This is a genomic window from Nocardia ignorata NBRC 108230 (genome assembly GCF_001612905.1).
Taxonomy (GTDB): domain Bacteria; phylum Actinomycetota; class Actinomycetes; order Mycobacteriales; family Mycobacteriaceae; genus Nocardia; species Nocardia ignorata.
Map to the genome: position 1 here is coordinate 1 of NZ_BDBI01000009.1, position 230,686 is coordinate 230,686.

Genomic DNA, 230,686 nt, shown 5'->3' on the forward strand with positions numbered 1-230,686 from the left:
TATCGCCTTCCGCCTGCAGAATCAAGTCGAGACGTTCGATGTGGCCGTAGGCGGTACGGTAACCGTCCCAGTCGAATTCGCGAAGTTCCTCGTAACCCTGGAATTGACTGATGACCCCGTCCGAATGGAAGGGGACGCGCAGGCGGCGGCTGACCCGGTCCCAGCGCAGCGGCTCCTCGGCGGTGAGCTGCAGCCGCTCCCACAGGGGTCCGCAATCCACGCCGTCGAGCAGAGCGAGTACCTCGCGAGCGCGTCGCAGCACCCAGGAAGCGAGCACATTGGTGTACGCGTTGTTGCGGATGCCCTGGCCGGGAGCATCGGGGTATCCGTCGTGGAATTCGTCCGGCCCCATCACACCCTCGATATCGAAGCGGTCGTCGCCGGGGTCGTGGACGGCGAGCGCGCTGAACAGCCGTGCGACCTCGATCAGCATCTCCGCGCCGTGATCGATCAGGAAGCGGAGATCGGCGGTGGTCTGGTAGTACTGCCAGACGCTGTAGGCGATCGCGAGGCCGACGTGCCACTGGCGGCGCGAGTTGTCCGGCATCCATTCGCCGTTGCGTGGGTTGAACAGCGTGGTCGGTGTCTCCTCGCGGCCGTCACTGCCGCTCTGCCACGGGTACAGAGCGCCGGACAACCCCGCCGCGCGGGCGGCGTCGCGGGCACGGTCGAGTCTGCGATGCCGGTACTGCAAGAAGGCGCGGGTGAGTTCCGGACGGCGCAGGGTGAGTATCGGGTAGACGAACAGCTCGTCCCAGAAGATGTGACCTCGATAAGCTTCGCCGTGCAGTCCTCGGGCGGGTAGGCCCGCATCGATGTCGGGATGGGCGGCGATGGTCGCCTGCAAAACGTGGAATACGTGCAGATTCAAGGCGAGCCGGTCGTCCTGGCCGTCACCGAGGTCGATGCCGAACCGATCCCACAACTGCGCCCACCCGGCAACGTGCGCCGCCAGCAACGTGGCGATATCGGGAGCTCGTGTGATGAGGGCGGTGACCTCGGTAGCCGGCGTCGACAACGCGCGGTCCCGCGAGGTGGCCACCGCCGCGACCTTCTCCACCCTGACCCCGACCGCGGGTCGCAGGGGCACGACGATCTCGTGGCCGAGGAGATGGTCGCCGTCGAGCGCCGTGCGATCGATGCCGTCGGTGTCGGCGACGCGCGTCCGGATCGCTGTCGCGATCGTGACGCGGGATTGGGTCGTGTTCGTTTCGTAGAGCACGGTTTCCGGGTCGAGCTCCTGACGAGTGCCCGCCACGAGATGGTCGGCCACGAGGGCCCGGTCCGCCGCCACGTTGCGATTGCCGACGTGGCCGTTGATGGCCGAGGTGACGACCACCGACCCCGCCCAGTTCTCGGCTTCGATGGTGAGTTCGACAGCGGCCAGGTGTCTTTCGGTCACCGAATGGAAGCGCCGACCGGTGATCCGGGTGCGCCGGCCCGCGTCGTCGCGGTAGCGATCGATGGTGGTCAACACACCTGCGCGAAGGTCGAGGTTCTGATGGTGGCTCAGCATCTGCGGCGCCCCCGGCGTCAGCGGCGTTCCGTCTGCCGTCCTGACCGCGAGATAGGTCCAGTCGGGGGCATTGACCAGGTGCTCGGTTTCGAGGGTCTGATCGGAGATGCGGGAGATCGTGCGGTTGTAGACGCCGGCGAGGTACGTGCCCGGATAGTGGACGCCGTCCATGCTGCAGCCCGTGATCGACCCGCGTGAAGCCCAGTACCCGTTACCGGTGGTGCACAGTGCTTCCCGCGTGCCTTCCTGAGTGGGGTCGTAGTCGTCGTAGAACAGGTTCCAGCCGCCCGGTTCGGCGGTCGTGGCGCCACCGCACCACCGCGGCTGAGGCCTCGGCGGGAAGCCGGGGCGGGGAACCAGGGGTAGATCGGTCAGATCGGTGACGACGACATCGGCGCCCGCCGCGTCGAGCGCGGCGCCGGCGCCCGTGCGGTCGACGCCGATGACGAGCCCGAATCCGCCGGTATCGGCCGCCTGCACGCCGGCGGTGGCATCTTCGAGCACCACGGCCTCGTTCGGGTCTACGCCGAGGCGGCGGGCGGCCTCGAGGAACATCGCGGGATCCGGCTTACTCGCCAAGTCCAGTCGTAGTGCATCGGTGCCGTCGACGACGACGGCGAACATCTCGGCGATGCCGCCGGCGGCCAGCACGGCGGCGCTGTTGCGGCTCGCGGTCACCAGCGCCGTTGGCACACCCGCGGCGTGAAGGCCCGTGAGGAGTCTCCGGGCGTCGGCGAAGACGTGTACTCCCGCACGGGCCAGGGCCTCGGCGAACAACGTTTGCTTGCGCGCGGCCAGGCCCGACACGGTCAGCTGGTCAGGTCGGTCGTCGGGTGTCCCCGGCGCGATATCGATGCCGCGCGCCGCGAGGAACCTTCGGACGCCCTCCTCGCGGCTGCGGCCGTCGACCAGGTTGTGGTAGTCGCGATCGGAATCGAACGGTGGCAGGTCGGCGCCGCCGAGCGCGGGCAAGGCCTCGTCGAACAGGGCCTTCCACGCGTCCGCGTGAATCGTCGCCGTGTCGGTGACGACGCCGTCCATGTCGAAGACGACCGCGCGGTAGCCGTTGGCGGTGCGGGGGAGCTCTGTCATGCCCACGCGGACGGTTGCTTCGGACCACGCCTCGCCGAGCTCATCACCTCGTCCCACCATCCCTGCAGCGGGCTCGGTTCGGGCCAGCGTACCGCCGTTGCTGATTCGGCGCCGTCGTGGAGCTGCGCGGGAGTGGGATCTTGGCCGCGAATGAGCGACATGAGTACCTCCTGGTCGGACCGGGTCGTCGTCTCAGTCTGGGCTGTGGCCGGAAGCGCGAGAAGTGCCGGAAGTCCACGTCTGCTGGGCCGCACGGCCCTTCACCTACTCGGGCCAGGCGCGGTGACGGCGCACCGATGGTGTGTCGCGGCCGGTGCCAGGGATCGAATGCCCAACGGCACCCGGCCGCAGGACGAAAGCCCCTGCGATCGGTGTCCGCTGCGGTGGTCGAATTGCTGTCTACCGCTGCCAGCCGAATCTCGCTCGGCGTTGAGGAGGAGTCGACTTGCCGATCATCACGTCGCCGTCGTCGACAGCCGCGCTTCACGAACTGACCTCGTATGAGGTCGTGCTGCGGCTGGAGACGGATCCACACCGTGGTCTGACCGATCAGCAGGCGGTCGAGCGCATGGCACGCTTCGGGCACAACAGCTTGCCCACGGCAGAGGGGGCCGGGCCGGTCGTGCGGATCGCGCGCCAGTTCCGCCACCCGTTGATCTACGTCCTGATCGCGGCCGCAGCGATCACCGCCGCGCTGGGCGAATACGTGGACTCGGCGGTGATCTTCGGTGTCGTACTGATCAACGCGGTGGTCGGATTCATCCAGGAGACCAAGGCCGAAGCTGCCCTCGAAGGACTGCGGTCGATGGTGCGTACCCAGGCGACCGTGGTCCGCGACGGACAACGGCGAACCGTCCCGTCCGAGGAACTGGTGCCAGGGGACCTGGTCCTGCTCGAGGCGGGCGACAAAGTACCCGCCGATCTGCGGCTCGTCGGGGTGACCGAACTGTGGGTGGACGAGTCGGCGCTGACAGGTGAGTCCGCCCCGACGGTCAAAGACGACGGGGCGCTGGCGGGGCCGACAGTGGTCGCGGATCGGCACAACATGGCCTACTCGGGGACGCTGATAACCACCGGTAGTGGAACAGGGTTGGTGGTGGCCACCGGCGCGGAAACCGAGCTGGGCGAGATCCATCGGCTCGTCGGTGCTGCGAAGACTCTGGATACGCCACTGACGACGAAGCTCGCCGGGTTCAGCAGGATCCTGACCGTGGGAATCCTCGTCCTCGCCGCGCTGACCTTCGGCGTCGGTGTGCTGCGCGGGCAGGACGTGGCCGAAACCTTCACCGCCGCGATCGCGCTCGCGGTCGGCGCCATCCCGGAAGGACTCCCGGCGGCGGTGACGATCACGCTGGCCATCGGCGTTGCCCGAATGGCCCGGCGGCGTGCGGTGATTCGGCGTCTGCCCGCGGTGGAAACGCTGGGCGGCACCACGGTGATCTGCACGGACAAGACCGGAACCCTCACCCAGAATCAGATGACGGTGACCGGTGTATGGACACCTGAAGGCCGGTTCGCGGTCACGGGGCTCGGCTATGCGCCGGAAGGCTTCGTCCACGATGCGCACGACAACGTGGCCGCACTCGATTCCCACCCGGCGTTGCGGTGGTCGCTGCTGGGCGGGGCCGCGTGCAACGACGCGGTCATGATCGAGCACGAGGGGAGGTGGCAGGTCGTGGGCGATCCCACCGAGGGAGCGATGCTGGTAGCCGCCGCCAAGGCCGGGCTGGGCCCAGGCGTGGTAGCGCGGGCACTGCCACGACACGCGACGATCCCGTTCAGTTCTGAGCGGCAGTACATGGCGACCCTGCACGGTGATGCGACGAGCGCGGACTCGTCGGGGCAAGTGGTACTGGTCAAGGGCGCGGTCGAACGGGTCCTGTCCTTGTGCGCCTTCCATCTGAACGGCGAAGGCGTCGCCGCGCCGGTGAACCGTGTTGCGGTGCTCGCCGCCGCCGCGGAGCTGGCGGGGCAAGGTCTGCGGGTGCTGGCGACGGCGATGCTGCCGGTGGCCGGCTCGAACGATGTCGTCCCGGCGGACTTCGACGAAGAGCTGCTCTCGAATCGACTGATCCTCACCGGATTACAGGCCATGGTCGATCCGCCCCGGGCGGCGGCGCCCGGGGCGGTGGCCGCCTGCCATGCGGCGGGGATCGCGGTGAAGATGATCACCGGCGACCATGTCGGCACCGCCACCGCGATCGCCGGTCAGGTCGGTCTGCTGGACCGGCACGAGCCCGCCGAGGGCAGGGTGCTCACCGGCACGGAACTGGCCGCGCTGTCCGGCGCGGAGTTCGCGGCGGCGGTGGAACGGGCGAGTGTCTTCGCCAGAGTCTCGCCGGAGCAGAAGCTGCGACTGGTCGAGGCCCTCCAGGATCGCGGGCACGTCGTCGCCATGACCGGTGACGGGGTCAACGACGCGCCGGCGCTGCGGCAGGCGGGGATCGGCGTGGCCATGGGGCTCGGTGGCACCGAGGTCGCCAAGGACGCCGCGGACATGGTGCTCACCGACGATGATTTCGCGACGATCGAAGCCGCGGTCGAAGAGGGCCGTGGCGTGTTCGACAACCTCACCAAGTTCATCGCCTGGACACTGCCGACGAACATCGGCGAGGGCCTGGTCATCTTCGCCGCGATCGTCTTCGGCGCGGCACTGCCGATCCTGCCGACCCAGATCCTCTGGATCAACATGACCACCGCGGTGGCACTCGGGCTGATGCTCGCGTTCGAGCCGAAGGAGGCGGGCATCATGACCCGGCCACCGCGCGCACCGGATCGACCGTTGCTGACCCGCTCGCTGATGGCGCGGGTGCTGCTGGTGTCCTCGCTCCTGGTCGCCGGCTCGTGGTGGCTGTTCCAGTGGGAACTCGCCGAGGGGGCAAGCCTTCCCGAGGCCCGCACCGCCGCCGTGAATCTCTTCGTTCTGGTCGAAGCGTTCTACCTGTTCAGCTGCCGGTCGCTCACTCGCTCGGCGTGGCGGCTCGGGTTCTTCTCCAACCGGTGGCTCATCGTCGGCGTCACCGGTCAGCTGGTCGGTCAGCTCGCGATCACGTACGTGCCCGCCATGAACACCGTCTTCGACACCGCGCCCATCAGTGGCGACGCGTGGCTGCGGATCCTGCTGATCGCCGTCGCGGCGAGTCTTGTGGTCGCGGTGGACAAACGCGTGCGGCGAGGGCACGCGCGATGAGCACGATCGGCCGTGCGCGCGGACCGATCGTGACACGGCTACTCCACTCCGAGGAGCCGTCCATCCGTTGGCGCACTCTCCTCGGTGTGCTCGGCGTGCCGCCGCTTGATCCCGCGGTTGCCACGGCGGCCGCGGCGGTTCCCGGCAGCGAGCGCGTGCGGCGTCTGCTCTCCGAACGGCTGGCCGACGGCACACTGCCCTTCCACCCCTACAACGCGAAATGGCGAGGGGCGCATTGGGTGCTGGTCTCCTTGGCCGAACTCGGGTATCCGGCGGGTGATGATTCCTTGGTGCCGTTGCGTGAGCAAGCCCTGGGCTGGCTGCTGTCGCCGGAGTACGAGCGGCGCTATATCGGCCGGGTTCGAAACCAGGAGTTGCCGACGTTGCACGCGTCCATCGAGGGGAATCTGGTGTGGGCGCTGCCGCGGTTGGGGCTGGCGGACGAGCGGGTCGATCGCCTTGCCGCTCGTCTGCTCCACGCTCAGTGGCCCGACGGTGGCTGGAACTGTGATCGGCGAGCGACCGGTCGCGTGTCGTCCTTCGGAGAAAGCCTCGTCCCGCTGCGGGCTCTGAACGCCTATGCCCGCACCACCGGAGATCCCGAGGCCCGTGAGGCGGTCCTGCGTGCCTCGGAGCTGTTCCTCGGACGTCGGCTGTTCCGCCGCCGCACCGACGGCTCGGTGATCGATCGGTCCTTTCTCGAGCTGCACTTCCCGTGCTATTGGCATTACGACATCCTGTTCGCGTTGACAGTGCTCGCCGAGTCAGGGGCGATCGCTGATCCGCGCTGCGCCGAGGCTCTCGACGTACTCGAGGCGAAGCGCTTGCCCGACGGAGGTTTTCCCGCGGAGGCCAAGTTCTATCGGGTCAGCTCCGCGCACCCCGGTGGCGGGTCGTCGGTGGTCGGTTGGGGACCGACCAGTCGCCGGACGTCGAACGAATGGGTCAGTTGCTCGGCGCTGATCGCGTTGACGGCGGCCGGGCGTCGCGGTCCGTCCTCGTGATCTCGGGCACGGCCGGTGGAACCCGCCGCGCGGTAGCGGCCGAATCAGCCTGGTGGCGGCCGAATTTCAAGGCCGGGTCCTCGACAGGGCCTTTGCGCAAGCGCGCGACGTCGGAGGCGTAGGTCATCGTCACCGTCCATGGGCCGGAGGTGCCCTGTTTGGGGAGCGCGTCCGCCGCCCGGCGCACGTAACCGGCATGGAAGTCGAGCATCGGACGATGCTCGACCGACGGGTCGGCTACCGGTTCCACGGTGTCGTAGCCGCGCTCGTCGAGCAACCGCAACAGGCGGCACAGGTGCTCGCACACCAGGTCCAGCTTCAGCGTCCACGACGAATTGGTGTAGCCGATGGCGTAGGCGAAGTTCGGTACGCCGCTGAGCATCATTCCCTTGAACGCCATGGTCTGGCCGACGTCGACGGGCGCGCCGTCCTTGCTCAGCTGGATGCCGCCGAAGGGAAGCAGTCGTAGACCGGTCGCGGTGACGACGATGTCCGCGTCGATCCGCCTGCCGGACGTCAATGCGATGCCGTGTTCGAGGAACCGGTCGATGTGGTCGGTGACCACTTCGGCGCTTCCCGTGCGGATGGCCCTGAACAGGTCGCCGTCGCGGACGGCGCACAGCCGTTCGTCCCAGGGGTCGTAGCGGGGGTTGAAGTGCACGTCGACCTCGTACCCGCGCGGCAGCAGCGCCTTGTTCACCGCGCGGATCAGGCGACGGGTCACCGCCGGATGCCGCCTGCTCAACTCCCAGAGCAATCGCTGGCGCGCGATATTGAGGCGCCGGGCGACGCGGTAGGCCGTGGCATCGGGAAGTACCGTCCGCAGCGCGACCGCGAGATAGTCGGTACCGGGCAGCGGCAGGGCATAGCTCGGTGACCGTTGCAGCATGACGACGCCGGCCGCGGTCGCGGCCAGCGCCGGAACCAGGGTGACCGCGGTCGCTCCGCTGCCGATCACCACCACCCGTCGCCCCCGGTAGTCCAGGTCCTCGGGCCAGAACTGCGGATGGACGATCTGCCCGGCGAAGTCCTCCTGCCCGGCGAAATGCGGGGCGTGCGCCTGCTCGTAGGAGTAGTAACCCGCAGCGCTGAACAGGAATCTGCAAGTCATCGTCACGATCTGGTCGTTTCTCACCTGCACGCGCACGGTCCATCGGGCCTCGTCGGTCGAGAAGTCCGCGCTGAGCACCTTGTGCCCGAATCGGATGTTCGGTGACAGCTCGTCGTCGTCGACGGCCTCGGCCAGGTAATCGAGGATGTCGTCGCCGTCCGCGATCGCCGAGTCGTGCGCCCACGGCTTGAATTCGTAGGCGTAGGTCTGCAGGTCGGAGTCCGATCGAATGCCGGGATAGCGGAACAGGTCCCACGTTCCACCGATCCTGTCCCGCGCGTCCAGCAGCAGGAAGGACTTGTCCGGAAGCTGCGTCTTCAAGTAGTGGCCCATGCCGATGCCGGAGAGGCCGGCGCCGACCACGAGCACGTCCAGATCCACCGCCGAATCGTGCGAAGCACGGTCGGTTTTCGGGTCACAGCGCATGATGTGAAAACTCCTGTCCAAGATGTGATCTCTGGTGATTCCGCGTGATGGCCCCCCGCCGAGGCAACGGTGGGTGACCTGTTCGCGGGGTTCAGGCCGACCGGCGGGCGGGTTCGCTGCGGTACCGCGAAACCGGGCCGTCGATGCCGAGCAACCGCCACAAGTGCCGGGCGAGGGGGTTCATCAGTCCGGCGTCCGTCGCCAGTGCGCGGACATCGGTGAAGACGTCCCGCAGTTGCCGGGCGGACTCCGCGTGGTTCCAGAACGCCTCGCGGATAACGTTTTTCGGGATGCCGAGCTCCTCGGTCATCTCCTTCGGCGGGATCACGATGACGTCACACAACACTCGCATGATGAGGGGGAAGGCCAGCGACAGCAGTAGTCGGCGGACGGGCCGATAGGTGGCGACGGTCTCGTGCAGATAGCGATGCGCGAAGGAGATGTGACGCGCTTCCTCGGCGACGTGGATCTGCATGATCCGCTCGATCAGCGGATGCAACTCGACATCGGACCGGAGGTAGGCCTTCTGGATGTGGTCGATCGGTTCCTCGCCGGCCAGCACTCCGGCCCAGAACAGCGCCGGCGTGAACTGACCGGCCAGCGAGATGAACGGCCCCGCTCGACGGAACAGTCGGCGCGCCCCGGGCACATCGGCCCCGGAACGGTTGACGAACTCCTGGAACATCTGCGTGTGGTGGCATTCCTCGGTCGCCTCATGGGTGATGTAGCGGAATTCGGGTCTGCCGTTGGGAAGGGTGATCGCGAACGCCATGATCCCGCCGATCAGGATCTCCTCGAAGGTGCGCCCGACCTTGCAGACGTTGGCCTGGCGCCAGATGCCGATCTGGATCTGCCGCTCGACGGGAAGAGCCCGGTACCAGGGGTGCCTGCCGAGTGGATCGACGGCGGGCAGCACCCAGCGGGGGTCGCTCCAGGAGATCTCGTAATCGGGGTCGTCCCAGGCGATGTCGGTGAAGGCGTCGAAATGCGCCGTGACGGACGCTTCGGAGAGCGTCTGCATGGTTTCGTCGAAGGTTTGCTCGCTGGTCATGTCACTCCCAGGGCTCGGCGGCTGCGATGCCGCAAATATGTGTTACTGAGAGTTGCATGTTTGTGTGGTCGTGCCAACGCTCCGAAAGGCAACACCGTCGAGGGCTTCGGTCCCTGGTGAGAAGGTCTTTGGGCCCTGGGCGGTTCCGTAATGTCAGCGGATCGAATGTGGCCCGGTGCGGTACTCGGCGCACCGATATCGGTCCGAAGTCATCGCGGGCGGTGTCTTCGTGCTCTAACCGCGTCCCGGGGCGCGGTGGCACCGTGGGATACGCAGACGAAAGGACGATCAATGGCCCCCGGAATGCCCGACCGCCGCACCGTGATCGCGGCACTGACGCTCGCTGGGCGTGCGCCGTCCCGGCGCGATACCCAGCCGTGGCGGTGGCGGGTGACCGACGGTGCTGTCCATCTGTACCTCGACCCGCTGTTCTCGCCGTACGCGACCGACCCGGATTCGCGCGACGCGGTGCTCAGCTGTGGCATGGCACTTCACCACCTGAATGTCGCCTTCGCGGCGGCTGGGTGGGCCACGGTGGTCCACCGGCTACCGGACGGGGCCCGACCCGAGCTGCTCGCATCGCTTCGGTTCGTGCCGCATCGCCCCACGATGCTGGAGCGATCGCTACGCGAGGCGATCATCGAGCGACGCAGCGATCACCGCCCTTACCCGATGCGGCCGATACCCGTTGGGTACCTGAGCTTGTTCCGTGAGCGCGCGGCGGCATTGGGTGGCGTCGTGCGCCTTGTCTCCGACAGCGACCGTGAATGCCTCGCCGCCTACGCGGGCACGCCTCGCCCGAAGGTGCCCTGCGAAAGCCGGCCCGCGCTTGCTGTTCCGCGGGACCCGAGCGTGCACGGCGAGGGACTCATCGGGGATTCACCGCGTTGGTCGCCGTTCGAAACCGATTCCGTGCAGAGCCTGGACGGGGGATTCGTCGACTGTGCTGAGCTCTTCGTCGCCGGTACACCCACCGATGATGCGGAGTCGCGGCTGCGTGCGGGCGAGGCGATCAGTGCGGTGCTGCTGACCGCGACCAATATCGGTCTGGCCACGTGTTTGCTCGCCCAACCGCTCGAGTCGCTACGGAGCTTCTTCCGGACCGAAGCAGTGGGCGGCCCGCTGTTCCCCCAAGCGCTCTTCCGCGTGGGATGGGCACCGGATACCGACGAAGCACTGGAGATCCCGCCTCGTCGCCCGGTCGAGGACCTGATACTTCCCTAGGGCGATTACTGACCCTGGTCCTCAGCGAATGCGTGGATGCACCACCATGACGGGGCAGCGAGCGCACTGGATCAGCGCACTCGTGGTCGAACCGAGCCGCAAACCATTGAACCCGCCGCGGCCTCGGTTGCCGAGGACCAGGAGCTGTGCCGACGACGACCACTCGATCAAATGGTGAGCCGGCCCCGACACGAAGGTCTCGCGTGTGACCGAGACGGCGGGGTACTTGTCCTGCCAACCGGCGAGCTGTTCGTCGATCAACTCCTGCGCGTCGGCACGGGCGCGACCGTCGGTCAGAACGTCTGGTAGCCCGGCGAACCATCCGAACCGCAGGTCACTCCAGGAGTGCACGACGACCAAGTCGGTCCGGCGCTCGTCGGCCTCGGCGAAGGCGGCGGCCACCGCGGCGCGGCTGTGCTCGCTGTCGTCGACACCGACGACTACCGGTCCCGCGCCTGTGCTCGGCCGCACGGGAGCCGTGTCGCGCACCACGACCACCGAACCGTGTCCGTGCGCGGCGACAGCGAGAACGGTCGACCCGAAAAGCCCGCCGCCACCGAGGCCCACAGCGCCGACAGCCGTCGAGTGCGCGGTGGCGGATTCCTCGACCAGGACCGGCGCCGCGGTGCCGTCGACGATGGCGGTCTCGATGTCCAATGCCGGATCGATGGCTACCGCCTGCAGTTTCGCCGCACGGAGGCAGTCGGCACCGAATTCCCGCATCGCTTCGGTGACCGAGCTCAGCGGCAGGTCGTAGGGGTCGAGCAGGATATGCGCGGCAGTGAGATCGGCGGCATGCACGATGCGCAGCGGTCGCGCGCTCGCGGCGGCGGCCTCGGCCGCCCAGCGGACCGCCAGCCCGGCGGCTTCCGATCCGTCGGTGCCGACCACGATCGGTGCGACGGGCGAGCGCTGGTCGGCACCGGTCTGGTTCTCGGTCATGTCTGGTCCCTTCCCGGGGTCGAGCTGTCGGCTGTCGTCGAGGTTCGGCACCGACTGTGCGATGCGGCGGCCGGGCGATCCAGAGGCAGGCTCAGTCGATCGTCTGTTCGGCCGCCAGGTCGCGGTTGGACAGCCGGAAGCGGAAACGCTCCATCGTGGTCGGATTCGACGGCTGTTCGGGGACTACGAGGACCGCGCACCGCGTGTGCTGGAGGGCCGAGTAGGTGGCTCCGCTCAGCAATGGCCAGAATTGTCTGCGCTGCCGGGTGGTGACAACCAATTGCGCTGTAGCAGAGAACTTCTCTATCGCGGTCCGGGCATGTCCGAAGTAGGTGACCAGCCTGGTCCGCACAGTGGGGAAGTCTCGTTCGTGCTCGGCCAGGAGCGCTTCGACGTGGTCCTCGAGTCGAGGCGTGGCTACCCGTGCGGTCGGTCGGGTGACCGTGACGACCAGCACCTCGCAGTGGCGTTCGGCGGCGGCACGCATCGCGGCCGACAGTGCCGGGGAGACGGCGCTGTCTGTGGCCGTGACGACCACCAGCACCGGCCCGACCGCCGCAGCTGCGCTGGTCGGCGGCCGGATCACCGCGAGAGGACAATTCGAGGCCGCCGCGAGCGTGGTCGCCACGGAACCGAGCATCGATCGGGTAATCGTGGCTCGGCACCCGCTACCGACGACTACCTCGCACGCGCGCGTCGACAAGCCGAGCAGTCTGGTTGCCGGATCCCCGGAGAGCACGACGGTGCTGATCGCCGGCGCCGGGGCCGACGAAGTCCGCGCCCATCGCTCGAGAACCGCGCGACGGGCGTTGTCCAGGATTTGTCCGCTCGCCGATACGGTGGCATCGCGCTCGGCGACATGGACCAGCTGCAACGGTGCCTTCCGAGCGTCGGCGACCACCGCGGCCCACTGCGCCGCGCGGATCGCCGTTGATGAATCGTCGACGCCGACGATCACGGGCGCGGATGTGGCCGGCTGCCGGTTGTGCTCGTCGGTGGTGATCTCGCTCATATCCTCAGGGTGGCTGTCAGGCGCGACAACCGGCAGGGCAGCAGTGCCCGAACAGCCGGGACTTTCGGCACAGTGCCTCCGCTCGACGGCGGCGTCATCCGGTTGTCGAGCCGGTCGCCGGCACAGAGCGGATCTGGGCAGCGAGTTTCTCCACGGTCGCGGACTCGAAGACGTCGGTACCCGGCAGCGTGACCGTGGCAGCCGCCGCGGCCACCCCGAGTACGCAGGCTTGTGCCACCTCGGCGCCCTCGGTCAGGCGTTGGGTGATCGCCGCGACCAGGCTGTCACCGGCACACGCGTCGCTACGTGGCGGCGCGGTGAGGGCCGGCGCCGCTATCACCTGGTGGCCGCCGCTGTCGGAGCACACCGCGCCGAGGGCGCCGACCGTGGTGATCGCGTACTCGCAGGCGCCACGCTCGAGCAGCAGAGCATTGGCCGCGCAGGCGTCGTCGTACCCGGCGATCGGGCGACCGATCAAAGCAGCGGCTTCGACCCGATCCAGCCGCAACAGAAAGACGCGCTCGGCCAGCATCGTCGTCAGCTGCGTGCCCGCGATGTCGGCGATCAGCGCGGCGCCCGCGGCGGCGACCTCGCGCGCCACCGCGGCGCCGAATCCCGCACTCAGGCCAGGCGTCGCGCTCCCCGACAGCACGAAATAGTCGCAATGCCGGACGGTTTCGGCGATCATCTCGAGACACTGCCGCTCCTCGGCGGCGGACAACGTCGGTCCCGCAGGTACGACGTGGTAGCTTCTGCCGGACTCCCGCTCCGCGACGACGAAGGCCTCACGCGTGTCCTCGCCGATCTCGATGGGAAGGTGCGCGATGCCTTCGTCGTCGAGCAGCCGATTCAACCGCGCGCCCACTTCTCGTCCCGCGGTGTGCAGGGCCAGGGCCGTACCGCCCAGACGACGCACACCGCGCGCCACATTGAGGCCACCGCCACCACCGCTGATCGAGCACAGTCGTGCACGTGACTTTCCCTCGGGCCGCAAGCACTCGACCTCGACAGAGAGGTCCACTGTGGGATTGATGGTGAAGGTCGCGATCGGTACCGGATGCGTGATGGGGTCCATGGCGCCAGCATGTCGCGACAGGCGACGGTCCCGGCAGTGCCGAACGTCCTCGCCGGGCTCGCCGTTGGTCGCCTGCGTCCGCGGTCTCGAACAACGAAGGATCGGCTGCCGCGCGGTTCGACCCTATGTCAAGCTCGCGCCCGGTCCCGGGCGAGCGCCCGATCGCGCTGCTCCTCGAACCGGGGAATCTTGATCGTCGCCAGGTCGTCGAGGAAGCCGGCCAGGTGCTCCCTGGCCCGCTCGCCGCGCGCGGTGAAGTCGTTACGCTGGAAGACATTCCACTGCCGCAGAACGGGATTCAGTACCTCTTCCAGATGCTGACGCAGGTCGTAGACTCCATGCTTGGCCATCAGCACGCCGTGGCGGCGGAAGTCGGGCATACCGGCGCCGGGCATCTGGAAATTGCAGACGATGGTGTCGATCGCTTCGATCGCCTGGTCGGGTACGAGATCCAAAGCGGCCGCGCAGACGCTGCGATAGAAGATCATGTGCAGGTTCTCGTCGGCGGCGATCCGCTGCAGCATTCTGTCGGCGATGGCGTCGGCGCAGACCTTTCCGGTATTGCGATGGGTGACCCGAGTGGCCAGTTCCTGGAAACTGACGTAGGCCACCGAATACAGCAGGCCGGCGCCGCTGTCGAGTCCGGCCGCATCCGACCCCGCCGTGAACCCGTTGGTCATGTGACTCATCCGTGCCGATTCGAGCCGAACGGGATCGACGCCTCGGGTGACCACCAGATAGTCACGGATCACCGTGCTGTGCCGCATCTCCTCTGCGGTCCACCGGCCGACCCAGGTGCCCCAGGCGCCGTCGCGGGAGAAGTTCTGGGAGATCTCGCGGTGATAGGACGGCAGGTTGTCCTCGGTGAGCAGATTGGTGATCATGGCCGCCTTGGCGACATCGCTGAGCGTGGATTGGTCGGGGTCCCAGTCGGTCCCGCCGAGCATGGCGAAGTTGCGCCCTTTGTCCCAGGGGATGTAGTCGTGCGGTTGCCAGTCCTTGCTCATGCCGAGATGACTGTTGAGACAGCTCTCGGCGACCGGTTCCAGTTCGTTGAGGATCTCTCGCTGTGTCAGGTCACGATGCACGGCGGTCGTCTGCCCTTCTGCTCTGGACGAGATGGATGCCCGACGGTGGCGGCGGGCCGGTCGGGGCCGCCTTACCTCACCACCACGGCGTCGCTGGCTCGTAGAGCTGAAAGACCCACGGTGGAGGGGCTTCAGGCTCTACGCCTCGCTCTGCCGGTTTGGTCTCATCACAACAACGACAGTCTCGCCGCGAAATCGCGGGTAGCTGAAAAGACTGTTGATCAGGGGTAATGGAGAGGAGTACCGGTGTCAGGTACAGCGTCCGACCGCGAGTTGATCGACCGCTATGTGTACGCGGTGCTCGCTCACATCCCGCGCGGGAGCCGCGGCACGGTCGCGGCCGAATTGCGCACCAGAATCGCCGAGGAGGTGCCCGCACGTCCCGTACGCGCGGTGCTTTCCGAGCTGGGGGCGCCCGAGGATCGAGCTCGGCACTTTCGCGGCGCGCCGCGCCAGCTGATCGGACCCCACCTGTACGACACGTATCTGAGGGTCTTGTGGCCTGCTGTGCGGGCGATGGCGATTGTCGCGGGCGGTGTGAGTCTGCTGACGGCCGCCCTCGGCGGAGAAGCCGCGCCGACTGTCATCGATGTCCTCCGAGACGGTCTGACATCCGCGTTCGCCGGCGCCGTCTACGCGGCCTTCTGGGTGACGGTCGTCTTCGCGGGGATCGAACGCGTCGCGCCGGGCACGGTCTTGTATACATGGCAACCGGACGACCTGCCCCCTGTGCCGCACGGGCGAGAGATCCCGCTCGGTGACGCCGTGGGTGATCTGGTTTTCGCGCTCATCGTGTTGACCGTCGTGTTGTGCTTCTTCCCGGCGCTGGCTCCGCCGTTTCTCGCGGACGTGGTGGGGGGATTGGACTCGGGTGTGGTGACGCGGCTGTTGCCCGCGGTGGTGGTGGTGGCCGTGTTGTGGATCGCGGTCGCCGGCGCGCAGCTGCTCGTCCGCGCGTGGACCTTACCGGTCACCGTACTGTCGATCGCGGCCGATCTGCTCGCCATCGCTACGGCGGCGGCAGTCCTGGTGCACCGGCCCTACTTCTCCGATGTCTTCCTCGCCGACCTGCGCGGCGAGGACGGTGATGTGGCCAGGGCTGTCGATATCGGCATCGGGATCGGTGCTGTCGCGGTGATTCTGGTCTGCGCCACCGCAATCGTCACAGCCGCGCGGCGGTATCTCGGCCATCGTCAGGGCGACCTGGACGGTGGTCGCCGAGCCGGTGGCTCGGTGCTCGATGTGCGGGTGTGACCGGGAGATACTCGGTCCAGTCGATCCGCGTGAGCATGACGACACCGGCGAGAAACGCGATCTGCACGGCAATGCCATAGGGCGTGGTGAGCGAGGAGGTCAGAGTTTCGCCGAGACTGCGCTCGGCGACCTCGGCGGCGCTCATGTACAGCGAGAAACTCACTATCCTTCCCACGATATGCGCGGTGGTCAGCGGAAACAGGCGCAGACCCATCAGCCCGGCCGCCTCGAACATCTGCGCCGACGGTAGCGGAGAGACGAGAAAGACCCCGATCGTGGTGATTCTGCGGCCACGACGACCGGTGAGATAGTCACTGGCGGCGCGGAGATTGGCTCTGCGCCGCGGGCCGAGACGGCCACCGGCGCGACGGGTGACGGCGGCGAGGACGTAACGCCCCGCACCCGAAGCGACAGCGGCGCACACGACGAGCGGGGCCGGGTCAAGGTTCCAGTTGAGCCCGAAGAACACCACGAGCAGCGCATTCGGTGGCCCGAACGCCGGCAGCAAGTTGACCGTGAACACGACGGCGACGACAAAGAGCAGGTGTGCCACCGTCGTGCTCATGACGGTGCTTTCGGCAAGGCACCGAGGGCGATGTCGGTGTCGGACATGGCGGTCCTTTCCGCTTGCGCGGGGCGACGGGTGGTGATCCGACGACGTGTCCTCAGCGTCGGGCGGCGAGCCTGCGCAGCCGCTCGTGTTCGAGAACGAATACGGCGATGCTCCCGGTGAAGCTCAACGCCGTCGCGATCGCCCCGAGTGTGGTCCAGCCGCCGAACCCGTAGCCGGCCGCGGTCAATGTCGAGGCGAGCCCGACGATTCCGGTGAAGAAGAGCAGAATCCCGGGAATGTTGTACGGGTCGGCGAGGCTCTCGCCCGGCTTGCTGTGGTAGGCGGCGTTGGAAGTGCTGTCGCTCACGGTGATTCCTCCGATGTGTCTCATCAGACCTGGACATCGTTTCCGAGGTCTGTCGACACACTGTCTCTTCGCCGCCTGCCTCACCGTGAGAGGCGTTGGTCCCGAAGGGTTTCGACCAAGGTCATCTGGGGGCAATTGGTACTCCGCGATGGTGTCCGTCGGCCCTTACCCCGCCCGGTCCGAACGGGCCATGGTTGCACTGTCGGCACACCGCGATCTCGAGCGGTGTGAACACCGGAGGAGGCTTGAAATGTACTGGTACGAGCATGATGTCAATGGGTGGGGTTACGTCTGGATGGGCTTCGGAATGATCCTGTTCTGGGGTCTGCTGATGGCTGGGTTCCTGCTTGCCCTGCGGTACCTGTTCCGCGCGGACAGCGAACGCCGCGCGCACCCGGTACCGCCGGGCCCCGAGCACGTTCTGGCGGAACGCTTCGCCCGAGGAGAGATCGATGCGAAGGAGTACGCGGATCGGTTGTCGGTGTTGCGCTCGGTCACCCGGCAGTGATCCGTGGCAGCGTCCGATGCCACCCCGGCGTAATTCCTCGCATATCAGGGACAAGCGACCGTTCCGGCGAGGACCTTCGGCACTTTCCCGGTTGCAGGCCCGGCGGTGAGTGTAGGGACGCTCGATGCCGACGTGGCTGCTGAGCGGAAAGGTCAGGCCTGGTGGTGCATTCGTCGGATATCTTGTCACGATTTCTCCTTGTCCCCGGGGCGACGGTGAGCGTTCGTGGCGCCGTGCCCGGAGCCGATGTCGCGCGGTTGGGCACCACCGTCGGCCGCACCCTGCGAGATCACGGTGCCGACCGGCATGTGCGGATCCGGGTGAGCGGACCGAACGACGGCGACGGCCCACTGCTGGTGCAGGTGAACCTCGCGCTGGACGGCGTCGCGATCCGGATGCAGACGACGGCTCCCGCCGACCGCGTCGCCGACACGGTGGAGACGCGGCTGCGCAGGCAGATCGTGCATGCCCGACGATGGGCACCGCGCCCGTGGTCGACTGGATCGTCGGCGGGACCTTCGCTGCTCTTGCCGGGCCCGCTCGTCCGACGCAAACGGATCACGCCGCGAGTACTGTCCCCGGTCGCGGCGATCCGCACGATGGACGCACTCGACTACGATGTCCACCTCTTCACCGACAGCGAGACCGGCGAGGACTCGATCGTCTACCGCGGCGGTCCGTGGGGCTTGCGGCTTGCCCGGCAACACGATCTCCGGCCACCCGACGGGCTCTCGACGACAGGGCCGACCGTGCCGACGCTGCATGTACATCCGGCTCCGATACTCGATGAACACACCGCCACAGCCAGGATCTGTGATCACCGCCTCCCGTTTCTCTTCTACAACGACCTGGCGTCGGGGCGGGGCGCGCTGCTGTACCGGCGATTCGACGGGGGACTCGCCTCGTTGTCGATCGTCGGCGACGGCTGAGAAGACCCGGATCGATACAGACGCGCGTGGGCACGGGGACTTCCCGGCGACCACGGGTTTTCGTGCCAGGGTGGACAGGACACCGCCGGTGCAACGTGAAGGGAGCGGCGAGACGATGCGAGCGTGGCGAGTGGCGCGTCCCGGCCCGATCGGGTCCGCTGTTCCGCTGCGGTTCGGCCAGGAGCCGATGCCGGAACCCATGGCCGACGAACTACTGGTCAGGGTCCTTGCCTGCGGGGTGTGCCGTACCGACCTGCATGTGGTGGAAGGCGACCTACCCGTCCACCGTTCGGGGGTGACCCCAGGGCACGAGGTCGTCGCGCAGGTCGTGTCGGTTCCGGAGGGATACAGCGGTGTGGCGGTCGGTGACCGGGTGGGTGTCCCGTGGCTGCGACACACCTGTGGGGTCTGCCGATACTGCCTGCGTGGCGCGGAGAATCTGTGCCCTCGGTCGCGCTATACCGGATGGGACGCCGACGGCGGATACGCCGAATTCGCCGCGGTCCCCGTCGACTTCGCGCTCCCATTGCCTGCCGGCTATTCCGACGAGGAGCTTGCGCCGCTGCTGTGCGCCGGGGTCATCGGGTACCACGCGCTGGTGCGGGCCGAGGTACCGCCGAACGGCGTTCTCGGCATCTACGGATTCGGCGGTAGCGCCCATCTCACCGCGCAGATCGCATTGGCGCGAGGAGCTCGCGTCCATGTGATGACCAGAGACCCGGCGGCCAGGGAGCTGGCATCGGCGCTCGGCGCGGCTTCTGTGCAGGGTGCGGCCGACCCGGCACCGGAGCCGCTGGATTCCGCGATCCTGTTCGCCCCCGTCGGTGAACTGGTATTGCCCGCGATGGAGGCGCTGGACGCCGGGGGGACGCTGGCGATCGCCGGAATCCACCTCACCGACGTCCCTCCGCTGAACTATCAGCGACACCTGTTCCGGGAACGCCAGATTCGCAGCGTCACATCCAACACCCGAGCACAAGCCCGGGAATTCCTCAGCCTGGCGGAGCACTACCGGCTGAGGGTTTCGACCCATCGTTATCCGCTGGAGCACGCTGACCGCGCTTTGCTCGACCTCTCGCTCGGCCGATTCGACGGCGCGGCCGTGCTGGTGCCTTGATCACGTCCGTCCGGCGGCCGGCGGCGCGTGACCGACAGTCCGCGGGGAAGTGTCTGCAGCGAGCGCGTGATCGAGCAGGACGCGGCGTTCGGCGGAGGCGACGACCCGGCGGGTCGCCGCGACCGCATCCGGCGTCACCGACACCGACGTGATTCCCATGCGCACCAGATGTTCGGCGAACTCCGGCCGGTTCGAGGGCGCCTGACCGCACAGCGACGAGGTGATGCCAAGGCGCCGTGCGAGTCCGACGATGCGTGAAATGGCATCCAGCACAGCCGGATCCGATTCGTCGAACAGCTCGGCGCAGTCTTCGGAGTCGCGGTCGACACCCAGCATCAGCTGGGTCAGGTCGTTGCTGCCGATGGAGACACCGTCGATACCGAGACCGACGTATTCGGGGAGCCAGTGCAGCACCGAGGGGACCTCGGCCATCACCCAGCGGTGCAGGCCGCGTTGCCGACCCAGCTCGCTGGCGTCGATGAGTTCCAGGCACGCTTCCAGCTCCCACTTGGTGCGCACGAACGGGATCATCACGTGCAGATTGGGATTATCCTGGCGGGCGCGCGCCAGCGCGCAGAGTTCGGCGTCGAACAGGTCCGGCTCACGGATGTAGCGGTAGCAGCCGCGGTAGCCGATCATCGGGTTGTGTTCGACGGGCTCGTATCGCTCGCCCCCGCGCAGTGCGCGGAATTCGTTGCTGCGGAAGTCGGTGGTGCGGTAGACCACCGGTCGAGCGCCGAACGGCGTGGCGATCCGGTCGAGCGACTCGCTCAACCGGTCGATGAAGAGCCGCTGTTCTCCTCGCGCGAGAAGATCTCGGGGATGGCGGCCCTCGAGCGCGCGGGTCAGCAAGGTTTCGGCGCGCAACAGCCCGACTCCATCGACATCCTGCGCGGCGACGGCGACGGCCGCGTCAGGAGTGGCCAGATTGACGTAGATCTTGGTCGCGGTGGGCTCGGTGGCGAAGCTGTGCGGTGCGACGCGTCCGGCCGGACGTGGTGCCGGGACGTCGGTGGTTCCTGCCCTGACCTGCCCGGTGGATCCGTCGACCGTCACCAGGGTGCCGTCGACGAGAGCCGAGGTGGCGGTGCGGGCACCGACGATGCAGGGAATTCCCAGTTCACGTGCCACGATCGCGGCGTGACACGTCATGCCGCCGCTGTCGGTGACCACGGCCGCGGCTCGCGACAACGCCGGTAGCCAGTCCGGATTCGTCATCGGCGCCACGAGCACCTCACCCGCGCGCAGCAGCTGCCCGAGATCCGGCGAAGCCAGCACGCGAACGGGCCCGGACGCCACACCGGGCGCCGCGCCGATGCCCTGGACAAGGGCCGCGTCGCTGGAGGGTTGCGAACTCGACGAGGTGGCGGCCTCGGTCGGCGTCGTGATGGGTCGCGCCTGCACGATCCAGAGAGCACCCTGCTCGTCGAAGACCCACTCGACATCCTGGGGGATCCCGCCATGGTGGGCCTGTACCGACAGCGCCAGCCGCGCGACCGCCCGGGCCTGCTCGTCGGTCAGGACCGGGGAGGCGGCGTCGGTGGCATCCAGTTCGACCCGACGGTCGCCGTCCGGGCCGGACATGATCGCATAGCTTTGCCGTCCGATCCGGGTGCGCAGCAGGTCCGGGCCCGCCGCGTCGAGTAGGTAGGTATCGGGCTCGACCGCTCCCGAGACGACGACCTCGCCCAATCCCCGGGCGGCTTCGACGACGACACGATCGCGTCGCCGCGTCGCGGGATCCGCGGTGAAGGCGACCCCGGCGGCTCTGGCATCGATCATGCGCTGCACGACGACGGCCATCGTCGGTCGCCCGCGCATCCCGCGGCGGGCCCGGTAGGTCAGCACCCGAGGGCTGAACAGCGAGGCCCAGCAGTCGACCACAGCGGCCAGCAGGGCGTCTTTGCCGCGAATGTTGGTGCGGGTCACGTTCATCCCGGCGAAGGAAGCGCCCGCGCTGTCCTCGCCGATCGCCGAGGAACGCACTGCGACCGGAATATCGTCACCGAGCGCGCCATAGGCCGACGAGACGGGCTCGCGGACCATATCGTCGAGGTCGACAGCGCGGACCAGCTCCGCCATCTTCTCGCACAGGTCGGCGAGCTGGGCGGTGTCTGTCACCGAGGCCAGAGCTCGATCGTGGAGTTGCCCGAGTGCTGTGCCGACGGGACTGTCGGTGATCGCGTGTTCGTACGCGGCGGCCAGCACGACGAAACCGGCAGGCACCGGCAGATCCGCGGCGACGAGTTCGCCGAGATTGGCGCCTTTGCCCCCGGCCCGATCAGCGTCTTCGATCCGCAATTGCCTGAATTCTGCGACGAAATCGCCCATTTCGGTCCTCGTTTCCGTTCGGTGTCGGTTTCCAGCCTCGCCGGGAGCCGGACTCGCCGATACGGTCGAAGGTCCCGGGTGGTGACGGGCATTGGTCCCGAGCGGACCCGGCCGGAACAAAGGGCCTTCAGCCGTCTCGGCGATGCCTTTCGGATCTGGGTCGGTCCGGCCCCGGCGCCGATGATGGAGTTATCGAGCACGCCCAGGGTGGACGACAACGAGGTTGGTCACCCAGCTACATCGGCACAGCGTGGTGATGGTGTAGCTCGTGCACCCCTCGCAGGTGAAGCCGTGGGGGACGGCGTCGACAACCAGGAGAAACTTCATGTCGAACCATCATGATCCACTGGCCCCGACGGTCCACACCGCCCATGTGTGGCTGCGCGCCGTAGCCGACGGCCTCGACACCGATGATCGCCGGTTCGCCCTTCGCGCACTGCGTGCGTGGTTGCACACGGTGCGTGATCGGATCGGGACCGACAGTTCGGCGCACCTGTCCGCGCAGCTGCCCGAGCTGCTGCGTGGTGTCTACTTCGAGAACTGGGTGCCGAGCCATCTGCCGGTGCGGCACGGCATTCGGGAGTTCTGCGCCCAATTCGCCCGCGAAGCCGGGATCGAGCCCGAAGAGGTTCCCGCCGTGGTGGCGGCGGTGACCTACGCGCTGGACTCGCGATTCTCGCCCGGGCTGCTCCCGCGCGTCTTCGCCGGGATGCCGATCATGCTGTTCCGCCTGCTGTACGGGGCGACATCCGACATCGCGGGCGAGCTTCGGCTGCCGGCACCCGATGTCGAGGAACAACCAGAGCCGGATCGCTTGACACGACTCGAGCAGCACGTGACGACGCTCACCGAGGCGGTCATGGCGCTGTCGCACGGACTCGAACAGCTGCCGACCGACCCGGACACCCCCACACGGACCGCGGAATCCGCTCGCCACGCGCATGATCTGCTGCTCGCGAGTGGCATCGGTACCGGCGGACCGGCATGACGGCCGGTGACTGGAACGGGGCCCCCGATGAGGATCACACGAACACCTGACCTGGCGACTGTGCACGCCGTGTACGAGCGAGCGGCCCGGGCTCCGTCGTTGCACAACAGCCAACCGTGGCGATGGCGCTGGGACGGCGCCCGTGCCGCGCTGCTCGTCGATCGGGATCGGCTGCTGCCAGCCACCGACTCGTTCAACCGGGAGGGCATTCTCGGCTGCGGAGCGATGTTGCACCACGGCGAGGTCGCGTGGGCGGCGGCGGGTTGGGATACGCGGACCGCCCGCTTCCCGTCGCCGACCGTGCGCGGCCACATCGCGACGATCGAACCCAGGGACTGGTGCGAGCCCCGAGAAGCCGACCGAGAGCTCGGTGCGGCGATCGACCGGCGATACAGCGACCGGATGCCCATGGACCCCCCGCCCGAATGGGTGACGACGCCGAAGATCTTGGAGTTCCTCGGCGACAGATCGCACACGAGGGTGACGTTTCTGGATGGCGACGGTGTCGACGCGCTGCGGCGGATCTCGCAGCTCACCTGGCGACTACGCCGATACGACCCGAAATACGGTGCCGAATTGAGCTGGTGGACCTCGGGCCCGGAACGGAACAGCGATGGAGTTCCCGCTGCCGGGTTGCCTGCCGCTCCGGACCGGGGCCGCGTGCCGCTGGGCAGGGAGTTCCCCGCCGGTTCGGCCGCGTCACCGGATTGCGTCGCCGACGACGCGGCCGAGGTCGTCGTGCTGTCGACCGAGAGCGATTCGGTGGAGGCCGTGCTGGATTGTGGGTATGCGCTGTCGGCGATTCTGCTCGAATGCACGGTGCACGACCTGTCCACCTGCACCGTCTCCCACGTCACGGAGCTGCCGTCGTCACGCGCGAAGGTGACAGATCTCGTGGGGCACTCGCACCCGCAGGTATTGGTCCGGATCGGTAGTGCAAGAACGCCTGCGCCTCCGCGCAGTCCGCGGCGCTCCGTCGACAGCGTTCTGGATGTCGAGGTCCGTGGCGGTGCGCCGATGATCCGATCATGAGCGTGTCGACGAAGTTCCAAGCACCCGGAGTCGGCGCGTCGTTACTGCTTTCGGTCCTGGGGATACCGTTCGTCGCGCGGTGCAGCCCCACGATGGCCGAGCTGCGCTACCGAGGGCGGCGCTCCGGGCGTCGCATCGCGCTCCCCGTGGCGTACGCCAGAGTGGGGGAGCGCGCCGTCATCCGGGTGGCGCGCTCCGACACCAAGAAGTGGTGGCGCAATTTCACCTCGCCTCACCCGGTGTCGATCCGGCTACGAGATCGATGGGTCAACGGCGTGGCTCACGTCGCCCAGCCGGGCTCGCTCGAACACGAGGAGCTCGCGGCCCACTATCAGCAGACCTTCACCCGCTGTGCGGTTCCGGTGGACGATCCCCTGGTGGTGATCGAACTGTCCCCGCGCCGAGGCGACCCTCGCGAATCGCGTGCCCGGCGCACGTCGAACGCGTTCTGGCGACGCTGGATGGTGTCGGTGACAGCTGGTGAGGCGTTGCGTTTCGCTGCTCCGGCGGTGGTCTAAGGTGCTGGTCCGCGATGCCTCGCCTGGTATCGCGGTCATGGCGCTGCTCGCGGGGGGAACAGGGTAAGGCGCCGTTTACGGGTACGCCGCAGGGTCGGGTGCTGGTGTAGGTGTTCCCCGGATTGCCGGTGCGCATCCGGACGATCGCCACCGCTCTGGGTGCCGCGGTCGCCTGGTCGATCGCGCTGATCGCGATATCGGTCGGCGACACAACGGCGCGGTGTGACAGCTTGGTTCCTCATCTTCGACGGCGCCGCAGCATCTTGTGCGCTGTATCGGCCGCCAAGAGCGCGGGTATCGCGCAGGCCGCGAGGACCCATCCGAGCACGGTCGGCGGTGAGCCGCCGAGCAGTTCGGGAAGTGGCGGTACCCACAGAAATACGACAAGCAGCGCGATCTCGATCGCGACGGTGGTCAGCAGCAGTGGATTCCCGCGCCATCCGGTCGCTCCCACCCAGCGTGTCTCACTCCGGCAGGCGAACGCGTTGGTCAGCTGGCCGAGGACGATCGCGACGAACAGCGCGCCCGACGCCGACGCGAGAGTGCCTGCGGCGACCTCGTCGCCCAGCCGCCAGCCCGCGACAGTCAGCACCGTGAGGAACGCACACATGGCGACGGTGGCCTCGGTAGCACCGAGCACACCGAATACCCGCCGCAACAGCGTGCGATCGATGAGCGTGCCGGCCTTGGGCGGCCCGGACATGGTGCGCGGATTCGGTGGCTCGGCGCCCAGCGCGAGAGCGGGCAGCATGTCGGTTCCGATGTCGAGCGCGAGCACCTGCAATACGGTGAAACCGAGTGGAATCGTTCCGCCGCTCGCCGCCCAGAGCGCGAACGGCGCGAGTTCGGCGACATTGTCGGTCAGGTGATAAGTGAGAAACCGACGAATGTTGGCGAAGGTCGCACGGCCGAGCCGGATCGCGGCGACGATGGTGCCGAAATGGTCGTCCAACAGAACCAGGTCGGCCGCCTCGCGCGCCACGTCGGTACCCGAGGCGCCCATCGCGATGCCGATGTCGGCAGCGCGTAGCGCGGGACCGTCGTTCACCCCGTCGCCGGTCATCGCGACGACATGCCCTCGTCGTTGTAGCGCGGCGGCGATCCTCAGTTTCTGTTCGGGTGCGACCCTCGCGACCACCACTCCGCCGCGCTCGAGCAAGCTCGCCAGCCGGCCGTCGTCCTCGGGGAGGTCGGCCCCGGACAGGACGAGGCGGTCCGGACCGAACAGTCCGACCTGCTCGGCGATCGCGGCTGCTGTGCCGGGGTGGTCGCCGGTGACCATGGCCACCTGGATGCCGGCACTGCGGCAGTCGGCGATCGCCGTGGCGACGTCGGCGCGTGGTGGGTCTTCGAGGCCGATGACGCCGAGCAGGCGTGGCGTCGAGGCCGGGTCCGCGGCGCGGGCGACGGCGAGGACTCGGAGTCCGCGCGCGGTCATCTCCGCTACCCGGGCGGTGGCATCTTCGGTATCGGACTCACAGAGCGCCAGTATTGCTTCCGGTGCGCCGGTGATGTGCTCGCCGTCGGCATCGATCACGGATGCGCGGCGGGTATGGGTGTCGAACGGTGTGCGGTGCCATGGAACGGGTGGTGGGGCCGCGCCGGTGCGGGTGGCCAAAACATGGACGGCGACTTCCATCGGGTCGCCGATCGGCACCCACTTCGCCTGCACGAATTGCGCGCGGGCGTCCGGGGAGCATCGCGCGGCGGAATCTGCCATTGTCGCGGTCGCCGCGATTGCCTCGGCGGTTCCGGTGAGGGTGGCGTCCGGGCTGTACCCGGTCCCGTCGACGATCACCGGGCCTGGCGGCGTCCATACTTCGACGACCTGCATCTCATTGCGCGTCAGGGTGCCGGTCTTGTCGGTGCAGATGAAGGTCGTCGCGCCCAGCGTCTCGACCGCCTCGAGCCTGCGGACCAACGCGTTCTGCCCGGCCATCCGCTGTGCCGCCCTTGCCAGAGACAACGTGACCGTAGGCAGCAGTCCCTCCGGAACCAGAGCGACGGTGACACCGATCGAGAACAGCAGGCTCTCGGTGAGGTCCCGTCCGAGAGCGGCGAAGACACCGAACGACGACACGCCGACCAGGACGGCGATGAGCGCGACCAATCGCACTACCCGGTGCAGCTGACGAGTCAGTGGGCTGGGCGGTCTGGTCGCCCGAGCGGTGGCGGCGGCCAGGGTGGCCAGGCGGGTGGCCGACCCGATCCCGTGCACCTCCGCCTCACCTTGGCCTGCCACGACGTAGGTGCCGGCAAGGACGAGCTCGCCGATACCTCGTGGCACCGGTTCCGCCTCGCCCGTCAGCATCGATTCGTCCACGGCGACACGCCGAGCGGTCCGCATCGTCGCGTCGGCGCAGACTCGATCGCCCGCTTCGAGGACGAGGAGATCGCCGATCACGAGGGTGTCCGAGTCGACGGTGACGACGCGCCCATCGCGTCGTACCGCCGCTGTCACCGGGAGCAGATCGTGGAGCCGTTGAGCGGCCCGATCGGCCCGGTATTCCTGGACGAACGCGAAGATACCGTTGAGGATCACCACGCAGGCGATGGCGATGGCAAGTGCCGGCATGCCGGCGATCAGCGCCAGTGCGGCGGCTATCCACAGCATGGCCGCGAAGAAGTGGGTCAACTGGCCCGCGAACTGCGAAATCCGATTCGGCGGAGGCGTCGCCGGCAGTGCGTTGGCGCCGTCACGGCGATGGCGCACGGCGGCTTCCGCGGATGTCAGTCCCCGGTAGCCGACCGTGGTCATCGCGACCTCGTGTGCGCCGGGGTCGAGCAGCATCGTGTTCCCGGTTCACCGATCATGGTGCCTGCCGGCGGCCGTGACATCGGAGAGGTCGGCACCGGGCATCCGCCTGGCTGTTTTCGGTGTCATGACTACCAGCGTCGCCCTGCGCGTGGGGAGAGGAGCAGGGCCGAGGTGCCCGCACCGTGGGGACCAAAGCCACACTGAACGAACGCGATCAGGACCGTCGGCCGCGGACCATCGCCTCTGACCGCTCCGGTCGGCACGTCGGAGGATGGATGTGGCGCCTCGCGACTGTGTGCGCGTTGGCGAAATGACACGTACACCGATCGTGAGGTCGACTGATGAGCGAGCTGCATCCCCTGGACGGGGGATTCATGGAGTTGGAGGACACCGACCGACATATCAGTCTGGGGATCGGTGCCGCGGCGATCGTGGCCGGGCCCGCACCGACACGGGCGGAATTCGTCGAATGGTTACAGAGTCGCCTCGACCACGTGGATCGTCTCCGTGAGCGGGTGCGAAGTTCGCGATGGGACCTGACCGCACCGGTATGGGAGGCGGATCCACACTTCGACCTGGCCCACCATGTTCGCTGGATCGCTTTGCCGGAGCCGAACGACGAGTCGGCTCTGCGCGAGGTGATCGCCGCGGAGCTGGCGCAACGCCTGGACCGTGACCATCCGTTGTGGCAGTGCGTAGTCGTCGAACACCTGGCGGGTGATCGATGGGCGCTTATCGTGAAGGCCCACCACGCCATGGTCGACGGCATCTCGGGGATCTCTTTGTTCGAGCGGCTGTGCGAGCCGACCGAGGATCGCTCCGTACCGGAGGTGCAGCCGAGTTCGCCTGTGCCGGGTCGCGGTCGGTTCTCTTTCGCGGCCAGGATTGTGCGCTTACCTGTGACGGCGCCCCGCTTCACGATCACGGCGATACGAAGCCTCGTACCGGTGGTGTGCGCCGCTGTCGCGCCGAGTGGCTCGTCTTCGTTGAACGGCCCCATCGGGCGGCAGCGAAGGTACGTCGTCGCCCGGTCTTCGTTGACCGACGTCCGTGAGATCGGGGCGGCGTTCTCGGCGTCGGTCAACGATGTGGCTCTGGCGGCCGTCACCTCCGCCTATCGCACCCTTCTGCTCCGGCGAGGCGAGGATCCGGGTATAACACGCCTGCGCATCCTGGTTCCGATCTCGGTCCGGCCGGGTACCGCCGGCGATGCGCTGGACAACCGGGTGTCGGCCATCATTCCGCATCTGCCCGTCGAGGTGTCGGACCCGGTCGAACGGCTCGACGCGGTCCACGCCCGGGTCACCTACCACCGCGCCAGGGGGGAAGCCGAGGCCGAGCGATCGATGCTGGAGGTGGCCGAATCGCTTCCCTACGCGGTCGTCGCATGGGCCTTCCGACTCGCGGGACATTTCCCTCAGCGCAGTGTCGCGGCCCTGGCGACGAATGTTCCCGGCCCGAGACGGCGGCTGGCACTGATCGGGCGTCCGGTCCTGGAGATCTTGCCGTGTATCCCGATCGCGATGCGACTGCGTACCACGATCGCGATTCTGAGCTATCAGCAACATCTCGTCTTCGGGATCACCGGTGACTACGACACGACTCCCGACATCGATGTGCTCGCAGAGGGTATCGAGTGCGGCATCGCCGAGCTGTTGGCGCTGGCCCAAGATCGCGGTGAAGGCCACCCTTCGGATCCGGTCGGATAGAGCGCACTTCTCGTGATGCGAACAGGTCGTCGGTCTTCGCGTCGCGCTCCACCGCTCTTGGGTGCGAGAGGTTGTGCGAAAAAGGACGGTCAGTTCTCGCCCCGCGGTCGGGCGATGATCAGGGGGCGATCCGTGCCGTGCAACACGGCCTGGGCGACCGAGCCGAGGGGCATACCGGCGAACCCGCCGCGACCGTGGCTGCCGACCACGATCAGCTGCGCGTCCGCTCCGGCGGTCAGTAGAGCCCGCGACGGCCGGTCCTCTACCGCGATGAGATCAACTTTCACCTCGGGATACTTTTCCGCGTGGTCCGCCAGGCTGTCCGAAAGCAACGCTTCGGCCGCGATCTGCACGGCGGTGTGTGCTCGGTGGCGGTAGGACCGGGACCGAGCATGGACAGCGACGAGCCGGACGCCTCGATGTGCTGCCTCGTCGAAGGCCAGGGCGATCGCATCGGTGCTGCACGCCGAGCCGTCGACTCCGACCACGATCGGAGCATCGACGTCGAATTCGGTTTCCGGGATCACCGCGACCGGGCAGTCCGCATGCCGGGCGAGCGCGGTGCTGACCGACCCGAGCACGGTCCGTCGCAGGGCACCCAGACCTCGGCTGCCGACGACCAGCAGACGTGCCGATCGACCGTGATGCAGCAGCGCGGCGACGGCGGAGCCGTCGAAACTGGCCGTCGTGATCGTGACTTCGCGGGTCGGCGCGCTGAACTCGGCAGCTCGCGCCGAGGCCGCCGCGATGACGGCCGCACTGTGATGGTGCAGCGCTTCGTAATCGAAAATCGGGGCGATCAGGCCGAAGTCGTAGTCGACAGGGGTATCGACCGCGTTGACCAGCTGCAGCGGGGCGCGATGTCGCGTCGCGTACTCGACCGCCCAGCGCAGCGCGACACCTGCCTGCTCAGAGCCGTCGACGCCGACCACTACCGGAGTTCTTGCGTTGTGCGGAGTGGACACGAGGACCGCCTTTCTGTTCCTGCCACTGTGCGCCGAGCACCGGGGTGGGGGGCAGGGCCGGACGACCCGGCACGAAAGGGACGAGGTTGTCCCGCGGATCCGTGCCGTACGGGACGAAGGGCCTCGGTCGAGGGGTCCGTCGTCCCTAGGCGGCTCGCTCGCCCCCTGGTCGAATCGAAGACGTCCGATTCACCGCACAGGAGATGACCATGAGCTTGCTCCCCGCACACCGCCCCCACTCGCTGCTCCCCGAGTTCACCGACTGGTTGTCGGGCTTTCCCTCCGCCCAGAATCTGCGGCCGCTCTTCGAAGGAAGGCTGATCAAGGTCGAGGACGAGATCGCTGACGGTAAGTACCTCGTCCGCGCCGAACTTCCCGGGATCGATCCCGCCGAGGACATCGACGTCACCGTCCGCGACGGCGTGCTCACCATCAAAGCCGAGCGCAGTGAACGCACCACCACCAAGGGGCGAAGCGAGTTCGCCTACGGCTCGTTCACACGCTCGGTCGCCTTGCCGCCCAGCGCGACCGAGGACGACACCACAGCCACCTACAAGAACGGCATCCTCACCGTTTCGGTTCCTTTGTCGGGCCCTGAAAAGGACACCGAGGAAAAGCACATTCCGGTCGAATCCCAGGACGCCGGCCCGACCGGGAAGTAGCACTCCGCCACGGCCGGGCCGCTTCCAGGGGACCGTCTTCCCGCGGCCCGGCCGTCGCGGGCTTGTCGAGCGCTATCCGAATCCGAGGACCCCTCGGCCGAGGATCCACGCCTGTAGCCGTGCGGGCGCGCCATTCCACATTCGAGTGCTGTTGACAGACAAGGAGATTCGCGATGTTCGCCATGGTCTATGACGGTCCGGGACTTCCGCATTTTCGTGAGGTGGACGACCCTACGATCCGCGACAGCACCGATGCCGTCGTCAGGGTCGACACAGCCACCATCTGCGGTACCGACCTGCACATCTTGCGCGGCGACGTGCCCGAGGTCGAGCCAGGACGGATACTCGGCCACGAAGCCGTCGGAACTGTCACCGCTGTCGGCAGCGGCGTACGCACCTTGCGCGCCGGTGACCGGGTGCTCGTCTCCTGCATCAGCGCGTGCGGCGTGTGCTTCTCGTGTCGCCAGGCGCGGTACGGGCAATGTGTCGGTGGCGGCGGTTGGCTGCTCGGCCACGAAATCGACGGTACCCATGCCGAATCGGTGCGCGTGCCCTTCGCCGACATGTCGACCCATCTGATCCCGTCGGGGATCAGCGACGAGCAGATGCTGATGCTCGCCGACATCCTGCCCACCAGCTTCGAGGTCGGCGTACGCAACGGAGCGGTGTCGCCCGGCGACACCGTCGCCATCGTTGGGGCCGGACCGATCGGGCTCGCCGCGGTGATGACGGCGAGACTCTACAGCCCGAGCCACATCGTCGTCATCGACATCGCCGACGCGCGATTGGCCGCGGCACGAGAACTCGGTGCCGATTCAGTGCTCAACAGTCGTCGCGACGACGTGACCGCGATCATCGCCGAGCTCACCGGTGGCCGGGGTGTCGACGTGACGCTCGAGGCGGTCGGCGTACCCGAGACGTTCGAGTTGGCCATCGATCTCGTGCGGCCCGGTGGTCACGTCGCCAACATCGGCGTCCACGGCGCCTCGGCCTCACTACCTCTGCAGGACATCTGGAGTCGTGATCTGACCATCACCACCGGTCTGGTGGACACCGATTCGACACCGCGACTGATCGAGTTGATCCGATCAGCCCGTCTCGATCCGACTCCGCTGATCACCCACCGTTTCGATATGGACGAATTCACCGATGCCTACGACACTTTCGCGCGCGCCGCGGAAACCGGCGCGCTGAAAGTCGCGGTCGCCCGAGCGAAGAAGGAGGAGCGGTGACGACCACGATATCGGGCATCAGCTACCGCGAACTCGGCCCCGCCGACCGCGACTCGGTGTGTGCGTTGCACGCCGGTCTGGTGGGCAACGACGGTTATTTCCGGTTCTTCGCCCCACCTCCCAAGGACCTCGATCGGGTGATCGGTCCCATCGCTTCGAGTGATCGCGCACATTGCGCTGTCGGCGCGTTCACCGGCGACCGGTTGGTCGGTGTGGCCAATTTCGTCGTTCTCGAAGACGGTGCCACCGCGGAGATCGCGATGGTCGTCGCCGCCGACGAACAGCACCATGGCATCGGTACCGACCTGCTAGGCCGCCTTGCCGAATGCGGCCGCGCGCGCGGTATCGATCGGTTCATCGCCGAGGTGATGCCGACGAACTCCAAGGCGATGCGGCTCATCATCGATTCCGACCTCCCGATCTCGGCCCACCGCACGGAAGGTGTCATCCAGATCGCTTTCCACCTGTAAGCGCCCGAGCCGGGCTCGGCCCGACGATCTCTGTGCGGTGCGGGAGACCAGACCGCCGACGTCGCGACCAGTTTCATGGTCTTGCCGAGTTGGAGCCGACGCTGCGGATGGCTGACATCGCAGCGTACGACATAGCGCCGCATAGGGATCAGCGGTGGTCTCGGCTCGACCCGCTGAATCGATCGGCCGCGGGGCCGATTCTCGACGAATGACTCCGATCGGGAGGTGGCGGCGATGACAACTCTGGACGCGGACGCGGTGATCGGTCGGCTGTCGGGACGGGAACTCGCGATCTCACTCCCATCGATTTCGCGGAGCGATGTGCCTGGATCCACGTCGACGACCTGGACGAGCTGCGGTCCCCGCCTACCGCACGCGCAGTTCGATTGCTGCCGCCCGGTGATTCATTCACCCAGGCACGCGACCGCGACACCCTCGTGGACCGGCTTCATCAGCGGTCGGTGTGGCCGGCGGCGGGCGCTCCCGGCATCGTGCTGGCCGCCGGTGTCATCGCCGGGGTCTGGGCCCGGCTCGTCGCCGAGCTGCGAGGCGCCACCGATGTCCGGGTCGACTACGACTGAGACGACGACCATGTGGGATGCGCGCGGCGAACCGGGGAGGCCGCCGATCTCTTCGACCGGGTCACCCGGTGACTCGATTTCGGCCCGACCCCTGACCGCTCAGCCGCCGAGTGTGTCGGTGAGTGTGCCGATCGCGTAGGTCACCGCCATGGCCAGTGCGCCGCCGACGACGACTCGTAGCACTGCTCTGCCTCGCGCGCTTCCGCCGAGTCGCGCGCTCAGCGATCCGGTGAGCGCGAGTGCTACGAGTACTGCCACGAAGGTCACCGGCACTCGCCACTGTGCCGGTGGCAGCACGATCGCCAGTAGCGGGAGCAGCGCTCCGCAGATGAACGCGATCGCCGAGGATCCGGCGGCGGCCCATGGGTTGGTGAGTTCGCTCGGGTCGAGTTTGAGTTCGGCTTCGGCGTGGGCGGTGAAGGCGTCGTGGGCGGTCAGTTCCTCGGCTACCTTGCGTGCGGTCGCCGGGCTCAGGCCCTTGGCCTGGTAGATCTCGGTGAGTTCGGCCAGTTCGTAGTCGGGGAAGTCGGCCAGTTCCCGTCGTTCCTTGGCCAGTAGCGCTTTCTCCGAATCGCGTTGAGTGCTCACCGATACGTACTCACCGGCCGCCATCGAGATCGCGCCCGCGACGAGTCCGGCCACGCCCGCGGCGAGGATCGTCGTGCTGTCGTTCGTTGTCGCCGCGACACCGACCACCAGCCCGGCGGTGGAGACGATGCCGTCGTTGGCGCCGAGTACCCCGGCGCGCAGCCAGTTCAGCCGGGAGGCGAGGCCCTCGGCATGGGGTTCGTGCGGGTGGGTGTCGGTCGGCGAGTCCTGCACCCGATCAGCCTAAACGACCTTGAACTTCCCGGCTCGCGGTCGCGCTGCAACGGCTGGTGCTGATGGCATTCGGCGCCGATTTCACGCCATCCAGCGCTCGCCGGGGTCCGTGCTCGCGGCTCGCCGATACCGATCCTATCGAGTTCCCGGCAGGCGGCGTCATGGTCGGGCAGTCCACCGGGAGTTTCGTGGCAGAAGACCTGCCTCTTGATCCAATAATCTCTGGAATACCGTAGCATTAGCGCTCGCGGGCTTCCTCGCAATGTTGGCCCATCTCCTCATAGGGAAGAGATTTCGTCGTGCCTCACAGTGCTATCCGTACCGGTCTTGCCTCCGGCCCGGAGTCGATGGCTCGCGTACAGCGCCGCACTCTCGGAGTGTTGGTTTCGGCTCAGATCCTCAGCGGCGCGGGGCTGGCTGCCGGAATAACGGTGGGCGCGCTGTTGGCCAAGGACATGCTCGGTTCGACCAGTCTGGCTGGGCTGCCCAGTGCGTTGTTCACGGCGGGGTCGGCCCTCGCCGCGGTGGCGGTCGGCCGGTTGTCTCAGGCGCGTGGCCGTCGCCCTGGGTTGGCGGCCGGGTATCTCACCGGCGCGATCGGCAGTGTCGGGGTGATCGCCGCCGCGGTGGTGGACAATCCGGCCCTGCTATTCATCGCGTTGTTCGTCTACGGTGCGGGCACTGCCACCAATCTGCAGGCCCGGTACGCCGGAGCGGATCTGGCCCCTGCCTCGCGCCGTGGCAGGGCGGTGTCGACAGTGCTGGTCGCGACCACGCTCGGCGGTGTCGTAGGCCCCAATCTCGCCGCGCCGACCGGCGAGCTGGCTCGGGTGCTGGGCATCCCCTATTTGGCGGGGCCGTTCCTGCTCGCCGCTGTGGCCTACGGTTTGGCTGCGGTTGTGCTGGCGATCTGGCTGCGCCCGGATCCTCTGCTGTTGGCCCGGCGCGTGAGTATCGACGTCGAAGAACCTGCCGAATCAGCCGATGACCTCGATGCCGGACCAGTCGAGAATGCTGGGCGGGGGATCGTGGTGGGCGGGTTCGTGATGGCGCTGACCCAGTTGGTGATGGTGGCGATCATGACGATGACGCCGGTGCACATGCTCGCGCACGGGCACGGCGCTGGTGCTGCGGGCGCGGTGATCGCGGTTCACGTCGGTGCGATGTATCTGCCCTCGCCGCTGACGGGTTGGCTCGTGGACCGCTTCGGTCGGTTGCCGGTCGCGGGCGCCTCGGGGTTCACGTTGCTGGCCGCCGGCATGCTTGCCGCGCTGGCGCCCTCGGACTCGGTTGTTGTCTTGGCGGTGGCATTGGCGTTGTTGGGGCTCGGCTGGAACCTGGGCTTGGTGGCGGGTACCGCCATCATCACCGACACGGTGCCGCTGGCGACACGTGCCAAAACCCAGGGCACCGTGGATGTTTCCATCGCCATTGCCGGTGCGACCGGCGGGATGGGCTCGGGGTTGATGGTCGCGGCGACGAGCTATCCGACGCTCGCTGTGGTCGGTGGAGTGCTCGCGTTGGCCGTGGTGCCTGCCGCCGCGCTGGTGGGGCTTCGAAACCCCTGACCGCCGTAGGGGTTTCGGCGTCTGTTTCATGAGTGGGTTCGCGCGGTCTCGGCGAACAGTTCCAGCAGGGTGCTCCACCCGCCGCCGCGTTCGACGATGGTGTCCTGGATGGCCTTGCCGTCGACGAGCCGGTCGAGGTAGCGGTGTTCCAGGGTGACCGTGGTCTGCTCCGGTCCCTGAGCGGTGAAGCGGACCTCGATCTCGCTGGCACGAGCCGGATCCGGGTCGTATTCCCAGCGGCCGTTGATCTGCCAGGTCACCACCAGCCGGTGCGGTGGCTCCCACACGAGTACCCGGCCCCAGTCGCATTCGGAGCCGTCGACGCCGCGTTCGTACCAGCGTCCGCCCTCGCCGGGCTCGAGGATCGCGTCGGCCATCTCGGCCTTGCCGATGTGATAGGCCGATGGCCACCAACTCCCGAAGGATTCAGTGAAGAACGCGAACGCCCGCTCCGGGCTCATCGCGACGGTGGCGGTGCCTTCCAGGACTGGCAGTTGTCCAGTGGTCATGGTCGATTCTCCTGTTCAGGGTCTGTGGCCGCCGCGTCGGCGGCCTTCTGAAAAGCGGTCAATGCCTCGTTCCAGATGTTCTGGAAGTACGCCTGAATCGCGGCGAGGCCGTCGGGATTCAGGCGGTAGATGCGCTTGGTGCCCTCCGGGGTCGCCACGACGAGCCCCCCTTCTTTCAGCACGCGCAGGTGCTGCGACACCGCCTGGCGCGTGACCGGCAGGGACTCGGCGAGCTCGCCCACCGACGAGGGGCGCCGAGCAAGACGTTCGAAGATCGCCTTGCGGGTCGGATCGCCCAGGATCGCCACATCCACATCTCTGAAAGCCTCCACTTGCGTAAGTGTGCGCTTTCAGATCGGGATACGCAAGGCCCTCGTAGCCGATAAGCGGCTGCCCTCGCCGCGCGTTGACACGACGAGGGCAGCGACGCTGGGAAACCAGGGTTGGGCAACCGTGCCCGGAATACGAGGGTTGCTATCGGTGGGCCGGTGGGTGGGTTTCGTACATCCGGATACCGACGGCCACCGCAGAGGCGGCGCTGACCGCTGCGGCGGCCCAGACTGCGGCGTGCAGACCGAGCAGATCGGCGACGATGCCACCGAGGACGGCGCCGACGGCGTATCCCAGATCGCGCCAGACCCGGTAGACCCCGACCGCGCGGCCCCGCCACAGCGGATGGGCGACATCGCCGATCACCGCCAGCAGGGTCGGATACACCATCGCGGTTCCGGCACCGAGCAGGACCGCGCCGACCGCCCACTCGGCGAAGCCGTGCGAGGCCGCGATGACGGCCAGCGCACCAGCCTGCAGGCTCATGCCGCCGGTGATGAGGTGCTTGCGCCCCCACCGATCCGACAACGCGCCGGTGACGAGTTGCCCAGCACCCCACACGCCGGGGTAGAGCGCGAACAGCAATCCGATCTGGCCGACGGTGAGGCCCTCGGTGGCGAACAGCAGTGGGAACAGACCCCACGACAGACCGAAGTTGAGGTTGTTGACCAGCCCGGCGTGACTCGCCGAGGACAGCGCTGGCTCGGTCAGGCTGGTCGCGGCCACGATCTGGCGATCGGTGAGATCCGCGTGTAGGTGATCGTGGCGGCCGTCGGCACGGGGAGTGTGTCGGGCCGCTTCCAGGCGGGCGTAGTCGCGGGTCTCGCGCACGAAGAACCCGCACAGGGCCAGCGCGAGCGCGGTGTAGGCCAGGCCGAGCAGAAACGGTGCGGGGCGCAGGCCGAACTGTTCGGCGAGGTAGCCGGCCAGCAGGGAGCTGAGCGCGACCGCACCGTATCCGGCGGCTTCGTTGAGGCCCATGGCCAGCCCGCGCCGGTCCGGCCCGACGAGGTCGATTTTCATCACGACGGTGGTCGACCAGGTCAGGCCCTGGTTGATGCCGAGCAGCACGTTGGCGGCCACGACCCAGCCCCAGTTCGGGGCGGCGATGAGCAACAGCGGCACCGGCAGGGCGAACAACCAGCCCACGAGGAGAACGGGTTTGCGGCCGTAGCGGTCGGAGAAGGTGCCCGCGAAGTAGTTCGCGATCGCCTTGGTGATTCCGAACGCGGCGACGTAGGTGAAGATGAAGGTGTAACCGGTGAGCCCGAACTCGGACTCCGCCAACAGGGGGAGCACGGTCTGCTGCTGGCCGACCATGCCACCGACCAGAGCGTTGACCGCGACCAGCAGCGTGAACTGGGCTGCGTTCTCCCGCAGGCCCAGAACCAGGGGCCGAGTGCTGGGGCGAAGGCTCATGCCCCGGCCGCCAGGCTCTGGCCGAGCGCGGCTGCGTAGTCGGCCGGGCAGCCTTCCAAGATCCGGATGTCGGTGCGGCCGTGGCGTTCCAGGATGCTGGCTGCGGTCATCGCGCGTTCCCCGTGTCCGCACATCACCGCCACCGGCCCGACCGGGATATCGACCAAATGTGCGGCGAGACTGCCGAGTTCGATGTGGCGGGCAGCGGGGACATGCCCGGTGGTGAACTCGCCGCGCTGGCGGATATCGAGCACCGTGGGTGCGGGGTGCGCGACCAGCTGGTGTGCGTCGAGCAACGACGCCTTCTCGACCGGTCCGGTCCACGCGGTCATTCCGCCGTCGAGTTCACCGGCGAGGGTGTCGAAACCGACTTTTGCTGCCTCCCAAGCGATATCGACGCCGCCCTGGGTATCGTCGCGGACGATGACCACGGGCCGGTCGGCGTCGACGACCCAGCCCAGCCAGGTCGCGAAGACCGGCCGCAAGGTGATCGACAGCGCTCCCGGGATGTGACCTGCGGCGAAATCGGCGGCGGGACGAACATCGACAACCTGGGCGCCGTCGGTGACCAGTGCGCTGACCTGATCGCCGGTCAACGGGGCAAGAGCGGGCTTGTCACCGAGCACGGCGGGGCCGTGGTGGTTGATCTCGCCGAGGCGCAGGAAATAGTCGGGGAAGGTTCCCAGCGAGTCGAGCAGCGCCTCGACGAAAGCGTCCTCGCCGTCGACCTGCAACAGCGGGTTGGTCGCGCGCTCGCGGCCGATGGTGGAGACCCGTGCAGTGCCGGTAGCCGCCGAGCAGAACGATCCCGCGCCGTGAGTGGGCCAGACCGGGGTGTCGTCGGGCAGTTCCATCAGCCGCTGCAGCGAGTGGTACTGGGCGCGGGCGAGCGGGATGGTCTGCTCGAGGCTGACCAGGTCGGTACGCCCTGCGGTGCCGACCATCAGCGAGCCGCCGGTGAACACGCCACGCAGTCGCTGATCCGCATCCCACAGCAGGTAGGACAGGTGCTCGGGAGAATGCCCCGGGGTCGCGAGCGCTTCGAGGACGAACTCGCCGACGGTCACGATCTCGCCGTCACCGACTGAGGTGACCTCGAATCCGCGGGGACCGACTTCGGGAGCGATCACGGTCGCGTCCTCGGTATCGGCCAGCTCCCGCACGCCGGAGATGAAGTCCGCGTGCAGGTGGGTTTCCACCGCGTAGGCGATCCGCAAGCCGTGGCGGCGCGCTTCGGCGCGCACCTGGCGCACGTCGCGTTCGGGGTCGATGACCAGGGCGCGGCCGTCGCCGAGGTCGAGCAGATAGGTCGAGTTGCCCAGCCCCTCGTCGATGACGGGGATCAGGGTGAAGTCGGTAGGCATGCACGCACTCCTCGGTTGCCTGGCCGGGCCGCAGACGGGACCCGTCACTCGCATATTCCAATCAACCATGGAATAACATAGGAGCGTATTCCATGGTTTCATGGAAGACAACCGCGCGGTCGGCGACCTGCCGATCGCCTGCTCGGAGCGCGTATCGTATTCCACGGATGATTGGAGAAGTCGTGAGCAATGACCGCCCTGCCGCGAAGTCGGCGCTGTACGAGGCGTTCGCCACCAGTGGTAAGGCGCTGGCCAGCGGTAAGCGCCTCGAGCTGCTGGACCTGCTCGCCCAGGGCGAGCGCACCGTCGAATCGCTCGCCGCTGCCGCCGGGTTGAATCTCACGACCGCGTCGGCGCATCTACAGACACTCAAACAGGCCGGATTCGTAGCAACCCGACGCGAGGGTGTGCGCATCCACTACCGCCTTGCCGGCGAGGATGTGGCGCAACTGTTCGCGCTGCTCCGCAAGGTCGCCGAAGCTCACCAACCCTCCGTGGCACCGGCCCGCGATTCCTACCTGGGTCCGGCCGTCAGCCAGGAAATGACCCGCGAGGAACTGCTGGCCCGCGCCGAATCGGGCAAGCTCATCGTCTTGGATGTACGTCCCGCCCCCGAGTATCAGGCCGGTCACATCCCGGCAGCGGTCAACATCCCCGTCGACCAGCTGGCCGAGCGCATCGCAGAACTCCCCGCCGACAGCGAAATCGTCGTCTACTGCCGCGGCGAGTACTGCGTACTGGCCTACGACGCGGTGCGTATGCTCAACGACCACGGCCGCCGAGCGATCCGGCTCCACGACGGCATGCTCGAATGGCGCCTGGCCGAACTACCTCTCGCCACCGCGCTCGCCTGATACGGCGGGGTTGTCAGGGAGTTCATGTGCGACGCGCCCGGAACAGCCGCGCAGCGGCACGGATCAGGGCACATCCGCTCCGCCGCCTCCCTCACGGCCGCCGTTCGGGCGCCGTCGCGGTTCCGAGGATGTGTTCGGACGCTGGGAACGGGAAAGGCATGTCGGGGAACCGGACTCGCTCGTATTCGGTGAGCTCGAATCCCGCGTCGGTGAGTGCGCGTAGGGTGTCGCGGCCGGTATGACAGCCGCCGTTGAGCAGTGGCCAGACCGTGGCATCAGCCGCTCGTTGCACTCGCCGCGTCCGTGCCGACTCGGATCGAACATGTTCGAAGAACCGCAGCACGCCGCCCGGTTTGAGGACTCGGGAAACCTCGGCCAGGGCGGCGGCCTGGTCGGGTACCGAGCACAGCACCAGGCTGGTCACAACTGCGTCGAATAAATCATCTTCTGCCACAATGTATTCCGCGTCACCGGCGATAACCTCGACCCTGATCGGTGCCGCCACGGCGGCCTGTTCGGCCCGGCGGCGCAGTAGGGGTTCCGGTTCGATGGCTACCAGCCTGGTGACTGTCGACGGATAGAACTCGAAGCTGGCACCTGGACCGGCGCCGACTTCGAGGACCTCGCCGACCAATTTCTCGGTGAGCCGGTGTCGATACCGGCTCACCCCTGCCCGTTCCAGCCCGGGACCGGCCAGGCCCGCATAGAACCGGGCAAAGATCGGACGGCTCTTCATTCGCTGCGGCATTACCCCTCACCGCCTAACTGTTCGGCACCGCCTCGCTTACACTGACAGTAAGGAGGTCGATACATAGTGAAGTTACTTCACGATAACGCGGAGAGTCCAAGCCCCGCTAGTGCCGCGACGGACAAACTCTTCGAACTGACCGAAGTCCTCGGGGCGATGATGGAACGCGGCATGGTCGAACGTGGCCTCACGCAGGCCAGAGCGCGGTTGCTGTGGCGTCTCCACCACCGCGGACCGCTTACCCAGCGTGCTTTGGCTGATCTCCTCGAAGTCAGCCCCCGCAACGTCACCGGCCTGCTCGACGGACTCGCCGCCGACGGCTATGTCGACCGACAACCACACCCGACCGACCGGCGAGCCACCCTCGTGACACTCACCGAACGCGGCACCGCCTTCGTGCACACGCTACGAACACAACGCGACGAGATGGCCGCTGCACTTCTCGACGGCCTCACTCGAGACCAGATCCAGAACTTCGCGCAGATCCTCGACGTCATCGTGGACCGGCTCCACGACATCGCGCCCACCTGCTGACTCGATGGATGCTGTGACTGTCGTTGTCGAGCGCCCTTGTCACGGCGATGTGGACCGGGGGTGGTTCGCCGCGCTTTCGTTCTGTGGACGCTGAAGACACTGCACTCCGGCGAGCCGCCCTCGCTCGACGTGTTCGTCAGCGAGGGCAGGCTCGGGAGAGTCGAAGGTGAATCCTGGGGTGAGATCAGGCTCGGGTGGGCAGCAGCTCAGCGACGAGAGCCTCGACTCGTGTCTTGATCTCATCGCGGATCGGCCGGACCGAGTCCACACCTTTGCCTGCGGGGTCTTCCAGGATCCAGTCTCGGTAGCTGACACCGGGGAACGACGGGCAGGTGTCCCCGCAGCCCATGGTGATGACGACGTCGGAGGTTTCCACGGCGTCGTAGGTGAGGATCTTCGGCTTCTGGTCGGAGATGTCGATGCCGAGTTCGGCCATCGCCTCCACGGCGGAGGGGTTGATCGTGTCGGCGGGCGCGCTGCCTGCGGAGCGGACCTCGATGGCGTCGCCGGCGAGGTGGGTGAGGAATCCGGCGGCCATCTGGGAGCGTCCGGCGTTGTGGACGCAGACGAACAGGACGCTGGGCTTGGCGGTCATGTGGGGCAGTGCCTTTCAGTTGGCGGGCAGGTCGAGTTCGGCGAGGAGGTGGCGGACGCGGGTTTCGATCTCGTCGCGGATGAACCGGATGGCGGCGATGTCGAGTTCGGCGGGGTCGTCGAGGTCCCATTCCTCGTAGCGGCGTCCGGGGTAGAGGGGGCAGGCGTCGCCGCAGCCCATGGTGATGACCACATCGGCGGCCTGGATGATTTCCTCGGTCCATGGCTTGGGGAACTCGGCGGTGATGTCGATGCCGACCTCGGCCATCGCGGCGATGGCGGCGGGGTTGATCTCGTCGCCGGGTTCGCTGCCGCCGGACCAGGCCACCGCACGGTCACCGGCGAGGTGGGCGAAGAACCCGAGGGCCATCTGGGAGCGTCCGGCGTTGTGGGTGCACAGGAACAGCACGGTGGGGGTGCCGGTGTGGGCTTTGCCTTCGACGCGGGCCAGGGCGTGCAGGCGTTGGCGGGCGAAGCGTTCGGCCAGCAGCGGCAGGTAGTTGATCACGGTCGCGCGTCCGGCGAACTGGTCGTAGGAGGAGTGCAGGAACCGTTCGATGGTCTCGACGCCGAAGGTGCCGTCGAACTCACGCTGCAGGTGGGTGGCTGCGGTTTTCAGGGCGAGCTGCTGGTCGATGGTCAGGTCGTGGCGGGTATGGGTGGGCGCGAGTGGGCTGTCGCTCATGAGAGGTTCCGTTGCTCGGCGGGTGTGGTGAGTTCGGTGAGCAGGTTGTTGACGCGGGCGGTGATGTCGTCGCGGACAAGGCGCATGCGTTCGATGCCGTCGATGCCGCGTTCGGAGGGTTCGTCGGTGTCCCAGTTGATGATTCGCACGCCTTCGACCGGTTCGAGGTGGACTTCACGGCCGAGGGTCACGACCAGGTCGACCGAGCGGAGTAGGGTCGGGTCGACGGGTTTGGGGATCTCGGCACGGATGTCGACGCCGACTTCGAGCAGTGATTGTGCCGACAGGGTGTTGATCGAGGTGCCGGGTTTGGTTCCGGCGGAATGGATCTCGAGCCGACCATCGGCGACGGCACGCATCAGTCCGGCGGCCATCTGGGATTTGCCGCCGTTCTTGACGCACACGAACAGTACGGACGGAGTTGTGTTCACCGCGGCGTCACCTTTTCGGTATCGGTGACCCAGTGGTCGTGGGCCGGAATCGTTTGCGCAGCGCGAGGGAGACATAGACCAGCCCGACGAGCACTGGTACTTCGATGAGTGGGCCGACGACTCCGGCGAGGGCTTGGCCGGAGGTGGCGCCGTAGGTGGCGATCGCGACGGCGATGGCGAGTTCGAAGTTGTTGCCCGCAGCGGTGAAGGCGAGGGTGGTGGTGCGCTCATAGCCGAGGCCCAGTGCCGCGCCCATGGCGTAGCCGCCGCCCCACATGATCGCGAAGTAGGCAAGCAAGGGGATCGCGATGCGGACCACATCGACGGGGTGGGAGGTGATTTGTTCGCCTTGCAGGGCGAACAGGATCACGATGGTGAACAGCAGTCCGTAGAGCGCCCATGGGCCGATCTTGGGCAGGAAGCTGGCCTCGTACCAGTCACGGCCCTTGGCGCGTTCACCGAAGCGGCGGGTGAGGAACCCGGCCAGTAGTGGGATACCGAGGAAGATCAGCACTGACTTCGCGATCTGCCACGGTGAGGTGTCGATGGTGGTTTGTTCCAGGCCGAGCCAGCCGGGTAGGACCGAGAGGTAGAACCAGCCGAGAACGGCGAACATGATCACCTGGAACACCGAGTTCAACGCGACCAGCACGGCGGCGGCCTCACGGTCGCCGCAGGCCAGGTCGTTCCAGATGATGACCATGGCGATGCAGCGAGCGAGCCCGACGATGATCAGTCCGGTGCGGTACTCGGGCAGGTCCGGCAGCAGCAGCCAGGCCAGGCCGAACATCAGGGCGGGACCGAGGATCCAGTTCAGGACCAGGGAGCTGATGAGGAGTTTGCGGTCGCCGGTGACGGTGTCGAGTCGGTCGTAGCGGACCTTGGCCAGCACCGGGTACATCATGATGAGCAGGCCGATGGCGATCGGCAGCGAGATGCCGTCGATCTCCACGGCGCTCAGGGTGTCGCCGAGGCCGGGAATCATCCGGCCCAGCAACAGTCCGGCGACCATGGCGACGCCGATCCACACCGGCAGGAACCGGTCGAGGGTCGACAGCTTGCCGATGACAGCGGGGTGGTCGGTGGTGGTCGTGTTCATGCGGTGGCTCCCACTGCGGCGCCACTCTCGACGAGCAGGACTTCCGAGAGCCGTTGCAGCGCTTCGGGGACGACTCGGTAGTACACCCAGGAGGCACGGCGTTCACTGTCGAGCAGCCCGGCTTCGCGCAGCACCTTGAGGTGATGAGAGATCGTGGGCTGGGTCAACTCGATCCCGGCCGACAAGTCACACACGCAGGCTTCTTGGCTCTCGCGCGAGGCGATCGTGCTCAGCAGGCGCAGCCGGACCGGATCCGAGAGTGCTTTGAACACGCTCGCCAGCTCGACGGCGTGAGGCTCGGACAGGGGCTCGCGCACCAGTGGCGCGGCGGAGCACGCCTGCACAGGCGTCACCACCAACTTCGACTTCGACATACGCCTATATTGACCGATATCAATACAGCGAGGCAAGCAAACGGCCGGTGAACACTGTGAGGCGGGTGGTTACCGGACCGGGGAGCAGCGTTCGAGTAGGGCGGTGTCGTGCCAGACGCCGTTACGTTGGGTCTGCGGGGATCCGGGTCTGTTCGACGCCCTCGCCGAAGAATCCGCGGGCGGGTGCGGCGCGGCCCCGAGCACGGTGCAGGAGCTTGTGCGTCACCGATATCATGTCCCGGGCCTGCCTGCACCTGACAGTGCCGAACCCGCTCACCGTCGAGGGACGGCCGTCCTCGTCATCGTTGGCCGACCGGACGGATGACGATTTCGTTGACATCGACGTCGGCGGGTTGGGCGATGGCGAAGCCGATGGCACGGCCGATGCTTTCCGGCGAGATCGCGTTGGCACGGTAGGCGACCATGAGGTCTGCCGCATACGGGTCGGTGATGTGGGTGGCGAGTTCGGATTCGACCACACCAGGCGAGATCGTCGTCACACGGATCCCCGGGATCGACTCTTGCCGCAGGCCCTCGGTGAGGGCCCAGGCGGCGTACTTCGTCGCCGAGTAGATCGCCGAGGTGGGCACGACCTGGTGTGCGCCGATCGACGCGATCGTCACGACATGCCCCTGTTCGCGGGCGGTGAAGTGCGGCAATACCGCAGCGATGCCGTTGTACAGACCACGAACGTTCACGTCGAACATCTGGTCCCACTGCTCGACGAGCAAGGCATCGAGTCGCGAAAGCAGCATGACCCCGGCGTTGGCCACAAGCACATCCAACCGGCCATGCATGGTGACGATGTCGTCGACCACCGCGCCGAACGCGGCGCGATCAGTCACATCGAGCGCCTGCGCCTGCGCCTCGAGCCCCGCAGCCTCGAGCTCGGCCACGATGACTTCCAGGTGATCGGTACGACGCGCGGTCAGGATGACGCGGTGGCCTTGCTCGGCCAAGCGTCGCGCTGTCGCCGCGCCGATTCCGCTGCTAGCTCCGGTGACCAGCACAACTTTGGGCGCGGTGGTCGAGTCGAGCGAGATATCTGATGTCATGGGACCAGCTTGGATCGGTCGATCGGCCCGAGGAAGGCACCCATCCACCTGGGAGTGCTGCACCCAGGCTGTCGCACGCTGTCGACACTAGACTCGAGGTCATGCAGAACCCGCTGGGGGAATTCCTCCGCGCACGCCGTGCACAGGTCAGCCCCCAATCGTTGGGGCTACCCACCCAGAAGAACCGTCGGGTATCGGGGCTGCGACGCGAGGAGGTCGCGACGATGAGCGGGCTCAGCGCCGACTATTACGTCCGCCTCGAGCAGGGCCGGGAACGCCACCCATCAGCGCAAGTTCTCGAGGCGCTCGGCCGCGTTCTGCAACTCGATGACGACGCGCGGTTGCATCTGTTTCGAATTGCAGGGCTCGGCCCGAGCGGCCCGCGCCATCCTGGCACCGAACAAGTCGATGCGCAGCTGCTACAGCTGATGCAGATGTGGCCGGACAACCCGGCTTTGGTCCTGGGCAGGGCCTACGACGTGCTCGCGGGAAACGACTTGGCTTACGCCCTGTTCGACGGGTTCGAATACGGGCCGAACCTGCTGACGAAAGTCTTTCTCGATCCGACCGCTGCGAGCTTCTACCCCGATTGGGAAGTCGTGGCCGCTAACACGGTCGCCGGTTTCCGCGTACTTCACGGCATGTTTACAGCAGATCGTCGAATCAACGATGTCCTGACGACCACGCGGATGCACAGCGCAACATTCGCCGACCTGTGGGAGCGCCACGACGCTCGAAGCAAGCGGCCCGAGACCAAGCGATTCGCGCACCCTCACGTCGGACGAATGACGTTGAGCATGAACGCTTTCGACGTGAAAGCGGCGCCTGGCCAGGAACTGATCGTCTACCACGCCGAACCCGATTCGGTCAGCGCCCACGCGCTCGCCCTTCTGGGCGCCCTGTCCGCGACCCGGGCCCGGGAACAAGTCGTTTCCCGGGGCCAGGATCTTCGCTAGCGGACAGCACTCAACGCTTCTCCCGATGGAATGTGTAACCGCCGTGATGGAGGGTGTCGGCGTCGACGAAGGTTCCGTCGGCGGTGAAGCCGGTGTCGTCGATGTAGTCGATATGCGTACCGGTGATCGTGTAGCTGCCGGTGTAGGCACTCGCACGCTGGCCGCGGGCCTCGTCATAGCGGCCATCGGCGAGCAGTTGTTGGTGGATATAACCGTCGGAGGTCACCCATGTGCCGACGTAGGAGATGTTCGAGGAGGCGGTGACCGCGGCATTGTCACGGTCGGTGGGTGTCGGGTTCGCGCAGGCGACCACTGCCAGTGCGGTGTCCGCGGTATGCAGTCGGATCGGGGGTTTCGAGGTCATCTCCGAAACGTATCGGTCGACCGCGTGAATGTGGATGGACGTGCTACTCCTACCCATCTGAGTCCTCGCCTGTACCGCACGCTGTTTCGGCGAACGACTGATCCCGGGGCCGTGGACGAGTGGACCCGGGATCGTCGACTCAGCTGTGGGTGAGCGCGCCGAAGAACGCTCGAATGTCTTGTGTCAGGAACCGGGGCTGTTCCAGGGCGGGGAAGTGCCCGTCGAATCGGTCCACTCCTGGAATTTCTCGACCATCCATGAATCCGCCTGGCATGTCCGGAGACTCACTGGTCTGACAGCTCGGCGATGTGATGGGCTGGGTTTGAGCGTAGTAGGCAGCCTCCATCTCCGCCGGTGGCACGTCGCCGCAGTGCTGAAAGAGCCGCCGGTGAACCAGTCGACCCATTCGGCGGTGGCGAACTCGACCTGGTCTCCGTTGCGCCACGGACCCCGTGGTTTGATCAACTCGGTCTTGTAGAGGCCGTTGATCGTCTCGGCGAGGGCGTTGTCGTCGCTCGATCCCACCGCGCCAACGCTCGGTTGAATCCCGGCCTCGGCGAGACGCTCAATGAAGGCGATCGAGGTGTGTTGAGCGCCCCTATCTGTGTGGTGGACAAGACTTTCACCTCCCGACCCGCTCTCTCACGGGTCCAGATCGCATGCTCGACCGCGACGAGCACGAGCGCGGTCGACATCGTGGTGCCGGTGCGCCAGCCGATGGTCCTGCGCGCGTAGGCGTCGATCACGAACGCTCGGCGAGCGCGGCGCAGATCGACTCGACACTCCATCGCAGGCCGCCGTCGACGCGTGACCTCGGTGCTGGCTCATATATCTGACGATCGCCGCCCACTCCGACTCGTGCTGGTCGCGGGCCTCCGCAACCATCCACACAGCCCGCTCACGCGAGATCAGGAGCCTAGTCAGCTCCATGGGCGGATTGCTCAACGTCTTTGCGCCGGTCGGATCCCGCCGACAAGCACCAGGTGTACCGGCAGCTCGGCGTGAACCTGACCTACAACGACAAAACACGGGTGGTGATCGCCGAAGCGACACCACCCGTGGGTGTACTGGTTGTGTCCGGAGGCGGATACAACAGCTATCCCCAAGGAACCACCCGCGAACGGCTGAGTATCCCGGGGCCAACAGTGTGGCGGGTTGGCTTTCGGTGCCCACGAACTGTGATTCGGCTGATGATGCACTGGCTCGGACCGTTGTAAACCGTTGCAGGGCAGAGAGCCTCGCTTCATTGACGAGCGCGGAGTGCGACCTCGGTAGTGATTGAGTGGGCACTCTTGCGAGTCGCGGTGTCGGCTGCCGTCAGGTTTGCGGAGAGGAACAGCCGATGCTCAGGATACGAGTAGCGCACCTGAAGCATCAACGCCTCGTACAGCTCCTGCTTGTGTGCGGGTGAGCCGTTGGTCAGGACGAGACGGATGTCGCCGAATGATTCGATGAGTTTGCGTATCTCGGTTTCGGTCAGCCTGACGGTTTTGGGGAGATTGTTCGTTTCGACTTCGGCGGCGGCCTTGTCTGCCTGGGCCGCGTTGAGTGCTGCGACGACGACCTGTGGGTCGACGCCGGCTTCGATCGCCGCGAGGTGGCGGTCGATTTTGGTTTCTGCCTCCTCGATCCTCCTGCGCAGTGCCTTGAGTCGCGCGGTGCTGTCGTCATCGTCGTCAGCGGCGAGGAGAGCGGCGACCGTGCGGTCGATGTTCTCGGGGGCGAAATGGGTGCCCAGCCAGGTATCGACGGGTCCGGTGATGTGGTCTTCGCGCAGGTTGATGGTGCGCGGGTGATGGACCAGTTGCGGGCTCCCCGGTGCGAGGACGGATGCCCGGCAACGGTAGTAGACGGATCCTCCAACGTTTTCGGCTTGCATTTTCCGGTTGCACAGGTCACAGCGGATGCGCCCACGGAACGGGCGTGGTGGTGTGGATGTGTTCGAGCGGGTGCGTTCGAGTTTGCTGCGGGCGCGGCGGCTCATGCCCGCGCGTTGCTTCCGTTTCAAGGTCGCCTGCGTGAACGTTTCGACGGAGATGATCGCCGGGTGTGCGGGGTGTCGCGATCGGACGATGCGTTGTGCCGGTGAACGTTTGAACTTCACGATGTGGCCGGCGGCGACGTCGTCGGGATCGAGGAGTGATTCGGTCTTAGTCCATCGTCCGAAGAACGCGTATCCGGTGTATCGGGGGTTCTGCAGGATCGCGGCGATGGTGGAGGTTTGCCAGCCGTCGCCGGAGCGATGCCGGTTTTGCTCGGGTCGGTGTGCGGAGGGGCAGGGGATGTTGTCGCGGTTGAGTTCTGTGGCGATGGCCTTGTCGCCGCGGCCGTCGAGGTAGGCGCGGAAGATTCGTTGCACTACCGGTGCTGCGGCGGCGTCGATGGAAAGGATCCGCAGCTTCAGGTTGTCGGCGGCCCGGTTCGGGTTCGGGTGGGGCGGCCCGTCGATGACGGTGTATCCGTAGGGTGGTCTGCCGCCTTGGTGGCGTCCTTCGTTGAGGACTTGGGCGTCCATGCTGGCGCGGGTGCGTTGTTGAACGTGCCTGCGTTCGGACTCGCTGAGTCCGCCGAGCATGTTCATCATGATCGAGTGGGTGACGTTGTGGGGGTCGTAGCGTCCGCCGAGTTCAGGGACCCAGATCGAGACACCGTAGGCGTGGATGCGGGGTGCGATGAGGCTGAACTGGTTGCCGAACCAGCAGCGGGTACCTTCTCCGACGACGATGCCGGTCCATCCTCGGTCCCGGTTCCGGAGGTCTTCGAGGAGTTCGGCGGCGTGACGGCGTCGGTGCCAGGGCACCGAACGTGATTGGCCGACATCGAAGTAGCTCTTGACGATTCGAGCGTTCACGAACTTCTCGGCGTTGCCGCGTTGCCATTGATAGGAGGATTCGGGGTCTTGGTTGTCCTCGGTGGAGCAGCGCCCGTAGAAGGCGAGTTCTTCCTCGACGGTGCTACCCAGGTCGGTGGTTTCCAGGCCGAGGAGGTCGTCGAGGACGGCCCACTCGTTGACATCGGTAGTCATGAGACCTCCTCACTGTCGGGATCATTCGGCGCCAAACTGGGCGGCGCTCTCTGTCAAGGCAGGTCGTGCTGGCGCTGGGCGTTCAGATTGTTCTGCAATCGCCGTCAATACCGGGTGGTCCGGCGCTGTTGGCGCGTAGGCTGGGGCGATGATGGGCGCGGGCATGGATATCCGTGTGGTTGTTGCTGTTTCAGACGAAAGTGTTATGGCGAGTACGGAATCGCTGATCGCCTGGTTGCATCAGGAGCCGGAACTCCGCGGCAGGGTTCAGACGCTGGTAAAGGAGCCCGAAGCTGGTGACATGGGGACTGTGCTCGACGTCGCCACTGTGGCGTTGGGCGCCGGTGGGGCATTGTCGGTGCTGGCGATGTCGTTGAGGACTTGGTTTGCGCAGCCTCGGCGATCCGATGCCAGGATCGAGATCCGTCACCCGGACGGCAGGTCGGTCGTTGTCGATGCCAAACGTGTCGACAATGTCGAGGCTCTGCTCGAAGCATTGCTCGACACCGACGGATGATCCTGTGAACTGAAGGAGCCTGGCGATGCGGTTGCCGAACCGGGCGACATCGTGGGGTGTGCTGATCGGAATCGAGCGCTACGAGCGTCTTCCGTGCTTGACGGGGGTCCATGCCGGGGCCCGGGCGTTGGCCGAGGTTCTGACCGATCCAGAGCATGGTTGTCTTGAACGTGAGCATTGCGCTCTGCTTCCCGCGGATGCTTCCCCCGGCCAGATTGGGGACGCTATCGCTCACGCCGCCGAGAACGCCCATGATCTGTTGCTGATCTACTTCGCCGGCCATGGTGTGCTCGGTGCCCGCCGCGGCGAACTGCACCTAGCTGTCGCCGATACCCATCCGCATCGCCCCGGCATGGGAGGTATCCCGTTCGACGCAGTCCGCGATCTGTACATCGACAGTCCTGCTGCGGCCCGCGTCGTGATCCTCGATTGCTGCTATTCCGGCCGGGCATTGGGCGTCAACCAGTCCCCGGACGACGCGGCAATTCTGAACGAAATCGTCGCCGAGGGAACAGCGGTACTGACTTCGGCACCGCCCAACGGTGTCTCGAAGAAACTCGACGCCGAAACCTATCCCGCCTACACCCACCGACTCATACGGTTGCTTCGGGAGGGCATCCCAGCGGCGGGACCGCTGCTCACTTTGCCTGTGCTGCACCGCCAGCTGTGCCGAGAGCTCGTCGCTGCGGGCCTTCGACAACCACAAGCCGACCTCAACCCACTGCTGGACCATCTCGCGCTGGTACGTAACCGTGCCGAACCGACAGGACCACGGCTGGAGGAACAGCTGATCGATGCTATCGAGACAGATCAGCTCACCCTGTATTACCAGCCCGATATCAACCTGAGGACCGGTGAGATCATCGGAGTCGAAGCACTCGTCCGATGGAACCACCCCATCCAGGGCCTGCTGTCGGCGATGGAGTTCATCCCGATAGCAGAGCGGGCCGGCTTGGCGAACCGTCTGGGCTGGTGGGTCATTCGGCGCGCGTGTACCGACTTCGCCGTCTGGCACACCGGGGGAGGAGGGGACCTGTTGTTGCGTATCAATGTCTCTCCGCCACTGCTCGATCAACCGGGCTTTGTCGAGGATCTCGGTGCGACACTGCATCAGACGAGGTTGCCGGCCGCGTCGATCTGTCTCGAGATCGTCGAACGTGAACACACGGACTTCGAGGCAACCGTGACTACGGTCCGAGCGCTCAAACAACTGGGCGTGCGAGTCGCGATCGACAGTTTCGGGACCTACAACAGCTCCCTGTCGATGATCCAGCGACTGCCGGTGGACTCGCTGGAAATAGACCGCAGCTTTGTGCAGGGACTGACCGGAAATGGCGACGACGTCGCGATTGTCAGTGCCATCATTGCCATGGCGCACAGCTTCGGCCTAGAAGTAACCGCGGCAGGAATCGAAACAGAAGCCGCGGCAACCGCTTTGATCGAACTCGGATGCGACCGTGGGCAAGGCTTTCTCTACAGCCCGCCCGTATCCCATGGACAGATTGCGAAGCTCATCATCGGCGGTCCGCTCCACCCGGCATCCTTCCCCACGCTCTCTGAGTAGCGAGTCAGCCCTGAGAGCGCGAGCTATAACAGGCGGCCCTGTGGCTCGACGGGCCGGGTCAACGCCCCACAGCACATGGATCGGGATGAGGCCGAGCGAGAGGACCTACACGAACACAGCCACCACTCGTCAACCCTGAAAGCGCTCAACATGCACCACAAAGTGCGTGGTTCAGATTCGCCCGATAGTACCCCGTCGAACGCGCTAAAGTGCGACGGATCGTGTCGACCGAACTGCTTCTACGCCCGCACCCGTGACCTCAAGCTGGTTGCGTTCCGATGGTTCAGCCTCAGGTGCTACATCTTCACCCGAAGCGGGAGATCCTGCGCTCGTGCCAGCGCCGAACTGCACATCCGCCCGATTCCAGGCGATGTGGAGACCGCCCAGTTCCGCACTCCAAAGCTCGAAGGGGTCTGCGGAACCATCCCCACTTCCGACCGTCGGCCTCGAATAGGTAGCAGCCAGGCCGGATGGGCAAAACAACACACGATCGGCTATCCATGTCCGGTCGGGCGCGTGGGCGACGGCGCAACGTCCGCCCGAATGCCATCTCCGCGCCATTCCCGCTGTTGAGTCGCGCGACAGCGCTACAGCACCTCAGCATCGGTTGCGTCGTGGGCCGGTGCGCGCTGGTCGCTGGGATAGTCCTGTGGCACCGCAATGGTCGCAACGCAGAGCCTGACAACGCGCCCTTCGGTGGAATAGTGCAGGATTGGCCATCCTGCCGGCCCGGACTCTCCGCCGCGGAACCCGTCGATCTCTCCCAGTACCTTAAGGCGGCTCTTCACTGCACTCGCAAAGTCTTTCTGTTTCATGAGAAGCAGCAGCACAGCTGATGTGTCATGTGCGGTGAGGTATCCGAACAGCTGGGGATGAGCTTCTGCCACAACGACATTGCCATCAGCCCACTTGGTTTCGCAGATGAAGATGTGCTCGGGACCAGTTCCCGCGGCAAGTGTGTCCGCTTGTATGAGGATGTCGGACTTTCCCCGGCGGGTGTATACCTCTCGATGCGCACCGGGGAGGGTTGCGTTGAGTGTGGCAGCGAGGAGGTCGCTGATCCGGTCTTCGACCAATTGGTGGTAAGCGCGTGGGTGTCGTTCGACGGCATCTGCCCATGTGCGGATAACCCGCTGGATGTCACCGAATGATGCTCTGGCCAGGCGGTGGCGACCCGTTGGCAAAGTGAGATTTTCGACTGCCGTTGCACTCCCGTCGACGGTGGTCGCAACGTCTGGCTGATCTTCGACATCCAGTTGTAGACTCGGGATCGACCACTCTCGAGGAAATTTCAGGCTCGCAATGACAGCGTCGCGGTCAGCCAAGCTCTTGCGTTTGCTGTGGATGAGTTCCTCTAGGCGTTGGGGCAGCTCGGATTCGAAGAAATGTGCAACTTGCTCCGTAACTGCGGCGACAATGGGTTTGATGTGGTCGATGCGCTGTGAGACTTCCGAGGTGAGATCACGGCGACCGTCACCGATCTCGGCTTCTTCGTCGCGAGTGAGGTCGAAGTGGGTGTAGAGAGCCCACACCGGTGGGTTCTCCGAGTGCATGCCGATGATCCAGGTGTCCTCGGCTTCGCCTCGGAGCCGATTTAGCTCGCTGAGCTCATCGGCGTGTTCTGGTTCCGATGTCAGCTGCACTGCTGCGTCGACAGCCGGAAGGTCGACGGTCGAGCCGTCGGGCCAACGCTTGAGAAGATGGATGTCGCCGTGAACCTCCACAGCAACCCAGTACCGCCGAGTCTGTTCACGGTGCCCCGGCTGATCTGGGATGGGTCGCCACTCACCCGCTTGCACGGATGCACGGCGGACTGCTCCGGTCAGTACAGGCGCCACGGGGCGGATGGAGGCGATGAGGTCCTTCGCTTCGGCCTCGAACCGATCGAGCTCTGCGATCGAGTCGATGCTGCCCAATCGACTCTGTAGCTGAGCGTTCTCGACCAGGCGCCACAGGTACTGCGAGAGTGGATACGAGGCCCTACGACTAGTGGTGAACACCGGAATAGGCACCGGCACAGAATAACTGACTGTCAGGCAGGGGGATCCTGCTGCCGGACCTCATTACTATAGAGGTCCTATCTCGCACGGGTTCGCGGCCAGTCCCTCGCGATCTCTGGCAGGCGTTGTCTCCGAAGATCTGAGGTTGCCTGCGGTCATAGATTTCGCACTATTGTGGGCGGCTGATGTCTAGCACTACGACTTCGATACGCTTCGGTAGGATTATTCCGATTGTTCGCGCAGTGTAGCGAGAAGTTCTGACCGGTCGGCATGGCCGCCTGTCTCGAACACAAGAAAACCACTCTGACCCAGGTCGGAGAGGGTTTTGCCTGTCGGGCTGACAGGATTTGAACCTGTGACCACTTGACGCCGGTTCACGTCGACTCGAAGCTACCGGAATGTACCCAAAACTACTGGTAGAGCAGGACTTCGGCGCACGCCGCATTCTGGTTGTTTCCCATCGTTTCCCGCTGTTCCGGCTATTTCTGTGTGATTAATGTGTGTTGGGTCGAGTACTGCGGACGCGGCTTTGCTGCGCTTTCGAGAAGTCGTCAACTGCGCCCGTGCTCGGTCGGTGTGGTGACGATGCACCGGCAGGCTGCTCGATGGACGGCTAGGGTGCTGTGACGTTGCGGTATGACGGTGGCTGCTGAGGGCGCGTGATGAGGTGGTGTATGTGGAACCGGATACTGGTCTGCCGAGTTGGTGACTTCGGCCTCGAAGCGGTCGAAAGTGAATGAAATTTGGCTGGTTGGTCTGCAAACGCGCAGGTCAATTAGTGTGCTCCCCGCGCGAGCGGGGATGAGCCCGGATTGTCGGTGTCGGGCATCAGTCGATCTGCGTGCTCCCCGCGCGAGCGGGGATGAGCCCCGTTGGGTCAGGTTGCGCGCCAACCGCGTCTTGTGCTCCCCGCGCGAGCGGGATGATCACCCGCGCGTGCCCCGAGGGGGTGCTCCCCGCGCGAGCGGGGATGTGTGAGCGGGGCCGATCGACGGTGCGGTCGGTCGGACCTACTCAACGCTCACCATTGGAGATGGCGCTGGGTAAGAATTTGACTCCGCGGTGTCAAATAGCGGATTCGTCGAACGCGGTCGAGTACTGGGCGTCCAGGCTGGGTTTGATGCTGCCGGCAACTCGGAGAAGGACTCGCCCACGGAGATGGTGGTACTCGGTTCCCAGGATCGGGTTGGTTCGTTGAAGGCCGGCGATGTAGTTCGCGCGCTGTTGTGCGGCGTCGGGAGTTGGCCAGACCTCGATCGTAGCGCCGCAGTCGGTGCCGAGGTCAGGGCATGCTGTCGTGGCGTCGTAGAGAACCGCTGCGTCAACGTACCCGTTCGGACGGCCGATGAGATTGTTCGGATCGTTGTCCTCGGTGATCGTCACCACGTTGGTGATTGTCGAGAGGCGGTTCCTGAGGAACTCGGCGATGGTCGACGCGTTCGGTTGAGGGTCGGGAATGGCGGCCATGCTCGAGGTAGCCAGTTGTTGTGTAGGGGATTCTGCCTGGTCTCCGGAGCATGCGGTGCCGACGAGGCAGACAGCGACTGTCGCACCCATTGTCAGAAGTCGTACATGGATACGGATCGCTGACTCCTTTGGTCGGTACGCTCGACTGCGCGGTTGCCCGAAGAATATCCCATGCACGCGACTCATTAGTCCAACACCGGCACAAGCGCTCCTCTGGTCGGGTGGTCTCGTGGTGACCGGCAACGTCGCCAGAGCTCAGTGCCGGGTCACGTCACTCGGCAGAGTGGACTGAGGGGGATGTCGTATGTGTTCGACTGACTTCATCAGAGGCGCCGAGATTTCGCTGGATTTGCTTGTTGGCTTGCCTCAACTGGACTCAGTCGATTCCGAGGACGATCAGATCGACACGGGTTCACCTGCCGATCTCTGTGGCGTGCATTGCGGGCAGCCGGCGTGGGGCGGGTCACTACCAGCAAGCTGATGGCGCGCAAGCGTCCGAAATTGCTGCCGGTCATCGACAGTGTGGTCGAGAAAACCTTGAATCACCCTCGTCGGCAGAGCAATTGGATGATTCTTCGTGCGGCTCTACGCGAGGACGACCGTGCCCTGTGCGACATCTTGACCGATGCTCGGGCAGAAGCCGAGATCGGGCACGATATCAGCCTGATCCGATGTTTCGGATGTTGTGGTGTGGATGGTCGGTCGGTAGGACAGATACCGTCGCGCCCGTGGCCGATATTGATGCGCGAGGCGCATCGACCTCCACTGATACGGCCACTGTGCTCAGGAACGTGCCCGTGTGGTGGCCAGCCCTCATGCGACTGGCAACGATGAGTCCCCCATTCGGCGGTCGGATGCAGCAGCGGCCGAGTCTTCGGTGAGGTTGATGGGTGAAGACGAGAGTGCCCCCGCGGTACCGCGGGAATGGCGGGGCGCACTTCGTCAGTCCGTGTCTGGGTTAGATCGCGGCGGCGGTGCAGTTGACTACTGCGTATTTTCCGGTCGAGGTCTGTTCGTCAGCGACCTTGCCGTCCACGGTGATTCGGCACGTGACCGATGAGCCGTTGGTCTGGCGCCGAGCCCGATGATCGAGACCGTCGAGTCGTTCGTGACCGATTTCGTCCACGGTGCGGCGGCGCTGACCTCCTGCTGCAGTTCGGAGTTCCCATCGAAGTAAGTCACCGAGTTCAGTTCGGCTGCGTCCGAGACGATCTCGTAGGTGATGTTCTTCCCCTTACCGGTGGAACTTCCGGCAGTAAGCGGCGGGATCGGCGCGCCTGGAGAATCGGGCGTAGTGGGAGTAGTCGAATTGATCGAGCTGGCTGCAGCGTCGATGGACTTGCTCACCTCCTCGCCTGCCTTGCCGAGAACAGCGATGCAGCCGCCGATTAGGCGCAGACCTGCTCCAGGTCCTGTGGTGCCCCTTCGACCACCCGATCATGCCCAAGACCGCGCTGTCCTGGCGGTCGGCCGCCACCGTCACCGACATCTCGCCACGCGCCCGGAACTGCCCGCGATGCAGTTCGACAACTACCTGCCCGCGCCCTGCCTGCTTAACCCGGAGCAAGTGACCGAATACCCCGACCACATGGAGCTGAGCACAGAACTCCGGGAGCAGATCGGAGACTGGAGCCTGTGGCAGGCAGCCGCAAGCCTGGAAGCTGCATGACACTTAATGCCAATTTGTTGGCATTAAGTGTCAATAGTGCGAGGGGCAATCGATGGGGAACCTGCTGGGGCGCACTTCTCATGGAGCATCCCAGCGCCTAAAAGGGTCGAACTTCCCACAATATTTGATTGTGTAACTAAGTAACTTCTTGGCCATCACACCAGGTGGTTCGGTATTCTTGGGCGATAAAAAACGTAACGGTCGGTGTATTTTGTGGTCTCGATCGCGCGGACCGGAGATCTATGCGGGGGTTGCCTCTCGACATCTCACGGTGCCGGTATGCTCACCTGTCAGGCGCAGCAAACCCTGTGGAGGTGACCCAGGATAGGTCGATGTTAGATGCGAAAGATGGATTGGCCACGTGAGCACTGCCATCTAGATTGCAATGAACATTGGCCCGTCGGATAATTTCTCCTTGTAATTTCTACGGCCGCCATGTCGGCCGTAGTTCTATGACTCATGGCAGCGATAGATCGACTGCCATCTTTCCATTTAAGCTCTCGTTAGTCATAATTCATCCAGTATATAAGTGAGGTATGCCGCGTACATGTCTACATCTTCCAACGGCGCAGATGCTAGGTCCATAACATTCCCCCTTCTCTCGGATGAGCCGTCGAAGAAGGATCTCCTTTCCTTTGAAGGAATTGCGTCGACTGTGGTCGATGCAATCTTTGATGACGCGCTGGACCCAATTGCGCTCGGTGTTTCCGGATCCTGGGGCAGCGGCAAGACGACTGTTCTGGAACTCATAAAGTCGCGTATCACCGTCGAGTCGGCATCGAGGAGTGGCGGTCAGGTCCTAGTTGTTCAGGTCGATCCGTGGCGATTCGATCCGCTGGTGGGGCCAAAGGAAAGCCTAATCGCCGCAGTCTTGTTCGAGCTGGAGGGAGCGATCAAGGATGCAGACGGTTCCGGTAAAAAGGCGTTTGCGCTGGTCAAGAGGCTTGCCAAGCGCGTGAATTGGTCGAAAGCTATCCAGATGGCAGCCAGTACTGCAATCACCCTCCAGCTCCCCAAGCTCGAAGACCTTCCCGACCTGATCAATGGCGGCGATGAGGAGTCGCAGGATTCCGAGACCAAACCACAGGGCATGGACCAGTTCAGGGAAGATTTCGAGGCGCTCCTCGACTCTGATGGACTGAAGCATATCTCGCGTGTCGTGGTACTGGTCGATGATCTGGATCGGTGCTTGCCGCCTACCGTTGTGCAGACATTGGAGGCCATTCGGCTCTTCTTGTCTGCCAAGAGGATGTCATTTGTTATAGCGGCAGACGAGGCACGAGTTGCGGAATCGATTCAGCACCATCTGAAACTCGATGCCGCGCAGCGGGAAGGTGAGGAGACCGTTGCCGAGCTGTATCTGCACAAGATTGTCCAGACGACGGTGCCAATTCCCGCCCTGAGTCGCGTAGACACCCAGGCCTATCTCTTCCTGCTACTGTGCCGGGCGAGTGTGGACGACGACCAGTACGACAGCCTGGTGGCTGACTGCATGCACCTTCGGCACACCGAGGGCAGTCTGGAAAAACTCGAAGTGCCCGCCGGTGTCGATCTCGACGAACCCTTGGCGATCGCCGCACGACTGACCCCGATCCTTTACGAGAAGCTGCGGGGCAACCCTCGACGGATCAAACGGTTCCTCAACGACCTGAACGTGCGGCACACGGTGGCTTCTCATCGTGGCATTGACATGAAGCCCGCAGCGACGGCGAAGTTGATGGTATTGGAGAGGCTGCTGAAGGACGAGTTCGCCATGGTGCTCGGCTGGTTGTCACGTAACGAACTGCGAGACAAGCTCGACACGCTCCAGGCCGCCGCAACCCAGGGCGAGCTGAGCCCGGCATCGGAGGAGGCAGCAAGCGGCACACCCGAAACCCCCGATGCAACTCAGCAATCGACCTTCACCGATGAATTGATCAGATGGGCGAAACTGCCGCCACTGCTGGACGCATCGGCAGTGTCGTCGTACCTGTACTTGGCCGCGTCGTTCTCCAATACACTCCTTGTAGCTGAGGGCCTTCCGCAGAGGCTGCGGGACATCGCGGCGAATCTGACATCCACCAGCCGGGTCGATCAGCAAGCGGTTTCCGACGATACGTTGCGTGCGCTGAGTGAATCCGATGCTCACGAGTTGGTCGGCTATCTTGCGCGCTCAACCCGCGACCAGCCGGTAGTCCAGAAGTTCACCGTCCAATCCATCCTCCGGATTGTTGACTGTCATCCACCAGTGACCGACGCTGCCATCGCAGGGTTGAAACGGATTCCCACGAAGGATTTGAAACCTGCGACGGTCCTGCTGTTTTTGGGTCGAGACAAGACCATCTATCAGCCGCTTTTCGATGACTGGTCGCAGGGCAATCCGCCGGTCCCTGTCCGTACCGCCATCGAACAGGTGATCGGGAGCCGCTGACCGATGGGTACTAGCGGTTCGTTCGGCGGCAGTGGTGGCAAGGACGCGCAGGACCTGCGTGAGTCGATAGCGGACTGGCTCGATGACGGCTCCTCGTCCGACCAAGCCGCGGACGAACAAACCGTTGCTACGAGCAATATCGACCGGCTACGGCCGATGATCCGGATACTGGCGAACTCCCGAGGTAGCGGCAGTGGCGGCGGTGGATCGGCAGGCGGTTCCGGAGGCGGCGGCGGACGCTCGTCGGGCGGGGTGACGCGATCGGTCCAGCGGACCTCCCGCGTCGCCGGGCGGGCGGGCAGTCTCGCGTCGGCCTATGCCGCCGGTGATCGCGCGAGGCTGGCTGCCGCCGGTTTGAACTACGACGAGCTGATAGCGCTCAATGATCCCCTCGAAGTCGGATCACGCATCGCGAAGGCTGCTCTGGACAGCCAGAGTGACGGAACCTTCGAGTCCGGTGAGGAACGTGTCATCGTCGCCGAACTCATCGCGTGGATTATCGAGAGTCCTCCTGATTCCACACCCCGCCCTGATGAGGTTGCGCGAAAATCCATTGAACTGATCATCGCCGAGTGCTCGCTGTCGGAGGTGTCGGACACCCTGCGCTCCGGTCCGATGAATGCCAGCGAGCGCAGACAGGTCGAAGACGAGATCCGCGAGGCTGCTGGCGTTCTCGCTGGCCAGGCGAGTCTTTCGGCCACCGGGGCAACCGAAGCCGAAATCACAAGGGCTATCCGGGACGGGATTGACATGCTGGTGAAAATCTATGGAGGATCGGCATGACGTCGATTCTCTTCGAGGTTTCCGAGGCACGCGCGAGCAGTGCTGCTGAGTTCGATGAGGTTTTCTTGTGGAATGAAACAGCTACTTCGACATTCCAAGGTCCGCTCAAGCCCTCACTGACCCAGCTCGGACAGGTGAAACCGCTTAACTCCGATTTCGTGCGGATCGCGTTAGCGGTGCTGGCGGCTGACCGCTCCGTGCTCCGCACACGCGGCGGGTCGGACTGGAACAAGCGACTATTTGACCTCACTGTCGCCGTGGACCATCCCGATATCTGGACAGGCCAAGCAACGCGCCTGGCAGGCATCGTCGGATTTCTCACCGGTGACGCATGGTCATTCACCCTCGTGCAAAGCGACCCTCTAACTCCGACTAAGCCCGCTTCGACGCCTGACAACACACGCCGCGCAGTTCTCCTCAGTGGGGGCGCTGACTCGGCGACCGGCGCATTGATGTCTCGGCACAGCCTGTCCGACGGTGAGGGCCAAATTCTGATATCGCAGTTCAGCCAACCCGCAATCACCAAGGTGCAGAAGACCCTTGCGACGGAGATCGAACGCTTGGTACCCGGCAAGAACCAAACCCACCACCGGATACAGTTCACCCGCAAGAACCGGCGAATGAACGGCACCGAGTTCAAGGACGAGTGGTCAACGCGCTCCCGGTCGATTCTCTTCCTGGCACTCGGACTTGCGGCAGCTTCAGCGACTGAGACACCGCTTTGGATACCTGAGAATGGGTTCGCATCGCTCAACCCTCCGCTCGGTCCCGAACGTCGTGGCAGCCTGTCCACCAAGACCACTCACCCAAAATTCCTGGCCGATCTGAGGCAACTACTGACCGACATCGGTGCGCACGGCGACATCGTCAACCCCTACGAGCGGATGACCAAAGGCGAGATGTTTCGCAGCCTTGCCGATACTTTCGGCGATGATGTCGCCTCGGCGTACCTGAGCAAGACCAATTCGTGCTCCCACGCCGACGGTAGATGGGCCCGTATCAGCCCCGGCAGTTCATGTGGTGTCTGCTTCGGATGCCTAGTCCGGCGAGCCTCATTCCACGCCGCAGGACTGGCCGATCGAACGACCTACCTGAGCAACGACCAAGCAGGAAAGTCCGCCGACTACGTGAAGGGCAAATCTATTGAGGTCGCGATGCGGGACTTCGTATCAGCAGGCATCAGCGATGCCATGATCATGGCCATGGACCTCCCAGACGGTTACTCGGCCAGAGACGCACATGACCTCTGCGTTCGAGGAGTGGCCGAACTCGCGGAGTTCCTGAAATGAGCCGACAATTGCCTCCGCTCGACATGCACGCCCACGTCGAAACTTCAGTGCCCCAACGAGACCTGGAAGGGCTCGGAGCTGTCGTCTTCGCCGCTACCAGATCGCAGAAGGAGTTTACGCAAACTCTTGATCGGCATGACCAGATTGTCGTATGGGGTCTTGGATGCCATCCGGGAGTCCCCGAGGCACACGTCGCCTTCGACGCAGACGCATTCCGCGAGCAGCTCGCAGCCACACCCTTCGTGAGCGAGATCGGATTGGACTCGCGATCGAAAGTTCCTGCGGCCGAACAGCATCAAAACTTCCGCTCGATACTTGAGCTTTGTAAGGGTGCGCCGCGAATCTTGTCCGTCCACAGCACCGGACGAACACAACAGGTCCTGGACCTGGTCGAGGACGTACACGTCGACGGTGTCGTCCTACACTGGTGGCTCGGGACGGAGCAGGAGACCCGCCGGGCCATCGAACGCGGCTGTTACTTCTCCGTGAACTACGCAATGCTCGGCAAACCGCAACTAAACGCCATTCCTCACGACCGCCTACTGCTCGAAACGGATCACCCCTCCGGTGACCGACGCTCTACGCGCCCTCGCAGGCCAGGGCACACTCGCGTAGTCGAGGAGGAGATCGCCCGACTTAGCGGCAAAGACGTCGCGTTCGTCCGGGATCTCCAATGGCAGAATCTAGTGCGCCTGGTCGATCAGCTCAGGTTGAAACAACTGTTTCCGACTGCGATACAGCGCATGCTCACATATGGCGGGCGAGACAAGTAGTGAGGGCTGTTGTGGCACGGAACTCGGGGGATCGACGAAGCGTCATTGGTTATGTCGAGCAACGATGGCTTCTCCTGTCGACGTCTCGTGCTAACAACCGCATCGTCGTGGAGCCGACTTCGTCGCTCCGGATTTCCAGGAGAGTTGCCTGCGGATCATCCCTGACGAGAGGTCGGTGGATGACCTCAACGCCTGCACGGGGTGAAGTTCTCACCCACTCGGTCCTCGGCTCGTCCTCGGAACCCTATGCCGGTTGGTGTGGGCGCGGCACGCGAATTCGGACTGGTGACTCGAGTAGGGTCGATCTTGCCCCGCGACGTGGCGGCGACGCGTGGGTGCACGGGGAAGGTTCGCCTCGTTCGGTCGAGTCCGATCGAGGCGACCCGCGCATCCTGGACGTGTCCAGGCCGACGCAAGTCTCCCCGTTGAGGCAATGTCGAGCTATGTAGACGTCCCCGACCAACCTGGGGAAGGACGGTTACGGTTCGCTGCAGTACTGCCACGAATGGGCGGTGCTTAGGCCGAGGCTTCCTCGTAGGCGGTGATGATCTCGGTGGCGATGCGGCCGCGGGTGGAGACGGTGCGGCCGTTTTCGATGGCCCAGGCCCTGATGGTGGCGAGGTCGGTGCGGCGACCTGTCCGGGTGGCGGGGGTCGTGGTGGCGTGTCGGCGGGTGTTGCTGGTTTTGGTGCGGCTGGTTCGCCGGGCGTATGGGGTCCATTGTGTGAAGGTGTTGCGCAGTTTGGTGGCGTTGGTTTCGGACAGGTCGATTTCGTAGGTGTGTCCGTCGATGCCGAAGGTGACGGTTTCTTCGGCGGTGGATGTGCCGTCGTAGTCGTCGATGAGGGTGACAACGACCTTGCGTGCCATGCGATTTCCCGTCTGTTGTGTCTGGTTGTGACTGTGTGAGGGTAGTCGCAGGTTCAGCGGATGCGGAGATCAGCTTCCTTGAACCGGACAAACCTCAAGCGCACGTTGCGCGAGGCGGGCTCGAGTTTGGGTGGCCGTCTTCGCGATGGTGTCGGCCATTCGAGGTTAGGTCTGGATGTTAGAAATGATCGGGCTTGGTGGGGCTCGTGTCGTTCATGACGATCGTTCTCTGTTGGGGCTGCCGCAGGAGTAGGTGACAACCGAGATGGCTTGCCGAGAGGTAAGCCTGAGAGGATGTCGCAGTGCCCAAGCCGTATCCGAAAGAGTTCCGCGACGATGTCGTGCGGGTCGCCCGCAACCGCGACGACGGAGTGACCCTGGAGCAGGTCGCGGCCGATTTCGGGGTTCATCCGATGACGCTGTCTAAATGGATGCGCCAAGCCGACGTCGACGACGGGAACAAACCGGGAACCACACGCAGCGAGTCCGGTGAGTTGCGCGATGCCCGCCGCCGGATCCGCCTGTTGGAGCAGGAGAATGAGGTCCTGCGCCGCGCCGCGGCGTATCTGTCGCAGGCGCAGATACCGGGAAAAGGCTCTACCCGCTCGTGAAAGAGCTTGCCGCCGAAGGGATTCCTGTGGCGGTGACGTGTCGGGTGCTGCAGCTCGCTCGCCAGCCCTACTACCGGTGGCTGGCCGATCCGGTGACCGCCGGCGAGATCGCCGAGGCGTATCGGGCCAACGCGTTGTTCGACGCCCACCGCGACGACCCTGAATTCGGCTACCGATTCCTCGCTGACGAGGCCCGCGAAGCCGGCGAAACGATGGCCGAGCGGACAGCGTGGCGGATCTGCTCGATCAATCGGTGGTGGAGCGCGTTCGGCAAGCGAGGGCGCAGGAAGAACGGCAAGCCCGGACCGCCGGTCCATGACGATCTGGTGCGACGGAACTTCACCGCTGATGAACCGAATCGTTTGTGGCTCAGCGACATTACCGAACATTGGACCGGTGAAGGGAAGTTGTATTTGTGTGCGGTCAAGGACGTGTTCTCCAACCGGATCATCGGTTACTCGATCGATTCGAGGATGAAGTCGCGGCTCGCGGTGACCGCGGTGAACAATGCCGTCGCCCGGCGAGGTGATGTCGCCGGTTGCGTTCTGCACACCGACCGTGGAAGTCAGTTTCGCTCGAGACGATTCGTCGGCGCGCTCCCTCGCCATCGGATGGTCGGATCCATGGGCCGTGTCGGCGCCGCCGGTGACAACGCGGCCATGGAAAGCTTCTTCAGCCTGCTGCAACGCAACGTGCTGGACCGGCAGCGCTGGGACACCCGCGAACAACTGCGGATCGCGATCGTCACCTGGATCGAGCGCACCTATCACCGTCGGCGTCGTCAGGCCCGGCTCGGCCGGTTGACCCCGATCGAATTCGAAACCATCATGTCCCCAGCAGTCCGACAGGCTGCTTAACCACTGTCACTCGATCCTGCAGCAGCCCCGGTGACGGCGCTGTCGAGACCGGTGTCGTCTGTGTACCGGGCCAGTGCCGGGTCCAGACCGGCGGCGGACAGTGATTCCGCGAGCGCGGCGGGCCCGAGATCCTGCCCGTGGACGTGCAGCCGGTTCCCGGCGGTGTCGTAGAGGCGCGCGAACGCCTCGGGCCCGCCGGTTGCGGTGGCTGCGGCGAAGACCCTCCCGAGGCGGCGCGAGCGCTCGATCATCGGCCGGTGATCGGCGTCGACGTCGTGGCCCTCGTTGAGTACGGCCAGGCTCATCTGCCGCAGCCGCGCGGTGTGCGGGCCGTCCTGGGCGGCGGCGAGCAGCCACCGCGAACTCACCCACGCGAACGGGCAAACAGGATCGAGATACAGGTCGATGTCGGCCATCGAGGGCCCCCCTAGGGAAGTGGTGGCGCGCCGGTTCGGGACAGGACCCATAGGGACCGGCGCGCCGGTGGGTGGATGCGGTCAGGGGGTGGCGTCAGTGACTGCTGGACGCGCGTGGCCGCCCCTGCAGTTCGACCCCGAACAGCGGGCCCAGCAGGCAGAAATGGAAGACTCCCGCCGCGATCGGGACCAGGCCGATCACGGCCACGATGACTCCTGCGGTCCCGCCGATCACGGCCAAGCCGATCACGATCACCGCGATTCCGGCGGCCATACGGGCCAGGCGCCCGGCGGTACTTCGCATGAATTCGATGATGCCCATAACGCTGCACTTCTTCGACGCAGGAACAGGGGTTGCGCTCAACTATACCCCCTGGGGTATGGTCGGACTCGACATTCAATATACCCCAGGGGGTATCAAAGGAGGGTCGGATGACCGAAACGAAGCTCGATACCGCCTCGGCGAAACCACCCGGCACGACCTCCGGGCCAGGAATGCTGGGCCGGTGGGGGGCGTTCATGGCCGGGCGCACCCGGGCAGTGATCGGGATATGGCTGCTGGTGCTGATCGCACTGGGCGCCGCCGCGCCGAGTGTGTTCACCTCCCTGGCCGGGGCCGGGTGGCAAGCCAACGGCTCGGAATCGGTCCGTGCCCGTGAACTGGCTCAGCAGCACTTCGGTGGTAACTCCTCGGCCGCGGTGCAGGTGGTGATCCATTCCGACACCGCCACGATCGGTGACCCGGCGATGGCACGGGTGGTCGAGCAGGCCACGGCGGTCTTCGCCGGGGACGAGCGGATCGGGCAGGTGATCGCCCCGCAGCCGGGGTTCACGATCAGCCCTGACGGACACACCGGCATCGTGATCGCGGGCGCCAATGCCTCCACCGATGACATGGTCAAAGCCGTCGACGAGCACAAAGCCGCGTTGACCGCGCTGTCGAAAGACGGGATCGAGGTGTATCCGACCGGGGCGTCGGCGTTGTGGAGCGATTTCAATGTCGCCAACCACGACGCGATGATCCAGGCCGAGATGTTGTCGTGGCCGGTCACCCTGGCGATCATGGTGCTGGCGTTCGGATCGCTGGTCGCGGCCGGGCTGCCGCTGCTGCTGACCCTCGCGGGCTTGGTGGCCTCCGCGGGTGGGTTGGTGCTGCTGAATCAGATCACCCCGATCTCGGTGTGGGCGATGAACTTCGCCATGATGTTCGCCCTCGCCCTGGGCATCGACTACGCGCTGTTCCTGGTCTCGCGCTTCCGCGACGCGCTGGCCCGCACCGGCGATCCCCGCGCCGCGGTCGCCGAAACCATGGACACCGCAGGCAAAGCCGTCCTGCTCTCAGGGCTGACGGTGCTGGTGAGCTTGTCGGCGGTGCTGATCGTGCCCGCTCCCGCCGTGCGGACCATGGCGGTCGGGATCATGCTCGCGGTGGTGTTCGTCCTCGCCGCGACCCTGACCCTGCTGCCCGCCGTTCTCGGCGCGCTCGGCACCAAGATCAACGCCGCCGCGCTGCCCTACGCGCGCCGCCAGCAGCACCGCTCGCCGGTGTTCGCGCGCTGGGCCCAGATCCTGCACAAGCATCCGTGGCCGTTCGCCGCGGTGGCACTGGCCATCCTGATCGGGCTGGCCGCGCCGGTGTTCGGGCTCAAGACCGCGATGCCCTCGATCGCGGTCGTGCCCACCGACGCGCCGGTGCGCCAGGGCTATGAACTGATCGCCGAGCAGATGGGCCCCGGCGCCCCGGGCATGCTCTCGATCATCACCCCGACCGCCGACGCGGCGGCCAGCGAGACCATCGCGCGCGCCAGCGACGGCATCGTCATGCTCACCCCGCCCCAGCCCGCCGCCGACGGCGCCGATCTGGTGATGATGCAGGCCATGCCCGCAGTCGATCCCTCCGCACCGCAGATGGCCGAAATCCTGGACCGGTTGCGTGCCGACCTGCCCGCCGACGCGGTGGTCGGTGGCGCGGCGGCGGAAAACCTCGACCTGCAACAAGCCCTCGACGACTATCTGCCGATCGTGGTGGCCATCATCTTGGTGCTCGGGTTCGTGTTGTTGCTGATCGCGTTGCAGGCCCCGCTCATCGCGGCCTTGGGAACCCTGGTCAGCCTGCTCTCGACCGCGGCCGCGTTCGGGGTGGCCAAGCTGATTTTCCAGGACGGGCACGGCGCCGAGCTGCTGGGCTTCACCCCGCAGGGGTTCCTCGACGGGTGGGGGCCGGTGTTCTTCTTCGCGATGATCTTCGCCATCGCCATGGACTACACGGTGTTCTTGCTGGCCACCGGCAAGGAACACTATGAGCGCACCGGCGACCCCCACGCCGCGCTCCTGGACGGGCTCGCGCATTCGGGGCGGGTCATCTTCGCCGCCGCGGCGGTGATGGTGGCGGTGTTCTTCACCTTCGCCCTGGCCGACCCGCTCCCACCCAAGGAGATGGGCATCATCCTGGGTGTCGCGGTCCTGCTCGACGCACTGCTGGTGCGGCTGGTGCTGCTGCCGGTGATCCTGCGCCTGACCGGGCACGCTGCCTGGTGGAGCCCGGCGTGGCTGACCCGGGTGCTGCCCACCATCAGCTTCGCTCACCACTGACCCACCGGCCAACCCACTTCCTCGGAACCCCCTTCTATACCCCACGGGGTATATGGGGGGGAAGATCCGAGAAGGGAAACATCGATGAACGCCAACGACGAGGCGATGACGCAAGTCCTCAACAGACTGCGCCGCGCGCAAGGCCAACTCACCGGGGTGATCGCCATGATCGAGGACGGGCGCGACTGCAAGGACGTGGTCACCCAACTCGCCGCGGTCTCCAAAGCGCTCGACCGCGCCGGATTCAAGATCGTCGCCACCGGCCTGCGCGAATGCCTCACCGAAACCGCCGACGGTGAGGCCGCGCCCATGAGCATCGACGAACTGGAAAAGCTCTTTCTCGCCCTGGCCTGACCCCGCACAGCGCGGGGTGGGGTACGCACACTGGAAGGACTCCCGCCGATGGCATTGCCACCGCGCGACCGCACGAATGGACCATCACCCGCCTCGTCCCGGCCCTGGCCGGGACAATGGTCCTGCTCAGCGTATTGCTGAGTGTGACCCTGTCCCCGTGGTGGCTGATCCTGGCCGCCCTGGTCGGGGCGAACCTGCTGCTCTACAGCGCGGCGGGCTGGTGCCCGGCCACCCTGGTGATGCGCCGACTCGGTCTGACCGACACGACCTGCCCAACCCCCACCGCCTGACCACTCTCTCGGATCGGAGCACACGAATGGACCTGGCCCTGTCGACCACGCTGCACACCACCTTCGACGACGCGCTCGAACGCACCCGAGAAGCGTTGGCCGAGCAAGGATTCGGCATCCTCACCGAGATCGACATGCAAGCCACCCTCAAAGCTAAACTCGGCCACGACATGGAGGACTACCGCATCCTCGGCGCCTGCAACCCACCCCTGGCCCACCAAGCGGTCGAGATCAACCGCCAGATCGGGCTGCTGCTGCCCTGCAATGTCGTGGTCCGTCGCGACCGGACCGACACCGACACCGACACCATCATCGTCGAAGCGATGAACCCCCAGCTCATGGTCGCAGTCACCGGTCAGCCCGCACTCGATCCGGTCGCCGAGGATGCCACCACCCGCCTGCGCGCAGCCCTGGCTGCACTGGGGGGCCGCGGGGATTTGACATGACGCCCACTGTCCCGGTCACTGCGCCAGACTGCCGCGCCTTCCCAACGAGCCGATCGTCCCTACGGCCCTGAGCCGATTATCGACGACCCGAATAACCTTGGCACGCCGCTCGGTCAGACCCACCCACCACATCTCACTCCGGCCTTCGCCGCGCCTAGGCTGTCCGATCGACCCGCCGAGCAAGCGCGCCGGTTCGAGACGTCGGACTCCGAGTGCACCGGTGGTGACCGGTTACAGAGCGGGACCGATGGCGTCCTTGCCGGTGCCCGGCCGGGGGATGCGTATCGCACTGACATGTAGCACCGGTGCATCAGCCACTGGCACTGAAGCAATTGAATATCAAGGAAATGATAGAATGATTGCCAACGCGAGGTGGTATGACGTGAGCAATGGGGCTGGATACATTGCAGCGCAGTACTTCCAAAACCCGCATCAGCAACTACAGTAGCTATAGCCCGAAATCCTTTCTAATCTGCAGCATACCCGCACCCCAGCGCGGTCCTGAACCTGCTCCTCGGCCGTGCTGGGCTGGCAAGCCACAGCAAAGCGACCGAGATGGTACGCCTGGAATGTAGGCCTTTGATCAGACTTCGTTGTCTTGCGAAATCCGCCTAGAGCAGTCCAATATTCTCGGTGTGCAGCGTCGCAGTCGGATCGATTCGGATTCCCCGGGCTCGTGACGACGCATCGATAATTCCCCAAATGATAGCGCTGAGATGATCCCGGAAGGCCGAGCGGGACATCGCGGATGGGTCGGCTTGCGAGTTAATCCACCAATCGGTTGCGGAGAGGCTGGCCCCTATGATTGACTGCACGACCAAATCTATGCCGGTGCTGTCCGCGCCAACGTTCTCCAACACGGCGGCGAAATGGCCAGCAATGAAACCGGCGAGCTCGCGTGCATCCTCCAGGGCCTGATCGGATTCTGATGAGCTCTCGCTAAAATGACTCCGCACGAGATATTTGAAAACGTTGCGGTGCTCGTCGACCAATTGCGTATATTGCTCGACGAGCTGATTCATCACTTTACCGATCGGCTCGGATCCGAAGTCGACCGCATCGAGAATGTTGGTCCACATAAGGTCCTTCGCCCGCTCCACCACAGCGGCACGGAGGCCCTGTTTGTCGTTGAAGTGGCGATACAGCTTAGGTTTTGTTGCGCCTGCTTCCCGGGCGATATCGTCCATGCTGGCCTCGGGGCCATATTTAGCGAAGGCTTGGTACGCGGCATCAACCAGCTCCGCGCGCACTGCGACCCGATGCTCTTCCCAACGGCTTGATCGTGCGTCAACTCGCCGAACCACCGAGCTACCGACCTCCAACACCTTCCGTCGCGCGCCTGCCACGATGCCGATCCTACGCTACGGGCTACACGGATGGACAAGTACACGAGGTCGGCAGCCCGTTTAACGCCAGGATTCTGGCGATGTCACCGCCGGACGGCCACTGCCGGTTGTGTACGGTTAGCCGAATGTCACCATGACAGTATCGGTGATCGGTAGAGACTGGCAAGCCAGGCGGTCGCCCTCCTCGATGTCGTCCTCGTCGAGTACGTCGTTCACTCTCATCTGTATGTCACCATCCATAACCTTGCATACGCACGCGCCGCATCCGCCTTCGCGGCACGAGTACGGCGGCGAAAAGCCCTCATTCAGCAGGACTTCGACGAGCGTAAGATCCTTGGGCCATTGAAGCTCGGCACGGTCACCATCCAGGTAGACCACGAGACGTGCCTGCTCCGTGGTCATCGACTGCTTGACGCCAATTTCGATGTCGAACGGATCGGAACGAAGAGATTGGAAAATTTCTCGATGGAGATTGCCATGCTGGATACCGACATGATGCGCTACGTCGCCCACTAGATCCATGAAAGCCGCTGGACCGCACACGAAGTACATTCGATTCTTATATGCGCTGCAGAGTTCTGAGAGAGTTTCTCGGTCCGGGAGTCCTCGCTCGCTCTCCAGCCACTCTATGAGAGTGAGCCGTTCCGGAAACTGTTTCGCCATATAGCGAAGGTCTTCGCCAAAAATTACGCTCTCTGCGTCCTGGTTCGCATAGAAAAGCACAAGATGGCCGTCACCTTCGAGCAGGGCTGACTTGATAATTGAGATGATCGGCGTGATGCCACTGCCAGCTGCTAGCAGTACCATATCCGAATTCAAATCCTGCGGCGTGAAGTGTCCGCTAGGCGGTAGCACGGACACGATAGTGCCAGTGGTGATATTGTCGCACAGCCAGTTGGATCCATACCCACCCGCTGTGCGTTTTACTGTTACGGCCAGCTCGTCCTCGGTGTGCGGAGAACTCGACAGCGAGTAGCAACGGGCTGCAGGTTCCCTCTCGCCACTCCCAGGAATGCGCAACGTCAGGAACTGTCCCGGAGTGTACGAGAATGTTGCCCATTGATGCTCCGGGACGTCAAACCATATCGAGACGGCATCCTGCGTCTCCTGCACCACGCGGGACACAGTGAGCTCACATGGCATATTTTTCTTCGAGAACATTCCATCTCCCTCGATGCTGGACAGTCACTCTAGGACGTCCGTATGGCCCGGCGGTCCGGCATCAAATGTTGTAATTCACCAGACCGTATCGGCGACCTATCGCGAATCCGAGGCGGGCCAGAGGCGCGTTGAGGTCCTGGTACCGTGGCCCTACCGCCCGCGTAATAAAATCGAAGCCGAGGGCGTCAGGCCCGATGAGAACGCGCGGCTTATTGCGACGCACGCCCTTAATGATTGAATCCGCAGCGCCTTCGGGTGTCGTGAGAGCAATCCGATCGAATCCGGCAACAATCTTCTTTTGATCGCCCATTGTGCCGACGCCCCGAGCATCCCGCACGATATTGGTCCGGACGCCACCGGGATGAACGCAGGTTACACCTACGGGCAAGCGGTTAATTCGCATCTCTTGACGCAGCGCTTCGGTGAAACCTCGGACAGCGAATTTGGACGCGTTGTACGCGCTCTGGCTGGGTATGGCCATCAGCCCGAAAACGCTCGAAACATTGACAACGTGGCCGTCACCTGAATCAATCAGATCCGGAAGAAATAGTTTTGTTCCGTTAACCACACCCCAGAAATTGATGCCCATCAACCATTCGAAGTCGATCCATTCCATGTCCACTACATCGGCGCCTAGCGCAACGCCCGCGTTATTGACGACCATGCTGATCGATCCGAATTCCGCCAGGACGCGGCTCCGGTAATCCTGGAATGCGTGACGATTGGCTACATCGAGCTCATAGGGTCGGCATTCTGCACCAAGCGAACTGCAAACAGCGGCGGTCTCCTGTGCGCGTTCCGCGTCGATATCAGCGATCGCGAGCCGGGCGCCGTCGCCAGCGAGCCGAATTGCGACGGCGCGGCCGATGCCCGAACCGCCCCCCGTTACCGAGACCACCCGGTCTCTGAAGTCTTTCATTTCGGAAGGTTCCCCTTTTCGAGCGCCTTCGAGAGGTCGGCGGTGTATTGTGTACCGGCCAACTCGCCGACAAATCCGAAATCCGCCGGCGCCAGTTTGCGAGTGCGCCGCCAGTATTGCCATGTGAAGCCCGGCCAAACAGTTCGGTTGACGCCCTGTGCGTCGAGGTACCAACTTGTACACCCGCCGCTACTCCAGACTCCCTTGACCAGCTTGGCCTGAATTTCGGAGTTGAATTTCCGCTGGACCGGCTCGCGTACTTCTAGCGCAGCTGCGCCACGTTTGTTGACAAGATCGATCGCCGAGATAATGTATCTGATCTGGCATTCAATCATAAAGACTACGGAGTTATGGCCCAGCCCCGTGTTGGGGCCGAGTAGGAAGAAGAGATTGGGGAATCCGGCGGTGGTGATGCCGAGGTGCGTCTGGATCCCTTCGTCCGACCAAACCGTTGCGAGTTCCCTGCCGGACGAGCCCTTGAGGCGAAGGCTTTCAAACCCGTCGGTCACATGGAATCCGGTCGCGTAGATGATCACATCCGCTGGACGCTTCTCGCCGTTCCGTGACACGATCGCGTCCTCGGTTATCTCGGAGATACCTTCGGTGATGACGGTTGTGGTTGGTCGATTCAGTGCTGGATAGTAGTCACTCGAGCCGAGAATCCGCTTACATCCGATGCGATAGCTAGGCGTGAGTTTACCGCGCAACACGGGATCATCGATTCCCTGTGCGATGTTCCACTTGGCAATGCTCTCAAGTGGGCGCATGAGGTTGAGGTGGCCATTGAGGCCCATTGACAACGATTCTGCTGACCAGTAGATAGCCGCCCGCACTGCCTTCGCAAGAATCGGCATCCTGGTGAATGCCGCCCGGATAGATTCCGGAATCTTGACATTCTTCCTTGGTAGTACCCATGCTGGCGTCCGCTGGTATACGTGCAGTTCAGCGGCTTCCTTGGCAATCTCGGGAATGAACTGAATCGCACTGGCTCCGGTGCCGATCACGGCGACCTTCTTGCCCGCCAATGAGCAATCATGATCCCACTGCGCCGAATGAAAGACCGTGCCGTTGAAGTTCTTCTGCCCGTCAATTGTAGGGATGCTCGGTATGTGTAGCGCTCCGACTCCTGAGACTAGGAACTGGGCGATGTACTCGTGGCCGTCGGATGTGACCAGATGCCAGGCGGAATCATCGGGATCCCAATGTCCGGATTGCAGTGTCCGACCAAAATGAGTGTACCGATACAGATCGTACTTGCGTGCTAGCCCGGTGAGATAGTTCTGGATCTCGTCCTGCCCTGCCCAGAGCCGACTCCAGTCCGGTTTGGGTTCAAAGGAGTACGAGTACATATGCGAAGGAACGTCACATGCGCAGCCCGGATACGTGTTGTCGCGCCATGTTCCGCCGATCTCGGTCTCTTTCTCGATAATTAGGAAATCATCTATTCCCGCTCTCAGCAACTGTATTGCCATCCCCATTCCCGAAAATCCGCTTCCGACGATGAGGACTTGCGCCCGGTGGACTGTGATTCGCGCTCCGTCACCTCCCGAGCCATTGGACTTTTGTGCATACTTGGCAGATCGACTTTTGCTCATCGGTTTCCTCTGGCCGGTGCGGCTCGCCCAGTGCTAGCCGCAAATTCATGTGTCGTGCGAAATTCCTGGCCACGTCCGTGCGCTTGTGTTTTCGCCGGACTGGGCTGCTCACCGCTGGGCGATATCCTCGGGGAGGCTCCTGGACAGACGCCACAGGAACATTGTGATGCGCCCTTCGATCATGCCGGCCTCGTCAAAGAACCGGATCATCGGCTCGGACATGAACTGCAAATTCTCTCGGTAGTGTGGACCGGACTGGCACGCCAAGAACCCACGTAGTGGATGAACGCCGACGACACGGTACAGCTTCGGGTTAATCAAGATCGGATAAGCCAAGTTTGCGACGACCGCGAGCACGCCGCGATGCCATGCTCTCGAGACTCGCCCCCGTACGCGCATGCCATCGACAAGTTCGGTTCGCGCGAACGTGATGTGGCGTGCCTCCTCGAGTACATGGATCTTCATCAACTGCCGGACCTGTGGCTGTAGACGCTCGTCATTCATCGCCTCGCGCTGGGCCCTATCGAGGATCTCCTCGATCAACAGCGTCGCACCCTGAATGGACGGCCCCAGCGGGATGAAGTGCAGGATCTTCGCCATCGAAAGGAACCCGCGCGGGAGCTTGTAGGGCGGGATGCCCGTTTTGGCAATCAAGCGCGCGAACATCATGGAGTGGCGGCTCTCGTCGCCAACTTCGGCGAGTGCGTACAGCGACTTGTTGTCGACGAGGTCCCCTGTGGTGTTCTGCCGTAGCAACGCCATGCTCAGCAGATTCTCAGCGTAGATTCCGAAGCTGAGAATGCTCACGAGTTCATGCTTGCCCAGCTCAACTTTCTGTGCGTCCGAGAGCCGGTCCCAGATCTCGGTGCCGAAGAGCGACACCCGGTGTTCGGGCAGCCACGCCTTATCCGGCCACCATGGACTATCCCAGTCGATGTCAACCTCGGCGTCATAGGACTTCTCGGCAGAGGTCTTGAGCAGTCGCCCGGCCGATCGTTGAAGATCGGTGCGTCGGCGTCCGCTCACGCGGGCCATGCCGTCAGTGGTAACGGCTATCGGCCCGGCGCTGTGGCTTCGTACTTCGCTTGATGTCATTTGTCCATCTCTCGACTCGGCCGATGGCACGGCATCGGCGTATCCGGCACGGTGTGCCACCCCGTCGGAATGCTTGGACTCCCGCCCAAAGTTACCCGAACGATGGGTAGCGGATACTCGGGGTATGAGGTAACTTTGACTGCGGCAGACCGGATTGTCAAGCGGTCAACGCCCTCGGATTCCGACGTCGGCCCACCACACCGGCAGTGCTGGTGTGGTGGATCCCGTTGCAGGCGTCGGCTGGCGATCACGCGAAGGAAGCCACAGTGAATTCTCATAGTCCGCACGATGACTCCGACTACATCGGGTCCGCGACAGTGATCATGGCAAGCACGGAAGTCGAGGTACAGGTCGAGCTGCGCGGCTTCTTCCAACCCATCGATGGCCGCTTCTGCTGGTACGGGCGGGTTGGACAGAGTGACATTCTCGACGAGTTTCTGCAGGGTCGTCGACGTTCGGTAGTGGTCCGGACTTCTGCCGGCGAAGCTGCCGGAACCATCGGTGATCGAGACTTCTGGGGTCGCTATCGGATTCAAGGCCGCGGTCGCCCGCCATACCCCACGCCGTCATCACTAGACGAAGTCGAGGCGACGCCGAGTTGAACTACAGACCGCGAAGACGGACGGCGACAACCAGCCGCTTGCGAATGGAACCGGAACCGACATGATCCGCTTTGGACACCTGCTCGACGCCCGAAGATCCGCAGCCTGGACCATGATTGTCACCTGCGGCGCAGTGGCTCTCGTTGTCGCGGCTATGGCAGCGCTCTATACCGCGCTCCCCGCTATAGCCTTGGACACGGGCGCGGATCAAAACGCGCTTACCTGGATAGTCGACGGCTATACGCTGGTGCTTGCTTGCCTCGTGTTGCCAGGGGGAGCGATCGGCGACAGATATGGCCGTCGACGTGTTCTGACGGCAGGCTTGGCCGTATTCGCGGTCGCTTCTCTGGTGCCCGTGCTGGTCGACGCCCCGATATGGCTCATGCTCTCCAGGGCTGTGGCGGGAGCCGGAGCCGCCTTTGTCATGCCTGCGACTCTCTCGCTGCTGACCGCAAACTTACCGGTGGACAAACGGGAGTACGCGGTCGGGGTGTGGGCAGGTGTCGCCGGTTCCGGCGGAGTAATCGGTATGGTCGGATCCGGTCTGCTCCTCACACGTTGGTCATGGCACTCGATTTTCGTCGGCCTGACCGTCGTCGCACTGCTGCTGTTGGTGCTTGGTCTCACCGTCCCTGATTCACAAGACACCGAATGCCCGCGGCTGGAGGTTCGCGGCATGTTCTTGGTGGTACTGGCGATCGGGACGACGGTATTCGCGGTCATGGAGGCTCCGACGCGTGGTTGGACCGATGGCTGGGTCTTCGCCATGGGAGCGACCGGCGCAATGAGTGTCGTGGCCTTCATCGTCACTGAACTCCGTGTCGAGCACCCCTTGCTTGATGTACGGCTGTTCCGCCGCCGAGGTTTCTCGAGCGGTGCGTTGTCGATAACCATTCAATTCCTCGTGACTTTCGGTGTGATGTTCCTGCTGGTGCAGCATTTCCAGCTCATCTTGGGGTTCACGCCCCTGCACTCGGCCTTGGCGCTTGCCCCGATGGTTGCTCCCCTCATCGTGATGTCTCTCGTCTCACCGATGATCGCCGCGTGGCTGGGGCTCCGGGTGACGACCACGACCGGGCTACTTACCATCGCAGTCGGCTTGTTGGCCCTCCAGCGCCTCGACACCGGTTCGTCTTACCTCGATGTGCTCTGGCCGCTGCTGATCATGAGCGCTGGCCTGGGCATGTCGGCCGCTCCCGCCACCAACGCGATCATGCTCGACACGCCCTTGGAGAAACATGGGGTATCAGCTGCGGTCAACGACGCAACTCGAGAGATCGGCGCCGCAGTCGGTGTCGCCGTCGCCGGCAGCATCCTGTCGGCGAACTACACGTCGAAGATCGCGGAGGTGTTACCCCGCCTTCCTGAGCCTGCTCGCGACCCGGTGCGGAGTTCGCTGGCTGGTGCACTCGAAGTCGCTGAGCGCGCGGGGGCTGCGGGAGAGCCCCTCGCCGAGTATGCGAAAGCCGCCTTCTGGGATGGAGTGGAACACTCCGCGTTCGCGCTGGCCGTGATCAGCCTCGCAGGCGCGCTGATACTCATCCCGCTCTCTCCTGGACGCACAGTCGACGAAGGCCACAAAGTCAGTTGCGTTCGCCGGGGCCGTCGAAATCGTCTGCGACGCCTCCGGCTTACGCGTGGTGCGCGGAGGAAGCGGTTGGAGTCAATGCCTACCATTGAACCGGCGCAACGGTAAGCCGAACGCACTTTCCGGATCCGTTCACACTTGCGGACCGCTTCAGGGCGTCAGCAGAACAGCCAGTCGGGAGCGAACTTTGGTGATGAACTCTCGTCGCCGACGTGCTCGGGTGGTCGGCTAATGGCACATGCCCGATCTGAGTGACTGCCCGGTTGTCGTGGTGTCCGGCCCGAGAGTGGGCCCCGTTCCTGGTCTAGCCGGTCGGAGCCTGAGCCGTTCGGGGCTCCTGCAGGATTGGGTGACAGCGCCCTAGTCTGCAGCAGCCCCGCTTGGATCAACGGATCGAGCTGGGAGGCACGCTTCCGATCCTCCTTGCGCGTTGCTAGCAAGATTGACCCAAGGTCCGAGATGAAGCACACGTGGCTTCGGTCGTGGAATATGACGTCAGTTGGTCGCGAATTTTGGCATCGGTCCGGCCTGCCGCGACAGATTTCTGATCGCGAAATTGGGCATCGCTCTGTCGGCGTGTCCGATTGGTTCCGGTCCCGATGAGCATCGAGCTGCCCGGACTACCATGTCCGAAATGAGCTCCGTTCTGCTGCAGCGTGCCCTGACCGACTCCGGGTATGCGGGGCTCAGGTCGCTGCCAGAGAGAGTCGAGGTTCTCCTCGGAAGCCTTGAGGCCCCGCCTCGGCTGGGTGCTCATTTGCGGGCGGTTCACGAGGTGGCTTGGCAATTGGCTGACTGGGTTGGCCAGTTTCACCGTGATGTGCGGTTCGACCGGGATGTAATGCTGTTCGGTGCGGCAACACATGACATCGGCAAGGTCGTCCATCCCGAAGAGCTGTCAGGACCAGGCTCGGCTCATGAACAGGCTGGTTATGAGCTTCTCCTGGCGCAAGGCTTTCACGAGGAGTCGGCCCGCTTCGCGCGGACCCATAGTTCGTGGACTGGGCCTGATGTCGGTGTGGAGGATCTGCTGGTCAGTCTGGCCGACAAGGTGTGGAAGGCCAAGCGCGTTCCCGAGCTCGAGCAGTTGGTGGTGCAGCATCTCGCTGTCGTTGGCGGTGAACAGTCGTGGCAGGTTTTCATTACCCTCGACGATGAGCTCGACCGGATCGCCGCAGATGCCGACCGAAGGCTCGCCTTTCAAGCAAGCTATCCGGTCAGCGCTTGACCCTCGGCCCCTGTCGTCATCCGAACGATTTCCTCTCACACGCCTTCCTTATAGAGTCGCTTTTCGAGTCCAGCGGGTTGGGTGAATGAGATTCGCTTCAGCCCTTGGCGGCGCGGGTATGAGCGAGACGGTAAGAGGCGGTGCCGGTTTCGACGATGTGTCCGCCGAAGGTGAGCCGGTCGACGATCGCCGCGCAGAGCCGCGGGTCGGTGAAGGTTTTCGTCCATCCCGAGTAGCTGTCGTTGGACGCGATCGCGACCGAGTTCTTCTCCTCGCGTTCGGTCAGGACCTGGAACAACAGCTCGGCGCCGCGGCGGTCGAGTTCCATGTAGCCGAGTTCGTCGATGCAGAGCAGGTCGACGCGACCGTAGCGGGCGATCGTTTTGGACAGGATTTTGTCGTCGGCGGCCTCGACGAGCTCGTTGACCAGCTTTGTGGCGAGGGTGTACTTGACCCGGAAGCCCTGCATCGCCGCTTCGGTGCCCAACGCGATCAACAGGTGTGATTTGCCGGTCCCGGAATCACCGATCAGGTAGAGCGGCAAGCTTTTGCGGATCCAGTCGCAGCTGGCCAAGGTATGGATCGCCGCAGCGTCGATGTTGGGGTTGGCGTCGAAGTCGAACGACCGCAACGATTTGTCACGAGGGAACCCAGCAGCGCGGATGCGGCGTTCAGAGCGTCGCCGGGCCCGATCGTCGCACTCGCTGAGCAGCAATTCCGCCAAGAACGCCCGGTAAGACATCTGTTCGCGGGAAGCGGTGTCGGCGATCTCGCCGAACTGAGCCCGCAGCGTCGGCAGGCGTAGCACCCGGCAGGCTTGATCGATGGCCGCGTCAGCGGCTTGTTCGGTGAGTCCGTGCCGACGTCCGATCGAGGAGCTGGTCATGACGTGCCTCCCTGGCGGGTGTGACGGAGCAGCTGGTCATATTGGGCGACTGAGGGCAACGGACGGGTGTCCGGTGGGAGCTGCGCGAGACGACGCGCGGTCAGCGACGGGATCGGATCAACCGGGAGATCGAGATCGATCGGAATCGGTGAGATCGGTTGGGAATCTCCGATCTTGCGTGCCTCCAACGCGACCGCGTCCGCAGTCAGCGCCACGGACTGCAGAGCCGCAGCCAGGCCCGCGACGAGTTGTTCGTGGGGAAGGTGGCGGTGCAGCAACAGAACCTCGACCAAGGCACGGGTGCCGTGTTGATCGCCGTGTGCTTTGCGGGCAGCGGCCCACCAAGCGTCGTGGATCGGAGTGAATTTGCCGGCGGCGCGTGCCTGATCGAGTGCGGTCGCGCCGGGCAGCGCGCCTGGTTTGCGCAGCAGTCCTTCGAGGTAGTGGTCGAGCTCGAGGCGCACTCCACCTTTGGCCAGAAGGCGTCCGTGACGGGCGATTTCGGTGTGACCGTCGAAGACGACCAGCTCAGAAGCATGCAGCAGCACTCGAACGGGGCGGTCGATGAACCGGATCGGGACCGAATACTTGTTGGTGCGCACCGATATCTGCGAATACCGATCCACTCGGGGCGTGAACCAACGCCCGGTTTCGAACGGTTCGTCGGGCAGCGGCGCCAGCAGGTCGCGTTCCTGGACGAACATCTGCCCGATCGTGTGGGGCCGTGAACCGATCCGGCGCCCGTCATCGGCGGCGTCCCATTCATCGATCAGCGTGTTGAGTTCGGCGATCGAGTCGACCTCGGGGACCTTCTCTGAACTAACCGATCAGCCCGCTCAGCCGCAAAAATCTCTGTCCGTGAGGTGGCCCGAAGGTTCGGCGGTCACTGACGCGAGCTCCCGGAAGGCAGGGATCCCGAGCGTCACCGCGGTGTCGCGACGGGCGATGCTGTCGTCGACCTGACCGAGCTTCTCTCTGGTCGCGGCGAGGCTGACGCGCAGCCCCTCGGCTTCGCCGAGCCATCCTTCTCGTTCGGCTTCGGAGATCCGGGCAGTGAGGTTGTCACGGATGTCGAGCAGGCGCTGCCGCTGTTGCGGGTCGACTCGAAGGAGCGGGCATCTGACGCAGCTGTGCTCGTGAATGCAGCCGGTTCCGTAGGCTCGGCCGCAGTCACCGAGTGCGACGCGGCGACGCTCGAAATGACCGAGGAATTCATTCCATTCCGCGTCGGTGGGCCGCCGGTATTCCTCGCCCGGGCGCAACGCGCGGCGGCGGGCGATGAAGGCGCGGTGCCCGTTGATGGCCTCCTCGGGATAGACGGCCTTGTAACCCATGGTCGTGTTGATGTCCTTGTGCCCCAACAGAATTTGTGCAATGTGGGACGGCATGCCGTTCATGATGGCGTCGGTGGTGAAGATGCGCCGGAAGTCGTGGGGAGCGAAGTCGAGAGGTTTGCCGCCAGCATCGGTGATGCCGGCGCGCGCGAGTGCGCCGGCGAGGAGTTCCCGGATCCCACTGATCGGAATCGGTCGGGCTTCGAGGCTGACAGTCCGCTGGAACAGCAACGGCATCGGCGGATTCCAAAGCTTCTCGTGGTGGTCGTAGGCGACCACCAGCGGAACGCCGCCGTCGGCGTTGCGGACCCGGCAGACGACCGCCGACAACACATCGGCAAGTTCCGGGGCGATGACCAGCAGCCGTTCCTCGTCGGTCTTCGACGGTGGAATCTGGAGCAGCGCAACGAGTTCGCCCGTTTTCGGGACACGGTATTGGACCAGACTGTGATGCGAGATCTCGGTCAGTTCCTCGACCCGGATCCCGGTCATCCGAAGAACCTCGACCGCCGCCCAAGCCCAGAACGCGTTGTCCTCCTCCCTGGTCAGATCACGCCGCGCGCCGGTGACGGGGTCTTCGGCCCAAACCCGCGGCGAGTGCCGGGCCAGGCGCGCCCGCCGAAGAGTGACGCCGTCAACGGTGAACAGTTCGCCCGGGCCGGTCTGGATGGCTCGCGCCAGGCGCGCGGCCGCGGCCTTGCGGTCGCGGTCGACCGCGGTGACCAGGACCGGCAGGACGGGCAGCCGCTCGCGGGTGCGCTGGTCCATGCGGGCCTTCTGGCGGGACTTCATCCGCTTGTGCTGGACGTCGGTGGCTTTGATCGGGCAGGCCACTGCCCAGCGGCCCCATCGTGCGGGGTCGTCGAGGGCCCATTGCGCGAGGTCGAGATAGAAGCAGCGGACGGTCTGCATCACGTCGGCAGCGCCGCGCCGTTCGACTGTCGCCTCGATGGTGTCGCCGTGTTCGTCCTTCGAGCGGACGATCCTGGTCCGGATTCGTTGCTTCCAGCCGGCGGCGATCTCGGGGCTCAGCTTCAGTGAGTCGATCCCGGGATGGTGGCGTTCGAGGTCTTTCCAGAACCAGAGCCCCAATGCGGTGGCCAGCGTGGTGAGGGTGTTGTAGTCGATCGATGGCTGGCGTTCGCGCAGGTAGTCGACCAGCAGGTCCCGAACCAGCGGGCTGGACAGCTGATAGCGGTCGACGAGCTGCTCGATCGTCATCCGGCCGGCGAACAGCGGGCTGAACATTCGAATCGTAGGCGGTGCGGCGTCAGGGAATTGGCCGGTCGAGTGCAGCAGCTGATAGAACACCGGGCTGTGCCGGTTGGACGGCCCGCCGGGATAAGTCTCTCGGCTGGTCTGCATCAATTGCAAGCAGTCCCCGACGGTCACGTCGCGGACCGTGCCGCCCTTGGCGGCCATGATCAGCGCGACCTTCTCGATCGCGGGAAGCATGGTCGCGTCGCCGAGTGTGTGGTGTGCGCGCGCTGCGTGTAAGGCGGAGATGCCCTCGGCATCTCGCACCCGGGCCATCTCGTCCGCGATCCGCAGCGGGGATCCGGTGGTCATCAGCCAGCTGAGTCGCGGCCGAAGGAAGTCGGCGCTGATCAGCTGGATCATCCCCTTTCCCAACACGTTGCGGACGTAGTCGCGGCGCTGGTCCAACAACCCTGCAGTGTCGAGATCGGTGATCAGCTGCAGCCGCCAGTCCCGGCGGCCGTCACGGCTGGCGCCGGGTGGCGTCCCAGCGCTGCTGCCAGGACGCGCCGGGATAGAGCTCGAGCCAGTCCAACACGGCCTGCAGCGCCTGCTTCCGGTGACTACGAGCAGAAGGATCAGCCGCCCGGAACGGAGGCGCCGCCAGCCGGGCCTCGACCGCCGCCCGGTCTTGACGTGATCGAGGCCAGCTGACCGGAACCGGCCGAGCGGGGAACTGCTCGAGCAACGCCATTGCCTCGCTGCTGATCTGCCAGGTCCTCGCCGCCGTCTGAAGTGTGGAGGTCGTCACCGTCACGAATTCCTCCGGCCGAATAGGACATCCAGGCTTTCCTGCCGGTAGCGCAATCGCGGCTCTTCGCCCGCAGATGGCTGGGGTCGGCGTTCGTGGTGCGCGCGAACGGCCTCGATCACATCGTCGGGAGTCGGCGTGGTGTAGAGCTGGGTCGTGGTCAGCGATGCGTGACCCAGGACCCACTGGACGTCGGTGATCGGCATGTCTGGGTCCCGGGCGAGCCGGTAGGCGGCGGTGTGGCGCAGGTCGTGCAGCGACCAGTTCGATCCCAGCATGGCGTTGACCCGACCGAACATCGCCCGCGCGGCGTGATAGTTCAACGGCCGGAACGGGCGCCGCAGAGTCCACCACAACGGATCATCCGACCCGCAGGGACCAGACCGTGGATCTGCTGCTGATAGAGCCGGAGCCAGACGAACGCATCCGGCGAGGCCGGCAACTGCTGCAGGACCCGTGACCCCTTGCGCACCACGGTGATCAGTTGCCGGCCCGGGTCGGCGCCGCTGCGCAGAGCGCCGAGAAGTTCCGATGCCCGGGCGCCGGTGGAGACGTAGAACGCGACCAGTGCCCGGTCCCGGTCATCACGAAGTCGTGCGAACAGTTCGTTGAACACCTCGTCGGGAATCTGGCGCGGAATCCGCTTGGACCGCCGCGGCCGGTAGAGCCGTGACCGCTCGTGCTTGAAGCGGTCCATCGGATTGTGATGGGCGTGGGCTCGCCCGGCCCGTGCCAGCGGGAACGGGTTGATGAGCGGCCCGGTGCCGGCTTCCAGGTGGAAGGCGTAGAAGCTGCGCAGAACCGTTTCGCAGTGAGCGATCGTCGTAGGCGCGTAGGTGCGGCCTGGCGGACGCTTCCCGGTCACCGGGTTGGTCGAGATCGGCTTCGGCAAGGCCGTGGCCGTCGGTGACCGCCAGTGCGGCCGTGGCGATTTCGTGGTGATCTGGATCCAGCGTGAGAAGTCGCGTGCCTCGTCGCGGGTCGCGCGCTGCCAGGACACATCCAAAGACCAGAGGAATCGGTGCCAGCGCAGCAGGTCCATCGCGTACGAACGCTGAGTCGCTGCCGAGCGCCCCGCGGCGTGCAGCTCATTCAGGAACGCCGACACCGGAGCGACCGGCGCGCCGTCGGCGCCGACCAGCCGCCAGGGTTCCCACGGATCCCCGGTGGCCTTCACCGACCCCACTGGCCGAACAACGAGAGCGGTCAGATCCCTTGGTGTATCACCTTCTTCGGACACGAGATCGGAACATAGCCGCGCTGCCCGACGCTCTCCACCAGATCCGGTCCAGGGCGGTCGGTAGTTCAGTTAACTGACCGGGACCAGGTGGTTTCGGCGGAACCATCCGATCTGGCCTTCGACGCCGCCCTTCTCGTGGGCGCCTTCTTGACCTGGTTGGCAGTAGAACGGTTCCACTCCCAGGTGCGATCGGAACACCGTCCAGCGTTCGGCTTCGACCCTCGCGCGGGTGAAGCCCAGGACCTGGGAGACCGCGGCGCGCAGGTTGTCGTAGCGGACCTGCTTTGTCGGTACTCCGCCCAACACCTGGACCGCGTGGAGGTGGCCCTCGAAGAAGGCTTCCTGGCCGGCCGAGAGCGATGCCCGGTGGACTGCCTTGCCGGAGAAAGACATCCGGAAGCAGAACAGGTAGCAGATCACCAGTTCCCCGCGCAGGCGGATGGTGATGTCGCCGAAGTCGACCTCGGCTTCTTCGCCGGGGCGGTGGGTTTGCGGGATGAAGACTTTCGACGGAGCGCGTCCGGTCTCGACGAGAATTTCCGGGCGTCGTTGTCGCACATAGCGTCCGATCACCGGATAGGACACCTCGGTCATGCCGTGTTCGTCGATCAGGCGTTGGTAGAGCTGGTCAGGGTGTGGCGCTGTTTGCGTGGTGCATCCAGGTCTGCCAGCAGGATCGCGTCGATGATCGGTTTGAACGGTTCCAGCTTCGACGGGCGCGGGGTGTATTCCTTGCGCTCGGTCGGCCATGCCGAGGTCAGAGCCTGTTGCACGGTGCGGTAGCTGACACCGTGCTTGCGTTGGATCTTGCGACCCGACATGCCTTCTCGGGCGTCGCGACGAATCGCGGCGAACAGTTCAGCTCGCGACACCACCGCCATCGGGTCCTCATTCTGGAGGTTCCTCCGCTCAGCCGGGCGGTCTGCGCGGTGACGCACAACCATGGTGCCACCGCGACCTCGGTGGTGGTGCCGAAATTCGCGACCACGAAGTTCGTTGCTTCGCAGGTGGTGTCGAGATTCCCGATCAGGTGATGTCGAGGTTCGCGATCAGAACCACACACGCGTCCTTTCCGCCGCAACCAAGGTCGTGACGTCAATTTGCCGAACGCTCCAGCCACTTCCTCGCCCTGGCGTCGCTTCCGTCTGAAGACCGGACCTGGCGCACTCTGTTGATTGAGCCAGTCTCGGATGCGCTGGCGCGCTCGATAGTTGATTATGTGGCCAGTGTCTCTGATCTTGGAGTGACGGGGTCCCGTTCCCGCACATGGACGGACTGTTGGTCGATGCGGTTCGTGGGGTCGGGTCCGTGCGTATCGACGCCGCAACTTTGCGATGCGGTGGCGCTCTGCCCGAGTGGCTCAGCGCCGTCTCGGTGGATTCACGGCCGTATCGGCGGCAACTGGCCGATATCTCGGTCACTGCCAGCGAAGCGGCGATCGTGTTGCTCGTCAGCAGATTGTTCTGCGACAACATCGACTTCGGAAAGGCTTTCGCCGAGCAAGTACCTTGGCTCGCCGCACGCCGCGGGCGATGGACGTTGTTCTGCAGCGGGTGTTGGGAGCGGTGGCGTTAGTCCTGGGTGGCCGCCCGGGAGCGCCGTTGGACTGGACATCTCGCGGCGCGGACCGGATAACCCTGCTCCGCCATGTTCGTGCGATCCCTGACCTGCCGCAGCCCAACTATGCGCGGACGGCTCCGCGCTATGCCATGGACACCGCTACGCCACGATCCTGATCGCATGGAATCTCGCCGCCCGATCGACGTGCTCACAGATTGCAGCGCCAAGACTCTGAGAATATGGTTACAGACCCTTCTTGACATCGAGATCATGTGCCGCGACCGGGCCGGCCCCTACTCCGGAGGTGTGGCCAGCGGGGAGCCAGTAGGATTCCAGGTCGCTGATCGGTGGCACATCTGGGAGAACCTCGGTGACGCCCTCGAACACGCTATCGCACCGCGCCGACACTGCCTGACCGCCGCGGCGGGCTGCCTCGATGACGCCCCCGCAACTACCCGATATCGCCGAGGTCTCCGCAGGCTTGCATCGTGGTCCGGTCGAGCCAGGTCTGCGCCAAGACAGGGTCGCGATCCGATGCCAGCAGCGTTTCGCCGAGGTCCAGGAATCATCTACGAGTTCAAGCCCTATCTCCTCAGCGGTGGAATAAGGGATGCACCCGACGCCGCCCTGCTGTTTGACGCGATCACCGCCTGCGGCTATCGAAGTCAGCCGAACCTCGTCCGCGCCTATCAGGCCTTCCTCGATGCCGCTCACATCACCGGGCCCCCAATTATGACCGAACCTGCTCGCACAGACCCAAATGACCAGTGGCGCTTCGACATGACTCTACCGCCAGCCCGGATTCGACGCACCCGCTGGTCACGTTCGTTCGCCGCGATCATCAAGAGCTGTGTGAGAGGCGACGCCACCTTCGGCGAATCCTCGTGAGCGGCTGAGCAATTCACACAGTCGAATTGCGAAATAGTGCCAGATCCCTGATTCGACCGGAATTGAACCTGGCACCGATGGAAGTGAGCGGCCCGCGGAAGTAGTCCGCGACTGCCCACGCGATCGCCAGTTTGCGGTACGCGGCAAAGAGTGGTTTACTCAGGGACTTCTCGTAAACCTTGCGGTGGAACTTGTTGTGGGCCTGTTCCATTTCGGCAGTCCGACACCGGGCGCCTGGCGGTGCGGGATGAAGAGGCCGTTCCCTGGTAGCCGCCGTCGGCGATGACCATAGCGGTGCGGCAGGCGTCGGCGCCGGATTCCGTCCAGGCCTGCGGTGCAACGGACGTCCGATCACGACGACGACTTCGTTATCGGGCGTCGATGACGACCAGATGGTGGGTCGAGTACCAGTGGTTCCTACTCGGTGCGGCAATGTACGGTCGCAGGTCGGACCAGGTGCTGACCACCGTAAGCACCACACCGTGCGGGATCGGGCCGGGGTCGCAGCGCCAACGTAGTACCAGGTCGTCGATCACCGGGCTTGGCCGGCTTCCATTCCGAGTACCGCCGCGGGTTGACGCATCGTCAGATTCGTCTGCGGTACCTGGCCACCAGTAACACCTGGCCCTCGAAACACAACTCTCGATGTCGGCCCCGCAACGACCGGTCGGTGCCCTCGTGCGGAAGCCGTGTGGTCGGGCGAGCGAACATGCGTGGCCACAGCCCGGAGATCAACTCCATCATCGAATAAGGCGCCGAGTGGCTACCCCCAGAACAATACTCACTGCTAGTCGAACGAATTATGGACAGCCGTCAGGAGGAGCTCATCGGCAAAGCCGCCAGGGGCTTGTTGTTTGCCGGATCAACTCTGTCCGATGAACTATCAGAAATCCAACGGCTTATGCGGTGACCACCTTCAAGGTCGAAAGTCCGCGAAAAGACAGCCCGGTGCGCCAGCGGGGCTGCTCGACCAGCCGAAGATCGGGAAATCGGGACGCCAGGAGCGGGAACAATATTGACCCTTCGAGCCGTGCAAGCGGTGCGCCGAGGCAGAAATGGATGCCGGCCCCGAACGACAACGGCGGGACCCCGGTTCGGGTGATGTCGAGACTGTCGGGGTCGTCGAACCGATCCGGGTCTCTGTTGGCTGCCCCAAGCAGGATCAGTACGACCTGACCGGGATGTAAATCAACTCCCGCCAGTCGCGTCGGCTGGAGCACCGTACGCCCGTTGGTCTGGACGGGGGACTCATAGCGCAACAGTTCTTCGACTGCGTTGCTCGCCAACTCTGGCCTGGCACGAAGTTCGCGCATTTGGTCAGGGTGGGCGAGCAGCGCGGCGACGCCGTTGCCGATCAGGTTCGTGGTGGTCTCGAACCCTGCCGCAAACAAAAGAATCGCGGTGCCGACGCATTCGTCGTCGTCTAGGATGTCGTCGCCATTCGCGACGGCGAGTCGGCTCAGTAGGTCACCGGTAGGGCGGGCGCGTTTGACCGCCAACAGGTCAGCGAAATATGCGGCAAGTTGGTCCTCGGCGTCGCAGGCTGCTGTCAAGGCTGCGATATCGGCACCGGGTTCGAGCGAGGCCAGCAGGGCCCGCACCAGTGGGGCTGCTACCGCTCTATCAGTAAAGGGCACCCCGAGTAGATCTCCAATCACATTCACGGGCAGCGGGAGCGCCAGATCGTTGATGATGTCGACGGAGACCCGTGCTTCCATGACATTGAGCAAGTGATTGACCTGTGTGACGATGCGGCCGCGCAACTCGTCGATGTGCCTCGGGGTGAACACGTCGGCGACCAACCGACGCAGCCGGTGGTGGTCAGGAGGGTTGCGGAACAGCATGGTGCGTCGGAACCGGTGCATGGCCTGATGTTGCAGCTCTTCAGGAATGTCGGACAAGCCGAAGCCCAGCGACTCGTCGGCCTTGCCGAGGCTGCGGTCGCGGAGCGCCGCCGCGCAATCGTCGTAGCGGCTCAATACCAGCACCCCCGATCGTGTAACCAACACTGGTTGCGTCTGGCGCAGCCGCCGGAACGCCTCATAAGGTCCGGCCGAGCCGTGATCGGTTAGCAAGGCGTCCAGGAGCAGTGCTCGCTCGCTCGGTACAGTCATGCCTGTCTCCTTGCACTCACCGGCGACTGCAAGAAATGTTTGACATCGACCACAATGAACAGTGCTGTGGCCGTGACAACCAAATGTCCCCCTGCATCCTCGATTCTGGCCCCGAGATGTAATTTCCGGCCATCTCGAGACCGTAGTTCGGCGTGCAGGGCGTAGGGAGTGTCGAGCTGGACCGGAGCAAGATAGTCGAGGTCGAGATGGCGCGTCACGGCGAGTTCGCCGACGGTGTATAGCAGGAAACCGAACAGGTCGTCGACTACTGTCGCCACAGCGCCCCCGTGCGCTATTCCGGGCGCTCCTACATGACGTCGATCGAATCGGTGGTGAGCGACCACGCCGCCTGCGCAGCGCTGGGCCGTCAGAAAATGCCCATGCGGGTTGGCCGGTCCACAACCGAGACAGTTGGGATGGTGGGGAGGCAACTCAGCCGATCGAGGTTCCAAAAGTCGGAACGAACGCACCCATTCCTCCAAGTCAGGATCGGACGACCTGCCGCCCGTGTCCGATAGATTGCTCATGGTCAGCCTTCCTGTCGATGAAGCCGCACCCAACATCGATCTCGAGCGTGACCACTATGCAAATACATATCGCGCACGCCAGAGGTGGTGCGCAGCCGGTGGCCCCATTCCACCACCACCGGCGCGAAACGTGCTGTGCACTGGGAGGTGACTCCCATCTTCGTTTGCAGCCTTTCGCCGATGTCGACGTGCACGGTAATGTCGCCGATGTCGCGAAAGCTTCGCACTATGGGTATCAATGTCCTGCTCCGTCCTACTCAGGACCAGGCATGGAGATAATTCCTAAATCTCGACGACGGTCAGCTCGCCGTTCGCATGCAGGGTGCGCAACCGCTTCTTATCGAACTTGCCGACCGAGGTCTTGGGCACCTCTGCGGTGAAGCTCCAGCGCTCAGGCAGCCACCACGTGGCGACCTTGCCGTCGAGGAAGTCACGCAGTTGGGCAGGTGTTACTTGCCGCCCGTCGCGTACGACGATCACAGCGAGGGGGCGTTCCTGCCACTTCTCATCCGGGACCCCGATTACTGATGCCTCGAGCACGTCGGGGTGACCGGCGAGCAGAAGTTCGAGCTCGACCGAGGAGATCCACTCCCCGCCGGACTTGATCACGTCCTTGGTGCGGTCGGTCAGCGTGACAAAGCTGCGTTCGTCGATCCGGCCGACATCGCCGGTGCGCAACCAGCCGTCCTGGAACTTATCCCCGCCATCCTCTTCGCCGATGTACGAGCCGGTAATCCAAGGTCCGCGCACTTGCAACTCACCGACGGCTTCGCCGTCATGCGGGAGCTCATTGCCTCCGTCGTCGACGATCCTCAGCTCGACTCCTGCAACCGGACGACCTTGGGTCGCTCGCAGACGCCACCGCTCCTGCGTGTCGAGCGACGCCGGCGGCCGCGCGACAGCCGCTAGTGGCGAGGTCTCGGTCATTCCCCACGCCTGTACAACTTGTACGTTGTACCTCTCCTCGAAGGCCTTCATTAGATGAACGGGTACAGCTGAGCCACCGCAAGCGACCAGGCCTAGAGACGAGATGTCGTAGCTGGGGTTGGAATCCAGGAAGTCCAAGACGTCGTTCCAGATGGTCGGGACTGCCCCGGCGATGGTTGCCTTGTGGACGTCGATCAGCCGCACGAGCGGCTCGGCCTGTAGGAACCGGTCAGGCATGAGCAAGTCGGCACCCGCCATGAGTGCGGCGTAGACCAGCCCCCAGGCGTTCGCGTGGAACATCGGGACGATGGGGAGGATTCGGTCATCGCTGCTCACGCTCAGTCCGTCGGCGGCGCAGGCCGCCATCGAGTGGAGGTAAGCCGACCGGTGGCTATAGGCGACACCTTTGGGGTCGCCGGTGGTGCCAGAGGTGTAACAGGCCGCGGCCGCAGACTGCTCGTCGAGGTCTGGCCAGTCGAACGTCTCGGGCTGGGCGGAGATGAACTCCTCGTAATCAACGACTGTCAGTCCCTCACGGTGCAGCGGGGTAAGGTCCACCTCTCCGGTGACAACGATGGTATGCACGCTAGTGAGCTGCAGCAACACTGAGGCCATCATGGGTATCAGGCTTCCATCGACAATCACGACTTGGTCCTGAGCGTGGTTACCGATGTAAACAAGCTGATCGGAGGCGAGCCGTAGATTCAGGGTATGCAGCACCGCTCCCATCGAGGGCACTGCGCAGTAGGCCTCCACGTGCTCCTGGTTGTTCCACATGAGGGTCGCGACGCGCTCATCGCCTGTGATCCCGCAAGCCCGCAATGCGTTGGCCAACTGAGCGGACCTCCGTCCGATTTCGGAGAACGTAGCAACCTTCACGCTTCCGTCAAGTTGCAAAGTCCGCACGGTCGCCGAGCCGTGCACACTCGAGCCGTGGCGCAGAATCGCCGCGGTCGTCAACGGGACGTTCATCATCGTGCTCTGCATAGCATTCCTCATTCAAGAGTGTCTTCGAACGTAGGCGATCTGGGGGTTGATTCGCCGCTGGCCGGCGACATGGGGCTGCTGTCAGCGATCCACAGCCGTCAGCGAACTGGAAGCAGCCTCCAGGGACGCGACCAGGTCCAACTCCAGCTCTGGCAGTTGGCTAGCGGCCGAGGCCACCCCGGCCAGGCGAACTCGTATATCAACGTCGCGGCGGATACCGGCACGCGCAGTGGCGGTCCACGCCTGCGCACAACGGCTGGCCGCTACGGCGAGTTGAGCGGTGGCGGAGTCCCCGGTCAAACGAGCGACATCTGCGCAGCCATCGGCTAGCAAGCGGCGGAACAGCCCGCCGCCAGTACCTGCCTTCTCAATGAAAGCGCTCAGGCTGAACAGGAGAGTCTCGAGGTCGTCCACCGGAAGATCGGCCCAGGTCTGAATGTCGGCCGCCAGCTGCACCGCCGCGGCCAAGCCCTCCGCACCGGATGCCGCTGTCCTGAGATCGACGATCCCGGGTTGCGATGGGCGGCGCATTCCGGCTGCGGACTGTCGAAATGCCTCCGCCGCTACTTCCGCCACGTCCGGCAGCGCACTCGGCCAGCTGATGCGGTATGTACAGTGGCGCGTCGGTTGCGGGAAAGACTTCGAGGACCGCGCCCGAGCCAGTGCATCGAGCGGGACTTTCTGCACCTCGGCGCGGTCATTGTCTACGACAAAGGCGATCCCCTCGGCCTCGTCGTGACCGATCACGACGATGTCGTGGCGACTCATCTGGAACTGGACGCGGAGGTACGGCAACTCACCGATATCTCCCCATACCAGGCTGGGTCTGCCTGCTTCGAGCTCGTCGAGAACCCATGACCACCCCTCTCGGGGATCATCGGTCGTGAGAACCTGGACTTGCGCGCCGAGTCGGCGGGGCAGATCAACTTCGAAGTCGGCGCCTCGTCCTACCAGGTACAGCGGTGGAACGAGGTCGCTTGACCGGAGGTACGATAACCCCAGTGCGCCGCCGAGAGCGAACACCAGACCTTCGTCGGGCGGCCCATCCCACCCCAGTCCATGCCAATGCAGAAGATCCCGCATAGCACCAGAACCGCAGTGTCCCCCCATCTTGTGCGGGTAGTCATCGACCAGGGTCCTGCGGGGCATGTGAATCCTTTCGGGTGAATGAGGGGGCCAACGGGGATCGAAGACCTGGTCAGTGGCTCCGGATTCTGTCCAGGTAGGCCTGGCGGGCCGCTGCGTCGACGCCGTCGAGAAATACCGAGTCCGTGCCCAGCGCGGATCCGAGCCTGGCGGTCAGCCAGCCAGGGACGAACTTCATCGCCGCGACCAATACGCCGGCCAGGCGAGTGACGCGTACGAATGGACGCGGGCGCTCGATAAGATCGGCTGTCGCACGCGCGATCTCCTCGGGCTCGGCATTGCGCAGTCCCTTGGCACCAGCGGTTCCCGCGACGAGCTCGGTGTTGGTGAATGTGGGCCTAACGGTGGACAGCTCGACGCCTGACGTGCGGTACTCGTGCCGTGCCGCCTCGGTGAATCCGATGACCGCGAATTTGGTACCGCAATACGTCGCCAGTCCAGGCACAGCGAGCTCGCCGGCCAGCGACGCGGTGTTGATGATGTGCCCAGCGCGCCGCGGCAGCATTCGCTGAAGGGCTAGTTTGGTCCCAAAGACGACTCCCAGGACGTTGATCTCGACCTGCCTCCGGGTCACCGTGTCGTCTTCCTCGTGTACGTGACCAGTGGGCATGATGCCCGCATTGTTGATCAGCACGTCGAGGGGGCCGAGCTCTTCCTCGACCAGCTCGAGAAATTGCCGAAACGAAGTGGGGTCGGTTACGTCGAGGTGGGTAACGATCTTCACGCCGAGTTCGGTGGCGGCCTCCTGAGCGCGCTTCTCATCGACATCGCCGATGGCGACGCGGTGGCCTCGTCGAATCAGCTCCTTCGCGGTCTGGTAGCCGATGCCGCGGGCCCCGCCGGTGATAGCTACGGTCTTTGCGGCGGTGCGGGCACGGTGTGTCGTCACTTGTTGTTCTCCTTGTTGAGGCCGAGGCGCTGCCATAGGCCGCGACCGGCCGCCGCGCGCAACACTCTTCCGGCCATGGCCGCGCGCCGCGGGGTGTACGGGTACCAGGTGAGTTCTCGCGACAGGACAGGGATCCGTGGCTCTGTCACTGCCTGTACCCGGCAGTACTTGCGTAGCCCGTGAGCTCCGCCGAGCCGAGCACCGATGCCCGAGGCCTTCCATCCACTGTGCGGCAGTGTGGTGGCGAACAGGTTGCTGAAGACATCATTTATATTGACAGCTCCCGCGTTTAGCTGTAATGCGATGCGCTGAGCACGAGCATGGTCTCGGGTCCACACCGTCGCAGACAAGCCGTACGCCGAGTCGTTGGCCAGGCGGATGGCCTCGTCTCATCCGCGACCCGCATCACCGGAATCGTGGGACCGAAGGTCTCCTCGGTCATGCAGGCCATCGTGTGGTCGACACCGACCAGGACCGTCGGAGCGTAGTAGTTTCCGACCGCACTCCGAGTTCCGCCAGCCAGAACCCGCGCACCTGCCACCACTGCCTCGCTGACGTGGCGATCGGCAATGTCGACCTGCCTCGCGGTGACCATTGCGCCCACGTCGCGACCGGCCGCACCATGGGCGAGGGACCGCACACGTTGGGTCAGCCGCGCCACGAACTCGTCGTAAACCTCAGATACCACATACACCCGCTCGACAGAGATGCATACCTGTCCCGCGTTGAACAGAGCGCCCCACGCGATTCCCTCCACCGCACGAGCAAGGTCGGCGTCCTCCAGCACGATCGCCGGATCTTTGCCGCCAAGCTCCAGACTCATCGGCTTCAAATGCTCGGCACAGCGGATCGCGACCGCACGCCCTGTGGCGGTCGAGCCGGTGAACTGTACAAAGTCAGAGGCATCGACCACGGCTGCGCCCGAATCGCCATCACCTACAACGTGCGCCAGAACCGCGGGGGCGCCGATCTCGTGCCAGCCCTCGATGATCCGCGCGCATGTCAGCGGCGTCTCCTCCGAGGACTTCGCCAGGACCGCGCAGCCTGCTGCCAGCGCGGGCGCTGCGTCCATGAGGAAGAGGGTGATCGGGAAGTTCCACGGCATGATCATGCCGACGACCGGGAAGGGGTGATAGGTCGTAGTGAGTCGTTTCGACAAGGTCAGCAGGCTCGAGGACCTGACCTGCTCGCCGGCGAGAAACTTCGCGGCATGGTCGGCGTAGTAGCTGATGAACTCGCACGATGCTGTCGTCTCCACCAGGGCGTCGGGACGCACCTTGCCTGTCTCGGCTTGCAACAAGTTGGTGAGCTCGTCGGTGTGATCAAGGATCCAGTCCCGCCAGCGATGCAGCCATTTGGCGCGTTGCCGTGGGCTGGCTTCGGCCCACCCGACCTGAGCGTCTCGAAGATCAGCAGCGACGAGACTTACTGTCTCGCGGTCGTCGACAGCGACGGTTGCGATGAGCCGACCGTCGGCGGGGTTGCGCACGTCCAAGACGCCCGCTGGGATCGTCGCGCTCATCGGACCTCCGTAGGTGAATGGGGATCGCGGGCGATCCCGTCGGGATGGGTGCGGTGGGCGGGTGTATCGGTGAAAGCGTCAGCGATCACGTGGGGCCGCTTGAAGATAAGAGGCCCATAGGTGCGGCGAAGTTCGGCCAGGATCGCGTTCAACGGCAAGTCGTCGTAGACGCCCCGCTCGCGGACGTACTCCATATGCTCGGCTCCGTCGGCAGAAAAGGCGTGCAGTAGTGCATCGCGATCGCCGTCGAAATCCACCGGCGGCACACCGAAACGCGCACACAACTCGGTGTTGAACGCGGGCGTCGCCTTCAACCACCGGCCGTCGATATTGAGGAGGCTGTAACCGTGATAGACGAACAGGTCTGTGCCACCCATGAGCGCTCGCAACGCGTCTGTCTGCAAGTGATTGCGGACGTCAGCGAAGCCAAGCACCGCAGGGATCCCCGCCGCACGGCACACCGCGGTCAAGAGCACCGCCTTCGGGACGCAATAGGCGCGCCCGGACTCGAGGACGAAGCTCGCGCGATAGTGGGCAGGGTCGTCAGACACCGTGTAGGGGTCATACCAGACCCGGTCGCGAACGGCGGCGAAGAGACGGTTCGCCTTCTCTCGGCCGGTGCTCGCGTCGCCGATCACAGTGGCGGTGAACTCCCGAACTAACTCGTGCTCGATGTCGAGGAAGTCGGTCGCTGCCAAGAATGTCATCCGGTCCGTTTTCATCTGTGCTCCAGGTCTATCGGCAATCCGTCGACGGGAATTGGGAGCGAGGTGTTGTCCCACCTGGCTTCATACTGGTCAGGGACCGTCCAGGTGTAGGTTCGCAGCATGTGATGCAGGATCGCCTTCACCTCGAGAGTGCCGAAATGCAGGCCGATGCACTTGTGCACGCCTCCTCCGAAGGGGATCCACCCGAGGCGATGATTCCGGTCCTCATGCCGCGGCTCGGTGAAGCGGTCAGGGTCAAAAGTGTCGGGATCGGTCCAGTACGACTCATCGAAGTGGTTCACCGCCGGAGCCACGGCTACCAGTGAGTTTGCGGGGATTTGGTGTCCGGCGATTTCGACATCCTCGATGGTCTTACGCATCATGATCGGCACGGGCGCCACCAGCCGCAGCGTCTCCTTGATCACCAGGTCGAGAGTCTTCAGCGCGTCCAGGTCGTCGATAGTTGGGCGACGTCCGCCCAGTTGGTCGGACTCGGCCCGTGCCCGTTCCTGCCAAGCTGGATGCTTGGCGAGGAAGTAGACGGCAGCGGTGCTGGTGATGGTCGAGGTGTCGTGTGCCGCCATCATCAAGAAGATCATGTGGTTGACGACGTCCTCATCGGTGAAAGCTTGACCGTCGGCCGTGCGGGCATGGCACAGCGCCGCAAAAAGGTCCTCTCCCTGGGCGCTCCGCGCCGCCGGCAGGTGGAAGGTGAAGTAGTCCTCCAGGAGCGCACGCCCACGGACTCCGGCCCGCCACCGAGTCCCCGGCAGCGGGAAACGGATGATCGAGCTGGCCGCACGCACGGCCGCCACGAAGGCGTCGTTGATGGCGTCAGTGTCCTCACTGCCACCCCGATCCGCCATGAAGACCTTCGTTGCTACGTCAAGGGTCAGGCTCTTCAGCAGTGGATAGATGCGTGTGGACTGGCCCGCTGGCCACGCGGGAATACCGGTCTCGAGCGGCGGCCCGAGCTGGTCCACATAGGCGGTCAGGCGGTCGCGGGTGAACGCCTCCTGCATGATTCGTCGATGCATCCTGTGCTCGTCGAAGCTCATCAGCATCAGACCCCGGTGAAAAAAGGCGTCGATGAGATACGCCCACCCGTCCTGTGAGAACGATTTCGCCTTGACGGTCAGCGCCTCCTGCATGGCATCTGGACCGGCCACCATCACAATCTTCGTGCCGAAGGCGCCCATCCATGAGACGGGCCCGAATCGCTGGTACCTGGCCCGGGTGAAGCTGGATCCGAAACGGATGTAGTCCAGGGTGTGACCGAGCACAGGCAGACCAGCGGTCCCTCGGATCGGCTTGAGGCCCGACCCTGCGGGGGGCATTGCCAGCTCACGGACAGGCCACTGATCACTGGCCCGCAGGAGGGCCACATCGACCCGGCTCGGCAGTGGCGCCAGGAGGACTGACGAGAGTCGCTCCCGACTCTTCGCCAGCGGCAGATGGATGGCGTACGTCACTGACATTCCTTTCTGAATGCTGTTCGCACGCAGTCGTCGTGCGAGTCGCCCGAGAGTCGGTCACTCAGGGCGAGCCAGCGAGCACCAGTTCTGCCCGGCTTATGCGAAGCTGCTGGGTGATGGCCCGCTTGCTGAAGATGAAGTCACGGGGGCGATTGATGCAGTCGGCGGCAATCAGCTCGCCAGCACGGAGGTAGAAGCATGTGAATTCGCGGCCCCGGGTAGGATCTCCGCTGAGTACGACTTCGTCGTAGCCGGTGTTTAGACCGGCGATCTGGAGCTTGAGATCGTATTGATCCGACCAGAACCATGGAAGCGCAGCTATGTTCTTTGACTTCCCGCAGATGGTCGCGGCAGCGACCTTGGCCTGCTCGCCCGCGCTGGGTACAGATTCCAGGCGTATGCGACGGCCGTAACGGGCCATGTCGTGACTGGCGCAGTCCCCAGCGGCCATGATGTTGCGGTCGCTGGTCCGACTCTGGCCGTCGATCACGACCCCGTTGTCGACCAGCAGACCCGCGTCGGCGGCGAGTTCGGTATTCGGCTCCACGCCGATGCCGACAATGACGAGGTCGGCAGGAATTGATTCGCCGCTGGACAGGAATACCTCTCGGATCCTGACGTCTCCGGATAGGGCCTCGACTAGCGCGCCTGTTCGGATGTTCACGCCCTCCTGTCGGTGAATTCGGTCGAAGAACGCGGATACCTCGGGGGCTGTGACCCGTTCGAGGACGCGTTCGGTAGCCTCGAGCACAGTGACCTGCAGACCCAGCGCACGCAACGAGGCGGCCGTCTCCAGTCCGATATATCCGCCGCCGATGATCACGACCCGGCGCCCCGGGCTGCTTTCCTCTCGGATCATCTCGACGTCCGCCGCGGAGCGTAGGTAATAGACACCGGCCAGGTCGACACCGGGCACGGGGAGTCGACGGGGGCGAGCGCCCGTGCACAGTGCGAGCTTGTCGTAGGGCACTTCGTCGCCGGTGCTCAGTGAGAGCAGGCCAGCCGAGCGGTCGATCGCCTCCACCGTTGCATCCACGAGGTGGATTTCCTGCTTGTTATAGAACTCGGCGCTGCGAATCGCGAGCTCGTCGAGGGTGTGCTTCCCTGCCAGGTATGCCTTCGACAGCGGGGGGCGGTGGTATGGTAATACCGCCTCTTCTCCAATGATGGTGATCTCGTCGGTCCATCCTTCTTGGCGCAGACTGCCGGCGAGTTGGACCCCGGCGTGGCTGCCCCCGACGATGACGGCCCGCCGCGTGGTCATATGCTGGTTTTCGGGGTGAGACGGACCATCATCTTGCTGATGCCCCGCACAAAGTTGGACTGCACGTACTCGGGCTCCTCGACAACCTCGATATTTTCGAAGCGAGGAAGTAGCTCCTCCCAGAGGATCCGCAGCTGCAGCTCGGCGAGCCGGTTGCCCATACAGCGGTGAACACCGAAGCCGAAGGCTATGTGGTTGCGGGCGTTTGACCGGTCGATGATGAAATCGTCGGGGCGTTCGAATACTCGCTCGTCGCGGTTGCCCGAGGCGTACCACATCACTACCTTGTCGCCCTCGCGGATGAACTGCCCGTTAAGAACGGTGTCAGCTCTGGCGACACGGCGCATGTAGGCCAGCGGAGTTTGCCATCGGATGATCTCCGAGCACATGTTGGGGATCAGGTCGGGGTTCGCCTTCAGCTTCTCGAACTGTTCAGGGAAGCGGTTGAGCGCAAGAACGCCGCCGCTCATCGAGTTCCGGGTCGTGTCGTTCCCTCCGACGATCAGCAATACGAGGTTGCCCAAGAACTCCATCGGGCGGTCGATCAGGTCCTTGGTATTTTCATTGCTTTGCAACATCGTGATCAGATCGAATCCGGGCTGCTCCCCAGCGGCTGTCCGGGCCGCTTTGTCGTGCCAGAGAGCGCTGAGACCTCTCGCCATGTCGCGCATGCCGGGGAACACCTCATCGTTGTCCGATGGCCCACCGTTGGCCTGCTCCAGCGAGGTTGCGAGGTCCGACCAGTAGACGAGCTTGTGACGTTGCTCGTAAGGGAAATCCAGCAGGGTCGCAAGCATCCGCGCGGTCAGTTCGATCGAGACGTTCTGCACCCAGTCGAACGGCTTATCTACGGGTAGATCGTCGAGCACCTCTTGGACGCGCGATCGAATCAGGCCCTCCATCTCGCGCAGGTTCTTCGGCGCGACCACGCCTTGAACAGCGGCCCGCTGTGCGTCGTGTCGTGGCGGGTCCATCGCGATGAACATCTCGATATCGAGGAAACGGGGCGGAGCCCCGATAACGATGAACGGCTCAGCGGAGAAGATCTCGTGATTCTTGTCGACAGCCACGATGTCGGCATGCCGTGTGACGGACCAGAACGGACCGAACTGACTGTTGGGCTGATAGTGGACCGGAGCCTCGTTGCGCAAGCGCTCGAAGTAGGACTGCCAGCGGCCCTGGCGGTACAGGAAAGGGTTGCTGAGGTCGATGTCGGCGAGCGCGACTTCTTCGACTGGCGGGATGGGCCTCTCGACGAAGAGCTTCTCCCCGTTCGTTCCGGTCATCCATCGGCGAGTCTTGTCATATAGGTGTGCACCCTGGATCTGTAGATCCATCGGGATGGTCGACTGAACCTTGGCGGTGATTGCTCCGGGAATCTTCATCGCGTCGTATCCGTTTCTCGCCGTTACATCTGGAACTCGGGTAGGTGGACGATCAAGCCGTCCCAGGCCGTCGATGCCATCATCTGGCACGACAGCCGGGAGGTCGGCTGGCGCTCGGGGTTCATCGCGAGCATCTCCTCCTCATCGGCGCCGGAACGTCCGACCTGCTCGATCCACTGCGGATCGACAACCACATGGCAGGTGCCGCAGGCAGCTTCGCCTCCGCAGTCCCCGTCGACGCCGGGCACAGCGTTGTTGGTCGCGACCTGCATCAGCGACTGGTCTTCCTCGATCGGCGCCTCGTGCTTCTCGCCGTCGTGGGAGACAAAGGTGACAACTGCCATAGCCAACTCCTCGATGCGTTGTCCTCAATGTGACTTGGTCCAAGTGTTGTCGAACACGGGTTCGGAGGCTATGTTCGGCAGAGTCAGAAATTTGTGAATTCGGCTCAGAGAGACCATGGTGAACCTCAACGACGAGGGCGTGCCTCCGCTCATGTTCGTGCAACTGCTCGAGAGCCAAGCGCTCGACCCGGACGCCGCCGCTCGGCTTCGCGACATCATGGCTCGCGAAGGAATTGACGAGACGACGTTGATCCAACGCAATATCCAGGCCCCGATACGGTGGTTTCGCGAGGTCTACCCTGCACTCGATGTCGACCAGGCAACTTCGCTCGGCTTCGCGTTCGCCGAACAAGCTCAGTTGACGTCCTTCGGCCCATTGAGTTTTCCGCTGGTCAGCGCAGGCTCGGTAGCTGAGATCGTGGAGCTGCTCACCTATCTGCCTTTGATATCGACGGCTCTCAGTCCGCAGTTCCACCCAAGTGACGAGGGACTCACCGTCGGGCTCGCCGCGCACACAGGCGATTCGGCGCTGAACTGCCTGGTCGTCGCGTATAGCGGGTCGGCACTCCTGCGCCTGCTCGACATGCTGGCCGGCGATATGCCGACCGTGACACTCCATCTGAGCTGGTCAGCGCCGACCTTTCTAGCCGATAATGAGGATGCCCTAGCTGGGCGTTTGTTCTTCGACGCTCCGACGTCATTCCTTGGTGTCCCGGCGGACACTCTCAACGAGGTATGCAGGTTCTCCGATCCGGTCGCCTATCGACTTGCCATCGTGGATCTGAAACGAACCCTCGATCAGCGAAGTAGAACCATGTCTTTCTCGGAGAAGGTACGACGGCTGCTGGAGGAAGATCCTGGAAAGCGGAGTAAAGACTGGGTCGCACACGAGCTGTCGATATCGACTAGCACACTCAAGCGGCGCCTATCCGAGGAGGGGACCACCTTTCGCGAGTTGCGCGAATCATTTCTGCGTGACCGTGCGATGCTGCGGCTACTCGACCGATCGATGTCGGTGAGTGAGATAGCTGCCGATCTCGGATATAGCGACCTCGCGAACTTCTCGCACGCCTTCAAGCGATGGACCGGTCGCTCTCCCAGCGAATTTCGACACGAATAGCACCACCCGTCCCGTCGCTGGTGGATGGAGTCTGCGCGATCTGGTGCAGATCGGTTGGGGCTGGCCCCAGGCAGGAACCCGCTGCGGCATATGACAAAAAACTGGCGACTTTGCCGAAACCGTGCAGAACTTTGCCGAGCTCGTTGCTGCAGCCAACGGCTATCAGCGGCGTAGCCAACACCTAACACGGCGAGTATTGAGTCGGCACCGGTCTGAATGATCTCAGCGCGTTGCCACCAGGATCCTGCCGGTGACGGCTGGGCATGAGATGGACGGAGTCGAGTCTCTCAATCGTGAAGCGCATCGACTCGGTTAGCCAGCCCTAACTGGTCCAGTTACAATGCGATGCAGGACTGCAGCACGAATCGATCGTGCCCCGCATCCAGGGCCGGTGTTGACGAGAAGGCGACGATCGGTGCCGAACCGACAGTCTTACCCGCTAGGTGGAGGGGATCGCCGGTGAGCTGGGTACTTGATCTTGTCGGCCTGCTTCGAAGCGGCTCACCCGTTATCCACGGGCGGGTATTCGGTCACTGGCACTGATCGACGGTCGGTCCCGTTTCCGACCGCGACCCTTGGGCGGGTAGCGAGAAATTTGTCGACCAGTTGGGCGCAGTCGTCATGATCGATGGTGCGTAGTCCGGTGAGGCGCGCGAACACGATCGGGCCGAGGAGTTCGATGATGGCGAAGGTGGTGTCGAACTCGCCGAGCATCGCCCGCGCGTCGGGGCCGGTGAGGATCCGGTCGAACGGTTGGCGATATTGCTCGATGACGCGGGCACGCAGCGAGGTGACCGCTGCCGGGTCGGTGTGGTCGTCACCGATCGTTCCCATAGCCAGCCAGGCCAGCGTGGTCATCTGCACTGGGGCTTGTTCTACGAGGTCCGCCTGAGTAGTGAGTAGCGCGATGAGTTGATCGCGCACGGGCCCGTCGCCGGTCGGTGTGTCGACATGGGGAAGCAACCGTTCGAAAGTTGCCGCGAGCAGTTGGGTGGTGCTGCCGAAGTGTCGATAGAGAGTGGCGCGCGCGACCTTCGACACGCGGGTGACGGCATCGACTGTGACCGCTTCGACCCCGCCGGTGGACAGCAGATGACTGGCCGCGTCGAGCAACCGGTTGCGGGACCGCGCCAGCCGAGGATCGGCCTGCTCGTCGGCTACGGTGCGCGGATCGGCCGCGGCAGAGTCCGGCTCTGTCATGGCCGCCCTTTCCTCGATTCGTATCGCTCAATTTGATCGTGCGTGGACGTCATCTCGCTCGCCGACCCACTATGATACTAATAGTCTCACACAGAGACTATCGATCTACAACGGCGGGAGGTGCACCGGTGAACACTTCCCGGACGGGCGCTGTCGAGATCGCCCGGTGGACCAGGGCCCAATACTGGGTGCTGGCAGTATCGTGCCTGGGGGTGGCGCTGGTCGTCGCGGCCATGGCGGCGTTGTACTCGGCGTTGCCTCAGATTGCAGTCGCGACCGGGGCGACCCAAGCCCAGCTCACCTGGATCGTTGACGGCTACACACTGGTGCTGGCGTGTCTGGTGTTGCCCGCCGGAGCCATCGGTGACCGCTATGGGCGCCGCGCGGTGCTGGTGGCGGGACTGGCGGTGTTCGCGGCCGCCTCGGCGTTGCCGCTGGTGCTGACCGACCCGGTGTGGCTCATCGCGGCACGCGCACTCGCCGGTGCTGGCGCAGCGTTAGTGATGCCATCGACCCTGTCGATTCTGACCGCAGGCTTCGCCCTAGCTCATCGCGGCCGAGCGGTGGGGGTATGGGCGGGCGTCGCCGGATCCGGAGCTGTTCTGGGGATTCTCGGTGCCGGGATGTTGCTTGAGCGGTGGTCGTGGCAATCGGTATTTGTCGGGCTGACCGTGGCGGGGATTGTGCTGGCCGGATTGGCTTGCACGATCGCGGAGTCTCGCCAACCCGAGCATCCGCCGGTGGACGGAATTGGCGCGGCGACGGTGGCTGTCGCGATCGCGGCGATCGTGTTCGCCGCGGTCGAGGTTCCCGCACGCGGCTGGGCCGACCCGCTCGTCGCTGTCACCGCCGGTGTCGGAGTCGTGGCGGCGGTGGCGTTCGTGGCCGTGGAGCTACGGATCTCGGCACCACTGTTAGACGTGCGGTTGTTCGGACGCCGAGGCTTCGGCGCTGGCTCCCTGTCCGTGACCATTCAGTTCCTGGTCACCTTTGGGGTGTTCCTACTGTTGGTCCAGTACCTACAGCTGATTCTCGGATACGGGCCGCTGGCGTCGGCCCTGGCGCTGGCGCCGATGGTGGCGCCGCTGGCCATGATTTCCGTAATCGCGCCTTGGCTCTCGAGCATGGTGGGATTGCGGGTGATGACCGTGACTGGCCTCCTCACCATCGCTGCCGGGCTGGTGCTGGTGAGCCGGTTGGACCTCGCCGCGAACTACCTCGACCTACTGTGGCCGCTGCTGATCATGAGCGCTGGCCTGGGATTGTGTACCGCCCCGGCGACTTACGCCATCGTCGCCGACACCCCCGAGGCCAAACACGGGGTCGCCGCGGCGGTGAATGATGCCGCCCGCGAGATCGGCGCCGCGATCGGGATCGCCGTGGCCGGCAGCGTGCTGGCCGCTGGCTATACTCAGCGTATCCAGCCCGCCCTACCCCGCCTGCCCGAGTCCGCTCGCGAACCCGTTGCCGATTCCCTGGCCGCCGCCCTGCAGGTCGCCGAAAAGGGCGGACCAGCGGCCCAGCCGCTAGCCGAGTACGCCAAGGCAGCGTTCGTGCACGGCAGCGGCGAGGCCGCGCTGGTGTTGGCTGCTATTACCGCCGCAGGCGCGATCGTGCTGGCTGTGCTTGCACCCGGGCCCACCACTCGCCGATGCCGCGCACAACCCTCGTGCACGATGGCTCCTGGCTCTCGCACGTCCCCTGCCCGCGAAGGACGCCCGGCATGACGGCCTATCGCACGATCCTTGTGGATACCGATGGATCCGATCGCTCCTACCGCGTGGTCGACCGCGCCGCCGAATTGGCCCACGCCACCCACGCCCGACTGGTTATCGTCGGCGTCCGCCACCACATCGACGAACGCACACTCGGAGTTGACCTCGACCGGCTGGGACCCGAGGCCTACCGGCTGCGCGGCACCAACCCGGTCGAAGCGATATTGCGCACGGCCTGCCAGCACGCCCTAGCGCACGGCGCCATCGGCATCGACACCCGCATCTTGTCCGAACCCACTTTGCGTGCCCTATTGCGCCTTGCCGCCACTGCGGCGCCGGACCTCATCATCACCGCCGACTTGTGCCGGTCGACTCCGCTGGCCCGGCTGCTGTCCGATACACCGACCGAGCTCGCACGCAGAGCCCACTGCGACATCCTTATCGCCACCACCCAGTGACACACATATGCAGAAAGCACCCATGAGCCGCACATCCGATACCACAAGATCCGTATCGTCCGAGGCCGAGGAGAGTACGCCACTCTTCCCTGTGGTTCCGCCGGAATGCCAAGACTTGCCGCCCCATCATGATCATTGCCTCGGTTGCGGGCCAGCCAATCCGCACGGCCACCAGTTGAGCGTCCGACGTGACGCGGAAGGTGTCTACGCCCGTCACACGTTTGACTCCCGCCACGTTGGCGCCCCAGCGATCGCCCATGGCGGCGCAGTCGCAACCGTCCTCGACGACCTGTTCGGGTTCCTCCTCTACACCGTGGGAGAACCAGCCGTCACCCGCCACCTCTCCATCGACTACCTCTCCCCGATTCTACTCGACACCCCGTATATCGCCCGCGCCCATCTTCATTCCCGCCAGGGTCGCAAACTAAACCTTCGGGCCACCATCGAAGACGACCATGGCCACATGGTTACAATCGCTACCGCCCTCTTTCTCGTCGTTAACATCGACCACTTCTTCCGGGCCTCACAGCGTGCCACCTCTTCACACGTGCCACCAACGGCCTAAGCGGCGATCATGTACTGTGGCCGGCGCGATCAGGCGATGAGGACGACTTGGGTCGGGACCGCTATGCCGCCAGCGCAGTCTGGGGTGCAGGCTGCTGTGGGTCGGTGACCTACGGGCTTCGCTCACGAGTATGCGCTGTTTGACACGATCCGCCAAAACACTACGCACAGGATGCGGCTGTTATGACTCTAATGGGCACGCACGGTCCGGAAATCCCGGAAACGCCAAGCTTCGGTGGCCTCGTGACCGCCGATGACATGGTCGCTGCTCGGAAACGATTAATGGAATTCACCGATGAAGACGAGGCATTGCTGCGGCAGTTTAGCGGAGTCGCGACACCCGGTATGGCTGAGATCGTCGACGAACTCCGCGCCTACCTACACGAACACCGGGACACTGCCGCACTTCTTTCTGGGCGCGACACTGAGGAACAGGTCGAACATCTTCGAAGCGATCACCTTTCCGGTTTGACGGCGGGAACCGTCGATGCTGACTATCTCATCGAGCGTATGCGTATGGGCGCGCGTCACGAGCGACTCGGCGTGAATCCGACATGGCTTCTCGGCGCGTACAATCGGTTTCTTTGCTCTGCTGCGAGCCGGATCTGTGAATCCAGCTCATCTTCCGATCCCGAGCGTGCGTTGGCGACGCTGCTGGCGCTACAAAGGCTGGTGTTCCTCGATATCGGCCTCGCCGCCGACATCTACCTCGCCAAACGCGAGCACCCGAATCGCGAGCAGCAGAGGGCGGTGAGCGAACTCCCGACTCCGGTACTGCAGTTGATCCCAGGGCTTCTGGTAGTCCCGATCGTAGGAGAATTGGACGATCGCCGGGCTCTTAATTTGACCAATCAGTTGATGGTGCATATCCGCAATTCGAGGGCGCAGGCCGCCGTCGTCGATATCACCGGACTGCCGTCGATCGATCTCGACGTTGCTGCCCATCTGATCACAGCAGTAAAAGCATGTGCGCTTTTGGGTGCGGAGGTTATTTTCACTGGGCTTTCCGCCGAAGTCGCCCGGACGCTTGTCGACATCAGTCCACAGAAAACTACGCTCATTACATTTGTCGACTTGCAGAGTGGGGTCGAGCATGCCACACAGACGCTTGGGTACGAGATGGTGATGACGAGGCCATTACGCAATACCTGATTTGGCGAAGTGCTTGGCCAGTTGCGCAGTCCCGGCTGCGGTGGGCGATCCGGCTCACCAGCCTGTGTACGTGCCGACGCGGTGCTGATTGCGAAGTAAGTCCGTCGGTGAAGATGCTCAACAGCGGCGTTCGCGCGCACCGCCAAACATGCCGCGCGCAGTATTTGCGGTGGGCCACCGCTGGTATCGTATGGAGCTTCGGCGGCATTCGAGTTCGGGTACCGGTCCTCATAGCTCCTAGCGGGAATCTGCATGTGTCACCGAGACACGTTGCGATGCAGGATGTTTCGCAGCGGACCTATGTGACGGATGATTGTTGGTGGTTAGCGAACCGCAACTCCCGGTGAAGCCGCCGGGAATAGCCAGCCCTCACCACACGGCCCGAGGTTGGTGTTCAAGGGGAGTGGGGGAGGGCTGTACGTGCTGTCGGGGGCCGCTCATTCTCGGGTTCGTGTCCGGATGACCTTCTGGCGCAGGCTAATAGCTGCTGTCGGTGCGGTTGCTGTGCCGTCGCCATCAGATCAGTGCGGCATCGAGATTCAGGAATCCATAATGGATGTCGATGCGGCGTGCCCACCGGATGGCCAGGCGCCGGTACCGGGGAGCGGGCGCAAGTCTGCTCCACGATCCACCGGCCGCAGTGACTTTGTCCCGGGTTCCGCGGCGGGATGTAATTCGACGCAGTAAATCCCCTTGCCTGGACGGCCGAGGCCACTGGGACGGCGGATCGATAAAACTATCACCGACACGGGTTGCGAGCATGTAGTCTGTACGCCGACCTGCGACAGCGCCGGGATCGACGGCCCATTCCCATCGCGGAACCCGAGACAAAGGTCACCGGCAGTCGGCTAGTCGTGGAACAAACCATGGCCCGGCCCCACCGATATCGGCGACCGGTGATCGATGGGAACGCCGCATCGACATCCACTATGGGTTCCTGAATGTCGGTGCCGCAGTATCAGACCGCGACGACTCAGCAACTGAACCTGATAGGAGCTCCTAGGGCACAGCGTGGTAGTCGGATAGGGCGAACTGAGTCATTTGGCTACGGAATTGTCGAGCCAAGCCAGGGAAAGCCGCGGGATTAAAACCATCTTCCCCGACAGGCCAAGTAACGCATCCAGAGTTCCAAGTCGTGCGAGCCAAGTGCCGTTGAACAACCGCGTTGAATCGGTCCTGCGCTGACTTTCGTACATCAATATATCGGAGCCCCCATCGCTCCAGCGTCCGCACCGACTCTACGATGTAATCTATCTGCGCCTCCAGATAGGCTAGGGCTGTGTGGAAATACGGACCGGAGTTCGGTCCGAAAGTGAAATGTAGGTTGGGATACCCAGAAACATGTATGCTCTTGTACGCGTAAACTCCTTCGACCCATTCTTCCTGGAGGAGACGTGCGCCACAACCACGAACCGGGAATGGTACTCCAGCCTCGCCGGGTGCATCGAGAACGATCGTATCGAAGCGGCGCTCGACGCCATCAACCGTGAGGATTCCGTGCTCCGTAAGCCGAATGATCGGGAAGGTGAGGAGTCTGCAGTTGTCCCGATCTAGAGCCGGTAAGAAATCATTTGAGATGAGCAATCGCGGACGGCACGCCCGGTTGTCCGGTGTGAGCTGCCGTCGCGCCCATCTATCTTTGACCTGAAGCCTCAACTGGATTTTAGATACCTGTTCCAGCGCGGTGGTGAGACCTGTTGTTCGGACCAAACCGTATCCGATAGACTCGTACGCCCAGAAGTGGGCACTCCGGGCTAGATCCTCGGCCAGCGGTAGTTTCTCGAATAGCGAACGTCTCCACCCTGCCGTCGCGTACTGCGGGTGGGGAAGAACCCATCGCGGTGCACTCTGAAATACGGTGACGTGGCGGGCTCGGTCCACCAACTCCGGGATCATCTGGACTGCATTGGTGCCGGTACCGACGACTGCCACCGTCAGTCCGGTGACATCGATACCGGCGTCCCATCGGGTGCCGTCTATCTTGTGGCCACGAAAGTCGTCGGCGCCCACGATCTCGCGCCTGCTTGCGTTCGAGAACGGCACAGTCGCCACCACGACCGAGCGGGCAGTGATGCTCTCCTCCTCGCCACTACTGGTCGAGACACGCACATGCCAGGTCCCTCGGGCCTCGTCGAAGTCGAGTCCGTTTACGTTGTACCCGTAGTGAATCCGTCCATCGAGACCATGCCGGGTGATCACGTCGCGCATGTAGGCGAGGACGTCTACGCCCGGCGTATACCTATGGCTCCAGGCGGGATCCCGCGTGAACCAGAACGACCGCAGTGCTGACGGACGACCGCAGGATGCGTCCGGATGAACGCTCTCGCGCCACTCACCGCCGGGCTCAGGTGCGCGCTCGAGAACCACGACGTCCTCGATCCCCGCGCACCGTAATCGGATCGCGGTGCCGATTCCCGAGAACCCGGCACCTATGATCACGACTCGTGTGGGACCGGGAATTGTTTGCCCGGGGTCATCGTCTGTCGGCCGCCCCTCGTCGATCATGCTGCGGCCACCGGTTGGTAAGTGAGCTCGTTGATCCAGGAAGGAGTCGAACCGAGCCATTGTTTAGGGTAGTGCTCAGTGATCGTCAACAGGGCATTGCCGAGTAGTCGATGATAAGGGTGTGACTGGTCCATGACCATTTCACCGTAGTACTTGACGAGTTGGTAGATCGGATTGCGGCGGGTGGCGACGCTCCGGTCTCCGATAATGCCGAACTTCCGAATCGCGTCGAAGAGCTTCTGTTCGTCGAGTCCCATCGCGATGATGCTGTCGTGCATACGGGTCAGCAGGGGCAACCCGGTGAGGATGCCGATGAGTAGGGATGGGCGCAGCGCGGCGCCGGCGGCTTCGATCAGCAGTCGGTGTATCGGCCCCGCTCCAATCATGTCCAGCACATGGAAATCCACAGCTAGGTGACGGGACTCATCGGCATTGATTCGCTGAAAGACCTTGTGGCACAGGGGATCCTGGATCTCCTCAAGTAGGAACTTCAACAGTGCTCCGTCGAGTGCCACCTCGAGCATCGGAATCGCTGAGCCTAGTACGGACAGCGGCAGATCGTCTGCGTAGCTGTCCAGCCATTCGATGGCTAGTCGGATGTTGATATTCGGTTCTGGGATCTCGTCGTCATCGAGCATTCCCCAACGGCGCATGAGGGCCAGCTCGGCGTTTGCGTGCTTTTGTTCCTCGGCCTGGAAGTAGCGGTAGATCTCAGCTAGCGTATTGTCCTTGGTTTGACGGCCGAGCGCGACGAAGGCACGCGAGCCGACCTGCTCGATCCAGACCAGATCGGACATGAATTGCTTGACCTGCGGGAGCTGCTCGGCCGTTATCGTGTCCGCGCCGGGCTCCGCCCAGTCGAAGTCGCCGAGTGCCCATTGGCGTTGTTTTATGATTTCTAAGGTGTGCGGCAAATCGATTGACATCGCTCTACTCCTTCGCGAATATGGACACAAAATCTTGGCCTGGTGTCCGGAGGCCGGGTATTTCGCAGCGGTAGCCGCTCACGTGTGGCATGGTCGGACAAAACTCTTGGAACTCGTTCCAGTAAACGAAAACGCTCGTCGCTGGCGCATGGTGGCTGTGAGTGATCCGGCGCCGGGCGAAGGCCGCGGCGCAGCGGAGTCTCCTGGAATCGCGGGCCCGTGCGCGCCATTTTCGTCCGTTAGCGAGGTCGAGGCCGGCGAGGCGGGAAGGTGTCAGGCGATCGCACCTGTGATTAGGCGTACGTCCTGGCCATGAATCGACGGGCAGAGGCCCCGCCTCGGGTACTCCGCGATGGCGATTGGAAAGCCGTCTAATCGCGTGGCCGACCACCGACAGGCACGCCATCCATGGTCGTGCGCACCAGGAGAGCGACACCGCCGGGGCGTTCGGCGCACGACCGAGGGCACCGGGAAACGCAGATCGTGCGGAGAGCTCAGACGTCAGTCTGCTGTGGGCGGGCAGTGAACAAGCCGCGAGCGTAGCGGCGTGAACGCAGGGGAGTGTAGGTCCGCAATGCTTGACACCGGGAGCGTGAACTGCGCCACCAAGTGAGGAAGCAGCCCCGAAACACGTGCGCACAAGCGAGACCGCCGCCGCCCACACCGCACTTCGGACACCGCTTCCAATGATCACTGCTGCAAGGCCAGAGCACTCCCTCTCCGATAGCGCCAGTCTCGAGGCGACGACATCCGACGATGAGGACCCGCGCGTGTTGGTCCTCATCCATTCGTTCGTCGTCAGCCCGGACTTGCACCGGGGCGCCCCGTTGCGAACCACAGGAACGATGGTACTCACCTAGTATGATCGTTTCAATGCCCACGTCAGGGGTTTGAAAGTATGGCGTACGGAGGTTCATTGGGTGCATACTCAACGGGCGACCAACGATCCCTGCCCACATGACACCCGGCGACGTTGCCCGGCTCGAAGGATCCGATCACGACGATGAACTACACCAGGTTGCTTCTGAAGGCCATCGCGGTGATCCGGACACCGTCGCCGTCTGGGACCTCGGAACGTATCCTCGACGCCGGGCTAAGGCAATTCGAGGTTGTCGGGATCAGCCGCACACGGATCGAAGACATCGCTCGTCGCGCACGGCTGGCACGTGTGACGCTGTACCGACACTTCCCGAGCAAGGGGCGCATTGTCGAGGCGGTGATTCTGCGAGAACTCGCCAGGTTCCTCGTTGAGTTGGAAGCAGAGGTGTCAAATCATCAGGATCTCGAAGAGAAGATCGTCGAAGGATTCGTTTTCACGCTGAAGGCAGTACGGGGGCACGCCCTGCTCAACAGGCTGTTGGAGACCGAGCCGGAGTCCCTACTGCCGTTTCTCACGATTGAGGCAGGGGGTCTTGTCGCGACCGCGTCGAACTTTCTGGCCGACCAACTCGCGCAAGAAGTTGATGCTGCCCGCACGGATGTCGAACTTCACGTGGTTTCCGAGCTGACTGTCCGCGTGATCCTGTCGTTCGTGCTGACCCCATCGACCCGCATATCCCTCGATACCCCTGAGGGTGCGCGCCGATTCGCGCGCCGCCACCTCCTGCCTCAGCTGCGTGACGACTCAGTCGGCGGTAGCGCGACATAATGTCAGATCTGTATCGCTGCCCGGCCGCAGAGATGCCGCACCGGTAGAGGACAGAGGGGGATGCGCTCCTCGACGAAGTAGCGGCATACTCGTTGTGGTGACGACGAAATCTGCACGTCGCGGCGCGCGATTCTCGGCCCGGGATAGCACCCGGGATGCCCTACTTGATGCCGCAGAGTTCTGCTTCGAAGAGGTCGGATTCTCGGCGACGACGATGGAGGACATCGCTCGGCAGGCCGGCGTCTCTCGGGCCACCGTGTACCGGCACTTCGCGAACCGTGAATCGGTGGTCTCGGGCGTCGTCCTGCGGACGGCTGGCCGCTACCTCGACGGGATTGGCGGGCCACTCGCCGGACAGCCTGATCTCGCATCTGCCGTGCTGGTCTTCGTAGAGACCACTGTTCACGCCGCCAGCCGAGAGAAGTCGATTTCCGCTCTGTTCGTCAGCGATGATCGCCTCGCTGGAATCGGTCTGACAGAGTCCACATCGGTCGCCCTCTTCGAACTCGTCACCGAGTTCCTGCGACCGGTATTCACCCGTCACCGCGATGACCTGCAGCCGGGGATCTCAGTGGACGACGCCGCGGAGTGGATCCTGCGGACGATCCTCAGCCTGCTCACCGTGCGCGGTCCGAGACGACGCAGCCCTGCTGGCCTCCGCGCGTACCTTTGCCGCTGCCTCCTGCCTGCCATCGTCGTACCAGCGTCTACCGAATTGGATGGGCACCGCGGTTACGACGACGTGCAGATCGGCAATGCAGGTGACACAAATCTGCAGTAGTGTCACCTTGGGGCAGGTCAACGCAGAGACGGAGGAGGCTCCGATGGAATTCCCGCAGTTCGACCCCCGAGTTGCTGGGCAGGTGCTCGGCGCAGCAACGGATGTGGGCGGCATCTCGGCTTATCTCGGATTTCGTCATGCCGAACTGAGCGCCGGTCGGTTGATCGCCGAGATGGAGGTGCGAGACGAGCTCCTTACCCCCTTCCGTACATTGCACGGTGGCTGCCTGTCAGCCATGGTCGACCATTGCCTGGGTGTTGTCTTTTATCCGGTGATCCCGACCGGCTGCTGGGTCGCGACAACCGAGTTCAAGATCAATCTTCTGCGGCCGGTCACGGCTGGCGTATGCATCGCCACGGCAGATGTCATTGCCCTGACCAGGCGATCGGGCGTCGCACGCATCGACATCACCAACGACGGCAGGCCAGTGTGCGCCGCTCAGGGAACGGTTACGATCGTCAGCGACGGGGGTGGCAGCTCGTGACGGATGGCATGATCGAGATGCAGGTACTGGCTCGTGACGGAATCACGCTGGCGGCCGACTACTATCCCCATGGTTCCAACCAGCAGGTTGTGATCCTGCTGCATGGAGGTGGGCAGAGTCGTCACGCCTGGACCACCTCAGCGCTCCGCCTGCGCGATCGCGGCTACACAGTAGTTGCATACGATGCACGTGGGCACGGCGACAGTGACTGGGCCCCCGACGGACGATACGACGTCGAGCACCTTGTCGATGACCTGCTCATAATGCGAGAACGATTCTGCACCGAGGACGCGCCCGCGGTCGTCGGAGCATCATTGGGCGGGATGACCGTTCTTGCCGCGCACCTGCTTGCGCCCCCCGAGCTGTGGGGAGCGGTGGTGCTGGTCGACGTGACCCCACGGATGGAGTTCGATGGCGCTCGACGCATCGTCTCGTTTATGTCCGCGCATCCTGACGGATTCGCGAACCTCGAAAACGCTGCCGACGTCATCGCGGCATACAACCCGCACCGCGAACGACCGGTGCGGCTTGAGGGCCTTTACAAGGTACTGCGGCAACGAGCCGACGGTCGATGGGTGTGGCGATGGGATCCCGCCTTCATCACGAGTCGTTTTCAGGCGTTGCAACAGGACGCGTCTGCCGGTGCCGAGCAATTCGACACACTTGTAGAATTGCTCGTCGCGGGTGCGGGTAGAGTCGTCGCGCCGACCCTGCTCGTGCGCGGTGCCCTGTCCGATCTGGTATCGCAGGAGACCGTTGCAGAATTCCTGGAAATTGTGCCGCACGCGGAGACGACCGATGTCTCCGGAACTGGCCATATGGTGGCAGGAGATGACAATGACGCATTCACGCAGGTTGTCACCGACTTCCTCGGACGCACCCTATAGGCCCGATCGCTTCCGGCGGTTGGATGCTGGTCATGGCGTCTTTGCGCGAAACCATTGCCAAGGGAACGACTGCTGACGGGCTGTTCTCTGATTGCAAGAAGGCACATCGCGACTTGCAAGGCCAGGCGGCTGAAGGGTGAGAGGCCCATCAGCCGCATATGACGCTGGCCAGAGATAACGGGAGAGGCGCGGACTCCAGGTCGCTAGCGATGGCCAACTGGCGATAGTGCGCGGCCTGGGCAGCATTGCATGTGCTCTCCGTTCGTCCTACTTGTGCTCGCACCAGCCTTGCCCCTTTGAGCCAGTTCGGGCAGTTTGGAGACCAATCTCAACCGTGTCACAGAATGACGCCGGGCCGTCGGCGAGCCGTCACGGGTTGAGGACCGCCTTGGGCTGTCTCGGAATTCTGTCCGCTGAGTTGTGAGTTTCCAACCGTTCGATGGACGGATCTCCGCTCGTGCCGATGATGTACTCCCCACAATTCCGTGAAAGCGCTGTCGCTCTGGTCGTCGATAAAGGACGCAGGGTCGCCGATGTCGCCCGTGATCGGGAGTCACCGAGGCCACGCTGTAGCGGTGGAACACCAGGCCCGCGGTGAGGCCCCGGGACATCCATGGACGAATCGGCGCAACTGAGGGCTGCGCTGAACAGGATCAAGCAACTCGAGGAGGAGCTGCGAGCGACTCGGGGTTGGCCGCGAAGGTTTTCGACGACACCACGCTCGGCTCAAAAGGCGGTCCCCGGGTGTCTCGACCTTGACCGGGCAAGGAATCAGCATCCGCACCACCAGCCGTGTGCTCGGCGTGTCCGAGCGCGGCTACCGCCATCACCGCAACCGATCACCCAGCCAACGCCGACTGCGCCACGAGATGCTCGCCGAAACGATCCGGGCTATCCATCTGGCCTCCCGTGGCCGCTACGGCGTGCACCGCATGCACGCCGAGCTCACTATCGGCATGGGTATCGAGGTTGGCTCTGGACAGGTGCGCTCGATCATGAAACATCTTGGATCCAGGAGTCGTCGCAACGGCCGGACTATGAAGCGTCCATCAAAGCAGCCAAACGTTGGGCTGGTGTGTCGCAGTCGAGAATTTTTCTGTGGACGGCCGGTGAGTTCCTCGGCGACCTCGGTTCTGCCGCAGAGTACCATTGGTGTCTTTCGTTGCTGCCGCGCTGCCGCAGTGCGCCGGGATCGGCGAAGTAGACGCGAATGTCGGTGGCCATGGGAAAGGGATCGGTGCTCGGCTGTCTCGGCATCCTGGTCCCAAGTCGCGGTGCGGTGGGGGTCGCGGGTAGTTCGGTGACGGCGGCGATGAGGCTGTCGCGGACGACTTCGGCGGTCCGTTCGGCGCCGGGGTGTCCGAGGACGAGATAGCGCTTCAGAGTTTCTGGATCGAGGAGCCAGGAACCGGGCCGCTGCCGCGGGAGTTTCGCCTGACGTCGGCTATCGGTGGGTTCATCGGGCTGGAGGCTCGACGCCGCGTCCGACGCCACGGGTGTATATGCGGAGCAAGACGCGATGTTCGATACCTCGAGCTCTTCCGCAACCGGCAGCGGCGTCATAGCGGCATCGGAATGCTGACCTCGATGGAGTACGAGAACGCAACCATCGTGGCGTGAGGTCCACGGCTCCGTGAAACCAGGGTAAGACCAGACCTAGAAGACCGGCCGAGACGGATTCCATCATGGCTGGCGGAAGCACTCGCGCCCGCATGAAGTTAACTGCAGTTTTGCTTACGCCATCTCGGTCACCTTGCGCGAGTGATGATGGGCCAGGTCTTCCCCGGACCGTTCTCCCGGCAGATTCTGCTGTGTATGCATGGAGACGGCCCGAAAATGGAGTTACGGGAAGGCTTCGAGGCGGTCGTGCGGCGATGAAGGGGCATATCGCGGTCGGCGAGACCGCGCTGATGGGTCTGGCGTGTCGGCGAGCTTGCATCCGGTGGAGGTCGCGAGCGACTCGAAATCCATCGCCAAGCGGCGATCGTCGGATCGGATCGCAAGTTTGCGGACCGATTGCTGTCACGCATCCGTTGGAGTCTGATGGTCTATTGACAGGGTGTGACCCAGGACGCATACTCGTACCTCGAGTATCTAGTACTTGCCGTAGCACACATGGAGGTGGCGTGGTCGTGATGGCGCACTTGGCCGCAACTCAGCAAGGCACAGCTTTCCGGCCAACACCAGCCGAGTGCGTCGGGTGCAAGATCGGCCGAACCGATGCGTTCTTTGCGCCCGCCGCGATGTCGGACAACGATGCGAGAGACGAGATGGGAATCTGCCGTGGTGCCTGCGCGTAGCGAGTTGTCGGCGTCGGCCCGAGTAATTCGCGAGAATTTATCCGGAACAGTGGTCTCTGGCCTCCGAACGTTTGGTCGGACTACGCGGATGGCGTATTCAGCCGCGATGGGTGCCGCGAGTGACATTGCCGGATTGAAGTTTCAATGGCGTGAGGCGCTGTATCAATCCTGGTACTTGATTACGGTTACCGCAATTCCGGCAATTCTAATGGCCGTGCCATTCGGGGTTATCGTCTCGGTTCAGGTCGGGAATCTGATCCATCAGATCGGCGCAGATTCGCTGCTCGGTGCAGCCGGCGGTTTGGGGGTAATAAAACAGGGCGCCCCCATGGCGACAGGATTGTTGCTGGGCGCGGCTGGCGCGGCCGCGATCGCGGCCGACTTGGGCGCCCGCAACATCCGTGAAGAGATCGACGCCATGCGAACGATGGGCATAAGTCCTATGCATCGCCTCGTGATTCCCCGGATGGTGGCGATGATTCTCGTTGCACCGATGCTCAATGTCTTGATCATCTTCGTAGGGGTCGTGGCGGGATATGCAGTCGCGGTCGGTCCTCAGGGGGTGACGCCCGGCAGCTATTGGGGAACCTTCGGATCCTTCACCGTAATGGCGGATATCGGCGTGTCGATTGTCAAGTCTGTGCTGTTCGGCTTCATCGTCGTGATGATCGCGTGCCAGCGGGGTCTTGAGGCCAAAGGTGGTCCACGTGGAGTAGCGGATGGCGTGAACGCGGCGGTTGTTCTCTCCGTCGTCTCTGTCGCTGTCGTGAATCTATTGGTCACTCAGTTGGTCTCAATGTTCCTTCCAACAAGGCTGGCATAGATGTCGGAGATGAAGTACACCCCCCCGCGGCTAGTGAAGGCCCGGCGAACAGCGACGTCACTCGGGCACCGTGTCGTTCCGGTGGAGCCTCTAGGTTTCGTCCTCAATTTCATCTGGCAGGCATTGTCGGCGATACCGTTCACGCTCAAACGATATCGAGCGGAGACAATGCGCGCGATCACGGATATGACGTGGGGGCAAGGCTCGATCATCGTGGGCGGTGGAACGGTCCCGATGCTGGTGGTGCTGGGACTGGTCATCGGCGGCTCGGTCGGCGTCGAGTCATTCGCGACTCTAGACCTCATCAGTATGGGGCCGGTGTCAGGCATTGTCTCAGCCTTCGCCAACACCCGAGAGCTAGCGCCGATCGCGGCAGGAGTCGGATTCGCCGCACAAGCTGGGTGTCGTATAACCGCCCAAATCGGATCGATGCGGATCTCAGAGGAGATCGACGCCATCGAATCGCTTGGATTGCGATCGATTCCTTTCGTTGTAACGACCAGGATTATTGCCGGCGCGGTGGCGATCGTTCCGACTTTTCTTATCGCGCTAATCCTCAGCTACGCGGCGTGCCGGACTGTGATCGTCCAGCTGCACGGCCAGGCCGCAGGTGTCTACGATCACTACTTCTATCAATTCATCAGCGGGTGGGATATCACTGCTGCTGTGATCAAAGTTCTGGTATTCGGGACGGCTGTCATCTTGATTCACAGTTATCAAGGGTTCTTCGCGACAGGCGGGCCGGAAGGCGTCGGAATTGCGTCCGGCCGTGCCGTCCGGGCAAGTTTTGTGGCGATCATCGGTCTAGACATGGTATTGACCATCCTCCTGTGGGGTGTCAACTCCGCGATCGAATTCACAGGGTGAGCGCCGATGTCTCGATATGAAATGCCGGGAGTATCGGCAACAAAGCGATCGTCGATTATTGTCGGTATGGTCGCCGTGCTGACGGCACTGTCAGTAGCGGCCGCTTGGACAGTTGGCAATGCGGCCCGCGGCGACAACCGAATGCTTGTGGTGTTGCGCACCGAGAAAATCGGAGACGGCGTCGGCGTGGGAACGCCGGTGCAGTTCGACGGTGTCGGCATCGGTGCCGTCACTGCCATCGGCTCAGGTGATGGGGCGAAACAGGTGACTTTGATGCTTGATCGAACAAACTCGAGCGGGCTCACCGACAGCCTTCTCGTAGACTACTCGCCGTCTAATCTCTTCGGTATCAGCGAGGTTGCGCTGAAACCGGGCGTTGGGGGCACACCCCTGCGAGACGGCGTTGTTATCGACCTGACGGGTCCTCGATCTGACAGGCAGCGAGATGCGACCATGGGTGTACTGATTCGGACAGTCGCGGAGACCACGGGAAGCCTCCTTACCCCGGAACTCACCGACGTGCTGGTGCGGGTTGCTACAGCGGCCCGCCAATTCACGCCACTGATGGAGGCGATTGTGGTATCCGGTCGGAACGTCGCTGAGACACGCTCTGTGCCGGTCTCGGCATTGCTGGAACAGTACGGCTCGATGCTTGTCGGCAGCGCATCGATGATCGACGGCACGGTAGGCCTGATATATCGACTCACCACCATCGAGATTCTGAATAACCAACGCGAACTATTCGACGCCACAGTCAGTGTTGTAGGCCAACGCTTCTTCCCCGCCCTCGCGGGAACGCTATTCACGGCGCAGGCGCATCTGTCAGAATACGCGGCAATGCTCACGCCGATTCTTGCAAGTGGCAGTCGAATGGTTTCGACGCCTGGTGTTTCGAGCATGCAGCTCTCCGAGATACTGTCGCGGCTGGATCGGTCGTTCACGTCGACGCCTAGTGGCCCGGTACTGAGTATCAAACTGATTCTCGATCTAGTTCCCGCGATTGCGGCGTCATCGCCGGAAACGTTGGTTCCGACACCGTATTTCGGGGGTGGTCGATGAACAGGCATGGCAGCCTATTGGTGGTAGTCGCGAAGCTCGCGGTTTCTGTAGTCGTGATCGCAGTGCTGCTCGCAGCAATCGCGCAGACTGTGCAACGCCCGGTCTCAGGAGGGACTAAGCAGTTCTCATCGGAATTCGTCGATGCGAACGGTCTCAAGTCCGGAGACGATGTTCGGATGAACGGTGTCCGCATAGGTAAAGTGCTTTCGATCTCACTTGAGGATGGTCGCGCAATCGTCACGTTCATGGTCGAACGCGATCGGCATTTATACGAGAACACCGTCCTAGCTATACGATATCAGAGTCTGGTGGGCCAGCGTTACGTCGACGTTCAACAATCATCGCCAGTCACTGCGGAGTTGGCGGCAGGCAGTAGGATCGGGGCTTCCAGAACCATCCCGTCATTCGACATCACAGCTCTATTCAACGGGCTGGAACCGGTTCTGAGCGAGTTGTCACCAGCAGCAGTAAATAAGTTCGCTACTAATATGATCGCCGCTATAGAAGGAGACGGCTCGGGTATCGGTTCGGTTCTCGACTCTATCCAGACCTTGTCCAGCTATACGATGGACCGACAGGCAGTGATTACCGCGTTGGTGGCTAATCTGAAAAAGATATCTGACCATCTCGGCGGTCGATCCTCACATCTGGTGCAGCTTGTTTCGGAGCTGTCGGTGGTTGTCTCCACGCTACGTAGCAAGGTGGATGGAATCGTCGAATTCGCTCTTATGGCTCCAGACGTGATCGCGCCGCTGAACAGCCTCCTCGACGCGATTGGGTTGACTCCTGGTAGCAATCCGGACGCCGATACACTGCTGCGGACGATATTTCCAGATCCTCAACAGGCAGTCGAAGTACTCCGAAAACTGCCAGCGATGCTCCAGACCCTGAATAGTTGGATCCCGTCCGATAGTCCTGTCGTGAACCGAAACTGTTCGAACGGGAACGTCAACAGCCCGGATCCTTTCCAGGTGATGATCACGGGACAAAGGATATCGATATGCAAAGGATGATAGCCAAACTAGTCAGCATTATCGGGAGATTCGCTGGCTGGGCGCCAACGGCTGCCTCATCACGTGACTTGCGGGAATTGCGATGGGGCGTCCTCGGAGCATTCCTGATGGGTGTCGCGTTGCTAGCGAGCGTTTTGGTGTACGTGGTGCCATTCGGCAAGTCGACGTACTGGGCCGAGATGTCGGAACTCGGGTCCATAAAGGTCGGCGATGACGTCCGTATCGCCGGTGTTCCGGTCGGCGCCGTGAAATCGATTGAGCTGCGTCGAAAGGACGTCCGCGTGAGCTTTACGATTGACGATGATATTTTCATAGGCGATCAGACAAGTCTCGACGTCCGAATGTTGACTCTGATCGGTGGGCACTATCTCGCCTTGACATCAGCAGGGACTTCATCGCTTCGCGCCCCGATACCTTCTGACAGAGTGCATCTCCCGTACAGCCTCGGTCGGACCTTTCAGGACGCAGCACAGCCGATCGCGGATATTGAGGGCGATACCTTACGGCAGAACTTGACTAACATGAACCGCGCGATCGTTTCCGGGCCGGCAGGGATCCAGCGAGCAGTCGATGCGTTCACATCGCTCGTCGAAATTCTCGACCGTCAGAGTCGGGACGTGTCGGAAACGCTTGCGATGGCCGACGAGTACATCAGTGCAATCAATAACTCGAAGGCGATCCTCGGGGAACTGATCGCAAGTGTCAACCTTATGGAGACGGTGGGGCTCGGCAAAAAGGCTGAAATTTTCGAGGCAGTTCGGTTGATGGAACAGCTTCTGTCTCGGATCGCAGCACTCGAGCCGGTGTACCGGTCAAGGCTGGATTCCATCGCCCGAAGTCTGGCCGAGGTCATACCCGAACTGAACCGTCTAGGCGAAGGTATGGGGCAGATCATCACAAGCACTCGGGACTTGATGTCGAGACTGCAGCCCATCGCTTCCTCAGAAGATGGCATCGTTATTGACCAGTCTGCATCGGTTGTCGTTGCGCAGTCGTTTTGTATTCCCGTCCCTGGAAAGGACTGCTAAGGATGAATAGGATTCTGGCCTCCCGCGGCCTCATATCCCTCCTCGGCGTCGGGGCTATATGCACGATATTGGTTGCTGGGTATTTCGCGGTACTCAATCCTCCGAAGGCGATGCGGCACTACTGCGCAACCATGCCGGACGCAATTGGACTGTACACCGGAAACCACGTCACCATTCGTGGCGTCAGAGTTGGCACGGTGACGCACATCGAACCTCGTGGCGAAGCGGTGCAGGTTGATTTCGAGGTGGACGCCAACCATTCGCCGCGTGGTGAGGTATCGGCCACTACCCTTTCAGACACCATCGTTGCTGATCGCTCCCTGGCTATTCTCGACAACAGCGAATCCGATGCTGAATGGGATCCCCGAAAGTGCATTTCCCGTACTTTGACTCCGAAAAGCATGACACAGACACTCGATGCGTTGGGTGCCCTCGCAGCAGAAATCGACAATGGGAGTGATCCGGAACAGCGCGGGCAGCTATCCGAGGAAATCGCCGCACTCGACAGCTCGTTGTCCGGCACAGGTCCGAAAATGAATGAAATAATCCGTACACTCGACCGGGCGCTCGGCTCGTCCAACGCTGCCGCCGGACACCTCGGAGCCCTCATAGATTCGCTGCACAGCTTGATGAATAGTGTCGCGCGTGGATGGGGAGATATCGAATCCATGATCACCCGTCTGGCGCCGGGGCTGGCGGTGATCGACCACGGAATCTTCGCGCGAACAGTCTCGATCATCGACTCATTGCGAATTATCGTGCCATGGCTGAACGAAATCACCACTATGTTTGGTGACCAAATCCTCCAAGGTCTCGATGCGACAGTTCCCCTCGCGCGCCTCGCCAGCGCGAATATCGGTACAATGAGGGACATTGTCGACATGGCGCCCCCGCTGCTGCAAGCCTTCGGGGACGTAACCGACGCGCACAGCGGTCGACCCGTTCTGACGTATGCAACCCCTAGGGTGGCCATGCCCCAAGCTGATGCTGACCGAATATGTGCCGCGATCGGCCTGGTCGCACAGGGCCGTTGCGATACTGCTGAGGATGGTTTGACGAATGTGTCTCTGATTCCCTTGGTGCTCGGAATGGCGGGTGCGCGATGATGAATCTGCGAGTAGACGCGGTGGCCATTTCTTCCCGGACCCGCCGGACGCAATTCGTGACCGCGGCCGCTGTGGCACTTGTATGCCTTGTCCCCGGCTGCGGATTCGATCCAGCTGCGATTCCTGTCCCTGGGACTGGGATATCGGGGGACCGCTATAGTATCCGAATCGAGTTCGCCAATACGCTAAACCTGCCGTCACAAGCACGAGTGACGGTCGACGGTCTGCGTGCCGGAATTGTCCGCGATGTTGCGGTGATCGATGCCGGGAAAGATAACGACGGATATGTCGTGGTCGACGTGGAAATCATCGAATCGGTGCGGTTGCCTGTTGGAACTACGGCTGAGCTCCGCCAGCCGACCATTCTGGGTGACGTCTCCATAGCGTTGATCACCCCGGAGGCCGGCGGAGGTGGCCTCATCGCGCCGGGCTCCACAATCGATCGAGGACAAACTAAGCCGTTGCTTCAGGTTGAGGACACCATGAACGTCTTGGCGACCTTTGTCCAAGGGGGTGGAATACAGCAGGCTCAGGAGATCATCAACCGCGTGAACTCCGTGCTTCCGGCGGATACACGGGAGACTGCCTCGATCTCGGAAGTGCTGGGTGCCGATATCGAAGAATTGGCACAGCACCTGGATGCTATCGACGGCTTACTGGGTGGACTGCGGGCCAGTACCGATGCTGTCCTGAGCCGAACACCCGAATTGGAGTATCTGCTGACAGATTCTGGAGTGGATCAGGCGGCTGCGTCGATGACGTCCATGATCGGTTTGATCACACTGTACGATGGATTCACGCTACTGACAGATTCCCTCCGATGGATCGGTCCGCTGGCGCAGTCAGGCGACGCGGCTGCCCGTGCTTTTATACCACTCCTTTTCACGTCCCGTCCGTTGGACCTCTCAGCCGCGTCGAACTTGAACAAGATCATTGCGCTGTTGCGCGAAAAGGTCATTCCATTCGTGGAGCACGGACCGAAGGTTAATGTTACCGGCCTTGAGACTGCCGAAGGCTCTCCCGGATCCGAAGCCGACCGGATCGCTGGGATTCTATCGGCATTGCGGATGATCGGAGCAGTGCAATGAAACTGAGTTCGGCACTATCCCTCGTTGCTATCATGACGGTTTTGATTCTGGGCGTCGGTTATCTCACATTCGGTGTATTGCGAATAGATGTCTTCAGTGACTCGATCAACGTGACGTTGCGTGTTCCCCAGGCGGGAAGTCTGCTAGTGGGTTCACCGATACTCCTACGTGGTGTGAAGGTGGGAGAGATCGCGTCGATAGAGAAAGCTGAACGCGGTGTCGAAATGCAACTAGCCCTCGAGTCGAGATACCGAATTCCGGCAACAGGGACCGCGACAGTCGAAGACCTATCAGGTCTCGGTGAGCCTTATATCGAGTTCGTGCCGAAGAACGGCGCCGGTCCCTACCTAACCGATGGCCAGCGCCTCGACGCGGTGCAAGTAGTACTGCCCCGTTCGATTCCAGACGTGGCGCAGACTGTTACGGGTCTGCTTGAACAACTGAATCCGCAGGCGATCAGCAACATCGTCAAGACGTTGGATCAAGCGCTGACGGGAACAGACACCGTTATGCCGAGGCTGGCAGCCTCGACAACACTGTTGTCCGAGACGATTCTGAGTAGGTCGCCCGCCATCCGCAGCATCCTCGTCGATCTACAGACGATGGGCGCGGACATGGCTTGGGCCGGGCCCGGGATGGCAGCCGCTGGTCCCTTGTGGGACGAGGCAGGAATGTGGGGTGCTCTCATCGCCGATTCCATCGCCCGGCTGGCCCGTATCGGCACCATGCCGGACGACTACTTGCAAGGCAACGGCGTCGTGCCTTTCCTCGGCGAGGTCACGGAATATCTCAGCCGCATTGGACCCGACTTGCAAGAATTGGCACCAGCCGTTCAGCCGCTGGCGGACAGCGCGGCGATGTCCATGCCACAGATAGACATAAGCGATTTGATAGCACGTGCTCTCAGCGCGACTGGAGACAGTGCATTGAATGTGCGTATCGGCATCAAATAGGACCGAAACACGCTACCCGAGGAGATATTCATGCCCGTAGAAACCGCTGACAACATCGACGGCCGAGCGGAGACCGTATCCAGTAAGTTGGGTACGCCGGCAGAGTCGGTCGTAGCGAACAGGAACCGGTTTGGTCCGGGAAGAACGCTGTCGGTGGACTTGCGCTCGATCATTGTCGGAGCGATAGTGGTAACACTTGTCGTTGGGATGTCTGTTAGCTTTCTGTTGTGGCTCTTTACGAGGAATGAGCTGCGAGAAGCTGACGCCATTGCGTCCGCGGAAAAGAGGGCTGAAGAAGTAGCCTCCGAGTACGCTGTTGGAGCGTCCAATATTGATTATCAGAACTTCGATGGATGGGTACGTAATCTGAAATCGAATACTTCCCCCGCCCTAACGAACAAGTTCGACCTCACTGCCCCGCAGCTCAAAGACATTGTACTTCCACTTAAGTGGACTTCGAACGCGACCCCAATCGCCGCGAAAGTGAAATCAGAAGACGCTGGTGTTTATGTTGTGAACGTCTTCTTGAGTGTGACATCGACCAGTGCACAGACCCCGGAGGGCGCGCAAACAACTGTCACCTACACGGTGACGCTAGACAAGAATGCGGATTGGAAGATCACGGATGTCGGCGGTGTTGACATGGCCCTTCCGGTCAAGTAGCCAGCGACACTGTCAGTAGTAGGGAACTGAAATTATGACCTCGAAATCTACGATCTTTGTGGCTCCCCGAAAATACACGCTTGAGCGGGACTCTGGGCCTGCTTTGCATATCGCCGAGTGGGGATCGACGAGCCCGAGAGTGACAATCATCCTGGCACACGGGCTGGCGCTTTCTCATGGGAGTTGGGAAGACGTCGCACAACTCGTCGTCACGGCGGATCCCACCGTGCGTGTACTCGCCTATGACCATCGAGGACACGGGCAGTCGCAATCTGCTCCAGCGAGCCTGGAGCTTCTCGCCGACGATCTCGCTGCAGTCATCTCCGCATATGCACCCGTCGGCCCGATCGTGCTCGGCGGTCATTCCATGGGCGGAATGACATTGATGGCGTTGGCCGAACGCGACAGCATGGTGCTCGAAGCGCGAGTCGTCGGCGTCGCGTTCGTGGCGACTGGAGCCGGAGATATCCTCGGACGACTGATGCGCCGCGGGTTCTGGTCATGGTTGGTATCGCTGGCGTTGACTGTGGCACCGCTTCTCGTGATCCCTTCCCGGCCGCTGCTCATCGTGCGACAGCTGACACGTGCCGTCTTGTTCGGGTACCGCCCATTCCGCCACGACCTGAACCGAGCGGTAGGGCAGCTGGCGAGCAGCAATCCTCGCAGCGTCGCACAGCTGGCTCGTTCGATCCTGTCCCATGATCGGTACTCGGCACTGGATCGATTCGACTGTCGTGTCGTCGTATTCGCAGGTTCGCGCGATCTGTTGACTCCCGTTTATCACGCTCGTGCGATACACCGTCGCGTACCAAAGAGCGGCCTGGTCATCTTCCCGAACTCCGGGCACTTTCTACCCTATGAACGCCGCGGTGAGATTGCGGCCCACCTACTGGGATTGACAATGCCAATGGCGTACTCGGACAGCGACGTTGCATAGCGGCATCGGAGGCTCGAGTTCGTCGTAGGCCCAGGCGGTGTCGCCGGACAGCTCTTAGGTCTTGTCCTCATGCCCCTCGGTGGTGACCACAACGGCGATGGCTTCGGTCAGATCCCGGCGCGACGCCGAGGCGACCACACCGTCGCCGGTGCTCGACAGCGGCACACCGGTCTCGCGAACGGTGGGGATGTCGCGGCCGTAGTTCTCGCTGTACCAGCCGTTGCGCAGGATCGTGAACGACACCCCGCTGGCACGCACGCGTCTTCGGTGGGCAGGTGCATGGCCGCGGTCGACAGCGCGGTGTCGTCGGCTTTGAGGCCGCTGGTGTAGATGATCCGCGCGGCACCGGCTTTCGCGACGGCAGCGATCTCCTCGGTGTGCTGGCGGTCGCGGTTGGCCAGGTCGGTGCCCGAGACCAGCACGAACATATTCACCGGCGTAATGGTGGTGGGGTCATCGTAGTCGATGACCGCGGTGTGCACCCCTCGGGCGGCGTGGTCAATGATCTTGGCCAGGTCGCGGGCACCGGCGATCACCTCGGCGGGGTCGGTGCTGCGGTCGAGGACGGCTTCGACGGCTGCTCGGCCGAGGTGACCGGAGGTAACGGTGATGACGATGGACACAGGTCTCCGTTCAGGTTTCGACGGTGGTCAGTTGCTGATGGCGGCTGCGCGATGCAGGTAGCGGCTCTCGCCGATCTGATCGGCGGTGAAGGCGGCGATGCCGGCGCGGGTGATCGCGAAGCCGAGCTTGTCGGTGCCGAAGAACCTGACCGGATATGGCCCTTCGGTGCACAGTCCTTGGGGGGCGATGAACCGCACGATCGTCCAATCCAGCCCCGAGGACATGATCTGGTTCGACATGCCGGTGATCTCCTCGTAAGCGCGGCGCATGAACGTGCGCGGCATGAACTCGATCAACCGGGTGATCAAGGTCGGGGACCCCTGCGGGTCCAGTACCGCAGGAGTGGCGTGGCCGACGAAGCGGCCCACACCGTGACGCTTCATCGCCGCCAGGATGTGGCTGGTGCCCTCGATCAGCGGGGTCCCGGTTGGCTTTGCGGTCCATGCTCGGGCCCAACGCGCTGATCACTGCATCGGCACAACATACTGCGTCGTCGATCGCGGCGGCATTGGAAACCTCGCCGACCACGACTTTCACTTGCTCACCCCAGCGAGAGGGGATCTTGGCGGGTTGTGGACGTAAGCGGTCACGGTGTGCCCGGCCGCGAGCAGCCGGTCCACCATCAGCGAACCGGTGGCCCGAAAACGGTGACATTCATACGAGTCCTCCTTCGGGAATCGGGGTGGTCAGGAGGCGTAGGGGCCGAAACGTCCCCAAGTGACGAACACCGCGGCTGCCAGCAGGGCCAGGTTGAACACGATCGCGGCGGGCTCCTTCCAGCGCGCGTGGGCCACCATTGCCAGCGTCATGATCACCGCGAGGCCGACCGCGGCGCTGAGACGTCGATGCCTTCAGCTTCTACCGCCGTGATACTCCGTTTGTCTTCCTCGACACCAGCAAGACCGCCGAGCGGCTGCGGTTCGATGCGGCTCACGAGCTCGGGCACCTGTGTATTCACTGCGCTCATGCTGTGCCGCACGGGCGCGAGGCAGAAGCTGCGGCGAATCAGTTCGCTAGCGCGCTGCTCATGCCTCGCAATGATGTTCTAGCGGTGGGTCTGCGAAACCCGAGCGTGGCGCAGATCATCCGTGCGAAGGCTCGATGGAACGTCTCCGCGACAGCGCTGGCGAACCGGCTGCATGCGCTGGGTTTGATGACTGACTGGACATATCGCGCAGCGTTGGTGGAGTTGAGCAAGCGTGGATTCCGCTCCGCGGAGCCAGGCTCGGCGCTTGTCCATGAATCGTCACAGGTGCTGGGTAAAGTGCTCGCCGGGCTGCGTGGGCAGGGGATGATGGTGCGCGACATTGCCAAGGAGTTCGGTCTCACTCCCCAAGGGGTGACCGAGTACCTGTTCGGACTGACGATGACCCAGCATGAGGGAAACGGGTCGCGGACGGTCGCGGATGGATTGCCTCGCCCGCGCCTCACTGTCGTGTGAGATTACGTATCTGCTGGGTACACCGTGAGAACCTTTGTGCTGAGGGCCGTGGGCACAGCGGAATCTCTCCGATTTCTCGGCGTGCGCACGGGGCGGGTGTAGATGCGCACGGCCAGCTGCACTGTGTGCGCGGCTGAACGGGGCGTGCGCACGGTCTCGATCCTGGGTGTCAGCGTGCGCACGCGCCCACAGCGGCGGCGTACAGAAGCAGTCGAAGTGGAACGGGTGAACCAATCGTGCGAGACATGGCTGTCGCTCCGGTTCTCGACGTCGGCGCGCCGAGCTGGCCAGCGCCGTCCTCGTCGAGCCTTCAGCTGGCGCTGATCTGTCGGTGGCCATGGCTATCGTTGTGCAAGCTCACCGACTAGGAGGTACAACGTGACTTCTGCCGACCTGAATACCTGGGCCAACAACTTCTCTGCACTTCGCGACATGCTCGACAACTACGAGAGCGAAGCGGCAAGGATCAACCCCAACTCTCCGAACCAAGGCACGAGCCAGCTCGTTGCCTTCCAGTATGGCACCTGCCTCTCCATGCTGGATCTCGCTCCGTGGCAGCAGAAGCCCGCCTGGCTCGACGCCGTGGAGTTCGGGCCGACCGCAGGCAACGAGCACAAGCTGCTCGCCTCCCGCTACGTACTCGAAGCGACTTTGAATCACGTCGACAACGTGCCGCTCGAGCAAGCGCGCACCGCTTTGCGTAACTCGGCTGACCGGCTCGAACAATTCGCTACTCGGTGGGCTGAGGGAGGGGTCGATTCCGCTGAGCTTGATGCGATTGCCACCGAGCGCCGCGCCCTCGCCAGTCGCGCCAAGAAAGCGGCTGCGGCCGTTAGTCAGCAGTAGTCCCACGGGGCAGGCCCGGGCGAGAGCGTCAAATCGCGTGGGCCCCGACCCCTGCGGGAAGAACGTCTACGCCTGACCGGTTGTACGCCGCGCCCTGGGTGTCGTCGTCGCAAGAACGCGACGGATCGGACCGTACCGGGCACGATGTCCCGCGTAGGGACTGATGCTTCGCTCGCGAAGAGCAACCGAAGGCGCCCTCCAAGGGCGCCTTCGGCGTATTCAGGACTGTCCTTGACAGGCTCGGGAAGAGCACTGAGCTCGCTAGATGATCTGGGACCCGATGGCCAGCACCCTGTCCGCAAGTTCCTGGCCTGCCACGTCGGCGACCTGCACCCCGAACGGGACCAGTGCTGCCTTCAACCAGTTGAGCCCGCGCTTGATCCCCTTCTCAGTCAACGTGTCGACTTCTTCGAGAAGTTCCGCGCGGTCGACGTCATCGATGCCGGGGGCGAATTCGATGTCATTGCGCAGCTGGCTGATCGCCGTCAGGACGTCGTCGAGAGACGCCCCCTGTGTAATGGTGGCGTGCATGGTGTGCCCCTGCCCGCCGACAGCCTGGTTGCCGACGGTCATCGTCCCGTAGTTGTCGGCCGAGATGTTGGTGACCGGCGCGATGGGTGCAGAACCCCCATCGATTAGATACGGACGGCGCGCGGCGGCCCGACCGTTGGGAGTGATTTCCACGTGGTAGAACTCTCCGTCCGCTCGTTCGGAGCCCTTACAAAGACCAATCTCAACCAGATATTGTGTTGCTTCGCGGATCTCGTCGGCAGACAACGGCCCGCTGAAGTCGTCGGCAACATCTGAACCAGGGTTCGCAAGCCGTTCGAGAACGCGGCGCAGCGCGAGCTCGTGGCGGTACGTATCACGGGTGATGCGAGCCTGGACGCGTCCTTCGGTTGTCAGGTAGAAGTCGAAGCTGCCTTCGGGGCCGCCGCCAAAGGACAGATTGTTGTGGATGGCGCCCTGCGAGACCAGTTCGTCGAACACAGCCCGCGAGTCCTCTGACGGTACGACCTCGAGGGGTAGGGTCGGTACCGGCTGGTCGCGATGCTCATGCAGCCAGTACAAGGCCCGCAGCGCGCGAAAAGTTGTCATTCTGCTCCTTCGTTTCCCGGGGGCTCGGCTCAACTGCGTCAGGGATACTGGCGCACCGGCCGACTGTTCAACGTCGTTCTGCTGAAGCATGTTCCGGGATCTGTGGCGGAGGCTACCGACTGGTCGAGCCACAGTCGTGATCTAACAAGCAGTCGCTCTCGGGACCCCGGCCGACTTCGGCCGATGCCTCGGTGACCCTTACTTCGGGCGCTTTGACGGTTTCCGCATCCGGGCGAACTCAGCTGGTCGGATGTAGAGGTTCTCGATCAGTGCAAGCGTGATCTTCTGCAGGTCCTGCGCGTCCTCGATCGGGACCCGTTCCCAGCGCTCCTGGTGTGCACCAGCGTTGCCTACAGTGCGGATCTGAGTCGCCCACTCGTCGAAAAAGTCAAAAGGGTCTTATCGGCAACCATCTGCTGGATCGCCAGATTGAGGGTGCCCTTCTTCTTCGCCTCATCTCTTCCTTTGCTCTGAACGATGTGGGCGAGCGCGTTGCGAAACATCGCGACCGCGGCATGCGGGGCTTCTACACGAAGGCACTTTGATCCTTCGAGGTAGGCCGCAGCCAGCTCGTCTGGTACATCGGTCATGGAGACCGCCGTGCCGGGCATCGGCCACCAGTGGACCGGGACGGTCTTCAGAACGAATCCGGAGACGACGTCCTCGATGTCCACTGTGCCCTGGTTGCAGCCCTGGCAAGTGACGGCTACCGCCACCTGATAGGCGCGGTCGATCTGGCTTGGCCCGCGAAGACCGAGGACACCGTGGATATCCGAATCGACTCCCCCCCACAATGAAGTTGCTAACCGTCCGCACCGCAGGCAAGGCCCGCTCGGTCACTGCTGTGGGAAGTTTGTCAGGATTGCGCTCGACTTCGTAGTCGAAGTCCTCACCACCCGAGACGGCGGTCGTTTCCGATGTCATGCCGAGAATATTCGCCGAGAACCCCGACATGTGACGAGGACTTTTGCGCATCTGGCCCCTTACACACCTGGTCGCCGGACCATACGCCCAGCGCTGCCGACGGTGGCCATCAAGGAAACGAGCGTTCCGTTCGTCCTCGGTGAGCGTTGCCAGGTCCCACGCGACCTCAGTGTTGCTGGCGGTAGGCGATCCATTCGCCGGCATGGGTTCCACGCAGCATCACCTCGCGCTACTGGGCCGTCTGCGGGACCGGCTGGGGGATGGTGATCCCACTATCTCACCACTAATTCGGCTGGACACGCCGTTGTGCGGAGTTGTCCAGCGTTTTCGATCGTTGTCGTGGCGAAGCGTGTTTGCCCAGGTGGGGGTGCTGTTCTGGTAGTCGACAGTTGTCCAGCGTGGTCCATAGTTGCCTGTGCTGCGCGCTCCGAGAAGGTCAGGGGTTCGATTTTAGTTCGACGGCAGTCGTGTTGGCCAGCCGAGTGCGGTGTTGGGGTGTAGTACTAACCGAATGTCGGTTTGAAGTTGGGCAGTGGTGTCGGGCTTCTCCGGAGGCACCGACAGCAACTTGACGTCTGACACGGGATCGACACGAGTTCAGCGGAAAACGATCGGAACTGTTGTGATGTAATGAGGGCCCCGGTCATCGCATATCTGCTGGTGATGGATTGTTTTGAGGCATGTCGAGCTCCATCCCGAGCGCCCCGAACGCTATTAGGTGAACAGGAAATCGATGACCGGGTGGGTGATGCCGGCGGCCCGCCGCTCCAGATACGGCCCAACCAACCGATCGAGCTGCTCCCGATGTGCCCGCGCAGCCCGCCACTCGACCGCAGGCAGCACCTGCAGGTCGAGAGCGTTGTCTAGATCGCCGGACGTGCTCACCTACCAATTCTCCCGCACCGGCTTCCCTGCGTGAATTCACCCCTGCGGGGCCGTGCGGGTGAGGGTCGGCAACACACGACACCGCTCGACGGCTGATGACCTGCCTACCCAAATGTGTTGCATCTAAACACCTCTCGAGTGAAAACCATGCGGCGTGGTGGTTCGGCTACTACCCTTGGCCGGGCGAACAGCGGCGGTGGGTCGTTCTCGCACGGGATCGAGGGTACTTCGGCGGGAAGGCAACCCGATGCGAGCGGTCGGACCAGATGAACGAGCTGCGCGAGCAATCGAGTTCGCCGAAGGGTTGTCGAGCGGTGGCTCGCGGCTGCGGCTCGTCACGGCGCTCGACGCCAGCGAACCCGGCTGGGACCGCGCGATGGTGCGGTTGGAGCCCGAGGTGGTGCGGGCACTCCAGAACTGCGGCGTCGACGAGTTGGACAAGGTAGTTGCCTACGCTGGGTGGTTGTGCGCGGTGTACGACCTGCCGTTCGTGAATCCGGGGATGCTCGCGGTAGCCTTGGCGTTGACCAGCGAACTGCCCGACGAGCAGCGGGTCGGCGTCGCCGACGTGATGGCCGAATGCTTCGATCTCGGGACGCTGGAGGATCTGCCGGAGGCCGCGCGGCATGCCGATGCCATGGCTTTGGTCCTTGAATCAGATGCGCCGCCGCCGACAATCGACGCGAGTAGCGAACCGCTGAGATCCGACCGGGAGGTCGTCTTCTTCGAGCTGGCGTGCTCGCCGCCGGCGCAGACATGGACTGACCTGTGCGTCAAGGTGTTCGGCGGTGTCCGGGTGGTGTTTCTGGTGCTGATGATCATGGCGGTCGTGACACCGACACACTGGTATCTCACGCCGCTGGCGGTGCTCGCGGGATTGGTTGTCACTCGGCATCCCTACGATCGGTCACCGCTGCTCGCGCGGCTGGGCGTGAAATGGGAACGAACACGGGTGATGGCGCTGCCGGTGCAGGGGGTGATCTGTGCGGTCGCGACGCTGGTCGGGTGTGGTTCGCTCGCGCTGCTCGTCGCTCTGATGACGATGTTCCTCGAGTTGGTGACAGTGGCCGGTGAATCCGGGCGAGCTCGGGGAACACGATTCGAAACGGTTCCGCCGCACCCGTTCTCGGTGCTCGTCACACGGGTGCCCCGACTGGGGTTCGTGTTGGACAGTGATCGACATGCCGCCCGGGTCGTGCTCGGCTACCTTTGTGCGACAGTGGGTTTGGTGGCCGCCGCGTTGGTTGCGCCCGTTCCGCTGCTCGCGGCAGGTGCGCTGTTGCTCACCATCGCGTCCACCGTGCGCGGACGATTCGGACTCGTTCTCGGCATGATCGCGGTCTTGCTGAGCGCCGGCGTGCCGATCGTGTCGGTCGCCACGGCGCTCCCGGTCGGCGCGGTCGGGTACGCGGTGGTGCGGGGGCTTCACCGGATTCCTGTCGAGCGGATCCCGGTGCCGGTGCCTCGGCGCGACCTGGTGTTGTGGCGTGCGCGGCGTTTGATCGGCCGGGGTCTTGTTCTCGATGCCATGCGCATGCTCGACGGAGTGGCCCGCGACCGGGACGACACCGCGATCGCGGTGCTCTTGCTGCGTGCCTACGCGCGTATGCGTGAGCAGCGGCCACGCAGTGCGTTGGCCGAACTCGACGAGTTGCGTACCGGCGAACGGACGGCCTGGCTGCGGCTGGACGCCCATCAGCGTGCCATCGTGGCGGTGATCGAGGTGAATTCCCGGCTCGACCTGCTCGACGCGCCCGGCGCTCGACAGGTTGGGGAGGAGCTGATCGCCTATCGGAACCTGGCGCGCTGCCATGTGCCTTTGCTTCGCGAGTGTTTGCTCGCCGAGGCGCGACTGTTGCGTGAGGACCCCGAAGCTCCCTGTGGCGGGCCGCTCGCCCTCGCGCTGGTGGAGCGGTTGGCCCGCGCACTGCCTCGTCATCCGCTGTGGGGCGGGACGCCGGTGTGCGCGCGGCTCATCGCCGCCGCCGCGCAGACCGCGGCCACCGTGCACACGGGCGCCGCGACCGCACTGATGGCGATCACCTTCACCACGGCGGGTTTCGGCGGCTACGGCGATGACCGTGGGTTCTCGCGTCGGCACAGCCTGGAAGACTTCGCCATGGCGGGCACCGAACCGCCGACCGATGTCTATTCGATCGAAGAATCGCAGCTCGATCTGATCCGCGAGCGTGAACTGCTCTTCTTCGCCTGGCTGGCCGGATGTCGGCGGCTCCCGGAGTTCGGGCCGCTGTCCAGCTTCCGGTCACGCTGGATGGCGCAACTACTCGATCGCTACATCGAATCGTTCGGAGATATACACAAGGGGCGCCGGACCCGACTGTCGATGTACCGCAGCTACTTCGAGGGGCTATCGCTGGTAGACGGCGGCGATCTCGCGAACGGGTTCTCCGCCCTGTGCCTGTCGTCGTTGCAGAACCTGCGGGCTCGGGAGACGCTGGGCCATCCGGTGCTTCCGCGTGCCCTCGAGGTGCTCGCCACTCAGCATCTGCGCTTCGGTGTGTACGACGTTGCCGCCGAAGGATTGTGGAACGCCTATTCGGTGCGGCGCGACAGCAGGTCGAGAGACGCCGAGCTGACCCTCGCGCGACTGTGCGTGGCCGCAGCGCGTGCTGACCATCGCGAGGCGCTCGCCTTCGTCATCGACGAACTCGAAGGTCGGGTAACGGAGTTCGCGCATCGAATCCGGTCGTTGGCTCGATTGTTGGCTGAGCGCGAAGCAGGGAGGCCGGGTGAACTCGACGCCGCCTTGACGGGCATGCGTTCGGTGAGCTTGCTCGCTTATGCCTATGCGGTCGCCCGGTCGCCGAGTTGCTCGTTGACGCGGACCGATCGTCCGAAGCACTCGATATCGCGCGGCGGGCCGCGGTATGGTGCGCCGAACACGAGGTCGCAGACTGGGTATCAGCCGAGGCGCGGATGGTGTTCGCGCAGTTGCTGGTCGACGATTCGATGCCGGACTACAACCTCGCGCTTGAGACCGCGCTGGAGGTCTGGCAGGCCAAGGAGGAGAGCCGCTACTCCGGGTGTGACGAGGGATTACGCCGGATGGCGTGGCAGGATTTCGGTCGCGCCCGGCGGACCGCGCTCACCGCCGCGGTGCGGACTGGCAACAGCGAGCTGGTCGCAGTGTTGATCGAACGAGCCAGGGTCGACAGCGAAATCGCGACCTCGCTCGAGCGGGACGAATCCTCCTGGAACGTGACAGCGGAATACGTTGTCGACGGCGATGTCTATACCGAAGACGAAGCCGCCCAGTCGCGGTCGGACTTTCAACCGATCGTGCCAGCGCTCGTTTTTCGCAGCATGGAGGTCAGCCTCAACGCCACGACGGTGCGCCGACCTGGCTCCGACGACAGCGGTCATACTCCGACCGCGCCCCGCGCCGAGCCGGAGCATCCGTCGACACTTGTTGTGAAGGATTTGCGGTCACAGTTGCGGCGGTCGGGCATCGATGTCTGGCTGGGATTGCATCTCGAGGGAAAAACCATCTATTGGGCAATGCTGACCGCGAGTGAGGCGGCATCCGGAACGTTGCTCGTCGGTGCGGCGACGGAGATCGGTTCGGCACTCGCCGAATTCGACGACCACGTTCGGCTCCGAAAAATGGATCTGCTCGGCATCGCAGGATCACCGGACGAACTGGCGCTGACCGAACCGCTGGCAGCTCTGGTGCCGCAACAAGTGCGCGCCGTGCTCGCCGACCGCACGTCCTCCGCGGACGTCAAGCGGCTGGCACTGGCGTTCTCACCGGAGCTCTCGGTGGTGCCATGGCCGATTCTGCCGGTCGGCGGGCCCGATCAGCGGCTGGTGGAGCTTTGTTGCTTGCGTGTGTGGTGCTCGCAAGGAGTGGAGGGCAAGCGCACCTCACCGCCCGAACCGCTCGGGCCACTGCCGATCTCGGTGTGCTGTGACGACCCGACCGGGACGCTACGGCCAGGTCGTTTGTTCGCCGCGGCATCCGCGCACTTCGTGCTCGGGTCCGCCGATACCGGACGGGTCGAGCTCGCGAGCAGAGACAATGTCGCCCGGGCATTGTCGTGGACACGGCACAACCTGCCGCAGTCGTTGGCGTTCTTTCGCTCGCACTCCGATCAGGGGTACGACGCCGCGCACTCCACACTTCGTCTGGCTGGTGAGGACGAGATCGTTGCTGGCGAATTGCACGGTCGCTACGGAACGGGCGAGCCGTTCGTGCCCATGCCGACCAGGGTGGTCCTCTCGAGTTGCTCCAGCTCGTCGATGAGTGGACATGGCGGCGCGAGCATCGGCCTCGCGGCGGGCTGTATCGCAGCGGGGGCGTCGGGCGTGGTGGCCACCGGAATCGATGTCGCCGATGTGCCGTTCACGCTGGATCTGGACAACCAACTGATCTCCTACCTACGCCACGGTGCCGAACACGATCGGCAGCTGCGCGAACTGCACATTCGACTGCTGCACGAATGGCGAACCGGCGGGCGCACACGGAGGTGGCCGGACGAAATCACCGAGTCTCACCCACTCGTGTGGTCGTACTACTGGGCGTTCTGAGAAGAGAACAGGAGAACAGGACTGCCCATGGAAATCGTCGTCGAAATGCTCGTGATCGCCCGCACTCGCAAGGTGCCGGACTGGGGCCATACGGTGCGCGCCGAAGCGGAATTGCTAGAGATCGCCGACGAGGTCGATCGAGTGTGCTCGGTGGCCTTGCCGGACGATCCGGCACTGGCCCTGCTGTCGCGCGAGGCGTCCAGTCGCGCCGGGGCGTCCCGCTTCGCGCGGACACAGGCCGCCGAGGTGCTGGATGAGACCGCCCGGCGCGACGACAACTTCGCCGCTGCGTTGTGGCAGGCCGTCCACCTTGGTCTGGAGCCATTGGAAGACACCACCGGTGACCGTCGAGGAAGCGAAACGCAGGCAGGCGCGGGAAGTCTCACGGACTTGCGCAAGCTCAACCCGGCCATCTGGCTGAACCGAGTGCGGACTTGGCCGCGCGCCCACCTCGCCGACGCATCCGCCGAATCGGTTATCGCGGACTACGCGCCCTATCCGCGGTTGGAGGTCGCCGCCGTCATTCTCGCGCACACGCCAGTGCCACTGACGGTCGGACTGGGTGCTCACTACGACCCGGCGACCACCGTCGCGGGTCCCGTCCGCATCCCGTATCCGGACCAACAGCTCGATCTGCGTGTCGATATCCTCGTCGACCCACGGTCGTTCACCCTCCACGGCCCGTCCACCGTGCACCTGCCGGTAACGGGCGACGACCCGTATCCGGTTCGGACGCTGCGACTGACCGCGCACACCGCGCCGGAGCTGACACCCGAACGCACGATCCGGTTGATCTACCGCCTCGGCGACCGGATCGTCGGACTCGCCTCCCGGACGATCACTGTCACGACCGACCGGGCCCGCCTGGACGCCTTCGGTTTTCGCCCCCCACAGCATCGCATGCTCGACCTGATGCCACTGGTGGAAAGCGCTCCACCGGACCTGGTGTTGGTGCTCTTCCGTGCGGACGAGCGCGACGAGACCTATGTCTGGGAGGCGTTTCCGTTCGGTGGGCGCGCGACTCTGGCAGACGGCGAGCGACGGAGCCGGATCGACGGTTCGGCGCGTGATCTGGCCACACACACCAGCCGACTGGTCGTGGAGGAGAACTTCCGCGGGCCGGCGGCCTACGACATGATCAGCGGTTACGGCGACCTGATCCAGTCGGCGATTCCGGCGGGGATCCGCACAGTGCTGCGCGATCTCGTCGATGCAAGCGCGGAGCCGCCGACGATGCTGCTGCTGACCGAGGAAGCTTTCGTGCCATGGGAACTGGCCGTCCTCGACCCTCCGATGCGGTCGGCGTTCGGTGGCGACGCGCCGTTCCTCGGGGCACATGTAGCGATGTCACGGTGGCCGTTCAGCACCGACGGCGCGGGTGCGGGTGTCAACACCCACCAGCACACGGTGCGCCGGCACGCGGCGGTGGCCGCGAAGTACCCCGCACAGTGGAAGAGCCGGTTTCGCGAACTGCCGCACGCTGTGGCGGAAGCGGATCGTTTCAACGGTGTCTACGCCCCGGTCGTCGCGGTCGCACCGACTCGCCACGACGTCGTCGCCTGTCTCAGCGGGGAGCTGCCGGTGGATTTGCTGCACCTGGCCGTGCACGGCGACTACGACCCGAGTCAGCGGGAGGACGGTCTGGTGTTTCCCGATCCGCGGACAACCGAGCGCCCTGAGTTCTTGACGTCCCTGGCTGTGCGTGGGTTGCGCAACGACACCGCGGCGCCGTTCGTGTTCGTCAACGCCTGCCTGATGGCGGCCGGGGACACGATACTCGGCAGCTATGCCGGATTCGCCGCCGCCGTGCTGCGCACCGGCGCCGTCGGGGTGGTCGCGCCGATATGGAGCGTTGACGATGCCGATGCCGCCCGCGTCGCTCAATGGTTCTACCGACACGCCTATGGCGAGTCCGCGGTTCCCGTGGCCGAACTGCTGCGGCGGCTGCGAGCCGAGTACACCCGCGCCGACGTCACCGCAGCGGGTGATCGGGCCGCGCCGACCGCGCTCGCTTACCAGGCGTTCGGCCACCCGCGGCTCACCTTGCTGCGCACCACCCCCGAAAGGTAGCGAAAACAGTGCCAGAGGAAATGCCGCTCGATCCCTCAGGGCATCGGGTCGTGATCCAGAACTCGACCGCTTTGCGCACACCCGGACTCGCCGGTCGCGCCAAGGTCTCGACGGCCCGTAGTGTCGCTGACCTCGGACCTGGGTTCGAGGACTCTTTGCTGCGCAACGAGATCGAGTCCGAACTGACCATCGAGATCAGTGATACGAGGGAACTCACGTCCTCGGCCGACACGCGGGGAGCCGGTGGCCTCGACGACATCGAGATCGAAGCCGCCGATCTAGGACCTGGCTGGGCGCAGGTGCTGCTCTACCAGTCCGAGGACGGAGCGCTGTCCTGGCACTTCCCGCAAGAGGTGGCGCGTCTCAACGGTACTCGCGGGGGTGCGGGCAATGTCACCTTCCGTGTGCCGAGGGTGGTGGTACCACCACCTGACGGCGGCACCCCAGGAACCCGAGGGCTCATGGGTGCGCTCGGCGTCAAGGTATTGCAGATCTTCGCCTTCCGGCTCGTTCGTGAGACTGCGGGTTGGGTCGGCGCCCGATTCGCCGAACAGTTCGAGAATCGGTACCGGCCGCACCGATTGCGCACCTTCACCCCCGACGACTACGCCGCCCCCAGTTCTGCGGCACTCGCGCCCGAACACCTGCGCAGACTGAGCGTGGGCCGGGCGCTGCTGGTCGTCCATGGCACGTTCAGCACCACGCACACCGCGTTCGGGCGGCTGCCGATCGAGACGGTTCGGTCCCTCGACGCCCGCTACGGCGGACGAGTGCTCGCGCTCGACCACCCCACCGCGTCACGCACACCCGAACAGAACATCCGCTGGCTCGCCGACCATCTGCGCGAACGCGGCGCCACCCTCGATCTCGACGTGCTGTGCCACTCTCGTGGCGGCCTCGTCGGCCGCATGGCCTGCGAGCGCTCAGATCTGGCTGGCGTCGCCGACGTACTGCGGGTCAACTCGGTGGTGCTGGTCGGCACACCGAACTTCGGCACTGCGCTGGCCGATGTGGCCCGACTGGAACAGTTGGTCGACCGCTTCACCACCATGCTGAGATTCCTGCCGGACAACGGTGTCACCGACGTGCTCGATATCGTGCTGGCCCTGGTCAAACAGATCGCCGCAGGCGTCGCGACCGGATTGGACGGGTTGATGGCCATGAACCCGCGCGGTGAGTTCCTGTCACAGATATTGACCGGCTCTGCACGAACCACCGCGCGGTACTACGCCGCCGCAGCGGACTACGATCCCCCGTCCGGCTCACCGTTGGCCAGAATCGTGAGCGATGGAGCCGCCGATTTCGTATTCGGACAGGAGGACAACGATCTCGTGGTGCCGACTGTCGGCGCGTTGGCGGAGGCGAGCCCCTCGTTGCCCATCGATGACCGGGTGCGCTTCGATGTCACTCACGCCGTCGACCATTTCAGCTATTTCGCCCGGCCCGAGCTCTCAGCCGCGCTTCATCGATGGTTGCCGGGTGCTGGGGCCGTCGACGTGGACCGCCATCGTGGCGCCGAATGATGTCGGGGTGACGGTGTCGGCGTGCGCGCGGATCAGTCGTGGGTCGCGATCGTTGGTGGGCCGCGAGGGCTTCGGTCGGGTCGGTGACGACGGCGGGATAGTCACGTCGGCGCGTCGGTCCATGTCCACGGGTGGGTGCATCACCTGGTCGGCAGCCCCCGCCGGAAATTGCGATCCCGGGACCAGCGCGCGGGATTGTGCCCGTGGACGAGAATCGGGGCCCGGTCGCTAACGCGGCCTGGACCGCGAGGGGTTGATGGCCGATCACCACCGCGTCGCGCGAGCCCAGTTTCGGGTTCGGGCTTACGCCCCAACCTGCTGGTCGAGGCGTTCCTGAGCAGCGAAGTCCGGTTGCGGGCAGCTCTCGAGGTTCCTGCGAGAAATGCGAAGCTGGGCACGATGGATCCAGGTCCCGGTTCGTCCCCGACTCAGAGCTCGGCGTAGCGGGCCAAACTGTGCACGACTCGGCGCATACTGCGACTGAGGTACCACTCCCAGAACTGGCCCAGGACAGCAAGTTTCGGGGTGAATGTGGCTTGCCAGCGGATGTCGGTGCCCTCGGTCGGGTGGGGTGTGAGGGAGATGTCGGCTCGGTATTCGCGCATGCCGACGAGTCGGAGCGCGGTGTAGCCGATCCCTCGGTAGGCGACGATGTCCACAATCTCGATGTCGGTCCTGACCCGCCTCTTGCGCAGCGCCCAGGCATTGTCGGCGGAAGGGATCGCTTCGACCGAATCGAACGACTGCCAGTTCGGCCAGGTCGTGACGTCGATGAGTAGTCGCTGGATGGTCGGTGGCGGCGCGCTCGACCGCGCGCGCACGTCAAATCTCGGCACTGGTGTCCTTGATTCGGCTCGATGCTGTCCGGCGTGACTCGCCGGGCACTTTCGCTTTATTCTTGCGCATCCACCGAACTGCACGGAGTGCTGGAATCCCTCGTCGACGTGTTGCGGGCACGGCGTCTCGACCTCGGGCGGTCCGATCAGCTACCCGCATGTCCGCCGCCGACCGTCTGGCTGCCCGCAAGTGGAACCGCTTCCGGGGCAATGGGAATGGTGCCCGCAGGACCGGAGGGGTAGTAGGCGGGGGTGCGCGTGGCGCTGAAGAAGTCGTCGGTCCAGCCGAGGGCGAGGGTCTTCAGGGTCGCGACGTCGGCCGGATCCGGGTGTCCGCACAGCGTTTCGCCGAGGGGATCCGAGGTGGTGCCCTCGGCGTCGGTGTGGCTTCTGTGAGGGAGCCGGACACCGACGAAGGGGCGGTGCAGGTGTGTCTGGACGGCGCTGGTCCCGGCCCAGAGGTTGTTGCACAGCCCTCCGCAACGTGGGTTCGGGCTTGCCACCGCGGCGTCGGGACTGGACCTCATCGGCCGTGACGACATTGCGCTCGTCGCGTGGGTGGAGTCGATTTCGTTGCTGATGGTGGCCAGCGAGCGGACCAAGCATCTCGTCCACGCCACGGGTTGGTCGTGACGAAGGGGAGCTCTTCGGCGCCTCGGTGATTTAGTGCCGGTGGTTGCGATCAGATCGCGGCACGCTGTAACCAACGCGGCGCCGGGCCGGACCGTTGACCGATGAAATTCGGTGGGCATGGCGGGTTGTGGCGCGTACTGTCCGAGGGTGCGTTACAGCCACGTGTCGTCTCCGGAGTTCCGCGCCCGGATGACCGACCTCGCTCATCTTCTGCGGAGTTGTCGCGAAGCCCTTCTGCGGACCTCTCAGGCGCACCACTGGATGCCCGTCGAGGGCTCCGTCGCGGCTGCCGATGTCGCGGTCTTCGCCGGGCAGGCCGAGATCCGAGATGATCGGCTCGTCCTGGAAACTGTGTGTGCGTATCTCGAACTGGCGGTACACAACTGCGCGGCCCTCGCGGCTGTCTGTGAAGCTGGGGAGGTCATCGCCGCACCGCCGCAGCTCGCGCGGTCGGTGATCGAGAACTGCGCGCGGGCCTGCTGGTTGATCGACGACGAGCTCGCGTCCGTTCCGGCGTTGAATCGGCTGGCGCGCACCTACATCGACCACGATACGAGTGCTGTGGACCGGAAGTTGGCTGCGCAGAGGCTCATGGGCAAGGATTCGCCCGGCTACAAGGGTGCGACCCAGGTGTTCGAGGCGATTCGTACTGAGATCAAGGCGGTGTTCCCGGAGACGGTCGGGGCGAACTTCAACGCGCCGAAGACCATCCACGGCCAGCGCAACCTCAGCCTGACGCAGACGGTGGTCTGGTTCTTCGACTACCTGCACCGCAGCAGGATGGCATCGGTCGACGGGGTGGTCGCTGAGGGGCTCTATGTCCACCTGTCGAATCAAACTCACCCGACGATCTCGACCATTCGTGACCGCCGGCGTTTCATCGCACACGGTGAGCACTTCGGCACGCAGAACGTGGTCTCCTTGACCGAACTGGAGAAGCTCGTCCGGCTAGCCGTCGGCTCGGTGCAGAACGCGCTGGTGCTGGTCCATCGGTATTGCGGTTGGCCGTTCGATCCCGATGGTGAGTTCGAAGGTCTCATCGACGAGATCGCACCGGGTCTGTTCTCGCCGGATGACCCGCGGCCGACGCCGTAGCCATCCAGCGCGGGCATTGGGTACGTGCCGGGCACGCATCGGAAACGACCTGCCGGTGAATCGCGACTACTGTCCTGGAGCCATCGGGGCACCAGCAACGTCAGGAGGGGATGCATGGCCGAGTGCTTCTACTGCGGAACCGACGAGAAACTCACTCGTGCCCACCTGTTCCATCAGCGCATTCGCGAAGTGCTCGCGAACGAATCCGAAGGGCTGACTCTCGCGTCGTCGAGTGTCAGGTCGGGCGGTGTGGAGCGGGATTTGCTTCGCCCTGGCGATGTACGCGAGATGAACGTGAAAATCCTGTGCGTCCGGTGCAACTCGCGCTGGATGGAGCCGATCGAGAAGGCTGCTGCGCCCGTCCTGGGGTCGATCATGCGTGGGATTGGGGTCCCGCCACCCCGAGATCTGTTCCGGCTGGCGCACTGGTCGATAGTCGTTGGAGCCCTCGCGACGCAGACGGGCACCCGATTCGACGTGCCGGTCGAGCACAGGCGCCAGATCCGATTCACCGCAACCGGCCAACCTCAGTACTTCGGAACGCACTTCATCTGGACCCTGGACACCTACCCAGGTGTCCAGTTCGACTACATGCGTTTCGATGCCCGCTCGGAGGCGGGAGAGCGCGGAGTGTCTTGGTACAGCGCATTACATGCCGGTCCGCTGGTGATGGTCTCCGCCGAATTCGTACTCAATACGATGATCGCGCGGGAACTGCACCACTCGGGGATCGAGAGCTACCTCGGCACGGTGTCGAGCAATTTGGTGTGCATTCCGGAGGCGCTCCGCACTGGACGTCGGCAAAGCGCGGTCGGCTCAGTATCGCCCTCGCACGGCGCCGTCCAAGAGTTGTATCGAAAGGTGGCCGGACCCGACGTGGAGTACGTCCCCACTCATGCAAGCTCGTTGGCGTCGATGGACGAATGGAAAGAGCATCCATCTGCGACGTTCGACTACGGGGACACTCTCGTCGACATGCGATCCGAGCTCGACCTGAGCTATTTGGACGGGGTGTTCGAGCCCTAGCCTGTGCTCGGCGAACCGGCACAGATGAATCTCACACCGCCGGACTCGCCGTCCCGCAGCCCGTGAGATGAGCCCAGGTGAGGCCCAGGCGCCTGCGGATCGGTGATGTGCTCCCCGCGCGAGCGGGGACGAGCCTGGGGGGCGGCCCGCGCCACCCCCGCGAAGGTTCGTGCTCCCCGGGCAAACCGAGACGCTCCACCAGTTCGCCAACGGCGGTCGACCGGCGTCTCGCGCGTTCTAGTCTGATGGGTCGTCAGTGTCCCGGTTTTCGTCGGGAAGATCCCACTCGTCCTGGTCGTACATGGCGGAATAGAGGATTGACAGCGCGTCCGTCGGGTGGAGATGCTCGGAGACTGTGTTACCACGCAGGTATTGCCGGAGACTCTCGGCGAGCGCGCGTGCCGCGGCCACGACCTCGTCGGCGGAGGTGGGCGCGACCTCGGTGTCGAGCACCCGAAGCAGGTGGGGGAAGGCGCGTTTGGCGTCATGACGCGCGGCGACGGCGTCTGCGCGGGCATTCCGACGGTCCTGGGCGGTGTCGGCGCGGTACTGGTACTCGGTGTCGGTCTCGATACGTTCGATGTCGGAGACAAGTGAGGACGCGAGTTGGAAAAACTCGTTCTCTCGTGTCCGGGTGTAGGAGTCCGCGGCCCGAGACGGGTTGGTGGCGAAGAATCGTCGGCGCTTCCACGTATCGTTGATCGATCGGGCGGGGCCGCGGACCGCGTGTACGCGGTCTCGACCGGCCTGCAGCATCGAGGATGCACTGTCCGTCACGCGGTCTCGGATTCCCACCACAATCCCCCTTCGTTGACCACTGCCGAACGCATCGTAGCGACGTGGGAGACACGTCGCTGTGCCCAGGGCAATCGGTCAGGTACTGGCGGAGTAGGGCCTCGCGTGTGGCCTCGACGGTCCCGAAGGCCCAGCCGCCTGAAACCAGACCCGAACAAACTCACTCTGCAACGAGCCGTCTGCGACTAGGGAAGCCCTGGCGCTGGGGACTGCTGCACGAATAGGTGACATCTGATCTGTGGTGCCGACAGGCACCGCTGGAAGGATGTATGCCGTGCCCAAGCCCTACCCTGGTTTTGGTCGTGAACCTGGACACCAGTTGTGCGTGATCCACGCTCGCATTGGTTGCCGCGGTGGCAACGGTGTACGCGCCGCGGGAGGGATATCGCTGTCGGGCCGCGAAAGGTCTGTGCGTTCGGATACACCGGGCGTAAGGCCGTTCGTTCCAACCTTCACTGGACCAGCGATGGTGCTTCGGGCGACCTGTGTCGGCGCTGCAGTCGGCCATCGATATTGGTGTCCCCTGTTCGACCGATACCTCCGTCTCTGTTCACGCCATACGTTTTTCGAGTGAGTTTGCACGACCTTGCCTGATGAAGAGAACGCGTATCCAGCGGAGGAACAGACTGTGCGTACGACGATGAATTCGAAGACCATTTTGGTGACGGCCGGCCTTGCGGCGTTGGTATTGTCGATCGGTGCAGCACCTGGTGTGTCGCTAGCAGATACCGGCAGCGGTGATTCCGGCAGCGCGGTGATCGACACCGGTAGCGGCATTCTCGATGGCGGTAGTGGCATCTTGGGTGAGCTGTTCGGCAGCGGTTCAGCGGCGACGCAGCAGTGCAACAATTCGACCAGGTCCGGCGGCGAGGGCGTCACCACGACGATTCATCAGCTCGGTACCGGGGGACCGACCAGCTTCGTTCTGGTCTATGAGACCTACGACGTTCCTGATCGTATCCAGGTGTTCTATCAAGGTTCTCAGATTCATGACACCGGCTATGTGGGCGACCAGATCAACCAGGGCACCGGCTCGGCGGTCGTCGCGGTTCCGGCCGGTGCGGCGACTTCGGTCACGGTCCGGGTCACCGGCCCGAGCGGCACCAAGTGGGATTACACCGTCCGCTGTCCGTAGGTGTTTGCTTGGACCGGGCGCGAACTCGGGAACACGTCCGGTCCCGGTTCCGGCGGCAACTCGACCGCGTGGTTGGGTTGCCGCCCGAGGCAGAGCGCTCCATTGCCCTGCGCGCGTCGGTGTGGCCGCTGTTGCCTGGCGGCCGAATCACAGGGCAGGTCTGATAAGGATGGGCTGTCGTGGAGAACGTTTCGAGCGTGTTCCTGATCGGTCTCGTTGGGTATGCGGTGGTGTGCGGCGTGCTGGCCGCTGCGATCGCCGGGTCGAAGGGCAACAGTGGTGTCGGCTACTTTGCGCTCGGCGTGGTGTCCGGGGTGATCGGGATCGTGGTGGCGCTGGTTGTGCCGGGCCGGGCGCGAACCCCGCGGGGGTGGGGAAGGATTCGGTGCCCACGATGCGGCACTGAACAGAACGTCGAGCCCGGCCGGTCCGAGTTCGTCTGCTGGCAATGCGAATTCGACGCCCCGCTTGAGTGGTAGTGGCATCCGCTTCCTTCCTTGCCGCCCTTCGCTGGACCGAGGGATATCGGTCCATGTCGGGTACCCGGCCGGGATCGGTGGGCGAATAATGAGGCGGGTGAGTTCGGATGCGGCGTCGACGCGGCCGGTGCTGGGTACGCGGATCGATCGGATCGCAGCGTCGACGTTGAGTGTGGTCGAGGCGGCTGTCGCTGTGGTGTATCTGTTCGGTGGTGGTGTCGGCGTCGCGTCGATGCTCATCCATGCCGGGCTGTTGGTGTGGGCTCTGTGGCGGTGGACCCGGCCGTGGAATCCAGTGTGGGAGTTGATCGTGGCGGGGGTGTACTTGGTGTGCACGCCCGTGGTGGTGGACGGTCCGGCGTTCACGACGGCGGCCAGTCCGATGTTGGCGGTCGCCGGGACGGTGGTGGTGACGGTGGCGATGTCGCGCCCGGTTCACGTGTCGTTGACCGCCACGGTGATCGTGGTTGCCACCTGGGCTTCGGGTGCGGTGCTGGTGCCCGGTGTCGATCGGCCATGGACAATTTTCAGCCTCGATTTTCTGGTGGTCGAGTGGGCCGTTGCCGCGGTGTTGCGTTCGCTCGTCCTGCGTTCGGCGCAGATCACCGACGAGGCGTTCTCCCAGTACACGACCAGCAGGATCGACGCTGAGGTCATGGCGGCTCGCCGCCGCGACGAGCGCGAGACGTGGGCGACACTGCACGACACCGCCGCGTCGACGTTGGCGATGGTCGGCCAAGGCATCGTGGTCGACGACGACCGGTTGCGTGCCCAAGCTCGCCGCGACCTGCAGGCCGTACGGCGCGGCGCTCAGGCGCTGAACACCGACGACTTCGCCCGCGGGATCGATGAGCACGCGAGATGGACCGACGCCCCGGTCCAGTTCCGCGGTCGCGCTGCGGGACCGGAGAATCCGCGCACCAGCCAGGCAGTGGTGGCAGCGGTGGGCGAGGCACTGACGAATGTCGACCGGCACGCCGAAGCGAGCTTGGTGACGGTCGAATTCGGGGATCGGCGAGTGCGCGTCATCGACGACGGAGTCGGCTTCGATCCAAGCGACGCCGCGCTCTCACCTGGCCGGTTCGGCGTACGGAACTCGATCCGCGGTCGTCTCGCCGATGCGGGGGCCACCGCTGAGATCGTCTCGTCGCCGGGCGCGGGAACCACGGTCGAGATCCGGTGGGATGCCACCCCTGAACCCGACCTGCGCAGCGACGCGGACGACGCGCTGCGGCTGCTGCGCGGCTACGGGTACGGGTTGGTGGTGATCGCTGTCGTCGTCACCGGACTACAGGGGCTCAACGCCCTCTCCGCTGCGCACCCCATGGCGCAAGCCGGCATTCTGGTCACTGCCGTGCTGACCGCGTTCGTCGCGGTCGCAGAGATCCGCCATCGCCTTCCCACTGCCTTGTGGTGGACTACGGCGACGGTTGTGGTGGTACTCGCGCCGCTGCAAACGGCACTGCTGACCGCGGAGCAGGTCACCAGTAGCGCCAACTGGGCTGTGGCCGCGCTCGGCTGGCAACTCGCCGCCTTGTCGGTGCGTCGGGGAAGCCGCGTCGGGCTGGCACTGCTCGGTGCGTTGTGGTTTGCCGGAGCAGCCGCCGCGGTCACTGTCGCCACCACCGGGGTTCTGTCGACACTGCTGTACACCGTGATCAGCGTGACGGTCCTCCAGGGCGTCGCGCTCGGATTCAGCGACTTCCTGCGCTTGGCCGTGCGACGGACGCGACAAGCGGGCACAGACCTGGCCGATCTGCAGATCCAGACCACACTCACTGCGGCACTACACCAGGACCGCCGCGAGCGTTACCAGCGCATGTCCCGCCAACTCGTTCCGGTCCTGCAACGGCTGGCCGATGACCCCGGCTCTGCGTCGATACCGGCGGTCCGAGCGGCATGCTCGCTCGAGTCGACCCGGCTGCGACGGCTGTTCGTCGAGGACCCACCTGCGGCGGCGTTGCTCGACGAACTAGCCCCCGCGATCGAGGCTGCCGAAGCACGCGGGGTCGCAGTGACCACCCATTCGATCGGCAGGACCGTCGATCTCGATCCACAAGCGCACACCGAGGCGCTGACCGTCGCGATAATCTTGCTCGCAGGCACCCGAACCCGCGCCAAGATCGTCATCACCAGCATGCCCGACCAGCCAGCCGACCTCAGCATCACCTGCGACTGCGACGACACCTGCACCCAAGCTGTCACCGCGATCGCACCACAGGCCACACTGATCGGCTCCGGCGGTCTTGTCTGGGCGACAGTGCCGCTGCCCTGATCACGACCGAAGTCGGGGCGCAGACAGCCAGTGTCCCGGACGACAGAGGTGAAGGTGCTCCACCCCAGTGACAGCGGCATGCCGGTAGCGGTGGTCGACGACCACTCGGTCGTCCACGCCGGCATCGCCGGCTGGTGCGCCGCCGCAGACCCACCGATCCACGTCATCGCCCGCTACCACAGCCCCGGCGAGATCCTGGCCGACCCCGACGCGAACCCGCACACCATCGCCGCGGTCGTGTTGGATCTGCAGTTCGCCGAATCCAGCCCCGATCTGAGCTCCACAGCAGCACTGTGCGAGAAGGGGTTCCGGATCGTGGTCTTCTCCCAGCACACCCGCAGCGACCTCATCCTCGACTGCCTCGACCTGGGCGTGGTCACCTACCTGTCCAAGCTGGAAGGGGATGTTCATCTCGTCGCCGCCCTACACGCCGCAGGCTCTAACCGCCCCTATCTCAGCCCCACGATGGCTCAGGCGATGAGCCAGGACACCCGCCCGAACAGACCCACCCTGTCACCGCGCGAACGGGAAGTCCTGCTCGCCTGGTTTCAAACCGAATCCAAAGCACTGGTCGGGAAACGACTGTTCATCACCCCCGGAACTGTGAACACCCACCTCGAACGGATCCGCGCGAAGTACGCCCAGGTCGGGCGTCCCGCATCCACCAAGGCAGCGCTCGTCGCCCGAGCGATCCAGGATGGGCTCGTCAACCCCGACCAACTGTAGCTGTCCCAATGGCCCCACCCGTGTCTGCCGATCGCCCTACAGACAGGCCAGCGGCGGTGGCGGGATACTTCTGTCCCGCCGGCGCAGCATTGCACGTCGCACACCCGACCTGCTGCAGCGTCGGGTAACGACGCCACCGGCAGCACTGATCCGACTCGACCGGACGAACACATGCCGGCTCGACCTTCGCCATTGCCGAGCACCGGATCTCCGGAGGTCGGCACACTGCAACCAGGACGGACCATGCCACACACCGTGATTCGTGTTTTCCTGCTGGCGTTTGCCGTCAGTATCGCCGCCGGATGCACGTCGTCCCAGCCGACGCCGACCATTCCTGCGACAACCTCGAAATCTGGGACCACGTCGGCGACCGCCGATGTCGCACCAGCCGGCCCGACAGTCTTCACGAATCCGAAGTGGGCGGAGGTGATGCTGCGTCGTGGAGTCGTGGCGATGCACTGCGACCGCCCGTTCACCAACTTCTCTCCCAAAGAGAGTCCTGCAGTTGTCAGGTTCCCCGACCGAATGGCCACAGCCCACGAGTTCGCGGTGCCGAGCGTTTCAGGAACGAAGGACAAGGTCATGGCCGACGGCTGCGCGACCTCCGGCTCCGGCGACGACTTCCGCGTCACCTACGCCGTCGTGTCGTTCACGCCATCGTCGGGACTGGAACCCGAATTCCGTGAGCTTTCGCTGGTTTCCTACCAGCTAGGCCAGACAGACCCGGTTACGAAGGTCACCGTTTGGAAGGGACGCGAGCAGCCGCAGAATGTCACTCTGCGCGGATCGGATTCGGGCATCGCGGTCTCGTTCAACATCCGAGACCGCGACGATTCTCAGCAGGTCAGAGGCTACTCCGGTGTCGAGCTCAAGCACCTGTGGACCATTTCCGGTAGTGAAGTTTTGGCCTCGACCCGCACCAGTTACGCTGTCCGCGCGCACGGGGAATGCGGTGTCTGCCCGCGACGACTGACTGTGGTGTCGGCGGTCACCGGAACCGTAAAATACGAAGTACCACCTGCAGGCGATATGGTCGGCCCGTCACTCGACACCGTGACCGACCACGGATACGGATTTGGATACCCCGACGGTATGGGGTGGTTCGATGAGGCCACCGGGAAACCCGCCGATCCCGCCACTGGTGTCCTTCGGCACGCTCGAGCGTTGCGGCCCGACCCTATGACGAACCTGATGGCGGTGCAGTACATGATTGGGTCACAGCCGATGTACAAGGTGGTCGATCGGACGACATGGGCTGATGTCTTCGTCATCGACATCGACCGAACCGAGGGGATGGATATCGATTCGGTCGCGCTCTACGACGGGTACCTCTATATCCAGAATTCCTCCGACGACCCGGTAGTCAGAATCTCCGACAACAACGTCGTCGCCCGAGGTTGGCAGGTCATCCCTGTCGGACGCGTCGCGACCACAACCGTGCTGGCGCACGCACCCAGCGCTTTAGGCTCGAGCAACTGCATCGAGGACACCCTCGTCCACGGAACGGGGAACCACCCCGGAAACCCCAACGTCTACGGCTACGCCACCTGCCAGGAGTACACGGCCGTCCCCGACGTCGATGGTAAGTTCCCAGGTCCGCGCTTCTGACTGCCAAGGCGATCACGGGACGGCGCGACTCCGACCACTGTGGACAGCGGAGACCGAGCGCCGACGACCCTGCTGCGACTTACCGGATCCACACTGCAGCTCTTCGGTGCCGTTGTGAGTCCGGCACTCGGCGGGCTTCCTTCGGCGATGTCCGGATCCGCCGATTGCGTCCACGCTGTCGGTTGATCATCGGACAGACATTGGACACCACAGGAGCGGACACTTCCCGTTATGCCGGTCCGAGTAGTAGCTCTCTGCTGTGTTGTACCTCTGGTCATTGCAGTCCTCTCGTCGTGCTCCGCAACAGATCTCGTGCGTGACGAACTAGGGATCAGCGCCGATTCCGGCTGCGTCGACGCACGTGGTCCGAACTCGACACTCGACGAGCTCGCCGACGCCCTGATGTCGGCGACGTTCATCCATCCGTCTACAGGGGAACGCACCAGCGTCGAAGAACAAGCACGAGAATCAGTCAATGCCTTCGAATCGCTGACCGGTCCCCTGGCATCGATCGATACCTCGCCGGCGGGTGTCCGCGCCAAGCTCGTAGAAGACCTGTACTCGGCAGTGCCGGAGGGCGGTGACGCCCGGTTCGCCGAAGCGGTATGCGAATACGACACCTCGGTCTTCACTCGGCTCGGCCCGATGTGGGACGACCGCGAGCAGATCACCCGCACACCGCATCTGCTGCGTGCCAGCGGCCGCATGGTCTGTGGCGCGGTCGACGGCATGACCGCCGATGCCTATCTCGAAGAGGCAGATGAGCAGGCCGCCGCCGCCCAGGCCGATCCGCAATCCTTTGTCGACGGCGAGATCAGGAAGATCGAGGCAGTGCTTGACGGCTGGACACACGATCCAGAAGAGACCGACACCGCCCGGCAGATCCGCGAAGGCTTCGAAGAATCGCTGAGGATGCTCCGTGAACAGAATCCCCAACAGATCGCCGACGGACTGAAAATGTACCGGGACTTCAATTGGCTCGCCATCGAGCACCAGTGCCCAGGCACAAGTGTGCTCGGTTTCGGAGCGGAATGTGGAGAGGTCCCCTCACCCTTGGGGCACGCGCCCCTGACCGTCCGAACCCATTCAGGTCCCATAGATTGCAAGTCTGCGCTCGACATCGTTCAGAGGTTCACCGCCGATGGGCGCTCGGCGATCTCGCCATGGACATGCGCATACAACAATGACGGCGATACCGCAGAGGAAGTCATGATCTACTGCCACAACGAACAAGCACGCATCGTCATCCCGCGCAAGGCAAAGTGATCGCATGCCACCAGGATCCGAATCCAGATCAGCTGTGATCATAGAGTCAGTTTCAAACATTCCGGCGGAATCTGCGCCCCCGTTACGGTGATGTGCAAAGCCGGTATGTGCCTCGGTGCGGTCACTCGTCGACGTCGAACGCCTCGGCAAGACGCTGCAACGTGAACGGCTGCCGCAACTTGGTCACCACGTTCTGGTTCGCGTACATCCCCTTGACCCACACCGCATCCTGCCGCGGGCGCGAGTCGATCCAGCGGACACGGACGAGGTACTCACTGAGCGCCGGATCATCCGCGTCCTCGCCCATCTGTGCGGCCCGCAGCGGAACTTGCAGGATCGGCATCGTCACACCATCGACCTCGACTTCGAACTCCGCCACCGGCACCGCGGTCGCGGCGACCTCACCGACACCGACGTACCCGGTCGACGGAATCGCAGCCCACACCCGCGCGCCCGGAGACAAGTTCATCATCGCCTTGCGGTACTTGTCTCCGTGGCCTGCCGAAACGAATCCGTATCGTCGCATGTCATCCCAACTGCGGTGCTGGCTTTCACCGACAGCGACATAGAAGTCGAGCCCGTTCCAGGGCGGTTGCTTCTTCGCACCGGACCCACCGGTGGCAGGTTCGAGATCGGGATTGCTCAGCCACGACCGAGCCAGATACTCCCGGTTGTCATCTTTCAAGTACTGAAAGAACAGCACGTTGATCGGGACACCGTAGCCGCGGATGTACTCCACGATCTGCGCCGTGCTCGTATCCATCCCGGTCGCCACGATCACCAGATGGTGGCCGGAGTTCAGTGTTTCCGGCACATCGGTCTCGAAATGATCGGTGAACGCGGAGTCGAAGTCCTGTCCCTGATGGTGCTTTGCGTACAAATCCCGAATCGCCTCGTACGACAGGCCTTGCACCCAGAATCCGTACTCCAACGCCTGCGCGACCACGTCGCGCGGCGTCTTGTCTTTCTTCAGCTCGATGACATGCAGATCGCCCTGCCCGTCCATCGCCAGCAAGTCGACCCGCTTGCCGAAATCGGTGACGACTTGGCGCCCGAGGAGCAGCAAAGTGCCCGACCCCAAGATGTCGGTCCGGTTCTCGAGGATTTCCTCCAGCCGGTCTTCCGAAGCGATGACGCTGGAAGCCACCGGTCGTACATCGCCACCGTCCAACCGCCACAACCCGAACTTCACGTGCATGGACAGCGACCCTACCGACCGCCTCCGACATCTCTGCCAATGAACAGCAAGGAAGGGCCAGCACGTTGCGTCGTATGCCCTGTTTCCCCAACAATCAACGTCATCTGGTCAGAACGCGGCGATGGCGAGTAGGACAACCTCAGCGCTGGCAACACTGACCCAGCCGACCAGCGGTATCGTCGACGCCTACGAAACCGCTACAGCAGACGCGGACATCACTTAGGCTCCTGGTGGCTTGGCCGCAAGACCTGCTCGTGGCCCGCACTTGAATGTTATCGACTGCCAACGGGGCCCGGTATCTGCCGCTTGACGGACAGCCAGCACAGATACGACAGACCTATGTTCTCAGAATGACGCACCAATACCGGCAAGCACTCCGTGCGTGGCGGCTCCGGCAGGGGCTACTTGCGCTCGCCGTCGTCGTCGCGATCGCCGGTTGCAGTCGAGAAGCCTCCGACGAAGGCCGTCACAGCACTGTGGCGCTCACGACGGTGACACCGGAACTGCACAGTGCCGCGACGGATAGTTCATGCGACCGGTACCAGTCCGATCCGACCGCGGATGAGTTCATCACCGACCTTGCGAACGCGCTCACCCTGCTACGTGCAAGCACCCCCGACGAGTCACTGGAGATGGCCCAGATCCTGTACAACACTGTGGATCGCGAGTTCCAGCAGCTCCGCTCCGGCGCGGCAGCTGAGTTCACGATTTGGATCTGCGAACATTTGCCCAACGAGGAGACCATGCGCGCGGGTGGAGTAGACATCGAACAACACCGGCAACTCGTGCGCATTGGCCGCGGAAATGCGCTGTACGCCGGGCTCTCGGGATGTGCATCGATGCGGACCTCGACATCAACGTGGACACTGGTGAACATCGCAGCATCCCAAGCGGAGATCGAAGATAATCTGCGTCGGACGCTGTGTCCACGCTGACACCATCAACCGGCCCGCCACAGTCGCCGACCTCGCCGCAGCGAAGTAGGTCGTCGCCGGCGAAGAGACTCGGCGCTGCGGCGACCACGGGCGATGTGATTACTCCACGGGTTTGACGCGGCCGCTGCGGTCGGCCTCGGTCTCGCCTCGGCGGCGGTGTCTGGCGATTGCTGCCTGTCGGGTCGCGGGTGTGACGTCGATGCAGGTCGTTGTGGTCGCGATGTCGCGGCATGCCGCAGCGATACCGACCGCGGGCTGGGAGTAGTCCGAGGCAGCGAAGTACAGTAGCGCTTTACCGCAGTCGTTGCCGCGGGTGCCGAAGAATTGCTGCACGTCCGGGCGCGAAACTGCGCCACCACGCCATTTCACCTGCGCCAGAGCACTACTGGACAGGACATCGATGCTGCCGTCGGCGCCGTTTGCCGTGACGACGCGTCGGCAAATCCCATCGCCCGCATCTGCACCGCGGCGTTCTGCTCGGCCGGTTGAGGGCTGGTGCTATAGGCACCGGCGAACTGCTCTTCGTACAAGGAACGATCTCCTTCTCCAGCTGTCAGCGTCAATCTTGCCGACCCCACCATGATCAACCACAGGTTTTCGTGCCTGACGACCACCCGGCACACCGCGGGAGGTGGCCAGCCGGGTCGATATCTGGTCAGGCGGGTGCAGACTAGGGTTATGGTTCGCACCGGTAGACGCGCCGCTGAGCTACAGGCGCTGCTGACACAGGCCGGGTTGGCGCCGGCCTCCGTACCGCCGGCCCCGCGGTTGGCGGATCTGACTTCCGCTGCCGTCGGTGAGCTTGACGCCCTCTACACCGAGCTCGGGGGCACCCAGCCGATGCCGCGACTTCGTCCCGGCGCTTGGGACCTGGCCTTCACCAGCGGGCTGGTGGTTGAACTCGATGAAGAGCTTCATTTCAACCGGTATCGCGCCCAGACACTGATGGCGTTCCAGACTTCCGTGCTGCCCTGGCACGCGGACTATCTCGACTTCTGCACAAATCACGAGCAGCAGTGTCTGGCCGCGGGCCGATGGGGCAGTCGCTGGACGACGCGACCGTGCGAGGCGATGTTCGGCCTGCCCGGGCCAACCGGTGACCTCGATGGTGCTGGTGCGCCGCGCTGGAAGCAGCGCGCCCTCTACGACTCTGTCAAAGACCTCATCGCCACACAGACACCGACGGTGCGGCTGGCCCGAGTATCGGTGTGGGACAGAGTCGATGGAGCTGTGCTCGGCGACGCGCTCGACAAGAACGCGGTCGTGAACCCAGAACGGCTGGCCACGTTCCTCGCGCAACGTACCTGCACGGCCGCAGGACTCAGCGGAACTTCCGGTCTCTAGCAAGCTACCGGTTTCAGCATCCGGAGTTTCCTCGGAAGGTCGCTGCGGTCGCTGCACACCCGCCGGGTCCGATTTCTGGATGGTTGAGGTATGGAGGGAGTCCGCCAGCGAACGCTCGGCCTATAACCACCCGTCATCGCCTCGATTCGGTTCTCCTGGGGGAGCGATGACCTAATCGAGCTGTGGCATTCTGCTGCACCTGCGGCGACGCACCGACACACGCTCTGAGCGCCACGACGGACAGGAATATTCTGTACACCAGTCCGTCCGCACAGCCTGGAGCAACCGCGATGATCACTTGCAGTTGAAGCTGTTTGGCTCGGCCGAGCTCGACTCGAGGGCCGGGTAGCCTTAGTGAGCTGTCAACCAGGAGGTTCATACGTGCAGCTTGAAGAGCTGAAGCCCGGTCTGCGGATCGACGGGGTCATCCCGGCCGAGGTGATCACCGTCATCGCCGCGCAGTGGCACGGCGTGGATGCACTCGAGCTCACCTACAAGAACGCTGCGGGTGGTCTCGGCCAGCAGGTCGTGTTCCGAAAGGACCAGGACAACCTCAGCGTCGCCCAGAGTGGCAGTCGCGCCTTCGATGCCGCCGCCAGCGACTTCAAGCTCGCCGCTGAGGCCCAGCGCATCTCCCTGGCCGGACTGTTCGACCCAATGCTCGCGGTCGCCACTAGCGACGTTCAACCGCTGCCGCACCAGATTCGCGCGGTGTACGGCGAGCTGCTGCCGCGGACCCCGCTCCGGTTCCTCCTTGCCGACGACCCCGGCGCAGGCAAGACGATCATGGCTGGCCTCTACGTCAAGGAGCTGCTGCTCCGCGACGACGTCAAGCAGTGCCTGATCATCGCTCCCGGCGGCTTGGTCGAGCAGTGGCAGGACGAGCTCTTCTTCAAGTTCGGCCTCCGCTTCGATCTGCTGACCAACCAGCTCATCGACGCTCAGGCGAATTTCAACGTCTTCGAGACCAACCCGCTGCTGATCGCGCGAATGGACCAGCTCTCCCGCAACGAGCAGCTTCAGGCCCAGCTCAAGGAAACCGAGTGGGACCTGATCATCGTCGATGAGGCACACCGGATGGGGGCGCACTACTTCGGCGGAGAATTGCGTAAGACCAAGCGATTCCTACTCGGCGAGATCCTCGGCCAGATCACCCGCCACCTGCTCCTGATGACCGCAACACCGCACTCAGGCAAGGAGGAAGACTTCCAACTCTTTCTCACCCTGCTCGACCGCGACCGGTTCGAAGGCAAGCAGAAGAAGACCGCCGATGTCAGCGGCATCATGCGCCGCATGGTCAAGGAGGACCTCCTGACCTTCGAGGGCAAGAAGCTCTTCCCGGAACGCATCGCAGAGACGGTCCCATACGAGCTGACGGCGCTCGAATACGACCTCTATGAGAATGTGACCCACTACGTCCGCGAGGGTATGAATCGTGCTGAGCGTGTCGGTGGCAAGCGCAAGAACACCGTCGGCTTCGCATTGACAGTCCTCCAGCGACGCCTCGCGTCCAGCCCGGAGGCGATCTACAAGAGCCTCGTCAGGCGCTCCGAGCGACTGGAGCGCAAGAAGGTCGAGATCCAGAACGGCACCTTCCGCGACAGCGAACCGACCATCGATGTAAGTGACATCGATGAGGACGAATTCAATGCTGAAGAGCTGGAGCAGATGGAGGAGGAGCTCCTCGACACGGCAACCGCAGCCCGCACGGTCGCAGAGCTCAACGCTGAGCTCGTCGAACTCGGTGCCCTGATCAAGACCGCGAGACTCGTTCGCGAAGCCGGCACCGACCGTAAATGGACCGAGCTGTCGACCATCCTTCAGGACAACGCGCTTGTCACCGACAAGAACGGTTGGCCGCGGAAGTTCATCATCTTCACCGAGCACCGCGACACGCTCGACTACCTCCGGGGCAGGATCGGCTCGCTCCTCGGCAAGCCCGACGCAGTCCGCGCAATCCACGGCGGCGTACGCCGCGCCGAACGGCGTCAGATCACCGAGGAGTTCACCAAGAATCGCGATTGCCAGATCCTGCTGGCCACGGATGCGGCTGGTGAAGGTCTTAACCTCCAGGCCGCCCACCTGATGGTCAACTATGACCTCCCGTGGAATCCGAACCGCATCGAGCAGCGCTTCGGCCGTGTCCACCGCATCGGCCAGGAGGAAGTTTGCCGTCTCTGGAACCTGGTCGCCTCGAACACCCGCGAGGGCGAGGTCTTCACCCGGCTGCTGGAGAAGCTCGAACAGATGCGGCAGGCATACGGCGGTAAGGTCTTCGACGTTCTAGGCGAGGCCTTCACCGACATCCCACTGCGAGATCTGTTGCTGGAGGCCATCCAGTACGGCGAGCGCTCCGATGTGAAAGCCAAGATGCACGAAGTCATCGATGCCTCCGTCGGCGACGGGCTCAAGGACCTGCTCGATGAGCGAGCCCTCGCGTCCGAGCACCTCGCCGAGGCCGATCTCCACGCACTGCGGGCTGCGATGGACGAAGCACGCGCGCGCCGTCTGCAGCCGCACTACATCGAGCTCGCCTTCAAGGCCGCGTTCACCAAGCTCGGCGGTCGCATCGTCAAGCGTGAACAGGGGCGCTACGAAGTAGCGAACGTCCCGCAGCACATCCGTGCAGCCGGCACTGGACCGATCGCGACGAAGTACGACCGGGTCACCTTCGATCTCAGCCACGTCCAGCCCGGGGACCGGACCCGCGCCGATCTCCTGGCGCCAGGCCACCCATTGCATGACGCTGTCATGGGCGAAGCGATCCGAAACTTCGGTGCCGCGCTTAACCAGGGCACGATCCTCGTCTCCCCGACCCTGGAAGAACCCCATCTCCTCGTCGGTGTCGTCGAAGAGGTCGCAGACGCCACCGGTGGGTCGGTCGCGCGGCGCTTTGGCTACGCCTATGTCGACCAGTTCGGCGCCGTCGGTCCCGCTGGCCCTGCGCCGTACCTCGACTGCGTGGCAGCACCCGAGGGCCCTGTCGCTGATGCTGCCCGAAGCCTGGCATGGCTGTCCGACGCCGAGGACAAGGGCATGAGCTGGATCATCGCCAATCAACTTCCGGAATACCTCGCCGAGGTTCAGCCGCGGCGGCTTGCGGAGCTTCAGAAGGCCCGCGACCTAGTGACAAAGCGGCTCAGTTCCGAGAGCGAGCGCCTGCTGCTCGATGCCGCAGTGGCATCGGAGAAGGAACAGAAGGGCGAGAAGCCCAAGGAATCCTCCGACAGCCTAAACAGGAAGGCAGTCGAGCTCGACGTGCGCCTCCGCAAGCGACTGGCCTTGCTTGACCAGCAACGGCTTATGTCGACCAAGCCCCCGCACATCGTCACGGCAGCGTTGGTGCTTCCGATTGGGATGATGGAAGGCGAGATCCCGGCGACCGCGCCCATACATGCCAAGGAGACCAAGGAAGTAGAGCGGCGTGGTGTCGATCTTGTGCTGACACGCGAGCGCGAGTTGGGTCGCAAGCCTGTGGAGCAGGCGTTTAACAATAAGGGCTTCGACATCCTCTCAACTGATGCCAACGGCGACACCTACCGGATCGAGGTCAAGGCGCGCATCGACGGCGCGAAGGACTTCTTTGTAACCCACAACGAAGTCATGACGGGCAAGAACGCCGTTCCGCGGTACCGCCTCGCGCTGGTGAGGGTTGACCCTCGCGGTCCGCAGCTCGATGAGGTGAAGTATCTGGGCGATCCCTTCGCCACTACCGACCTCGGCGACTTTGAGGCCACCGGTATCCGCGGCAGTTGGGCGAAAACCTGGGCGAAGGGCACCCAGCCCTTCTGATGCTCCAGGGCCCGACGAATCACTCGCGCTCCAGACTGTCGGACACCACCGGTAAGTTCATGTAAACGTCACGTGCCGCATCGTCGGCGAGGATTCGCCCGTCATCTCGGGCACGAAGGGTCGAGGAACTAGTGCACAAACGAAAGCTGATCGAGGTGGCATTGCCACTCGAGGCCATCAACCGGGAGTCCGCCAGGGAGAAGGCGATCCGGCACGGCCACCCCTCCACCTTGCACTTGTGGTGGGCTCGGCGTCCGCTTGCGGCCGCGCGCGCAGTTCTCTTCGCCCAGTTGGTCGACGACCCGAGTGCGCGGCCGGGGGAGTTTCCAACAGAGGAGCTCCAGCGGAAGGAACGGGACCGGCTGCACTCGATCATCGAGAGGCTCGTGGTTTGGGAAAACGTCCGTGACGAAAGATTGCTTGATGAGGCACGTGAGGAGATCCTGAAGTCGACGGACGGGAATCCGCCGCGGATCGTGGACCCTTTCGCTGGAGGCGGCACGATTCCACTAGAGCCCAGCGACTCGGGCTTGACGCTCAAGCGTCCGATCTGAACCCAGTAGCTGTACTAATAAACAAGGCACTGATCGAGATCCCTGGAAAGTTTAGGGACCAGGCTCCAGCGTTCCCGGGACTCGCAGGGTCGCAGATCCGGATGTGGAAGGGGGCAGAGGGCCTCGCAGCGGATGTTCGCGCGTATGGCACATGGATGCGAGATCAAGCGCAGCGGCGGATTGGCCAGCTCTACCCGACGGCCGTGCTAGCTGATGGCTCGCAAGCCACTGTTATCGCTTGGATCTGGGCCCGGACCGTCAGCTGCCCCAACCCGGCATGCGCGATCGACTTGCCGCTTGTGAAGTCGTGGTGGCTCTGTAAGAAGCGGGGGAGGGAAGCATACATCGCGCCCCGAATCACGGGATCGGCTGACGATCCTTCCGGCCTTCGTGTCGAGTTCCAGGTGATTCAGGGGTGTGGTGGCGGTCCCGCAGAGGCAGATGACGGTACGGTCGGGAGAACTGGAGCAACCTGCATCTCCTGCGGCACCGGGGCGTCGCTCGCCTACATTCGTGAAGAAGGACGGGCTAAGAGGCTTGGAAGCCAGTTAATGGCCACGGTTGCTGAGGGGAATCGGCGTCGCCACTACATTGGTCCGACCGCAGCCCACGAGCACGCAGCAGAGGTCGATACGCCATCCGACTCGGTCTCTGGAACCCTTGGCTACTATCCGAGGGACCTGAAGGCGCCGACTTACGGTTTCACCGAGTTCTCGGATCTGTTCACGCCGCGTCAACTGACAGCACTTTGCACTTTTAGTGAGCTCGTAGGGGAGGCGCGGTCGCAGGTAGAGGCCGATAGTGGATCAGTCGCTTATGCGGATGCTGTCGCTACCTATCTCGCCTTGTCTGTCTCACGTTGTGCCGATTACTGGTCTTCCATTTGTAGCTGGCATAACACCGGCGAGAAGCTTCGCAATGTCTTTGGCCGCCAGGCGATCCCGATGTCCTGGGACTACGCCGAAGTAATGCCATTCTCTGAATCGTCCGGTGGCTATTCAGGGCAGTTGAATTGGGTCGCAAAGGTGGTTGATTGGCTACCTGCTACCCGATCCGCCCAGGTTCGCCAATCGGACGCGGCGACCAATGCTGCGGTTGGTGCGATCTCGACGGACCCGCCCTACTACGACAACATCGGATACTCGGATCTTTCTGACTTCTTCTATGTGTGGCAGCGTAAAATGTTGCGCTCCATATACCCTGAGTTGTTCGAGACTCTTCTCGTACCGAAAGCCGAGGAGCTCGTTGCGAACCCCTATCGTCATAACGGCAAACTGGGCGCACAGGAGTTTTTCGAAACCGGTTTCCAGCAGGTGTTTGCGTCGGCACGCGAGTCAGCGTCTTCTGACTGGCCGATTACCGTGTACTACGCCTTTAAGCAAAGTGACGCTGACGAGGCAGGCCAGGCCTCAACCGGCTGGGAGACCCTCCTCGAAGGCATGATCGGATCCGGTTGGGAGATCACGTCGACTTGGCCGATGCGCACCGAGTCGAGCGTTCGGCTGATCGGCAACAAAAAGAACGCGCTTGCATCATCGATTGTCCTATCTCTTCGCCCCCGTCCCATCGACGCGCCGACCACAGATCGCCGCGGCTTCATCCATAAAATGGAAGCCGAACTGCCTGAGGCCCTCCGGAAACTGCAGCAGGGCCAGATTGCCCCCGTCGACCTGCCTCAAGCAGCGATCGGGCCGGGGATGGCTGTATTCAGCAGATACGCAGCTGTCCTTGAGCCCGACGGCAAGAAAATGACGGTCCGCTCAGCGTTGGCGCGCATCAATGAGATTCTTGATCAGGTGCTCAATGAGCAGGAAGGTGACTTCGACCCGACTTCACGATTCGCAATTGCCTGGTACCGGCAACGCGGGTACACCGTGGGCCCTTACGGTGAGGCGCAGAGCCTGGCAAACGCCAGAAACACCAATGTCGAGAGCATGGATCGCGATGAGATTCTGACGAGTCGTGCGGGGAACGCCCAGTTGATCAGACCCGCTGACCTGTCGTGGAACTACGACGTCCTCAAAGACATGCATACCAGCAACTGGGAGGCGCTGCACCACCTGATCAAGGTGCTGGAGCGTGACGGCATTGCGCCGGCGGGCGACTTCTTACAGGCTGCGTTGACTCGCCCGGACGGTGCTGTTGAAGCCGATCTGGTGAAGGAACTTGCCCATCTATTGTTCCGCATCGCGGAGGGCAATAATTGGACAAAGGATGCGCTGAGTTTCAACACGCTTGTCACGAGCTGGCCCGAGATCCTTGAGGTAGCCCAGTCTGTGAAGAAGCCAGCCGCACAGCAGAATGCGTTCAACTTCGACGAAGAAGACGATTGACATGGGTTTTCTGGCTCCGATGTACGAGCACGGCGAATATTTGACGTGGACGCGGTCCGGCGAGATTCAACTCCCCGACTTCCAGCGTGGCTACAAGTGGGAAGACGAGCGAATCCGGCAGCTCCTGGTGACAGTCCTGCGCGGTCATCCGCTGGGGGCGGTCATGTTGCTCAAGACGGGCAACACTCAGGTTCGATTCAAGCCGCGTGCGATCAGTGCCCGAACTAATCGAACGATCGGCGGAGTGGCACCGTCCTCGTATCTGAAGGTGATCGAGTCCCGCGCCCGACTGGAGTCATCACGCGTCGATGCGTTGCTCGCGCTGCATCTCGTGTCAGCCAATCTGCTGCGGACGGATGACTTCGACGCCTTCTTCAAGGCTCGCCGCGAGAGCTTGTGCAAGCTAATTGAGGCCGCCATCGTTAAGAACGTCCAGCGCGATATCGATCATGGCTTCGCCGAGGAAGACTCGGCACACATCGAGCTGGACGAGCTCGAAGATGACACCGTCACGGAGAACGACTGACATGGCACTGAGTAATCGCGACCGTATCGACCGGATGTTCCAAGTACTGACCCCAGCACTCGATGATTTCATCTCCACTGTCGTCGGCCAAGGAGATCCGTCGCTGGGAGCCGTCTGGACCAAGCTAGTGCAGGCTAAGGACAGCAAGAACGGCGCTCCGTCGACGAAAGCGTACGACGCGCTGGACCCGCAGGTGCAATTCAGGATCTTGACCGAAGGCAACATCACCACTGGGTTTAAGCCAGGATGGCGCCCGTTCAATCAGGCAATCGGCCGGAGCGGGGAGACCTTTGCCAACGAACTTCGCGAGGTGCGCAACCAATGGGCACATAACGGTACGTTTACCGACGACGACGCATACCGTGCACTCGACACGGGCGAACGGCTCCTCAAGCTGATCGGCGCCGGCAAGGATGCAGACGAGGTCCGGCTGATCCGCTTGAACCTCCGCCGCGTCACCGCCGACAAGGACGACAAGAAGGTACTGAAGGCCGCCGTCGACAACCCGGAGGCAGCTGGTCTTCGGCCGTGGCGCGAGGTGCTCCAGCCCCACGATGATGTGGCAACTGGCAATTTTCACGCATCGGAGTTCGCGGCCGATCTCTACAAGGTCGCCACCGGCGGCGAGGTCGATTCCGACTACGCGGACCCAGTCGAATTCTTCCGTCGTACCTACCTGACCGAGGGTCTCCGCAGCCTCATCGGCCGAGCTGTCCGCCGACTTGCAGGCGACGACAACGCGTCGCCAGTCATCAACCTGCAGACCAACTTTGGTGGCGGCAAGACTCACTCGATGCTCTCGCTGTGGCACGTGGCCGCAGGCTTGCCCGTTGGCAGCTTTCCGCAAGAGACTCAGGAACTGCTGACGGCCAACGGTTACTCAGCCACCAAGGTCAACCGTGTTGCCATCGTTGGCAACCACTTCAGCCCGTCTGGAGCTACGAAGGAGGACGGCACCCATGTGAACACCATCTGGGGCGAGCTCGCGTGGCAGCTCGGTGGGCCAGAAGGCTACACGGTTGTGGCCAAAGCCGACCGCGACAGGACCCACCCAGGCGAGACTCTCCACCAGCTGCTGGCCAAGTACGCCCCAGCTGTCATCCTTATTGACGAGTGGGTTGCCTACGCGCGGTCACTGGTCGGTCGTGACGACCTTGCTGGGGGGACGTTCGACGACCAATTCACGTTCGCACAGTCGCTCACTGAGGCTGCTAAAGGCACCAAAGGGGTCTTGCTCGCAATATCCATTCCGGCATCGGAGACCGGGGACACCAACGACAAGATCGTCGCGGGCAACGCCGAGGAAGTTGGCGGGCAGAACGGCTTAGAGGCAGTCAAACGACTCCAGAACGTCGTCCGCCGTGTTGCCGACCAGTGGCGCCCCGCCTCGTCGACCGAGGCCTACCACATCGTTAAGCAGCGACTTTTCAAGCAGCCGGATGCAGCAGCGCTCGCGGCCATCGGCGCAACAGCCCGTGCGTACGTCGAGATGTATCGCAAATTCTCCGACGACTTCCCACGGGAGGCTCGTGACACCGCATATGAAAACCGGATCAAGCGGACCTACCCGATCCACCCGGAACTGTTTGACACCCTCTACGAGGAATGGTCGTCGCTGGAGCGGTTCCAACAAACGCGTGGCGTCCTGTGTCTGATGAGCACGGTCATTCACGCACTCTGGACGGGCGAGGATCAATCGCCGATGATTATGCCCGCGTCGATCCCGCTAGCCACGTCCAACGTGAACTCCCAGCTCACGCAGTACCTCCACGACTCATGGAAGGCAATCATCGACGCCGATGTCGATGGTTCGAATTCTGAGCCGGCTCGTATCGACAAGGATAAACCGCTCTTTGGTCAGCGGGCGTTGACCAAGCGCCTCGCGCGCACAGTCTTCTTCGGTGCGGCTCCAACGATCGCGCCCGGGTCGGTTCACAAGGGAATCGGTGCCCAGCGGGTCTTCCTCGGAACTGCCATCCCTGGTGATATCCCGGGGAACTTCCACTCGGCGCTGACGCAGCTTGGTGACCGTGCCACGTACTTCTACTCCGGCTCGGGCAAGTACTGGTACGACGTCCAGCCCAACATTTCGCGTGCAGCCAAGGATCAGGCTGAGCGTCTCCACAAGGAAGATGTGTGGGTTGAGATCGTCCGACGCCTTCAAGACCAGGGACGCAAGCGCGGCGACTTCGTCGGCGTCCACGTCTGCCCCGAGTCGAACGCGGACATCCCTGATACCGACGAGGCTCGACTGGTTATCTTGCACCCGAAGGTCGCCCACAAGAGGGGTGCGGACACAGCTGCAAAGGCGTTCGCCCACCAGGCCACTGAGCACCGCGGAAGCTCGAACCGGACACATCGCAATGCGCTCGTCTACCTCGCAGCGGACGAAGCGCGACTCGAGGAGCTGAACAGCGCGACGCGCGACTATCTCGGCTGGAAGCACGTACTTGCCAATGAGACCGACCTCGATCTGACCCAGAATCAGAAGAACCAGGCTTCGCAGCGGGCCACTCAGGCTGACCAGACAGTTACCGCTCGTTTGCTTCAGAGCTTTACCTGGGCCTTGGTCCCTGCGCAGCCTGATCCCGGCGCGCCGTTCTTGATCAAGGAAACCAAAGTCGAGGGTCAGTCCGACGCTCTTGCGGATCGCGTCTCGAAACGGCTGGGTAACGACGGTGATCTTTCGACGCGGCAGGCCGCGGCGACGATCCGCCTCGCGATCGGCAAGATTCCGCAGATCTGGAAGGACGGCCATGTGTCGTTGGGTTCGCTGTGGGCGTTGTATGCCCAGTACCCATACATGCCGCGACTTCGTGACCGGTCCGTTCTCGACGTCGGAATCTTCGACTTGCCGATGATATGGCAGACGGATGCGTTCGCTCTCGCAGCTGGCTACGATGCGGCCGCTGGGCGATACATCGGCCTCTGGACCCCAGAGGACAAGGAGAATGCTCCAGTCGCAACCGATTCGCTTCTTCTCGTCCGCCCTGATGTCGCGCAGAAGCAGCGCGCGGACGAACCCGGGCCTGAACCGACACCGGGATCCGGCCACGAACATGATCCGGGCACCGCTCCGTCGCCGGCCCACAAGTCGAATAGTGGTTCGTCGCAGACGCCTAAGTTCGATGTCGCCTGGCCGTCGCGGTTTTACGGGGTGAAGACCCTGAACTCCGACAAGATCGCACTGGAGTTCAAGAACATTGCCGACGAGGTGCTTGCGCACCTTCGTTCCGGTGAGAACACCAGTGTGACGGTGCGGATCGAGATCGAGGCGACTGACACCGAGGGTTTCAACGAGAGCCGGGTTCGAACCGTCTCCGAGAACGCGAGGACACTCAAGTTCGATCAGTCCGGGTTCGAGGAGGCCTGAGCCTGCAGGTCACGGGGCAGGTTGACCTTCAAGAGGTCATGGTGCTGGCGACCAACACGCTCACCGGTGCTCGTGCCCCGATGCACCAGTACCGGTGGGGGTGCCGCGGTGCCTCGGATGTGCGCACCTTCGCGCGATTATGCGGCCATACGGCGGAGTGGCAAGGCGACATTCGACACCGCTTGGACTGCGGTATCGTTGCTGTCTGGGGTCGTCGACCTGGACTGCACCAACCGATCTGGTCGTGTTCGCTTGGTCCGGCACCGGAATGGGACCAGAGCGAGTTGGCAGGAAAATGAACAAGGATCAACGGGCACAGCTCGCCGGAGTCACGCACGCGGTGGCCGGGTGGGTTAGTCGAGCGCGAACCATAATTGAGCATCATGATCAGGTCGCTCGTCTGGCGTCGGAGGCCGTCGCCGCGCTGCGGCGTGAGTGCTGCGCCATCCGCCTCGAAGGTAAAACGGCGTGGCGAGTTATCCCGCTCACCAGCTCGCATAGCCACCTTCTTGGCTCGATAGCTCAATACCACAATCTACGGAAGTTGAGCGAGTTCGAGGAGCATCTTATACGTCGGCAGTTGATTGTCGAGGCCGACCAAGCAATTCGTGACTTACAGAGTGTGTCAGGGTTTCGAAGGTTCTTGCATAGCAGTAGCAAGCGTGAGGCAAGTCGAAAGGCCGCAGATTTCCTCAACGAGTTCTACCGGTGGGCGGTCGCGAATAATGTCGCATACCAACTCGAATCGCTGACGCCGAAGTCCAACGCGGTGCCAGCCGTACCCACAGCGGACGCGCTTGCCGACTGGGTCGGCCTGAGTGGGCAACTCCAAGACATCGGAGTCGCGCCACAGCTGTTAGCAGCGAGTTCTGTAGCGAGCCTAGCTGCGACTATTTCGACAATTCAGACAGCTGGTCAAAGGACTCAGGCGCTTCGAGGCAACGCGGTTAATGCCGGTAACAACGTTCGTCAGGCAGAAACCAGGCGCCTGGTAGCGGAGATGCCTGTGGATCGGCTACGAGAGGCAACCCGAGAACGCCTCCAAATCGCTCCGCTGGATAAGGCAGGCATCAAGACTGTCCTTCAGGTCCGAGAGCAAGGGCGCCTTATCGAACACATCCCAGGCCTGGGATCGATGAGCGCGACTCGGATTCTCGGTGCAGCCGAAACTTTATGGAAGACAACTCTTGACGAAACGCCAGCGCGGATCGATCTCAAGACGCGCCCGACGGAAGCAACCCAACTGCTTCGTGCTCTCGCAGCATGGGATGGTATGCGTCGAGGTGCGCCGACGTCCTTAGAGATTGCAACAGCAAACGCGCTGATTCCGCTCGGCAGAACCACGAATGCCCAGACCAGTCATCTCCTCGTCTTCCCGACGAGTCCGCACACAGTTGCGGCTTTCGATGATTTGCTCGTCGGCCTTGGGCGTCGCGCTCGAGAACTAAACACCACTGACGCGCTGACCGGAACAGGCTCCGGTGGCAAGGCCGTCGGAGATCCATGGCACGACTTTCAGTCTCGTCCCGCAGACTACTTCGCGCTGCTTTCGGAGCTCGGATTCCTCACGGAAGACGAGCGGAAGACACGAGGTGACCTCCCAGAAGTCATTGTCGAGTCCATTCGAAAATTTGAACTAAACATCGAATACCTGCTCGCGTCGCTCCGTGGGTACCAAAGTTTTGGCGCACGGTTTGCGCTTGTGCAACGGAAGGTTATTATCGGCGACGAGATGGGTCTCGGAAAGACAATTGAAGCACTTGCAGTTCTGGCACATCTACGCGCCACGGGAAATCACCACACGGTCGTTGTCTGTCCCGCGGCGGTTGTGACGAACTGGGTGAGGGAGATTGCGTCGAAGTCGAGGTTGCGACCGCATCGGGTTCATGGCGCAGGTAGGGAAAGTGCAGCACGTAGTTGGATCAATTCCGGCGGTGTTGCTGTGACAACCTACGAAACCCTGGCATGGTTTGATAGCCGTTTAGCCGAGGTGGGCAAGATCGGATGCGTTGTTGTTGACGAAGCCCACTACATAAAGAACCCGGCGGCGAAAAGATCTCAACGTACGTCCACCCTGATTTCTAACGCTGACCGGGCGATCCTCCTCACGGGAACGCCACTGGAGAATCGACTCGAAGAGTTCCGCTATCTTGTGGGGTACGTCAGACCTGAGCTCGTCGTCGACGCAGACGAGTTCACCCCGGCACGCTTCCGCAAGCAGGTTGCGCCCGCCTACTTGCGCCGAAACCAAGAAGACGTACTTGTGGAGCTTCCTGATCTGGTCGAAGTCAACGAGTGGGTGCCGATCTCGGACGAGGACAGCGTGACGTATCGGGCGGCGGTCACGGCTGGAAATTTCATGGCCATGCGGCAAGCTGCGATGTCACGGCATGGCTCGGGCAAAGTGCAACGGCTTATCGAAATCGTGAGAGAAGCTGAGGAAAACAACCGTAGAGTGCTCGTATTCTCCCACTTCCGCGCGGTGTTGGACCTGGTCATGGCGGCGCTTCCAGGTAAGGTCTACGGGCCTCTCACCGGTTCAGTGCCCGCACAGGCTCGGCAGACGATGGTCGATCAGTTCCAGAAGGCCGAGCATGGATCAGTATTGGTGGCACAAATCGTGGCCGGCGGAGTTGGTCTGAATATCCAGGCGGCGTCGGTGGTGGTCATATGCGAGCCGCAGTTGAAGCCGACGATAGAATGGCAGGCTATCGCGCGTGCGCACCGAATGGGGCAGCTGGAGTCTGTTCAGGTTCACCGGCTGCTTTCGGAAGAAGGTGTTGACGTGCGCATTACCGAGATTTTGGCCCACAAACGGGCGATGTTCGAGGAATTCGCGAAGAGGAGCGAGACTGCAGGAAGCGCACCAGAGGCATACGATGTTTCGGAAGCCGACCTCACGCGGGACGTGATCGCCAGCGAGCGGGAACGGCTGTTTTCGGCAGGCGCGAAAGTCTGAAACAATCGACTCGTTGCCCGGGCTCGCCAACAGCGCATAATACTTCGGCGAGCGTCGTCAGTAGGCCGACGCCTAGGGCGAACCCATCGGCGACTCGGGTGACAACTCGGGTACGCTTGTGCCGGTGCGGGTCTGACTCTTTTGCGGACGGAGGCGATTCATGAGTGCCTCCTCCGCCGCTACGATTCCGGTCAGCTGGGCCGCAGTTGGTCTCGTCGCCTGATCATCAGCACCGTCCAGAGCGCAGAGAAGTTCGTTGAGCCCTTCCCGAACGTCATTGAGCCACGGATCTTGCCAAGCGTGACGCGCCGCTTCGATTCCGCACTGCGTCAGCGGATCGTCGGTTGGCTGTGCGGAGGGGATGGTCAGAACCACCATATCGGCCGTACGCGCCCATGATGCTGTGCCGACGATGCTGTCGACGGCGTTGACGATCGGCCCGAGTGCGTCCGAGAACGTGGAACCTGACAGACGCAGCGCCACCGAGTGTGCAGCGTAGTCACTGCGCCGTTCGATCTCGAGAATGGCGTGTGTCTCGAGCGCGAGCGTTTTCGCGGCCGTCTCAACATAGTCCAGGACGGCTTGCCATGGATCGGCCTCCGCGGCTGCAGCCAGCAGTGTTTCGAGCAACGCAAGTCTCGCGGGTTGGATTCCTGTGCGCCACTGCAGGATTCGGAGCTCTACATCCAGGAGCTCCGTTGTGGCAACGGGGAGATTCTGGGCCACCCAATGCTTGACGGCGTCGCGGCGTCGCTTCTTCAGCACAGCCCCGTAGAAGAGCTCGAGGCGGCTTGCGATCGCCGATGCATCGCCCGGTAGCAGCCGTGAACGCGCCTGGGTCCACCGAGCAAAGTCGTCGTATGCCCCAGCTGCGAGGAAGTCGACGCCGAGTTGACCGGAAGTGAGGGCCTTCGCGGCATTTGGTCGGTGCGGATCGACCGCGCCCAGTTCGGCAAGAAACATCCCTCGCAGCAGAGCATCGGCAGCTGGTGATGGTTCGGTGTATTCGCCGAACAAGACGTGAAGGACACCGTCCGCGGCGCTGTGTTTTGCCTGGACCTTGCTGCTTTTCCAATCGCCGCGCCATTGCGGTTGTCCAGCCACCTGGAGCGTCACGGTAGCGCGGAATTTCTTCTCGTGGTCCCGGCCTTGCTGTTCGAAGTCGAAGTCGAACTCGGCTTTGACCTTCGCGCAGTACTCCTGTAGCTGGGTGGTTGGGTCGATCCGTGGGGTGAATGAGGTCAGCCACTGGGCAAGGACTACGGGCTGGCGCTCCATCAATAGGTCGCCATTGGCGCGCCATGCGGCGCCGACGAGCGATTGCGCGACGTCGGATTTGATCGACGTAGTCAACGCGGTGCCGGAGGACCGGAGAACTCCGTTCGCTAGGGGCATCGTGTCGAACAACTTCGCTACCGCTTCATCAGTAACCGATGGTGAGGCGACGGTCCGCGGCGGTAGCCGAAAAGTGGTGTCGAAAGCGCGCAGCGCGCAGTGATGGTGAACCAGGTGTGTCAGGGCTTCGGAGCCCTCCGTTGCCAGCGCGCCGTAGTCGTTCTGTCGTGCTTCGGCGACCACCCGTGGATGCTCGTATGTCCAAGAACGATGCGTCAAAGCCTGACTGATCAGGCCTGCATCGGCGACCTCGAACGCCTGTTTGCCCCACTCGCGTGCTGCAACATGCTGGGGAAGATTCGCACGATAGGGCATCGGCCACGTCGCTTTTCTCGGCGCGGAGGCCGTCGGCGTCGCAGGGGCGATGCGCGGCAAATATCGCAGAACATAGGCACGTGCCGCCAGCGCTCTCGCGGCCTTGCTCGAACCAGCGGTGGCGTCCGCCGAACGGCCATTCACCTCGACTGTCACCGTGAACCGCTTGTTGTGGTCGGGGCCGGACTCCCTGCGGGTGTAGGTCGGTGGCCGCTTGGTGTGGGAACCGAGCAGAGTAGGCCAGTCCGGCTCTGGACTGCGCGGCTCGAATGAAACCAACTCGAGGAGCTCGTCGGCTGGTTTCTGGGACGCGGTGACAATAGACAGCGCTCCAAGGATCTGCATCGCGACTGTTTCAGGGGCGCGGCTGTTCGAGCCGCTGGCCAGGAGCGCAGCTTCTCCTTTGCCGTAGAAGGCGAGGTTATTGGACGCTACCCAGGCCCCGAGTGCGGATTTGGCCTGACTGTGAGAAGCGAGCACCGCACTGACCTCGGTGTTCGAAGTGAAGTCGCCGCGTTGAGCTTTGACACGGTCGAGCAGCGCAGAACGCATCCATCCCCAACCGAGGTTGGCGAGAACATCGAGGGCTTCGGCGCTGACCGGACCATCCGACATCGACTCGTATAGGTAGCTACGGTGTAGGCAGGCCCAGCGCAGCCATCGCATCGCGTCATCGTCGAGATCGATGTCGAGTTTGGCGATCTCGCGGATGAGAGCATTTGACGCCTGCGGTAACCACGGCGAGTCCGGGGCCTGCGGGTAGGAACTGCTCCACTCCGTCGGTTGAACGGAGGCCAGTCCAGTATTCGCAGCATTTGTCGACCCCGAGTGCTTGGCACCGCCGACGCTGCCTGGCTGGGACGGCTGTAGTTCGTTCTGCAGCCATGGTCGAAACGCCGGTGTTTGTCCTGAGCGGATCAGTCGCTCGATTTCGAGGACCTCTTGTGACCACGTTTCCTGGCCAGAAAGTACCAATCTGATGCGCAGACGTGCCAATGACGTCAGCAGTTTGGCGACAGGGATCGAATGATTGCCATTTATCGCGACCTTTCGGGTGAGTGCTGCAGCGTGAAGTCGCAACGCCATCTTGTGTAGCGGCTCAGGTGGGGGCGGGTCGCCAAGCGCGGAAATCCCAACCCATCTGTTTCCGAAGCTGTAGGCCGTCATACGATCGACCAGCTATCCGGCAGCACTCAGCACGACCCTTCCCATATGCCCACCTACGCTAGCACTTTGGCGCATGACTCGAGCGCCGAACAAGATTATCGCGTCGTGACGGTCGCTGCAGTCAGAGGTCGAATTTCCTGGCGGCCCCGACAGCGGTCTGGCGCAGGTGGTTCAATGGCGGCAGTTTGTCTGTCGGCCAATCGGCAGTGCCGAACGGGCGTCGGGCCCTTTCTTCATCGGGTGGTCAATCTTCGTACCGCCTGCACTGCGCTGTCCGTAGCTGTCGTTCTCGCCATGAGAGGCTCACGAAGTGCTCGCGTCGCTCGCGGCTGAGGGTCAGGCTGCCGTTGAATCGCAACTGGCGAACGCCCTCCCGTCAATGGTGACGAACTCTCCCGCGCGTAAGCCATCCGACGGGTCGATCACGTGTGCCCTCAGCTGCGGTGATATGCGTTCTAATTACCGGCCGAATCTGTAGCCGAGCCTGTGGTGCGGGGATCACCGCAGGCCGGTGCCTGGTTTCCGGTGTGGCTGGAGGACCTCGATCTGAGTCGGCTCAGGCAGAATGCGAGGGCGTTCGTCGGTGTACCAGGCGTATTCGATGCTGCTGAGCCACCCATTGTCGATCCAGAGGATGATCTCCCCGACCGGTGAACCGTTGTGGTCGGTGACGGCGGCATTGGCGTAGATCCCATCGGCTGCCGAGGCTGGTCGAGCGGACTTCGGATCCACCGCCAGATCGACACTGGGTGACCCGACGCCCCACGTCGCGACGACGTGTGAATGGGGAATCTGCGCACGAAGTTCCTCGGCGTCAACGCCACCGACCGACAGCAATTTGGTGACGACCTCGGATTCGAGGGCGGTAAGCGGCCGTGGCTGATCGGATGTGGTGTTCATCGGTCTACTGATACCTTTCCCTGCGGACAATCTCACCTGGGCCGGGCGCTACTTGTCGCGTGTACCCACGAAGATCGCCTCGGTGATTCGGCGAGTAGTCAGCGGGCCGGTGGCCGCACCGACTTCGACTTCCCAGCCGCGCGAGGTGTCACGGTAGCCTGGTCCATTCGGCGGCGCCCACACTGCGAGGAAGCCAGATCCGCCCGTGCAGGAATAGTGGCCGACGTACTTTGGCGCCGCTGCTTGTACGGGCCAGGATCCTCCGATGCGCAACCGGCAGCGCGTGCCGTCGTCGAGGACGATCGCGATCGGCTTCGGGTCTTTCGGAGCTTTCTGTTCTGTGCGCGGACTACCGGTAAGGGTGTTGCGGGCGACGCTCTTTGCGAACGGATCGGTCAGGCACAAGGCGTACTTGCCGGTGGTGTTTATCGCGCAGGAGTCGGCTGCCGCTGCTGATGGACTGCACGCGGCGATTCCGTCGCTGACGGCGCTGGGTGAGCCGGTGCTGTAGGTGCAATCGATCGGTCCGGTGCTGGCCGAGTCCGCGGACCAGCCGGGGCTGGTGTTGCCGTCTGTGGTGAATGGGCGGAGGGTGGTGATCTTCGGTTCGGTGACCGCGTCGAGTTGGCTGCGCAGCGAGTCGACTACCGCGTCGATAGCTTTGGCGTTGGTGGGCAAGGCGTTGTGGGAACACGGGAACCGATACGCCAGTATCTGGCCGAGCAGCAGTGCCAGGTTCGGGCCTATTTCGCCACGTTCGACCTGGCCGGCGACCTCGCGGTCATTGAGTGCTGTGGCGGCTGCGGCGATCGCTACGCCGGCGATGCCACCGCCCGCTACCGCGATCAGTTTGCCCATCTCCTCGCTGGTGTGGACGCAGGTGATCTCCGGGGTTGACCCGTTGACAAGCTTGGGTGGGGTTTCGTTGGTGGGACCGGAGCCTTCCGCGTATCCGAGAGCTGATGCGACGGTGACCATTCCGTCGTGACGGACGTTGACGTCGTAGAGGTGAAATCCGGCGAGGGTGCGGCGGATAACGGTGTTGCCGGCGACCTGTCCCAAGGGCACTCCGGACGGCAGGTAGGGCGGAATCTTGCACGGGCTGGGAAGTTTTCGGGTGCGGTCGTGGCGAGCGAGGCAGTGCAGAGCATCGGAGTCGAGGTCGGCGAACATCGGCGGGATCAGGCGCCGGTCGACCTTGTTGGCGAATTGTCGTACCGCAGAGCCGAGTTCGCTCAGTTGAGAGCCGAGATGCGGGGTCGCGACGGTGGTGATCCCACCGAGGATTTGGTCGGTGGCCGGCTTTTCGGAGTAGTCGGCGTGAGTGGCGAAGCGCGCGGCGAGTCCACCCATCGAGTGAGCGACGACGAAGACTTTTCCATCCTGCCCTTTCGCGCGGTGGGCGTCCGACACCTTGTTGAGAAAGCGGGCCAGGCAGGTCGCGATGTTGGGTGAGGCCGCCCATTCGGAGCTTGCGGCAGGGTATTCGAACAACAGGGTGTCGAAGGTGTCGGGCATTCGGTCGGCGATCATGCGCGCGGTCTCACCCATGCCCTCGCCGGGGCCGAGCCACCCGTGCACCAAAACCAGCGGGTGCCGGCCGGAATGGAGCGAATCGATCCTTCGATCCTGAGAACTGTTCTGGCACTTGGGCTCCGCTACCCCAGACGGTGCGGTCCATGCGGGCACACAGATACCGAAGATCACGGCGACGAGGAGCGCGAGGTGACGACGCAACATCATCACCCCTGCTCTTGATCGGTGGCCGCGATCTTCCACGCCGTGCCGTCGAGGACGAGAATCACCCGCCACGTCTGTGGTGGGTCCTGTGCAGTCGTGGCGAGAACGCTGGCCGCGTCGGTGCCGACGTATCGCACCGAGGAAAGGTCGTATTTCCATGGTGCCGTGGCACTCAGCCCCGCAACGACGGCTTCCGGGATCGCTACGTCGTTTGGAAGCAGGACCGCCGAAGCCAATGATGCAGTCGTCGCACCGTCGAGGGCGGTATTGATCTCGTCCGCCCGGCGACCGTCGAAGGTGGGAACGCCCGGCGGAGGAAGGGTGGCCGTCGGGACGGTCGACGGCGGCACGGACGGTTCGTGGCCGACGTCGTCGGAACAGCCGATGACCCCGACCAACACGCCCGCGCACAGCACCGTTCCTCGAAAGGCCGTGCGCCGCAGAGTGGTCATTCCGAGCATTGTCGACCTCCGTCGTAGTTCTTGCTGTCCGCTGTGTTGACGGATCACGCATTAATCCAAGCTGGGACGACTCACAGAAGTGGTCGGTGGCCGCGTTGGATGTTGTCGAGCATCGACACCACTCGATCGTGACGGTGGAGCAGTTCGCCGTCGATGTGGCCTCGTTCGCGTTGATAGGCAGCGATACTCGAGTGCATGCCTGACAGCTCGGTGCTCAGAGTTGTCGACATTGCGGCCACACCCGTTCGAAGGTCAACGATCTCGCGTGCCAGGCGTGATCCCATCGTCTCGATCGCCGAGGCCAGAGTGCCGAACCCGGCGACCAGGATGGTGTTGGTCTTGCGCTGTTCGTAGATGCTGGCGAAGTGGAAGTCTCGTTGGGCGGGCCGAACGTGTTCGTGCAGGCGTTCGACGAGCATCTCGTGGGCAGCCAACTGTTCGAGGCTAGAGGTCTCGACGGGAAACGGTGGCGCCGCACCCTCGTACTCCGCGGTCGCGGTCGTGTAGGTGGAGGCGCAAAGTCGAAGCCGCACGAGGGTGGCGCTGAATCGCCCCAAGTGCGCGGTGCTCTCCTCGATCGCCGACCAGAATGGTGCGTAGGCGTTTTCGTGGAAGAGTTGCTCAGCTTGGTCGAGAGTGTCGCGCGCCGCGATCAGGTGGGTGGGCAGCTCCTCGAATGCGTTCAGGGCATCGTCGCAGCACTGTCGCAGCGAGTCGCCGAGTTCGCGCTGGCGGTTCGCCCTGGCTTTCGCCTGCCGGTCACGCTCCGCTAGGTGGGCTGCCTGCTCGCGCTGATGACGCGTGTTCGCATCAACTACCGCCGCAACGAGATAGGCGACGGTCGCGATGATCGGAGCCCGCCACCACTCGAGGATGCTGAACGCCTGCCCACCGCCCCGATCGAGATTTGCCCACGGAAACCCGAACAGGAAGATGATGACGCCGACCACGAATCCGATGCCGTACCACCGCGGCGCACGTTCCGATTTGCCGAAGATGTGGTCGATGACGAGGGTGACGCCGATCGAGACGGCCAGCGACATGACCGTAGCGAGGTACAGCCCGTCGGGGTAGTAGGTGTCTCCAGGTGTGTGGTTCGACGCGGTCTTGCGAGCAAAAATCGCAATGATCAGGCAGGTGATCGCAGCGAGAACGCTCGCCGGAACTATTCGTGATGGTATCCGCATGGGGGTGCTCCCTTCGCTCACAGCGCAGACGGCCACAGCTGTATCTCGCTTCAGCTGACGGTAGATCTCGCCCACAGCGAGTGTCTGTAGGGCGAACAACGGACGCGGTTGTGCGCGTGGTGACGCGCTGTCGGTCGTCTGGCAGATTGAGGTTCCCGCTTTCTCGGAGGGCTCTGGACTGTGGCCCGATAGGACCGGAAGGAGTCATTCGTGGCAGCACCGAAGAAGTACCCGGACGAGTTGAAGGCGCGGGCCGTGCGGCTGTATCGGGAGTCGGACCCGAAGCCGACGACCCGCAAGCTGGCAGCGCAGCTCGGGGTGCATCACGAAGCGTTGCGGTTGTGGATCCGCCAGGCAGAAGCCGACGCCGGCGTACGTGGCGACATGCCGACGACCGACATGTTGGCCGAGAACCGAGATCTGAAGAAGCGGGTCGCGGAGCTGGAGTGAGTGAACGCCGTATTGGGTGATGCAAGTGCGTATTTCGCCTCGGAGCTCGGCCAGACCCGGCGGTGATCGTGGCGTTCGTCAGCGAACACCCGCAGCACACGGTCGAGCTCGTATTACGGGTGCCATCCCGGCCCCGAACTTGGTCAACCGTGACTTCACCGCCGGTGAGCCGGACCGGTTGTGGGTCGCCGGCGCCACCCGCATCGCCTGCGGTGAGGGCGTATTCTGGCTGGCCGCGGTCCAGGACGCGTTCTCGAACCGGATCGTTGGCTGGAAGTGCTCGGACCGATGCGACGCCGAACTGGTGCTCGGCGCTCTCGAGCACGCGGTGTGGACCCGCGATGTTCGTGACGGGCAGCTCGTCCATCATTCCGACCGTGGGTCGACCTACACGGCGATCCGGTTCGCGAACCGGTTGGCCTACAACGGGATCGCGCAGCCCATGGGGGTGGTCGGCGACAGCTACGACAACGCCCTCATGGAGAATTTTCTTCTCCACCCTGAAGACCGAGTTGGTCTATCGGAACAGTTGGCGGACAAGGGAAGACGCCGAGAACGCCATGTTCGGCTACATCGACGGCTGGTACAACACCCAGTGCATCCAGAAGAAGCTCGGCTGGCGATCACCCGACGAGTACGAAGCCATCTATCATCACCGGGTTCCTGCTGGAACCAGATAATCCGCTCTCCGGATTAGCGGGGGAACCTCACTGCGTGGGTTCTATGACGGATAGGGCTGAGGATGCGCTCGTCCCGGCAGATCGAGATGCAGGATTTCGCAACGACATTGCACAATCAGGAGAGGCTCCGGAGTCGCGCTCGATGAACAGGTCACCCGTGTCCTGATCGAGGCAGTCGAGCTGTCCCCGGTAGGAGATGGTGAGCTCACCGCTGCCGAGTTCGGCGGGCAGGACCGGATGGAGTCGTAGCGTGTCGTTGCGGGTTTCGATGCCGCTGTAGCAGCGCAGCCCCATGTCGGCGGTCCCGGCCATGGCGCCGATGTGGACGCCTTCTCGGTGGTGCCGCGTTGGGTGTCGGCTACGTCAGCGCGCAACGCTTGGACGAACAGGCCCCAGGACCGTGCCCGGTCGGTGCGAACGAGTACCCAGGTGTGTGCGAGGCGGCTCAATGTCGAACCGTGGCTGGTCCGGGCGATGTAGTAGTCGACGGTGCGGGGGATGAGCTCCGGCGACAGTGCGAAAGTGCCCAAGGTCCGCGGTGCACCGGCCGAAGGTCAGGGGACAGGCCGTAGTGATAGCCGAAGTCACCTCAGGTTGGGCCCTCCTGCCCTAATCAGCGGCCCTGCCGCAGTGCCAGTGTGGTGAGAACAACCAACGAAGGACGGACATCATGGACCGCGGATTGCCTGACGACAACACTGTCAAGGCGGTGCTCGCGCTCGCTGGGCGGGCACCGTCGGTTCACAACGTACAGCCGTGGCGCTGGCGCATCACCGATCGCGGCGTCCACCTGTATCTCGACCAGCAACGGGCACTGCCGGTGACCGACCCCGATCAGCGCGACCTGCTCCTGAGTTGCGGTGCCGCGTTGCATCACCTGTCGGTGGCATTCGCGGCGACCGGCTGGGCGACGGTGGTGCACCGGCTGCCCAACCCGGCCGACCCGGACCACCTCGCCTCGGTGACCTTGGTGGCCCATAGGCCGATGGATCAGGAGATCGCGATGAGCTCGGCGATCCGGTACCGCCACACCGATCGCAGGCACTTCAGCTCCTGGCCGATCCCGCCGGGTTGCCTCGGCTTGCTGACCGAACGGGCCATGGCACTGGGTGCGATCGTACGTCCGGTGGATGACGCCGACCGAGTTCGGCTCGTGGATGCCGCGCGGGCAGCCGCGCGCGCCCATGCCGCTGATCCGGCCTACCGATTCGAGACGGCGGTGTGGTCTGGCAGGCATGCCAGCCTCGATGGGGTACCCGCTCGCAACACCCCGGCGCCGCGACCGGGCGACGAGCTGCCCGCACGCACGTTCGCCGGCGCCGAACTGGCTGATCCCGCCCACGGGGACGATCACGCCGAGGTGCTGATGCTCGGCACGTCCTCCGACGACAGGATCTCGCGGCTGCGCGCGGGTGAAGCGATGAGTGCTGTCCTGCTGACCGCCACCAACATCGGATTGGCCACCTGCGCGTTGACCGAGCCGCTCGAGATCCCCGCCCAGCGGGACCAGCTCAGGTCGGCCATGCTCGGTGGCACCAGCTACCCACAGGTCTTCATCCGGGTCGGCTGGGCTCCCACGAGCAACGAGCCGATCGCCGAGACGGCGCGCCGCCCGGTCGAGGATGTGCTGCTCGGCGCCGAAGCCGACGGAAGAAACGGCGCCAGGTAGGCGCTGGTGTGCGGACGGAAGGACTTCGCTGGTTCTGCTCGGCGCAGTAGCTGAGCGCGACCCCTGGTGGCTGATCCTGACCGCCCTGGTGGGGCTGAACCTGCTGCGCTACAGCGCCCTGGGCTGGTGCCCGGCCACCCTGGCGCTGCGCCAGCTCGGCCTCGCCGACACCACCTGCCTCACCCCCACCTGAGAACCAACAGTCCCGGATCGGAGCACATGATGGACCTCGCCTTGTCGACCACTCTGCACACCACCTTCGAGGACGCGATCGAACGCACCGCAACAGCGCTGGCCGAGCAGGGATTCGGCGTCCTCACCGATATCGACATGCAAGCCACCCTCAAAGCCAAGCTCGGCCACGACATGGAGGACTACCGCATTCTCGGCGCCTGCAACCCACTGTTGGCCCACCGGGCAGTCGATATCAACCGCCAGATCGGGCTACTGCTGCCCTGCAATGTCGTGGTTCGCCGCGACCCCACCGACATCGACACCATCATCGTCGAAGCCATGAATCCCCAACTCCTGGTCCAGGTCACCGGCCAGCCCGCCCTCGACCCCGTCGCCGACGAGGCCACCACCCGCCTGCGCGCTGCCCTGGCCGCGCTGGACTCCACCCGGAATTGAACCGCCCGACTCCATACCGCACCCGGACAGAACCCACCGCGACGGCTCGGAGTTCCGACGTCACCGCCCCAAGGGGATCACTGACGACCGGACCCCGTTGACTTCTCTCGTGCCTGTGACGTCGGCACTGCGAGGGGCACGCAACGGTGTGTCGTTTCGGGGTCAGCAGCACCGGTGACTATCGGCCCTCGATGAAGAACCAAATTCCCGTTCACCGCAGGTCCGGAAGGGGAGAAGACTCGCCATATGACTGACAGCAACGCGAACATGACCTCCCCGGCGGTCGATCGGTCGACCATCCAGATGGCGCTGCAGCAAGCCTGCCGCGCCCCCTCGATCCACAACACCCAGCCCTGGCGCTGGGAATTCGACGGCACGAACCTTTTCCTCTGTCGCGACAACACCCGGCTCCTGACCGCCGCGGACCCGACCGGACGCCAGCTGGTGATCAGCTGTGGCGCCATCCTGGATCACCTGCGCACCGCGCTCGCCGCTCGCGGTTGGCGCACCGATCTCGAGCGCCTTCCCGATCCTGGGCGCCCTGACCTGTTGGCTCGTCTGGTACCCCGACCCTGGACCAACCCGCCCGACGACGTCGTTGCCCGCGCAGCAGCGATCCAGGATCGACGCACCGATCGTCTTGCACTGCTGGCACCCGCGGGTTTCGAGGACGTAGCCCGATCGGCACGGACGCTGGCAAACCCCCATGGGATCGAGCTCGATGTGCTGGCCGACAGTGCCCGTCCGATCCTGGCCGAGGCATCGCAGGAGGCCAGCGCCAAACGCCGATACGACATGGATTATCAAGCGGAACTGCACTGGTGGACAGGGCATTCAGCCCAGCACGAGGGAATCCCGCGCACGGCGCTGCCACCCGATGACGCCATTACCCACGTTCCGATTGCCCGGACATTTCCTGCCGCGCCGGGAAACGGGCGCCGCCTCGACATCGAAGACCGAGCCGAACTGATTGTATTGAGCTCGTCAGGCAACAGCGTCAACGACTGGCTACAGGTGGGTGAAGCGCTCTCAGCGGTCTTGCTGGAATGCACCCGTGCAGGTCTGGCCACCTGCGCCTTGACCCACATCACCGAGCTGGTCAGCGCCCGTAGGGCCCTGGAAGGTCTCATCACCGGCAACGGGGTTCCGCAAGTCCTCATCCGCGTCGGTGCCGCACCAGCCGATGACGCCCCGCCCCAGCCGATCTCACGTCGACCGGTCGAGGAGATCTTGACGATCGCCGCGCATCCGGGCTGAGAGCGAGAACCACTCATCGCCCTGGCAGGCGAGCCGTTGGCCTGGATCGCCGCGCCGACGTCGCTGCTGACCGGAGGGGTAAATCCGCGGTGTGTTCGGTCTGTCCCCTCGCGATCCCGCGGTCGCCGCAGCGGCCGCGGCGTCCCGGAGAGCGCGCGCGTGCGGCGTCTGCTCTCGGAACGAGTCGCCGACGGCACACTGCCCTTCCACCCTTACAACGCGAAATGGCGTGGCGCGCATTGGGTGCTTTCGCCTTGGCCGAGCTCGGGTATCCCGCGGGTGACGCGTCCTTGGTGCCGTTGCGCGAGCAGGCGCTGGAGTGGGTGCTGTCGCAGGAATACGAGCGGCGGCATATGGGTCGGGTCCGGGGAGAGGATCTGCCGACACTGCACGCCTCGATCGAGGGAAACCTGGTCTGGTCGCTACTGCGGTTGGGACTGGCCGACGAGCGGATCGATCGCCTTGTCGCTCGCCTGCTCCGTGCCCAATGGTCCGACGGCGGCTGGAACTGTGATCGGCGAGCGAGCGGCCGCGTGTCGTCATTCGGGGAGAGCGTTGTCCCGCTTCGGGCACTGAACGCCTATACCCGCACCACCGGAGATTCCGATGCCCGCGAGGGGGTCCTTCGTGCTTCCGAACTGTTTCTCCGACGTCGGCTGTTCCGCCGCCGCACCGACGACTCCGTCATCGATCGGGCGTTTCTCGAGCTGTACTTCCCTGCTATTGGCACTACGACATCCTGTTCGCGCTGACGGTGCTGGCCGAGTCCGAGTTGATCGACGATCCACGCTGCGCCGAGGCACTCGACGTGCTCGAGGCGAAGCGGTTGACCGATGGCGGCTTTCCCGCAGAAGCGAAGTTCTCTCGTGTCAGCTCTGCGCACCCCGGCGGTGGATCTTCACTGGTCAGCTGGGGACCGACCAGTCGCCGGTCGTCCAACGAGTGGGTGAGTTGCGCGTCGCTCGCCGCGTTGACGGCGGCCGGGCGGTCACGGTCAAGCGTAACGACCTGACGTCGGCCCCCAGTCGTGGTCGCAGATGTGCGCTGGTCTGATCGGGACCGCCCACACGCCGCGTTGAGGGACCACGCAGCGAGATCTGGGGCCGATCGGCCGCCGCGACAATGACTTTGTCCCCTGCTCGAGGTCGGCCGATCACGGGAATGCTCGAACTCGACGTCGGCGACGACGAGCTGGTGACCCCGAGGAAAGGCACAACGATGAGCGAGAAGAAGGCGCGGCCCACCGAACACCGAATCAGGCCCGTGGTGGCCGCGGTCGACGGATCGGCCAACTCCTATCAGGCTGCCGCGTGGGCAGCCGCCGAAGCGGTGCTGCACCACCTGCCGCTGCACATTCTCACCTCGGCCGGGATACAGACGGGCTTCGGGTCGGGGATCACGCTCGGTGAAGCCGACCTGGAATGGCTGCGGGTAGACGCCGAGCGGGTGGTCGGTGAAGCCGCGCGGGTCGCCCGCGCTACGGTGCCCGACGAGGATCTCACGATCACCACCGAGGTCGCCTTCGAGTTGCCCGCGCCGCTGCTGATCGACCGCTCGACTGGGGCGGAGATACTCGTGGTCGGCAGTCGCGGCATCGGCGCCTTCCAGCGCGGGCTGCTCGGCTCGGTCAGTACGGCGATGACGCGCCACGCCCACTGCCCTGTGGCGGTGATCCAAGGTATCGTCGCGTCCGATCCGGTGTCAGCCGCGCTGCCGGTCCTGGTCGGCGTCGACGGGTCCGACAACAGTGTGCCCGCGGTGGAACTCGCGTTCGAGGAGGCCTCGCGTCGCAAGGTCGATGTCGTGGCGGTCCACGCGTTCAGTGACGCCAGCGCCGATCTGCCGACGCTCGGGTGGGAAATGGGCAAACAGACCGCCGAAGCTGAGCTCTCCGAGGCGCTGGCCGGCTACGGCGAGCGCTACCCCGACGTGGCTGTGCGCGGCATCGTCGTGGCCAACCGCCCGGTCCGTGCGCTGCTGGAAGAGTCCACTTCGGCACAGTTGCTGGTGGTTGGCAGTCACGGCCGCGGCGGATTCGCCAGTATGCTGCTCGGCTCCACGAGCAACGCTCTGCTGCACTCGGTGGACATTCCGATGATCGTCGTACGCGACAGGAAGTAGCAGTGACGACAGGGGCGTCCGCCTGAGACGGGGCACCAAAACTGTTGGTGCGCTGCGACGAGCTGCTCCGAGGCCTGGCGGTGAATCCCGCCCACCGGTCGTGGCGACGTCCCCCGGTTTCGAGTTCTTGACCAGATCATCAGGAGTAGGACGATGAAGATCGATGATGTTTTCCGCACCGTGAAAGACGTGATGGCTGTCGAGCGCGTCTACGCCGAACCGATCGAACGTGACGGCACCACGCTGATCGGCGTCGCCGCCGTCTCCGGTGGCGCCGGGGGCGGTGGATCGGAGACCAATGGCGACGCGGGATCGGGTGCCGGCTTCGGGGTCGGGGCGAAGCCGGTCGGCGCGTTCGTCATCCGTGACGGAAACGTGCGGTGGCAGCCGGCGATCGATATGAACAGGCTGATCACCGTTGTCGGGGCCGTTGTCCTGGCAGCGCTGATAGTCGGCGGCATCCGCTCCGCCGGCGGGCGGTGATCATCTCGCCGTCGACCCGACTGCGTCCTCGTCGCTGATCCGGCGGCGCGACGACCCATGTGGCAAAAGCGGTTCAGCCGTGCGCGGAGCGCTGCTCGGGTTGGGGCTGATCGGAGCTGTGCATGCCTCGTGCTCCTCGTCGCGCGACCCAAGGTCGCCTCGGCGCGGCATTCGGTACTTGCCAGGCATCGCTTCGCCACGTAATTCGACGGACCGTCGGCACTAGCAGGTGGGCGCCCGTCGGCGATGTATGCGCGGGTTGGAAACGAGCGAGCACCTGGATCAGGGAGTAACTGTGGCAGACGAGTTGTCTGACAAGGACTTGATCGACCGCTATGTGTACGCGGTCCTTGCCCATGTCCCGCGCTCCAGCCGCGGTAAAATCGGCGCGGAATTGCGGACCCGGATCGCCGAGGAGGCGCCCGCGCGTGCGGTGCGAGCGGTCCTGGCCCAGTTGGGGCCGCCCGCGGATCAAGCTCGACGATTCCGCGGCGCGCCCCGACAGCTGATCGGCCCTCACCTCTACGACACTTATCTACAGGTTCTGTGGCCGGCGATGCGGGCGATGGCGATCGCCGTGGGCGGAGTGAGTCTGCTGACGACCTCGCTCGGCGGAGAAGCCGCGCCGACCGTCTTCGAGGTACTTCAGGACGGGTTGACCTCCGCGTTCGCGGGCGCGGTGTACACCGCGTTCTGGGTGACTGTCGCGTTCGCGGTGCTGGAGCGCGTCGCGCCGGGCGTGGTGCTGCACGAGTGGCGGCCCGAGGACCTGGCGCCGGTGCCACACGGGCGAGAGATCCCACTCGGCGAGGCCATCGGCGATCTGGTGTTCGCGATCGCCGTGCTGGCCGTGGCGTTGTGTTTCTTCCCGGCGCTGGCGCCGCCGTTTCTCGCCGAGATCGCCGACGGCCTCGATCCTGGTGTGGTGAGCCGGCTACTGCCTGCGGTGGCGGGAGTTGCTGTGCTGTGGATCGCGGTCGCCGCCGCGCAACTGCTCGTTCGTGCCTGGACGTTGCCGGTCACCGCGTTGTCGGTCGCGGCCGATCTGTTCGCCATCGCGACCGCGGCCGCCGTCTTGGCGCACCGGCCCTATTTCTCCGACGTTTTCCTTGCCGAGCTGCGCGGTGAGGGCGCTGATGTGGGCAGGGGCCTCGACATCGGGATCGGAATCAGTGCAATCGCGGTGGTGCTGGTCTGCGCCGCCAGCGTATTCACCGTCACGCGCAAGTATCTCGGTCACCGTCAGGACCGCTCGGACGGCGTTGCCTGAGCCGGTGGATCGGTGCTGGGCGCTGCTTTCGCGATCGGCAAATACTTGGTCCAGTCGACCCGGGTGAGCATGAAGACACCAACGAGGAGACCGATCTGCACGGCGATGCCGTAGGGCGTGGTGAACGAGGAGGTCAGGGTCTCGCCGAGACTGCGCTCGGCGACTTCGGCCGCACCGATATAGAGCGAGAAGCTGACCAGTCTTCCCGCCACGTGCGCGGTGGTGAGCGGAACAAGAGGCAAGCCCAAGAGCCCGGCAGCCTCGAACATCTGCGCCGACGGTAACGGCGAGAACAAAAAGACTCCGATGGTGGCAAACCTGCGGCCACGACGCCGGGTGAGATATCCGCTGGCGGCTCGCAGGTTGGCTGTGCGTTGCGGGCCGAGTCGGCCACCGGCGGACCGGGTGGCGATGGCCAGGACATACCGCCCGGCGCCTGAGGCGACAGCGGCGGCGATGACAAGTGGTACCGGATGGAGGTTCCAGGTCAGCCCGAAGAACACCACGAGCAGCGCGTTGGGCGGCCCGAACGCCGGCAACAAATTCCCCGTGAACACAACGGCGACAACAACGAGCAGTTGCGAGAGTGTCGTGATCATGCCGGCACTTTCGTCAGGGTGCTGAGAACCGTTTCACGGCCAGACATCCCAAACCGTCCGCTGCGCCCCGCGCGGCGGAGCTGGACGAACCCGGGCCGCTCAGCGGCGGCTGGCGAGTTTACGCAGCCGCTCGTGTTCGAGGACGAACACGGCGATGCTCGCGGTGAAGCTCAACGCTGTGGCGATCGCCCCGAGTGTGGTCCAGCCGCTGAACCCGGACCCTGCTGCTGTCAATGTCGATGCGAGTCCGACGATTCCGGTGAAGAAGAGCAGAATCCCGGGAATGTTGTAGGGATCTGCGAGGCTCTCGCCCGGCTTGCTGTGGTACGCCACGCTGGAAGTGCTGTCGCTCACGGTGATTCCTCCGAGGTTTGTGTGAACCGGGACACTTCCCCGGTCGCTCGAGAGAACTGTCCTCCAGCGTCTGGTTTGTGGTGAGAGGCGTTGGTCCTCGCCGGCCTCGACGAAAGTCATCTGGGAGGAATAGGTAGTCCCCGATGGTGTCTGTCGGCCCTTACCTCGCCGCGACCGCAAGGGTCATGGTTACAGCACCGACAACCGCAGTGTCGCATGGTTTCGGAACACGGAATGAGGAAGACCGGAAATGTACTGGTACGACCATGATGTCAGTAGCTGGGGATACCCTTGGATGGGCTTGGGAATGGTCGTGTTCTGGAGTTTGTTGATCGTTGGTTTCGCGCTCGCCCTGCGATACCTGTATCGGACGGACAGCGAGCGCTGCGCGTATCCGGTGCTGCCGTTAGGCGAGCATGTGCTGGCGGAGCGGTTCGCTCGAGGTGAGATCGAGGCGAAGGAATACGCGGATCGGTCTATCGACAGGCGGTGGCGCCACGACACGAGGTGGCCGCGAAGGTCGTCTCCGTCCCGACCCGGTCACCGTCAGGGTCGGTGACCGGGTCGGCATTTTGTGGCTGCGACGGACAAGTGGTGCATGCCGGCACTGCCTGCACGGGGCAGAGCACCTGTGCCCGCGGTCGGGCTACCCCGTGGAACGCCGGGGCCACGGGGGCACCGAATTCGCCACGGTTCGCGCTGATTCCGCGTTGCCGTTGCCGTTGCACGTTCCGGCGAGGAGTCAACATCCACTGATGTGCGCTGGCACATCGGGTCCCACGCGCTGCCGCAGAGGCACCCCGCGAACGGCGCTCTGGACATCTACGGCTGCGGCGGCAGCGCCCACTCACCGCGCAGATCGCGCTCGCCCGAGGTGCCCGCGTCCATGTCACGACGCGGGACCCAGCAGCCAGAGAGCTGGCGTTAGCGCCGAAGCGGTTCGGGTACTACGGCAATGGCGCAGTCGGCATGTCGCGCAGCGCCAGATGGGCCTGGCATACCAAGATCGCACATGAGCTACCCGCCGCTGCTCGGCGTGTGTGACAGGTTGCCCACTCGCGGCGGGCCGAAAGGCCCTATTGGGACACCGACCGGGCCCGTGAGGATGACGACGTATCAGCGATACGTCCCAGACAGGAGGCACGTGCATGCACGCCCAGCCAGATGAAGGGCCATTCTGCGAGGGACAGGTCTCGGCAGGGATTTCCGAGGACGCGCGTAGGTCGGAGCACCTGCGGCGCTGGCCCACACCGCCGGCCTACCAGAAAGAACCAGTCGGGACCGAGCGAAGCACGCCACCCCCGGCAGCGGCCGCAATGCACCGGTCGGCGCAGAGGCGAAACAGCCGGCCGCTGCGATCGGTAGCCGTACCCGGGGACCTGAGCAGGAAAGCGGATTGGCTGTGGTTTCGGTGACGCGGTCTGCTACCGGGATCGGCGCGAAACGTGGAGCCAACCTGGCGTTGGCGACCTGGGTGTCGGCGATCAACTTCTGGGCGTGGAACATGATCGGCCCGCTGTCGACGATCTACGCTGGTGACCTGTCACTGAGTAGCACCCAGACATCGATGCTGGTCGCCACTCCGATCCTGGTGGGCTCGCTGGGACGGATCGCTGTCGGCGCGTTGACCGACCGCTTCGGCGGGCGAGTCATGTTCATTGCCATCTGCCTCGCCTCGATCCTGCCCGTGCTCGCTGTCGGCGCGGCCGGACAGGCCGGCTCCTATCCACTGCTGTTGGTGTTCGGGTTCTTCCTCGGCATCGCCGGCACAGTCTTCGCCGTCGGTATCCCCTTCGCCAACAACTGGTATGAGCCCTCGCGGCGCGGGTTCGCGACCGGGGTGTTCGGTGCCGGAATGGTCGGCACCGCGCTCTCGGCGTTCTTCACACCGCGGTTCGTCAATTGGTTCGGTGTGTTCCCGACCCATGCGATCGTTGCGGTAGCGCTCGCGGCCACCGCCGTGGTGTGCTTTGTGATGATGGGCGACTCACCGCAATTCCATCCCAATACCGATCCGGTCGTGCCTAAACTCGTTGCCGCGCTGAAACTGCGGGTGACGTGGGAGATGGCGTTCCTGTACGCGGTCGTGTTCGGTGGCTTCGTCGCCTTCAGCAACTACCTGCCCACCTACATCAAGACGATCTACGGGTTCTCCGCCGTCGATGCCGGCGCGCGGACGGCGGCGTTCGCGCTGGCCGCGGTGATCGCCCGCCCGATCGGCGGCGCCCTGGCCGACCGCATCGCACCCAAATATGTGGTCCTGGCTTCCTTGGCCGGCACCGCGGTGATGGCCGCGATCGCGGTGCTGCAGCCGCCGCCGGATGTATGGTCGGCCACCGACTTCATCTTGCTCGCAGTCTTCCTCGGCATCGGCACCGGCGGCGTGTTCGCCTGGGTCGCGCGCCGCGCACCGGCCCGCTCGGTCGGCTCGATCACCGGTGTCGTCGCCGCGGCAGGCGGGCTCGGCGGCTACTTCCCGCCGCTGGTCATGGGCGCCACCTACGACCCCCTCGACAACGACTACACCGTCGGTCTGCTGCTGCTGGTAGCGACCGCGGTCATCGCGTTGATCTTCACAGCAACGAAATTGCATGCCAGGGAGCCGGTTTCGGCCACCGCGGGTTGACCGCACCGACCCGAAGGAGATTCTGTGACCCCACCACCCCACACCGGCGGCCGGCTCGAAGAGCTGCTGGTCAACACCGGCCAATTCTTCACCCCCGGGACGATCTCGACCGACGGGCGCACCGTGACCCGCGACGGCGGGCGAGAGGGCGACATCTTCTACCGCCAACGATGGAGCCACGACAAGGTGGTGCGTTCCACCCACGGGGTGAACTGCACCGGGTCGTGCTCGTGGAAGATCTATGTCAAAGACGGGATCATCACCTGGGAAACCCAGGAAACCGACTATCCCAGTGTCGGTCCGGATCGGCCCGAATACGAGCCCCGCGGTTGCCCGCGCGGCGCCGCGTTCTCCTGGTACACCTACTCACCGACGCGGGTGCGCTACCCGTACGCGCGGGGAGTGCTGGTGCAGATGTACCGCGAGGCAAAGTCGCGTCTGGGTGATCCGGTTCTGGCGTGGGCCGAGATCCAAAATGATCCGCAACGGCGCACCCGATATCAGCAGGCCCGCGGTAAGGGCGGGCTGGTCAGGATCGGGTGGGCCGAAGCGACCGAGATGATTGCCGCCGCTCATGTGCACACCATCAAGAAGTATGGCCCGGACCGGGTTGCGGGGTTTTCCCCGATTCCGGCGATGTCGATGGTGTCTTTCGCCGCGGGGTCGCGGTTCATCGAGCTTCTGGGCGGGGTGATGACCTCGTTCTACGACTGGTACGCCGATCTGCCGGTGGCCTCGCCGCAGGTGTTCGGTGATCAGACCGATGTCCCGGAGTCCGGTGACTGGTGGGATGCGTCGTATCTGATGATGTGGGGTTCCAACGTGCCGGTCACCCGGACACCGGATGCGCACTGGATGGCCGAGGTGCGTTATCGCGGTACCAAGATCGTCACCGTCAGCCCCGATTACGCCGACAACACCAAGTTCGCCGACGAGTGGATGCCGTGCGCGGCGGGTACCGACGGCGCGCTGGCGATGGCCATGGGGCATGTGATCCTCACCGAGTGCTTCGTCGCTCGCCGGGTGCCGTTCTTCGTCGACTACGTCCGCCGCTACACCGACCTACCGTTTCTGATCAAGCTCGAAGAACGCGACGGCACACTCGTCCCGGGCAAGAACCTCACCGCCGCAGACCTCGGACACGACGTGGACAACGCCGCGTTCAAACCCGTGCTGCTCGACTCGGCCACCGACACCGTCGCGGTGCCGCACGGTTCGCTGGGGTTCCGGTACGGCGATGCCGGGATGGGCAAGTGGAACCTCGATCTCGGCGATCTGGAACCCGCCCTCACCGTCAGACACGCCCAGCCTGATCAGGACGAGACCGCGCTGATCCACTTGCCGAGCTTCGACACCCTCGATGGGCACGGCACCAGCATCGCCCGCGGGGTGCCGGTGCGCCGTGTCGGTGACCATCGGGTGTGCACGGTTTTCGATCTCATGTTGGCCCAATACGGGGTGGCGCGACCGGGCCTGCCGGGGCAGTGGCCCTCCGGCTATGACGACCCGACCCAGCCCTACACCCCGGCCTGGCAGGAACCGATCACCGGCGTCTCGGCCAGCCAAGCGATCCGCGTCGCGAAGGAATTCGCCGCCAACGCCGAAGAGTCCGGCGGCCGATCGATGATCATCATGGGCGCCGGGATCTGTCAGTGGTTCCACGGTGACGCCACCTACCGTGCGGTGCTGGCTCTGCTGATCCTCACTGGGTCGATGGGCCGCAACGGCGGCGGGTGGGCCCACTATGTCGGGCAGGAGAAATGCCGCCCGGTGACCGGGTGGGCGGCGATGGCGATGGGCACCGACTGGTCACGCCCACCACGTCAGATGGCCGGCACCTCCTACTGGTATGCCCACACCGACCAGTGGCGCTATGACGGGTACCGTGCCGACGCGCTGGCCAGCCCGCTGGGCCGCGGCCGATTCGCCGACAAACACACGATGGATGTGCTGGCCTCGGCGGTCGCGATGGGCTGGACACCGTTCTACCCCCAATTCGACCGGTCGAGCCTGGATCTGGCCGACGAGGCCCGCGCCGCGGGCAAGGACATCGCCGGCTATGTCGCCGAAGGACTCGCCGCCGGCAGCGTCAAGCTCGCCGTCACCGACCCCGACGACCCCCGCAACTGGCCTCGTGTGCTGAGCGTGTGGCGGGCCAACCTGCTCGGGTCCTCCAGCAAAGGCAACGAGTACTTCCTGCAACATCTGCTGGGGACATCGTCGAACCTGCAAGCGGTTCCGGCCGGGCAGGGGATGGTGCCACGGCAGGTCGATACCTCCCGGCCGGTGCCCGAAGGCAAACTGGACCTGCTCATGTCGATCGATTTCCGCATGACCTCGACCACACTGCTCTCCGATGTCGTGCTGCCGGCGGCGACCTGGTACGAGAAAGCTGATCTGTCCAGCACCGACATGCACCCGTACCTGCACGCGTTCACCGCCGCCATCGACCCGCCGTGGGAGACACGCTCGGACTACGAGGCCTTCGGCGCGATCGCCCGCGCCTTCAGCACCCTGGCCGCCACCCATCTGGGCACACGCACCGACGTCGTGATGACCACCCTGCAACACGACACCCCCGCGGCGATGGCCTACCCCGGTGGCATCGAGCATGATTGGCGCGCCACCGGCGAGGTCCCGGTACCGGGGAAAACGATGGGACCGTTGACGGTCGTCGAACGCGACTACACCGCGATCGCCCAAAAATGGGCGGCTCTGGGCCCGCTCGTGGAGACCTTGGGGTTGAACACCAAAGGCGTGGTCACCACACCCACGCAGGAGGTCGACGAACTCGCCCGCAAGTTCGGGGTGATGGATTCCGGAGCGGCCCAGGGCCGTCCGGCGATCAACACCGCCGAACGGATGGCCGACACCATCTTGGCCCTGTCGGGAACCTCCAACGGCCGTCTGGCCGTGGAAGGGTTCCGTCAGCTCGAAAAGCGCACCGGGCGCCGGCTGGTGCACCTGGCCGAGGGCAGTGAGGAACGCCGCATCACCTACGCCGATACCCAAGCGCGGCCGGTGCCGGTGATCACCAGCCCGGAATGGTCGGGTAGTGAAACCGGCGGCCGCCGCTACGCCCCGTTCACCGTCAACATCGAAGAACTCAAACCGTTCCACACCCTGACCGGGCGCATGCACTTCTACATCGACCACGACTGGATCGAAGAACTCGGCGAACAGCTGCCCACCTACCGACCGCCCCTGGATATGGCGCGCCTGTTCGACGAACCCGCCCTCGGACAGTCAGGCCGAGACGGCCTCGGGCTGACCGTGCGGTACCTGACGCCGCATTCGAAGTGGTCGATCCACTCCGAGTATCAGGACAACTTGTTCATGCTCTCGCTCTCGCGCGGCGGGCCCACGATGTGGATGAGTATCGCCGACGCCGCGAAAATCTCGGTCGCTGACAACGACTGGGTCGAGGCGGTCAACCGCAACGGTGTGCTGGTGTGCCGGGCCACGGTCTCCCACCGCATCCCCGAAGGGGTCGTGTTCGTCTACCACGCCCAAGAACGCGTCGTCGATGTCCCCTTGACCGAAACAACGGGTCGGCGCGGCGGGATCCACAACTCGCTGACCCGCCTGCTCGTCAAACCCAGCCACCTGGCCGGCGGGTACGCCCAGACCGCATACGCCTTCAACTATCTCGGACCGACCGGCAACCAACGCGACGAGGTCACCGTTGTGCGCCGCCGCTCCCAGGAAGTGAGCTACTGATGAACTCCACGAGTATGGGCCCAGGTTCCGGGGACCGGGGGGACAGGTCATGAAGGTGATGGCGCAGCTGGCGATGGTGATGAACCTCGACAAGTGCATCGGGTGTCACACCTGCTCGGTGACGTGTAAACAGACCTGGACCAACCGTTCCGGTACCGAGTACGTCTGGTTCAACAACGTCGAAACCCGTCCCGGACAAGGATATCCCCGCACCTACGAAGACCAGGACCGCTGGCGCGGAGGCTGGATCCGTGACCGCCGCGGACGGCTGCGCCTGCGCGACGGCGGACGACTGGCCAAACTCGCCCGCATCTTCTCCAACCCGAAAATGCCGGCACTGTCGGACTACTACGAGCCTTGGACCTACGACTACGACAACCTGATCTCGGCCCCACTGGGCGAGCACATGCCCGTCGCGGCGCCGCGCAGTGTGATCAGCGGCAAACCGATGAAGGTGTCCTGGTCGGCGAACTGGGACGACGATCTGGGCGGATCAGCGGAAATCCTGCCCGGAGACCCGATCTTGAAAAAGATCAGCGAACAGGTCCGGCTCGAACTCGAGCAGACCTTCATGTTCTACCTGCCCCGCATCTGCGAACACTGCCTCAACCCCTCCTGCGTGGCCTCGTGCCCATCCGGTGCGATGTACAAGCGCACCGAAGACGGCATCGTGCTCGTCGACCAGGACAAGTGCCGTGGCTGGCGCATGTGTGTGTCGGGATGTCCTTACAAGAAGGTGTACTTCAACCATAAAACCGGCAAAGCCGAGAAATGTACGTTCTGCTACCCGCGGGTCGAAGTCGGCCTGCCGACGGTGTGCTCGGAAACCTGCGTAGGACGGCTGCGCTACATCGGGCTGGTGCTCTACGACCTCGACCGCGTCACCGAAGCGGCCTCGGTCGAAAACGACACCGACCTGTATGAAGCCCAACGCGACATCCTGCTCGACCCCCACGATCCCGGCGTCATCGCCGGGGCACGCGCTGCCGGCATCTCCGAGGAATGGATCGAAGCAGCGCAGAAGTCGCCGGTGTATGCGTTGATCCACACCTACAAAGTCGCGCTGCCGCTGCACCCGGAATACCGGACACTGCCGATGGTCTGGTACGTGCCGCCCCTGTCACCGGTCGTCGACGCCGTCAGCCGCGACGGCCACGACGGCGAAGACCTCGGAAACCTGTTCGGAGCCCTGGAAGCGCTGCGCATCCCCATCCAATACCTGGCCGAGCTGTTCACCGCAGGAGACCCCGAGCCCGTCGCCGACGTGCTGCGGCGCCTGGCCGCCATGCGCTCCTATATGCGTGACATCAACCTCGGACGAGAGACCCAGCCACACATCCCCGAATCGGTCGGGCTCACCGAGGAGCAGATGTATGAGATGTACCGGCTGCTCGCGCTCGCCAAATACGAGCAGCGGTACGTGATTCCCAGTGTCTACGCCGCCGAGGCCCACCGCCTCGAGGAGACCGCCACCGACTGCGCCCTGTCGTATGAGGGTGGCCCGGGCATGTATGACTCGGGACCGTTCGGCGAAACCAGCGGCGGGCCGGTCCCGGTCGCGGTCGAGACCTTCCACGCGTTGCAACAGCGTCAGACCAGCGAAGAACCGGCCGGCTCAGCGGCGCGACCTTCTCGGGTGAACCTGCTCAACTGGGACGGCAACGGTGTTCCGGAGGGAATGTTCCCCCGCACACACTCCGACGATGGAGCGAACACGTGAAGGCCTTGTTCCGAAGCAACGCCGACACCGATCGTAACCAGCTGCAGCACCGGCTGATTCGCCAAACAGCTTCCGTACTGCTGACCTATCCCGACGATCGTCTGCCGGACCGGCTCGCCGGGGTGCGATCGCTGCTCGACCACGTGGGTGGTCAGCCACGCCGGTTGCTGGACAGCACCGTGGACGCGCTGACCGGGGCCGACCCGTTCACACTGCAGGCCGACTACGTCGACACCTTCGACCTGCACCGCGGCGCGACCATGTATCTGACCTACTGGACCGACGGCGACACCCGAAACCGAGGGACAGCGATGCATGCCTTCGCCCAGACCTACCGCCAGGCAGGCGCCCCGGCCCCGGCCACCGAGGCACCCGATCATCTGACCGTCGTACTCGAATTCGCCGCCACCGTCGACCCGGCAGCGGGGGAGCGGCTACTGCGCGAACACCGCATCGCCCTCGATATCTTGCGCGGTGCGTTGAACGAGCGCGCATCGGTGTATGCCCCCACCGTCGAGGCGGTCTGTCTGACGTTGCCGCCGGTCACCGACCAGGACCAACGCCGCGCCCAGCGACTGGCCGCCGCCGGCCCGCCCGCGGAGGCGATCGGCTTACAGCCGTTCACCCTGACCGTGCCGCCACGCCGCGACGGTGCGGGCAATCCAGTACAGCGCGAAGGAGCCGATGATGGGCGCAGGTGAGATCTTCTGGGACATCGTGCCGTATGTGACCCTGGCGATCGTGGTGGTCGGCACCTGGTGGCGCTACCGCTACGACAAATTCGGGTGGACCACACGATCGTCGCAACTGTATGAGAATCGGCTGTTGCGCATCGCCAGCCCGATGTTCCATTTCGGGATCTTGGTGGTGATCGTCGGGCACGTGATCGGCCTGATCATCCCGCAATCGTGGACCGACGCGCTCGGGTTGAGTCAGCACGCCTATCACCTCCAGGCGATCACCCTGGGCACGATCGCCGGGGTGTCCACGCTGGTAGGGATCGCGTTGCTGATCTACCGCAGGCGCACCAACGGCCCGGTCTTCACCGCAACCACGACCAACGACAAGATCATGTACGTGGTTCTGGTCGCCGCCATCGTGGCCGGGCTGGCCACGACACTGATCGGTTCGGGGGTCGTCGGCGAGGAACACAACTACCGCCAGACCGTGTCCCCGTGGTTCCGGTCCATCTGGATCCTGCAACCCCGCGGCGATCTGATGATGCAAGCACCCCTGTCGTTTCAGGTGCACGCACTGATCGCGATGGCGTTGTTCGCGCTGTGGCCGTTCACCCGCCTCGTACACGCGTTCAGCGCGCCCATCGGCTACCTGTTCCGGCCCTATGTGGTTTACCGCAGCAGAGAAGCCGCTACGGCTGATCAGCTCGTGGGGTCCCAGCCGCGCCGACGCGGCTGGTAGCGACGCGAAGCGGTAGATCCGAATCCTGAACCGCTGCCTTCTATTGCGAATCCACTGCATCCAGCGGTCAGGTTGACGGCGCGATTTCGGTGTAGTCATCGCCCGACGCGGCGGCTACGGCATCGGCCCGACCATCGTAGATCCGTCCCACCGTCGAGGTGTTGGCGACACCGAAGGTGGCGCCTGACCGCTGTATCCCCGCGCAGCAGGGATGTGGCTGGTGAAAACAGCCCGACTCTATCGGGTGCCGGGCAATTGCCATCTGCTCCAGCCGGACCTTTCGCAGGGGCCTTCTGCCCTATTTGCCAGAGATTCGCAGTGGTGTGGTGCGAGTCGCGTTAGACTGCGTCGACCGTAAAGGTGTGAGGTGATCAGATGACCAGTTGTCGGCTGACAGAACCCATTTCGCGTACGGACGTAGCTTCGCTGGACGGTTCTCGTGTTCGCCCAGATTCGGATACGCCATACCGTTGCTGCATACATGGCAATGGGCGACCAGTGGACGCAAGGCCTGGCTGCTCCGCAAACGATCACGGGACCGTACGCACGGCCCCGCAGAACCGGGGCGAGGCTGTGGAAGCGACCTCGGCGCCGCATGGGGAGTTCTACGTCATTGCCCGCCTCGAGGTGGGTGGCAGCGCCGCCGATGTCTACAGCAGCGACATCGCCGGTGGCCCCGAATCCAGGACCTCAGGTTGGGCGCGGACTCTGCGAATGCAGCCCGGCACAGCCGCCGATCTCGATGGGCTCGATCGCACTCTGGCCGCGTCCGGGTATCGGCGAACCAGAAGCTGGCGCGAGCAGATCACGGCCAGCGGCGCCCTTCGCTATTTCACCGAGGCGACCCTCTCGCCTCGTACCCGGTAGCCGCGACCTGCCCGTCTTCCCGCCACCGAACACAGCAAGAAGTCGTTCTGCCCTCAGCGGCACTGCTGTGGTCCGCGGCGCAGTCCTCGAAGCGCTCCGGAGTTGCGGTCCCAGCTCGGCACGATCTCCGAGCGGCTGACCGATGATGTGGTGCGGGAACTCATGGTCGCGTCGACATCTACGGTGAAGGTCCTGCCGATGTCGCCCACGACTGGTTCAAGAGCGCGAACCTGATCGAGTAGGCGCAGGTCCGGCGAGGCTAGAGGCGGTCGAGTCCGACCATTTTGGTCGAGGCGATCATGGCCGCGGCCAAGCCGAGGGAGGCGGCGATCGCGAGGAAGAACGATCCGGTCAGGGCGGTCAGGCCGAACAGGAAGAACACGCAGGTGGCCAACATGATGCCGGTGCTGGTCAGATCCATGCTCGTCGTACTCGGTGTCCGATTACGTGAGTGGGTCATATTTGCAGAGTTGACCAGACCGGGGTCATTAACCGCTATTTTGGTGGTTTAGTTGCCATGCAAGCTGTTTTAGCTGGTCAGAGGCGCTTCGTTGAGGGCGGGGCTGTGGGTAGTTCGGTAGGGCACCCGACATCAGAAGGGCGGCCGAGATTCCGCGATCCTGCTGTTCGCTGCGCTGGCAGGGGCGTGCGAACGGTCCGGCAAGCAGGTGCACCCGACGCCCCAATCTCGTCGAACAGCACATTTTCGATCCTGCACGCGGGCGCCATCGCTGTGAATGTGCCTTACTCCATAGGAGACCGTCGCACACTCGAGAAGGGATTCTGCCAAGCGGACGGGTCGGCGACAACAAACCGGCGACCGGTCACCATGGTGGGTACGAGTCGGAGGAAGAAATCCTTCGCACCGCCCTGCCAGGGAAAGAGCGGAAGATCCACGGTGTCCATCAGATCCCCGATCTCCCGGATCCCTTCGGCACGTCCCTTGATCACCACGCTCCAGGCTTCGTGAGACTGAGAAATGTAGCCATCGACTTCCAGTGCGACGGGCGCATCCGACAACGCGGCGGACACCTTGGTACCGCGTGCGGATCGAAACACAATGGTTCCGTGATCGACCGCGTAGTTGAGGGGGAAGATGTCCGGGTGGTCATCCACCCATACGGCGAGGCGGCCTACCTCCGCGGTTCGGAGTAGCGCCCAACATTCGTTGACAGCGAGTTTCTTGACACTCGGGTCGTCGCTTCCCATTGTCTTCGCCTTCCTGTCGTGGACATCGGCCTGTCCGTACGCCCTCCATTGCGCCTACCCGTCGCTGTTCGGTGGCGCTCCCTGGTCAAAACGATCGCAGAAGGGAGCTCGTAGACCGTAAGGTGGGCGGCCCGCGACCGTCGGCCTCGGCTCTCTCGCCTTCCCGAGGTCCACCTTCAGAGCGCCCAGTCCTAATCTAACCGCTTTGCACCTGTGGAACCGCCGGTTGTTCGGCTCCTTCAGGCAGCGGTGAGATTCGTCGAATCGATCTCAGTTGGCGACCTGCGGATTCGTCACTGATGTCAGTAGCTCTCGTCATGGATTGTCAGTAGCGGCGCGTCACAGCTGACATTGTCGGTGGCGACTGTGAACAAGCCGTGCAGTTGCCGGGCGGGTCAGGCGCTTGCGTTGGGTGCGCGTTTTCGGATCGTGGCCAGTGCGGCGACGGCGCGGGTCGATTGCAGTGGTGCGAGACGAAATCGGAGTGATGCTTAGATGTCAAGCGACAGGAGCAAGTTCGTTGATGGCGCCGGATGGTGGGATCGCCGGTACGCAGTAGACCTCGCGAACGACTGCTCGCTTGAGGCAGCGCATGATCTCCTTCTTCGAAAGTCCTTTCCTTGGTGCGGTGTTCGACATAGGTACGGGTGCACGGGTCGTGGCGCACGCGGACCAGGATGAAGGTGTGCAGTGCGTTGTTCGCGGCGCGGTCGCCGCCGCGGATGAGGCCGTAGCGGTGGGTGCGTCCCGAAGAGGCTAGGATCGCGGCGCCGACCAGGTGCGCGAATGCGGGCTTCGAGCGCCTGAGTTCGAAGTTGTCGCCCGCGGTGGACAGCAATTGTCCGGCACCATCTCAAAGATTTATCGCGCACAACCTATCTGTTCAGGGTCGACTACAGGGCGGTGTTTCCGGTGAGGAAGTACGCGGTCGATCTACTCGCCCAACGGCCGGATCAGCTTGTGCACATGAGGTTCGACGTCGGTGCGGCACTGCCCTTCCATGCGGTACCAAGTACGTGTAGCCGCGGGCCCTCTTTCCGTGCCGACGCATCAGCATTTCTTGGCGCGGGGAGGGCACACTGTCCAGCCCGGGCCGTCGGGGCGCGGCACGCGTCGCCACTTGGGTGGGCGCGTCTTACTGGGCGTGGTGGTCGGTGCCGCGTGCGGTAGCCGCTGACTGATCGGATCGACCGTGCGGGTCTCCACAGTTGCCGTCGACCGCGCCATGGCGGAGGCCTCCGGGTCGGTGCAGGAACTGATCGCGACACCGAATAGCGAGCCGATCAGAATTGTCGCGATCGCAGTGACGCGGGTTCGGGGTGCGGTGATGTGTAATGACATGGTGCTCCTTGATCAGCGGATCGGGGATGAGCTGGCACGTCCCATGCGGCCGATTCGGTCTCGGGGCGTCGCTGCGGCCTGGTCGGGTGTGTGCTCGACGCCGAACAAACTCACAGCCGGGCTCATTCCGAGGCGGGTAGCGAGGTCGCCGAAGAAGCGGTCGGCGTCGATGATGGCTTCGGGTGGGTACACGCCGGGTTTTCGGGCTGTGCCGTCGATGAGCTGAGACAGTCCTAATGCCAGGGAAATTCCCGTGGCTCTGGCCCTGTCTGCGAGCAACCGCGCTGTTTCGCCGGTGTCGGCGAGGTAGGCGATGGTGGTGCGGTCGTGTGTGCCGGTGTGGCCGGTTGCTGCGGCGAAGAACGGCGGCAGTGTGCCGTGGGATGTGCGTGAGCTGATCCGGGTCAGCGACCGGAGTATCCGCGACAGGCTGGGTTTGGTGACTTCGTGCGCGGCGGACTCGTTGGTGAGTCTGCCGCTGTCGATGTCTGTGCGCAGCACTTTGAGGAAGGCCGCAGTTCCTGGTGTGACGACCATCAGGTTGGCTGCCTCACCGTGAGGAAACAGGGTGCGGTGCATAGTGATCGGTTCTGGGTGACCGACCGTGTAGGCATCGCCACCGCGACCGCCGGGTAGGTCCAGGGTCACTGCGCGCAATGGCGGCTCCTCGGCCAGCTCGCCATTGCGCACGACCGTGATGGTGCCGCTGATCTGTTGCATCCAATGAACCGCTGCGGCCTCTGCTATGCCGTCTGGTCCTGGCGGACCCACGGTTCCGGCAGATTCGGGAACGTCGACGGGCCAAGCCGTGTAGAGGTTGTCGACCCGTTGCAAGCCGCGTGTTGCGGTGAGCGCGAGCAGATTGCTGACACCTGGGCTTGCCCCGATCCCCACGATCGCGCACACGCCCGTGGCTTTGGCGGCATCGTGCAGATCGAGCATGCGCGTGGTGGGTTCACCATCGTCGCAGATGTCGAGGTAGTGAGTCCTGGTCAGGATCGCTGCCTGCAGCACCGTCGGCCCGAACCGGTGATAGGGGCCCACGGTGTTGAGCACGACGTCAGCGGTGTGCATGGCGCCGTTGAGTGCATCGGGGTCGGTGATGTCCACCCGCAGAGCGCGGACGACGACACCGCGCCCGGCGAGCTCGACAGCCAGTGCCCGGGCGGCTGCGAGATCCTGGTCGGCTACGACGATTTCAGTCACGGTCAGCAGTGTCGCTGCAGCTCGAACAGCGGCGGCTCCCATCGCCCCCGCTCCGCCTAATGCAAGAACACGCATACGATCGATCTCCCCAGCGTTAAACGTTCGTTCCCGATACGATCGACGCTATCATGATCGAATCGGGTTGGCTTCCCTGAGGAATGAACACGAGAGCCCACTGCGCTGACCACGAATGAGAACTGCCGCCGGGCAATCCGGCGGCGGCCGCCCAGCGCGAGTGATGGCAGCCAGGGAGGCGTGGTGACGGCATAGGAATGACGCCGCCTTTCATGACCCGGGCACGGCCGTCGCGCCGGAAGAAGTGCAGCTATTGGGCCTTTCGTTGTTGATGGCAGCCCCCGCGCTCAGGCTCGCCTGCTGGCGCCGGATGATCGCGGACGGTTTGATGTCATCGGAACTGCCAGCGTCGACTCGACTGCGCGAGCAGCGCCGCGACGAATGTCGCGTCCGCTTCGGCGCCGCGCTGATCGTCGGCGCGACCGTGGTGTTGATGCCGCCCCGCCGAGGTAGGTGGAGTTCTGGTTCGCCCCGGCAGTGGCGACGACCTCGCTGGCCCTGGTCACGCTGACATCTCGACACCGGCGGTCAGCTGCCCGTCTGCGGGCGCGATGCCATCGGTCCGGGGAGTCGCCGACTGTGCTCACCCGCCGGATGACATCGGCGTAGCTGTGAAACATCCGAGGTCAGGCATGTAGCAGCGTTTCGCGGTGCATCAATTGCGTCCAGCATGCGGCGAGGACGACCTGGGCCTGCGTGCCAGGCCCCGTTGACTGTTCCAGTGATGTATGTCGTCATCGGACCTGCGCGCCGCTCAGCCTGTCCGGCCACGGTGAGTCCGCATCCTCGTCTTGCTATTACATCGTCAACGTTCGTTGCTGCTACGATAGTTTTGTGATTTCCCACGGCTTGGAGCGCGGCAACTCGATCGACCCGGACACGGCCTACAGGCCGCGGCGTAGTTGGATGCGGCGATTGGTGATCGCAACCGGCTGTGTCATCGCCCTGCTGGGGTCCGCGGTCGTGTGGGTGTTCGTTGGCAACGACTTCGCTATCGAAGAGCAGCGCGTCACCATCCCCGGCTCCGTTCAGCCCTTGCATGCCACGCTGGTGTTGCCAAAGAACAAGAAGGGCCCCTACGGGCTGGTCGTATTCGTGCACGGCGACGGCCCCGCCGACGCCACCCGGGATTCGTTCTATCGCCCGATCTGGGAGTCCTTCGCGAGCGCTGGATATGCCTCGCTGTCCTGGGACAAACCTGGCGTCAATGAGGCGCCGGGCAACTGGCTGGACCAGAGCATGCATGACCGGGCGGTCGAAACCGAAGCCGCCATCGCTTGGGCACGCGGCCGCGACGACATCGACCCGCGCCGGCTCGGAATGTGGGGCATCAGCCAGGCGGGCTGGGTGATGCCCGAAGTCGCCTCCCGCCATCCAGACCTGCAGTTCATGATCCTGGTCGGCGCGGCGATCAACTGGCAGCGCCAAGGCGAATACAACACCGCGGCCGAACTACGACACCGCGACGCCCCCGCCGCCGATATCGACTCGGCCTATCGACGACGCAACGACACCCTCCGATTGCTCCGCGAGAACGCAACCTACGAGCAGTACATCGCCTCCGGAGTCGACTCCTCGCCCATGTCAGAGGATCGCTGGCGCTTCGTCGGCAAGAACTACCTCTCCGACGTGACCGCATTCCTACCGCAGGTCAAGATCCCCGTCCTCCTCGTCCTCGGCGAACAAGACCTCAACGTCGATGTCTCCGAGACTGCCCAGGTCTACGAAGACTTGGTGCCGCGCGACCTACTCACCATCGAGAAGTACCCCGACGCGTCCCACAACATCGTCAAGGCGGACCTCGACAACGACCAGGGACTGCGCACCGTCGCGGTCGCCCTCTTCGCCCCACGCGCACTGTACGCATCCGGATACCTCGACAACCTCCGTCGCTACGTCGAGCAACAGCCCGCCCGCTGATTCAACACAGGTCATGAGAAACCAACAGTTAGGAATTCGACGATGAGAGTCCTCGCCTTAGGTGGCCCTGGTGCGATGGGAGCGGTTGCGGTACACACAGCGCTCACGCTGCCGGGAGTCGAGGAGATCGTGATCGCCGACCGCGATCTCGGTGCCGCCCGACTGCTGGCGCGTCGACTGGCACGGTCCTCGGTGCCGGTACGAGCGATCGAAGTCGATGTCACTGACGACGTGACACTGAGCAAGGCGCTCGCCGAAGTCGATCTGGTCCTCAATGCTGTCGGCCCCTACTACCGCTTCGGCCTGACCGTGCTGAGGGCGGCAATCGAGACTCGAACCCATTATCTCGACATCTGCGATGACTGGGAACCGACACTGCAGATGCTCGAACTCGACAGTGCCGCAAGGGATCAGGGCGTGTGCGCCGTCGTCGGCATGGGCGCGAGCCCTGGAATCAGCAATCTGCTCGCGGTCACCGCCGCCGCCGAACTCGACACCGTGCAGAACCTGTACACCGCGTGGCCGGTCGATGTCGACGGGGCGGGTAATGACACCGAGGGCGATGACCTGTTCCTCGGACCGGACGGCAGCCCGACCGCTGCCTCGGTGCACTGGATGCAGCAATCCAGCGGGACGATCACCGCCGTTCGTGACGGGCGACTGGCCGACCACCGCCCACTGAGCCCAGTCACCCTCGCCCTGCCGGGCGGTCGGCGCGGTACCGCGTACACCGTCGGCCATCCGGAGCCGATCACCCTGCACCGCACCGTCAAACCTCGTGGCAGCGCAGTCAACTTGATGATTATCAAGCCGTGGACTGTGGCTTACCTAGACACCCTGCGCCGCGATATCGACAGCGGTAAACTCACCAACGAAACCGCTGCGATGGAAATGGCCCAGCCCAACGCATTCCGCGGCCTCCGGGCGATACCGACGGCCCTGCGAACCAAAGGGCCCGGCACGCTGCCGCCGTTCTTCGCTGCCGCCACCGGCACCAAACAGGGCCGCGACCACAGAGTCCTCGCGCACCTCGACTTGACCGGACCCAGCACGGATCCGGTTCGAAGCCTCCTCGGAGATATGGCTCGCGCAACCGGAATCCCGTTGGCGTTGGGCATGTCTCAGGTCATCGACGGCACCGCACGCACCCCGGGGGTTCAGGCCCCCGAAGCGGTCATCGATCCGCACCGGTTCTTCGACGATCTGAATAGTGTACTCGGCCGCGACGCCGGATCGCCGATCTACCTGGTCGAGCAGGAATCGATCGCGTAATCGGTCGTGCGCACGAAACCCGACTTCGTGCGCACGACCGACGATCGCAAAGTCCGCGAGAGTACGCTGAATGAACGAGTACAGTGCGGTGCTGTGCACGGAGACGAGGTGAGCGATGGACAACGGCAACGAAACCGAGATTTCCACCCGGGTCCTCGTCGAAAGCATGATCCGCGAGGACGCGACGATCGATGCCGGCGAACTGTACGACGTCGCCAATGCGCTCGGTATGAGTGATCAACAAGTTCGGCTGTGCATCAAACGTCTGAGCGCGGAAGGCCGGTTCACACAGGACGGTCGCGGACGCAAAGCAGTCCTGCGCGCCACCGAACTCACCCGCGCCACGATCGAACCCGATCTCGAATTCGTCCGGTACATGTACGACCAGGACCGCGGGCAGGTCTGCTGGGACGGGCGGTGGCATCTGACCGCGTTCGGCGTTCCGGAGTCCGCGAGACAGGCCCGCGATGCGATGCGCGATGCCATCGTGCGCCTAGGCGGTGTGCCGATCCAGGGCGGGCTCTACGTCTCGGCGAATCCATGGGAGGACCGGATACGGTCCACCGCGACAGAACTCGGTATCGTCGCCCACGTCACCATGCTGACCAGCTCCGATCTCGAGATCGGTGGTATCAGCGACCCTCGTGGCCTCGCCGAGCAGCTGTGGCCGCTGGAGCAGATCGCCGACGGCCATCGCCGCCTGCTCGATACCGCCGAACGCGTCCTGGTGCAATTGCGCACCGCGTCACACACCGAGCGCCTGACCAGCGCCGTCGCTCTGGCCGCCGAATTCACCCGTGCCATGGAACCGGATCCGCTGTTGCCACCCCAACTGCTTCCCCAGCCCTGGATCGGCACCGCCGCGCGGGCCATAGCCGCTGCGTGCTGGGCCGAGCTACTGAAATCGGAACCTACACAGCCCATTCGCTTGTTCCGCTGGTACGCCGACGTGATCAGCGGTGCCGCGGACCCGACACTACGCCGCTGACCACCCGAGCCGTTCCTACCGACGACGTACGTCGGCTTGCCATATTCGCAGGAGCGCCACAACGCTCACCGCCGTGGCGATGATGGTGAGGATGAACCAGAACCACAGCCACGCTGTGGGCAGTGGGACGAGTACGAAGATCGCGACCGGGTACATCACCGCTGCCCTACGCAGTCGCTGCTCGTCGGCCATCCGCTGACGCAGCTGTTGTGCAGCGGAGACTTCACCAGCGTCTGGTATCAGCTCGCTGACAATGATCCCGCGCCACACATGGAGATTCGCGGCGAAGGCTCCCACCAGGAACGTCAAACCCAACAGCTGCACCAATATCGGCGGTTCACCAGCGCCCGGGTACGAGAACGACAGGGTAATCACCCCCAGGACCACGGCGCTCACCGTCTCGATGAAGATCAGCCACCGGGCTGGCCGCAGTTCCTGCAGACGGCGACCAGCCGCACCGTTGTTCATCAGACCGGAGTCACTGCGTCCGCTCGGATCAGCTCGTAGGCCTGCGGATCGAATGCCGCGGTCTCGCGCCGATACCGCCAGGTATGGCCCGGCCAGATCGTCGTGACATTGCCCCGGTGGTCCTGGTACCAACTGACACAGCCTCCACTGGCCCAGACCGATGGCTCGAGCGACTGCTGCAACCCGGCGTTGTATGCCGCCTGGACGCCCACGCGTACGTCGACGGCGGCGACACCCTGGCTCCGCATCATCGTCAAACAACTGATCAGATAGGCGATCTGCGATTCGATCATGTAGATCAGGCTGGTGTGGCCGACTCCCGTATTCGGTCCCGCCATCAAGAACAGATTCGGAAAACCCGAGACCGTCGTGCCCTTGTATGCCTGCTGACCGTCGCGCCACGCCTCTTCCAGGCTCCGCTTGTCGGTGCCGAAGACGATGCGCTGGAACGGACTGTCAGTGACGTGAAATCCGGTGCCGAAGATCAGTACATCCACGTCGTGGATTTCGGCATTCGCGCCATTCGTTACCACGCGCCCGGGCTCGACCCGGTCGATCGGTTGGGTGACGATACTGACGTTAGGCTGCGTCAACGCGGGGTAGTAGTCGTCGGAGAGCAGTACACGTTTGCATCCGAAATCGTAGTCGGGAGTGAGCGCGGCACGCAGTATCGGATCCGACACCTGTTTCCGCAGATGCTCTTGGGCCTCACGTCGACCGATCTCGAGCCAGGTCTTGTTGCCCATCAGCCCCGGCACCGATAGTTCGCGCAGCCAGTACTCCCAGGCGCGCGAGATTCTGTCCAGCACCGGCAGCAGCCCGTTCAGCCGCTGCCGCCAGGCGGGAATCGCACGGTCGCGACGGGGCGTGATCCATGAGGGCGTCCGCTGGAACACCGTGACCTGCGCGGCCTGCCGTTGCAGATGTGGGATGAACTGCACAGCGCTGGCGCCGGTACCGACCACACCGACGCGAAGCCCCGCGAGGTCCAACTGGTGATTCCATCGCGCGGAATGAAACACAGGGCCACCGAATGATTCCAGACCTGACAACCTCGGGACGACGGGTTCGGACAAGGGCCCCTGGGCCATGATCAGAACGTTCGCGATCAGTGGCCCGGCGCTGGTCTGCACCTGCCACAGCTGGCGTTCGGTGTCCCAGTCTGCTCGCTCGAGAGCGCGATCGAAGTCGATATGCCGGCGCACGCCGAAGTCGTCGGCGCAATCGTTCAGGTAGTCGAGAATCTCTTGTTGTGGCGCGAACCGCCTGCTCCAGTCCGGCTTCTGCGCGAACGAATACGAATACAGCCGCGACGGTACGTCGCACGCGCAGCCGGGGTAGACGTTGTCGCGCCATGTGCCTCCGACCTCAGCGTCCCGTTCGATGACGAGCAAGTCGTCGAATCCGCTCTGCAACAACCCGATAGCAGTCCCGAGGCCGGAGAAGCCCGCGCCTACGATCAGAACTCCGACGTGGTTGGTCTCCGCCCTCCGGGGGCCTGTGGTTCGCGTGCTGTTCGGTGTCATTCGAATTCCTCACTAGTCATCTGCATTGAATCGTTCACATCTCGGGCTGTCGCGCCCTCATTGATCTATTGCAGGTCATCGATCCAATCTGTGAGCAGGCGCTTCACAAGATCTGGCTCATCGATCATCGGCACGTGGCCGACACCACCGATTTCGACCCAGCGGGCATCGGGAACCAAGGCGCGCCAGCCCATCCCATGCGGACGCAGCGGAATGATCAGGTCTTCTTCGGGCCATGCGATCAGAACCGGCGCGCCGAGCTCGCCATAGGACCGGGCCACCACCACGCCGGTGATGCGTTCGAAGATCGTCGCCGCGGCAGTTGCTTGCAACGAGGTGACAGCCGCTGCAGGACTGAGCTTGTCCGCTCGAAGTGCCACATCCCGAAATGCCTGCCGCCGTGCCCATTCGAACCGCATCATGAACGGAATCAGCCGATGGACTCGGCGGGTGAGCCACTGCTGGTTGGCGACCTTCCGGCTGATCGCCTCACCGTCCGCAGGAGTCCAGCCGCCGGCTGGGGAAATCGCGAAAACCGAACGCGCGCGCCCCCGCCGCGCCAACTCCATCGCCACCAGCCCTCCGAGGGAGTTCCCAGCGATATGCGCGGTGCCGAACCCTGCCCGATCCATCTCCACCTCTACCGCATCGACGAGATCGTCCAGCGTGACGACAACGGTGAGCGCGGGGTTGCCGATGTGCGCCAGCAAGTTCGGAGCCAATACGCGATGCCGCTCGACCAGCGACGGAAGCAACGGTTCCCAGACCCGCCACGACATCGTCGCGCCATGTAACAGCACAACGGGTTCGCCGTCGCCTCCGAGAAAGACCGGTGCATCCGCTGAGCGCTGCGACGTCCAGCTCAGCATCGAACAGTCCTGCCGCGACAGGCCGTCCAACCCCTGCCATCAAGACCGTCGTTGCCGCCAAGCTCCAGCGTGCCCTGCCCGCCGTGGTGATCACCCACGGACTCGACGCCAGCAAATTCCGGCGTCACGACCCACCGATACCAATCGCGCCGATCATCAACGCGGCCATCGCCCCCTTCGAAAATGGACCCACAGCTATATCTATCGTAGATCGTACTCTCGTTAATCATACGAACGATAATACTGTGATACTTAGTTCCTGAGGTGAGAGGTACGTCTCACCGAAGACTCGCCGCGCAGTCACCTGACAACTGCCAATAAGTAGGGGTTACTCGCCAGCTGAACGAAGTAGGAGCATCCGATGCACCTGTTTCCCGAGAAGTTCGACGCTCTCGTCATCGCCGCCGCTGTCGCGGCCGCCGCCGCGACGCCGTCCGAGGACGAGGTCCGCCGGTACACGGACCGCGTCCTCGGACCAAGGCCGCCGATATCGCTGGAGATCCGGTCCTGCGGGCTGAACACGATCGCGACTGGGCTGCGGTCCCGGCCGCCGAGCAGGCATTGGCGGTGGGCCGAGATGCCGAAGCGCGTGGCGCGATCGCCGCTGCGGCGGAACATTTCAAGTCAGCCCGGCAGGTAGGCGACGGCGTGCCGCGAGCGGCGCTGTGCCATGCGCAACTGGGCCGCTACCGTCAAGCGCTGCACTACTGCGAGCTTGCGGCCGCCGAGGGGTTCGCCGAGCGGAGGACCGCCTTGGCCACTACCCGCACCCTTGCTGCCGCGTCGACTTCGCGCAACGGCGTCGGGCACCGCGCTACACCCATGCCCAGACTGGGATCAACGGTGCCCGAGTCGATCCCGACGACTCCGAGGACCCGAACCGGGAGTCGATCTCGGCTTGCGCGCTTCGATTCTGCGGTCACCGCCGCACCCATGATCACGCAATACGCGGTGTCGACGAACCAGGCCACCCACGGTTTCATCAACCGGCCATCGACATCGACCTCTACCGCGGCGTCCACATGATCGGTTTCCCATGCCGCATTGCGGTACTGGCCAGCGCTGGGCCGCCTGAGGAACACATCGAAGTTGCGTCGCGACCGCTCACCTTCGCGCAGACCTGCGATGTCGCCGCGTGTCCTCACGGATCGCACGATGGATCGTCGACAGACTCGGTGCCGGTGCGCCGCCGTCGGGTTGACGTTGACGCATTTCGCGGTGGAGTGCAGAGGCATTCCCACGCCACTAGGCCAACCGAACGCGTAGCTGGGCGTCGATCCGGAACCGTTCGCTCTCCGGTGACGTCGAGGCAAGCGCGCTACCGACCATTCGATCACGACTCAGGTTGTGTCGGTGTGCTCGTATTTACTGACACGAAGTGACGATCCGGTACTGACAGTTCAATGACGAGTCCCAGACAGCAGTAACCTCGCTGCTTGCAGTCCGCGCCCACAGCAGCAGCGCCGACACGGAGTTGACCGTCGATAGTGGCTGCTTGTGTGCGTGGATCGCCAGAGTCCCCTACCCACCAAGGAGGAGGACGCCGGTTGCGAGGAGCGCAAGAACCTTCACGGTTTCCAACCCGACGTAGACGTGATGCGCGCGTGAACGGGGAGCATCTTCGCCGTCCAGGACACGATTGGACCGACGCGTCAGCCAAGGACGAACACCTGCCATCTGCACGATAAGCACCACGACCGCGGTCATCGCGGCAGCTACTGCCGCGGCCCGCGCACCGCCGACGATGACGGTGAGGACCAGTATTGCCGCCCAGGCAATCTCGACGCGGTTCAGGGCACCGAAGACAAGTCGCCCGATTCCTAGCCCTATTCGCACCGTCACGTCGGGTGCCCGGAATTTCAGCGGCGCCTCCAGGAACGAAATGGCCAACACCATTCCCAGCCATAGGAAGGTCACCGCGATCGCGACCGCGTGCATGGTTGTCATGTGGGTCCTTCCGATCTACGCGCCGAGACGGTGAGGGCTCCCCCCAACCGTGGTGGCACGCTGTCATTCAGGGAAATTCAGCTCGGTCGCACCCCGAGTCGAGGAGTCGGGGTGTGAGCGGCGCGCTGCTCACACCGGGGCAGCCGCCCAGCTGTCCGGCCCGAAGACCTCGTAGTGAATGTTCTCCGGTGCCACGTCCTTGGCGAGTAGTGCCTCGCGCATGCCGAGCATGAACGGCAGCGGACCACACAGGTACGCCCTGGTGCCTGGCGCGATGGTGATCTCACCGAGGTCGGCGCGGCCCTGCCGAAGGCTTCCTTCGGGGCGGCGGGCGCCGAGGTCCTCGTACCAGCGGTGCATGACCGCGAACGGCAAACGCTCGACCAGTTCGGTCAGTTCGGCACGGTGAGCGTGGTTGCTGGGTGAGCGGTCGGCGTGCAGCACCGAGATCGGACGCGAGTCATTGGTTTCGGCGAGATGGCTGAGCATGCCCATCATCGGCGTGCAGCCGATACCGGCGGAGACAAGGAGCAGTGGCGCGTCGTCGTCTTGGAGCACCAGGTCACCGAACGGTGTGGTCACGTTCAGCATGTCGCCTTCGAAGACGTTGTGGAACAGGAAGTTCGATACTTCGCCAGCCGGGATAACTGACCCGTCCGCCAGCGTCTGGGCGTCGACGCGCTTGACGGTAATGCGCCAGTCATCGCGCGAGGGTGCAGAGGACAGGCTGTACTGACGGATCTGCCGCGCACCATCCGGCAGATGCACACCCACCGACAGATACTGCCCCGGAGCAAACGACGGCAGGGGAGCACCGTCTACCGACGTGAGCACGAAGGAGACCGTGTCAGCCGACTCGTGGCGGCGGTCGCGGACACGCACCTGACGCCAGACATCGCCCACCGCGACACCTGCAGCCTGGTAGAGCCCGGCTTCCATCGAGATCAGTGTCTGCGCCATCAGCCAATACACTTCGTCCCAGGCGGCAGCGACCTCGGGGGTGAGGGCGTCACCGAGCACCTCGACGATGGCTTCGAACAGGTGCGTGTGCACGATCGCATACTGTGCGGGCTCGATTCCCAGCGACGCGTGCTTGTTGGCGATTCTGGACAGGATCAGATCGACACGGGCCTGATCGGGCTCCAACTGAAGAGCCGCGAAAGCGGCGATGGCCCCGGCGAGAGCCTTCTGCTGGCCGCCCTGTTTCTGGTTTCCGCGATTGAACAGGTCGCGTTCGAGTTCGGGATGGGCGGCAAACATCTTGCGGTAGAACAGCGTCGTGATGTCCTCGATGGCAGCACCGACCGCAGGCAGGGTGGCGCGGATCATCTCGGTCGCGGTGGGCGAGAGCATGTCATTCTCCGATTGTTGACGAAATGTGGGGGACTGCGCCGACCGGCGGAGGCAGGGCGAGCAGGACGGCTCGGGTGGGAGTCTGGGTGAGGTCGTCGATGGTGAGGGTGTCCAGCGACTCGAAGAACGCCTCCTGGGCGCGGCGCAACGCCGAGCGCAGCAAGCATCCCGAGCGCAGCGGGCAGGGATTGGCGCCGTCGCATTCGACCACTTCCGCCTCACCTTCGAGGCGCCGCGCGAGCCATCCCACCGAGGCGGTGTGACCGAGTTCGGTGATGGCCAGGCCACCCCCGCGTCCGCGTCGCGCGTCGACGATGCCGAGCTCGGAGAGCCGGGTGATCACCTTCGTGGCATGTGTGTAGGACACCGACAGCTCGTCGGCGATGCTTCGGCTTCCGGGGCGCTCACCATCGGCTGCCACAGCCAGGCGCATGACGATCCGCAGTCCGAGGTCGGTGAACCGGGTGAGCTGCATGACCAGACCGTACTTTAATTCGCAGATGCGATACTAGTTTTGTGACGGGTGTTACGCGCCGGCTCAATGTGTGCACGGGCCAAGTGATCCGGGGTGCTACCGGCCCCGCACCCCAACCCCTGAGCAAGGTTGCGGACACCACCTGCGGAGACGGTCGGAGAAGCGCTGGACTCGGTAGCGTGGTGGCGGTACCTCGAAGTGGTTGGGCTGCAGGTGAGCTTCGCCGGCGAGGATCGGTTTGAGCTGAAGACCCATGAGGAAGGTTGTGCACGATGGAGAAGATGTCCCTGACAGCCTTGGCGCGCCAGCAACTCGAGCTTGCCAGCGCCGCGTCGAGTGGCCGAAGCGCGCGCACGATTTACGGCGGTCATGAGCACGTTCTGCGCCAAACCTTGATCGCACTGGCGGCGGGACAACGTCTCGACGAGCACGAAAACCCGGGCGAGGCCACTGTTCAGGTCCTGCACGGACGGGTCCGGCTCACTGCCGGTCAGAACAACTGGGAAGGTCGTTCCGGAGACGTGTTGATCGTGCCCAACATGCGGCACTCGCTGGAGGCCCTCGACGCTGCGGCAGTGTTGTTAACCGTGGCGAAGCTGGGCTAGGGACCGAACGCATCCATCGTGGGCCAGCTCCGCGGCGTCTCGGCGCGGATGATGCGGGGCACCTCCTCCGACGATCGAATGCCTCGGCTGCGTGCTGGCGAGGCGATGGGTGCAATACGCACTTGGCAGGACATCGCCAGGCTTCGGCGTCGCGAGCTTGGTTACGGTGTGGTCTGGGTCAGGTCGAGTGTCGCTGACTGGCCTGCGACTCGACTGGTGTGGGTCCACGGAGGTGAGGAACTCAATGGCGGTGCCGAAGTCCAAGGCCGCGTTGCTCGATGCCATCGTCGACTGCTATCAGAAGCTGACTCTGGACCTCGGCCGCGTTGCGCCGCAACGGGCGCGGGAGTTGTCGTTGCCCGGGCATGCGGCGGGAACGATGATGAGCCCAGCTGACCTTGTTGCGTATCTGATCGGGTGGAACGAGCTGGTGCTGTCGTGGTTCGAGTTGCGCGCGCGGGGTATCGAACCAAGCTTTCCCACACCAGGATTCACCTGGACCCAACTCGGGGAACTCGCTCAGAAGTTCTATCGCGACCACGCCGCGGAGTCGTGGATAGATCTGCTGGCACGTTTCGCGGCGGCCGAAGAGCAGGTTGTCGCACTGGTCGGATCCATGAGCGACGACGAGCTGTACGGTGCGCCGTTCTATGGCAAGTACACTGCCGGCCGGATGATCCAGTTCAACACCTCCTCGCCTTACACCAACGCGCGCAAGCGTATTCGTGCATGGCTGCGCGAGCATCCAACCGTGCACTGATCAGGTTCGGCGGTCACCGCGACCGTCAGCCCGACACCCGGCAGGGACGGGGGTATCCGAGCACAAAGGGCCGAAACCGCAAGAGCGGCGCTGATACTGGCGATGGTGATCAGCCGATGCACTGCGGGTGATCAGCGGTTCGGTACTGACATCAGTTCGCCGGCTGCCAGCGCGGCCGTCGTGAACCGGCTTTCCAACTCTGCCGACTCACCCGGACCGAGGGTGAACGATCATGATCGGGCACTGGCCACATTGGATCAGAGCGTTGCTGGTGGAGCCGAGCTGCAGTCCGGGGAAGCCGCCGCGACCACGGTTGCCCACAACGACGAGCTGCGCCGATCTGGACCAGTCGATCAAATGATGGGATGGACCCGACAGGTAGACCTTCCGTTCGACGGCAATGTGCGGATACTTGTCGGTCCAGCCGGCCAGCTGCTCGGTGATCAGCTCGTGCGCGTCGGCTTGGGCGCTGCGGCTGTCGAGCAGGTCGGGTAGCCCAGCGAACCATCCGAACCGCAGGTCGCTCCAGCAGTGGACTACCACGAGTTCGGTGTGGCGTTCACAGGCTTCGGCGAACGCGGCTCCTACCGCAGCGTGGCTGGAGTCGCTGTCGTCGATTCCGACGACCACGGGCCCGGAGTCTCGGCTCGGCTGTTCGGGTTCGGAGCCGCGCACGACTACCACGAGGCCGTGTGCGTGGGCGGCGACGGCGAGCAGTGTGGAACCGAACAGGCCGCCTCCGCTGAGCCCCGCAGCGCCGAGAGTGATCAGGTGCGCGGTCGTGGATTCCTTGACCAGCACAGGGGCGGGGGTGCCGTCGACGGTTGCGGTTTCGATGACCAGCGCGGGATCGACGGCCTGGGCCAGCCGTCGCGCCGCGGCCAGGCAGTCGGCGCTGAAGTCGCGCATGGCCTCGGTGACCGAGGCCATCGGCAGTTCGTAAGGGTCGAGCAGGATGTGGGCGGCGGTCAGGTCGACAGCGTGGACGATTCGTAGGCGGCGATTGCGTGCGGCGGCTGTCTCGGCAGCCCATCGCACGGCCGGTGCGCCGACTTCGGAGCCGTCGATACCGACTACGACCGGAGCCTCTGTCGGCGGGTCGATGTGATGGGTGGTCATGACCTTGGTCCCTTCGACTGTTGGGCTGGCAGTGGTGCCCGGCAGGCCTCAGGATTCGCCGTTGGTGGTCGAGGGCAGGTGCTTGGCGCAGATGGCGTCGACGAATTCACCGACCGTGTGATCGGGTAGGCGACGGGCGAGGTCTGCTTCGGTGATGATGCCCACCAGTTTTCCCTGGTCGGTGACCGGTAGCCGCCGGATTTGGTGCTGTTCCATCACCGCCAGGGCATTCTCGATGTCGGCGCCGGTTTTGATGGTGATCAACTGCTCACCTTGGGCGAGTTCTCCGGCGGTGGTGGTCTTGGGGTTCTCGCCGTGGGCGATGACTTTGAGGACGATGTCGCGGTCGGTGACGATGCCGACCGGGTGTCCTTCGCCGTCGCAGATGGGTAGTGCACCGATGTCGAGTTGGTGCATCCGTCTGGCGGCGGTCTCCATCGTGTCGCGCACACTGATGAACGTGACGTCGGCGTGCATTACAGCGTCGGTCGTTGTCATGGGGCGCCTCCTGGATTCGGTGTTGTCCTCGGTTCCATCATTCGACCGGTGGCGGGTCGTCTACGAGGGCATATGGTCACCACGTCAGAGGAACTTCAGACAGTGGACGTTTCGGCCTGTGCAGACTCGCGACGAGGCCGATGCCGCTCATCTACGCGTCTCTCTGATCATCAGTACCGCCTTACCTGGCTGAATGCCTTGATTGATGCGATCGAGGGCTGCGGTGGTGTGCGCCCAGTCTTCGATCGAGCCGATATGTGGCGTCAGGGTTCCGGCCGCGGCCAGTTGGACCAGTTCCTCGAGGTCTTCCTTGGGATCGGTTTCGTCGTCGCTGTACACGAAGTGGGTGAATGAGAAGCCCTGTCCTGCGGTGAGGAAGGAGAAGAAGTCGAGCGAGATCGGTTCGCCGCTGGCTTGCCCGTACCAGACGACGTGGCCCCCTGGCGCGAGAGCGGCAACAGCGTGAGCGGCGGTGCGTCCGCCTACCGACTCGAAGACGACATCGAATCGACCACTCGGGGCGGCGGCACTGGCTGTGAATACGCGCCCCGGCGCCGAGTAGATGCCTCGACGGCTCGGTCTCGCGGACCATGGCATGGACCTCCGCGCCATGTGCGCGGGCCAACTGCACCAACAGATAACCGACACCACCGGAAGCGCCGGTGATGAGAACCCGCTGACCGTGGAGGTCACCTGCAACCCGAATCAGCCGCAGGGCAACCATGCCCGCCAGCGGCAATGCCGCCGCGGTCGCCGTATCCACTGCCTCGGGTAGCGGCACCAGCCTCTTCCAATCGACTGAGATCTGCTCAGCCCCCGCGCCGCCTTCGGGCAGGTGCACGACCGCGCGAGTTCCCTCCGACGGTCCCGATCCGTTGCCAGCAGCGCCGATAACGGTTCCGACACCGTCGATGCCCACGCGCCATCGGCCCTCGGTGACTTCAGATACAACACGTCGGCTCGATTCAAACCGAACGCCTCGACTCGTACCAGGGCGGTTTCGGCGCTACTCCGAGGTGGATCGGTGTGCTGCAGCTCGACGGCCAGCTCGGCTGTCTGTGTCTGAACGAGGTGACGCACCAACTCTCCTGAAAATGAGAGTTGAACTTCCAGTTCTCGACTGGTAGCGACAAAGTAGGAGTAGGTCTACCGTTTCGAGTAGGGTCGGAGCATGAAAGAGCGTCGCGACGTCACACGAAACAGGACGAAGATCCTGGCAGCCGCTCGTGAGGTCTTCCGTGACCAAGGCCCTACCGCATCCAACGATGCTGTAATCTCCGCAGCCCAGGTCGGTGTGAGCACGTTCTACCGGTACTTCCGAACCCGGCACGAGTTGTTGTCGGCCGTACTGACAGAGCTGGCTTCGGAGGCGGAGACGGTAGCCGAGCGAGCCCGCGACATCGACGACCCATGGGCCGCGTTCGCCGAGGTCTTTCGGCGCGGGTGCGTGCTCGAGGGCGCCGACCTCGCACTCTTCTACGCCGTGGCCGACGAGTCACACGAGCTCGCAGCCCAAGCCGCTGAGCTGACAGAGGCGATCGTCGGGCCCAGTGTGGAGCGTGCCCGGGCAGCGGGGATGCTCGATCAATCGGTCGACGTCCACATTGTCGTCGATCTGATGAGCGCCGCGCACAGCGCACCGTGTCCGGTGCGCCGAGATACCCGCGCCGAGGTCATCCTTGCGGGACTACGTCGGCGCTCTGGAGGCGAACAGCCCGATGATTGCGGAGCTGCCATCCGTTGATCGGGAAGACCGGCGGCGTTGTCCTGGTGGGTCAGGGTGGGGTGTTACGGCCACGATCCAGTGGCAGCGATAGGAGGACTCAGCGCGGTCCTTCGCGGCTCGTTGGGAGTCGACATCTTTGCTGTGTCCGGTCCGGCGATGGGGCATCGAAACTCGGCCTGATTCCCGTGTCGGGCTCGGCGGCGTTTGTCAGGGCAGGGGAGGAGCATGGCCCAGGCCGTAGCGCCCCACCGCCGCTGCGCTCGTGACTGCCCTCGGGCAGCGAAAGACCGACCTCGAGGTGATGATTCCGTCCGAAATGCCCTCACCTCAGGGTCTTCGGTTTCTGGTGTGCGAGGCTCGGGTGAGGCGATGATCGCAGTCATGACCGTCTCGGCGAACTATCAAACCTCTGGAATCGGTGCATCCTTGGTGGTTTCGGCGCTGCGCGTACCTTTGCTGGCGCGGCTGGTGCCCCATGTGGCCGAGCTGCGCTACCGAGGACGACGGTCGGGACGGCACATCGCGCTGCCGGTGCAATGCGCGCACATCGGCGACACCATCGTGGTGCGGGTCGCGCGTGCCCAGTCCAAAGCCTGGTGGCGAAACTTCACAACACCGCACCCGATCTCGATACACCGCGATGGCCGAGGGGTGGAGGCGATCGCCCATGTGGCTTTTGTGGGGACTCTCGAGCACGAGGAGCTCTCGGGGGTACTACCAGCAGGTCTTCCCCCACTGCGAGGTTCCCATAGCAGACCCGCTCGTTGTGATCGAGTTGCCCACACACTGCGCTGCCATCGGCCGGCAGCGAGACCGCATGCCTAGCGACCGGTTGTGGCGTCGGTGGAGATGACAGTGCGGTAGGCGAAACGGTGGGTCGCGCAGTGACTCGTGTTGAGGTCATGGATGGTTCGCGCGCACCGATGGGTCTGGCCACCGCAGCCCAGATTGGCTGTGCGGGCTGCTGGCAGCGTCCTCACCGGCTCTCTCTGGTAGCTCGGACAGCCCTTTCGGGCTCGTCGTAGCGATCGGCATCGCCGGCGGTGTCGTGAATGGCGCAGCGATCGTCTGGTTGCTCGTCGCCATCCTTGCCGCGGCCACCGTGTCACCGGGCGCGCCGAGAAATACGCAGTGAGCACTGCTGCCAGCACCGCCGTCTCGGCGGCGGCTGTGGCGATCAGCGGCCAGGTCATCGCTGTTGTCCTCCTTCGCGATCGGCGCCTTCGATCACCCGCCGATGGCCACTGTCACGCCCCGATGCCGCATCGCGAGAACGCCGCGACCGCCGCTGTGGTCCGCGCGCTGACCGACGACGACCCTGACACCACCCCGCGCTGATCCCGCGGGCTTCGGCGTCAGGTTCGGTTACGACCCTGCTCTGCAGGGCGGTCTGCTGGTGTGTCCACACGGCGGGGTCCTCGGGCGACCTGGGTTGCTGTAGCCCGGTCGGTTCCGCCGAGCACGGCGCGCTTGCGGCCTTGGTCTCAGGGGATGTAGTCGTGGGGTCGCGATGGCTTGCTCGTGTGCAGGTGGTTGTCGAGGCAGCGTTCGGTGATCGGTTCGAGCTCGGTGAGGATTTCACGTTGTGTCAGATCATGGTGCATGGTGGTGGTCTGTCCTTGTGCAGTCGATGAGGCGAATACCGGCGACGATGGTGGTCTCGATTTCGATGACCGAGTCCATGGTCTTGTCGACCCAGGGGGTCAGAATGCGCTCGTAGCGGGCGATGCGAGCCGGGTCGGTGACCGGGCGCGCGAGCCCGGTCACCGTGACCGACCAGCCGAGACGGCCGATGGGGTCGATGTCGTCGGCTTGGTAGGTGACCACCACCGCGGAGTTGGCGCGGACCGCGGTTGTCAGTTTCGAGGTGATTCCGGTGCGCACGATGACAGTTTCATCGTTCTCGACGAGATGATTGACCGGTCGGACGGCCGGCAGGGCATCGCGCATGAACACGATCCGGCCGAACGGTGCCGAGGCGAGTAGCCTCAACGCGGCGTCGCGGTCGAGGTCGATGACGCGCCGGTCCGGTTCGGTGTCGTTCACGAGTCCATCCCTGTCTGTGCGGCGGGTCGAGAAGTTGGGCGCGGGCCGGGCTGCGGCGTACCCGGCGAGGACATGGGCTCCACGATGGTCAGGTCACCGTCGTGGCGGCGGTACAGCAGCCGGCCCCGCCGATCATCGGCGGCGGAGAAGAACAGGTGCGGTAGCCCGTAGGAGCACAGGCGATCGGCGGCCTCGAGGTCGGTGAGCTGTAGTGCAGGACGGGAGCTGACCGAGACGGCTATCGCGTGTGGTGCGGTCGGCGGCTGCATTCGATGCTGGCGGGCCAGCCGCACCCCGAGGGGGCCGGCCCAGTAGACGATCGCGTCTTCGCCGGTCTCGGCGTCGGTGAACAACTCGACGTCATAGTCCATCGCGTCCATGACCCGCACTGCGGTCTCGACGTCGACGGTGGCCAGAGTGCAGCGCTTGCCGCCGGACGATCCGGCGAGGTCCGGTCACCACAGCGAGGGCTGGTCGCGACGGATCGGGCCAACACCGCATCGTCGCGTTCGCAGAGTCCAGCCGCGTGAGCAGACGGTCCAGCCGCTCGGCGGCGATGGCCGCCGCGAACTCACGAGGGCCGGCGATCTGGATTCGGATCGGCTCGTGGTGTCGATGACAGTTCAGTTGGATCAGCTGTTGTGCCCCGGCATCGGAGGCGGCGGTGACTCGCACCCGTCCGTCGCTGATGCCGTGGCCGCGAAGTACATTGCCGATCTGGCGGGCTGCGCGGGCGGTCGTGGTGAGGTCGACCGGTCCGTGAGTGGTGACCGTCAGTCCCGAGTCCAGATCAGCTGAGGGCTGTTCGGTGGCTGCCACGCGACGCGTCCCCGCTTTCATGTCATCGAATTGTGTGTGGTCTGTCTGGTGCCTACATCACCATCGCGGCCCCGCCGCTCCGTAGGGCTGAAAGACACATCACGAGAGGACCTTCGGCCGCGCCTGCGATGGCACGGACGCAACGCGAACGGAGCTCCCGGTTGCCGCCCCGCGAGGGCCGCCCGGTCGCCTACCGCGAGGAGCGCTGCAGGTCCCTGTTCAGCTCGTGCACGCTGCCCCATACTGGCGTCGCAACGGATCTGCGGTGTATCCGAGCGGCGGCTCTGCCAGCGGGTCGTAACGACACGGCCCCAGCGAATCCGGGTGATTGGCAGCGCCCTCACATAGCTCGGGGACACGCGGGTGCTCAACGGGGAGTGACTGAACACGCTCGCCCTCCCGATACTGCGCAGTGCCGGGTCGCGGGTACATCCGGCCGCCGCCCCGGTCGGTCACCCATGCCGCGACCACCCAGCCATCTGAATACTGCTGTCGAGCCGGACTCTCTGCCGTCACGGCTTCACCACGTGGTTGCGGCATGAGATGCGACCCGGCCAAGTTCGGGAAAAGCGCTTCTTGTCCGAAGTTGCCGCCTGCCACACAGCGGCCGTGAGATGATGAGAGCGCGGATATGTACTGGTTGGACGGGGAAATTGTCCGTGTTCGAGCCCCTCGGAGAAGTCCCTCCTGCGTTTTCCGTGCAGCGGATGCAACTCTGCTCACAGCTCGATCCGGTGAGTGGTCGATGAATGACGTCGCTGTAGCGGGTTCTGGCCCGGCGGCGTGGCCCGTTTAGTGCTCGTGCTCGTTGCGAGCGTCCCGCGAGCGCGGCGTCACTGACAGCCCGCTCTGGTTTAGTCCGACGCGAGGTGGTTGCTGTGTTTATGGAGTTTCAGTTAGCCGCCGATGTCTTCACGAGGATAGTGCGGAATCGTCTTCGTTCCCTTCCGATCTGTCTCGACCATGAGTTGCCATTGTTCGACTCGACGTATGTTCTGGACCGCATAGACGTCGAAGACGGGACGTCTGTGCAACGTGAACGGCGGCTCGATCGGACATCGGGAACGCCGGTCGAAGTCGATGCAGCGACCAACCCCGTCGGAATCATCACCCCGACAGGATTCTTGTCCGGCTTCACTGCCAGTTTTCTTCAAGTGCGCCAGCCCGTGACCGTTCATCTTGTGTCTCCATCCGACCTGCGGGCTCATGCCGAGGCCCCGTCACCTTCGATCCCGGTGGCACTAACCGTCGTGTTCAACGTCGATTTGTGGGCACCGAACAGCACTCAGGGTGGCGGTCGTCCGCTTCTTCGATACAGCCTCGGCTACATCGACTACGGCATCTATGACCCCTTCATTCCCGCGACCAGCAAGGCTGCCGTGGAGCAGCGGCTGGTCGGCCTCGCACCGGCTCCGGTCGAAATGGATCTGTCAGGGTTGGATAGTGCGCTGGCGGGGGAGGGGAGCGGTGCTGTCAATGCGGTGAACTGCGGGATCGTGTGCGACCGGGCGGCGACCCGTATCGCGATGCGGATCGACTTCCAGGTCAACGGTGTGCGCGGCGGAAGCGTTACCCGCGCCTTCTTCGAGCAGGACCCCGCCGATCTCCTGCGAGGCAATCAATGGGCCGTAGCCCTGGACAAGGACCGGATCGTCGAACAGGTACGCGAGCAGGTCCGAATACCGCTGAGCGCGTCGACCGATCTCAATCTGGTCAGTGGTCCCGTCGCCACGTGGCAGCCCACGCAATGCGCCGTGCGTGTTCACGCTGAACTCGAACTGTTCGATGCGTGCCCGTTCCTCGTGGACGACATCGACATGGATGTCGACGTCGATATCACCGCTTCTCTGCATGTAGCCGACAATCGGCTCACGACCCGGGTGAATATCACAGGTGAACCATCCGATGTTGGGGAGACGATACTGTGCGCCGTCACCGCCAGCCTGCTGTGGCCGTTCATCGGCCCCCTGCTGCTCAAGGACGAGGAACTAGATGACGGACTGGGGTACTACTTCGCGGGCCTGGCAACCGCTCCGATAGTGCCGGCCATCGGCGTATTGGCTGCGATCTACCAACAGGATCCCCCTGACATCTCGGAAGACCTCGGTGCCGAAACCCGCAAGATCGACGATAGCAACTACGAAACTGTCCAGCCACTTAACGTTCGGATGGCATTGAGCCCACCGATTCGGCAGCGACTCAACTTCGAGACCGTCTACGGCACAACGGATCTGCTGGTATTCGCAGGATCGGTCGGTGGCCTTTCCGAGGTGAAGCCCGGCACAACCGCGCTCGACCAGTCCGAGCTGGGATGGTTTGTCGACGGGAGCTGCCGGGGTGGTGGCTTCGGTATCGCCGCGATCGCCACGATCACGGTCAACGGGTCCATGGATACGCCACTGTGCTCCGGGCGGATCATCGACGATCCCCTCGGTGAATACCGCCTCACGATGGAAGGCAACAACCTCATCGTCCGCGAAACCTTCCGTCCGGAATTCATGGCGCTCGCAGAACGATACCCATGCCAGGTACGCGTCATCACCAAACGAGGTGTCCGGACCATTGTGTATCCGCCGGTGAATCCGATCACCGACGCCGAGAAAAAGGACTTGGAGGAACTGCGTCGGAACTTGAACAAAATGTGTAAGGCATGGCGTGACAGCTTCCATATTCCGGAAATCGTCGGCGTGCCGAAGCCCCAACCGATGGAACATCCGGATTGGACGCTGTGGCAAATAGCAGTACACAATCTCGCCACCGACGACGAGGTCACCATATCGACCCTCGACGAAGTAGCGCTGGCAACCTTGACAGCGCCACAAACAGGCGTCGTATTCACGACGCTGCTCCTCGCCGATCCCATCGACCAGCTACAGATCTCGCTAGCACCTGCCCGTGACTCCGACCGCCGGCCCCCCTCGATCACAGTGCGTCAACTCCACTACGCCGCACGAGCCGATCTGCGGGTCCGAGGCAAGCTCAGCGACCTGTGGTTCGAACGCGACGGCAACCGTCAATTGCTCAAGCTGCACGACAGCGTCGGTAACGCGAACATAGACACCACTGTTGCCCATCATCCTGTCGCCGTCCTCATCGGGGAGCCGCCGGACACCGTCGACCCGAGCGGACTGCCCACGCGGCGCACCGGCACCGGCCGGCGAATCACCACACATGCACAAGACGCCAGCGAACAAGCCCTGCGTACTCTCCATGCAGCTGCGTCTGTGTCGGACGCGCACCCGGTCAAGTTCGTCTCGCACCCTCGAATCGGCGGCATCGGCAAAGCCCTGTACGTCCGAACCGCTGATTCGATGATCGTCTACGACACCACCGATCCTGGCAGACCTGCAGTGAGACAGCGGTTTTCGGATAAGGCGTGGTTCGAGGACTCCATTCTCGGGGGCAATCAGCTCGCACGCTACGACGCGGACAACAACCTCATTCGCCTCTATCACTGCGTCGGCGTTGCAGCCGACGGACGCATGACCTGGTACAGATCACACCAAGGCGACGCCTAGATAGCCAGGGCCACATGCACTGGTCGGCGCGAAGACTCGGAACCCGACCAGGGCCGACGGCGTGCAAACCCTTCGGCCGCGCCGTGGGAGCCGTGGCTGATGCGAACAAGCTGCACCACACGAGCACGCGGATGTTCGAAGATCGGTTTCCCTGGGGGACGGGCTGTCGAAGGACCAAAGTCCCCGAACTCGATGCCTCCGGTATCGGCTCGCCACGGTCCTGGGGCCCTGTTCGGATGACGGGTGTTCGCAGAAGCTGTGAGGTGCGACAGAAGGAGAGTGCCATGCATCGAAGCACGGAACTGGCGAATACGAACCTGCAGATCTCGGTGGGCCGTCACGTATCGGCCGCGGCAAGCGACTACGCACGCGAGAAGATCGGTGGGGCCTTGGAATACGCGGGCGGGCCCGTGCTCTCGGCACGAGTCCGGTTGGAAGGGCATGCCGACCCAGCGGTCACCGATCCGACCGTCGCCCAAGCGAATGTGAACGTCGATGGGCGTGCGGTGCGCGCTCAGGTCTCGGCCGCGTCGGCGCGTGAGGCCATCGATCTGCTCGCGGCGCGGTTGCGGGGGCGCCTGGAGCGGATGTCGCGGCGCGGGGAACCGGTGCGCGGTCACCGCTTCGGGCCCGATCCGCACGTGTGGCACCACGGGGCCACGCCACGTCCACGCCTGCCGTATTTCCCCCGCCCGATCGAAGAGCGCGAGATCCTGCGACGCAAGTCCTTCGCGTTGGCCAGCCAAACCTGTGACGAGGCGGCCAACGATATGGCGTTGCTGGACTACGAGTTCCACCTGTTCACCGAGGCGGGCAGCGAACTCGACAGTGTGCTGTATCGCACGGGGCAGACCAGCTACCGACTGGCTCAGCTTCATCCACATCCCCAGGCCGTCATCGATAGCGTGGTGGCGGTCACGATCAGCCCCACACCGCCGCCGGCTCTGAGCGTTGAGGGCGCTGCCGAACGCCTCGAGCTGACGGGATGGCCGTTCGTGTTCTTCGTCGACCCCGAGCTCGACAGGGGTTGCGTGTTGTATCACCGCTACGACGGACACTACGGCCTGATCACCCCCGCCGCGACTGCTGCATAGGTGCCGGGCGGACCGATCACGCCGTGAACCCACGGCGTGATCGGCGGTTTCGGCTGGCGAGCTTCGAGTGACCACCACCGTGAGTGCGCCGATCGCTCGGATATCCGTCTTGTTGCCCGTATTCGAAGCGCCCTGGCGCTTCTCAGCGCCGTCGACCATCCGGACGACCGGACCGACGCACAGCCGCGCGCCGGACACGGAGGGGCTTTCGGATGCTGATCAAGTGTCCACCGTCCTCACCGCTGATGACCCGATGCTCTGTCGGGCGCAGCCGCGACGCGGTGGGATCGAAAGGCCGAATCACCTCATCCTCGAGGAGGAAAGACATGAGCATTCTTCCGGCTCACCGCCCGGGTCTTGTGCCCGATCTGAACACACTGTGGCATGCCCTCGCCCACGCAGGATTGGGATCCACGATCGGGACTCATCTGCTGGCGGTGGAGGACAGCATCGATAACGGCCGCTACGTCGTGCGAGCGGAAATCCCCGGCGTCGACCCCGATAAGGACGTCGAGGTCAGCGTCGAAGGCCGGCAACTGACGATCAAGGCTCAGCGCAGCGAACAGCACCAGCACAACGGGCGCTCCGAGTTCACCTACGGCTCGTTCTCTCGGTCGGTCAGCCTGCCCCAGAGTGCCGACGCAGACAGCATTGAGGCGACCTATTCGAATGGGATCCTGACCGTCAGCATTCCGGTCGCCGAACCCGAAGCTGCCGCCAAGAAGATCGCAGTCAAGACCGCCGACTGAGCACGGTGTGCGACAACGGATCTGGTGCGTGCTCGGAGGCCCGCACCAGGTCCGAACTGGAACACCTCACCACCTCGGATCCACACGCTCTCAGGTGTGATGCGAACGGAGCCCTTTGTGACTGTCCTCGACGCGGTGGCCGCGTCCGCGCCGGGCAACCAGGAAGTGATGATTGCTTGCGCCGAGGTCGTGGTCAACAGCTGTCTCAGGGTGCCGCCCGATCCGGTCGGTGTCATCGTATTCGCCCACGGAAGTGGCACGGACCGGCACAGCCCGCGCCACCGCTACATGGGCGAGCTGCTGGCCAGGCATGGCTTTGCGAGCCTCACCGTCGATGTCCTCACCCCCGCCGAGGCGGGTAGGCCTGACAGCCTGTTCGATGTCGAACTGCTCGGCGATCGTCTCATCGAGGTGCGTGGCTGGTTGCACGCGGTGCCGGCGCTGCGTGAGTTGCCGACCGGGTTGCTGGGCACGGGCTCGGATGCTCCTGCAGCATTGTGGGCCGCCGGCGAGCTCGGTGCGATGGTCGGCGCGGTGGTTGTGCGTGGTGCTCGGCCCGATCTGGCAGGCGCGCGGCTGACTCGGATTACCGCGCCCACGCTGTTTCTGGTCGGTGGCCTCGACCGGCGAGTACTTGCACACAACCAGTGCGCGGCCGAGTTGATGCGCAGTGAGCACCGCTTGACTCGCCTGATGTCACCGGGCCGGTCACCGCTGGATTCCTAGCCGACGCGCCGAGCCGCCTATCTCGCCGCGGTGTGGTTCACAGAACAGCTGCTCACCGACGCGTCGCGACCGGACACGCGGCGGTGCAGAGGGACCGGCCCACGATGACGTCGCAACGCGCTCAATGCGTTCTGTCGGTGCGATTCAGCGCCGGGTCAGCTGGTCGGCATCGGTCCTCATCACGACTGTCGGTTCTGGGCGGCGTCGATGAGCTGTCGAACTGGTGCGCTCGTGACCGACCAGACACCGAATCCGGTGTCTATCCTCGCGGCACGGACCGCGACCTCCCACAAAGCATCGCCCAAGGCGTCCTCGCTCACGTCGCCGAGCACGGTGGTCCGGAAGTCCCGGTCGGTCGCGAGTTTGGTCCACCATGGCTCGGACCGCCGTGAATAGTAGTTGGCGAACGAGGGGTAGTACTCGCTGCCGGCGCGCGGGGGCCGCGTGGTCCCGCGGCCGGGCCTGGTCGTGATGACCAGTGCCGCGATCGCGTCGAAACCGCAGAGCGCGTCGAGTATCGGATCCCGGTCGGGGATCGCGGTGCCGGGTTGCGGATCGTAGGTACTGTCGTCGACCGCGTACGGGCGCAGCGCAGGCAGACGGTGAGTGATCCGGCGCGCTGGTGGGATCAATCCACCGCCTTCGTCTTGGCTGTTGATCTTCGGGAAATGGTTCTGGCGGCTGCCCATGACCAAGCCGTGCCCGAGCCAGATCGCCCAGTACTCATCGGGAGATGGCTGCAGCGCAAGCTTTCTGACGATCTCCCACTTGCCCAATCGCACGGCGAGCCCGCCCAGTGCTTCGACGCGGAAGATGATCTCGAGCCACAGCAGCGCGAGCAGTTTCCCATCACCAGACTGCGGTGCCGGCGGTGTCCGGTAGATCAGGGCGAGCTGATCGATGACCGACGCCGCGACATCGTCGTCGTCGACGGTGAGCGCGGTGCCGGCCAGGGAGATCAGCCGGTCCAGGATCGTTCGGTACTCCTCGAGGTCTCCGCCGTCGGCCGCGGCCAAGGCGTCACCGGCCGCGCGCAGCAGCAACAGCCGTACCGGCACGAGGTCGCGTTCGCGCAGTAACTCGAGCACCGCATTGTCGAACGAGGCCTGATCCAGTTGCCACGTCAGCGCCTGCACCGGACCGCGGGCGATGGATTGGCCTCGGACGCCGGCCTCGATCGCGGCGACTGTTGCAGCGAACTCCTGGCGGTGCTGCTCGCGCAGGCGTTCGTCGCGTTCGGCGAACAGACTCAAGACCTCCGATTGCTCCCACCGCGCACTCGAGGTGCCGCGCCGAAGGAAGACGTCGCCGGGCCGGAACACTGTCTGCTGCTTGTTGTTCGGCTTGGTGTACTCACCGATCGCCTTCACGACGGTGAATCCGAGCGAATGACGCGGCACGAACACCAGCACGACGGGGTGTCCGGCTACCGTGTGCTGGGCGGGAATGACCTGGGTCGGGTGGAGGAATTTCTCGAGCTTTTGGCGCAGGTTCGCTTCGTCGAACTGCTGCGCCAGTTGTGTGGTCATTTCCCCGGTCAGCTTGCCGCAATCGTCAGCGCCGATGACGATGTAGCCGCCGCAAGCGCGCATGGCCGCAACGTCTTTCGTGAACTCCACCAGCGAGGGATGGTCGTTGAGATCGACCACGCGCTTGTAGTCCAGGTTCGTCAGCTCGGTCCCCACCCCGAGCAGCTCTATTACCTTCTCCTCCGAAACCACCGGCTCGACGACGATGGCGTTGGGCTCGCTCATGTGTGGCAACGTACTACGCGCTGCCCACGCACTACGGCGTCCGAGCAATACCAAGGCGCCGATGCACCCTCGTCGACGACGCGTCAGAGGGTCGTGGATAGATCATGGCATCTGGGTTGACGGATTTCGGTCGCCCGGCGCGGATCACGGATCGGGTCAGGTGTTCGTGCAGGGTCATCGCTTCCGGTCGGCACGGAGAGGTCACCGGCAAGGTCGGCGCACGAGGCGTGGTCGGCGACGCCGCGGACGGCTCGGTGATCGACCCAGTGGCATCCGGCTCGCCCATCGCAGCGCCTCGGCGGTTTTGCTCCGGCGCCACGGCGGGACCGCGTCGGCCGCGCCACTGCTTGACGCGTCATCGAGATGGTTCCTGGTCGGCCGAAGGTTCCCCGGCGTGGGCGAAGGCCCCCGGTTGACAATGCCGGTATATTTTCCGGTATGAATTCATACCCGGAACCTCAGGATGTGCGTGAAGACCTCGGCGACAAGACGCTGCACGCAATCGTCACCGCCGTCGACGGTGCCCGAGAAGACCTCCGGGAGTTCCGCGAGATCAAGCCGGGCTGGTTCGTCGACTTCTCTCAACGACTGGTCGCGAACTTCATCCATGACCGGATCTGGGCGCACATGAAGTTCGCTACGCTCGACAACCCGGATGTGACGATGATCGACGCCGAGCCTGTGCGCGAGGTCCGCCATGGCAGCAAGTACCGACTCCGGATCAAGCGCCACAGCCACGCCGCGGCGATCGAGACCTTCCCGACCAAGGCTGCTCTGAACTTCTGGTGCGCCACACCCGCACTTCCCGGGCTCGAACAGTGGAGCCTGGCGATCGGCTACATCTGGGATGGAGAGCTCGGCGAGATCAAGCAGCCGGTGATCTCGTTCCGTGACAGCAAGAACAAGCCGCGGTGGATGGTCGAGCTCGACACCGGACATGCCGCGGCAGGCGGTGAGTTGGTGTTCACGCCCATCGACCCTGTCATGCCCGCGATCGATTTCGACCTGTTCGACGGGATGTCCGGGCAGGCTGAACCCGATGCCCTGTGAACAGCATGGGCGATGTCATCCTGACGGCGCGGCGGGCGGCGGGGATGACTCAAGAAGAACTCGCCGAACAACTCGGCATCCAGCAAGCCACGCTGTCGCGGTATGAGAACAACACTCGTACACCCGAGCCGGACATGGTCGCCAGGCTCGCTGCGGCGTTGTCGCTGACGCCGGAGTTTCTGTCGAGTTCGTTCAGCCGGATGCAAGGTGCCCTCGCAGGCGATGTCCACATGCGTCGTCAACGCACGGCGAAGGTCTCGCATTGGAAGAGCGGGGAGGCGCGGCTGAACATGTATCGCATGCGTAGCGCGTTCCTGCTGGATCGGATCGGCATGCGACCGCAGAACCAGGTGCCGACGTTCGAACTCGATACCGCCGCGACAGCGACCCCCGCCGATGCGGCCCGGTTGACTCGGTCGCAGTGGCGGATGCCGATCGGTCCCGTGCGGAACCTGACTCGATGGCTGGAATCGGCAGGTGTGCTGATCTTCGAGGAGGATTTCGATACCCACCGAATCGACGGCATGTCCCAGTGGGCCAGTGACTATCCGGTGATCATCGTCAACGCTGCGCAAACGACGGACCGCCGCCGGTGGACATTGGCTCACGAGCTGGGGCACCTGGTCCTGCACAGTGTGTTCGTCGTCGATGATCGAGAGATGGAGCGCCAAGCCGACGAGTTCGCCGCCGAGTTCCTGATGCCCAAGCATTTGATCGAGCCGGATTTGTCGGTGTTGAAGCCTGCGAGACTGATCGACCTCAAAGCCACATGGGGTGTATCGATGCAGGCGATCTACGAGCGTGCCTATCAGTTCGGGCGGGTCACGGGCGAGGAACGCACCCGGTTCTATCGATCACTCAATGCTCGTGGGTGGAAAGCCAACGAACCAGGCGCCGACCGCATCCCACCCGAGCATCCGGCGTTGGCGGCCACCATCGGCGAGGCGCTGCTCGACAAAGGTCTCGACAGGCAAGAAGTCCTCGCGATGACCGGAAGCTCCGGGGACGCCGACCACGATCAGTTCATTCCGGCGCGAGTGGGCGGCCTGAAACTGATTCGCTGACGCCACCGAGACCCGTTCGCCCGCGCCGGAGACGATCTCGGACAACACGTACGCCCGCGACATGCAGTTTTCGTTTGCTCGAGGATCCGTCGACGAAAACGGCGTACTTCGATTCGGGAGCTGGGCCGGCTCGGCGGCGGCATGATTGTGTCGACCGCGAATGGCGGTCCGCGCTGACCTTATCGCGAGGCAACGCGGGCCGCCCTCGGTTACAGCCACCCGGGCGCCCAGATGGCGCCGGGGGAATCAGTTTTCGTCGAGCAGCTCGCGCATCGGACCAACTAAGGTGGTCGCGGTGTGCGATACCGGCGCGGTCACCGCGTCGCAGCGTCTTGCTCGAGCGCGGTTCGATGCCGGTGGTCAGGTCGGGCGAACACCCGATCGGCCTCGATTCGGGCGTAGGCGAGGAATCGATCGATGCCGGTCGGTGCCGCAGTCGGTTCGGGAACGATCGACACCGCGCAGCGGGTGTGGCCCAGCGCGGTACGCCCCATACCCTGCTGGGGTGGCCACAACGTGCGGTGATCGCGCGCTACGACAACCAATTGGGCGGTGCTGCTGAACCTTTCGAGCGCGGTCCGTGGGTGACCGAAGTAGGTGATCATGCTGGTCCGCACCGACGGAAACCGGACACCCAACTCGGCCACCAACGCCTCGACGTCCCCGCCGACTGCAGACGACGGAGCACCGGACCGGGTGAGCTCGACGACCACCATGTTGGTGGCTCGCTCCTGCGCGGCGCGCAACCCCACTGCCAGGGTGTCGGCGGCGCCAGGGTTCACCGGGTCGATCACGACCAGGATCGGGCCAACAGCTGATGCCACGTACCGCAGGGGCCGAACGACGGTGACGGGGCTGTGCGCCGCCGCAGAAACCGACGACGCGACCGAGCCGAGCATCGTCTGCACCGTGCGACTGTGGCCGAGGCTGCCGACCACGACCTCGGACGCGGTCGCCGAGAGGTCGATCAGTGCGGTCGCCAGATCTCCATGCAGGGTCAACTCGGCGATTTCCGTGCCGGGGTGTGCGTGGTTTGCCTCCACCGACCGATGACCGCCTGCCGCGCTTCGGCGAGGATTCCGCAGCCGCGCGGCCCGAGTGCCGGTCGTCGTGCGACATGCACCAACTGCAATGGCGTGTGCCGGGCAGCGGCGGCGACCGCGGCCCATTGAGCAGCGCGGATCGCTGTCGGTGGTGATCCGTCGACACCCGCGACGACAGCGGCAGTGTCGATGCCCGAGCGCGCGTCGGCGGCGGGCGGTGTGTTCATGGCCGCTCTGCCGAAGTGGCGGTTTCGGTCGCGCCCAGTTGTGCTGCCCACGCGGTCGCGCGCTGGATTTCGCCGCTGCACAATGGTCCGGTCATGTCTTCGACCAGGAAGTCCGCTGGTGGGGCCGCGAGGTGATAGCCGAGGTGGCGCAGACGCTTGCCGATACCCTTGGCCGCTGAACCGGGCAGCCAGGGTGGGTGGGCGATCTTGGTCCCGAAGGCGGCCGCCGCCCGCAAGGATGCCACGGGCAGTGCCGCGTCGAGCCATTCGCGGATCCCGATCTCTATCTCGACCGGGGCGTCGGTCTGCCCGGCGGCGTCTTCGCGGGTCGCGGCGCGGCTGAGACCGAACGCGTGGGTCGGGGCGCCGACCACGAGCAGGTCGACATCGGGTGCCGGGCGGTTCACGGCCTCGGCGACCGGGCACATCGTCACCTCGAACCGTGGCCGCAGACCGACCGCGATCGCTTCGGCGATCTCGGCGGTGTTGCCGAACATCGATTCGTAGACGATCTGTGCGTGCATCAGTTCCACTCCTTCGGGCGCCGCGAAGCGCTGCGGGCCGGCTGCGGCGCGACGCCGAGCGCGGCGATGACAACCGCCAGCATCACACACACTGGTTGCAGCCAGCTCAGTTCGCGTAAGACCAACAGCTGCAATAGGATCCAGCCGATCAGTGCACAGGCCGCGACCATGGTTGTGTGCTTGGTGCGCGGGCCGTCCTGGGCTGTGAGGGTGACGACGGTCAGAGGCAGCCCGACCATCACCGCCAGTGCGACACCGGCCAGAATCGGGCTCTGCCACGGCAGCCGGGTCTCGGTCGCCGGGCTCAGTGCCAGTGCGCCGGTGATCAGACCGAGTGCGCCGGCGAAGGCCCACGTCGCCAGCAGCCCGGCGATCACGCACAGTACGGCTCGGCGAGGGTCGAGCCGGCGCAGGTAGGTCGAGATCATGGTCCCAGCGTGGCGGGTCAGCCCTGTTCGAGGTCAGGGGCGAAGGTCCCCGGTGCTGAGGACCACTGTCCTGATCCGGTGACGTTCGGCCGTCCCGTAGGCCGGTGCGAGCCTCGACACTGGAACGATGTTGATGCGTGCATTGCCGGGCCTGGCGCAATTCCGGGGCTATCGGCGAGCATGGCTGCGCCCGGACGTGGCGGCTGGTGTCACCGTGGCGGCGTATCTGATTCCCCAGGTCATGGCTTACGCCACCGTGGCCGGGCTGTCGCCGGTGGTGGGTTTGTGGGCGGCGATCACCCCGTTGGCGGTGTACGCGGTGCTGGGGACCTCGCGTCAGCTCTCGGTCGGTCCGGAGTCGACGACCGCGCTGTTGACCGCGGTGGCGTTGGGGCCCTGGCCGCCGGTGACCCGCATCGCTACGGCGCGCTCGCGGCGTTGCTGGCCCTGCTGGTCGGGATGCTGTGCCTGGTGGGTGCGTTGATGCGGTCGGGGGTCCTGGCGGATCTGCTGTCGCATCCGGTGCTGGTCGGCTACCTGGCCGGGACCGCGGGGCTGATGATCGTCGGACAGCTGGGCCGGGTCACCGGTGTACCGGTCGAGGGCGATTCGGTTCTGGCACAGCTGGGTTCGCTGCTGGCCAACCTCGACCAATGGCATCCGGCCACCGCGCTGCTGGCCGGATCGGTGCTGGCGGCGCTGCTGGGTATGGCCAAGTGGGCGCCGCGTGCGCCGGGGCCACTGATCGTGGTCCTGGCAGCCACAGCCCTGGTCGCGGCGTTGTCGCTGCAACGGTTCGGCATCACGGTGGTGGGCAGTGTGCCCGCCGGTCTGCCGATGCCCGGCCTGCCCGCGGTCACCTTCGGCGATGCCGCGTCGCTGCTGTTGCCCGCGGTCGGTATCGCGGTGGTCGGCTTCTCCGACAACGCGTTGACCGGTCGGGCGTTCGCCGCGCGCCACGGTGAGCATGTGCGGTCCAATGCCGAGCTGGCAGCGCTGGGCGCGACGAACCTGGCCACCGGCTTCACCCATGGATTCCCGGTGAGCTGCAGCGGCAGCCGCACCACGATCGCGGATCTGCTGGGCGCCCGCACGCAGCTCTACGCGCTGATCACGCTGGCCGCAGTGCTGATCGTGCTCGACGGCGCCAATGATGTGCTGGCGGGGTTCCCGACCGCGGCCCTGGGGGCGCTCGTGGTCTACGCAGCGCTACGGCTGATCGACGTGGCGGAGTTCACGCGGCTGGCACGGTTTCGGCGCAGCGAACTGCTGCTGGCGCTGGGCACGGTGGTGGCCGTTGTGGTGCTCGGTGTCCTCTACGGGATTCTGGTCGCGATCGCGCTGTCGGTGTCGGATCTGCTGCGCCGCATCGCCCACGCCCACGACGCGGTACTCGGATTCGTTCCCGACCTGCCGGGCATGCACGACGTGGACGACTATCCGGCCGCCGAACCGGTGCCGGGGCTGGTGATCTACCGCTACGACGCGCCGTTGTGCTTTGCCAATGCCGAGGACTTCCGTAAACGAGCGCTGGCGGCGGTGGACTGGTCGCAGAAACGAAGTGCTGAACCGGTTCGCTGGTTCGTGCTCAGCGCCGAGGCCAATGTGGAGGTCGACCTGACCGCCCTGGACGCAGTCGAGCAGGTGCGCGCCGAACTGGTCGCGCGGGGCGTTGTGTTCGCGATGGCGCGGGTCAAACAGGATCTGCGCGATGACCTGGATGCGTGTGGGCTGAGCGGGCGCATCGGCGCCGAGTGGTTGTTTCCCACCCTGGCGACCGCGGTCGCGGCGTTTCACGCCGACACGGCCCGCGGTCGCCCGCCCCAGCCGTGACCTTCGGCTGATCCGAAGGATCGACGGTCACGGCGCGGGCCGTGCGGTCGGCTCAATCGTGGTGGACCACCATGACCGGGCATTGGGCGTGTTGCACGAGCCAGTTGCTGGTCGACCCGAGCAGCAGGCCCCGGAATCCCCCGCGACCGCGGCTGCCGACGACGACCAGCTGCGCGGTCTGTGACCATTGGGCCAGGTTCTCCCGTGGCCCGAACAGCT

Annotated in this window: 203 protein-coding genes and 13 pseudogenes (1 of these 216 cut by a window edge); 111 read left to right on the forward strand and 105 right to left on the reverse strand. The window is 64.2% G+C overall.

Annotation, left to right across the window (positions count from 1 at the left end; translation table 11 throughout):
• A partial coding sequence (locus NI2_RS07610) for a beta-phosphoglucomutase family hydrolase (RefSeq protein ID WP_084476194.1) occupies positions 1 to 2,608 on the reverse strand: 2,608 nt, incomplete at its 3' end.
• A 451-nt stretch (positions 2,609 to 3,059) separates the two neighbouring features.
• Here NI2_RS07610 and NI2_RS07615 point away from each other — a divergent pair.
• Positions 3,060 to 5,798 (forward strand): HAD-IC family P-type ATPase, encoded by a 2,739-nt coding sequence (locus NI2_RS07615; RefSeq protein WP_067488312.1) that lies wholly within the window; start codon positions 3,060 to 3,062, stop codon positions 5,796 to 5,798.
• A complete protein-coding gene (locus NI2_RS07620) occupies positions 5,795 to 6,802 on the forward strand; it encodes a hypothetical protein (RefSeq protein ID WP_067487887.1) in 1,008 nt (335 codons plus the stop codon). The genes NI2_RS07615 and NI2_RS07620 overlap by 4 nt, the downstream gene beginning before the upstream one ends.
• Here NI2_RS07620 and NI2_RS07625 read toward each other — a convergent pair.
• Both NI2_RS07625 and NI2_RS07630 read right to left on the reverse strand, forming a co-directional pair.
• Complete coding sequence (locus NI2_RS07625) at positions 6,744 to 8,339, reverse strand: flavin-containing monooxygenase (RefSeq protein ID WP_067487889.1); 1,596 nt, start codon at positions 8,337 to 8,339, stop codon at positions 6,744 to 6,746. The two genes, NI2_RS07620 and NI2_RS07625, sit on opposite strands and share 59 nt — an antisense overlap.
• A gap of 91 nt (positions 8,340 to 8,430) precedes the next feature.
• Positions 8,431 to 9,390 (reverse strand): AurF N-oxygenase family protein, encoded by a 960-nt coding sequence (locus NI2_RS07630; protein WP_067487891.1) that lies wholly within the window; start codon positions 9,388 to 9,390, stop codon positions 8,431 to 8,433.
• A 291-nt stretch (positions 9,391 to 9,681) separates the two neighbouring features.
• On the opposite strand from NI2_RS07630, the gene NI2_RS07635 reads away from it, so the two are divergent.
• On the forward strand, positions 9,682 to 10,614 hold the full coding sequence (locus tag NI2_RS07635) for a nitroreductase family protein (protein WP_067487893.1): 933 nt from the start codon (positions 9,682 to 9,684) through the stop codon (positions 10,612 to 10,614).
• Positions 10,615 to 10,635: 21 nt separating this feature from the next.
• Here NI2_RS07635 and NI2_RS07640 read toward each other — a convergent pair whose 3' ends face one another.
• From NI2_RS07640 to NI2_RS07655, 4 genes are all read right to left on the reverse strand, one after another.
• On the reverse strand, positions 10,636 to 11,556 hold the full coding sequence (locus NI2_RS07640) for a universal stress protein (protein ID WP_067487895.1): 921 nt from the start codon (positions 11,554 to 11,556) through the stop codon (positions 10,636 to 10,638).
• Positions 11,557 to 11,647: 91 nt separating this feature from the next.
• Positions 11,648 to 12,568 (reverse strand): universal stress protein, encoded by a 921-nt coding sequence (locus tag NI2_RS07645; RefSeq protein ID WP_067487897.1) that lies wholly within the window; start codon positions 12,566 to 12,568, stop codon positions 11,648 to 11,650.
• A 94-nt stretch (positions 12,569 to 12,662) separates the two neighbouring features.
• Complete coding sequence (locus tag NI2_RS07650; RefSeq protein ID WP_067487899.1) at positions 12,663 to 13,643, reverse strand: 1-phosphofructokinase family hexose kinase; 981 nt, start codon at positions 13,641 to 13,643, stop codon at positions 12,663 to 12,665.
• A 128-nt stretch (positions 13,644 to 13,771) separates the two neighbouring features.
• On the reverse strand, positions 13,772 to 14,731 hold the full coding sequence (locus NI2_RS07655) for an acyl-ACP desaturase (protein ID WP_067487901.1): 960 nt from the start codon (positions 14,729 to 14,731) through the stop codon (positions 13,772 to 13,774).
• Between the two features lie 246 nt (positions 14,732 to 14,977).
• Here NI2_RS07655 and NI2_RS07660 point away from each other — a divergent pair, with 246 nt between their 5' ends.
• Positions 14,978 to 15,985, forward strand: coding sequence for a hypothetical protein (locus tag NI2_RS07660; protein ID WP_067487903.1), 1,008 nt, complete (start codon positions 14,978 to 14,980; stop codon positions 15,983 to 15,985).
• On the opposite strand, the gene NI2_RS07665 is transcribed toward NI2_RS07660, so the two are convergent.
• Both NI2_RS07665 and NI2_RS07670 read right to left on the reverse strand, forming a co-directional pair.
• Positions 15,894 to 16,550: a hypothetical protein gene (locus NI2_RS07665; protein ID WP_067487906.1), complete on the reverse strand. Its 657-nt coding sequence runs from the start codon at positions 16,548 to 16,550 to the stop codon at positions 15,894 to 15,896. The genes NI2_RS07660 and NI2_RS07665 overlap by 92 nt on opposite strands.
• Positions 16,551 to 16,650: 100 nt before the next feature.
• Positions 16,651 to 16,905 carry a hypothetical protein gene (locus NI2_RS07670; protein ID WP_133734161.1) on the reverse strand — a complete coding sequence of 85 codons (255 nt, stop codon included), beginning with the start codon at positions 16,903 to 16,905 and terminating at the stop codon, positions 16,651 to 16,653.
• A gap of 250 nt (positions 16,906 to 17,155) precedes the next feature.
• On the opposite strand from NI2_RS07670, the gene NI2_RS07675 reads away from it, so the two are divergent.
• From NI2_RS07675 to NI2_RS07685, 3 genes are all read left to right on the forward strand, one after another.
• The gene (locus NI2_RS07675; RefSeq protein WP_067488314.1) at positions 17,156 to 17,413 is read left to right on the forward strand and encodes an SHOCT domain-containing protein; all 258 of its coding nucleotides are present in this window, start codon (positions 17,156 to 17,158) and stop codon (positions 17,411 to 17,413) included.
• Positions 17,414 to 17,628: 215 nt separating this feature from the next.
• Positions 17,629 to 18,342 (forward strand): sigma 54 modulation/S30EA ribosomal C-terminal domain-containing protein, encoded by a 714-nt coding sequence (locus tag NI2_RS07680; protein WP_133734160.1) that lies wholly within the window; start codon positions 17,629 to 17,631, stop codon positions 18,340 to 18,342.
• A 115-nt stretch (positions 18,343 to 18,457) separates the two neighbouring features.
• A complete protein-coding gene (locus NI2_RS07685) occupies positions 18,458 to 19,459 on the forward strand; it encodes a zinc-binding alcohol dehydrogenase family protein (RefSeq protein WP_067487913.1) in 1,002 nt (333 codons plus the stop codon).
• On the opposite strand, the gene ppsA is transcribed toward NI2_RS07685, so the two are convergent.
• On the reverse strand, positions 19,460 to 21,790 hold the full coding sequence (gene ppsA, locus NI2_RS07690) for a phosphoenolpyruvate synthase (protein ID WP_067487915.1): 2,331 nt from the start codon (positions 21,788 to 21,790) through the stop codon (positions 19,460 to 19,462).
• Between the two features lie 325 nt (positions 21,791 to 22,115).
• Here ppsA and NI2_RS32855 point away from each other — a divergent pair, with 325 nt between their 5' ends.
• The 3 genes from NI2_RS32855 to NI2_RS07705 are packed head-to-tail and all read left to right on the forward strand — an operon-like array spanning position 22,116 to position 24,328.
• A complete protein-coding gene (locus tag NI2_RS32855) occupies positions 22,116 to 22,778 on the forward strand; it encodes a DUF2267 domain-containing protein (RefSeq protein ID WP_084476105.1) in 663 nt (220 codons plus the stop codon).
• A 27-nt stretch (positions 22,779 to 22,805) separates the two neighbouring features.
• Complete coding sequence (locus NI2_RS07700; RefSeq protein ID WP_084476107.1) at positions 22,806 to 23,810, forward strand: Acg family FMN-binding oxidoreductase; 1,005 nt, start codon at positions 22,806 to 22,808, stop codon at positions 23,808 to 23,810.
• Positions 23,807 to 24,328 carry a hypothetical protein gene (locus NI2_RS07705; RefSeq protein WP_067487917.1) on the forward strand — a complete coding sequence of 174 codons (522 nt, stop codon included), beginning with the start codon at positions 23,807 to 23,809 and terminating at the stop codon, positions 24,326 to 24,328. The genes NI2_RS07700 and NI2_RS07705 overlap by 4 nt, the downstream gene beginning before the upstream one ends.
• Before the next feature lie 238 nt (positions 24,329 to 24,566).
• Here the strand turns inward: NI2_RS07705 and NI2_RS07710 are convergent, their stop codons facing one another.
• Positions 24,567 to 27,119 (reverse strand): cation-translocating P-type ATPase, encoded by a 2,553-nt coding sequence (locus NI2_RS07710; RefSeq protein ID WP_243750052.1) that lies wholly within the window; start codon positions 27,117 to 27,119, stop codon positions 24,567 to 24,569.
• Between the two features lie 308 nt (positions 27,120 to 27,427).
• On the opposite strand from NI2_RS07710, the gene NI2_RS07715 reads away from it, so the two are divergent.
• A complete protein-coding gene (locus NI2_RS07715) occupies positions 27,428 to 28,795 on the forward strand; it encodes a wax ester/triacylglycerol synthase family O-acyltransferase (RefSeq protein ID WP_067487919.1) in 1,368 nt (455 codons plus the stop codon).
• An 89-nt stretch (positions 28,796 to 28,884) separates the two neighbouring features.
• Here the strand turns inward: NI2_RS07715 and NI2_RS07720 are convergent, their stop codons facing one another.
• The gene (locus NI2_RS07720; protein ID WP_067487921.1) at positions 28,885 to 29,760 is read right to left on the reverse strand and encodes a universal stress protein; all 876 of its coding nucleotides are present in this window, start codon (positions 29,758 to 29,760) and stop codon (positions 28,885 to 28,887) included.
• A gap of 209 nt (positions 29,761 to 29,969) precedes the next feature.
• Between NI2_RS07720 and NI2_RS07725 the strand changes: the two genes are divergently transcribed.
• The 4 genes from NI2_RS07725 to NI2_RS07740 all read left to right on the forward strand — a co-directional run bounded on the left by NI2_RS07725 (position 29,970) and on the right by NI2_RS07740 (position 32,705).
• Positions 29,970 to 30,422, forward strand: coding sequence for an Hsp20/alpha crystallin family protein (locus NI2_RS07725; RefSeq protein ID WP_067488319.1), 453 nt, complete (start codon positions 29,970 to 29,972; stop codon positions 30,420 to 30,422).
• A gap of 173 nt (positions 30,423 to 30,595) precedes the next feature.
• Positions 30,596 to 31,654 carry a zinc-dependent alcohol dehydrogenase family protein gene (locus NI2_RS07730; RefSeq protein ID WP_067487923.1) on the forward strand — a complete coding sequence of 353 codons (1,059 nt, stop codon included), beginning with the start codon at positions 30,596 to 30,598 and terminating at the stop codon, positions 31,652 to 31,654.
• On the forward strand, positions 31,651 to 32,124 hold the full coding sequence (locus tag NI2_RS07735; RefSeq protein ID WP_067487926.1) for a GNAT family N-acetyltransferase: 474 nt from the start codon (positions 31,651 to 31,653) through the stop codon (positions 32,122 to 32,124). Before NI2_RS07730 ends, NI2_RS07735 begins: the two co-directional genes overlap by 4 nt.
• Positions 32,125 to 32,426: 302 nt before the next feature.
• Positions 32,427 to 32,705: a DNA glycosylase AlkZ-like family protein gene (locus NI2_RS07740; RefSeq protein ID WP_084476111.1), complete on the forward strand. Its 279-nt coding sequence runs from the start codon at positions 32,427 to 32,429 to the stop codon at positions 32,703 to 32,705.
• A 99-nt stretch (positions 32,706 to 32,804) separates the two neighbouring features.
• Here NI2_RS07740 and NI2_RS07745 read toward each other — a convergent pair whose 3' ends face one another.
• Positions 32,805 to 33,527 (reverse strand): VIT1/CCC1 transporter family protein, encoded by a 723-nt coding sequence (locus NI2_RS07745; RefSeq protein ID WP_067487930.1) that lies wholly within the window; start codon positions 33,525 to 33,527, stop codon positions 32,805 to 32,807.
• 347 nt (positions 33,528 to 33,874) lie between these two features.
• Between NI2_RS07745 and NI2_RS07750 the strand changes: the two genes are divergently transcribed.
• Positions 33,875 to 35,095 (forward strand): MFS transporter, encoded by a 1,221-nt coding sequence (locus NI2_RS07750; protein ID WP_067487932.1) that lies wholly within the window; start codon positions 33,875 to 33,877, stop codon positions 35,093 to 35,095.
• Between the two features lie 26 nt (positions 35,096 to 35,121).
• On the opposite strand, the gene NI2_RS07755 is transcribed toward NI2_RS07750, so the two are convergent.
• The 4 genes from NI2_RS07755 to NI2_RS07770 all read right to left on the reverse strand — a co-directional run bounded on the left by NI2_RS07755 (position 35,122) and on the right by NI2_RS07770 (position 38,717).
• Complete coding sequence (locus tag NI2_RS07755; RefSeq protein ID WP_067487934.1) at positions 35,122 to 35,604, reverse strand: SRPBCC family protein; 483 nt, start codon at positions 35,602 to 35,604, stop codon at positions 35,122 to 35,124.
• Complete coding sequence (locus NI2_RS07760; RefSeq protein WP_243750051.1) at positions 35,601 to 35,918, reverse strand: ArsR/SmtB family transcription factor; 318 nt, start codon at positions 35,916 to 35,918, stop codon at positions 35,601 to 35,603. Before NI2_RS07760 ends, NI2_RS07755 begins: the two co-directional genes overlap by 4 nt.
• Positions 35,919 to 36,078: 160 nt before the next feature.
• On the reverse strand, positions 36,079 to 37,353 hold the full coding sequence (locus tag NI2_RS07765) for an MFS transporter (protein WP_067487938.1): 1,275 nt from the start codon (positions 37,351 to 37,353) through the stop codon (positions 36,079 to 36,081).
• A complete protein-coding gene (locus tag NI2_RS07770; protein ID WP_067487940.1) occupies positions 37,350 to 38,717 on the reverse strand; it encodes an MBL fold metallo-hydrolase in 1,368 nt (455 codons plus the stop codon). Before NI2_RS07770 ends, NI2_RS07765 begins: the two co-directional genes overlap by 4 nt.
• 182 nt (positions 38,718 to 38,899) lie before the next feature.
• Between NI2_RS07770 and NI2_RS07775 the strand changes: the two genes are divergently transcribed.
• Positions 38,900 to 39,571 carry an ArsR/SmtB family transcription factor gene (locus NI2_RS07775; protein ID WP_371851945.1) on the forward strand — a complete coding sequence of 224 codons (672 nt, stop codon included), beginning with the start codon at positions 38,900 to 38,902 and terminating at the stop codon, positions 39,569 to 39,571.
• 91 nt (positions 39,572 to 39,662) lie between these two features.
• On the opposite strand, the gene NI2_RS07780 is transcribed toward NI2_RS07775, so the two are convergent.
• On the reverse strand, positions 39,663 to 40,319 hold the full coding sequence (locus tag NI2_RS07780; protein WP_067487947.1) for a class I SAM-dependent methyltransferase: 657 nt from the start codon (positions 40,317 to 40,319) through the stop codon (positions 39,663 to 39,665).
• 171 nt (positions 40,320 to 40,490) lie between these two features.
• On the opposite strand from NI2_RS07780, the gene NI2_RS07785 reads away from it, so the two are divergent.
• On the forward strand, positions 40,491 to 40,853 hold the full coding sequence (locus tag NI2_RS07785) for a MarR family winged helix-turn-helix transcriptional regulator (protein ID WP_208115391.1): 363 nt from the start codon (positions 40,491 to 40,493) through the stop codon (positions 40,851 to 40,853).
• 184 nt (positions 40,854 to 41,037) lie between these two features.
• Here the strand turns inward: NI2_RS07785 and NI2_RS07790 are convergent, their stop codons facing one another.
• From NI2_RS07790 to NI2_RS07815, 6 genes are all read right to left on the reverse strand, one after another.
• A complete protein-coding gene (locus NI2_RS07790; RefSeq protein WP_067487951.1) occupies positions 41,038 to 41,448 on the reverse strand; it encodes an arsenate reductase ArsC in 411 nt (136 codons plus the stop codon).
• Positions 41,449 to 41,463: 15 nt separating this feature from the next.
• Positions 41,464 to 42,132 (reverse strand): arsenate reductase ArsC, encoded by a 669-nt coding sequence (locus tag NI2_RS07795; protein WP_067487953.1) that lies wholly within the window; start codon positions 42,130 to 42,132, stop codon positions 41,464 to 41,466.
• A complete protein-coding gene (locus NI2_RS07800) occupies positions 42,129 to 42,563 on the reverse strand; it encodes an arsenate-mycothiol transferase ArsC (RefSeq protein WP_067487955.1) in 435 nt (144 codons plus the stop codon). Before NI2_RS07800 ends, NI2_RS07795 begins: the two co-directional genes overlap by 4 nt.
• A gap of 7 nt (positions 42,564 to 42,570) precedes the next feature.
• Complete coding sequence (arsB, locus tag NI2_RS07805; RefSeq protein ID WP_067487957.1) at positions 42,571 to 43,662, reverse strand: ACR3 family arsenite efflux transporter; 1,092 nt, start codon at positions 43,660 to 43,662, stop codon at positions 42,571 to 42,573.
• The gene (locus NI2_RS07810) at positions 43,659 to 44,036 is read right to left on the reverse strand and encodes an ArsR/SmtB family transcription factor (protein ID WP_067487959.1); all 378 of its coding nucleotides are present in this window, start codon (positions 44,034 to 44,036) and stop codon (positions 43,659 to 43,661) included. The genes arsB and NI2_RS07810 overlap by 4 nt, the downstream gene beginning before the upstream one ends.
• 299 nt (positions 44,037 to 44,335) lie before the next feature.
• Complete coding sequence (locus NI2_RS07815) at positions 44,336 to 45,091, reverse strand: SDR family oxidoreductase (protein WP_067487962.1); 756 nt, start codon at positions 45,089 to 45,091, stop codon at positions 44,336 to 44,338.
• 101 nt (positions 45,092 to 45,192) lie between these two features.
• Here NI2_RS07815 and NI2_RS07820 point away from each other — a divergent pair, with 101 nt between their 5' ends.
• Positions 45,193 to 46,047 (forward strand): helix-turn-helix transcriptional regulator, encoded by an 855-nt coding sequence (locus NI2_RS07820; RefSeq protein ID WP_067487964.1) that lies wholly within the window; start codon positions 45,193 to 45,195, stop codon positions 46,045 to 46,047.
• Positions 46,048 to 46,057: 10 nt separating this feature from the next.
• Here the strand turns inward: NI2_RS07820 and NI2_RS07825 are convergent, their stop codons facing one another.
• From NI2_RS07825 to NI2_RS07845, 3 genes and pseudogenes are all read right to left on the reverse strand, one after another.
• Positions 46,058 to 46,411, reverse strand: a complete 354-nt coding sequence (locus NI2_RS07825; RefSeq protein WP_084476117.1) for an Atu4866 domain-containing protein — start codon at positions 46,409 to 46,411, stop codon at positions 46,058 to 46,060.
• 139 nt (positions 46,412 to 46,550) lie between these two features.
• Positions 46,551 to 47,163: pseudogene (locus tag NI2_RS33645) on the reverse strand (DDE-type integrase/transposase/recombinase); the annotation flags it as partial.
• A 491-nt stretch (positions 47,164 to 47,654) separates the two neighbouring features.
• Positions 47,655 to 49,436, reverse strand: coding sequence for a recombinase family protein (locus NI2_RS07845; protein ID WP_067487971.1), 1,782 nt, complete (start codon positions 49,434 to 49,436; stop codon positions 47,655 to 47,657).
• A gap of 148 nt (positions 49,437 to 49,584) precedes the next feature.
• Between NI2_RS07845 and NI2_RS07850 the strand changes: the two genes are divergently transcribed.
• Together NI2_RS07850 and NI2_RS07855 are read left to right on the forward strand one after the other, a co-directional pair.
• Positions 49,585 to 49,953: an effector-associated constant component EACC1 gene (locus tag NI2_RS07850; RefSeq protein WP_067487973.1), complete on the forward strand. Its 369-nt coding sequence runs from the start codon at positions 49,585 to 49,587 to the stop codon at positions 49,951 to 49,953.
• Positions 49,954 to 49,978: 25 nt separating this feature from the next.
• Positions 49,979 to 51,517, forward strand: coding sequence for a caspase, EACC1-associated type (locus NI2_RS07855; RefSeq protein ID WP_084476120.1), 1,539 nt, complete (start codon positions 49,979 to 49,981; stop codon positions 51,515 to 51,517).
• A 587-nt stretch (positions 51,518 to 52,104) separates the two neighbouring features.
• On the opposite strand, the gene NI2_RS07860 is transcribed toward NI2_RS07855, so the two are convergent.
• Positions 52,105 to 53,529 (reverse strand): hypothetical protein, encoded by a 1,425-nt coding sequence (locus tag NI2_RS07860; RefSeq protein WP_133734159.1) that lies wholly within the window; start codon positions 53,527 to 53,529, stop codon positions 52,105 to 52,107.
• A gap of 1,053 nt (positions 53,530 to 54,582) precedes the next feature.
• Positions 54,583 to 54,984 (reverse strand): hypothetical protein, encoded by a 402-nt coding sequence (locus tag NI2_RS07865; RefSeq protein WP_067487979.1) that lies wholly within the window; start codon positions 54,982 to 54,984, stop codon positions 54,583 to 54,585.
• Between the two features lie 426 nt (positions 54,985 to 55,410).
• Between NI2_RS07865 and NI2_RS35645 the strand changes: the two genes are divergently transcribed.
• Positions 55,411 to 55,818, forward strand: a complete 408-nt coding sequence (locus NI2_RS35645) for a DUF6308 family protein (RefSeq protein ID WP_481850185.1) — start codon at positions 55,411 to 55,413, stop codon at positions 55,816 to 55,818.
• Positions 55,819 to 55,942: 124 nt separating this feature from the next.
• Here NI2_RS35645 and NI2_RS35650 read toward each other — a convergent pair whose 3' ends face one another.
• Positions 55,943 to 56,110: an MmpS family transport accessory protein gene (locus NI2_RS35650; protein ID WP_371851946.1), complete on the reverse strand. Its 168-nt coding sequence runs from the start codon at positions 56,108 to 56,110 to the stop codon at positions 55,943 to 55,945.
• Positions 56,092 to 56,331: pseudogene (locus tag NI2_RS32865) on the reverse strand (MmpS family transport accessory protein); the annotation flags it as partial. The gene NI2_RS35650 and the pseudogene NI2_RS32865, both read right to left, overlap by 19 nt.
• Before the next feature lie 169 nt (positions 56,332 to 56,500).
• Between NI2_RS32865 and NI2_RS33650 the strand changes: the two are divergent.
• The 5 genes from NI2_RS33650 (at position 56,501) to NI2_RS35655 (ending at position 61,908) form a co-directional block, all read left to right on the forward strand.
• Positions 56,501 to 56,653, forward strand: coding sequence for a hypothetical protein (locus NI2_RS33650; protein ID WP_157104656.1), 153 nt, complete (start codon positions 56,501 to 56,503; stop codon positions 56,651 to 56,653).
• Positions 56,654 to 57,200: 547 nt separating this feature from the next.
• Positions 57,201 to 59,063 carry a KAP family P-loop NTPase fold protein gene (locus NI2_RS07870; RefSeq protein WP_067488323.1) on the forward strand — a complete coding sequence of 621 codons (1,863 nt, stop codon included), beginning with the start codon at positions 57,201 to 57,203 and terminating at the stop codon, positions 59,061 to 59,063.
• Between the two features lie 3 nt (positions 59,064 to 59,066).
• Positions 59,067 to 59,846 (forward strand): hypothetical protein, encoded by a 780-nt coding sequence (locus NI2_RS07875; protein WP_067487981.1) that lies wholly within the window; start codon positions 59,067 to 59,069, stop codon positions 59,844 to 59,846.
• Positions 59,843 to 61,135 (forward strand): hypothetical protein, encoded by a 1,293-nt coding sequence (locus tag NI2_RS07880; RefSeq protein ID WP_067487982.1) that lies wholly within the window; start codon positions 59,843 to 59,845, stop codon positions 61,133 to 61,135. The genes NI2_RS07875 and NI2_RS07880 overlap by 4 nt, the downstream gene beginning before the upstream one ends.
• A gap of 23 nt (positions 61,136 to 61,158) precedes the next feature.
• Positions 61,159 to 61,908, forward strand: a complete 750-nt coding sequence (locus NI2_RS35655; RefSeq protein ID WP_371851948.1) for a TatD family hydrolase — start codon at positions 61,159 to 61,161, stop codon at positions 61,906 to 61,908.
• 516 nt (positions 61,909 to 62,424) lie between these two features.
• Here the strand turns inward: NI2_RS35655 and NI2_RS07890 are convergent.
• Positions 62,425 to 62,778 (reverse strand): histone-like nucleoid-structuring protein Lsr2, encoded by a 354-nt coding sequence (locus tag NI2_RS07890; protein WP_067487987.1) that lies wholly within the window; start codon positions 62,776 to 62,778, stop codon positions 62,425 to 62,427.
• 302 nt (positions 62,779 to 63,080) lie between these two features.
• On the opposite strand from NI2_RS07890, the gene NI2_RS07900 reads away from it, so the two are divergent.
• A protein-coding gene (locus NI2_RS07900; RefSeq protein WP_157104657.1) for an IS3 family transposase occupies positions 63,081 to 64,246 on the forward strand; the annotation gives its coding sequence in 2 pieces (ribosomal slippage) (positions 63,081 to 63,365 and positions 63,368 to 64,246; 1,164 coding nt in all).
• Here NI2_RS07900 and NI2_RS07905 read toward each other — a convergent pair.
• Positions 64,243 to 64,662, reverse strand: a complete 420-nt coding sequence (locus NI2_RS07905) for a mycothiol-dependent nitroreductase Rv2466c family protein (protein ID WP_243750070.1) — start codon at positions 64,660 to 64,662, stop codon at positions 64,243 to 64,245. The genes NI2_RS07900 and NI2_RS07905 overlap by 4 nt on opposite strands.
• A gap of 94 nt (positions 64,663 to 64,756) precedes the next feature.
• A complete protein-coding gene (locus tag NI2_RS07910) occupies positions 64,757 to 64,966 on the reverse strand; it encodes a YgaP family membrane protein (RefSeq protein WP_243750071.1) in 210 nt (69 codons plus the stop codon).
• Positions 64,967 to 65,094: 128 nt separating this feature from the next.
• Between NI2_RS07910 and NI2_RS07915 the strand changes: the two genes are divergently transcribed.
• The 4 genes from NI2_RS07915 (at position 65,095) to NI2_RS07930 (ending at position 68,344) form a co-directional block, all read left to right on the forward strand.
• A complete protein-coding gene (locus tag NI2_RS07915; protein WP_067487996.1) occupies positions 65,095 to 67,254 on the forward strand; it encodes an MMPL family transporter in 2,160 nt (719 codons plus the stop codon).
• Between the two features lie 84 nt (positions 67,255 to 67,338).
• On the forward strand, positions 67,339 to 67,608 hold the full coding sequence (locus NI2_RS07920) for a metal-sensitive transcriptional regulator (RefSeq protein WP_067487998.1): 270 nt from the start codon (positions 67,339 to 67,341) through the stop codon (positions 67,606 to 67,608).
• Positions 67,609 to 67,691: 83 nt separating this feature from the next.
• Positions 67,692 to 67,898 carry a YgaP-like transmembrane domain gene (locus tag NI2_RS07925; RefSeq protein WP_371851949.1) on the forward strand — a complete coding sequence of 69 codons (207 nt, stop codon included), beginning with the start codon at positions 67,692 to 67,694 and terminating at the stop codon, positions 67,896 to 67,898.
• A 26-nt stretch (positions 67,899 to 67,924) separates the two neighbouring features.
• Entirely contained in the window at positions 67,925 to 68,344 is a 420-nt protein-coding gene (locus NI2_RS07930) for a DUF302 domain-containing protein (protein ID WP_067488002.1), read from the forward strand.
• 611 nt (positions 68,345 to 68,955) lie between these two features.
• Here the strand turns inward: NI2_RS07930 and NI2_RS07935 are convergent.
• From NI2_RS07935 to NI2_RS07955, 5 genes are all read right to left on the reverse strand, one after another.
• Positions 68,956 to 69,690: a TetR/AcrR family transcriptional regulator gene (locus NI2_RS07935; RefSeq protein ID WP_208115400.1), complete on the reverse strand. Its 735-nt coding sequence runs from the start codon at positions 69,688 to 69,690 to the stop codon at positions 68,956 to 68,958.
• Positions 69,691 to 69,807: 117 nt separating this feature from the next.
• Positions 69,808 to 70,851, reverse strand: coding sequence for a ferredoxin--NADP reductase (locus NI2_RS07940; protein ID WP_067488004.1), 1,044 nt, complete (start codon positions 70,849 to 70,851; stop codon positions 69,808 to 69,810).
• Between the two features lie 61 nt (positions 70,852 to 70,912).
• A complete protein-coding gene (locus tag NI2_RS07945; RefSeq protein ID WP_067488006.1) occupies positions 70,913 to 71,770 on the reverse strand; it encodes an SDR family NAD(P)-dependent oxidoreductase in 858 nt (285 codons plus the stop codon).
• Positions 71,767 to 73,365, reverse strand: coding sequence for a flavin-containing monooxygenase (locus tag NI2_RS07950; RefSeq protein WP_084476126.1), 1,599 nt, complete (start codon positions 73,363 to 73,365; stop codon positions 71,767 to 71,769). Before NI2_RS07950 ends, NI2_RS07945 begins: the two co-directional genes overlap by 4 nt.
• A 108-nt stretch (positions 73,366 to 73,473) precedes the next feature.
• Positions 73,474 to 74,460 (reverse strand): AurF N-oxygenase family protein, encoded by a 987-nt coding sequence (locus NI2_RS07955; protein ID WP_051719633.1) that lies wholly within the window; start codon positions 74,458 to 74,460, stop codon positions 73,474 to 73,476.
• 266 nt (positions 74,461 to 74,726) lie between these two features.
• On the opposite strand from NI2_RS07955, the gene NI2_RS32875 reads away from it, so the two are divergent.
• The 3 genes from NI2_RS32875 (at position 74,727) to NI2_RS07965 (ending at position 77,878) form a co-directional block, all read left to right on the forward strand.
• Positions 74,727 to 75,062, forward strand: coding sequence for a DUF4873 domain-containing protein (locus NI2_RS32875; protein WP_074965659.1), 336 nt, complete (start codon positions 74,727 to 74,729; stop codon positions 75,060 to 75,062).
• Between the two features lie 61 nt (positions 75,063 to 75,123).
• The gene (locus tag NI2_RS07960; protein WP_243750074.1) at positions 75,124 to 76,758 is read left to right on the forward strand and encodes an MFS transporter; all 1,635 of its coding nucleotides are present in this window, start codon (positions 75,124 to 75,126) and stop codon (positions 76,756 to 76,758) included.
• Positions 76,759 to 77,284: 526 nt separating this feature from the next.
• Positions 77,285 to 77,878: an HD domain-containing protein gene (locus NI2_RS07965; RefSeq protein WP_067488325.1), complete on the forward strand. Its 594-nt coding sequence runs from the start codon at positions 77,285 to 77,287 to the stop codon at positions 77,876 to 77,878.
• 97 nt (positions 77,879 to 77,975) lie between these two features.
• Here NI2_RS07965 and istB read toward each other — a convergent pair whose 3' ends face one another.
• The 8 genes and pseudogenes from istB to NI2_RS35025 form a co-directional block, all read right to left on the reverse strand.
• The gene (gene istB, locus NI2_RS07970; RefSeq protein WP_067488008.1) at positions 77,976 to 78,764 is read right to left on the reverse strand and encodes an IS21-like element helper ATPase IstB; all 789 of its coding nucleotides are present in this window, start codon (positions 78,762 to 78,764) and stop codon (positions 77,976 to 77,978) included.
• Positions 78,761 to 79,573 (reverse strand): annotated as a pseudogene (locus tag NI2_RS07975) (Mu transposase domain-containing protein); the annotation flags it as partial. The gene istB and the pseudogene NI2_RS07975, both read right to left, overlap by 4 nt.
• Positions 79,574 to 79,600: 27 nt before the next feature.
• The gene (locus NI2_RS07980; RefSeq protein WP_133734182.1) at positions 79,601 to 81,766 is read right to left on the reverse strand and encodes a tyrosine-type recombinase/integrase; all 2,166 of its coding nucleotides are present in this window, start codon (positions 81,764 to 81,766) and stop codon (positions 79,601 to 79,603) included.
• Positions 81,767 to 81,818: 52 nt separating this feature from the next.
• Positions 81,819 to 82,112 (reverse strand): hypothetical protein, encoded by a 294-nt coding sequence (locus NI2_RS07985; RefSeq protein WP_067488012.1) that lies wholly within the window; start codon positions 82,110 to 82,112, stop codon positions 81,819 to 81,821.
• Positions 82,109 to 82,405: a tyrosine-type recombinase/integrase gene (locus NI2_RS35015; protein ID WP_243750089.1), complete on the reverse strand. Its 297-nt coding sequence runs from the start codon at positions 82,403 to 82,405 to the stop codon at positions 82,109 to 82,111. Before NI2_RS35015 ends, NI2_RS07985 begins: the two co-directional genes overlap by 4 nt.
• A gap of 20 nt (positions 82,406 to 82,425) precedes the next feature.
• Complete coding sequence (locus NI2_RS07990; protein WP_243750075.1) at positions 82,426 to 83,283, reverse strand: tyrosine-type recombinase/integrase; 858 nt, start codon at positions 83,281 to 83,283, stop codon at positions 82,426 to 82,428.
• Positions 83,284 to 83,415: 132 nt separating this feature from the next.
• The gene (locus tag NI2_RS35020) at positions 83,416 to 83,940 is read right to left on the reverse strand and encodes an IS21 family transposase (protein ID WP_067488014.1); all 525 of its coding nucleotides are present in this window, start codon (positions 83,938 to 83,940) and stop codon (positions 83,416 to 83,418) included.
• Between the two features lie 14 nt (positions 83,941 to 83,954).
• Positions 83,955 to 84,227 (reverse strand): hypothetical protein, encoded by a 273-nt coding sequence (locus NI2_RS35025; protein ID WP_067488016.1) that lies wholly within the window; start codon positions 84,225 to 84,227, stop codon positions 83,955 to 83,957.
• Positions 84,228 to 84,654: 427 nt separating this feature from the next.
• Between NI2_RS35025 and NI2_RS34720 the strand changes: the two genes are divergently transcribed.
• Together NI2_RS34720 and NI2_RS33655 are read left to right on the forward strand one after the other, a co-directional pair.
• Positions 84,655 to 84,921 (forward strand): hypothetical protein, encoded by a 267-nt coding sequence (locus NI2_RS34720; RefSeq protein WP_218018521.1) that lies wholly within the window; start codon positions 84,655 to 84,657, stop codon positions 84,919 to 84,921.
• A gap of 519 nt (positions 84,922 to 85,440) precedes the next feature.
• Positions 85,441 to 85,794, forward strand: a complete 354-nt coding sequence (locus NI2_RS33655; RefSeq protein ID WP_133734183.1) for a hypothetical protein — start codon at positions 85,441 to 85,443, stop codon at positions 85,792 to 85,794.
• Positions 85,795 to 86,693: 899 nt separating this feature from the next.
• Here NI2_RS33655 and NI2_RS08015 read toward each other — a convergent pair.
• The 11 genes and pseudogenes from NI2_RS08015 to NI2_RS08060 all read right to left on the reverse strand — a co-directional run bounded on the left by NI2_RS08015 (position 86,694) and on the right by NI2_RS08060 (position 99,081).
• Positions 86,694 to 87,908, reverse strand: a complete 1,215-nt coding sequence (locus tag NI2_RS08015) for a cytochrome P450 (protein ID WP_067488020.1) — start codon at positions 87,906 to 87,908, stop codon at positions 86,694 to 86,696.
• Positions 87,905 to 88,435: a PaaI family thioesterase gene (locus NI2_RS32885; RefSeq protein WP_071930218.1), complete on the reverse strand. Its 531-nt coding sequence runs from the start codon at positions 88,433 to 88,435 to the stop codon at positions 87,905 to 87,907. The genes NI2_RS08015 and NI2_RS32885 overlap by 4 nt, the downstream gene beginning before the upstream one ends.
• 282 nt (positions 88,436 to 88,717) lie before the next feature.
• Positions 88,718 to 90,349, reverse strand: coding sequence for a long-chain fatty acid--CoA ligase (locus tag NI2_RS08020; protein ID WP_067488022.1), 1,632 nt, complete (start codon positions 90,347 to 90,349; stop codon positions 88,718 to 88,720).
• Positions 90,350 to 90,430: 81 nt separating this feature from the next.
• Positions 90,431 to 91,498: a BtrH N-terminal domain-containing protein gene (locus tag NI2_RS08025; RefSeq protein WP_067488024.1), complete on the reverse strand. Its 1,068-nt coding sequence runs from the start codon at positions 91,496 to 91,498 to the stop codon at positions 90,431 to 90,433.
• A gap of 49 nt (positions 91,499 to 91,547) precedes the next feature.
• On the reverse strand, positions 91,548 to 92,384 hold the full coding sequence (locus NI2_RS08030) for an SDR family oxidoreductase (protein WP_067488026.1): 837 nt from the start codon (positions 92,382 to 92,384) through the stop codon (positions 91,548 to 91,550).
• Positions 92,381 to 93,906: pseudogene (locus tag NI2_RS08035) on the reverse strand (aldehyde dehydrogenase family protein). Before NI2_RS08035 ends, NI2_RS08030 begins: the two are co-directional and overlap by 4 nt.
• Positions 93,903 to 94,628, reverse strand: a complete 726-nt coding sequence (locus NI2_RS08040; RefSeq protein WP_067488028.1) for a transglutaminase domain-containing protein — start codon at positions 94,626 to 94,628, stop codon at positions 93,903 to 93,905. The pseudogene NI2_RS08035 and the gene NI2_RS08040 overlap by 4 nt, the downstream one beginning before the upstream one ends.
• Positions 94,625 to 96,085: a cytochrome P450 gene (locus NI2_RS08045; RefSeq protein ID WP_084476198.1), complete on the reverse strand. Its 1,461-nt coding sequence runs from the start codon at positions 96,083 to 96,085 to the stop codon at positions 94,625 to 94,627. Before NI2_RS08045 ends, NI2_RS08040 begins: the two co-directional genes overlap by 4 nt.
• Before the next feature lie 64 nt (positions 96,086 to 96,149).
• Positions 96,150 to 97,352, reverse strand: a complete 1,203-nt coding sequence (locus NI2_RS08050; RefSeq protein WP_067488032.1) for an NAD(P)/FAD-dependent oxidoreductase — start codon at positions 97,350 to 97,352, stop codon at positions 96,150 to 96,152.
• Complete coding sequence (locus NI2_RS08055) at positions 97,349 to 98,737, reverse strand: cytochrome P450 (protein ID WP_067488034.1); 1,389 nt, start codon at positions 98,735 to 98,737, stop codon at positions 97,349 to 97,351. Before NI2_RS08055 ends, NI2_RS08050 begins: the two co-directional genes overlap by 4 nt.
• Before the next feature lie 23 nt (positions 98,738 to 98,760).
• Positions 98,761 to 99,081 carry a 2Fe-2S iron-sulfur cluster-binding protein gene (locus tag NI2_RS08060; protein WP_019050196.1) on the reverse strand — a complete coding sequence of 107 codons (321 nt, stop codon included), beginning with the start codon at positions 99,079 to 99,081 and terminating at the stop codon, positions 98,761 to 98,763.
• Positions 99,082 to 99,199: 118 nt separating this feature from the next.
• Here NI2_RS08060 and NI2_RS08065 point away from each other — a divergent pair, with 118 nt between their 5' ends.
• Positions 99,200 to 100,201, forward strand: coding sequence for a helix-turn-helix domain-containing protein (locus NI2_RS08065; protein WP_067488327.1), 1,002 nt, complete (start codon positions 99,200 to 99,202; stop codon positions 100,199 to 100,201).
• Between the two features lie 501 nt (positions 100,202 to 100,702).
• On the opposite strand, the gene NI2_RS08070 is transcribed toward NI2_RS08065, so the two are convergent.
• Positions 100,703 to 101,401, reverse strand: a complete 699-nt coding sequence (locus NI2_RS08070; protein WP_067488036.1) for a TetR/AcrR family transcriptional regulator — start codon at positions 101,399 to 101,401, stop codon at positions 100,703 to 100,705.
• Between the two features lie 128 nt (positions 101,402 to 101,529).
• Between NI2_RS08070 and NI2_RS08075 the strand changes: the two genes are divergently transcribed.
• The 4 genes from NI2_RS08075 (at position 101,530) to NI2_RS32890 (ending at position 105,290) form a co-directional block, all read left to right on the forward strand.
• A complete protein-coding gene (locus tag NI2_RS08075) occupies positions 101,530 to 103,128 on the forward strand; it encodes an MFS transporter (RefSeq protein WP_067488038.1) in 1,599 nt (532 codons plus the stop codon).
• The gene (locus NI2_RS08080) at positions 103,125 to 103,574 is read left to right on the forward strand and encodes a universal stress protein (protein ID WP_067488043.1); all 450 of its coding nucleotides are present in this window, start codon (positions 103,125 to 103,127) and stop codon (positions 103,572 to 103,574) included. The genes NI2_RS08075 and NI2_RS08080 overlap by 4 nt, the downstream gene beginning before the upstream one ends.
• A 22-nt stretch (positions 103,575 to 103,596) precedes the next feature.
• Complete coding sequence (locus NI2_RS08085; RefSeq protein ID WP_067488329.1) at positions 103,597 to 104,139, forward strand: PaaI family thioesterase; 543 nt, start codon at positions 103,597 to 103,599, stop codon at positions 104,137 to 104,139.
• Positions 104,140 to 104,381: 242 nt separating this feature from the next.
• Positions 104,382 to 105,290, forward strand: coding sequence for a protoglobin domain-containing protein (locus tag NI2_RS32890; protein ID WP_166655813.1), 909 nt, complete (start codon positions 104,382 to 104,384; stop codon positions 105,288 to 105,290).
• 999 nt (positions 105,291 to 106,289) lie between these two features.
• Here the strand turns inward: NI2_RS32890 and NI2_RS32895 are convergent.
• On the reverse strand, positions 106,290 to 107,795 hold the full coding sequence (locus NI2_RS32895) for a flavin-containing monooxygenase (protein WP_084476134.1): 1,506 nt from the start codon (positions 107,793 to 107,795) through the stop codon (positions 106,290 to 106,292).
• The gene (locus NI2_RS08100; protein ID WP_067488049.1) at positions 107,792 to 108,721 is read right to left on the reverse strand and encodes a ferritin family protein; all 930 of its coding nucleotides are present in this window, start codon (positions 108,719 to 108,721) and stop codon (positions 107,792 to 107,794) included. Before NI2_RS08100 ends, NI2_RS32895 begins: the two co-directional genes overlap by 4 nt.
• Before the next feature lie 1,003 nt (positions 108,722 to 109,724).
• Here NI2_RS08100 and NI2_RS08105 point away from each other — a divergent pair.
• From NI2_RS08105 to NI2_RS35660, 6 genes and pseudogenes are all read left to right on the forward strand, one after another.
• Entirely contained in the window at positions 109,725 to 110,369 is a 645-nt protein-coding gene (locus NI2_RS08105; protein ID WP_022565909.1) for a TetR/AcrR family transcriptional regulator, read from the forward strand.
• A 97-nt stretch (positions 110,370 to 110,466) separates the two neighbouring features.
• Complete coding sequence (locus tag NI2_RS08110; protein ID WP_084476202.1) at positions 110,467 to 111,150, forward strand: TetR/AcrR family transcriptional regulator; 684 nt, start codon at positions 110,467 to 110,469, stop codon at positions 111,148 to 111,150.
• A gap of 43 nt (positions 111,151 to 111,193) precedes the next feature.
• Positions 111,194 to 111,634: a PaaI family thioesterase gene (locus NI2_RS08115; protein ID WP_030204326.1), complete on the forward strand. Its 441-nt coding sequence runs from the start codon at positions 111,194 to 111,196 to the stop codon at positions 111,632 to 111,634.
• An 8-nt stretch (positions 111,635 to 111,642) separates the two neighbouring features.
• Positions 111,643 to 112,521, forward strand: a complete 879-nt coding sequence (locus NI2_RS08120; RefSeq protein WP_067488051.1) for an alpha/beta fold hydrolase — start codon at positions 111,643 to 111,645, stop codon at positions 112,519 to 112,521.
• Positions 112,522 to 112,987: 466 nt separating this feature from the next.
• Entirely contained in the window at positions 112,988 to 113,119 is a 132-nt protein-coding gene (locus NI2_RS35865; protein ID WP_481850186.1) for a transposase, read from the forward strand.
• 271 nt (positions 113,120 to 113,390) lie between these two features.
• Positions 113,391 to 113,543: pseudogene (locus tag NI2_RS35660) on the forward strand (IS3 family transposase); the annotation flags it as partial.
• Between the two features lie 13 nt (positions 113,544 to 113,556).
• On the opposite strand, the gene NI2_RS35030 reads toward NI2_RS35660, so the two are convergent.
• The gene (locus NI2_RS35030; RefSeq protein WP_243750076.1) at positions 113,557 to 114,084 is read right to left on the reverse strand and encodes a hypothetical protein; all 528 of its coding nucleotides are present in this window, start codon (positions 114,082 to 114,084) and stop codon (positions 113,557 to 113,559) included.
• A gap of 825 nt (positions 114,085 to 114,909) precedes the next feature.
• Here NI2_RS35030 and NI2_RS08130 point away from each other — a divergent pair.
• The 10 genes from NI2_RS08130 to NI2_RS08165 all read left to right on the forward strand — a co-directional run bounded on the left by NI2_RS08130 (position 114,910) and on the right by NI2_RS08165 (position 124,358).
• Positions 114,910 to 115,644: an ABC transporter permease gene (locus tag NI2_RS08130; RefSeq protein ID WP_019050175.1), complete on the forward strand. Its 735-nt coding sequence runs from the start codon at positions 114,910 to 114,912 to the stop codon at positions 115,642 to 115,644.
• Positions 115,645 to 116,511, forward strand: a complete 867-nt coding sequence (locus tag NI2_RS08135; protein ID WP_067488053.1) for an ABC transporter permease — start codon at positions 115,645 to 115,647, stop codon at positions 116,509 to 116,511.
• Between the two features lie 66 nt (positions 116,512 to 116,577).
• Positions 116,578 to 117,570: an MlaD family protein gene (locus tag NI2_RS08140; RefSeq protein WP_022565902.1), complete on the forward strand. Its 993-nt coding sequence runs from the start codon at positions 116,578 to 116,580 to the stop codon at positions 117,568 to 117,570.
• On the forward strand, positions 117,567 to 118,583 hold the full coding sequence (locus NI2_RS32905) for an MCE family protein (protein WP_084476137.1): 1,017 nt from the start codon (positions 117,567 to 117,569) through the stop codon (positions 118,581 to 118,583). Before NI2_RS08140 ends, NI2_RS32905 begins: the two co-directional genes overlap by 4 nt.
• A 107-nt stretch (positions 118,584 to 118,690) precedes the next feature.
• Positions 118,691 to 119,611, forward strand: coding sequence for an MlaD family protein (locus tag NI2_RS08145; protein ID WP_166655814.1), 921 nt, complete (start codon positions 118,691 to 118,693; stop codon positions 119,609 to 119,611).
• Between the two features lie 2 nt (positions 119,612 to 119,613).
• Positions 119,614 to 120,717: an MlaD family protein gene (locus NI2_RS08150; protein WP_067488057.1), complete on the forward strand. Its 1,104-nt coding sequence runs from the start codon at positions 119,614 to 119,616 to the stop codon at positions 120,715 to 120,717.
• A complete protein-coding gene (locus NI2_RS08155) occupies positions 120,717 to 121,805 on the forward strand; it encodes an MlaD family protein (RefSeq protein WP_255284005.1) in 1,089 nt (362 codons plus the stop codon). Before NI2_RS08150 ends, NI2_RS08155 begins: the two co-directional genes overlap by 1 nt.
• Positions 121,802 to 122,758 (forward strand): MlaD family protein, encoded by a 957-nt coding sequence (locus NI2_RS08160; RefSeq protein ID WP_084476139.1) that lies wholly within the window; start codon positions 121,802 to 121,804, stop codon positions 122,756 to 122,758. The genes NI2_RS08155 and NI2_RS08160 overlap by 4 nt, the downstream gene beginning before the upstream one ends.
• Before the next feature lie 30 nt (positions 122,759 to 122,788).
• Positions 122,789 to 123,421, forward strand: coding sequence for a hypothetical protein (locus NI2_RS32910; RefSeq protein WP_084476141.1), 633 nt, complete (start codon positions 122,789 to 122,791; stop codon positions 123,419 to 123,421).
• 139 nt (positions 123,422 to 123,560) lie between these two features.
• Positions 123,561 to 124,358, forward strand: a complete 798-nt coding sequence (locus NI2_RS08165) for an alpha/beta fold hydrolase (protein WP_067488063.1) — start codon at positions 123,561 to 123,563, stop codon at positions 124,356 to 124,358.
• A gap of 107 nt (positions 124,359 to 124,465) precedes the next feature.
• Here the strand turns inward: NI2_RS08165 and NI2_RS08170 are convergent, their stop codons facing one another.
• The 3 genes and pseudogenes from NI2_RS08170 to NI2_RS08180 form a co-directional block, all read right to left on the reverse strand.
• Entirely contained in the window at positions 124,466 to 124,981 is a 516-nt protein-coding gene (locus tag NI2_RS08170; protein WP_067488065.1) for a Rossmann-fold NAD(P)-binding domain-containing protein, read from the reverse strand.
• A gap of 27 nt (positions 124,982 to 125,008) precedes the next feature.
• Positions 125,009 to 125,365 (reverse strand): NAD(P)H-binding protein, encoded by a 357-nt coding sequence (locus NI2_RS34725; protein ID WP_208115403.1) that lies wholly within the window; start codon positions 125,363 to 125,365, stop codon positions 125,009 to 125,011.
• 303 nt (positions 125,366 to 125,668) lie between these two features.
• Positions 125,669 to 125,806, reverse strand: a pseudogene (locus tag NI2_RS08180) (DoxX family protein); the annotation flags it as partial.
• Positions 125,807 to 125,841: 35 nt separating this feature from the next.
• Here NI2_RS08180 and NI2_RS34380 point away from each other — a divergent pair.
• A pseudogene (locus NI2_RS34380) lies at positions 125,842 to 126,423 on the forward strand (ImmA/IrrE family metallo-endopeptidase); the annotation flags it as partial.
• A gap of 378 nt (positions 126,424 to 126,801) precedes the next feature.
• Positions 126,802 to 127,269, forward strand: a complete 468-nt coding sequence (locus NI2_RS08190; RefSeq protein WP_019050185.1) for a hypothetical protein — start codon at positions 126,802 to 126,804, stop codon at positions 127,267 to 127,269.
• A gap of 261 nt (positions 127,270 to 127,530) precedes the next feature.
• Here NI2_RS08190 and NI2_RS08195 read toward each other — a convergent pair whose 3' ends face one another.
• From NI2_RS08195 to NI2_RS32920, 4 genes are all read right to left on the reverse strand, one after another.
• Complete coding sequence (locus tag NI2_RS08195; RefSeq protein WP_133734185.1) at positions 127,531 to 128,367, reverse strand: hypothetical protein; 837 nt, start codon at positions 128,365 to 128,367, stop codon at positions 127,531 to 127,533.
• Positions 128,368 to 128,565: 198 nt separating this feature from the next.
• Complete coding sequence (locus tag NI2_RS35665; protein ID WP_084476206.1) at positions 128,566 to 128,730, reverse strand: DUF4145 domain-containing protein; 165 nt, start codon at positions 128,728 to 128,730, stop codon at positions 128,566 to 128,568.
• The gene (locus NI2_RS08200; protein WP_133734186.1) at positions 128,718 to 129,041 is read right to left on the reverse strand and encodes a hypothetical protein; all 324 of its coding nucleotides are present in this window, start codon (positions 129,039 to 129,041) and stop codon (positions 128,718 to 128,720) included. Before NI2_RS08200 ends, NI2_RS35665 begins: the two co-directional genes overlap by 13 nt.
• Positions 129,042 to 130,005: 964 nt before the next feature.
• Positions 130,006 to 130,176, reverse strand: a complete 171-nt coding sequence (locus tag NI2_RS32920) for a hypothetical protein (protein ID WP_443093637.1) — start codon at positions 130,174 to 130,176, stop codon at positions 130,006 to 130,008.
• Positions 130,177 to 130,423: 247 nt separating this feature from the next.
• Between NI2_RS32920 and NI2_RS34385 the strand changes: the two genes are divergently transcribed.
• Genes NI2_RS34385 through NI2_RS08220 form a run of 4 tightly spaced genes read left to right on the forward strand, consistent with a single transcriptional unit; the run spans position 130,424 to position 138,317 of the window.
• Positions 130,424 to 133,330: a hypothetical protein gene (locus tag NI2_RS34385; RefSeq protein WP_166655815.1), complete on the forward strand. Its 2,907-nt coding sequence runs from the start codon at positions 130,424 to 130,426 to the stop codon at positions 133,328 to 133,330.
• Positions 133,243 to 134,724, forward strand: coding sequence for a CHAT domain-containing protein (locus tag NI2_RS08210; RefSeq protein WP_067488075.1), 1,482 nt, complete (start codon positions 133,243 to 133,245; stop codon positions 134,722 to 134,724). The genes NI2_RS34385 and NI2_RS08210 overlap by 88 nt, the downstream gene beginning before the upstream one ends.
• A gap of 27 nt (positions 134,725 to 134,751) precedes the next feature.
• Positions 134,752 to 136,794 carry a CHAT domain-containing protein gene (locus tag NI2_RS08215; protein ID WP_067488077.1) on the forward strand — a complete coding sequence of 681 codons (2,043 nt, stop codon included), beginning with the start codon at positions 134,752 to 134,754 and terminating at the stop codon, positions 136,792 to 136,794.
• A 50-nt stretch (positions 136,795 to 136,844) separates the two neighbouring features.
• Entirely contained in the window at positions 136,845 to 138,317 is a 1,473-nt protein-coding gene (locus tag NI2_RS08220; RefSeq protein ID WP_067488079.1) for an esterase/lipase family protein, read from the forward strand.
• Between the two features lie 428 nt (positions 138,318 to 138,745).
• Here NI2_RS08220 and NI2_RS08225 read toward each other — a convergent pair whose 3' ends face one another.
• Both NI2_RS08225 and NI2_RS08230 read right to left on the reverse strand, forming a co-directional pair.
• Positions 138,746 to 139,153: an SRPBCC family protein gene (locus NI2_RS08225; RefSeq protein ID WP_166655816.1), complete on the reverse strand. Its 408-nt coding sequence runs from the start codon at positions 139,151 to 139,153 to the stop codon at positions 138,746 to 138,748.
• A 146-nt stretch (positions 139,154 to 139,299) separates the two neighbouring features.
• Complete coding sequence (locus NI2_RS08230) at positions 139,300 to 139,680, reverse strand: hypothetical protein (RefSeq protein WP_133734188.1); 381 nt, start codon at positions 139,678 to 139,680, stop codon at positions 139,300 to 139,302.
• A 295-nt stretch (positions 139,681 to 139,975) separates the two neighbouring features.
• On the opposite strand from NI2_RS08230, the gene NI2_RS08235 reads away from it, so the two are divergent.
• Entirely contained in the window at positions 139,976 to 140,881 is a 906-nt protein-coding gene (locus NI2_RS08235; RefSeq protein WP_067488085.1) for a hypothetical protein, read from the forward strand.
• A 114-nt stretch (positions 140,882 to 140,995) separates the two neighbouring features.
• Complete coding sequence (locus NI2_RS08240; protein WP_067488088.1) at positions 140,996 to 141,907, forward strand: hypothetical protein; 912 nt, start codon at positions 140,996 to 140,998, stop codon at positions 141,905 to 141,907.
• Positions 141,908 to 142,144: 237 nt separating this feature from the next.
• Here the strand turns inward: NI2_RS08240 and NI2_RS08245 are convergent, their stop codons facing one another.
• A complete protein-coding gene (locus NI2_RS08245) occupies positions 142,145 to 142,684 on the reverse strand; it encodes a hypothetical protein (protein ID WP_133734189.1) in 540 nt (179 codons plus the stop codon).
• Between the two features lie 658 nt (positions 142,685 to 143,342).
• Here NI2_RS08245 and NI2_RS08250 point away from each other — a divergent pair.
• The 6 genes from NI2_RS08250 (at position 143,343) to NI2_RS08275 (ending at position 150,191) form a co-directional block, all read left to right on the forward strand.
• Positions 143,343 to 143,837, forward strand: coding sequence for a hypothetical protein (locus NI2_RS08250; protein WP_067488092.1), 495 nt, complete (start codon positions 143,343 to 143,345; stop codon positions 143,835 to 143,837).
• 197 nt (positions 143,838 to 144,034) lie between these two features.
• The gene (locus NI2_RS08255; RefSeq protein ID WP_133734190.1) at positions 144,035 to 144,316 is read left to right on the forward strand and encodes a hypothetical protein; all 282 of its coding nucleotides are present in this window, start codon (positions 144,035 to 144,037) and stop codon (positions 144,314 to 144,316) included.
• 97 nt (positions 144,317 to 144,413) lie between these two features.
• Positions 144,414 to 146,591: an ATP-binding protein gene (locus NI2_RS08260; protein WP_067488096.1), complete on the forward strand. Its 2,178-nt coding sequence runs from the start codon at positions 144,414 to 144,416 to the stop codon at positions 146,589 to 146,591.
• A 78-nt stretch (positions 146,592 to 146,669) separates the two neighbouring features.
• A complete protein-coding gene (locus NI2_RS08265; RefSeq protein ID WP_067488331.1) occupies positions 146,670 to 147,317 on the forward strand; it encodes a LuxR C-terminal-related transcriptional regulator in 648 nt (215 codons plus the stop codon).
• 243 nt (positions 147,318 to 147,560) lie between these two features.
• On the forward strand, positions 147,561 to 148,925 hold the full coding sequence (locus NI2_RS08270; protein ID WP_133734191.1) for a hypothetical protein: 1,365 nt from the start codon (positions 147,561 to 147,563) through the stop codon (positions 148,923 to 148,925).
• Between the two features lie 312 nt (positions 148,926 to 149,237).
• Positions 149,238 to 150,191: a hypothetical protein gene (locus NI2_RS08275; protein WP_067488100.1), complete on the forward strand. Its 954-nt coding sequence runs from the start codon at positions 149,238 to 149,240 to the stop codon at positions 150,189 to 150,191.
• Between the two features lie 121 nt (positions 150,192 to 150,312).
• Here NI2_RS08275 and NI2_RS08280 read toward each other — a convergent pair whose 3' ends face one another.
• Complete coding sequence (locus tag NI2_RS08280; protein WP_067488102.1) at positions 150,313 to 151,389, reverse strand: DUF8606 domain-containing protein; 1,077 nt, start codon at positions 151,387 to 151,389, stop codon at positions 150,313 to 150,315.
• Positions 151,390 to 151,739: 350 nt separating this feature from the next.
• On the opposite strand from NI2_RS08280, the gene NI2_RS08285 reads away from it, so the two are divergent.
• A complete protein-coding gene (locus NI2_RS08285; protein ID WP_133734192.1) occupies positions 151,740 to 152,324 on the forward strand; it encodes a hypothetical protein in 585 nt (194 codons plus the stop codon).
• A gap of 99 nt (positions 152,325 to 152,423) precedes the next feature.
• Here NI2_RS08285 and NI2_RS35670 read toward each other — a convergent pair whose 3' ends face one another.
• The gene (locus NI2_RS35670; RefSeq protein ID WP_084476151.1) at positions 152,424 to 152,768 is read right to left on the reverse strand and encodes a restriction endonuclease; all 345 of its coding nucleotides are present in this window, start codon (positions 152,766 to 152,768) and stop codon (positions 152,424 to 152,426) included.
• Positions 152,769 to 153,002: 234 nt separating this feature from the next.
• Here NI2_RS35670 and NI2_RS08295 point away from each other — a divergent pair, with 234 nt between their 5' ends.
• From NI2_RS08295 to NI2_RS08325, 6 genes and pseudogenes are all read left to right on the forward strand, one after another.
• A complete protein-coding gene (locus NI2_RS08295) occupies positions 153,003 to 153,668 on the forward strand; it encodes a DUF7255 family protein (protein ID WP_243750079.1) in 666 nt (221 codons plus the stop codon).
• A gap of 381 nt (positions 153,669 to 154,049) precedes the next feature.
• Entirely contained in the window at positions 154,050 to 157,460 is a 3,411-nt protein-coding gene (locus NI2_RS08300; RefSeq protein ID WP_067488108.1) for a helicase-related protein, read from the forward strand.
• A gap of 131 nt (positions 157,461 to 157,591) precedes the next feature.
• A pseudogene (locus NI2_RS32925) lies at positions 157,592 to 160,347 on the forward strand (DUF1156 domain-containing protein).
• 1 nt (position 160,348) lies between these two features.
• Complete coding sequence (locus tag NI2_RS08315) at positions 160,349 to 160,873, forward strand: DUF262 domain-containing protein (protein WP_067488114.1); 525 nt, start codon at positions 160,349 to 160,351, stop codon at positions 160,871 to 160,873.
• Between the two features lies 1 nt (position 160,874).
• Positions 160,875 to 164,246, forward strand: a complete 3,372-nt coding sequence (locus NI2_RS08320; protein ID WP_067488116.1) for a DUF499 family protein — start codon at positions 160,875 to 160,877, stop codon at positions 164,244 to 164,246.
• 295 nt (positions 164,247 to 164,541) lie between these two features.
• Complete coding sequence (locus NI2_RS08325) at positions 164,542 to 167,205, forward strand: DEAD/DEAH box helicase (protein ID WP_067488118.1); 2,664 nt, start codon at positions 164,542 to 164,544, stop codon at positions 167,203 to 167,205.
• Between the two features lie 72 nt (positions 167,206 to 167,277).
• Here the strand turns inward: NI2_RS08325 and NI2_RS08330 are convergent, their stop codons facing one another.
• The 5 genes from NI2_RS08330 to NI2_RS08350 form a co-directional block, all read right to left on the reverse strand.
• Entirely contained in the window at positions 167,278 to 170,082 is a 2,805-nt protein-coding gene (locus tag NI2_RS08330; protein ID WP_084476153.1) for a double-stranded RNA binding motif domain-containing protein, read from the reverse strand.
• Positions 170,083 to 170,580: 498 nt separating this feature from the next.
• On the reverse strand, positions 170,581 to 170,982 hold the full coding sequence (locus NI2_RS08335; protein ID WP_067488122.1) for a hypothetical protein: 402 nt from the start codon (positions 170,980 to 170,982) through the stop codon (positions 170,581 to 170,583).
• Positions 170,983 to 171,030: 48 nt separating this feature from the next.
• The gene (locus NI2_RS08340) at positions 171,031 to 172,725 is read right to left on the reverse strand and encodes an esterase/lipase family protein (RefSeq protein WP_067488124.1); all 1,695 of its coding nucleotides are present in this window, start codon (positions 172,723 to 172,725) and stop codon (positions 171,031 to 171,033) included.
• On the reverse strand, positions 172,725 to 173,174 hold the full coding sequence (locus tag NI2_RS34390) for a hypothetical protein (protein WP_166655818.1): 450 nt from the start codon (positions 173,172 to 173,174) through the stop codon (positions 172,725 to 172,727). The genes NI2_RS08340 and NI2_RS34390 overlap by 1 nt, the downstream gene beginning before the upstream one ends.
• Positions 173,175 to 173,254: 80 nt before the next feature.
• The gene (locus NI2_RS08350) at positions 173,255 to 174,370 is read right to left on the reverse strand and encodes a hypothetical protein (RefSeq protein ID WP_167355143.1); all 1,116 of its coding nucleotides are present in this window, start codon (positions 174,368 to 174,370) and stop codon (positions 173,255 to 173,257) included.
• A gap of 210 nt (positions 174,371 to 174,580) precedes the next feature.
• Here NI2_RS08350 and NI2_RS08355 point away from each other — a divergent pair, with 210 nt between their 5' ends.
• The 3 genes and pseudogenes from NI2_RS08355 (at position 174,581) to NI2_RS35680 (ending at position 175,500) form a co-directional block, all read left to right on the forward strand.
• Entirely contained in the window at positions 174,581 to 174,820 is a 240-nt protein-coding gene (locus NI2_RS08355) for a transposase (protein WP_084476157.1), read from the forward strand.
• A 19-nt stretch (positions 174,821 to 174,839) separates the two neighbouring features.
• Positions 174,840 to 175,268 (forward strand): annotated as a pseudogene (locus NI2_RS35675) (DDE-type integrase/transposase/recombinase); the annotation flags it as partial.
• Positions 175,162 to 175,500, forward strand: a complete 339-nt coding sequence (locus NI2_RS35680) for an IS3 family transposase (RefSeq protein WP_371851950.1) — start codon at positions 175,162 to 175,164, stop codon at positions 175,498 to 175,500. The pseudogene NI2_RS35675 and the gene NI2_RS35680, both read left to right, overlap by 107 nt.
• A 27-nt stretch (positions 175,501 to 175,527) precedes the next feature.
• On the opposite strand, the gene NI2_RS35685 is transcribed toward NI2_RS35680, so the two are convergent.
• Both NI2_RS35685 and NI2_RS35690 read right to left on the reverse strand, forming a co-directional pair.
• The gene (locus NI2_RS35685; RefSeq protein WP_371851947.1) at positions 175,528 to 175,812 is read right to left on the reverse strand and encodes a glycosyl hydrolase family 65 domain-containing protein; all 285 of its coding nucleotides are present in this window, start codon (positions 175,810 to 175,812) and stop codon (positions 175,528 to 175,530) included.
• Between the two features lie 80 nt (positions 175,813 to 175,892).
• Positions 175,893 to 176,030, reverse strand: a pseudogene (locus tag NI2_RS35690) (hypothetical protein); the annotation flags it as partial.
• A 140-nt stretch (positions 176,031 to 176,170) separates the two neighbouring features.
• Between NI2_RS35690 and NI2_RS08365 the strand changes: the two are divergent.
• The 8 genes from NI2_RS08365 to NI2_RS08395 all read left to right on the forward strand — a co-directional run bounded on the left by NI2_RS08365 (position 176,171) and on the right by NI2_RS08395 (position 182,930).
• Positions 176,171 to 177,169 (forward strand): Acg family FMN-binding oxidoreductase, encoded by a 999-nt coding sequence (locus NI2_RS08365; RefSeq protein WP_067488129.1) that lies wholly within the window; start codon positions 176,171 to 176,173, stop codon positions 177,167 to 177,169.
• Positions 177,123 to 177,362 carry a YgaP family membrane protein gene (locus NI2_RS32945; RefSeq protein WP_084476159.1) on the forward strand — a complete coding sequence of 80 codons (240 nt, stop codon included), beginning with the start codon at positions 177,123 to 177,125 and terminating at the stop codon, positions 177,360 to 177,362. Before NI2_RS08365 ends, NI2_RS32945 begins: the two co-directional genes overlap by 47 nt.
• A gap of 29 nt (positions 177,363 to 177,391) precedes the next feature.
• Positions 177,392 to 177,799, forward strand: coding sequence for a DUF302 domain-containing protein (locus tag NI2_RS08370; RefSeq protein ID WP_067488334.1), 408 nt, complete (start codon positions 177,392 to 177,394; stop codon positions 177,797 to 177,799).
• Positions 177,800 to 178,045: 246 nt separating this feature from the next.
• Complete coding sequence (locus NI2_RS08375) at positions 178,046 to 179,056, forward strand: Acg family FMN-binding oxidoreductase (RefSeq protein WP_067488131.1); 1,011 nt, start codon at positions 178,046 to 178,048, stop codon at positions 179,054 to 179,056.
• A gap of 224 nt (positions 179,057 to 179,280) precedes the next feature.
• Positions 179,281 to 179,808 (forward strand): hypothetical protein, encoded by a 528-nt coding sequence (locus NI2_RS08380; RefSeq protein WP_067488133.1) that lies wholly within the window; start codon positions 179,281 to 179,283, stop codon positions 179,806 to 179,808.
• A 409-nt stretch (positions 179,809 to 180,217) separates the two neighbouring features.
• A complete protein-coding gene (locus NI2_RS08385) occupies positions 180,218 to 181,177 on the forward strand; it encodes a universal stress protein (RefSeq protein WP_307656709.1) in 960 nt (319 codons plus the stop codon).
• A 153-nt stretch (positions 181,178 to 181,330) separates the two neighbouring features.
• Positions 181,331 to 181,660 (forward strand): spore germination protein GerW family protein, encoded by a 330-nt coding sequence (locus NI2_RS08390; RefSeq protein WP_067488135.1) that lies wholly within the window; start codon positions 181,331 to 181,333, stop codon positions 181,658 to 181,660.
• A gap of 295 nt (positions 181,661 to 181,955) precedes the next feature.
• Complete coding sequence (locus NI2_RS08395) at positions 181,956 to 182,930, forward strand: hypothetical protein (protein ID WP_133734196.1); 975 nt, start codon at positions 181,956 to 181,958, stop codon at positions 182,928 to 182,930.
• On the opposite strand, the gene NI2_RS08400 is transcribed toward NI2_RS08395, so the two are convergent.
• Both NI2_RS08400 and NI2_RS08405 read right to left on the reverse strand, forming a co-directional pair.
• Positions 182,903 to 183,529, reverse strand: a complete 627-nt coding sequence (locus NI2_RS08400) for a hypothetical protein (protein ID WP_067488139.1) — start codon at positions 183,527 to 183,529, stop codon at positions 182,903 to 182,905. The genes NI2_RS08395 and NI2_RS08400 overlap by 28 nt on opposite strands.
• 99 nt (positions 183,530 to 183,628) lie before the next feature.
• Positions 183,629 to 183,883, reverse strand: a complete 255-nt coding sequence (locus NI2_RS08405; RefSeq protein WP_133734197.1) for a hypothetical protein — start codon at positions 183,881 to 183,883, stop codon at positions 183,629 to 183,631.
• Positions 183,884 to 185,294: 1,411 nt separating this feature from the next.
• Here NI2_RS08405 and NI2_RS08415 point away from each other — a divergent pair.
• The 6 genes from NI2_RS08415 to NI2_RS33660 all read left to right on the forward strand — a co-directional run bounded on the left by NI2_RS08415 (position 185,295) and on the right by NI2_RS33660 (position 194,235).
• Positions 185,295 to 186,509 (forward strand): nitrate/nitrite transporter, encoded by a 1,215-nt coding sequence (locus NI2_RS08415; protein WP_067488338.1) that lies wholly within the window; start codon positions 185,295 to 185,297, stop codon positions 186,507 to 186,509.
• Between the two features lie 24 nt (positions 186,510 to 186,533).
• Positions 186,534 to 190,229: a nitrate reductase subunit alpha gene (locus NI2_RS08420; RefSeq protein WP_067488141.1), complete on the forward strand. Its 3,696-nt coding sequence runs from the start codon at positions 186,534 to 186,536 to the stop codon at positions 190,227 to 190,229.
• A 49-nt stretch (positions 190,230 to 190,278) separates the two neighbouring features.
• Positions 190,279 to 191,949 carry a nitrate reductase subunit beta gene (gene narH, locus NI2_RS08425; protein ID WP_067488143.1) on the forward strand — a complete coding sequence of 557 codons (1,671 nt, stop codon included), beginning with the start codon at positions 190,279 to 190,281 and terminating at the stop codon, positions 191,947 to 191,949.
• Positions 191,946 to 192,650 carry a nitrate reductase molybdenum cofactor assembly chaperone gene (gene narJ / locus NI2_RS08430; protein WP_067488145.1) on the forward strand — a complete coding sequence of 235 codons (705 nt, stop codon included), beginning with the start codon at positions 191,946 to 191,948 and terminating at the stop codon, positions 192,648 to 192,650. Before narH ends, narJ begins: the two co-directional genes overlap by 4 nt.
• Entirely contained in the window at positions 192,637 to 193,368 is a 732-nt protein-coding gene (gene narI, locus NI2_RS08435; RefSeq protein WP_067488147.1) for a respiratory nitrate reductase subunit gamma, read from the forward strand. The genes narJ and narI overlap by 14 nt, the downstream gene beginning before the upstream one ends.
• 573 nt (positions 193,369 to 193,941) lie before the next feature.
• A complete protein-coding gene (locus NI2_RS33660; protein ID WP_067488149.1) occupies positions 193,942 to 194,235 on the forward strand; it encodes a hypothetical protein in 294 nt (97 codons plus the stop codon).
• 259 nt (positions 194,236 to 194,494) lie between these two features.
• On the opposite strand, the gene NI2_RS33665 is transcribed toward NI2_RS33660, so the two are convergent.
• The 5 genes and pseudogenes from NI2_RS33665 to NI2_RS08450 form a co-directional block, all read right to left on the reverse strand.
• Positions 194,495 to 194,656 carry a hypothetical protein gene (locus NI2_RS33665; protein ID WP_157104658.1) on the reverse strand — a complete coding sequence of 54 codons (162 nt, stop codon included), beginning with the start codon at positions 194,654 to 194,656 and terminating at the stop codon, positions 194,495 to 194,497.
• 323 nt (positions 194,657 to 194,979) lie between these two features.
• Positions 194,980 to 195,444, reverse strand: a complete 465-nt coding sequence (locus NI2_RS08445) for a pyridoxamine 5'-phosphate oxidase family protein (RefSeq protein WP_067488151.1) — start codon at positions 195,442 to 195,444, stop codon at positions 194,980 to 194,982.
• 498 nt (positions 195,445 to 195,942) lie between these two features.
• Positions 195,943 to 196,291: pseudogene (locus NI2_RS33670) on the reverse strand (transposase); the annotation flags it as partial.
• 203 nt (positions 196,292 to 196,494) lie between these two features.
• Positions 196,495 to 196,785 (reverse strand): hypothetical protein, encoded by a 291-nt coding sequence (locus NI2_RS33675; RefSeq protein WP_133734198.1) that lies wholly within the window; start codon positions 196,783 to 196,785, stop codon positions 196,495 to 196,497.
• Positions 196,786 to 196,797: 12 nt separating this feature from the next.
• On the reverse strand, positions 196,798 to 198,066 hold the full coding sequence (locus NI2_RS08450) for a saccharopine dehydrogenase family protein (RefSeq protein ID WP_084476163.1): 1,269 nt from the start codon (positions 198,064 to 198,066) through the stop codon (positions 196,798 to 196,800).
• A gap of 915 nt (positions 198,067 to 198,981) precedes the next feature.
• Here NI2_RS08450 and NI2_RS08455 point away from each other — a divergent pair.
• The 3 genes from NI2_RS08455 (at position 198,982) to NI2_RS08465 (ending at position 202,246) form a co-directional block, all read left to right on the forward strand.
• A complete protein-coding gene (locus NI2_RS08455) occupies positions 198,982 to 199,986 on the forward strand; it encodes an alpha/beta hydrolase family protein (RefSeq protein ID WP_067488339.1) in 1,005 nt (334 codons plus the stop codon).
• A gap of 42 nt (positions 199,987 to 200,028) precedes the next feature.
• A complete protein-coding gene (locus NI2_RS08460) occupies positions 200,029 to 201,258 on the forward strand; it encodes a saccharopine dehydrogenase family protein (RefSeq protein ID WP_067488153.1) in 1,230 nt (409 codons plus the stop codon).
• A gap of 115 nt (positions 201,259 to 201,373) precedes the next feature.
• On the forward strand, positions 201,374 to 202,246 hold the full coding sequence (locus NI2_RS08465) for a DNA-binding transcriptional regulator (RefSeq protein WP_067488155.1): 873 nt from the start codon (positions 201,374 to 201,376) through the stop codon (positions 202,244 to 202,246).
• A gap of 15 nt (positions 202,247 to 202,261) precedes the next feature.
• Here the strand turns inward: NI2_RS08465 and NI2_RS08470 are convergent, their stop codons facing one another.
• From NI2_RS08470 to NI2_RS08505, 7 genes are all read right to left on the reverse strand, one after another.
• Positions 202,262 to 202,714: a hypothetical protein gene (locus NI2_RS08470; RefSeq protein WP_067488158.1), complete on the reverse strand. Its 453-nt coding sequence runs from the start codon at positions 202,712 to 202,714 to the stop codon at positions 202,262 to 202,264.
• A complete protein-coding gene (locus NI2_RS08475; protein ID WP_084476165.1) occupies positions 202,714 to 204,240 on the reverse strand; it encodes a flavin-containing monooxygenase in 1,527 nt (508 codons plus the stop codon). The genes NI2_RS08470 and NI2_RS08475 overlap by 1 nt, the downstream gene beginning before the upstream one ends.
• A gap of 65 nt (positions 204,241 to 204,305) precedes the next feature.
• On the reverse strand, positions 204,306 to 205,109 hold the full coding sequence (locus NI2_RS08480) for an alpha/beta fold hydrolase (RefSeq protein WP_133734199.1): 804 nt from the start codon (positions 205,107 to 205,109) through the stop codon (positions 204,306 to 204,308).
• Between the two features lie 704 nt (positions 205,110 to 205,813).
• Positions 205,814 to 206,254, reverse strand: a complete 441-nt coding sequence (locus NI2_RS35040; protein ID WP_067488167.1) for a hypothetical protein — start codon at positions 206,252 to 206,254, stop codon at positions 205,814 to 205,816.
• Between the two features lie 376 nt (positions 206,255 to 206,630).
• A complete protein-coding gene (locus NI2_RS08495; protein ID WP_067488169.1) occupies positions 206,631 to 207,056 on the reverse strand; it encodes a hypothetical protein in 426 nt (141 codons plus the stop codon).
• 129 nt (positions 207,057 to 207,185) lie between these two features.
• Positions 207,186 to 208,409, reverse strand: a complete 1,224-nt coding sequence (locus tag NI2_RS08500) for a globin domain-containing protein (protein WP_067488171.1) — start codon at positions 208,407 to 208,409, stop codon at positions 207,186 to 207,188.
• Position 208,410: 1 nt separating this feature from the next.
• Positions 208,411 to 208,884, reverse strand: coding sequence for an RrF2 family transcriptional regulator (locus NI2_RS08505; protein WP_067488172.1), 474 nt, complete (start codon positions 208,882 to 208,884; stop codon positions 208,411 to 208,413).
• A 272-nt stretch (positions 208,885 to 209,156) separates the two neighbouring features.
• Here NI2_RS08505 and NI2_RS08510 point away from each other — a divergent pair, with 272 nt between their 5' ends.
• Entirely contained in the window at positions 209,157 to 209,489 is a 333-nt protein-coding gene (locus tag NI2_RS08510; RefSeq protein WP_067488174.1) for a cupin domain-containing protein, read from the forward strand.
• Between the two features lie 244 nt (positions 209,490 to 209,733).
• A complete protein-coding gene (locus tag NI2_RS08515) occupies positions 209,734 to 210,249 on the forward strand; it encodes a ClbS/DfsB family four-helix bundle protein (RefSeq protein WP_067488176.1) in 516 nt (171 codons plus the stop codon).
• Positions 210,250 to 210,456: 207 nt separating this feature from the next.
• On the opposite strand, the gene NI2_RS08520 is transcribed toward NI2_RS08515, so the two are convergent.
• From NI2_RS08520 to NI2_RS08530, 3 genes are all read right to left on the reverse strand, one after another.
• Positions 210,457 to 211,368, reverse strand: coding sequence for a universal stress protein (locus tag NI2_RS08520; protein WP_067488178.1), 912 nt, complete (start codon positions 211,366 to 211,368; stop codon positions 210,457 to 210,459).
• Between the two features lie 48 nt (positions 211,369 to 211,416).
• A complete protein-coding gene (locus NI2_RS08525) occupies positions 211,417 to 211,866 on the reverse strand; it encodes a CBS domain-containing protein (protein ID WP_067488180.1) in 450 nt (149 codons plus the stop codon).
• A gap of 147 nt (positions 211,867 to 212,013) precedes the next feature.
• The gene (locus NI2_RS08530; RefSeq protein ID WP_133734200.1) at positions 212,014 to 212,559 is read right to left on the reverse strand and encodes a zinc-binding dehydrogenase; all 546 of its coding nucleotides are present in this window, start codon (positions 212,557 to 212,559) and stop codon (positions 212,014 to 212,016) included.
• 478 nt (positions 212,560 to 213,037) lie between these two features.
• On the opposite strand from NI2_RS08530, the gene NI2_RS08540 reads away from it, so the two are divergent.
• Positions 213,038 to 213,610, forward strand: a complete 573-nt coding sequence (locus NI2_RS08540) for a TetR/AcrR family transcriptional regulator (protein ID WP_084476169.1) — start codon at positions 213,038 to 213,040, stop codon at positions 213,608 to 213,610.
• Positions 213,611 to 214,723: 1,113 nt separating this feature from the next.
• Complete coding sequence (locus NI2_RS33680) at positions 214,724 to 214,930, forward strand: hypothetical protein (RefSeq protein ID WP_133734201.1); 207 nt, start codon at positions 214,724 to 214,726, stop codon at positions 214,928 to 214,930.
• 255 nt (positions 214,931 to 215,185) lie between these two features.
• Here the strand turns inward: NI2_RS33680 and NI2_RS08545 are convergent, their stop codons facing one another.
• Together NI2_RS08545 and NI2_RS35045 are read right to left on the reverse strand one after the other, a co-directional pair.
• The gene (locus tag NI2_RS08545) at positions 215,186 to 215,638 is read right to left on the reverse strand and encodes a pyridoxamine 5'-phosphate oxidase family protein (RefSeq protein WP_067488188.1); all 453 of its coding nucleotides are present in this window, start codon (positions 215,636 to 215,638) and stop codon (positions 215,186 to 215,188) included.
• On the reverse strand, positions 215,635 to 216,018 hold the full coding sequence (locus tag NI2_RS35045) for a hypothetical protein (RefSeq protein WP_067488190.1): 384 nt from the start codon (positions 216,016 to 216,018) through the stop codon (positions 215,635 to 215,637). Before NI2_RS35045 ends, NI2_RS08545 begins: the two co-directional genes overlap by 4 nt.
• A 235-nt stretch (positions 216,019 to 216,253) precedes the next feature.
• Here NI2_RS35045 and NI2_RS35050 point away from each other — a divergent pair, with 235 nt between their 5' ends.
• From NI2_RS35050 to NI2_RS08580, 5 genes are all read left to right on the forward strand, one after another.
• A complete protein-coding gene (locus NI2_RS35050; RefSeq protein WP_243750081.1) occupies positions 216,254 to 216,436 on the forward strand; it encodes a hypothetical protein in 183 nt (60 codons plus the stop codon).
• Between the two features lie 899 nt (positions 216,437 to 217,335).
• The gene (locus tag NI2_RS08565; protein WP_133734202.1) at positions 217,336 to 219,975 is read left to right on the forward strand and encodes a hypothetical protein; all 2,640 of its coding nucleotides are present in this window, start codon (positions 217,336 to 217,338) and stop codon (positions 219,973 to 219,975) included.
• A 284-nt stretch (positions 219,976 to 220,259) separates the two neighbouring features.
• Positions 220,260 to 221,069: a ribosome hibernation promotion factor gene (locus NI2_RS08570; protein WP_067488342.1), complete on the forward strand. Its 810-nt coding sequence runs from the start codon at positions 220,260 to 220,262 to the stop codon at positions 221,067 to 221,069.
• Positions 221,070 to 221,395: 326 nt separating this feature from the next.
• Positions 221,396 to 221,818 carry an Hsp20/alpha crystallin family protein gene (locus NI2_RS08575; RefSeq protein WP_067488197.1) on the forward strand — a complete coding sequence of 141 codons (423 nt, stop codon included), beginning with the start codon at positions 221,396 to 221,398 and terminating at the stop codon, positions 221,816 to 221,818.
• A gap of 135 nt (positions 221,819 to 221,953) precedes the next feature.
• Positions 221,954 to 222,544, forward strand: a complete 591-nt coding sequence (locus tag NI2_RS08580; protein WP_084476171.1) for a dienelactone hydrolase family protein — start codon at positions 221,954 to 221,956, stop codon at positions 222,542 to 222,544.
• 179 nt (positions 222,545 to 222,723) lie between these two features.
• Here the strand turns inward: NI2_RS08580 and NI2_RS08585 are convergent, their stop codons facing one another.
• Positions 222,724 to 224,298, reverse strand: coding sequence for an ATP-binding protein (locus tag NI2_RS08585; protein WP_067488199.1), 1,575 nt, complete (start codon positions 224,296 to 224,298; stop codon positions 222,724 to 222,726).
• A gap of 438 nt (positions 224,299 to 224,736) precedes the next feature.
• Between NI2_RS08585 and NI2_RS08590 the strand changes: the two genes are divergently transcribed.
• Together NI2_RS08590 and NI2_RS08595 are read left to right on the forward strand one after the other, a co-directional pair.
• Positions 224,737 to 225,348, forward strand: coding sequence for a hypothetical protein (locus tag NI2_RS08590; RefSeq protein ID WP_067488201.1), 612 nt, complete (start codon positions 224,737 to 224,739; stop codon positions 225,346 to 225,348).
• Between the two features lie 5 nt (positions 225,349 to 225,353).
• A complete protein-coding gene (locus NI2_RS08595) occupies positions 225,354 to 226,412 on the forward strand; it encodes a helix-turn-helix domain-containing protein (RefSeq protein ID WP_243750082.1) in 1,059 nt (352 codons plus the stop codon).
• Between the two features lie 314 nt (positions 226,413 to 226,726).
• On the opposite strand, the pseudogene NI2_RS08600 reads toward NI2_RS08595, so the two are convergent.
• The 3 genes and pseudogenes from NI2_RS08600 to NI2_RS08610 form a co-directional block, all read right to left on the reverse strand.
• Positions 226,727 to 227,682, reverse strand: a pseudogene (locus NI2_RS08600) (universal stress protein).
• Positions 227,679 to 228,206, reverse strand: a complete 528-nt coding sequence (locus NI2_RS08605) for a flavodoxin family protein (RefSeq protein WP_067488345.1) — start codon at positions 228,204 to 228,206, stop codon at positions 227,679 to 227,681. Before NI2_RS08605 ends, NI2_RS08600 begins: the two are co-directional and overlap by 4 nt.
• Entirely contained in the window at positions 228,206 to 228,634 is a 429-nt protein-coding gene (locus NI2_RS08610; protein WP_067488207.1) for a hypothetical protein, read from the reverse strand. The genes NI2_RS08605 and NI2_RS08610 overlap by 1 nt, the downstream gene beginning before the upstream one ends.
• A 127-nt stretch (positions 228,635 to 228,761) precedes the next feature.
• Here NI2_RS08610 and NI2_RS08615 point away from each other — a divergent pair.
• Positions 228,762 to 230,467: pseudogene (locus tag NI2_RS08615) on the forward strand (SulP family inorganic anion transporter).
• Between the two features lie 52 nt (positions 230,468 to 230,519).
• On the opposite strand, the gene NI2_RS08620 reads toward NI2_RS08615, so the two are convergent.
• On the reverse strand, positions 230,520 to 230,686 hold the end of the coding sequence (locus NI2_RS08620; RefSeq protein ID WP_067488347.1) for a universal stress protein. It continues 742 nt past the right edge of the window; the window shows 167 of its 909 coding nt (coding positions 743-909); the start codon falls outside the window, past its right edge; its stop codon occupies positions 230,520 to 230,522.

What these genes read in the sequence shown, in the direction of transcription:
- NI2_RS07620 (WP_067487887.1), top strand. Translation starts at nt 5,795, where the DNA reads ATGAGCACGATCGGCCGTGCGCGCGGACCGATCGTGACACGGCTACTC.
- NI2_RS07625 (WP_067487889.1), bottom strand. Translation starts at nt 8,339, where the DNA reads ATGCGCTGTGACCCGAAAACCGACCGTGCTTCGCACGATTCGGCGGTG.
- NI2_RS07630 (WP_067487891.1), bottom strand. Translation starts at nt 9,390, where the DNA reads ATGACCAGCGAGCAAACCTTCGACGAAACCATGCAGACGCTCTCCGAA.
- NI2_RS07635 (WP_067487893.1), top strand. Translation starts at nt 9,682, where the DNA reads ATGGCCCCCGGAATGCCCGACCGCCGCACCGTGATCGCGGCACTGACG.
- NI2_RS07640 (WP_067487895.1), bottom strand. Translation starts at nt 11,556, where the DNA reads ATGACCGAGAACCAGACCGGTGCCGACCAGCGCTCGCCCGTCGCACCG.
- NI2_RS07645 (WP_067487897.1), bottom strand. Translation starts at nt 12,568, where the DNA reads ATGAGCGAGATCACCACCGACGAGCACAACCGGCAGCCGGCCACATCC.
- NI2_RS07650 (WP_067487899.1), bottom strand. Translation starts at nt 13,643, where the DNA reads ATGGACCCCATCACGCATCCGGTACCGATCGCGACCTTCACCATCAAT.
- NI2_RS07665 (WP_067487906.1), bottom strand. Translation starts at nt 16,550, where the DNA reads ATGAGCACGACGGTGGCACACCTGCTCTTTGTCGTCGCCGTCGTGTTC.
- NI2_RS07675 (WP_067488314.1), top strand. Translation starts at nt 17,156, where the DNA reads ATGTACTGGTACGAGCATGATGTCAATGGGTGGGGTTACGTCTGGATG.
- NI2_RS07685 (WP_067487913.1), top strand. Translation starts at nt 18,458, where the DNA reads ATGCGAGCGTGGCGAGTGGCGCGTCCCGGCCCGATCGGGTCCGCTGTT.
- ppsA (WP_067487915.1), bottom strand. Translation starts at nt 21,790, where the DNA reads ATGGGCGATTTCGTCGCAGAATTCAGGCAATTGCGGATCGAAGACGCT.
- NI2_RS32855 (WP_084476105.1), top strand. Translation starts at nt 22,116, where the DNA reads ATGTCGAACCATCATGATCCACTGGCCCCGACGGTCCACACCGCCCAT.
- NI2_RS07700 (WP_084476107.1), top strand. Translation starts at nt 22,806, where the DNA reads ATGAGGATCACACGAACACCTGACCTGGCGACTGTGCACGCCGTGTAC.
- NI2_RS07705 (WP_067487917.1), top strand. Translation starts at nt 23,807, where the DNA reads ATGAGCGTGTCGACGAAGTTCCAAGCACCCGGAGTCGGCGCGTCGTTA.
- NI2_RS07710 (WP_243750052.1), bottom strand. Translation starts at nt 27,119, where the DNA reads ATGCTGCTCGACCCCGGCGCACACGAGGTCGCGATGACCACGGTCGGC.
- NI2_RS07715 (WP_067487919.1), top strand. Translation starts at nt 27,428, where the DNA reads ATGAGCGAGCTGCATCCCCTGGACGGGGGATTCATGGAGTTGGAGGAC.
- NI2_RS07725 (WP_067488319.1), top strand. Translation starts at nt 29,970, where the DNA reads ATGAGCTTGCTCCCCGCACACCGCCCCCACTCGCTGCTCCCCGAGTTC.
- NI2_RS07730 (WP_067487923.1), top strand. Translation starts at nt 30,596, where the DNA reads ATGTTCGCCATGGTCTATGACGGTCCGGGACTTCCGCATTTTCGTGAG.
- NI2_RS07750 (WP_067487932.1), top strand. Translation starts at nt 33,875, where the DNA reads ATGGCTCGCGTACAGCGCCGCACTCTCGGAGTGTTGGTTTCGGCTCAG.
- NI2_RS07755 (WP_067487934.1), bottom strand. Translation starts at nt 35,604, where the DNA reads ATGACCACTGGACAACTGCCAGTCCTGGAAGGCACCGCCACCGTCGCG.
- NI2_RS07765 (WP_067487938.1), bottom strand. Translation starts at nt 37,353, where the DNA reads ATGAGCCTTCGCCCCAGCACTCGGCCCCTGGTTCTGGGCCTGCGGGAG.
- NI2_RS07770 (WP_067487940.1), bottom strand. Translation starts at nt 38,717, where the DNA reads ATGCCTACCGACTTCACCCTGATCCCCGTCATCGACGAGGGGCTGGGC.
- NI2_RS07780 (WP_067487947.1), bottom strand. Translation starts at nt 40,319, where the DNA reads ATGCCGCAGCGAATGAAGAGCCGTCCGATCTTTGCCCGGTTCTATGCG.
- NI2_RS07785 (WP_208115391.1), top strand. Translation starts at nt 40,491, where the DNA reads ATGGTCGAACGTGGCCTCACGCAGGCCAGAGCGCGGTTGCTGTGGCGT.
- NI2_RS07790 (WP_067487951.1), bottom strand. Translation starts at nt 41,448, where the DNA reads ATGACCGCCAAGCCCAGCGTCCTGTTCGTCTGCGTCCACAACGCCGGA.
- NI2_RS07795 (WP_067487953.1), bottom strand. Translation starts at nt 42,132, where the DNA reads ATGAGCGACAGCCCACTCGCGCCCACCCATACCCGCCACGACCTGACC.
- arsB (WP_067487957.1), bottom strand. Translation starts at nt 43,662, where the DNA reads ATGAACACGACCACCACCGACCACCCCGCTGTCATCGGCAAGCTGTCG.
- NI2_RS07810 (WP_067487959.1), bottom strand. Translation starts at nt 44,036, where the DNA reads ATGTCGAAGTCGAAGTTGGTGGTGACGCCTGTGCAGGCGTGCTCCGCC.
- NI2_RS07815 (WP_067487962.1), bottom strand. Translation starts at nt 45,091, where the DNA reads ATGACATCAGATATCTCGCTCGACTCGACCACCGCGCCCAAAGTTGTG.
- NI2_RS07820 (WP_067487964.1), top strand. Translation starts at nt 45,193, where the DNA reads ATGCAGAACCCGCTGGGGGAATTCCTCCGCGCACGCCGTGCACAGGTC.
- NI2_RS07825 (WP_084476117.1), bottom strand. Translation starts at nt 46,411, where the DNA reads ATGACCTCGAAACCCCCGATCCGACTGCATACCGCGGACACCGCACTG.
- NI2_RS07845 (WP_067487971.1), bottom strand. Translation starts at nt 49,436, where the DNA reads ATGACTACCGATGTCAACGAGTGGGCCGTCCTCGACGACCTCCTCGGC.
- NI2_RS07850 (WP_067487973.1), top strand. Translation starts at nt 49,585, where the DNA reads ATGATGGGCGCGGGCATGGATATCCGTGTGGTTGTTGCTGTTTCAGAC.
- NI2_RS07855 (WP_084476120.1), top strand. Translation starts at nt 49,979, where the DNA reads ATGCGGTTGCCGAACCGGGCGACATCGTGGGGTGTGCTGATCGGAATC.
- NI2_RS07865 (WP_067487979.1), bottom strand. Translation starts at nt 54,984, where the DNA reads ATGGCCGCCATTCCCGACCCTCAACCGAACGCGTCGACCATCGCCGAG.
- NI2_RS33650 (WP_157104656.1), top strand. Translation starts at nt 56,501, where the DNA reads ATGCAGTTCGACAACTACCTGCCCGCGCCCTGCCTGCTTAACCCGGAG.
- NI2_RS07870 (WP_067488323.1), top strand. Translation starts at nt 57,201, where the DNA reads ATGTCTACATCTTCCAACGGCGCAGATGCTAGGTCCATAACATTCCCC.
- NI2_RS07875 (WP_067487981.1), top strand. Translation starts at nt 59,067, where the DNA reads ATGGGTACTAGCGGTTCGTTCGGCGGCAGTGGTGGCAAGGACGCGCAG.
- NI2_RS07880 (WP_067487982.1), top strand. Translation starts at nt 59,843, where the DNA reads ATGACGTCGATTCTCTTCGAGGTTTCCGAGGCACGCGCGAGCAGTGCT.
- NI2_RS35655 (WP_371851948.1), top strand. Translation starts at nt 61,159, where the DNA reads ATGCACGCCCACGTCGAAACTTCAGTGCCCCAACGAGACCTGGAAGGG.
- NI2_RS07890 (WP_067487987.1), bottom strand. Translation starts at nt 62,778, where the DNA reads ATGGCACGCAAGGTCGTTGTCACCCTCATCGACGACTACGACGGCACA.
- NI2_RS07905 (WP_243750070.1), bottom strand. Translation starts at nt 64,662, where the DNA reads ATGGCCGACATCGACCTGTATCTCGATCCTGTTTGCCCGTTCGCGTGG.
- NI2_RS07910 (WP_243750071.1), bottom strand. Translation starts at nt 64,966, where the DNA reads ATGCGAAGTACCGCCGGGCGCCTGGCCCGTATGGCCGCCGGAATCGCG.
- NI2_RS07915 (WP_067487996.1), top strand. Translation starts at nt 65,095, where the DNA reads ATGACCGAAACGAAGCTCGATACCGCCTCGGCGAAACCACCCGGCACG.
- NI2_RS07920 (WP_067487998.1), top strand. Translation starts at nt 67,339, where the DNA reads ATGAACGCCAACGACGAGGCGATGACGCAAGTCCTCAACAGACTGCGC.
- NI2_RS07930 (WP_067488002.1), top strand. Translation starts at nt 67,925, where the DNA reads ATGGACCTGGCCCTGTCGACCACGCTGCACACCACCTTCGACGACGCG.
- NI2_RS07940 (WP_067488004.1), bottom strand. Translation starts at nt 70,851, where the DNA reads ATGTTCTCGAAGAAAAATATGCCATGTGAGCTCACTGTGTCCCGCGTG.
- NI2_RS07945 (WP_067488006.1), bottom strand. Translation starts at nt 71,770, where the DNA reads ATGAAAGACTTCAGAGACCGGGTGGTCTCGGTAACGGGGGGCGGTTCG.
- NI2_RS07950 (WP_084476126.1), bottom strand. Translation starts at nt 73,365, where the DNA reads ATGAGCAAAAGTCGATCTGCCAAGTATGCACAAAAGTCCAATGGCTCG.
- NI2_RS07955 (WP_051719633.1), bottom strand. Translation starts at nt 74,460, where the DNA reads ATGACATCAAGCGAAGTACGAAGCCACAGCGCCGGGCCGATAGCCGTT.
- NI2_RS07960 (WP_243750074.1), top strand. Translation starts at nt 75,124, where the DNA reads ATGATCCGCTTTGGACACCTGCTCGACGCCCGAAGATCCGCAGCCTGG.
- NI2_RS07965 (WP_067488325.1), top strand. Translation starts at nt 77,285, where the DNA reads ATGAGCTCCGTTCTGCTGCAGCGTGCCCTGACCGACTCCGGGTATGCG.
- istB (WP_067488008.1), bottom strand. Translation starts at nt 78,764, where the DNA reads ATGACCAGCTCCTCGATCGGACGTCGGCACGGACTCACCGAACAAGCC.
- NI2_RS35015 (WP_243750089.1), bottom strand. Translation starts at nt 82,405, where the DNA reads ATGTTCGGTCGGGTCAACGCCATGCTGGGATCGAACTGGTCGCTGCAC.
- NI2_RS35020 (WP_067488014.1), bottom strand. Translation starts at nt 83,940, where the DNA reads ATGACCGAGGTGTCCTATCCGGTGATCGGACGCTATGTGCGACAACGA.
- NI2_RS35025 (WP_067488016.1), bottom strand. Translation starts at nt 84,227, where the DNA reads ATGGCGGTGGTGTCGCGAGCTGAACTGTTCGCCGCGATTCGTCGCGAC.
- NI2_RS33655 (WP_133734183.1), top strand. Translation starts at nt 85,441, where the DNA reads ATGCCAGCAGCGTTTCGCCGAGGTCCAGGAATCATCTACGAGTTCAAG.
- NI2_RS08015 (WP_067488020.1), bottom strand. Translation starts at nt 87,908, where the DNA reads ATGACTGTACCGAGCGAGCGAGCACTGCTCCTGGACGCCTTGCTAACC.
- NI2_RS32885 (WP_071930218.1), bottom strand. Translation starts at nt 88,435, where the DNA reads ATGAGCAATCTATCGGACACGGGCGGCAGGTCGTCCGATCCTGACTTG.
- NI2_RS08020 (WP_067488022.1), bottom strand. Translation starts at nt 90,349, where the DNA reads ATGCAGAGCACGATGATGAACGTCCCGTTGACGACCGCGGCGATTCTG.
- NI2_RS08025 (WP_067488024.1), bottom strand. Translation starts at nt 91,498, where the DNA reads ATGCCCCGCAGGACCCTGGTCGATGACTACCCGCACAAGATGGGGGGA.
- NI2_RS08040 (WP_067488028.1), bottom strand. Translation starts at nt 94,628, where the DNA reads ATGAAAACGGACCGGATGACATTCTTGGCAGCGACCGACTTCCTCGAC.
- NI2_RS08050 (WP_067488032.1), bottom strand. Translation starts at nt 97,352, where the DNA reads ATGACCACGCGGCGGGCCGTCATCGTCGGGGGCAGCCACGCCGGGGTC.
- NI2_RS08055 (WP_067488034.1), bottom strand. Translation starts at nt 98,737, where the DNA reads ATGAAGATTCCCGGAGCAATCACCGCCAAGGTTCAGTCGACCATCCCG.
- NI2_RS08060 (WP_019050196.1), bottom strand. Translation starts at nt 99,081, where the DNA reads ATGGCAGTTGTCACCTTTGTCTCCCACGACGGCGAGAAGCACGAGGCG.
- NI2_RS08070 (WP_067488036.1), bottom strand. Translation starts at nt 101,401, where the DNA reads ATGACAGAGCCGGACTCTGCCGCGGCCGATCCGCGCACCGTAGCCGAC.
- NI2_RS08080 (WP_067488043.1), top strand. Translation starts at nt 103,125, where the DNA reads ATGACGGCCTATCGCACGATCCTTGTGGATACCGATGGATCCGATCGC.
- NI2_RS08085 (WP_067488329.1), top strand. Translation starts at nt 103,597, where the DNA reads ATGAGCCGCACATCCGATACCACAAGATCCGTATCGTCCGAGGCCGAG.
- NI2_RS32895 (WP_084476134.1), bottom strand. Translation starts at nt 107,795, where the DNA reads ATGATCGACGAGGGGCGGCCGACAGACGATGACCCCGGGCAAACAATT.
- NI2_RS08100 (WP_067488049.1), bottom strand. Translation starts at nt 108,721, where the DNA reads ATGTCAATCGATTTGCCGCACACCTTAGAAATCATAAAACAACGCCAA.
- NI2_RS08105 (WP_022565909.1), top strand. Translation starts at nt 109,725, where the DNA reads ATGAACTACACCAGGTTGCTTCTGAAGGCCATCGCGGTGATCCGGACA.
- NI2_RS08115 (WP_030204326.1), top strand. Translation starts at nt 111,194, where the DNA reads ATGGAATTCCCGCAGTTCGACCCCCGAGTTGCTGGGCAGGTGCTCGGC.
- NI2_RS08120 (WP_067488051.1), top strand. Translation starts at nt 111,643, where the DNA reads ATGATCGAGATGCAGGTACTGGCTCGTGACGGAATCACGCTGGCGGCC.
- NI2_RS35865 (WP_481850186.1), top strand. Translation starts at nt 112,988, where the DNA reads ATGTACTCCCCACAATTCCGTGAAAGCGCTGTCGCTCTGGTCGTCGAT.
- NI2_RS35030 (WP_243750076.1), bottom strand. Translation starts at nt 114,084, where the DNA reads ATGACGCCGCTGCCGGTTGCGGAAGAGCTCGAGGTATCGAACATCGCG.
- NI2_RS08130 (WP_019050175.1), top strand. Translation starts at nt 114,910, where the DNA reads ATGGCGTATTCAGCCGCGATGGGTGCCGCGAGTGACATTGCCGGATTG.
- NI2_RS08135 (WP_067488053.1), top strand. Translation starts at nt 115,645, where the DNA reads ATGTCGGAGATGAAGTACACCCCCCCGCGGCTAGTGAAGGCCCGGCGA.
- NI2_RS08140 (WP_022565902.1), top strand. Translation starts at nt 116,578, where the DNA reads ATGGTCGCCGTGCTGACGGCACTGTCAGTAGCGGCCGCTTGGACAGTT.
- NI2_RS32905 (WP_084476137.1), top strand. Translation starts at nt 117,567, where the DNA reads ATGAACAGGCATGGCAGCCTATTGGTGGTAGTCGCGAAGCTCGCGGTT.
- NI2_RS08145 (WP_166655814.1), top strand. Translation starts at nt 118,691, where the DNA reads ATGGGTGTCGCGTTGCTAGCGAGCGTTTTGGTGTACGTGGTGCCATTC.
- NI2_RS08150 (WP_067488057.1), top strand. Translation starts at nt 119,614, where the DNA reads ATGAATAGGATTCTGGCCTCCCGCGGCCTCATATCCCTCCTCGGCGTC.
- NI2_RS08155 (WP_255284005.1), top strand. Translation starts at nt 120,717, where the DNA reads ATGAATCTGCGAGTAGACGCGGTGGCCATTTCTTCCCGGACCCGCCGG.
- NI2_RS08160 (WP_084476139.1), top strand. Translation starts at nt 121,802, where the DNA reads ATGAAACTGAGTTCGGCACTATCCCTCGTTGCTATCATGACGGTTTTG.
- NI2_RS32910 (WP_084476141.1), top strand. Translation starts at nt 122,789, where the DNA reads ATGCCCGTAGAAACCGCTGACAACATCGACGGCCGAGCGGAGACCGTA.
- NI2_RS34725 (WP_208115403.1), bottom strand. Translation starts at nt 125,365, where the DNA reads ATGAAGCGTCACGGTGTGGGCCGCTTCGTCGGCCACGCCACTCCTGCG.
- NI2_RS08195 (WP_133734185.1), bottom strand. Translation starts at nt 128,367, where the DNA reads ATGACAACTTTTCGCGCGCTGCGGGCCTTGTACTGGCTGCATGAGCAT.
- NI2_RS34385 (WP_166655815.1), top strand. Translation starts at nt 130,424, where the DNA reads ATGCGAGCGGTCGGACCAGATGAACGAGCTGCGCGAGCAATCGAGTTC.
- NI2_RS08210 (WP_067488075.1), top strand. Translation starts at nt 133,243, where the DNA reads ATGGCGTGGCAGGATTTCGGTCGCGCCCGGCGGACCGCGCTCACCGCC.
- NI2_RS08215 (WP_067488077.1), top strand. Translation starts at nt 134,752, where the DNA reads ATGGAAATCGTCGTCGAAATGCTCGTGATCGCCCGCACTCGCAAGGTG.
- NI2_RS08230 (WP_133734188.1), bottom strand. Translation starts at nt 139,680, where the DNA reads ATGAGGTCCAGTCCCGACGCCGCGGTGGCAAGCCCGAACCCACGTTGC.
- NI2_RS08235 (WP_067488085.1), top strand. Translation starts at nt 139,976, where the DNA reads ATGACCGACCTCGCTCATCTTCTGCGGAGTTGTCGCGAAGCCCTTCTG.
- NI2_RS08240 (WP_067488088.1), top strand. Translation starts at nt 140,996, where the DNA reads ATGGCCGAGTGCTTCTACTGCGGAACCGACGAGAAACTCACTCGTGCC.
- NI2_RS08250 (WP_067488092.1), top strand. Translation starts at nt 143,343, where the DNA reads ATGAATTCGAAGACCATTTTGGTGACGGCCGGCCTTGCGGCGTTGGTA.
- NI2_RS08265 (WP_067488331.1), top strand. Translation starts at nt 146,670, where the DNA reads ATGCCGGTAGCGGTGGTCGACGACCACTCGGTCGTCCACGCCGGCATC.
- NI2_RS08270 (WP_133734191.1), top strand. Translation starts at nt 147,561, where the DNA reads ATGCCACACACCGTGATTCGTGTTTTCCTGCTGGCGTTTGCCGTCAGT.
- NI2_RS08280 (WP_067488102.1), bottom strand. Translation starts at nt 151,389, where the DNA reads ATGCACGTGAAGTTCGGGTTGTGGCGGTTGGACGGTGGCGATGTACGA.
- NI2_RS08285 (WP_133734192.1), top strand. Translation starts at nt 151,740, where the DNA reads ATGACGCACCAATACCGGCAAGCACTCCGTGCGTGGCGGCTCCGGCAG.
- NI2_RS08295 (WP_243750079.1), top strand. Translation starts at nt 153,003, where the DNA reads ATGGTTCGCACCGGTAGACGCGCCGCTGAGCTACAGGCGCTGCTGACA.
- NI2_RS08315 (WP_067488114.1), top strand. Translation starts at nt 160,349, where the DNA reads ATGGGTTTTCTGGCTCCGATGTACGAGCACGGCGAATATTTGACGTGG.
- NI2_RS08320 (WP_067488116.1), top strand. Translation starts at nt 160,875, where the DNA reads ATGGCACTGAGTAATCGCGACCGTATCGACCGGATGTTCCAAGTACTG.
- NI2_RS08325 (WP_067488118.1), top strand. Translation starts at nt 164,542, where the DNA reads ATGAACAAGGATCAACGGGCACAGCTCGCCGGAGTCACGCACGCGGTG.
- NI2_RS08330 (WP_084476153.1), bottom strand. Translation starts at nt 170,082, where the DNA reads ATGACGGCCTACAGCTTCGGAAACAGATGGGTTGGGATTTCCGCGCTT.
- NI2_RS08335 (WP_067488122.1), bottom strand. Translation starts at nt 170,982, where the DNA reads ATGAACACCACATCCGATCAGCCACGGCCGCTTACCGCCCTCGAATCC.
- NI2_RS08340 (WP_067488124.1), bottom strand. Translation starts at nt 172,725, where the DNA reads ATGATGTTGCGTCGTCACCTCGCGCTCCTCGTCGCCGTGATCTTCGGT.
- NI2_RS34390 (WP_166655818.1), bottom strand. Translation starts at nt 173,174, where the DNA reads ATGACCACTCTGCGGCGCACGGCCTTTCGAGGAACGGTGCTGTGCGCG.
- NI2_RS08350 (WP_167355143.1), bottom strand. Translation starts at nt 174,370, where the DNA reads ATGCGGATACCATCACGAATAGTTCCGGCGAGCGTTCTCGCTGCGATC.
- NI2_RS35680 (WP_371851950.1), top strand. Translation starts at nt 175,162, where the DNA reads ATGTTCGTGACGGGCAGCTCGTCCATCATTCCGACCGTGGGTCGACCT.
- NI2_RS35685 (WP_371851947.1), bottom strand. Translation starts at nt 175,812, where the DNA reads ATGGCCGGGACCGCCGACATGGGGCTGCGCTGCTACAGCGGCATCGAA.
- NI2_RS08365 (WP_067488129.1), top strand. Translation starts at nt 176,171, where the DNA reads ATGGACCGCGGATTGCCTGACGACAACACTGTCAAGGCGGTGCTCGCG.
- NI2_RS32945 (WP_084476159.1), top strand. Translation starts at nt 177,123, where the DNA reads ATGTGCTGCTCGGCGCCGAAGCCGACGGAAGAAACGGCGCCAGGTAGG.
- NI2_RS08370 (WP_067488334.1), top strand. Translation starts at nt 177,392, where the DNA reads ATGGACCTCGCCTTGTCGACCACTCTGCACACCACCTTCGAGGACGCG.
- NI2_RS08375 (WP_067488131.1), top strand. Translation starts at nt 178,046, where the DNA reads ATGACTGACAGCAACGCGAACATGACCTCCCCGGCGGTCGATCGGTCG.
- NI2_RS08380 (WP_067488133.1), top strand. Translation starts at nt 179,281, where the DNA reads ATGGCGTGGCGCGCATTGGGTGCTTTCGCCTTGGCCGAGCTCGGGTAT.
- NI2_RS08385 (WP_307656709.1), top strand. Translation starts at nt 180,218, where the DNA reads ATGCTCGAACTCGACGTCGGCGACGACGAGCTGGTGACCCCGAGGAAA.
- NI2_RS08390 (WP_067488135.1), top strand. Translation starts at nt 181,331, where the DNA reads ATGAAGATCGATGATGTTTTCCGCACCGTGAAAGACGTGATGGCTGTC.
- NI2_RS08400 (WP_067488139.1), bottom strand. Translation starts at nt 183,529, where the DNA reads ATGATCACGACACTCTCGCAACTGCTCGTTGTTGTCGCCGTTGTGTTC.
- narH (WP_067488143.1), top strand. Translation starts at nt 190,279, where the DNA reads ATGAAGGTGATGGCGCAGCTGGCGATGGTGATGAACCTCGACAAGTGC.
- narI (WP_067488147.1), top strand. Translation starts at nt 192,637, where the DNA reads ATGGGCGCAGGTGAGATCTTCTGGGACATCGTGCCGTATGTGACCCTG.
- NI2_RS33665 (WP_157104658.1), bottom strand. Translation starts at nt 194,656, where the DNA reads ATGGATCTGACCAGCACCGGCATCATGTTGGCCACCTGCGTGTTCTTC.
- NI2_RS08445 (WP_067488151.1), bottom strand. Translation starts at nt 195,444, where the DNA reads ATGGGAAGCGACGACCCGAGTGTCAAGAAACTCGCTGTCAACGAATGT.
- NI2_RS33675 (WP_133734198.1), bottom strand. Translation starts at nt 196,785, where the DNA reads ATGTCATTACACATCACCGCACCCCGAACCCGCGTCACTGCGATCGCG.
- NI2_RS08450 (WP_084476163.1), bottom strand. Translation starts at nt 198,066, where the DNA reads ATGCGTGTTCTTGCATTAGGCGGAGCGGGGGCGATGGGAGCCGCCGCT.
- NI2_RS08460 (WP_067488153.1), top strand. Translation starts at nt 200,029, where the DNA reads ATGAGAGTCCTCGCCTTAGGTGGCCCTGGTGCGATGGGAGCGGTTGCG.
- NI2_RS08465 (WP_067488155.1), top strand. Translation starts at nt 201,374, where the DNA reads ATGGACAACGGCAACGAAACCGAGATTTCCACCCGGGTCCTCGTCGAA.
- NI2_RS08470 (WP_067488158.1), bottom strand. Translation starts at nt 202,714, where the DNA reads ATGAACAACGGTGCGGCTGGTCGCCGTCTGCAGGAACTGCGGCCAGCC.
- NI2_RS08475 (WP_084476165.1), bottom strand. Translation starts at nt 204,240, where the DNA reads ATGACACCGAACAGCACGCGAACCACAGGCCCCCGGAGGGCGGAGACC.
- NI2_RS08480 (WP_133734199.1), bottom strand. Translation starts at nt 205,109, where the DNA reads ATGCTGAGCTGGACGTCGCAGCGCTCAGCGGATGCACCGGTCTTTCTC.
- NI2_RS08495 (WP_067488169.1), bottom strand. Translation starts at nt 207,056, where the DNA reads ATGACAACCATGCACGCGGTCGCGATCGCGGTGACCTTCCTATGGCTG.
- NI2_RS08500 (WP_067488171.1), bottom strand. Translation starts at nt 208,409, where the DNA reads ATGCTCTCGCCCACCGCGACCGAGATGATCCGCGCCACCCTGCCTGCG.
- NI2_RS08505 (WP_067488172.1), bottom strand. Translation starts at nt 208,884, where the DNA reads ATGCAGCTCACCCGGTTCACCGACCTCGGACTGCGGATCGTCATGCGC.
- NI2_RS08510 (WP_067488174.1), top strand. Translation starts at nt 209,157, where the DNA reads ATGGAGAAGATGTCCCTGACAGCCTTGGCGCGCCAGCAACTCGAGCTT.
- NI2_RS08515 (WP_067488176.1), top strand. Translation starts at nt 209,734, where the DNA reads ATGGCGGTGCCGAAGTCCAAGGCCGCGTTGCTCGATGCCATCGTCGAC.
- NI2_RS08520 (WP_067488178.1), bottom strand. Translation starts at nt 211,368, where the DNA reads ATGACCACCCATCACATCGACCCGCCGACAGAGGCTCCGGTCGTAGTC.
- NI2_RS08525 (WP_067488180.1), bottom strand. Translation starts at nt 211,866, where the DNA reads ATGACAACGACCGACGCTGTAATGCACGCCGACGTCACGTTCATCAGT.
- NI2_RS08540 (WP_084476169.1), top strand. Translation starts at nt 213,038, where the DNA reads ATGAAAGAGCGTCGCGACGTCACACGAAACAGGACGAAGATCCTGGCA.
- NI2_RS35045 (WP_067488190.1), bottom strand. Translation starts at nt 216,018, where the DNA reads ATGGACGCGATGGACTATGACGTCGAGTTGTTCACCGACGCCGAGACC.
- NI2_RS35050 (WP_243750081.1), top strand. Translation starts at nt 216,254, where the DNA reads ATGACAGTTCAGTTGGATCAGCTGTTGTGCCCCGGCATCGGAGGCGGC.
- NI2_RS08570 (WP_067488342.1), top strand. Translation starts at nt 220,260, where the DNA reads ATGCATCGAAGCACGGAACTGGCGAATACGAACCTGCAGATCTCGGTG.
- NI2_RS08575 (WP_067488197.1), top strand. Translation starts at nt 221,396, where the DNA reads ATGAGCATTCTTCCGGCTCACCGCCCGGGTCTTGTGCCCGATCTGAAC.
- NI2_RS08585 (WP_067488199.1), bottom strand. Translation starts at nt 224,298, where the DNA reads ATGAGCGAGCCCAACGCCATCGTCGTCGAGCCGGTGGTTTCGGAGGAG.
- NI2_RS08590 (WP_067488201.1), top strand. Translation starts at nt 224,737, where the DNA reads ATGAATTCATACCCGGAACCTCAGGATGTGCGTGAAGACCTCGGCGAC.
- NI2_RS08595 (WP_243750082.1), top strand. Translation starts at nt 225,354, where the DNA reads ATGGGCGATGTCATCCTGACGGCGCGGCGGGCGGCGGGGATGACTCAA.
- NI2_RS08605 (WP_067488345.1), bottom strand. Translation starts at nt 228,206, where the DNA reads ATGCACGCACAGATCGTCTACGAATCGATGTTCGGCAACACCGCCGAG.
- NI2_RS08610 (WP_067488207.1), bottom strand. Translation starts at nt 228,634, where the DNA reads ATGATCTCGACCTACCTGCGCCGGCTCGACCCTCGCCGAGCCGTACTG.